We start from the raw sequence: 228,932 nt of genomic DNA, 5'->3' as shown, positions 1-228,932 counted from the left end.
TGCCCTCCCGGCCCTCGGTACCGGAGGCGCCCTCGATCTTCACCGTGCTCCGCTTGGCGGCACCGGTCGCGGCCGGCGTCACACTGTCGCCCGTGGGCCGGGGCACCTGCGCCGTCGACTCGTTCTCGAACGGGTTGAAGACCTGTGGGAAGCCCGCCTCGGTCAGGGCGGACGTCGCCCGCGAGAACCACACCGGGGTCGTCTCCGGCATCGTCTGCTGCACCGCGCCCAGCAACGCCGAGTTCCGTATGGCCGTCGTCAGGGTCTGCGACGAGGACGCGCCCAGCACGCTCGCCGCGACCCAGGCCACGATCAGCACCGCGACCGAGTTGGCCGCCGCACCCCCTATCCCGTCCGCCACCCGCAGCGGACCCCGGCCCTCCCGGTCCAGCTCCCGGCGCAGCCGCAGCGCCAGCCGGCCCGCCAGCTCGTGCCCCACCGCCCCCGGCACCAGCACCGTCAGCACCGCCAGCACGGTCGCGGTCGCCGAGCCGCGCGCCACCAGGCCGGTCACCCACGGCAGCGCCCACACACCGACGACCGCGCCGCCCACGAACCCGGCCAGGGACACGCATCCGGCCACCAGGCCGCGCCGGTACCCCGACGCCGCGTAGACGAGGATCACCAGTGCGAGCACCAGGTCGAGCAGGTCCACGGAGCCGCCTTTCTCTCGGACCCCCTAATACGGCCGGGACGGGCCCGATGATCAGTCACGCACGCGCGCGAGCGCCCACCCGACGGCGAACCGGCCACGTGTGCGTATATCCCCAGAAACGTCCTCCACCAGGACGATGGTTCCACCGGGTGGCACAGCACACATCGCGAGCCCGGCGGACCGGCCCGACAGTGGGCTCATGCCTGCCTTCCGAAGATCGCGAGGGACGCGGAAGCGGCGGGGCGTGCACGTGCCCAGTGCCGTACTGGTGCTGCTGGGCGCTCTGCCCGGCCTGACCGCCATCCTCGCGCTGGCCCTGTTCGCCCGCGGTGTCGAGCGCCCCGGCGAGCTGGGTCTCGGCCAGCCCGCCGCGGACCGGCCCCAGCCGGCCCATCACGCCCCCCGGCCGCGGATCGTGCCCCGCTCCGCCTGGCTGGACCGCACCGCGGCCGCGCACAGCCAGCCGCCCCCGCGCTACGACGACAAGGTGGTCGCCGTCTTCGTCCACCACACCGACTCGCCCAACCACTACGACTGCGCCGAGGCGCCCCGCATCATCCGCGACCTGTACGCCGGCCAGACCGGCCTGCGCCGCTGGGACGACATCGGCTACAACTTCCTCGTCGACCGCTGCGGCACCATCTACGAGGGCCGCGCCGGAGGCGTCGAGCGGCCCGTCACCGGCGCCCACACCCAGGGCTTCAACCACCGCACCACCGGCATCGCCGCCCTCGGCACCTTCACCGCCGGAGTCGACGTGCCGCGGGCCATGACCGACGCGATCGCCGCCCTCACCGCCTGGAAGCTCGGCCTCGCCGACGTCGACCCGCGCTCCCGCGCCCGCCTGGTCTCCAGCAACGGCCTCAGCCGCTACAAGGCCGGCAGCACCGCCACCCTGCCCGCCGTGGCCGGCCACGGCGAGGGCTTCATGACCAGCTGCCCGGGCGCCGCCCTGACCGCCCGGCTCCCGGAGATCAGACAGTCCGCCGCCCGCCTGCAGGGCCGTGTCCCCGCCCGGCCCGTGGCCACAGGAGCGCCACAGGCGACTCACGGCACCCGCTGAGGCCGCCGCCCTACCGTCGGGGCACGCACTCAGCGGGAGATGCGCCGACCGGAGGCGGGGAGACGATGAGCGGTACACGGCAGCAGGACGAGCAGGCCCGGCGGTCGGGGCCGGCGGCCTCCGTGTGGACCCGGGCGGTGCGCCGCCCCTGGACCGTCGTCCGCGTGGTCGCGGCGGTCGTGGTCGGGCCGGCCGCCGCTACGGCCTCCGCACTCGATCTGGCCAACGCGGCGCCACCCCTGCACGCTCCCGGAGTCAGCCCTTGAAACGTGCCCAAAGCCGGGGATACAGCTCGGCGAGGGCCGCCTCGTTCTCGAAGTCGATCGGAGTGCCCTCCGGTTCGACGGGCGCCGGCGCGATGCCGAGGTCCGGGGCGACGGCGCCGGTGAGCTGCTCGTACGCCTCGTCCGCCGCGTACCCCAGTTCCTCTCCGTCGCCGTCGATCTCCTCGTCGAAGTCCCGCAGCAGCTCGGCCAGCGAGTCCGGGGCGTGCAGGGCGCCCTCGAAGACGTCTCGGCCCTGGCCGATGAGCCAGCACCGGAAGTAGTCGAACGCGTCGTCACTGGCCCCGCCGAGCAGCACCCAGGAGGCGCCCCACAGGTCCCAGTGGTAGGCACGGTTGTAACGGGACTCGAAGTGACGGGCGAAGTCCAGGACCGTCTCCGGGTCCAGCTGGAGCAGCCGGTCCACGAGCAGGTCGGCCTGCTCCTCGGGGTCGCCCTCGGCGGCCTCGCGGGTGGTGTCGATCAGCTCCCAGAACTCCGACTCTTCCATCACGGGTCCAGCATCGGGCCTGAGCCGGCGGGGCGCACGCGGAGTCGCCCGGAGTGCCGCGGATCGTTATGAGACCTCTCCACGGCCGTAGCGCGCGGCGAGCCGGGCCGCGTCCGCCGCGAACCGATCCCGCAGGCTCCCCGGCGCCAGCACCTCGGCCTCCGGCCCCAGCGCCGTCAGCTGGGTGTGCGCGACCTCCTCCGACTCCACCGGCACGGTCACCGTCACCCACCCCTCGGCGTCCGGCCCGCCCGCGCCCGCGAGCGCCTCGCGCGCGGAGAGCGGATCGACGGCGTACGGCAGCCTGCGCACACCGTCCGGGGACAGCCGTACGACGACCTCGGCGCGCAGGATCGACCGGGCGAACCGTTCGGCCTGCTCGGCCCAGTACCGGGGGAGGCCGAACTCCGGATCGCGGTCGAAGTGCTCGTCACGTACCTCGACGGCGTCGAACCGGTCGATCCGGTACGTCCGGAAGGCGCCGCCGTCGCCCACCCGCGCACACAGGTACCAGACGCCCGCCTTCAGCACGAGCCCGTACGGCTCCAGGTCCCGCTCGACGACGGTCTCCCCGCGCCGGTACACGGCCCCGATCCGCCGGTCGTCCCACACCGCCTCGGCGACCACGGGCAGCAGCGCGGGTGTCGCCGGCTCGCGGAACCAGGCGGGCGCGTCCAGATGGAACCGCTGGGCGGCGCTGTCCGGGGCGTCCCGCAGGGAGGGCAGCAGGGCCGCGGAGACCTTCAGCCGGGCGGCGGAGGCGACGTCGTCCAGCCCCATCTCCCGCAGCGCCCCCGGCACCCCGCTCAGGAACAGGGCCTCGGCCTCGCTCCGGGCGAGCCCCGTCAGCCGTGTGCGGTACCCGCCGATCAGCCGGTACCCGCCGGCCCGCCCCCGGTCGGCGTACACGGGCACCCCGGCCTCCGAGAGCGCCTGCGCGTCCCGCGTGACCGTCCGCTCCGACACCTCCAGCTCCCGGGCCAGCTCGGCGGCGGTCATGGAGGGGCGGGACTGGAGGAGGAGCACCATCTTGATGAGCCGGGCCGCACGCATGCGTCTCATGATGCCGGGGGCCACCGGCAGAGAACGACGAAGAAGGGGTACGGCAGCTGCCGTACCCCTTCCCAGGACTCGGACGACTACAGCCCGTACTTCTCCCGGGCTTCCTTCACCGCGGTCGCCTTGACCTCGCCGCGCTTGGCGAGCTGGGCCAGGGCCGCGACGACGATCGACTGGGCGTCGACGCCGAAGTGGCGGCGGGCGGCCTCGCGGGTGTCGGACAGGCCGAAGCCGTCGGCGCCCAGCGAGGACCAGTCCTGCTCGACCCACTGCGCGATCTGGTCCGGGACCTGGCGCATGTAGTCGGAGACGGCCAGGACCGGGCCCTCGGCGCCCTGCAGCGCCTGGCGGACGTACGGCACGCGCTCCTCGCCGCGCAGCAGGGCCGCGTCGGCCTCCAGCGCGTCGCGGCGCAGCTCGGACCAGGAGGTCGCGGACCACACGTCGGCGGCCACGCCCCACTCCTCGGCGAGCAGCCGCTGCGCCTCCAGGGCCCAGTGGATCGCCGTGCCGGAGCCGAGCAGCTGGATGCGCGGGGCGTTGGCCGGGGCGGTCACGCCCGCGGACTCCGCCGTGTTGAAGCGGTACAGGCCCTTGACGATGCCCTCGTCGATACCGGGCCCGGCCGGCTTGGCCGGCTGCGGCAGCGGCTCGTTGTAGACCGTCAGGTAGTAGAAGACGTTCTGGTCCTCGCCCGGCTTGGCCTCGCCGTACATCCGGCGCAGACCCTCACGGACGACGACCGCGATCTCGTACGCGAACGCCGGGTCGTAGGTGAGGGCGGCCGGGTTGGTGGCCGCGATCACCGGGGAGTGGCCGTCGGCGTGCTGGAGGCCCTCGCCCGTCAGGGTCGTACGGCCCGCCGTCGCGCCGACGAGGAAGCCGCGGCCGAGCTGGTCGCCGAGCTGCCACATCTGGTCGGCCGTGCGCTGCCAGCCGAACATCGAGTAGAAGATGTAGAACGGGATCATCGCTTCGCCGTGCGTGGCGTACGCGCTGGACGCGGCGATGAAGTCGGCCATCGAACCGGCCTCGGTGATCCCCTCGTTGAGGATCTGGCCGTTCTTGGCCTCCTTGTAGTACATCAGCTGGTCGCGGTCGACCGGCTCGTACGTCTGACCCTTGGGCGAGTAGATGCCCAGGGACGGGAAGAGGCTCTCCATGCCGAAGGTGCGCGCCTCGTCGGGGACGATCGGCACCCAGCGCTTGCCGGTCTCCTTGTCGCGGACCAGGTCCTTGACCAGACGGACGAAGGCCATGGTGGTGGCCACGTTCTGGGAGCCGGAGCCCTTGTCGAAGGAGGCGAAGGCCTTCTCGGCGGGGGCGGGCAGCGGGGCCAGCGCGTGCGTGCGGCGGGCCGGGGCCGGGCCGCCCAGGGCCGCGCGGCGCTCCTGGAGGTAGCGGACCTCGGGGGAGTCGGCGCCCGGGTGGCCGTAGGGCACCACGCCGTCGGCGAAGTCGCTGTCCTTGATCGGCAGGTCCAGCAGGTCCCGCATCGTCTTGAACTCGTCCACCGTCAGCTTCTTCATCTGGTGGTTGGCGTTCTTCGACGCGAAGCCCTCGCCGAGGGTGTGGCCCTTGACCGTCTGGGCCAGGATCACGGTCGGCGCGCCCTTGTGCTCGACGGCGGCCTTGTAGGCGGCGTAGACCTTGCGGGCCTCGTGACCGCCGCGCGAGAGGTGGAAGCACTCGAGGATCTTGTCGTCGCTCAGCAGCTTCGCCATCTCGGCGAGCGCCTGGTCCTTGCCGAAGAAGTCGGCGCGGATGTAGGCGGCGTCGCGGGTCTGGTACGTCTGGATCTGCGCGTCCGGTACCTCGCGCAGACGGCGTACCAGCGCGCCGGTGGTGTCGAGCTGGAACAGCTCGTCCCAGGCCGAGCCCCACAGCGTCTTGATGACGTTCCAGCCGGCGCCGCGGAACTGGGCCTCCAGCTCCTGCACGATCTTGAAGTTGGCGCGCACCGGGCCGTCGAGGCGCTGCAGGTTGCAGTTGATGACGAAGGTGAGGTTGTCCAGCTCCTCACGCGCCGCGAGCGCGAGGGCCGCCGTCGACTCCGGCTCGTCCATCTCGCCGTCGCCGAGGAACGCCCACACGTGCGAGGCGGAGACGTCCTTGATGGCGCGGTTGGTGAGGTACCGGTTGAAGCGCGCCTGGTAGATCGCCGACAGCGGGCCGAGGCCCATCGACACCGTCGGGAACTCCCACAGCCAGGGCAGCCGGCGCGGGTGCGGGTAGGAGGGCAGGCCGTTGCCGCCGGACTCCTGGCGGAAGTTGTCGAGGTGGCCCTCGTTCAGCCGGCCGTCCAGGAAGGCGCGGGCGTAGATGCCGGGGGAGGCGTGGCCCTGGATGTAGAGCTGGTCGCCGGACCCGTCGGCCTCCTTGCCCTGGAAGAAGTGGTTGAAGCCCGTCTCGTAGAGCCAGGCCGCCGAGGCGAAGGTGGCGATGTGGCCGCCGACGCCGTACTTCGAGCCGCGGGTCACCATGGCGGCCGCGTTCCAGCGGTTCCACGCGGTGATCCGGGCCTCCATCGCCTCGTCACCGGGAATGCCCGGCTCGGCGGCGGTGGGGATCGTGTTGACGTAGTCGGTCTCGAGGAGCTTCGGCAGCGCGATGCCGCCCGCCTCGGCGCGCTCCAGCGTGCGACGCATCAGGTATGCGGCGCGGTGCGGCCCGGCCTCCCTGGCGACGGCGTCCAGGGAGGCCTGCCATTCGGCGGTCTCCTCGGGGTCGCGGTCGGGGAGCTGGTCGAGCGCGCTCGGCTGGATGGCGTTGGGGTCGGTCATGTCGCCGCCTTCCTCAGTCGAAGGGGGTTCCCTCATCGGTAAGGGTTCGGGGGTGCCCTTGGTCTTTGGCAGGACAGGGCAGCGGACTTCGGTGGAAGTCCGTCGGCGACTGTAACTCCCTGATCGATGATCGATCAAAGGGGTACGGGGCAAAACTTCTCGATTTCGAGAAAGTAGGCACCCGGTGCCTTTGAAATGGGCACCCGGTGCCGCATCCGACCCGGGTTTTCGCAGGTGAGCGACGGTATGCTCGGGTGAATCAGGCCCTCGGGGCGCAGCCCAGGACGTGCGCCTTCACCAGCTCGGCGATGCGCGGATCCCTGCGCTTGAAGGCCTGCACCAGCTCCTCGTGCTCCTCCGCGTAGGACTGCTGGACCGTGCCCAGCCAGCGGATCGACAGCGCCGTGAAGACCTCGATGCCCAGGCCCTCCCAGGTGTGCAGCAGCACCGAGTTGTCCGCCGCGCGGACCAGCTCGCGGTGGAAGCCGACCGTGTGGCGGACCTGGGCCGTGCCGTCGGCCCTGCGGTCGGCCTCGTACAGGGCCAGGACGTGCGGTTCCAGGGCCGAGCAGTCCTCCGCGAGGCGTTCGGCCGCCAGCTCCGCCGCGATGGCCTCCAGGCCGGCCCGGACGGGGTAGCTCTCCTCCAGATCGGCCGCGGTCAGGTTCCGGACGCGTACGCCCTTGTTCGGCGCGGACTCGATCAGCCGCAGGGACTCCAGCTCGCGCAGGGCCTCCCGGACCGGAGTCTGGCTGACCTCCAGCTCGGTGGCGATCCGCCGCTCCACGATGCGCTCGCCCGGCTGCCAGCGACCGCTGACGATTCCCTCCACGATGTGCTCGCGGATCTGTTCGCGCAGCGAGTGGATGACGGGGGCGGTCATGAGGGCTCCTTCCGGAGGGGCTGACGTTTAGACAATAAAGCCGTGCGGCGCTTCGGAGGGATGCATGGGGGTGCTTTCGTGCAGGTGAGACGAGGCGCACATGGGGCCTGCGGCGCCTGACGGCTCGGTGCGGACGGTCTTCGGGCGACCTGGGGTTCCTGGTGGTCGCCCGCGTCCCTGGGAGTTGCGGCTTGCCCCGTTGAAACGGCGGAGCCCCGCCCGGAAGGTTCCGGGCGGGGCTCCGTACTGCCTGATCGGGGGATCAGAGGCCGAGCTCGACCTCGAACTCGCCCGCCTCCAGGATCGTCTTGACCGCCGTCAGGTAACGGGCCGCGTCGGCGCCGTCGACCAGGCGGTGGTCGTAGGAGAGGGTCAGGTAGGTCATGTCGCGGACGCCGATGACCGTGCCCTCCTCGGTCTCGATGACGGCCGGACGCTTGACCGTGGCACCGATGCCGAGGATCGCGACCTGGTTCGGCGGCACGATGATCGTGTCGAACAGCGCGCCGCGCGAACCGGTGTTGGAGATGGTGAAGGTCGCGCCGGACAGCTCGTCCGGGGTGATCTTGTTGGCGCGGACCTTGCCCGCCAGGTCGGCCGTGGCCTTGGCGATGCCGGCGATGTTCAGGTCGCCCGCACCCTTGATGACCGGGGTCATCAGGCCCTTCTCCGAGTCCACCGCGATACCGACGTTCTCGGTGTCGAAGTAGGTGATCGTGCCCTCGGCCTCGTTGATCCGGGCGTTGATGACCGGGTGGGCCTTCAGCGCCTGGGCGGCGGCCTTGACGAAGAACGGCATCGGGGAGAGCTTGACGCCCTCACGGGCGGCGAAGGAGTCCTTCGCCTTGCCGCGCAGCTTCATCAGGCGGGTGACGTCGACCTCGACGACCGAGGACAGCTGGGCCTGCTCGTGCAGCGCCTTGACCATGTTGTCGCCGATGACCTTGCGGATGCGGGTCATCTTGACGGTCTGGCCGCGCAGCGGGGAGACCTCGAGGGCCGGGGCCTTCTTGGCGGCGGCCGGAGCGGCGGCCGGAGCCGGAGCGGCTGCGGCAGCCTTCGCGGCCTCGGCGGCGGCGATGACGTCCTGCTTGCGGATGCGGCCGCCGACGCCGGTGCCCTTGACGGCGGCCAGGTCGACGCCGTTCTCGGCGGCGAGCTTGCGCACCAGCGGGGTGACGTAGGCGCCCTCGTCGGTCGCCTGGGCGGCGGCCGGAGCCGGGGTGACCGGAGCCGGAGCCACCGGCGCGGGGGCCGGGGCGGCCGGAGCCGGAGCGGCGGCGACCGGGGCGGGCGCGGGGGCCGGAGCAGCCGGGGCCGGGGCGGCCGGAGCCACCGGGGCGGCCGGAGCCGGGGCCGGAGCGGCGGGGGCCGGAGCCGGGGCAGCCGGGGCCGGGGCGGCGGCCGGAGCCGCACCCGCGGCGCCGATGACGGCGAGCTTGGCGCCGACCTCGGCGGTCTCGTCCTCGCCGACCACGATCTCGAGCAGCACGCCGGAGGCGGGCGCCGGGATCTCGGTGTCGACCTTGTCCGTGGAGACCTCGAGCAGCGGCTCGTCGGCCTCGACGGAGTCGCCGACCGACTTCAGCCAGCGGGTGACGGTGCCCTCGGTGACGGACTCACCGAGCGCGGGCAGGACCACGTCCGTGCCCTGGGCGCCACCGGCCGGGGCGGCAGCGGGGGCGGCCGGGGCCTCGGGGGCCGGGGCCGGAGCGGCGGGGGCCTCGGCGACGGGGGCCGGGGCCGGAGCCTCGGCGGCCGCGGGGGCCGGAGCGGCAACGGGCGCACCCGTGCCGTCGTCGATGACCGCCAGCTCGGCGCCGACCTCGACGGTCTCGTCCTCGGCGACCTTGATGGAGGCCAGCACGCCGGAGGCGGGCGAGGGGATCTCGGTGTCGACCTTGTCGGTCGACACCTCGAGCAGCGGCTCGTCGGCCTCGACGCGCTCGCCTTCGGCCTTCAGCCAGCGGGTGACAGTGCCCTCGGTGACGCTCTCACCGAGCGCCGGAAGGGTTACGGAAACCGCCATGGTTTCGGTTTCTCCTTAGGAATTTGCGGAAGTCTGTGTCGTCGCGCCCGTGGACCGAAGGCTCAGTCGTGGGAGTGCAGGGGCTTGCCGGCGAGCGCCAGGTGCGCCTCGCCCATCGCCTCGTTCTGCGTCGGGTGGGCGTGGATGAGCTGGGCGACCTCGGCCGGCAGCGCCTCCCAGTTGTAGATCAGCTGGGCCTCGCCGACCTGCTCACCCATGCGGTCGCCGACCATGTGGACGCCGACCACGGCACCGTCCTTCACCTGGACGAGCTTGATCTCGCCCGCGGTGTTGAGGATCTTGCTCTTGCCGTTGCCCGCCAGGTTGTACTTCAGAGCGACGACCTTGTCCGCGCCGTAGATCTCCTTGGCCTTGGCCTCGGTGATACCGACGGAGGCGACCTCCGGGTGGCAGTACGTCACCCGCGGGACACCGTCGTAGTCGATCGGAACGACCTTCAGACCGGCCAGACGCTCCGCCACCAGGATGCCCTCGGCGAAGCCGACGTGCGCGAGCTGGAGGGTCGGGACGAGGTCACCGACGGCGGAGATGGTCGGAACGTTGGTGCGCATGTACTCGTCGACCAGGACGTAGCCCCGGTCCATGGCGACACCCTGCTCCTCGTAGCCGATGCCCTGGGAGACCGGGCCACGGCCGACGGCGACGAGGAGGACCTCGGCCTCGAACTCCTTGCCGTCCGCGAGGGTGACCTTCACACCGTCCTGGGTGTACTCGGCCTTCTGGAAGAAGGTGCCCAGGTTGAACTTGATGCCGCGCTTGCGGAACGCGCGCTCAAGAAGCTTGGAGGAGTTCTCGTCCTCGACCGGGACGAGGTGCTTGAGGCCCTCGATGACCGTGACGTCCGAGCCGAAGGACTTCCACGCCGAGGCGAACTCGACGCCGATCACACCGCCGCCCAGGATGATCGCGGACTTGGGCACGCGGTCCAGGACGAGGGCGTGGTCGGACGAGATGATCCGGTTGCCGTCGATCTCCAGGCCCGGCAGCGACTTCGGCACGGAGCCGGTCGCCAGCAGGACGTGGCGGCCCTGGATGCGCTGGCCGTTCACGTCGACGGAGGTCGGGGAGGACAGCCGGCCCTCACCCTCGATGTAGGTCACCTTGCGGGAGGCGATCAGGCCCTGCAGACCCTTGTACAGGCCGGCGATGACACCGTCCTTGTACTTGTGGACGGCCGGGACGTCGATGCCCTCGAAGGTGGCCTTGACGCCGAACTGCTCGCTCTCGCGAGCCTGGTCGGCGATCTCGCCCGCGTGCAGCAGGGCCTTGGTGGGGATGCAACCCCGGTGCAGGCAGGTGCCGCCGACCTTGTCCTTCTCGATCAGGGCGACGTCCAGGCCCAGCTGCGCTCCGCGCAGGGCCGCGGCGTAACCACCGCTACCACCGCCGAGGATCACTAGGTCGAAAACGGTGCTGGCGTCGTTCGCCACGTCACGTCCTCCATGCATGTGCGCCGTACGCCGGTCTCCGATGACCGGCAGGCGGCTGGTGTCCGGCCGCTTGATGCTTCGGCCCTTCGGTGGGGGCCCTGTCCTGCCGGGCTCCATCTTTGCACTTGTTCGAGGCGGACGAGACGCCGGGCTGGAGTGTGAGACACCCCACGCTCACTTGAAAGGAAGGCTCGGGGCGGCGAACCCGAAGGGGCGCGGGGCCGTATCCGGCGGCAGCCGGCCCAAAAGGGGCGCGGGGCTGTATCGATATGCGGCTCCGCCGCGCGGGCGCGAACAGCCCCCACGCGGCGGATCCGTACTACGGAATCGACCGAGCCATCGGGCGACTCAGCCCAGCTCACCCGCGGCCGTCAGCTCCGCAAGCCGCACCAGCGTCCGCACCGCGGAGCCGGTACCGCCCTTCGGCGTGTACCCGAAGGCACCCCCCTCGTTGAACGCGGGGCCCGCGATGTCGAGGTGCGCCCAGGTGATCCCCTCGCCCACGAACTCGCGCAGGAACAGACCGGCGACCAGCCCGCCGCCCATCCGCTCACCCATGTTGGCGATGTCCGCGACGGTGGAGTCCATGCCCTTGCGCAGGTGCTCCGGCAGCGGCATCGGCCACGCCGGCTCGCCGACCTCCTCCGCGGCCTCGTACACCGCCGTGCGGAAGGCGTCGTCGTTGGCCATGACACCGAACGTCCGGCTGCCCAGCGCCAGCATCATCGCGCCGGTCAGCGTGGCCACGTCCACGATCGCGTCCGGCTTCTCCAGCGAGGCCGCCCACAGCGCGTCGGCCAGGACCAACCGGCCCTCGGCGTCGGTGTTCAGCACCTCGACGGTCTTGCCGCTGTACATGCGCAGCACGTCACCGGGGCGCACGGCGGAGCCGGAGGGCATGTTCTCGGCCAGCGCCAGCCAGCCGGTGACGTTGACCTCCAGGCCGAGGCGGGCGGCGGCGACGACCGCGGCGAACACGGCGGCGGCACCGCTCATGTCGCACTTCATCGTCTCGTTGTGGCCGGCCGGCTTCAGGGAGATGCCGCCCGAGTCGTAGGTGATGCCCTTGCCGACGAAGGCCAGGTGCTTCTCCGCGTTCGGGTGCGTGTACGTCAGCTTGACCAGGCGCGGGGTCGCGGCCGAACCGCCGCCGACGCCCAGGATGCCGCCGTAGCCACCCTTGACCAGGGCCTTGTCGTCGAGCACCTGCACCTTGAGGCCGTGCTCCTTGGCCGCGGCCTGCGCCTCGGCGGCGAAGATCGCCGGGGTGAGGTCGTTCGGCGGCATGTTGATCAGGTCACGGGAGCGGTTCAGCTCCTCGGAGACCGCGACGGCCCGGGCCACGGCGCTCTTGTGGGCGGCGTCCCGCGGCTTGCCGCCGAGCAGCGCGGCCTCGGCCAGCGGGGCCTTGCCGTTCTTGGCCTTGGCGTCCTTGCCGGAGTCCTTGTACGCGTCGAAGGCGTAGGCGCCGAGCAGGACGCCCTCCCCGATCGCGCCGACGGCGCCCGCGTCGTCGACGGGCAGCGCGAACGCGGCCTTCTTGGAGCCGGCGAGCGCACGGGCGGCGAGGCCGGCGGCCTTGCGCAGCACCTCGGCGTCGTACCCGGCGTCCTTCCCGGGCTCCGCGCCCAGGCCCACCGCCACCACGAGCGGCGCCTTGAAGCCGGCCGGGGCGGGCAGCTTCGTCAGCTCGCCCTCGGCACCCGAGGCACCGAGGGTCTCCAGGACGCCGGCCAGCCTGCCGTCGTACGCGTTGTCCACGGCGTCGGCGCCGGGCGCGACGACGGGTCCCTTGGCGCCCTTGGCGACACCGATCACGATCGCGTCGGCCCGGAGGCCGGGCGCCGCGGCGGTGCTGAGAGTCAGAGCAGTCACGGTGGTGAAATCTCGCTTCCGATGTGAAGTTGCTGTGGCCGATGAGGGGTGGGTCGACCGGGCCCGAGAGCCGACCCTAGGTCCAGGCCTGGGGGCATGTGGCAACCGGGGCCTTCACCCTGTCGGCGAACACCCGTGACGAGACTACGCGCGTGTGACCGTTCGCTCATGCCTGCGGGTGTTCACCTGTGCGTGGCGTCGTGGCCACTTCTCGCCCCCCGGACGCCGGTGAGCTGAGCCACACTCATCGGGTTCCGGCGGGCCGCTGCCCGTCACTTCGCATGATTTCCACTGATCCTCCGCGAATTCACCACTGAGGGATCTTCTGGGGGGAAGGACCTGCCATGGCACACCGCGTGCGGCGCTGGAGAGCGCCGGCCGTCACCGCGACGGCCGCGGGCCTGATCGCACTGGGGCTCGCCGCCCCGCCCGCCTCCGCCGCCACCGACCCGCGCATCGATCTGCGCGTCCTGGTCGTCGACGACGGCGGCAGCTCCGTCGGTGCGATCACCGCACAGCTCAGGAGCGAGGGCATCCCGTACACCACGGTCGACCTGGACGACTCCGGCCGGCCCGCCATCACCGACACGTTCCTCAGCGACACCCTGGGCGGCCGGCCCCGCGCCAAGTTCCAGGGCGTCGTGCTGCCGAACGAGGCCCCGTTCGGCGCGGGCTCCGCCGAGCAGACGGCCCTGGAGACGTACGAGAGGACGTACGGCATCCCGCAGGTCGACGCCTACACCTGGGCCCACCCCGAGGTCGGCCTGGACTACACCGACCAGGGCGGCTACGCCGGCAGCCTCGACGGGCGGACCGCCGGCGTCACCGCGGCCGGCAGGGCGGGACCCTTCGGCTACCTGGACGGCGCCTTCGGCTTCGAGGACAACTCGCCCTCCGTGCAGGAGAGCTACGGCTTCGTCGCCCGGCCCCGCACCGGCTTCACCAGCTATGTCGACGTCCCCGTGCCGGACGGCAGCGGCACCGGCAGCCTGCTCGGCGAGTACGCCCACGACGGGCGGCGCGAGCTGGTGGTGACGTTCGCCTACAACCAGTACCAGCAGCAGTTCCGGGTGCTGGCGCGGGGCATCGTGGAATGGCTGACCCGGGGCGTGCACCTCGGCCAGGCCCGCAACTACTTCGCCGTCCACGTCGACGACGTCTTCGCGCCGGACGCCCGCTGGGACACCGAGCGCAACTGCACGCCTGGGGACATCGACTGCGGCAGCGGCGGCACCGACACCACCACGCCGATCCGGATGACCGCCGACGACGCCCGGTACGCGGCCTCCTGGGAGCAGAGCCACGGCTTCACGCTGGACATGGCGTTCAACGCGGGCGCCGGCGAGGAGTGGAAGAGCGAGAACGGCGGCACCGACGCCCTCACCGGCCGGCTGCTCGCGGACAGGGCCAGGTACTGCTGGGCGGCATGAACATGAGCGCGCTGCTGCGCACGACCCACGGCTCGGACTCGCGGGAGTTGTCCTGGCTGGGTGTAGGTGTGGTTCACCGTTTCTGGGGTTGTTGGCCAGCGTTGGCCAATTCGCCACGAACCGGGCCGGAGATGGTCCGGTGGCCCTCCGAACGGTCCTGAGGGCCTGGGAACAGCGCGAGTTGGTCACCTTGGCGCGGTCGGGTCTTGCCGCCCTGGGTGGGCGTGCCCGCTGTCCTGCGTGGGTTCGCGGTCCCGCACGCCCTCGGCATGGATTCGGCCTGGCCGGTAGCTCTCCCCGTGTTCATCCTCCGGTGAGCGGGGGTCACACCTGGCCGACGCCGGATCCCGTGACCGAGGGCGCGCCTTCCGACGCTATCCCGGCGCAGCCGTGCTTGTGAGCGAGGGCGATCAGCTCGCTGATCGCGGCGCGCAGCCGACCGTCCCGGGTGGCCGTGGGGCCGGTCAGATCCAGCGGGACCGTGATCGGGTTCGCCGATCGGGTTGCCGTGTGGATCGAGCATGTACGCAGCGAGGTGGTCGGCGTTCAGATCGACCCCCAGCAGCCGCGCACCCAAGGCTTTGAGCTCGTCCAAGGTGGGCAACACCGTCTTGTCGGCGGACCAGGAGGCATCCAGATACCACTTGCCACGGCTCGGGCTGCAGACGATGTCGTAGCGCACCGACCGGTGGGCGGTAATCCGGTCGAGCCACTCGCCGTGCCGGTGCTGGAAGGACACGCTGCCCGCGAGCCGATAGCGGCCCTGGGGTGCATTGGCCAGGTGCTGCAGCGGCTCGGGCAGTACCAGGGTCACCGAGCCGTCGGACGGGTCGACGGTGATCGTGCAGTTGCCGTGCGGAGCACCGGACTCGCCGTCGGCGGTGAGGAACAGCCGCCCGGCTTCCCAGCGTTGACGCCAATCGGCCTCGGTCAAGTGGGCATCGGCGAGATGGTGCCGCAGTCGTGCCAGGCTGCGTCCGCCGACCGTGATCGATGGTCGCCCGGCGGCGATCTTCTGCTCCACAGCGGCGAGCCGGGCCTTAAGCACCTGCATGTGGCGTTGCTTCTGAACCCGTTCGTTCTGGTCGGCGTAGCCCCGCACGCCCTCTTTGGAGCGCTATTCGTTCCAAGCGCCTGCTCGGCCCCGAGAACTGGCTTTGTTCACCCGCACGAGGGACGTGACGGCCAACTACGGCCCATAAATCAGTCACCAGTTATTCGGCCAGCGGCCCCGGCGACCACCCCGACGCGGCCTTCGCCGAGACCGCCGCCCGGCTGCGGGCAGCGGGGGTGACCCTGCTCGGCTACACCGACACCGGCTACGGCAGGCGGCCGTACGAGGACGTCGTACGGGATCTGCGCCGGCACCGCGAGTGGTATGGTACCCAGGGCGCGTTCCTCGACCAAGTGCCCTCCGGGACGGGTGAGTCAGGGCACTACGAGCGGCTCACCACGGCCGCCCGGACCTTCGGCTGTGTCACGCTCGCGCTGAACCACGGCACCCCGCCGCACCCGGTGTACGCGGCACTCGCCGACCTCCTGGTCACCTTCGAGGGCTCCTGGGCGACCTATCTGCGCACGCCCCCGCAGGCCCGGCACTACCCGGCCGGGGTGCGGGTCTGCCACCTGGTCCGCGGCGTCCCGGCGGACGCGGACATGGCCGGGGCCGCCCGGGAGCGCGGCGCCACCGTGCACTGCGCGGTTCCCGGCACGGGCGCTCACCCCTGGGGCACGCTGCCCCACGGCCTGGACGACGGGACCCCCCTAGGCCCTGTCGTCAAATTCCCGTCTGCCCCACGACGCCTGGCACGCACTCTCGCCGCACCGGGCGAAAGCCCAAGTACGTCCAGTACGAGGACTTCCGCCCGGCACGCCGAGAGCACGCACCAGACGCCGCGAGGCCGCCCTTCGGGCGACGACGGGAATTTGACGACAGGACCTAGCGGCCCAGGGACAGCAGCACGAGCGCGGCCGTCGCCGCCGTCTCCGCGAGGGCGCCGAAGACGTCCCCGGTGACCCCGCCGAAGCGGCGGACGCAACGGCGCAGCAGGAGTTCGGAGGTGGCCAGGGACAGCAGGACCGCGGCCGCCGCGCGGAGGGCGCCGTACATGCCCTGGGCCGTACCCCAGGCGGCCGAGACGACCGTGAAGGACGCCGTGACGGCCAGCGCGCCCGGCACCGGCACCACGCCGGCGACCGCCGCCCCGAGACCCTCCGGACGGGCCGCGGGCACCCCGGTGCGCGCGGCCAGGGTGAGCGCGAGCCGGGCCGCGACCGCCGCGGTCACCGCCGCGGCGGCGCCCCGCACCCAGGAACCGGCGTAGAGCTGCGCCAGCGCGGCGACCTGGGCCAGCAGCACCAGGACGAGGGTCAGTACCCCGAACGGCCCGATGTCCGACTGCTTCATGATCCGCAGCGCGTCCTCCGCGGGCTTCCCGCTGCCGAGCCCGTCCGCCGTGTCGGCGAGCCCGTCCAGATGCAGCCCACGGGTCAGCGCGGCCGGTACGGCGACGGAGGCGACGGCGGCGAGCAACGGGCCGGCACCCAGCAGGAGCAGCAGCAGTCCGAGCCCCGCCGCGCAGCAGCCGACGACCAGTCCGACGACCGGGGCGTTCAGCATGCCCCCGCGGGCGGCCTCCCGGTCCCACCGGTGCACCCGGACAGGCAGCACGCAGAGCGTGCCGAAGGCGAAGCGGAGGCCGTCGAGAGGGGAGGACTTGAGCACCGGCGCAGGTTACCGGGCCGTCGCCGGGCTCCTCACCGCGGCCGGGACTAAAGTGCGCACATGGGGCACTGGTGGGAGCGGAACATCGTGGAGCCGGGGAAGCTTCCGCTGCTGCTGGCTCTGACGGCCTTCGTCGTCACCTTCCTCGTCACGCGTGTGATCGTCCGGCTGATCCGGGCCGGCAAGGGCCCCTTCGGCAACGTCAAGGCGGGCGGGCTGCACATCCACCACGTGGTCCCCGGGGTCGTCCTCACCGTCGTCGGCGGCTTCGGCGCCGTCGCCAGCGACCGGCACGGCGCGGCCGCGGCAGTCTCCGCCGTCGTCTTCGGCATGGGGACGGGGCTCGTCCTGGACGAGTTCGCGCTGATCCTGCACCTCGACGACGTCTACTGGACCGAGGAGGGCCGCAAGAGCGTCGAGGTCGTCGTGCTCACCGCGGCCCTCGTCGGCCTGCTGCTCGCCGGGTTCGCGCCGTTCGGCGTCAACGACCTGTCCCCGGAGGAACTCCAGGACCGGGGCACTGTCATCGCCAACATCGCGGGGAACTTCCTCCTGTCCCTGATCGCCCTGAGCAAGGGCAAGACCCGGGTCGCGATCTTCGGCGTGATCGTGCCGCTGGTCGCGCTGGTCGGTGCCGTCCGGCTGGCCCGCCCCGACTCGCCCTGGGCCCGCCGCTTCTACGGCCGCCGCCCCCGCGCCCGCGCCCGGGCGACCCTGCGCGCCTACCACCACGACCGCCGCTGGGCCGGGCCCCGCCGCGCCCTTCAGGACTGGATCGGCGGCAAGCCCGACCCGCGCCCGGTCCGCCTGCCCGACCGCCACTGACGGCGCCACGGCGGCCACTGGTGCCGGTGCCGCACCGCCGCCAGCAGGCACAGCGTCCCCACCCCCATCAGCGCGGCCAGATGCTCCTTGCCCGCCAGGTTCTCCTTGAGCAGCACCTCGACCACCATCGACATGGTCACCGCGCCCGCCGTCACATAGGCGCCGTACCGCCAGCTCACATAGACGGCGAGCCCCACCACGGCCGCCGACGGGCCGGTGTCCACGACCTGCGCGTCCGTCCAGGGCAGACCGAACGGGGCATGCGCGCCGAGCGCGATGCCCAGGCGCGCGAACAGCGTCCCGGCGAGCGTGGCCACGTACGCGATGGCCAGCGTCCGCCACCAGCCCAGGCACACCTCGGCGATGCCGAACACGAACAGGATCTGCGCGAGCGCCCCCCACACGGGCAGGTCCAGCGCCGGGACGAACAGCGACAGGGGAGTGCGCAGCAGCGCAAGCCCCAGCGGGTCCTGGGCCCGTACGGCTCCCGTCTCCTGCACGATCTGGTAGCCCCACGGCCGGTTCTGCACGAACTGCAGCAGCGCGGTCAGGCACACCACCGTCAGCGTCATGGGGGTCACCCGCCAGCGGTGTTTGAGCAGGGGGTCGCGCACGGTGACGTACAACAGCCCCCACTCGGCACGGGCCCAGCGGGCGAGCGTCCTCATCAGACGTTCCTCATCAGACGTTCCTCAACGGTGCGTGTCCAGGTGCCTGCGGTGCAGCCACTTCGGCAGCCCCGGCGCCTCCAGGAAGCCCTCCGCGCGCGCCGACGCGAGGCCGATGCGCGGCAGGTCCGCGCTCTTCTCGAAGAGCAGGAACCGCGGCTCCCAGATGGGCCGGTACTTGGCGTTGGCGCGGTACAGCGACTCGATCTGCCACCAGCGGGAGAAGAAGCTGAGCAGCGACCGCCACAGCCTCAGCACCGGTCCGGCACCGAGGCGCGCCCCACGTTCGAAGACTGATCGGAACATGGCGAAGTTGAGTGAGACCTGGGTGATCTCGATCTCGTGGGCCCGGCGCAGGAGTTCGATGACCATGAACTCCATCAGCCCGTTGTCGCAGTCCCGGTCCCGTCGCATCAGGTCCAGGGACAGCCCGTGCGGCCCCCAGGGGACGAAGGAGAGCAGCGCGCGCAGTTTCCCGTCGGCGTCCGTGCACTCCAGCATCACGCACCGGCCGTCCTCGGGGTCCCCGAGCCGCCCGAGAGCCATGCTGAACCCGCGTTCGGTCGCGCCGTCCCGCCAGTCGTCGGCACGCTCGAGGAGATACGCCATCTCGTCTGCCGGGATGTCCGCGTGCCGCCGGATGCGCACCCGGTACCCGGCCCGCTTCACCCGGTTGTACGCCTGCCGCACGGTGCGCATCGCCCGCCCCTCCAGGGTGAACTCGGCCACCTCCACTAGCGCCTCGTCACCGAGTTCCAGCGCGTCCAGGCCGTGCCGGGCGTAGACCGTCCCCGCTTCCTCGCTCGCCCCCATCACCGCCGGGATCCACCCGTGCGCCCGCGCCTCCACCAGCCAGGGCGCGATCGCCCCGGGCCACGCCTCCGGATCGCCCAGCGGATCCCCGGAGGCCAGGCTCACCCCGCCGACGACGCGGTAGGCGACGGCCGCCTTCCCGGTCGGCGACCACACCACGCTCTTCTCCCGGCGCAGCGCGAAGTAGCCGAGCGAGTCCCGCTCGCCGTGCCGCTCCAGCAGCACCCGCAGCCGCTTCTCGTCGTCCTCGGTGAGCGGGTCGACGGCCCGCCGGGACCGGAAGGCGGCGTAGAACACGGCGAGGACGAGCAGCGTGCTGATCACGTTGACCGCCACGTTGGCCCAGTTGGGCGGGTCGATGCCGGGGAAGCGGGATTCCTCGGCGGCCACCGACACCAGCCGCAGGGTGCCGTAGTGCCAGCGCTCCAGGAACGTCGAACGGGCCGCGTCCGGGGCCGTGTTGGTGACGGTGATCAGCAGCCCGGCGAGCAGCGAGGCGACGAGCCCGCCGCCGACGGCGACGGTCGCGGCGAGCCGTGGGTTGGACCGGTCACCCTTCGCGTAGAACTCGCGGCGCCCGATCAGCAGTGCGCCGACGAAGGCGGCCGTCAGCACCAGGGAGACCCAGTTCTGTGCGTGCCGCCGGATCTCCGGGAACGCCATGGCGAACGCGAACAGGGCCAGGAACGAGCCGCTCAGCACCAGGTTCAGGATCCACGCGGCCCGCTTGCGCCGGCGCATGGTGATCGCCAGGAACGCGGTGAACACGCCCGAGGCGAAGCCGGCCGTCAGCAGGTACGGCGTGAAGTAGTTCTCCTGGTTGTGCCGGCGCACGTCCTGGCCCAGTGAGACCCAGACCGCGCTGAGGAAGTTGATGAAGGCGACGGCCCGCAGATACCAGACGGCGAAGGCGGCGCCCCGACGGGAGACCCCGCTGGACCGCCGCTCCGGCTCGGCACGCTGCTCCACGGCAATTCGGGCATCTCCCATGGAGGAGGATCATATGGGGGCTGCCCCGGCGAACCATTCTTTTCCGGCTGCGGCTACTCCTTCTCCTCCGCCGCCTCCCGCTCGGGAAGCTCCGCGGCCAGCGCCGCCGCGGCCTGGACCAGCGGGAGCGACAGCAGCGCGCCCACGCCCTCGCCGACCTTCACGCCCTGCTCGAGCAGCGGCTCCAGCGCCATCCGGTCCAGTGCCTTCGCCTGGCCCGGCTCCCCGCTGTCGTGCCCGGCCAGCCACCAGTCCGGCGCGCGGAACGCGACCCGCTGGGCGACCAGCGCACACGCGGCGGCCACCACGCCGTCCAGGATCACCGGCAACTTCCGCACCGCGCACTGCAACAGGAACCCGGTCATCGCGGCCAGATCGGCCCCGCCCACGGTCGCGAGCAGCTGCAACTGGTCCCCGAGCACCGGCCGCGCCCGCCGCAGCGCGTCCCGGATCGCCGCACACTTGCGCATCCACGCCAGGTCGTCGACGGCGCGCCCGCCCCGCCCGGTCACCACGGAGGCGTCGGTCCCGCACAGCGCGGCGATCAGCACCGCGGCCGCCGTGGTCCCGCCGACGCTCACATCGCCGAGCACCACCAGGTCCGTGCCCGAGTCGGCCTCCTCGTCGGCGACCGCCACCCCTGCCCGGAAGGCCGCCTCGGCCTCGTCGGCGGTCAGCGCGTCCTCGATGTCGATACGACCGCTGCCGCGCCGCACCCGGTGCCGCACGACCTCCTCCGGGAAGGCCTCCGGCGGGCAGTCCAGAGCCATGTCCACGACCCGCACGGGCACATCGAGCCGGCGCGCGAGCACCGACACCGGGGCGGCGCCCTCCAGCACCGCCCGCACCAGCTCGTCGGCGCTGCCCGCGGGCCGTGCGGAGACACCGAGTTCGGCGATCCCGTGGTCGCCCGCGAAGAGAATCACCCGCGGCCGTTCGACCGGCCGTACCGGTACGGCACCCTGTGCGGCGGCCAGCCACTCGCCCAGCTCGTCCAGGCGCCCGAGCGAGCCGGGCGGCACGATCTGGCGCTCCCGGCGGGCCTCGGCGTCACGGCGCACGCCCCCGTCCGGGCGCTCGATCAGATCGGTGAAGTCGTCCAGATTAAGGCTGCTCATTCGCCGAACAGTACCGCCCGTCAACGAACACCTCCGCGCCACACCGCCACCTCATGGTCACGACGTCTTTGCACCCGGGAGGGGTATCCCATACGTTCCGGTTTGCAGTGGATTGTCGCCCATGGAGTCGCCCATGCAGACCTCGCCCCTCGCCCCCCAGGTCATCGAGCCGCGCGACCCCTTCCAGGAGCCGCGCCGCGAGGACTGCCCCTGGTGCGGTTCCCCTCGGCTGCGGACCCGGCTGCGGGCCCCCGACCCGCTGCGGCAGCGGCCGGGCACCTTCGCCCTCGACGAGTGCGGCGACTGCGCGCACGTCTTCCAGAACCCCCGGCTCACGGCGGAGGGATTCGCCTTCTACCACCGGGACTTCTACGAGAGGCAGCTGGCGGAGTTCACCGAGCGCGTCCTCTCCGACCGCGCGGTCCGCCGCAGGCACCGCTCCGCCGCCTTCGCGCTGTCGGCGCTGCGCGAACCGGAGAGCTGGCTGGACGTGGGCACCGGGCACGCCCGCTTCCCCGAGGCGGCGAAGGAGTTCTTCCCCTACACCAGCTTCGACGGCCTGGACCCGACGGCCCGGGTGGAACAGGCCCTGATGGAGAGCCGGGTGGAGGAGGCCCACCGCGGCTGTCTCACCACCCCGGGACTGGCGGCCCGCCTGCGCTCCCGCTACGACGTGGTCAGCATGTTCCACCACCTGGAGCACGCCCCCGACCCACGCGCCGAACTACGCGCCGCGCTCACCGTGCTGCGTCCCGGCGGCCACCTCGTCGTCGAAGTCCCCGACCCGCAGAGCGCGTTCGCCGCCCTCCTCGGCAAGCGGTGGCTCCCCTACGGCCAGCCCCGCCATCTCCACCTGCCGCCCCTGCCCAACCTCCGCGCCGAACTGGAGTCCCGGGGCTGCACGATCCTCGTCACCGACCGCAGGGCACCCCACGTCCCCTACGACCTCTCGGCGGCCCTCTCCCTGACCCTCGCCCATCTCCACCCCCTCCTCAGGGCCATGGCCGCCCCGGTGCTCGACGTGGCCGCGATCCTGGACCACGTCCTGGCCCCCCTGGCCCCCCACCTCGGGCTCTCCAACGCGTACCGCCTGGTGGCCCGGAAGGACAGCCGGCCCGCCTAGGCCCTGTCGTCAAATTCCCGTCTGCCCCACGACGCCTGGCACGCACTCTCGCCGCACCGGGCGAAAGCCCAAGTACGTCCAGTACGAGGACTTCCGCCCGGCACGCCGAGAGCACGCACCAGACGCCGCGAGGCCGCCCTTCGGGCGACGACGGGAATTTGACGACAGGACCTAGGGGGTTTCGTTCGGTTCAGCCCGGGGCCGAGGCGTCCGGCACGGCACCTCGCCGCGTTGTCGGACCACCGGGGTACGCCCAGTACGCGGGTGCTCCTCCGCCCTGCGATGCACCGCACCGGACGCCGCGGCCCGATCCGACCTGATCCGAACGAAACCCCCTGGCCGCGGGCAGCCGTGCCGCGCCCTCAACCCCGCAGCACCACGGCCTGCCCGGCGACGACCAGCAGCACCTGCTCGCACTCCGTCGCGAACGCCGAGTTCAGCCGCCCGAGTTCATCCCGGTACCGCCGCCCGGACGCGGTGGCAGGCACGATCCCCGACCCCACCTCGTTGGACACCGCCACCACGGTCCGCCGAGTGGCCCGCACCGCCTCCGTCAGCTCCCGCACCCGCTCGCGCAGCGCCTTCTCCCCGCCCCCGGCCCACTCCGCGTCGTCCCACGCCCCCACGGCGTCCATGGCATCCGTCAGCCACAGCGACAGACAGTCGATCAGCACCGGCGGCCCGTCCACGGTCAGCAGCGGCACCAGATCGGTCGTCTCCGTCGTACGCCACGACCCCGGCCGCCGCTCCCGGTGCACGGCCACCCGGTCCGCCCACTCGGTGTCCCCGCCCCGCGTCCCGCCCGTCGCCACGTACAGCACCTCCGGGAAGGACTCCAGCCGCCGCTCGGCCTCCACGGACTTGCCCGAGCGCGCCCCGCCCAGCACCAGCGTCCGGCGCGGCACGTCCGGGACGTCCTCGTACACGCCGGCCAGCAGCGTCGTACCGTCCGGCACCGCCCGCGCCCCGGCCGCCGCGAGCCGGCGGCGCAACTCCGGGCCCTGCGGCACGTCGTGGTCGAGATGGACGGCGACGACGTCCGTGGTCGGCCCCACCGAACCGACCGCCCGCAGCCGGGCCAGCGCGTCCGGGCGTCCCACGACATCGGCGAGGACGATCTGGTACGTCTCCGCCGGCACCCCCTCCAGACCGGCCGGCGCCCCGCCCGGCGGCAGGTACAGCAGCCGCTGCCCGTCCGGCCCGGTCACCGCGTACCCGGTGCCGCCCGCGTCCATCGCCACGGCCCGCACCCGATGCCCCGTCAGCAGTGCCAACTCCCGCCCGTCCGGCACCCGCCCGGGCTGCGGCAGCCCGGCCGGCACCTCCACCGCCGGGCCGTCGTGCGGATGGGACAGCAGCACCTGCCGCACCCCGCTCAGCGAATGCCCCGACCGCGCGGCCGCGAACGCCGCCCCTGGCGTCAGGTCGAGGAGCAGCGTCCCGTCCACGAGCAGCGCGGTGGCCGCCCGCGTGTCCGGCCCGAGTGCCGTCGCGCAGACGGCACAGGGACAGTCGAGGCGGGGGAGTCCCGCGGGGGCACCGGTACCGAGCAGAGTCACTTCCACGAGATCGATTTTCCCTTGCCCGAGCAGGTATCGCGCTCCTGGCAGCCCCGAAGGGGCACCAGTGAAGGGGCGCGGGGCCGTGCGGCTCCGCCGCGTGGGCGCGACCGGCCCCCACCGGCCAGCAGGTGATCCACAGCATCTAACGGCCGACCCGGCGGAGCGAATACGCTTCCGGGGCAGAGTTGGATCAAAGGGAGGCCCACATGACGGCATGGACGTGGCGGTTCGAGACGGCCGACGGGACGGAGGTCCAGCCCGCGGTGCAGCCGGAGGAGTTCACCACGCAGGGGGACGCCGAGTCCTGGATCGGGGAGCACTGGAAGGCCCTCAAGGAGGGCGGCGCGGACCAGGTGCGGCTGTTCGAGGAGACCACCGAGATCTACGGCCCGATGAGCCTGCACGCCGACGAGGCGTAACCCGATCGGGGGGTGAGGAGTGGCCGCCCTCGCCAGTGGCCGCCCTCCTCACACCTCGCCCAGCGTCACCTCCACTGTCTTCTCGACGCCGTCACGCTGGTAGGTCACCGTCGTCTTCTGCCCCGGCCGCAGAGCAGCCAGCGCCTCGGACAGCTCCGTGGTGGTGGTCACCGGGGCCCTGCCCAGCCTGGTGATCACATCACCGGCCCGCAGCCCCGCCCGGCCGGCCGCGCCGCCGCTGCTGACGGCGACCACCGCGGCCCCGGCCGGCTGGTAGCTGTCGTCCAGGACCGTCCGCGCGGAGACGCCGAGCGCGGCCCGCCCCGAGTCGACGACCTTGCCGCTCCTGATGATCTGGTCGGCGACCGTCCGCACCATCGACGCCGGGATGGCGAACCCGATGCCGGGCGCCGCGCCGCCACTGAGGTTCGGGTCGGTGGCGGCCAGCGTCGGGATGCCGATGATCTCCCCGTCCAGGTTGACCAGGGCGCCCCCGCTGTTGCCCGGGTTGATGTCGGCCGACGTCTGCACCATGTTCGCGATGGTCGCGCCCGTACCCCCGCCCGCGCTGCCCTCGCTGACGGTCCGTCCGGTCGCCGAGACGATGCCCTGGGTCACGCTGGACGACAGCCCGAGCGGCGAGCCCATCGCCAGCACGATGTGACCGACCTGCACCTTCTCGGAGTTCCCGAACGCCGCCGCCCGCAGCCCGGCCGGCACCCTGTCGAGCTTGATCACCGCGAGGTCCTGGTCCGGGTAGGAGTACACCAGGCTCGCGGTGAGCGGCTCCTCGCTGCTGGCCGTGGTCACCTTGAAGGTCTTCTCGGTGCCGACCACGTGCGCGTTGGTGACGATGTGCCCCTGGTCGTCGTACACCACCCCGGAGCCCAGGTCCTGGCTCGCCTGGATCTGCACGACCGACGGCAGCACCCGCTTGATGACCTTCAGGTACTGGTTCTGCAGGTCGTTCACGGACAGGGGGAGGGCCGCCCGGGCGGTCGCGCCGTCCTGCTTCGCCGACGAGCCCGGGGCCGTACAGCCGGCCGCCACGAGCGCGGCGGCGACGAGCAGCGGGACGACGGTGCCCCGCCTGAGGGCACGGGTACGGGGAGCGTCCATGCCCCGAGTGTCCCTTCGGGGTGAATGTACGGACTTGTCGTGTACGTCCGAACGGACTCAGACCGTACTCCCCGTACTCCGCGGGGCCTGACTCAGCCCCGTACCCCGCACAGATGCAGCAGCGCCGCGACCCCCCGGTACGGATCCGTCCGCCCGGCCCGCTCCTCGGCGGCCAGCAGCGTCTCCAGGTCGTCCGGTATCCGCGCGTCGTCCGCCGCCGTGTCGGTGAAGATCCGTACGCCGTACCAGGCGTGCAGCGGGGCGCCGATACCGGCGAGCGTGGCGGTGAGCGCCGAGAGACGGTCCGCCCGTACGTCCAGGCCGAGGCGGTTGCGGTAGGTGGTGGTGTCGAAGGCGGCCAGCGCGCCCGCCCAGTCACCGGACAGGCCCGGCCGCACGGCGAGCGCGTCGCCGTTGCGCACCAGCAGGGACAGCAGTCCGCCCGGCGCGAGCATCCGGGCCAGACCCGCCACCAGCGGGTCGGGCTCCTCGACGTACATCAGGACCCCGTGGCACAGCACCACGTCGAAACTGCCGGGCAGGAAGTGCACACCGGTGTCCCGGCCGTCACCCTGCACCAGCCGGACCCGCTCGCGGATGCCGTCCGGCTCACCGGCGAGCGCCTCGCGCGCGGCCGCGATCATCGTCGCGTCCTGCTCGACACCGGTCACCTGGTGGCCGAGCCGGGCCAGCCGCAGCGCCTGCGTGCCCTGGCCCATCCCCACGTCGAGCACGCGAAGGCGCTGCCCCACCGGGAACCGCCCGGCTATCTGCTCGTCGAGCTGCCGGGCCACCAGCTCCTGTCGTACGACATCACGCAGCCCGCCCAGCTTGTTCAGCCAGGCGTCTGCCGCGCCCCCGGTGAATGCCTTTGCGCTCAGGGCCGCTCTCCGCGCTTGACCTGCGGCTTCGGCAGCCGGAGCCGGCGCATCTGGAGGGAGCGCATCAGGGCGTAGGCGACGGCGCCACGGCGGTTCTGGTCGGGGAAGCGCTCGGCCAGCCGCTTCTTCAGCCGGAAGCCGCTGACGGCCGCGTCGAGCACGATCAGCACGATCACGATCAGCCACAGCAGCAGCGCGACGTTCTGGATCGCCGGCACCCGCACCACGCTGAGCACCAGGATGACCACGGCCAGCGGCAGGAAGAACTCCGCCACGTTGAACCGAGAGTCGACCCAGTCGCGCGCGAACCTGCGCACCGGACCCTTGTCCCGGGCGGGCAGGTAACGCTCGTCGCCGCCGGCGAGCGCCTGGCGCTGCCGTTCGAGCGCCTGCCGGCGCTCCTCGCGCTGACGCTTGGAGGCGTCCTTGCGCGTCATCGGCGTGTTGGCGACACTGCGGCGCTGGGACTGGGCCTCACTGCGCTTGGGCGTGGGCCTGCCTTTCGGGGCCTGCGGGTCACGGGGCTGCTTGGAGTCGGTCACCTGCGCCTTGTCGGCGGGGGCCTTCTCTTCCTTGGCACGGCTACGGAACACAAAACCCAAGGGTACGGGCTCCCCGGGCATGGACCCCAGTCCACCCGGGAACGATCCGGCAACACCGGGCGTCTGTAGGGGGACAGAGGGGACGTTGCAGACGCTTCATCCGGCCGTCACCGAAGGGTCCCGAGGAGCCCACCCCGAGGTCCACCTACTCCTCACGCCGGAGCGGTACCGTCCGCAGTCGTTCTTGGGGATGAGCTCATCACTCCCCGAACAGTGCGGTAATGGAGTCAGGGCCCGTACTGTGGGTTCTGTCGCAGGATCTGTGAGCTGGAGTCCGTCAGAAGGGGGCGCGCGAAGCCCATGAGCGGTGTCATGAAGCGTATGGGGATGATCTTCCGCGCGAAGGCGAACAAGGCCCTTGACCGGGCCGAGGACCCGCGCGAGACCCTCGATTACTCGTACCAGAAGCAGCTGGAGCTGCTGCAGAAGGTGCGCCGCGGTGTGGCCGACGTGGCGACCTCCCGCAAGCGCCTGGAACTCCAGCTCAACCAGTTGCAGCAGCAGTCCTCCAAGCTGGAGGACCAGGGCCGCAAGGCGCTCGCGCTCGGCCGTGAGGACCTGGCCCGGGAGGCGCTGTCCCGCCGTGCCGCCCTCCAGCAGCAGGTCACGGACCTCGAGACGCAGCACGCGACCCTCCAGGGCGAGGAGGAGAAGCTCACCCTCGCGGCCCAGCGCCTGCAGGCCAAGGTGGACGCCTTCCGTACGAAGAAGGAGACCATCAAGGCCACCTACACCGCCGCCCAGGCCCAGACCCGCATCGGCGAGGCCTTCACCGGCATCTCCGAGGAGATGGGCGACGTCGGCCTGGCCATCCAGCGCGCCGAGGACAAGACCGCCCAGCTCCAGGCCCGGGCCGGCGCCATCGACGAGCTGCTCGCTTCCGGCGCCCTGGACGACCCCACCGGCATGGCCAAGGACGACCTCCAGGCCGAGCTGGACCGGATCTCCGGTGGTACGGATGTAGAGCTGGAACTGCAGCGCATGAAGGCGGAGCTGGCCGGAGGCTCGCCGCAGCAGGCGATCGAGGGCGGCAACGGCCAGGGGCAGTCCCAGCAGCAGCCGCAGGACACCCCGCGCTTCGACAAGCAGTAGCCGGGCGCCGGGACCCCGAGCCGAGGAGGCCGACGTGATCGTACGGATCATGGGGGAGGGCCAGGTGAAGCTGGACGACGCCCACTTCACCGAGCTGAACAAGCTGGACGACGACCTGCTGGCCGAGGTGCAGAGCGGCGACGACGCGGGCTTCCGCCGCACGCTCACCGCTCTCCTGGACGCCGTCCGCCGGCTCGGCACCCCGCTGCCGGACGATTCCCTGGAACCCTCGGAGCTGATCCTCCCGTCCCCGGACGCGACGCTCGCGGAGGTCCGGGAGCTGCTGAGCGACGACGGACTGATCCCGGGCTGAGCCCGGCCGGGGCCGGCTCGGGGTGAACCAGGCGGTGCGGGACTTCTGCCACTTCGGGTGGCTGAGGTCCTTCGCCGCGGTGGCGTCGCCGCAGAGCTCGGCGGCACCGTCGTCGGTGATCAGCCGCACCCGGCCGTCGGCGGCGTCCAGGCCGGTCACGGACACGACGGACTCCCGGGCCCCGGCGTCCGAGGCCGGCAGGTCCGGCACCTTCACCGGCCGGTGTCCCGCCACGCCGTCCCAGCCGTACAGGGCCCGCGGGCCGCTGTTGTCGTCGGCCGCCCAGGACCCGGCCAGGATCAGGAACCGGCCCTGGGTGCCTCGGCGCAGGTCACGGAGGGACAGCCCGCCGAGGTCCAGCTCGACGGGGGCGCCGAACGTGGCCTTCGTGCCGTGCCCACCTTGTCCATGTCGGTCACCGGCACGATCAGCGCCGTCCCGCCCGTCTACGGCGGCACTACCGGGGCGCGGAAGCCGACGTAGGCGGTGGGGGAGGAGCCCGGCGCGAACTCCAGGCCCTCCACGTCGAAGCCGTCCACCTGCCTCGGGGTCTGGCCGTCGGCCGTCCCCGCGGCGAAGCCGTAGCGGTCGCCGTTCGCCTCGTCCCAGGCCACCAGGTCGTCGCGCACGCTCTGCCCGGCGCTGCCGAAGGTGACCGAGGTGACCGAGGCGGCCGCGGCCGAGCCGGAGTCGGCGGTGGGGCCAACACCGGGCGTCCGGCCACCGTACGCCGCGCGAACAGCGCTCGACAGCCGGCGGCGGGTGAGCTGTGCCTCGCTCTGTTCCGGCACCCCGCCGGGCCCCGTACCCTCACCGGGTGAGCACTCTCGAACGCGCTCGGTGCAGCCTGAAGGCGCACCCCCTCGCGCTGGACGCGGCCATCGCGGCGGGCGTGCTGATGTGCATGGTGGCCGGCTCCTTCGTGGACCCCCGCGGGGAGAACGGCGTCAGCTGGGGCGTCCGCAGCCCGGACCCGCTCAGCCTGCTCCTGATGACCCTCGGCGCCGCCGCCCTCGTCTTCCGCCGCCGCGCGCCCAAGACGGTCCTCGCCGTCACCGGCACCCTCGCCCTGATCGAGTGCGTCACCGGCGACCCGCGCGCACCGGTCGCCATGTCCGCCGTGGTCGCCCTCTACACCGTCGCCTCGGCCACCGACCGCACCACGACCTGGCGCGTGGGCCTGCTCACCATGACCGTGCTGACCGCCGCCGCCATGCTCGGCGGCCCCCTGCCCTGGTACGCGCAGGAGAACCTTGGCGTGCTCGCCTGGACCGGCATCGGCGCCACCGCCGGGGACGCGGTGCGCAGCCGCCGCGCGGTCGTCCAGGCCATGCGGGAGCGCGCCGAGCGGGCCGAGCGCACCCGCGAGGAGGAGGCCCGCCGCCGGGTCGCCGAGGAGCGGCTGCGCATCGCCCGCGATCTGCACGACGTCGTCGCCCACCACATCGCGCTGGTCAACGTGCAGGCCGGAGTCGCCGCCCACGTCATGGACCGACGGCCCGACCAGGCCAAGGAGGCCCTCGCCCACGTCCGCGAGGCCAGCCGCTCCGCGCTGGACGAACTGCGCGCCACCGTCGGCCTGCTCCGTCAGTCCGGCGATCCCGAGGCCCCCACCGAGCCCGCACCCGGCCTCAGCCGTCTGGAGGACCTCGCCGGCACCTTCCGCAGCGCCGGACTCCCCGTCGAGGTGGCCCGCACCGACCACGGCACCGAGCTCCCGGCCGCCGTCGACCTGGCCGCCTACCGGATCGTCCAGGAGGCCCTGACCAACGTGCAGAAGCACGCGGGCACCGACGCCAAGGCCGAGGTCAGCGTCGTACGCGTCGGACCGAACATCGAGGTCACCGTCCTGGACGACGGCTCGGGCGAGGCCGCCGAACCCGGGGCCGGCGGCGGGCACGGGCTGCTCGGCATGCGCGAGCGGGTCACCGCGCTGCGTGGCACCCTCACCACCGGACCCCGCTACGGCGGCGGCTTCCGCGTCCATGCGATCCTGCCGGTCCAGACCCGTACGACGGCACCGGGAGGGCCCGCATGACGATCCGTGTCCTGCTCGCCGACGACCAGGCACTGCTGCGCAGCGCGTTCCGGGTGCTGGTCGACTCCGAGCCCGACATGGAGGTCGTCGGGGAGGCCTCCGACGGTGCCGAGGCGGTCCGGCTGGCCAAGGAGCACGGCCCCGACATCGTCCTCATGGACATCCGGATGCCCGGCACCGACGGCCTCGCCGCCACCCGTCTGATCAGCGCCGACCCGGCGCTCGCCCACGTCCGCGTGGTCATCCTGACGACCTTCGAGGTCGACGACTACGTGGTGCAGTCCCTGCGCGCCGGGGCCTCCGGCTTCCTCGGCAAGGGCAGCGAGCCCGAGGAGCTGCTGAACGCCATCCGGGTCGCCGCGGGCGGCGAGGCGCTGCTGTCCCCGGCCGCGACCAAGGGCCTGATCGCGCGCTTCCTCGCCCAGGGCGACGGCGACGACGGCCGCGACCCCGCCCGCTCGGAGCGCCTCGACGCGCTCACCGGCCGGGAGCGGGAGGTGCTCGTCCAGGTCGCCGGCGGCCACTCCAACGACGAGATCGCCGAACGCCTGGAAGTCAGCCCGCTGACGGTGAAGACGCACGTCAACCGGGCCATGGCCAAGCTGGGCGCCCGGGACAGGGCTCAGCTCGTCGTCATCGCGTACGAGTCGGGACTGGTACGTCCGAGGACGGACTGATCTCCACCCGCGCGTACTGCGCGCGGAGTAGGGCCCGGATAAGGAACGGGACCTGGGGCCTACGAATTCGTCCTCCGGCATGGCTCAGGGTGTTGGGGTGGGCGCTCACACGTGCACGCCCCGCAGCAGGTTCTGCCGCTCACGGAAGAGAGACCCCGACCCATGTCCTGGCTGTCGAGATTCAGCCTCGCGCAACGGGCCCTGATCGGCCTGATGTCGCTCATCGCGCTCGTCTTCGGGCTGATCGCGATACCCCAGATCAAGCAGCAACTGCTGCCCACCATCGAACTTCCCATGGTGTCGGTCGTCGCGCCGTACCAGGGCGCCGCACCGGACGTCGTCGAGAAGCAGGTCGTCGAGCCCATCGAGGACAACCTCCAGGGCGTCGACGGCATCACCGGTGTCACCTCCACCGCCGGCGAGGGCAACGCCGTGATCATGGCGTCCTTCGACTACGGCAACGACACCAAGCGGCTCGTCTCCGACGTCCAGCAGGCCGTCAACCGGGCCCGTGCCCAGCTGCCGGACGACGTCGACCCGCAGGTCGTCGCCGGCTCCACGGACGACATGCCGACCGTGGTGCTCGCCGTCACCTCCCCCAAGGACCAGCAGGCCCTGGCCGACCAGCTCGACACGACGGTCGTACCGGCGCTGAAGGACATCGACGGCGTCGGCCGTGTCCAGGTCACCGGCGTCCGCGACCTCCAGGTCGCCGTCACCCCGAACGACGCCAAGCTCGCGCGGGCGGGCCTCACCTCCGCCGCGCTCGGCCAGGCCCTGCAGGCGGGCGGCGCGACCGTCCCGGCCGGCTCCTTCGACGAGGACGGCGCCAACCGCACCGTCCAGGTCGGCGGCGGCTTCACCTCGCTGCAGCAGATCAAGGACCTGATGGTCACCGGCGAGGGCGTCCGCAAGCCGGTGCGCCTCGGTGACGTGGCCACCGTGAAGCAGCAGCCGGCCCCCGCCGACTCCATCACCCGCACCGACGGCCGGCCCAGCCTCGCCGTCAACGTGACCATGGACCACGACGGCAGCGCGGTCGCCATCTCGAACGCGGTCGAGGACAAGCTGCCCGGCCTGCGGCGGGACCTCGGCTCCGGCGCCGAGCTCACGGTCGTCAGCGACCAGGGCCCGGCCGTCTCCAAGTCCATCGAGGGCCTGACCACGGAGGGCGCGCTCGGTCTGCTCTTCGCGGTCCTGGTGATCCTGGTCTTCCTGGCCTCGATCCGTTCCACGCTGGTCACGGCGGTGTCCATCCCGCTGTCGGTCGTCCTCGCCCTGATCGTGCTGTGGACCCGCGACCTGTCGCTCAACATGCTCACCCTGGGCGCGCTGACCATCGCCATCGGCCGGGTCGTCGACGACTCGATCGTGGTCCTGGAGAACATCAAGCGGCACCTCGGCTACGGCGAGGAGCGCAGGGAAGCGATCCTGGGCGCGGTCCGCGAGGTGGCCGGAGCGGTCACCTCCTCCACCCTCACCACGGTCGCCGTCTTCCTGCCGATCGGCCTGGTCGGCGGCATGGTGGGCGCCCTGTTCGGCTCGTTCAGCATCACGGTGACGGCGGCCCTGCTGGCCTCCCTCCTCGTCTCGCTGACGGTCGTGCCCGTCCTGTCCTACTGGTTCCTGCGCGCCCCCAAGGGCACCCCCGAGGACGCCGAGGAGGCCCGCCGCCGGGCCGAGGAGAAGGAGGCGAAGAGCCGCCTCCAGCGCCTCTACGTCCCCGTCCTGCGCTTCGCCACCCGCCGCCGCCTCACCAGCGTGCTGATCGCCGTGGTCGTCCTCGTCCTCACGTTCGGCATGGGCGGACTGCTGAAGACCAACTTCTTCGACCAGGGCGACCAGGAAGTCCTCACGGTCAAGCAGGAGCTGAAGCCCGGCACCAGCCTCGCGGCCACGGACGCGCAGGCCAGGAAGGTCGAGAAGCTGCTCGCCTCCACCGACGGCGTCAAGGACTACCAGGTCACCATCGGCTCCTCCGGCTTCATGGCGGCCTTCGGCGGCGGCACCGACACCAACCAGGCGTCGTACCAGGTCATGCTGAAGGACTCGGCGTCCTACGGCGACGTGCAGAAGCGCCTGGAGGCCGGGCTGAAGAAGCTCGACGGCGTCGGCACGACGACGGTGTCCGCCGGTGACGGCTTCGGCAACCAGGACCTCAAGGTCGTGGTGAAGGCGTCCGACGCGCAGGTGCTCAGCGAGGCCTCCGACCGGGTGCTCTCCACCGTGGCCGGCCTCGACCACGTCACCGACGTCACCAGCGACCTCTCCCAGAGCGTGCCGCGGATCTCGGTCAAGGCCAACTCCAAGGCGGCCGCGGCCGGGTTCGACGACCAGAAGCTGGGCGCCGCGGTCGCGCAGGCCGTGCGCGGTACGACGGCGGCGAAGGCGATCCTCGACGACACCGAGCGCGACGTCGTCGTGAAGTCGGCCAAGCCCGCCACCACCCTGGCCCAGCTGAAGGCGCTGCGCCTCGGCCCGGTGAAGCTCGGTGACATCGCCACCGTCAAGCTGGTCGACGGGCCCGTGTCCATGACCCGTATCGACGGCCGGCGTGCCGCCACCATCACGGCCCGGCCGACCGGCGACAACACGGGCGCGGTCAGCACCCAGCTCCAGTCGAAGATCAAGGCCCTCAAGCTCCCGGCGGGGGCCGAGGCGGAGATCGGCGGTGTGTCCTCGGACCAGGACGACGCCTTCAAGAACCTGGGCCTGGCCATGCTGGCGGCCATCGCGATCGTCTTCATGCTGCTGGTGGCGACGTTCCGCTCGCTGGTCCAGCCGCTGATCCTGCTGGTCTCGATCCCGTTCGCGGCGACGGGCGCCATCGGCCTCCTCGTGGCCACCGGCACCCCAATGGGCGTCCCGGCGATGATCGGCATGCTGATGCTGATCGGCATCGTGGTCACCAACGCGATCGTGCTGATCGACCTGATCAACCAGTACCGCAGGCAGGGCCACGGCGTCGTCGAGGCCGTGATCGAGGGCGGCCGTCACCGGCTCCGCCCGATCCTCATGACGGCCCTGGCGACGATCTTCGCCCTGCTCCCGATGGCGCTGGGAGTCACCGGTGAGGGCGGCTTCATCGCCCAGCCGCTGGCGGTGGTCGTGATCGGCGGCCTGATCTCGTCCACGCTGCTCACCCTGCTCCTCGTCCCGACGCTGTACGCGATGCTGGAGCTCCGCAAGGAACGGCGGGCCAAGAAGCGGGCCGCGAAGAAGGGCCTCTCCTCCCCGACGGAGTCCGCCTCCGAAGAGCCGGAGCCGGCGGGAGTCTGACTCCGGCACCGGCGTCCCCTCCCTCACTGGGCTTTCCTATCCTGTGATCAGGAACTGCTCTTCGGGGGAGGGGGAACGGGGCGGTGGCGTTGCACGAGGGTGACCCCGGGTCGCTCGGCGGATACCGGATCGTCGACCGGCTCGGGGCCGGCGGTATGGGGGTGGTCTACCGGGCGAGGGCCCGGTCGGGCCGCGAGGTGGCCGTCAAGGTCGTCCACGCCCAGTACGCCGAGGACCCGGTCTTCCGGGCCCGTTTCCGGCAGGAGATCGCCGCCGTGCGCAAGGTGAGCGGCGCCTTCACCGCACCGGTCGTGGACGCCGACCCGGAGGCCCCCCGGCCCTGGATGGCCACCCAGTACGTCCCCGGCCGCTCGCTCTCCGCGGACGTTCGCGCCGACGGCCCGCTGCGCGGCGCCGAGCTACGACGGCTCGTCCTCGGCCTGGTGGAGGCGCTGCGCGACATCCACCGGGCCGGGGTCGTGCACCGCGACCTGAAACCGGCCAACGTGCTGATGGCCGACGACGGCCCTCGGGTCATCGACTTCGGCATCTCGCGCGCGGCGGAGAACCAGGCGCTGACCGAGACCGGGCACATGATGGGCACCCCGCCGTTCATGTCTCCGGAGCAGCTCACGGATGCCCGGTCGGCGGGCCCCGCGTCCGACGTCTTCTCGCTCGCCGCGCTGGTCGTCTTCGCCGCGACCGGAAGCGGTCCCTTCGACGCCGACAACCCGTATCTGACGGCGTACCGGGTGATGAACGAGGAGCCGGACCTGGCGGTCGTCAACGAGCCGCTGCGCACGATCCTGTCCCGCTGCCTGTCCAAGGACCCGACCGCCCGCCCCGCCCTGGACACCCTGTCCGCGGAGTTCGCGGCCGCCCTGCCCGAGCAGCCCGACGGCGAGTCCCGCACCGTTCCACAACGTCCTCGGAACCCGGAACCGACCCGCCCTCCGTCGGCCGCCGGACTCGTCCCCGCCGAGGCCGCGTTCGCACCCGACACCCCCACGCCCCGGGCACGCAGTCGTCGGCTGCCCTACGCCGCCGGAGTGGTGGGTGTGCTGGTCACCGCGGTCATGGCCGTTCTGCTCGGGCCGCTCGAAGGCGGCGAAAGGACCGAGGCGAGCACACCGCACCCGGCGACCACCCGATGGGGCGCCCTCCCTGCGCACTGGCGCCCCTGGCAGACGACACTGCACGCGGTCGCCGCCCGCGGCGTCAAGCGTCCCTCGGCGCCAACGAACGGGTCCGACCCCGCCGTGCAGCCGTCCTGCGTGCTGGACGGTGGCTCGGTCTACTGCGGGGGCAACGGGACCCTGCCGGTCCGCGTCGACGCCGTCACCGGCCGCACGCTCTGGCGCGCCGACACCCAGCCGCCGGGGCTCGACCGCGACAACTACGACAGCAGGATCATCGGGGTGCACGAGGGCGTCGTGCTCGTGCACGAGAGCGTCCTGAAGACAGCGGCCAACCTCACGGCGTCCTCCGTCGTCGCGTACGGCGTCGACAGCGGACAGCGGTTGTGGTCCCACCCGACAAGGGTGGGGAGCGCGTCCCCCACGCTCGTGGGTGGCCTGGTCCTCACGCCGGACGGCCTGACCGTGACCGCCCGTTCCCCACGCGACGGTGCCGCGCGCTGGACGATGCTCCTGCCGGCCGGTGGATACCACTGCGACTTCCTCGGCGTGGACGACGGCGTGTACGCGGACTGCACCGGCTACCACACCGCCTCCGGCGCCCAGCGCCTGCTGATCGCCGTCGATCCGGCCGACGGTTCCACGCGGCGGCAGGCAACCGCACCCTCGGTGGTCGCGGACTACGCCGGAACCCTGGACGGACGGCTGGTCTATGTGGGCAGGCGCATCAACGACCCGACGGCCGGCGACAACCCGTACGCCCGCGTCGAGGTGATCGACCCGCGCACCGGCACCCGCGAGACCCGCACCCTGTCCGAGGAACACCTCGGTCGGGCGGCGATGGTGCACGGGGTGCTCTGCTTCGCGGCCTCGGACGGCCGGATGAGCGGCGTCTCACCGGTGACCGGTAAGGGCGTGTGGCAGACCGCGACGACCCTTGAGCAACCGGCCGCGCCGGTCGCGGACAAGCGGAGCAGCGTGTTCATGTACAGCGCGAGCGGCCGGGTCGCCGCGCTCGACGCCCGCACCGGGCGCCTGCTGTGGGAGTCCCATCCCCGCGCGGGCAGGGTGCTGAGCGGCGACTACAGCTCGCCGGAGCTGTTCGTCAACGGCGGTTCCCTGGTGGTGGCGACCCCCGACGGCACGCTCTTCACAGTGGATCCGGCCCACCCCGAACGGAAACCGGCGTCGACATGACGGACGCACGCCGACGCCGGACTCCGTCGGACGGCTACGGCAACGCCAGCATCCGCTCCAGCGCCAGCTTGGCGAACGCCTCCGTCTCCTTGTCGACCTCGATGCGGTTGACCGGCTTGCCCTCGGCCAGGGACTCCAGGGCCCAGACCAGGTGGGGCAGGTCGATGCGGTTCATGGTCGAGCAGAAGCAGACCGTCTTGTCGAGGAAGACGATCTCCTTGCCCTCGGGAGCGAAACGGTTCGCCAGGCGGCGGACCAGGTTCAGCTCGGTGCCGATGGCCCACTTGGAGCCGGCCGGAGCGGCCTCCAGGGCCTTGATGATGTACTCCGTCGAGCCGACGTAGTCCGCCGCGGCCACGACCTCGTGCCGGCACTCGGGGTGGACCAGGACGTTCACGCCCGGGATGCGCTCGCGCACGTCGTTCACCGAGTCCAGGCTGAAACGGCCGTGGACCGAGCAGTGACCGCGCCACAGGATCATCTTCGCGGCCCGCAGCTCGTCGGCCGTCAGGCCGCCGTTCGGCTTGTGCGGGTTGTAGACCACGCAGTCGTCCAGGGACATGCCCATGTCCCGCACCGCGGTGTTGCGGCCCAGGTGCTGGTCGGGCAGGAAGAGGACCTTCTCACCCTGCTCGAAGGCCCAGTCCAGGGCGCGCTTCGCGTTCGACGAGGTGCAGATGGTCCCGCCGTGCTTGCCGGTGAACGCCTTGATGTCGGCCGAGGAGTTCATGTACGAGACCGGCACGACCTGCTCGGCGATGCCCGCCTCGGTCAGCACGTCCCAGCACTCGGCGACCTGCTCGGCCGTGGCCATGTCGGCCATCGAGCAGCCGGCGGCCAGGTCCGGGAGGACGACCTTCTGGTCGTCGGACGTCAGGATGTCCGCCGACTCGGCCATGAAGTGCACACCGCAGAAGACGATGTACTCGGCCTCCGGGCGCGCGGCCGCGTCCCGGGCCAGCTTGAAGGAGTCGCCCGTGACGTCGGCGAACTGGATCACCTCGTCGCGCTGGTAGTGGTGGCCGAGCACGAAGACCTTGTCGCCGAGCTTCTCCTTGGCCGCGCGGGCGCGCTCGACCAGGTCGGGGTCGGACGGCGAGGGCAGGTCACCGGGACACTCGACGCCCCGCTCGCTCTTCGGATCGGCCTCCCGGCCGAGAAGCAGGAGGGCGAGCGGGGACGGCTGTACGTCGAGCTCCGGGGTCTGGGCGGTGGTCACGTCACGCACCCTTTCTACTTTTCGTCTAACTGACGCTATCTATCATAACTGGTTCACGTCACTTTGACGATGGCCATAGCGTCGATGTGACGTGAATCCCGCCCGGGTCCCCCGGGTCCCTCTTCGGGCCGCTGTCCGCCCTCTCGGGCATGTGCGAGCATGAGGTCGGTAGGAAAACGCGACCACGCGAACGCCCGGCCCGGAATGAATCCGCGGAAACGCCGGTTGCACTGGTCGGCAAGCAGTCTCCGTACAACCCGGGAGAGATGTAGATGTCCGTATCGGACGAGACCACCACCGTCACCGACGGCATCGTTCTGACCGACGCCGCAGCGTCCAAGGTCAAGGCCCTGCTCGACCAGGAAGGCCGTGACGACCTCGCCCTGCGCGTCGCCGTCCAGCCCGGCGGCTGCTCCGGCCTGCGCTACCAGCTCTTCTTCGACGAGCGCTCGCTCGACGGCGACGTGGAGAAGGACTTCGGCGGGGTCAAGGTCGTCACCGACCGTATGAGCGCCCCCTACCTGGGCGGCGCCACCGTCGACTTCGTGGACACGATCGAGAAGCAGGGCTTCACGATCGACAACCCGAACGCGACGGGCTCCTGCGCCTGCGGCGATTCCTTCAGCTGAGCCGGCCACGGCCTGACGGCCGAACCGGTCACAGCCTGACGACGAAGGCGGCGACCCCCTCCGGGGGGCCGCCGCCTTCGTGTGTCCGGGGGGCGCTACCGGGCCTGGGGCAGCACCACGCCGGACTTCGCCCTCGGGATCTGCGCCCCGTCCGGGCCGACCACCTTCCGTCCGTCCAGCGGCGCGTCCAGCCGTACGGTCCTCACGTACATCCGGGCCATGGCGACACAGACGTTGTCCGGCCAGACCTTCTCGGTCACCGTCACCGTCACCCGGTCCGCGCTCTCCTTGGCCGCCGCCTTGTAGTCGGCGCACACCCCGCCCGAGAAGCTCACCTTCAGCGCGCGGCCTTCGGCGGTGTAGCCGCCGACCTTCACGTCATGCGTCTTCGGCGCCGAGGACGGCGAGGACGGCTCCGGGGACGGCGCCGCGTCCGACGGCGAGGTCAGGTACTTCGGGTCCACCGCCGGATACGCCACCGTGAAGGTGCCCCGCGCAGCCGACCCCCGCACCTCGAACAGCCAGGACGGCACCAGCGTCTGCCGCCCGGCGACCGAGTGCGCGGCCAGCCCGAACACCGCCTTCTCTACGGTGACCGCGGCCGCCCCGGACGCCGTCGTGGACGTGCCGCACGGCTGCTCCAGCCGGTTCTTCAGCGGGACGGGACTCGCGCAGCCGCCGATGCCCATCCGGTGCCCGTGCTCGTGCCCCGAGTTCATCAGCGCCAGCGTCTTCTCCGCGCCGAGCACGGGGTACGTGTTCCCCTCGGCCGGCGCGACCAGCAGCCCGTGGCCGCCGACGACGTCACCCTGCTTGTCGACGGTCAGGCCGGTCGTCCAGCCGTAGGTGGGCAGCCCGCCCACCACCGGATCGGCGTTGACCACCCGCTGGGCGCCCATGATCTGGCCCGCGTCGACCTTCGCGTCGTCCTGCCCGAGCGCCTTCAGCACCGGCGCCGCCGCCTTCTCGGCGACAGCCACGCTCACCGGCTCGCCGGCCGGGGCACCCGGGTCCTGCACGCAGACGGTGATCTTCTTGCAGTTGTCGGTGCCGGGCGCGTACCGGCTGAAGGTCCAGCTGCCCGGGGCGTCCCTGGTGACCCGGAGCGTCGGCCCGGAGCCGTCCTTGCCGCCGACCCGCCAGCCCGGTCCCTCGGCCACCGGCGTGCCGTCGACCCCGAGGGCCTTGGCCAGCCGGGCCACGTCGTCCTTGCCGACCTCGCCCTTCGGCGCGTACACCGGCGCCGAGCCGGGACCCTCGGCCAGCTTCCCCGCGGCCACGTATGTCGCCCCGTACGGATCCGGCTCACCCGGCGCGATGCCGCCCGTTCCGCCCTGCGTCCAGCCGTCCAGGACGAGGGGCGGGGGAGTACCGCCACCGCCGGACCCGCCGGCGCCCGTACGGCCGTCCGAGGAGTGGTTCGCGGAGAGGATCGCGCCCCCGCCCCCGACCAGCAGGACGGCCGCCGCGACCGAGACCACGACCATGGGGGAGCGCCGCCGCCCGGACCGCTCGCCGGTGCCGGCGTCACCGGCCTCGAGGACCTCGCCGATCTCAGGGGCCTCGTCGCCCTCGCCGACCTCGTCGTGCGGGGTTCCGGCACCCTCGCCGCTCCCCGGCACCGCGGAGACGCCGGAGGCCTCAGGGGCGTCGGAAGACTCAGGGGCGTCGGAGGTCTCCGCGGTCAGGGGCTCCTTCGCGGTCAGGGCTTCCTTCGGGGCCAGGGAGTCCTTCGAGACGTCCGGGGCCCCGGGCTCCTCGGCGCTCTCGGTCGCGTCGGAGACCGCGGAGACCTCGGGCTCCTCGGAATTCTCAGGTCGCTCGGTGTTCACCGCATCGCTCCTCGCTGGATCGCGTCCCACGCCCCCGGCACGGGGGACGGCGATGGGACGGGTGAGGGGAGCGTGCGGTTCCCGCGGTACGGCCGGGCGTCAGTCGCCGTAGTCCGACATGGCGTCCAGCAGCCGGGCGGACCTCTTCGGCACCGTCACCCCGTGGATCAGCGACGGCGGCACCGGGCGGGAGTCGGCGTGCCGGGGAACCGTCCAGTGCGGGGCCATCCGGGCGCAGTCCCCGCGCAGCGAGGCGAGGTCACCCTCGAGATCGGCCGGAGCGGAGGAGTGGACCTTAAGGTTCGTCATGATGGCACCGTAGGCATGCCGAGCCTCGCGAAGAAAGATCTACTATCGGGTAGTTTTGCCAGCTTCAGTGGCTGCCCATGAGCGGGTAGCGTGAACTGTCAATCCAGCCTCCCGCAGGAGAATGCCTGTCGTGCGCATCGCAGTCACCGGCTCCATCGCCACCGACCACCTCATGACCTTCCCCGGCCGCTTCGCCGACCAGTTCGTCGCGGACCAGCTGCACACGGTCTCGCTCTCCTTCCTGGTCGACAATCTGGACGTTCGCCGGGGCGGCGTCGGCGCGAACATCGCCTTCGGCATGGGCCAGCTCGGGACCAGGCCCATCCTCGTCGGAGCCGCCGGCTTCGACTTCGACCAGTACCGAGCCTGGCTGGACCGCCACGGCGTGGACACCGACTCGGTCCGTATCTCCGAGACCCTGCACACCGCCCGCTTCGTGTGCACCACCGACGCCGACCACAACCAGATCGGCTCCTTCTACACCGGTGCGATGAGCGAGGCCCGCCTCATCGAGCTGAAGACGGTCGCCGACCGCGTCGGCAGCCTCGACCTGGTCCTGATCGGCGCCGACGACCCGGAGGCGATGCTCCGCCACACGGAGGAGTGCCGCTCCCGGGACATCCCGTTCGCCGCCGACTTCTCCCAGCAGATCGCCCGTATGGAGGGCGAGGAGATCCGGATACTGCTGGACGGGGCGACCTACCTCTTCTCCAACGAGTACGAGAAGGGGCTCATCGAGTCCAAGACCGGCTGGACCGACGCCGAGATCCTCTCCAAGGTCGGCCACCGCGTCACCACGCTCGGCTCGCGGGGCGTGCGCATCGAGCGGGCCGGCGAGGACCCGATCGAGGTCGGCTGTGCCGAGGAGGAGCGCAAGGCCGACCCCACGGGCGTCGGCGACGCCTTCCGCGCCGGCTTCCTCTCCGGCCTGGCCTGGGGGGTCTCCCTGGAGCGCGCGGCGCAGGTCGGCTGCATGCTGGCGACCCTCGTCATCGAGACGGTGGGGACACAGGAGTACCAGCTGCGGCGAGGACACTTCATGGACCGGTTCACCAAGGCGTACGGGGACGAGGCCGCCGAGGAGGTCCGTACTCACCTGGGCTGACGTCCGCCTCCCGGGCGCGGGTGCGTGGGGGCCGGTCGCGCCCACGCGGCGGAGCCGCACATCGGCACAGACCCGCGCCCCTTCCCGGGGGGCTCGCCCCCCGGCCCCCTCTTCAGCTCACCCGGCGGACCACATAGGCCGAGCCCTTTTCCGCAGGCTCCTCGCCCAGGTACTCCTGCCCCCGCATCTCGCACCACGCGGGGATGTCCAGCCGGGCCGCCTCGTCGTCCGAGAGAACTCGCACCGTGCCGCCCACCGGCACGTCCCCGATCACCTTGGCCAGCTCGATGACCGGGATCGGGCACCGCTTGCCGAGGGAGTCGACGACCAGTTCCTGCGCGCGGACCACGGTCACGGTCGCCGGGGCGGGCGCCCCCAGCTTCTCCCGCACCCCGGCCACGGCTCCCGGCAGCACCGCCAGGAACCGCTCCACGTCCTCCTCCGCCACCCCGGACGGCAGCGACACCCGCACATTGCCCTCGCTCAGCACCCCCATCGCCCTCAGCACATGGCTGGGCGTCAGCGTGCTGCTCGTGCAGGACGACCCGGACGACACGGAGAAACCCTCCCGGTCCAACTCGTGCAGCAGGGCCTCTCCGTCGACATAGAGACAGGAGAAGGTGACGATCCCCGGCAGCCGCCGTTCCGGATCGCCGACCACCTCGACATCCGGCACCAGCCGCGGCACCCGCAGCCGGATCCGCTCCGTCAGCTCCCGCAGTCGTACCGCTTCCTGGGCCGCCTCCGCCCGTACCGCACGCAGGGAGGCCACGGCCGCGACGATGGCCGGGAGGTTCTCGAACCCGGCGGCGCGACCCGACTCGCGCTCGTCCACGGGAGCTTGCGGCGCGAACCGCACTCCCTTCTTCACGACGAGCAGTCCCACCCCCGAGGGCCCTCCCCACTTGTGGGCGCTCGCCGCCAGCAGCGACCAGCCGCCTTCGACCGGCCCCCACCCCAGCGACTGGGCGGCGTCCACGAGCAGCGGCACTCCCGCCGCCCGGCACACCTCGGCCACCTCGGCCACCGGCTGCACGGTCCCGACCTCATGGTTGGCCGACTGCAGACAGGCCAGCGCGGTGTCCTGCCGGAGCGCGGCCGCGAAGTCCGACGGGGCGACGGCTCCCGCCCGGTCGACGGCCACGGTGCTCACCGAGCCGCCCTCGGCCTCGAATGCTTCAGCCGAATGGAGTACCGAGGAGTGTTCGACGGCGGACACGATCAGGTGGCGTCCCACCCGCCGCCGCCCGGCCAACGCCCCCGCGACACCGGTGTGTACGGCCCGCGTCCCGGACGGCGTGAACACCACCTCGTCCGCCCGGCACCCCACCGCCTCGGCCGCCGCCTCCCGAGCCGCGTCGAGCAGCATCCGCGCCCTGCGCCCCTCCCGGTACAACCGAGCGGGATCGGCCCACCCTTCATCCAAAGAGGCCAACAATGCCTGGCGGGCAACGGGATGGAGGGGAGCCGCGGAAGCAGCGTCGAAGTAGGACACCCCTCAACGTTAAAACTTCGGTGAGGGCAACCACCGCAGGGGCGCGAGGAACGGCGCGACCAGCGACAACGCACCCGGCACCCGCCCGCCAAACCGCGACAACCCGAGCTATTAGGCGCCCAATCCCACCCCTACGGAGTGATAGGCGGCGCGTATGCCACCCTCCCCGCGAACCCCCGGAGGGCGTCGGCTAGGGTTTGGTCCGCATAAACATCCAAACCCCTGCCCGACGCAGGGCGGCGACCGACCAGCGAGAAGGCCGCAGCCGAACCGCGCGGGCGAGACTCTCGGGAAGGCGCTACGTGAGTCCCAACGGCTCCGACCGCTCGCCGCGGCGCCCGATGCGGCGGAAGCTGCTGCAGGCACTGACCGCGGGCCTGGTCCTTGCGACCGCAACCGGTTGCACATACAAGGACTTCCCCCGCCTTGGCATGCCCACCCCGGTCACGGAAGAGGCTCCGCGGATCCTCTCCCTGTGGCAGGGATCCTGGGCGGCCGCGCTGGCCACCGGCGTGCTGGTGTGGGGCCTGATCCTGTGGAGTGCTTTCTTCCACCGGCGCAGCCGCACCAAGGTCGAGGTACCTCCGCAGACTCGGTACAACATGCCGATCGAGGCCCTGTACACGGTGGTCCCGATCATCATCATCTCGGTGCTGTTCTACTTCACGGCCCGGGACGAGACGAAGCTCCTCAGCCTCGACAAGAAGCCCGACGTCACGGTCAACGTGGTCGGCTTCCAGTGGAGCTGGGGCTTCAACTACATCGCGGACGTTCCCGGTTCCCCCGGCAATGCCAAGACGTCCAAGGAACTGCTCGCCATTCCGGACCGGTTCCGCAAGGAGTTCCCGGCGAACGCCGGCGGTGTCTACGACGTCGGTACGCCGGGCACGAAGAACCCCCAGACCGGTAACCCCGGCCCGACCCTCTGGCTTCCCGAGGGCAAGACGGTCCGCTTCATCCTCACCTCGCGTGACGTCATCCACTCCTTCTGGGTGGTGCCGTTCCTGATGAAGCAGGACGTGATCCCGGGCCACACCAACGCCTTCCAGGTGGTTCCCAACCATCAGGGCACCTTCCTGGGCAAGTGCGCCGAGCTCTGCGGCGTCGACCACTCCCGGATGCTGTTCAACGTGAAGGTCGTCTCCCCCGAGCGCTACGAGCAGCACCTCAAGGACCTCGCCAAGAAGGGGCAGACCGGTTACATTCCCGCCGGCATCGCGCAGACGCCGCACGAGAAGAACCGGGAGACGAACAACCTGTGAGCATCCTCAACGAACCCCAGGGTGCCGCGGCAGCTGAGGACTCGTACGAGAACGAGCTGCCGGTCAGGCGCAAGCAGCCCGGCAATGTCGTGGTCAAGTGGCTCACCACCACCGACCACAAGACCATCGGAACGCTGTATCTGGTCACGTCCTTCGCGTTCTTCCTGATCGGCGGCGTGATGGCGCTCCTCATGCGCGCCGAGCTGGCCCGTCCGGGCCTGCAGATCATGTCGAACGAGCAGTTCAACCAGGCGTTCACGATGCACGGCACGATCATGCTGCTGATGTTCGCGACGCCGCTGTTCGCCGGTTTCACGAACTGGATCATGCCGCTGCAGATCGGCGCGCCCGACGTGGCGTTCCCGCGGCTGAACATGTTCGCCTACTGGCTCTACCTGTTCGGCTCGACCATCGCCGTGGGCGGCTTCCTCACCCCGCAGGGTGCGGCCGACTTCGGCTGGTTCGCCTACTCCCCGCTGTCGGACGCGGTCCGCAGCCCGGGCATCGGCGCCGACATGTGGATCATGGGTCTGGCCTTCTCCGGCTTCGGCACCATCCTCGGCGCGGTCAACTTCATCACCACGATCATCTGCATGCGTGCCCCGGGCATGACCATGTTCCGCATGCCGATCTTCGTGTGGAACGTGCTGCTGACCGCCGTCCTGGTCCTGCTCGCCTTCCCGGTCCTCGCGGCCGCGCTGTTCGCCCTGGAGGCGGACCGTAAATTCGGTGCGCATGTGTTCGACGCGGCAAATGGCGGAGCCCTGCTCTGGCAGCACCTCTTCTGGTTCTTCGGCCATCCAGAGGTGTACATCATCGCGCTGCCGTTCTTCGGCATCATCTCCGAGGTCATCCCGGTCTTCTCCCGCAAGCCGATGTTCGGCTACATGGGTCTGATCGCGGCCACCATCGCGATCGCCGGTCTGTCCGTGACCGTGTGGGCCCACCACATGTACGTCACCGGCGGTGTGCTGCTGCCGTTCTTCTCCTTCATGACGTTCCTGATCGCCGTACCGACCGGTGTGAAGTTCTTCAACTGGATCGGCACGATGTGGAAGGGCTCGCTGTCCTTCGAGACTCCGATGCTCTGGGCCGTCGGCTTCCTGATCACCTTCACGTTCGGTGGTCTGACCGGCGTCATCCTGGCCTCGCCCCCGATGGACTTCCACGTCTCCGACTCGTACTTCGTGGTGGCCCACTTCCACTACGTGGTCTTCGGCACGGTCGTCTTCGCCATGTTCTCCGGCTTCCACTTCTGGTGGCCGAAGATGACCGGCAAGATGCTGGACGAGCGCCTCGGCAAGATCACCTTCTGGACGCTGTTCATCGGCTTCCACACCACCTTCCTGGTCCAGCACTGGCTGGGTGCGGAAGGCATGCCGCGCCGTTACGCCGACTACCTGGCGGCCGACGGCTTCACCACGCTGAACACGATCTCGACGATCGGTTCGTTCCTGCTCGGCCTGTCGATCCTGCCGTTCCTCTACAACGTGTGGAAGACGGCCAAGTACGGCAAGCCGGTCGGCGTGGACGACCCGTGGGGCTACGGCCGTTCGCTCGAGTGGGCGACCTCCTGCCCGCCGCCGCGGCACAACTTCCTCACCCTGCCGCGGATCCGCAGTGAATCCCCGGCGTTCGACCTGCACCACCCCGAGATCGCCGCGCTCGAGCAGCTCGAGTACGCCGGTCACGGCAGCGCCATCGAGGGCAGCAAGGAGGCCGGCAAGTGAAGATCCAGGGCCGGATGTTCATCTGGCTGAGCTTCTTCGTCCTGATCATGGCCGTCGTGTACGGCGTGTGGTCGAAGGAGCCGGCCGGTACCACGGCGCTCTTCCTGGCCTTCGGCCTGTGCATCATGATCGGCTTCTACCTGGGCTTCACCGCCCGGCGGGTCGACGCGGGTGCGCAGGACGACAAGGAGGCCGACGTCGCGGACGACGCGGGCGAGCTGGGCTTCTTCAGCCCGCACAGCTGGCAGCCGCTCGCCCTCGGCTTCGGTGGCGCGCTGGCCTTCCTCGGTGTCGCGGTCGGCTGGTGGCTGCTGTACTTCGGCGCACCGTTCATCCTGGTCGGCCTGTTCGGCTGGGTGTTCGAGTACTACCACGGTGAGAACCGCACCCAGTAGCACGCAGTAGCGCACCGGGAGCCCGGACACTCCGTCAGGAGGGTCCGGGCTCCTGCTTTTGCGCAGGTCCGTCCCTCGTAAGGGTTACATGGCGCGCAAATGGGGTCTGAGTCTCATAACGTGATCATATGAACCACACTCCGCGTACCCGCACCGTCGTCAGCTGCACCCTGCTGGTGGCCGCCCTCGGCGCGGGCGTCACCGGCTGCGGTTCGGACGGCAACCCCCTGTCGGCCAAGCCGTACGACGCAGCGGACCAGATCTCCTTCAACGGCCCCACGGGCACCGGGAAGCAGGCCGACCCGGACAAGCCCCTGGAGATCACCACCAGCACCGACGACGGCCGGATCACGGACGTCACCGCCTACGACGCCACAGGGCGCTTCGTGGCGGGCGAACTCGCGGCCGACGGCAGCCGGTGGCACAGCACCTCCCCGCTGGCCGCCAACGCCCACTACACGGTCGTGGTGAGCACGGAGGACGAGGACGGTGCGCCCGGCCGCAAGACCCTCAGCTTCGACACCACCAAACCCTCGACCACCAAGCGCCTGAACGTCACGTTCGGGCCGGACTCGGGCCAGTACGGCGTCGGGCAGCCCATCACCGCCCAACTCGACCACGAGGTCAAGGACAAGGCGCAGCGGGCCGTCGTGGAGCGCGGCCTCAGGGTGGACGCCACCCCGGCCGTCCAGGGCGCCTGGTACTGGGTGAGCGACAAGGAACTCCACTACCGCCCCAAGGAGTACTGGCCCGCGCACGCCACCATCCAGGTGCACAGCAACCTCGACGGTGTGAAGATCGGCGACCGTCTCTGGGGCGGCAAGTCCAAGGCGCTGAAGATCACCATCGGTGACCGGATCGAGGCCGTCACGGACGCCGCGGCGCACCAGCTGACGTTCTACAAGAACGGCCAGGCGGTCCAGTCGATCCCCGTCACCACCGGCAAGCCCGGCTTCGAGACCCGCAACGGGGTCAAGGTCGTACTGGCCAAGCAGTACTTCGTACGCATGCGCGGCACCACGGTCGGCATCGCCGAGGGCAGCTCCGACTCGTACGACCTGCCGGTCTACTACGCCACCCGGGTCACCTGGTCGGGCGAGTACGTCCACGCCGCGCCCTGGTCAGTGGGCTCCCAGGGCTACGAGAACGTCAGCCACGGCTGCACCGGCATGAGCACGTCCAACGCCGAGTGGTTCTTCAACAACATCCACGAGGGCGACATCGTCAAGGTCGTCAACTCCAACGGCAACCCGATGGAGCCCTTCGGCAACGGCTTCGGCGACTGGAACGTCGACTGGAAGAAGTGGCGCACGGGCAGCGCCCTCGTCAACGGCACCCCGGACGGCCCTGCTCCGCAGGACGCCCTGCGCCTGCAGCCGACGGCCGTGTGAGCGGCCAGGGGGCGCGGGGCCGTACCGACGTGCGGCCCCGCGCCCCGCTCCGCTAGGCGCTCAGCAACCGCTTCTGACGCAGCAGACCGGCCAGGGCGGCCGCGAACTCCACCGGGTCCACCGGCAGGGTGACCGCCGCATCGGCCCGGCTCCACGTGGCGAGCCACGCATCCTGAGGCCGTCCCATCAACAGCAGCACAGGCGGGCAGTTGAACACCTCGTCCTTGATCTGCCGGCACACCCCCATGCCCCCCATGGGCACGGCCTCACCGTCGAGCACGCACACGTCGATGCCGCCCTTGGCGAGCTCCCGCACCACCGCTTCGGGAGTCGCGCACTCCACGAACTCGACCTGGGGCACATCGGGAGCCGGCCTGCGGCCGGCGGCCAACCGCACCTGTTCCCGGGTGTTGGAGTCGTCGCTGTACACCAGCACCGTAGCGGTCGGCTGCATGCTTCCTCCGAGACGTCAGCGTCGTACGGACAGGGCCGTTCGGGGCGGATGTTACTCCCATGAACACCACGTCAACACCGGTTCGGCGGGCAGCAACACTCCGAACGGCACCCCCCGGAGTGAGGGCGGGATAAGCGACCGACATAATGTCGGTCGTGGCGACAGCAACGACAGTAGAAACCGGGCACGCGCACCCGTCGGTCAATCGACCGAACCTCACCAGCGTCGGAACCATCATCTGGCTGAGTTCCGAGCTGATGTTCTTCGCGGCCCTCTTCGCGATGTACTTCACCCTCCGATCGGTGACCGGTCCGGCGCACTGGAAGGAGCAGGCGGAGGCGCTCAATGTGCCGTTCTCCGCGACGAACACCACGATCCTGGTGCTCTCCTCGCTCACCTGCCAGCTCGGCGTGTTCGCCGCCGAGCGCGGGGACGTGAAGAAGCTCCGTGGCTGGTTCATCCTCACCTTCATCATGGGTGCGATCTTCATCGGCGGTCAGATCTACGAGTACACCGAGCTGGTGAAGAAGGACGGGATCTCCCTGTCCTCCGACCCGTACGGCTCGGTGTTCTACCTGACCACCGGCTTCCACGGCATGCACGTGACGGGCGGTCTCATCGCCTTCCTGTTTGTCCTGGGCCGCACCTACATGGCCAAGAGGTTCACTCACGAGCAGGCGACCGCCGCCATCGTCGTGTCCTACTACTGGCACTTCGTCGATGTGGTCTGGATCGGCCTTTTCGCCACGATCTACCTGATCAAGTAGCCGGGACCGCTCCCGCACATCCAGAAGCATCGACGCAGAAGATCCTGACACCGGGGTAATCCGTGAAAAAGCTCTCCGCACGACGACGCCATCCGCTGGCGGCGGTCGTCGTCCTACTCTTCGCGCTGGCGGCCACTGGGGGGCTGTACGCCGCGTTCGCGCCCGCGAGCAAGGCGCAGGCCGATGAAACCTCCCAGTCCCTGACCATCAAGGAGGGCAAGAAGCTCTACGAGGTCGGCTGCGCCAGCTGCCACGGCACCGGTGGCCAGGGCTCCTCCGACGGCCCGAGCCTGGTCGGCGTGGGCGCCGCGGCGGTCGACTTCCAGGTCGCGACCGGCCGTATGCCGGCCGCCACCTCGCAGGGCCCGCAGGTCGTGAAGAAGAAGAACATCTACACCCAGGACCAGATCGACCAGCTCGCGGCGTACGTCGCCTCGCTGGGCGCCGGTCCCGAGGTGCCGACGAAGCAGCAGTACGGCCCGGAGGGTGCGGACATCGCCAAGGGTGGCGAGCTGTTCCGTACCAACTGCGCGCAGTGCCACAACTTCACCGGCAAGGGTGGTGCCCTCACCAAGGGCAAGTTCGCCCCGGACCTGACGGGCGTCGACCCGAAGCACATCTACGAGGCCATGCAGACGGGCCCGCAGAACATGCCGTCCTTCCCCGACACCACGCTGTCGGAGAAGAACAAGAAGGACATCATCGCGTACCTGCACGCGATCAACAGCAGCGAGACGGAGCAGCCGGGCGGCATGGAGCTGGGTGGCCTCGGTCCGGTCACTGAGGGCCTGTTCGCATGGGTCTTCGGCCTCGGTGCGCTGATCGCGGTAGCCGTCTGGGTCGCCGCTCGGACCGCAAAGGCCAAGAAGTCATGAGTAGCCAAGACATTCCAGAAGAGAACCTGCCCGCTGAGCAGGAGCACGCGCACGGCGCCGTGAGCGTCGCGGACGAGCAGAACCCGTTCGCGGACCCGGGGCTGCCGCCCCACGAGCACCGGATCCAGGACATCGACGAGCGGGCCGCCAAGCGGTCCGAGCGCTTCGTCGCCCTGCTGTTCACGGTGTCGATGCTGGCCACCGTCGGCTTCATCGCCTCGTACGTGGCGATCCCGCAGGACAAGGCGATCTTCGTCTTCCCGCTGGGCCACATCAGCGCGCTGAACTTCGCGCTCGGCCTGACCCTCGGTACGGCGCTGTTCTGCATCGGCGCGGGCGCGGTCCACTGGGCCCGCACCCTGATGTCCGACGTCGAGGTCGCCGACGAGCGGCACCCGATCGCCGCCTCCCCCGAGGTCCGTGCGAAGGTCCACGCGGACTTCAAGCAGGGTGCCAAGGAGTCGGCGCTCGGCCGCCGCAAGCTGATCCGCAACACGATGTTCGGTGCGCTGGCCATGGTGCCGCTCTCCGGCGTCATGCTGCTGCGCGACCTCGGTCCGCTGCCCGGCACCTCGCTGCGCCACACGCTGTGGGCCAAGGGCAAGCTGCTCGTCAACATGAACACGAACCAGCCGCTGCGTCCGGAGGACGTCGCCGTCGGTTCGCTGACCTTCGCCAAGCCCGAGGGCCTGGAGGAGGCACAGGAGGACTTCCAGAACGAGATCGCCAAGGCGGCCCTGATGATCATCCGGCTGCAGCCGGACAACATCAAGGACAAGCGCGAGCTCGAGTGGTCGCACCAGGGCATCGTCGCGTTCTCGAAGATCTGCACCCACGTGGGCTGCCCGATCTCCCTGTACGAGCAGCAGACGCACCACGTGCTGTGCCCGTGCCACCAGTCCACCTTCGACCTCTCCGACGGTGCCCGAGTGATCTTCGGCCCCGCCGGTCACGCCCTGCCGCAGCTCCGCATCGGCGTGAACGACGAGGGCTACCTCGAGGCGCTCGGCGACTTCGAAGAGCCCGTCGGTCCTGCATTCTGGGAGCGCGGATGAGCACCAACGAGAACAACGAGCGACGCGGCAAGGCGCCGGCCGGCGAGCGGGTGGCCGACTGGGCCGACGGACGGCTCGGGATCTACTCCCTGGCCAAGTCCAACATGCGCAAGATCTTCCCCGACCACTGGTCGTTCATGTTGGGCGAAGTCTGCATGTACAGCTTCCTCATCATCATCCTGACCGGTGTCTACCTGACGCTGTTCTTCCACCCGTCGATGAACGAGGTGGAGTACCACGGCAGCTACGTCCCGCTCCAGGGACAGCTGATGTCCGAGGCGTTCAACTCGACCCTGCACATCTCCTTCGACGTGCGCGGTGGTCTGCTCATCCGGCAGATCCACCACTGGGCCGCGCTGATCTTCCTCGCCGGCATGTTCGTGCACATGATGCGCGTGTTCTTCACCGGCGCGTTCCGCAAGCCGCGTGAGATCAACTGGCTGTTCGGCTTCCTGCTGTTCGTCCTGGGCATGTTCACCGGCTTCACCGGTTACTCGCTCCCGGACGACCTGCTCTCCGGCACCGGTGTCCGCTTCACCGAGGGCGCGATCCTGTCGATGCCGATCGTCGGCACCTACATCTCGTTCTTCCTCTTCGGCGGCGAGTTCCCCGGTCACGACTTCGTCGCCCGGTTCTACTCGATCCACATCCTGCTGCTGCCGGGCATCATGCTCGGCCTGATGGTGGGCCACCTGATCCTGGTCTTCTACCACAAGCACACGCAGTTCGCGGGTCCCGGAAAGACGAACAACAACGTCGTCGGCATGCCGCTGCTGCCGGTCTACATGGCCAAGGCCGGAGGCTTCTTCTTCCTGGTCTTCGGTGTGATCGCGGCCATCGCCGCGGTGACGCAGATCAACCCGATCTGGGCCATGGGTCCCTACCGCCCCGACCAGGTGTCCACCGGCGCCCAGCCCGACTGGTACATGGGCTTCGCCGAGGGTCTGGTCCGCTACATGCCGGGCTGGGAGATCAACTTCTGGGGTCACACGCTCGTCCTGGGCGTGTTCATCCCGCTGGTGCTCTTCGGCCTCGTCCTGGCCGCGATCGCGCTCTACCCGTTCATCGAGTCCTGGGTCACCGGCGACAAGAGCGAGCACCACATCCTGGACCGCCCGCGCAACGCCCCGACCCGTACCGCGTTCGGTGTCGCCTGGGTCACCGTGTACATGGTCGGCCTGATCGGTGGTGGCAACGACCTCATCGCCACCCACTTCCACCTGTCGATCAACGACGTGACCTGGTTCGTCCGGATCTTCTTCTTCGCCGGACCGGTCATCGCGTTCATCACCACCAAGCGGATCTGCCTCGGCCTGCAGCGCCGCGACCGCGACAAGGTGCTGCACGGTCGCGAGACCGGCATCATCAAGCGCCTGCCGCACGGTGAGTTCATCGAGGTGCACGAGCCGCTCAGCCAGGAGCAGCTGCACACCCTCACGGCTCACCACCAGTACGAGCCGGCCGAGATCGGCCCGACGGTCGACGAGAACGGTGTCGAGCGCAAGGTGAAGGGGTCCGAGAAGCTGCGCGCCAAGCTCAGCAACGCCTACTACGGCGAGGACAACCAGATCCCGAAGCCGACTGTCGACGAGTACAAGGAGATCACGAGCGGCCACGGCCACCACTGATCCTCGCGTCGCCACGCCACGCCGAAGGGCCCCGTCCGTGTTGCGGACGGGGCCCTTCGCCGTGTCCCGGGCTGGATAGGGTGGGACCACACTGTTCTTCTAGACACCCAGGAGCGGCTATGAGCGCTGTGACCCCCGCTGGAGGCGACACCGCGGCGGGCCGTTCCTGGCCCGCCCTGCTGAACGGGCTGCTGGACGGCCAGGACCTGTCCGCCGACGACACGGCCTGGGCGATGGACCTGATCATGCGCGGCGAGGCGACCGACGCGCAGATCGCCGGGTTCCTGGTGGCCCTGCGGTCCAAGGGCGAGACGGTGGAGGAGATCACCGGACTCGTGCGGACCATGTACGAGCACGCCAACGTGATCGAGGTACCCGGGCCCGCCGTCGACATCGTCGGCACCGGCGGTGACGGCGCCAAGACGGTCAACATCTCCACGATGTCGTCGATCGTCGTCGCCGGCACCGGAGCGAAGGTCGTCAAGCACGGCAACCGTGCCGCGTCCTCCGCCTCCGGGTCCTCCGACGTCCTGGAGAAGCTCGGGATCAACCTGAACCTGACCCCGAAGCGGGTCGCCGAGGTCGCCGACGAGGCCGGCATCACCATCTGCTTCGCGGTGAAGTTCCACCCGGCGCTGCGTCATGTCGCCGCGGCGCGCGGCCAGTTGGGTATCCGTACGACCTTCAACGTGCTCGGCCCGCTCACCAACCCGGCCAAGGTGCGCGCCCAGGCGGTCGGTGTCGCCGACCCCCGGATGGCGCCGATCGTGGCCGGGGTCCTCGCCGAGCGCGGCAACTCCGCGCTGGTCTTCCGCGGCGACGACGGCCTGGACGAGCTGACGACCACGTCCACCTCCAGGGTGTGGGTGGTCCGGGACGGCAAGGTCGCGGAGGAGAGCTTCGATCCGCGGGACGTCGGCATCGACCTCGTCCCCGTGGAGGCCCTGCGCGGCGCCGACGCGTCGTACAACGCGGAGGTCGCCCGCCGCGTGCTGGACGGCGAGCAGGGGCCGGTACGGGACGCGGTCCTGCTGAACTCGGCGGCCGCCCTGGTGGCCCTCGAACCGACCGGGGCCCCCCTGGCCGAGCAGCTCCGCGCCGGCATGGCCAGGGCGGCCGTGTCGATCGACTCGGGCGAGGCGAAGCGGACGCTGGAGCGGTGGGTGGCGGCCAGCAACAAGTAGCGGGTGGCTGATCGCCGTCGCGGCGGTGTCCCGGGATCCGGACAGAAGTTGCGCGGCGGCGATCGGCTCGGCTACGTTCCTGATCAGGTCATGAGTGACAGTCATGAGGCCCCGGCCGACTGTCCGGCAACCCTCCGTCCGTGGCGGGGTGCCCCGGGTGAAGACCGGGCCGTGGGCAGCGAGGTCCACGGCAAGCGCGGACCCCTCGCAAACCAGGGGTCCTGGTCGTCGAGGGAGCCTTCTGTGAGCAAGCGAATGCGATAGGGCGTAGAGCCCCGCCTCCGCGTACCCCTTTCACCTTCCCCACGTTCGAGCCGTACGCGCTCACGTGGTGGTTCCGCATTCCTCTCACAGGAGCTCGCCATGTCCGTCTTCACCGCTGCCGCCGACCAGTCCGTTTGTGCCCCTCTGCCCGTTCTGGGCAGTGACGTCACCGTTCCGCTCGTGACCGGCGGCGCAGTCACCTACGCGGCGCTCGACTACGCGGCCAGCGCCCCCGCCCTCCAGCGCGTCTGGGACGACGTGGCGGCCTACGCGCCGTACTACGGCAGCGTCCACCGCGGGGCCGGCTACCTCTCCCAGCTCTCCACCGACCTGTTCGAGAACGCCCGCAGGACGGTCGCCGAGTTCCTCGACTGCCGTGCGGCCGACCAGGTGGTCTTCACCCGCTCGACCACGGACTCCCTGAACCTCCTCGCCGCCGCCCTGCCCGCCGGCTGCCAGGTCTTCGTCTTCGAGACCGAGCACCACGCCTCCCTGCTGCCCTGGCGGGACGCCCGCGTCACCTGCCTCGACGCCCCGCGCACCCCACGGCAGGCCGTCGAGACCCTGGAGCGGGCCCTCGCCGACCGTGAGCCGCACGGCCCGGCCCTGGTCTGCGTCACCGGCGCCTCCAACGTCACCGGCGAGCTGTGGCCGGTGCGCGAGCTGGCCGCCGCGGCGCACGCGCACGGCGCCCGGATCGTCCTGGACGCCGCCCAGCTGGCCCCGCACCACCCCGTGTCGGTCCAGGACCTCGACGTCGACTGGGTCGCCTTCTCCGGCCACAAGCTGTACGCCCCCTTCGGCTCCGGCGTCCTGGCCGGCCGCGCCGACTGGCTGGTCGCGGCCGAGCCGTACCTGGCGGGCGGCGGCGCCAGCCGCAAGGTGACCCGGCGCGAGGACGGGGGAGTGGCCGTGGAGTGGCACGAGAGCGCCGCCCGCCACGAGGCAGGCTCCCCGAACGTCATCGGCGCCTACTCCATCGCCTCCGCCTGCAAGGCGCTGGCGGAGGCCGGCTTCGACGCGCTGGTCGCCCGCGAGCAGCACCTGATCGCGAAGGTGCGAGCGGGCCTGGCCGAGGTGCCCGAGGTCCGGGTCCTGTCCCTCTTCGGGGACGACGCCCCCCGCGTCGGCGTGATCAGCTTCGTCGTGGACGGCTGGAACAGCTCCCACTTCGCCGCCGCACTCTCCGCCGAGTACGGCATCGGCGTCCGCGACGGCCTGTTCTGCGCCCACCCCCTGGTCCGCACCCTCCTCGGCTCCGACCCCCAGACCCAGGGCGAGTGCGGCGCCCCCGAGGCCGCGCCGGGCGAGGAGTCCCTGAACGCGATCCGCGTGAGCTTCGGCGCGGGCACCCCCGACGAGCACGTGGAGCGCTTCGTCGCGGCGGTGAAGGAACTGGTGACCGAGGGCGCGAAGTGGACGTACCGCACGGAGGAGGGCCGCTGCGTCCCGGCGGTGTGAGTCTCTGAACGCCTGGTGGGGCGGTCTTCAGCCGATCAGTTGTCCAGACCGATCGAGAAGGCCGCCTCGAGGTCGTGCTGCGAGTACGTACGGAAAGCGACGTGCGTGTCCGTGGCCTCGACCCCGGGGATCTTGCTGATCCGCCCCGGAATCACGTCGGCCAGATCCTCGTGCCGGCGCACCCGCACCATGGCGATCAGGTCGTACGTACCGGTGACGGAGAAGACCTCGCTCACCGAGTCCAGCGAAGCGACCTGCTCCGCGATCTCGGGGATCCGGTCCACGCTGGTCTTGATCAGGACGATCGCGGTGATCACGACGGGTTCTCTCCCTCGGGTGCCGGAGCCGGTGCGCACTCAACCTTAGTGGTACGCCGGTATCGCACCCATGCGTAACCGAACCCCACCCCGAAGCCGACCAGGTGCGCCAGGTAGGCGACCCCCGGTCCCTCGACGGCGCGCCCCGCCGCCAGCCACTGCAGCGCCGCCCAGAAGGGCAGCACCACCCAGGCCGGGAAGCGCATCGGCAGGAAGAACAGGAACGGGAGCAGACTGGTGACACGGGCGCGGGGAAACAGATAGAGGAACGCGCCGAGAACCGCCGAGATGGCCCCGGACGCGCCCACCAGGGACTGCTCGGAGGTGGCGTTGGCGGCCGCGTAGCCCAGCAGGGCCAGGTAACCGCAGCAGACGTAGAAGAGGGTGAACTCCACCCGGCCCATTCGTTCCTCGGTCATGATCCCGAAGACGAAGAGGAAGAGCATGTTGCCGATCAGGTGCACCCAGCTGCCGTGCACGAACAGCGCGGTGACCGGGGTCAGGGCCTCCCGGACGGGTTCGTCGAACAGCCGCGCCGGGACCACCCCCCAGTGCCGGAAGTACGCGCGCTGCGCGGCCGGCAGCGCGTCCGTGGAGCCGTACGCCGGAGTGAGTCCGGAGGCCGGGCCCAGGACGAAGATCAGGGAGCACACGGCGATGAGGGCGTACGTCATCGGCGCGGGGGCGCCCCGGAACGCCCTGAGTGTGCGGCCGGCCGTCGTGCTCCAGGTGTTGATCATGACTACAGAGCATGACGTAAGGGGACGCAACCTGACAGACCGCCTCGCCGCCGCGGACGGACGGGCGGTGAGGACCCGCCAGGCCGTAGGGTTACGAGCCAACGCGTCGAGGAGCGGCGCGGACCGACCCGAGAAGGAAGCGAACAGTCACGATGACGGTTCCCCTGCCGACCGCCACGACGCGATGGCGCTGCACCCTCTGCGGCAACCTCACCCGCTTCGACGTGACCCGCTCGTCGAAGGTCGTCGAGTACGTCCACCTCGACCTCGCCGGTGAGCCGACGGTCGAGGAGCGCGAGGTGGTCAGTGAGACCATCGACTCGGTGCGCTGCCGCTGGTGCAACGCGGTGGACCAGGTGGAACTCGTGGACAGGCCGGGCGCCGGCTCCTGAGCGGAGCGGGCCCCGTACAGGTATTGGGGTGTGACGGATGGTGGAGACCGCAGGCGGGGGGCCGGGCGACGGCACCGCTGAGGTGCTTGACCGTCCGCTGCCCGACGGAGTGCGCCGACGGGTCGTGCAGATCGTCTCGGACGGATTCGGCGGCCTGACCCTGGCGGAACTGCCCGCCCAATTGCGGCAGTACGCCCGGTTCGCCCCGAATCGGCGGGCCAAGTTCGCCGGGAACGCGATGGCGGCCGCGCTGGAGACCGATCCGCTCTTCCGGCAGCGGATCGGAGAGAAGTTCAGAGAGGCGCAGCCGGAGCTGTCCGGCGCCCTCGACTCCGGCTCGCCGCCCCCGGCCGCGGATCCGCTAGACGTGGCGGCCGCGGCCTACGTACTGCGTCCGGCGGGCTGGGTGAAGCTGGTCACCGCGGCCGGCGAGGAGGCCCAGCGCGCGGACGCCGAGCGGGCCGACGAGGAGAGCCGGGCCGAGCTGGAGCGGCTGCGCGAGGAACTGGCCGAGGCCCGGGCGCAGACCCGGACCGAGACCGAACGGCTGCGCGGCGAACTGGAGTCGGCGAAGAGGGAAGCGGAGTCGCTGCACCGCAAGCTCCGTGCCGCGCTGAGCGACGTCAAGCGCGGCGAGGCCGCGCTGCGCAAGGTCCAGGGCGAGATCGAGGCCGTGCGCGCCGAGGGGCAGGCACAGCTGTCGGCCGCCGAGAGCGAGTCCCGCCGGCTCAAGGCCCGTCTGACCGAGGCCGAGGCCGGGCTGGAGGCCACCCGCCGGGCGGCCCGCGAGGGGCGCAGCGTCGAGGACATGCGGGTTCGCCTGCTGCTCGACACCCTGCTGGACGCCACCCAGGGGCTGCGGCGCGAACTCGCCCTGCCCCCGGTCTCCGTGCGCCCGGCCGAGACCGTGGACGCGGTCGAACCGGGGCGTATGACCCCGAAGGACATCGCGGCCCGTGCCCTGTCCGAGAACGACCCGGCGATCCTGGACCAGCTGCTCGCGCTGCCGCAGGCGCATCTGGTCGTCGACGGCTACAACGTCACCAAGACCGGCTATCCGCAGATGCCGCTGGAGAAGCAGCGGCTGCGGCTCCTGGGGCAGCTCTCGGCGCTCGCCGCGCAGACCGGCGCCGAGGTGACCTGCGTCTTCGACGGCGCCGAACTGGCCGCGCCGGTGCTGCTCGCGCCGCCGCGCGGGGTGCGGGTGCTGTTCTCCAAGCCGGGGGTCACGGCCGACGAGCTGATCCGCCAGCTGGTGCGCGCGGAGCCGCCGGGCCGTCCGGTCATCGTCGCCTCGACCGACCGGGAGGTGGCCGACGGGGTCGCCAGGGCCGGTGCCCGTCCCGTCGCCTCTGCGGTACTTCTGAAGCGACTGTCCTGAAGGTCCAACGCACATATGCAATGCCCGAATTGGCCCGACTCTCACGCCACGTAGGGTCAATCGCGCCTCACTGCACGTGAGTTATGTGCAAAGAATGCATTGCGTCACAGGGTTTTTTGCCGCGAGGATTTGAACTGATCACAGCTGGGTCACTAGGGTCTGGGCTCGAACCTCCGAACGGGTGATCACTCACAAGAAGGAGTTCGTCCTCCGTGGCGTCCCATCGTCGACCCAAGCAGCCGAGCCGCACGCGTGTCACCGTGCTGACCACCGCAGCCGCCGCTGCCGTCGCGCTCAGCGCGAACGCCGCCAATGCCGCGCCGAGCGAGAAGCTCGGCAAGGACGAGGTCAAGGCAAAGGTCGACAAGCTCTACGAGCAGGCTGAGCAGGCCACCGAGAAGTACAACGGGGCCAAGGAGAAGCAGCAGAAGCTGCAGAAGGAAATCTCCACCATCCAGGACAACGTGGCCCGCGGCCAGCAGGAGCTCAACAAGCTCCGCGACGGCCTGGGTTCGCTGGCGACCGCCCAGTACCGCTCCGGTGGCATAGATTCCTCGGTCCAGCTCTTCCTGTCCTCCAACCCGGACGACTTCCTCGACAAGGCCTCCACGCTCGACCAGTTGAGCAGCCAGCAGGTCGAGGCCCTGAAGAAGATTCAGGACAAACAGCGCGAACTCGCCCAGGAGCGCGCCGAGGCCACCGATAAGCTCAAGGACCTCGCCGCCACCCGCACCGAGCTGGGCAACAAGAAGCAGGAAGTCCAGGGCAAGCTCGCCGAGGCGCAGAAGCTGCTCAACACCCTGACCGCCAAGGAGAAGGCCGCGCTCGCCGCCGAGCAGGCGCGGGCCAACCGCTCCTCCACCGAGCGGGTGGACCTCGGCGACGCCCCGCCCGCCTCCAACCGCGCCTCGGCCGCGTTCTCCGCCGCCCAGAGCAAGATCGGTACGCCGTACGTCTACGGCGCCTCCGGCCCCTCCTCGTTCGACTGCTCGGGCCTGACCTCCTGGGCCTATGCCCAGGCCGGCGTCTCCATACCGCGCACCTCCGAGGCGCAGGCGAACATCGGCACCCGGATCTCCAGCCAGAGCGACCTCAAGGTCGGCGACCTGGTGTTCTTCTACGGCGACCTGCACCACGTCGGCCTCTACGCCGGCAACGGCCAGGTGCTGCACGCCCCGCACACCGGCGCCGTGGTCCGCTACGAGGCCATCGGCAACATGCCGTTCCAGTTCGGCGTCCGGGTCTGACAACTTCGCGACGCTGACTCGGTGGCGCCCGAACGGGCGAATCCGGTGAACCGAGACTGACTCCACGTCCCGCCCATGACCTGCGTCAGGGGCGGGACGTCGCGTTTGCGCGCCGCCCGACGGCGTTCGGCGGGGTCCTTCCGCACGGCTACTGTCTGCCGCGATTCCCCGGCGCAGGGGCCTCCCCGTCCCCCGCGCCGGGGAAGCTGTCCTCGTCCGCCAGCAGAAGGACTGCCGTGGGGTCCCATCGCCGCCTTGCACTGTCCGGGTTCAACCGGGGCGCCGGCGTCGCCCTGTGCGTGTTGTCGGCCGCGGCCGCCGCGCTCGGCGGCGTACCCGCCCAAGCGGCGCCGCACGGGGACACCCGTGCCGAGGTGGACCGCCTCTACGAGGAGGCCGAGAGGGCGACCCAGGCCTACGACAAGGCCGACGAGCGCGCCGACGTGCTGCGCCGGGAGGTCCGGGACGCCCAGGACCACATCGCCCGGCAGCAGCAGCGCATCAACACCATGCGCGAGCGGCTCGGTTCGCTGGCCGGCGCCCAGTACCGCGCCGGCGGCATCGACCCGGCCGTCGCGCTGCTCTTCTCCGACGACCCCGACGACTACCTGGACAAGGCGGCCACCCTCGACCGCATCGGCGCCCAGCAGGAGGACCGGCTGCGCGAGTTGAGCGCGGCGATGCGTGAGCTGACCCAGGAGCGAGCCGAGGCCGCCGGGAAGCTCGCCGCGCTGGAGCAGAGCCGCAGGGCGGTCGCCACGCACAAGCGGACCGTGGAGAAGAAGCTCGCCAGGGCCCGGCAGCTGCTCAACTCCCTGCCCGCCGCCGAGCGGGCCGCCTACGACCGGGCCTCCCGCTCCGACGGCTCCGACCGCGTCGACCTGCCCGACCTGTCCGGCGTCGTCGCCCCCGACGCCCGCGCGGCCGCCGCCGTCGCCGCCGCCCGCTCCGCCCTCGGCCGCCCCTACGTGTGGGGCGCGACCGGCCCTTCCGGCTTCGACTGCTCGGGCCTGATGCAGTGGTCGTACGGGCACGCCGGCATCCACCTGCCGCGCACCTCCCAGGAGCAGCGGTACGCCGGCCGGCAGATCCCGCTCTCGCAGGCGCGCCCCGGCGATCTGGTCGTCTACCGCTCCGACGCCAGCCATGTGGCGATGTACGTCGGCAACGGCCGGGTCATCCACGCCCCCTACCCGGGCGCGCCGGTGCGCTACGACCCGGTCGGCATGATGCCGATCTCCTCGGTCACCCGTCCCTGACCTCCCGCGCGCACCGTACGATCGGGAAATGGCCGGTCGTGGAAGGGTGTGGCGTGCCGCTGCGGCGGGACTCTGTCTGCTGCTCGCGGCGCCCCTCGCCGGATGCGGCGGGCGGACCGCGGCCGATCCGGCCACGGCCGAGGTGCAGCAGGTGCTCGACCGGCGCTCCACGGCCCTGCTCGGGCACGACGAGGCCGCGTACGGCACGACGGGCACCCGGACCGGGTTCGTCCGCCTGCGCGCGCTTCCGCTGGCCTCCTGGACCTACCGGGTGACCGCCGTGCACGGTGACGGCCCGGGTGCCACCGCCGACGCCGAGCTGCGCTACCGGATCTCCGGCTACGACCGCGCCCCGGTCAGCGTCCGCCGCACCCTCGCGCTCAGCCGCACCGCCGACGGCAAGTGGTACGTGACCGCCGACAAGCCGGCGCGCAAGGCCGGGCAGCAGCTGTGGGACCAGGGCACGGTGACCACCGTCAAGGGTGCGCACAGCCTGGTGCTGGGCGCCGGTCAGAGCGCCGGCGACCTGCGCGCCTACGCCAGGCTCGCCGACCGCGCGGTCCCGGCCGTCTCCCGCGCGTGGGGCACCGACTGGACCCGCCGGGTCGTCGTCCTCGTCCCGCGCACGCTGGAGGGCATGGCGGGGCTGCTCGGCTCGCCCGCCGCCGACTACCGGGGCATCGCCGCCGTCACCACCGGCGAGGTGGGCGGGGCGGGCAGGGCGCCCGCGGACCGGGTGGTCGTCAACCCGGAGGCGTACGTGATGCTGGGCAGCCTCGGCAAGCAGGTCGTGCTCACCCACGAGACCACCCATGTGGCCACCCGCGCGCACACCGACGCCGCCACCCCGCTGTGGCTCTCCGAGGGGTACGCCGACTGGATCGGCTACCTCGGCACCGGCCGCACGCCCGCCCAGGCCGCACCGGAGCTGGCCCGCGCGGTCCAGGACGGCAAGGTGCCCGCGAGCCTCCCCGCCGACAGGGACTTCCGCTTCAGCACCGACCCCGCCCGCCTCGCGCAGTCCTACGAGAGCGGCTGGCTCGCCTGCCGGATGATCGCCGGGCACTGGGGCGCGGACCGGCTCGGCGCCTTCTACCGGGCCGTCGGCGCCCACCGGGCGCGGGCGGGCGCGGTCGAGGCGGCGCTGAAGAAGGTGCTCGGGGCCACGCCCGAGGCGTTCACCGCCGAGTGGCGCCGGTACGTGCGCGCTCAGCTGCGCTGACCGAGCACCTCGACCGCCTCGCGCAGCCACTCCCGCTCGGCCTTGCCGGTGGCCCGGGCGACCCGCAGCATCCCCTGCCGGAACAGGTCGCCCGCCTCCTCCGCGCGCACCGGCTCCCCGTCCCGGTGGAAGAAGCTCGCGGGGGTCTCCAGGAAGTCCAGGCGGCGGCGCAGCACCGCGGCCTGCTCCGCCGGGTCGTCCAGGTGCCGCAGGAAGGCGAGGACGGTGTTGAAGCGGACCTGGTCGGTGATCTCGGCCTGCTTGGGGGTGCGCAGCCGCTCCAGCAGGTCCGCGCGGCCCTTCCCGGTCAGGGACAGCACCCGGCGCGGGGCGGCGCTCGTGCCCTCCTCGGTGCGCTGGTCGAGCTTGCCCGCGGCGACCAGCCGGTTGATGGCCGGGTAGAGGGCACCGTCGCTGACCGGCCGGACGTGCCCGCTCAGCGCCTTGATGCGCTCCTTCAGCTCGTAGCCGTGCAGGGGTTCCTCGGCGAGGAACCCCAGGATCGACAGCTCCAGCACGAGAAGTCCTCCTTTGCAGCGGGCGTGGGACTCATGCTAGCTCTTATCGAGCTACATCTAAACGAGGTAGTTCAACTCGGCGCCGCCGTCCAGCTGCCCCTGGTGTACCTGCTCTCCGGGCTCGGCCTGCCCGGAGTCGGCCCGGCCATGGCGCTCGCGATGGCCGCGCGGTGCGGGGCGGTGGCGGTGTTCCGGCGGGCCCGCCGTCAGGAGGCCGAGGTCTCCCTCGCGGGAGCCGGCTGAGGCGCCGGCGGTGTCGCGGTGTCCACGGGGACGGTGGAGCGCCACAGCCGGCGGGCCGCCATGAGCGCGGCGGCGACGAGCAGGCCGTTGCGCAGGACCAGCAGCGTGACGCCGTACGTGTCGCTCACGACCACGTGCACGAAGCCGATCGGGAACTCGAGGACCGTCAGGAAGGTCGCGGCGAGGACCATCAGGGCGGGGACGCCCATGCGGCTCGCCCGGGAGCACAGGCACACGGCGGCCAGCCCGATCAGCCACACCAGGTACTGCGGGCTGATCACCCGGCTGGTGACCGTGAACAGCAGCACCGCCGTGAGGGCCGCGTCCGCGAGCGTGTGCGCCTCGAACCGGGACGCCCGTCGCCGCCACAGCACCAGCCAGCCGACCGCCGCCCCGCTCAGTGCCATCGCGACATTGCTGACCAGCCCGACGTACGGGCCGACGAACTCGATCGACCCGTAGTTCAGCATCACCTGCCCCTGCCAGCCGTGGTGCCGGGCCACGTGGAAGACCAGGCTGCCCAGTGACTCCACCTCGGTGCCCCGGTCCCGCTGGAAGGTGAGGAAGGCGAAGGCGCCCGGCATGGACACCGCGAACAGGGTCGCGACGCCGCACGCGGTCACCGCGGCCGACATCCACGCCCGCAGCCGGGTGGCGCCCACCAGGAGCAGCGCCGGCCACACCTTCAGCAGCGCCCCGAAACCCACCAGCGCGCCCATCACCCGCGGGTGCCGGACCCCCGCGAGCAGGGCCGCCACGGCCACCACGGTCACCATCAGGTCGTAGCGGGCGTACACCGTCGGGCCGAGCAGGGGCACACCCGCCACCCAGGTCCACGCCCCGCGCAGCGAGCGGCCGGGCCGCCGGCCCGCGTGCACCAGCAGGGCCAGCCCGGCCAGGTCGGCCAGGCACACCAGCACGAAGAAGGCGTGCGGGTAGCTCAGGGACGGCAGGGCGGCGGGGGAGAGGATCGCGAGCGCGGCGGCGGGCGGGTACTGCCAGGTCACATCGGCCAGCGGAAACGTTCCTTGGCGCAGTACCTCGTACCAGCCCTGGTAGATCACCGACACGTCGGAGGTGACGTCCGGGCCCGGGAACACGTAGACCCCGAAGACGAAGAGGAGCAGCGCCAGCCGGGTGGCGCACCAAGTCGCCAGCAGTCCCGCTATCTTCCCGCTCACCCGCACCCCTGTTCGTACACCGGCCCCGGTCCGGACCCATGATCCCCTGCCCGCCTGTGTGTGTGCCACGAAGCGCGCCCGGTAGGGTCGGCGACGATGCACAAGACGCTGATCGTGACCAACGACTTTCCGCCCCGGCCGGGCGGCATCCAGGCCTTCCTGCACAACATGGCACTGCGGCTGGAGCCCGGGCGGCTGGTCGTGTACGCCTCCACCTGGAAGCGTGGTCGCGAGGGCGTCGAGGCCACGGCGGCCTTCGACGCCGAGCAGCCCTTCACCGTCGTACGCGACCGTACGACCATGCTGCTGCCCACGCCCGGCGCGACCCGGCGGGCCGTCTCGCTGCTGCGGGAGCACGGCTGCGGCTCGGTCTGGTTCGGGGCGGCCGCGCCGCTCGGTCTGATGGCGCCCGCGCTGCGCAGGGCCGGCGCCGAGCGACTGGTGGCCACCACCCACGGGCACGAGGCCGGCTGGGCCCAGCTGCCCGCCGCCCGGCAGCTGCTGCGCCGGATCGGGGACTCCACGGACGCGATCACCTACCTCGGCGAGTACACCCGCTCCCGGATAGCGACCGCGCTGACCCCGGACGCGGCCCGGCGGATGGTGCAGCTGCCACCCGGGGTCGACGAGAAGACCTTCCACCCCGGCTCGGGCGGCGACGAGGTCCGGGCCCGGCTCGGGCTCACCGACCGGCCGGTGGTCGTGTGCGTCTCCCGGCTGGTGCCGCGCAAGGGCCAGGACACCCTGATCCAGGCCATGCCCCGGATCCTCGCCGCCGAGCCGGACGCCGTGCTGCTCGTGGTCGGCGGCGGCCCCTACGAGCAGGACCTGCGCCGACTGGCCCGCGAGACCGGCGTCGAGGCCTCGGTCCGCTTCACCGGCGCGGTGCCCTGGTCCGAGCTGCCCGCGCATTACGGCGCAGGCGACGTCTTCGCCATGCCCTGCCGCACCCGCCGCGGCGGACTGGACGTCGAAGGGCTCGGCATCGTCTATCTGGAGGCCTCCGCCACCGGACTGCCGGTCGTGGCCGGCGACTCGGGCGGTGCCCCCGACGCCGTGCTCGACGGCGAGACGGGCTGGGTCGTCCGCGGCGGTGAGCCCGCCGAGGCCGCGGAGCGCATCATCGCCCTCCTCGGGGACGCGGAACTCCGCGACCGGATGGGCAAGCGGGGCCGCCAGTGGGTCGAGGAGAAGTGGCGCTGGGACCTGCTGGCCGAAAAGCTCAAGGACCTGCTCTAAAAGCCGTCTTCAAAAACTCGTCCCCGCTCTAGGCGGAACGGGAAAATCCGCACATGCTGCGCGCATGACAGCAAAACTGATGCAGCGTCAGCTGAGTCGACGTCACATCCTGGGCATGATCGCCCTCCAGACCGCCGCCACGGCAGGTCTCACCCGCATCGGTCTTCAGTCCGCGCAGGCGGCCGAACCGGCCGCCGTCGACAACTCCCCGGCCATCGTCGTCGGTTCGGGCTACGGCGGCGCCGTGGCCGCCCTCCGCCTCGGCCAGGCCGGCATCCGCACCCTCGTCCTGGAGATGGGCCGCCTCTGGAACACCGCCGGCAGCGACGGCAAGGTGTTCTGCTCCACCAGCGCACCCGACCAGCGCTCCATGTGGTTCCGCACCCGCACCGAGGCCCCGCTGGCCACCTTCCTCTGGCTGGACCTCGTCAACAAGGACATCAGCGCCTACCCCGGAGCCCTCGACCGCGTGCACTACGACAACATGTCCGTGTACGTCGGCCGGGGCGTCGGCGGCGGCTCGCTGGTCAACGGCGGGATGGCGGTCACCCCGCTGAAGTCCTACTTCGCCGAGCAGTTCCCGACCGTGGATGCCGAGGAGATGTACGGCACCTACTTCCCGCGCGCCCGCTCCATGCTCGGCGTCAACAGCATCGACCCGGCCTGGTTCGAGTCCACGGAGTGGTACCAGTTCACCCGCACCTCCCGGAAGGCCGCCGCCAACGCCGGCCTGAAGACCACCTTCGTGCCGAACGTCTACGACTTCGGCTACATGCAGCGCGAGGCCGCCGGCACGGCCACCAGGTCCGCCCTCGCCGGGGAGGTCATCTACGGCAACAACTACGGCAAGCGCAGCCTCGACAAGACCTACCTGGCCGCGGCCCTCGGCACCGGCAACGTCACCATCAACACCCTGGAGAAGGTCAGGACGGTCACCAGGGCGGGCGACGGGGCGTACGTCCTGACCGCCGACCGCATCGACAACACCGGCAAGGTCGTGGAGACCAAGCAGTACAGCTGCACGTACCTCTTCCTCGGCGGCGGCAGCCTCGGTACGACCGAACTCCTCGTCCGGGCGAGGGACACGGGCACCCTGCCCGCGCTGAACTCCAGCGTCGGCGCCGGCTGGGGCACCAACGGCAACACCATGCTCGGCCGCGCCAACCACGTGTGGGACACCGTCGGCGCCAACCAGGCGACCATGCCCGTCATGGGCATCGACGACTGGGCCAACACCGCCAACCCGGTCTTCGCCGAGATCGCCCCCCTGCCCATGGGGTTCGAGCACTGGATCAGCCTGTACCTGGCGATCACCAAGAACCCCGAACGGGCGTCGTTCTCGTACGACTCCACGTCCGGGGCGGTGAAACTCGGCTGGACCCCGGCCCAGAGCGCCGTGTCGGTCGCCATGGCCAAGAAGCTCTTCGACCGGATCAACGCGGCCAACCTGACCATCTACCGGTACGACCTCTTCGGCTCGACCAGCAAGGTCTTCGCGGACGACTTCACCTACCACCCACTGGGCGGCTGCGTCCTCGGGAAGGCGACCGACGACTACGGCCGGGTCAAGGGGTACTCCAGGCTCTACATCACCGACGGCTCGCTCGTGCCCGGTTCGACGGGCGTGAACCCGTTCGTCACCATCACCGCGCTCGCCGAACGCACGATGGCGCGGGTCCTCGCCGAGGACACCGCGCCATGACGCTCTTCCGGCAGGCGTACTACTTCGCGTAGATCGCCTCGATCTCGTCCGAGTAGTCCTTCGCCACCACGTTCCGCTTGAGCTTCAGCGACGGGGTGAGGTGGCCCGACTCCTCCGTGAACTGGGAGGACAGAATGCGGAACTTCCGCACCGATTCCGCCTTCGACACCGCGGCGTTGCCGTCGTCGACCGCGGCCTGGATCGCCGCCAGCAGATCCGGGTCCTCGCGCAGCGACGCCGCGGTGGAGCCCGCCGGCTTGCCGTGCTCGGCGGCCCAACGGCCGAGGAACTCGTCGTCGATGGTGACCAGCGCGCCCACGAACGGCCGCCCGTCGCCCACCACCATGCACTCCGCGACCAGCGCGTGGGCGCGGATGCGGTCCTCGATCACGGCCGGGGCCACGTTCTTGCCGCCCGCGGTGACGATGATCTCCTTCTTGCGGCCGGTGATCCTGAGGTAGCCGTCCTCGTCGAGGGTGCCGATGTCACCGGTGTGGAACCAGCCGTCGGCGAGCGCTTCCGCGGTCGCGCCCGGGTTGTTCCAGTACTCCTTGAACAGGTGCTCGCCGTGCAGCAGCACCTCGCCGTCGTCAGCTATCCGGACCACCGAGCCGGGCAGCGGCTGGCCGACCGTGCCGATCTTCTGCCGGTCCCAGGGGTTGAACGCGGTCGCCGCGCAGGACTCGGTCAGACCGTAGCCCTCCAGCACCGTGAAGCCGATGCCGCGGAAGAAGTGACCGAGCCGCTCGCCCAGCGGGGCACCGCCGGAGATCGCGTACTCGCCCCGGCCGCCGAGGACCGCGCGCAGCTTGCTGTAGACCAGCTTGTCGAAGACCTTGTGCTTGATCTTCAGGCCGACGGACGGGCCCGACGGGGTGTCCTGCGCCTTGCTGTAGGCGATCGCGGTGTCCGCGGCCTTGTCGAAGATCGCGCCCTTGCCGTCCGCCTGCGCCTTGGCGCGCGCGGAGTTGTACACCTTCTCGAAGACGCGCGGGACACCGAGGATCAGCGTCGGCCGGAAGGCGGCCAGCTCGTCGGTGAGGTGCTTGATGTCCGGGACGCAGCCCAGCTTGATCGGCGCCATCATCGGCGCGATCTGCACCAGCCGGCCGAAGACGTGCGCGAGCGGGAGGAAGAGGAGGACCGAGCACTCACCGGTGCGGAACAGGGGGCGCAGCCGCTCCACGATGTTGCCGCACTCGGCGAAGAAGCTGCGGTGGGTGAGGACACAGCCCTTGGGGCGACCGGTCGTACCGCTCGTGTAGACGATGGTCGCCGGGTCGTCGGCCTTGGCGAGCGAGCTGCGCTCCTCCACGGTCGCGTCGGAGACGTCCTGCCCGAGCCGGCCCAGCTCCTCCAGGCCGCCGGCCTCGATCTGCCAGACGTGCTTGAGGGCGGGCAGGGTGTCGCGCACCGAGTCGACGGCGGCCGCGTGGCCGTCCAGCTCCACGATGCAGGCGGTCGCGCCCGAGTCGGAGAGGATCCACTGCACCTGCTCCGGCGAGCTGGTCTCGTACACCGGCACGGTGACCGCGCCCGCGCTCCAGATCGCGAAGTCGAGGAGCGTCCACTCGTACCGCGTCCTGGACATCAGGCCGACCCGGTCGCCCGGCTGCACACCGGAGGCGATGAGGCCCTTGGCGGCGGAGCGCACCTCGGCCAGGAACTCCGTGGCCGTCACGTCCTGCCAGGCGCCTCCCACCTTGCGGGCGATGACGGCGACGTCGGGATGCTGCGCGGCGTTTCTGCGGACGATGTCGGTCAGATTGCCGTCCGCAGGGACCTCGTACAAAGCCGGAAGGCTGAACTCGCGCAAGACTGCTGCTCCTCATAGGGCGCCGGCGCCACGACACTGTGTGATGCGACGGTGCGGTCCAAGGCTCGGGCGGATGCTCTGGCATTCAGATGTTGAAATCCAGAGCACGACTGGACGGCCCGGACGTTACCCGCCGGTATGGCTTCTACGACAGGGGGTCCCGACGAGATGTTCGCTGCGTCACACGGGATGGCGTTCCTTCGCGCACAGTAGTCCACGGCTCAAGCGACCGGCGAGTAACCCCGGTCGAGGTCGCCACTGTTCACGCACACCCCACGCGCCTACGCTTGATCGTCATGGCACCCACACGCTCCGGCAACCGGAGGACACGCGTCCATGTGGTCAGCGACGTGCATGGCAACGCGCGTGACCTGGCCCGGGCGGGGGACGGTGCGGACGCCCTGATCTGCCTCGGCGACCTCGTTCTCTTCCTCGACTACGCCGACCACTCGCGCGGGATCTTCCCCGACCTGTTCGGCAAGGAGAACGCCGACCGCATCGTGGAACTGCGCACCGCGCGCCGCTTCGAGGAGGCCCGTGCCTTCGGGGCCCGGCTGTGGGCCGGCATCGGCTCCGACCGGGCCACCGCCATCGAGAAGGCGGTGCGCAAGCAGTACGCCGAGCTGTTCGCCGCGTTCCCCTCGCCGACGTACGCCACCTACGGCAATGTCGACATGCCGCCCCTGTGGAGCGAGTACGCGGGGCCCGGCACCACGGTGCTGGACGGTGAGCGGGTGGAGATCGGCGGCTGGACCTTCGGCTTCGTGGGCGGCGGACTGCGCACCCCGATGCGGACGCCGTACGAGATCGACGACGAGGAGTACGCGGCGAAGATCGAGGCGGTCGGCGAGGTGGACGTGCTGTGCACGCACATCCCGCCGGAGGTCCCGGAGCTGGTCTACGACACGGTCGCGCGCCGCTTCGAGCGCGGCAGCCGGGCGCTCCTGGACGCGATCCGCCGCACCCGCCCGCGCTACTCCCTCTTCGGCCACGTCCATCAGCCACTGGCGCGCCGGATGCGGATAGGGGCGACGGAGTGTGTGAACGTGGGTCACTTCGCGGGGACGGGCAGGCCGTGGGCCCTGGAATGGTGATCGTCACGGACCGGGCGGCGACGGCGGGCGCGGGACGGGCGGCGGTGTGCAGGACAGTGTGAAGGACGGGGTGAAGGCTCCAGGTCGGCGGCGCGGTAGCCTTCACGCTGCACACTCTTAGGTCCGTATCTGGAGGAGCCACGGCGATGGCGGAACACACCAGTTCGAGCATCACGATCGAGGCGGCTCCGGCCGACGTCATGGCGGTGATCGCCGACTTCGCCCGCTACCCGGACTGGACCGGCGAGGTGAAGGAGGCGGAGGTCCTCAAGACCGACGACCAGGGCCGCGCCGAGCAGGTCCGCCTCGTCATGGACGCCGGGGCCATCAAGGACGACCAGACCCTGGGCTACACCTGGACCGGCGGCAACGAGGTCTCCTGGACCCTGGTGAAGTCCCAGATGCTGCGCTCGCTGGACGGCTCCTACATCCTCAAGCCGGCCGGCGCGGGCGCCACCGAGGTCACCTACCAGCTCACGGTCGACGTCAAGATCCCCATGCTGGGCATGATCAAGCGCAAGGCGGAGAAGGTCATCATCGACCGCGCTCTGGCGGGCCTGAAGAAGAGGGTCGAGTCGGCCGGCTGATCTCCGGCCGCCCGGTCCTGCTGCCGCCGCCCCGGGCAGCCGCAGCATCGGGCACCCCTGCCCTCCGTTACCGTTCACCCTCATGCGCACCATCCTGATCACGGGCCCGGGCGGCAGCGGTCGTACGACCGTGGCCGCCGCCACTGCGGTCGACGCCGCCCGCGAAGGCACCCGCACCCTCCTCCTGAGCGCCGACCGCACGGACACCGCGGGCACGGCACTGGGCGCCGCGACAGGACCGGCCCCCACCGGGGTCACCGGGAACCTCACCGTCTGGCGCCCCGACGCCACGGAACGCTTCCGGCAGGACCTCACCGCCTTCCAGACCCGCGCCGCGAACGTCCTGGACCTCCTCGGCGCCGCCCGGCTGGACGGCGAGGAGGTCACCCCGCTGCCCGGCGCCGAGGAGCTGTCCTTCCTGCGCGCCCTGCGGGACGCCGCCCTCTCCGAGCGCTACGACCTCCTCGTCGTCGACCTCCCGGCCCTCCCGCAGGCCCTTCCCCTGCTCGCCCTCCCCGAGGAGCTGCGCCGCTACCTGCGCCGTCTGCTCCCGCCCGAGCGGCAGGCGGCCCGTGCCCTGCGCCCGGTCCTCGGCCGGCTGGCCGGCGTCCCCATGCCCGCCGAGTGGCTGTACGAGACGGCGGCCCGCTGGGACGTCGAGCTGGCCGCCGTCGAGGCGGTGCTCACCGACCGGCGCACCGCCGTACGCCTGGTCGCCGAACCGGGCCCCGCCGGCGCCGCCGCCGTGCACACCGCGACCCTCGGCCTCGCCCTGCGCGGCCTGCGCACCGAGGCCCTGATCGCCAACCGCGTCCTGCCCGACGCCGCCCCCGACCCCTGGCTCTCCGGCCTCCTCGCCCAGCAGCGCAAAACCCTGGCCGAGTGGGCCGAGCCGTACGACCTCCACACCGTCCCCCACCTCGGCCGGGACCCGCACGGCACCGACGACCTGCACGCCCTCGCCGTCCCCGGCGTCAACCCCGTGCCCGCCCCGGTCGAGTGGCCCGTCTCGGACCGCCTCGGCGAGGACGGCGTGCTCGTCTGGCACGTCCCGCTGCCCGGCGCGATACGGGACGAGCTGGACCTGATCCGGCGCGGCGACGAGCTGGTGATCACCGCGGGCCCCTTCCGGCGTATCGTTCCGCTTCCCTCCGCCCTGCGCCGCTGCACCGTTGCCGGGGCTGCCCTGCGCGAGGGTGAGCTGCGCATCCGCTTCACCCCCGATCCCGACCTGTGGCCCGCCTTCGGACGCTGAACCGCGTACGCCCGTTCGGGTAACGTCGTAGGGGCGAACCGTAGTCAGGAGTCCGCCATGAGCGAAGACCGTCCCGCACCCGACCCGGCCGAGGAGGTCCACGGGGTGGGGGTGCCCCCTGCCGGAGCGCAGTCGGAAGCTCGAGCAAGGGCGACCGACGACGACGCCTGGGCCACGGCCTGCGCCGAGGACCTGGCCGCCGAGAAGGCCCGCCGCCGCGCCGAGCAGGGCCCGCCCCCCGGCTCCGCCGCCGAGGAACTGCGCAGACTCGTGGACACCGTGGCCGACAAGCTGTCCGGTCTCCAGTCCCCGCTGCTCGGCGCCGTCGCCGGACCGGCCGCCCAGCAGGTGGTGCGCCAGGTCGTCGAGCAGGCGAAGGCCGCCGTCGAGCCCGTCATCGAGCGCAACCCCGAGGTCTTCGACCACCTCGCCGCGGCCGGCAACGAACTGCTGGCCGCCTACCGCTCCGCGGTCCAGGCCCAGGAGCACCGCTGGACCACCGGCGCGCCCGACCTGAAGAACGACTGGTCCGACCGCCGCGACCGGGGTGAGGGCACCGGCCCGGGGGAGCGCATCGACCTGGACTGAAGCCCTCCCGGGGCAGGGCCTCGGGTACGGTTGGCCGTAGCGGGGCTCGACCGAAACTGAGGGATTCATGGGACTCACCATCGGCGTCGACATCGGCGGCACGAAGATCGCGGCCGGCGTGGTCGATGAGGAAGGCAACATCCTCTCGACCTACAAGGTGCCGACCCCGGGCACGCCCGAGGCGATCGTGGACGCCATCGCCTCCGCCGTCGAGGGCGCGCGCGCCGGGCACGAGATCGTCGGCGTGGGCATCGGCGCTGCCGGTTACGTGAACCGGCAGCGCTCCACGGTGTACTTCGCCCCCAACATCGACTGGCGCAACGAACCGCTGAAGGAGAAGGTCGAGGCCCGCACCGGCCTCCCGGTCGTGGTCGAGAACGACGCCAACGCCGCCGCCTGGGGCGAGTACAAGTTCGGCGCCGGCAAGGGCCACCGCAACGTCATCTGCATCACGCTCGGCACCGGCCTCGGCGGCGGCATCATCATCGGCAACAAGCTGCGCCGCGGCCACTTCGGCGTGGCCGCCGAGTTCGGCCACATCCGCATGGTCCCGGACGGCCTGCTGTGCGGCTGCGGCAGCCAGGGCTGCTGGGAGCAGTACGCCTCCGGCCGCGCCCTGGTCCGCTACGCCAAGCAGCGCGCCAACGCCACCCCGGAGAACGCCGAGATCCTGCTGGGCCTCGGAGACGGCACCCCGGACGGCATCGAGGGCAAGCACATCTCCATGGCCGCCCGCCAGGGCGACCTGGTCGCCGTCGACTCCTACCGCGAGCTGGCCCGCTGGGCCGGTGCCGGCCTCGCCGACCTGGCCTCCCTCTTCGACCCGTCCGCGTTCATCGTCGGCGGCGGCCTCTCCGAGGAGGGCGAGCTGGTCCTCGACCCGATCCGCAAGTCCTACAAGCGCTGGCTGGTCGGCGGCAACTGGCGTCCGGTCGCCGACGTGATCGCCGCCCAACTCGGCAACAAGGCCGGCCTCGTCGGCGCGGCCGACCTGGCCCGCGAGCCCGACCCGATCATGTAGTGAGGCCTGGCCCCACCACGACGATGCCCGCCGCGTCCCGTCCCGGGACGGCGGGCATCGTCGTATGTTGATCGGCATGCTGCTTCCCAACTCCCGTACGGAACCCGATGGTTCCGCCGTCATCCGGGTCCTCGGCTACAACATCCGTTCGATGCGCGACGACACCGGGGCCCTGGCGAGGGTGATCACCGCCTGCGCCCCCGACCTGGTCCTCGTCCAGGAAGCCCCCCGCTTCTTCCGCTGGCGCAAGAAGCTGGCCCGGCTCGCGGCGGCCTCCGGCCAGGTCATCCTCACCGGAGGGGCGACGGCAGCGGGACCGGCGATCCTGTGCAGTCTGGGAGCCACCGTCGAGCGCACGGAGGACGTACTCCTCCCGCTCACCCCCGGCCTGCACCGCCGCGGCCTCGCCACGGCGGTGGTCCGCTTCGGCGCCGCCCGTCTCGGAGTGATCAGCTGCCACCTGAGCCTGCAGAAGGACGAGCGCCACGAGCAGGCAGGCATGCTCCTCGACCGCCTCGCGGGCCTGGGCGTGGAGCACGCCGTCGCCGGCGGCGATCTCAACGAACGCCCCGACGGCCCCGCCTTCCGGCTCCTCTCCGACAGCCTCCAGGACTGCCGGACCACCGCCCCCTGGGGCGGCGAGTTCACCTCGACCCCCGCCGACCCCCACCAGCGCATCGACGCGGTGTTCGCCACGAAGGGCATCGAGGTGCTCGGCTGCGGCGTGCCGCTGGAGCAGCCGGGGATCACGGAGGCAGACCTGAGGGCGGCCACGGACCACCTTCCGGTCCTCGCCGCCCTCAGGGTGCCCGCCACGGCGTAGCTAGGGCCGCTGCTTCGCCTTGCCGACAACGGCCCAGCTGTCGAGGTAGGAGAGCTGGGTGTACTTCTTCATGGCCGGGCCGTCGCCCGAGGAGCGCTCGTCACGGAAGCCGAGGAAGGCGTACGTCCCCGGGTCGAAGATGAAGTAGCCGCCGAAGCTCGCGACCCCCTCAGGGGCCGTGGGGTCGTCGTACGTGATGGCCACGCCGGTGCGTCCCTTCGCGTCCCGCTGGTTCGGCACCGCCTTCACCCCGGGCACCATGCCCAGCGCCTCGTAGGCCGCCGGGCGCAGCCCCTGCGGCATCACCGGGACCAGCTTGAGCAGCCCCGCGAGGCTGAAATGGATCTCCGACCACTGCTCGTCGGTGATGTCGTCCAGCGAGTCGGTCTTCCTGGGCATGCCCGCGTCGCGGCCGACCGCGAGGATCAGCCTCTTCGGATCGGTCGGCAGCTTCCGCAGCCTTCCCCAGTCCTGCGGCGGCCAGACGCTCTCGTTCTTCTTGAGCGGCGGCGACCACCACCCCTTGCCGATCTCCATGATCCAGGACGGCTTCGAGCCGTCCACCGAGCGCCAGTTCTCGTCGACGTAGCTCTTCGTCCCGCCGGTCTTCTGGTTGGTCTCCTTGATGATCTCCTTGGTGTAGATGAACTGGTCGTCGCGTGGGGTGACCGTCCGCTCGTGCTTGCGCTCGTAGGCGGCGGCCCCGTTCAGCACCATCTGCGCGCTCACATTCCGCATGGCGGGCGCACTCGACGTCGGCGGGTTCGCCGTCCGCTCCCGGTGCGCGCCGTCATCGTCCCGTAGGACGACCAGGACCCCGGCGGCGACCGCCGCGGCGAGCGCGCCGGTCAGGGCGATGCGCAGGACGGGGCGCCGCGGCCGTACGACCGGAGCGGGCCGGCCCATCGCGGCGACCAGCCGTGCCCGTACCCGGTGCCGGGTGGCGTCGTCGAGCGGGGGAGTCCCCGGGGCGCAGTCGCTCACTTCGCGCAGTTCGTCGATGTCATGCATGGGCGTCTGCCTCTCGGAATGCCGTCGGATCGGATCCGCCCAGTGCTTCGCGCAATCTGCTGCGAGCCCGGTGCAGCCGGGATCTGACCGTGCCGACCGGCACGCCGAGGGCCTGGGCCGCCTCCTCGTAGTCGAGGCCGGCCCAGGCCACCAGCAGCACCACGTCGCGGTGCCGGGCGGACAGCCCGGTCAGCGCGGCTGCCAGTTCCCGGCGCACCCCCGTGGCACCGGCCCTGGAAACCGCCCGGTCCGCGACCGGCTCCTCGTGCTCCACCGGCTCCGGCAGCCGCGCGAGCGCCTTGAACCGGCGCGCCTCGGTCCGGCGGTGCCGACCGATGAGGTTCGTCGCGATGCCGAACAACCAGGGGCGGGCGTCGTCCCGCCCGAGGTCGTAGGTGTGACGCCGCTGGAAGGCGGTGATGAAGGTCTCCGCCATCAGATCCTCCGCCGCCTCGGGACCGAGCCGCTGGGCCGCGTAACGGTGCACGGCGGTGGCGTACCGGTCGTAGAGGGCGGCGAACAGCTCGGGCTCGTCCCGGGACCGCGCGATCACGCGGGCATCACTCTCCTCGCGAACCTTGCCGCGGGTGCCGACGCCCGGTGGTCCGACGGTCATCGGGGCTCCTTTCGTTCGTCTGAACGCCTCGAAGGCTTGGGCTTGTTCGGGTTGTTCATCTCTCCTTCGCCGGTCGGCGGAATCGGGTTCCCTTTTCGGCGCACCGGCCGTGCGAGCCGGGCTGCGCACCGGGTCCGGCGCGGGCGGCCGATCGTGCGGACATGCGTGAGGGCCCGTCCGGATCGTCTCCGGACGGGCCCTCAGCCGGTCTGTCAGACGACCGCGCCGTGTCCCGGTTCGTCGTCCCCGTCGTCGTCCGTCTTCATCCGCATCACCAGCGTGGCGAATCCGCCCAGGAACCCGCCGATCCCGGCGGTCGTCAGCCACCAGGTCATCTCCCAGCCGAGCAGCACGGCCACCAGGAGCAGCACCGGGCCGCCGAGGACCCCGAGCCAGGCGAACCTCGCGGTCGTGTCGGCGGTCGGCAGCGGCGGTGGCTCGGGCGGTACGAAGTGGCCCTCGTCGTCCTCGTCGAAGTCGTCCTCGGACGGCTCCGGCGGGGTGTGGTCACGCGGGCCCACGCCGGGCGCGAACGAGATCGAGCTGCCGAGCGGCTTCGCGGGCCGCGGCTCCTCGGAGCCGGCCGGGCCCTCGGCCGGGGGCTCGGGTTCGGGCAGCGCGAGATCCTCGACCGGCCTGAAGGGCCTGGAACCCGGCGGGTCCGGTGGTTCGTCGCCGTACCCTGCGACGATGGCCCGCCAGGCGGCGTCCTCGTCGAAGGGCACGCCCTTCTCGTCCGGCTCGCGGTCCTCGCGGTCGGAGTCGTGCTCAGCCAACTGCGGCCGTCCCTTCCTTGCCGACACTGGGTGCGAGCCGGCCGATGAAGGCGAGGCTCTCCTCGAAGATCCGGTCCGCATCGTGGTCCAACGTCGCCACGTGGTAACTCTGTTCCAGCACGATCTCCGTTACGTCCACGGAGGACACCCGGCTCAGCACCCGGACCGAGTCCGCCGCCGGGACCACATGGTCCCGCGCGCTGCGCAGCAGCAGCAACGGCTGGGTCACCTGGGGCAGCTCGCCGTCCAGCCGGCGCAGGAACACCCGCAGGGAGTGCGCCGCGTGCAGCGGCACCCGGTCGTAACCGAGCAGCGCCGGGCCGCCCTTGGCGATGTCGCTGGCGATGCCCCGGGTCGTCCGCACCAGGTGCCGGGCCACCGGAAGGACGTACGCCGACAGGCCGTGCACCCGGGTCGCCGGGTTGACGACGACCGCCCCGGCGACCCGCTCGCCGCCTCGGGCCGCCAGCCGCAGCGCCAGCGCCCCGCCCATCGACAGGCCCGCCACGAACACCCGGGAGCACCGCTCGGAGAGCGCCCGCAGCTCGCGGTCCACCTCCGCGTACCAGTCCTCCCAGCCCGTGACCTGCAGGTCCTCCCAGCGGGTGCCGTGCCCGGGCAGCAGCGGCAGCGACACGGTCAGGCCGTGCGCCGCGTGGTGCTCCGCCCAGGGACGCAGCGACTGGGGCGAGCCGGTGAAGCCGTGACAGAGGAGAACACCCACCTCCCCGCCCTCGCGGCGGTACGGCTCGGCTCCGGGGAGAACCGGCACCTTTCGGGCTCCTGTTCCTGAGAAAGGCGTGAAGAACTGGCGGATGTGCTTCACCGTACGCGACCGCACTGACACCGACCAGGGTCGTCGGGGTCATTGACGGCGGTCCGGGTTAAGGTCTGATCCACGGAAACAGGAGGCACGCGGGTGTTGTACGGCACGATGAAGGTCGCCATCGGAGGACCGCTGAAGGTCGCCTTCAGACCTTGGGTGGAGGGCCTGGAGAACATTCCGGCCGAAGGTGCCGCAATTCTGGCGAGCAATCACCTGTCCTTCTCGGACTCCTTCTTCCTGCCCGCGATCCTCGACCGCAAGGTCACCTTCATCGCGAAGGCCGAGTATTTCACCACCCCGGGCGTGAAGGGCCGCCTCACGGCCGCCTTCTTCAAGGGCGTCGGACAGCTCCCGGTGGACCGCTCCGGGGCGCGCGGCGCCGGCGAGGCCGCGATCAAGAGCGGTATAGAGGTGCTGGAGCGCGGTGAGCTGTTCGGCATCTACCCGGAGGGCACCCGCTCTCCCGACGGCCGGCTGTACCGGGGCAAGCCCGGCGGCCTCGCGCGCGTGGCGCTCGCCACCGGCGCGCCGGTCATCCCCGTGGCGATGATCGACACCGAGAAGATCCAGCCGCCGGGCAAGGTGATGCCCAAGCTGATGCGACCGGGCATCCGCATCGGCAAGCCGCTGGACTTCAGCCGCTACCAGGGTATGGAGCACGACCGCTTCGTGCTGCGCGCGGTGACCGACGAGGTCATGTACGAGATCATGAAGCTCTCCGGCCAGGAGTACGTCGACATGTACGCGACCGCCGCCAAGCGGCAGATCGCGGACGCGGCGAAGGCGGCCAGGGAAGCGGAGAAGGCCGCCAAGGAGGCGGAGAAGAAGCAGGCCGAGGGCTAGCGGGGGAAACCGGGGGAGCGGGGGGGGGCATGCCGAAGCGCGAGCGGGTCATGCGGATGTCGGTCGAGCTGCCGCTGTGGCGTGCGCTCGCCGGATACCGGGTGCTGACCATGCTGTACGCCATTGGCCTGTGCGCCACGGCGTACGACCATTTCGTACGCCCCTGGGTCGCCGTCGCCTACTACGCGGTCCTGGTCGGCTGGACCCTGGCCACCCTGCCCAGGGTGGCGAACGCGGCGAGCTGCACCAGGCGCTTCCTGGCCGCCGACCTGACGATCGCCCTCGCCGGCATCATGCTCACCCCGCTCGCCGACAGCCACGAGCGGATCGCGGGCGGCGGCCCGACGCTGCCGTCGATATGGACCGCCGGCTCGGTGCTGGCCTTCGCCATCAAGGGCGGCTGGCGCTGGGCCGCCGTGGCCTCCACGGCCGTCGCCGTCGTCAACCTGGTCGAGCGCGGCACCCCGGCCCGGGACACCGTGCACAACGTGATCCTGGTCTGGGTGGCCTCCATCGCCATCGGCTACGTGGTGGAGGTCGCCCGCGCCTCCGAGCGCACCCTCGCCCGCGCCCTGGAGATCGAGGCCGCGACCCGGGAACGGGAGCGGCTGGCCCGGGACATCCACGACAGCGTGCTCCAGGTGCTGGCCATGGTGCAGCGGCGCGGCGCGGTCATCGGCGGCGAGGCGGCCGAACTGGGGCGCCTCGCGGGCGAGCAGGAGGTGGCGCTGCGCACGCTGGTCTCCGGCGGGCTGCTGCCGGTCTCCAGGGTGTCGGAGGACACGGCCGACGGAGCCGTCGTCCGAGCGGTCGAGGAGCCCGATGACGAGCCGGCCGACGGACCCGTCGACCTGCGCATCCTGCTCGCCCCCCATGCCGGCGCCCGGGTCAGCCTCGCCGAGCCCGGTGCCCCGGTGCCGCTGCCGCGACCGGCGGCGCGGGAGCTGGCCGCCGCGGTCGGGGCGGCCCTGGACAACGTGCGCCGGCACGCCGGTGCCGAGGCCCGGGCCTGGATCCTCGTCGAGGACGAGCCCGACGAGATCGTCGTCACCGTACGGGACGACGGCCCCGGCATCCCCGAGGGCCGGCTCGCCCAGGCCGAGGGCGAGGGCCGGCTCGGTGTGGCCCAGTCGATCCGGGGACGACTGCGCGACCTCGGCGGCAGCGCCGAACTGATCTCCGTCCCCGGGCAGGGCACGGAGGTCGAACTGACGGTACCCAAGGTCTCACGGGACGAGGCGGAGAAGCGATGAGCGAGCAGCAGGACCCGATCAAGGTCATGGTGGTCGACGACCACCCCATGTGGCGCGACGCCGTCGCCCGGGACCTGGGCGAGTCCGGCTTCGAGGTGGTCGCCACCGCGGGTGACGGCGAGCAGGCGGTCCGCCGGGCCAAGGCCGCCGCCCCCGACGTCCTCGTGCTGGACCTCAACCTGCCCGCCAAGCCCGGCGTCCAGGTGTGCAAGGAACTGGTCGGCCACAACCCCGCGCTGCGCGTCCTGGTCCTGTCCGCGAGCGGCGAGCACGCCGACGTGCTGGAGGCCGTGAAGTCCGGCGCGACCGGCTACCTGCTCAAGTCGGCCTCCACCGAGGAACTCCTGGACGCGGTCCGCCGTACCGCGGTCGGCGACCCGGTGTTCACGCCGGGCCTGGCCGGACTGGTCCTCGGCGAGTACCGGCGCCTGGCCTCCGAGCCCGCGCCCGCCCCGGACGCCGACGAGCCGGGGGCGCCCCGGCTGACCGAGCGGGAGACGGAGGTGCTGCGGCTGGTCGCCAAGGGCCTGAGCTACAAGCAGATCGCCGAACGCCTCGTCATCTCCCACCGCACGGTGCAGAACCACGTCCAGAACACCCTCGGCAAGCTCCAGCTGCACAACCGGGTGGAGTTGGTGCGGTACGCGATCGAGCGCGGGCTCGACGACGCGTGAAACCGCCTGGTCAAGCCGCCTCCTGACAATTCACCGGAATCACCCTTCCCGCCTCTCGCTGTGTGACGCGAATCACCATTACCGTGACTGAGCGTCAGGCAACCGCGGCGAAGGGACATTTCCATGCGGATCGGAGTACTGACCGGAGGCGGCGACTGCCCCGGGCTCAACGCCGTCATCCGGGGCATCGTCCGCAAGGGCGTTCAGGAGTACGGATACGACTTCGTCGGCTTCCGGGACGGCTGGCGCGGACCTCTCGAAGGCGACACCGTCCGCCTCGACATCCCCGCCGTACGCGGCATCCTGCCCCGCGGCGGCACCATCCTCGGCTCCTCGCGCACCAATCCGCTCAAGCAGGAGAACGGCATCCGCCGGATCAAGGAGAACCTGGCCAAGCTGGAGGTCGAGGCGCTCGTCGCGATCGGCGGCGAGGACACGCTCGGCGTCGCCGCGCGGCTGTCCGACGAGTACGGCGTGCCCTGTGTCGGCGTGCCCAAGACCATCGACAACGACCTGTCCGCCACCGACTACACCTTCGGCTTCGACACCGCCGTGGGCATCGCCACCGAGGCCATCGACCGTCTGCACACCACCGCCGAGTCCCATATGCGGGTCCTCGTCTGCGAGGTGATGGGCCGCCACGCCGGCTGGATCGCCCTGCACTCCGGCCTGGCCGGCGGCGCCAACGTCATCCTCATCCCCGAACAGCGCTTCGACCTCGACCAGGTGTGCGCCTGGATCACCTCCCGCTTCAAGGCGTCGTACGCCCCGATCGTCGTCGTCGCCGAGGGCGCCATGCCGAAGGACGGCGACATGGTCCTCAAGGACGGGTCGCTCGACTCCTTCGGGCACGTCCGCCTCTCCGGCGTCGGCGAGTGGCTGGCCAAGGAGATCGAGAAGCGCACCGGCAAGGAGGCCCGCACCACGGTCCTCGGGCACATCCAGCGCGGCGGCACCCCGAGCGCCTTCGACCGCTGGCTCGCCACCCGCTTCGGTCTGCACGCCGTCGACTGCGTCCGTGACGGCGACTTCGGCAAGATGGTCGCCCTGCGCGGCACCGACATCGTCCGTGTCCCGATCGCCGAGGCCACGGCCAGACTGAAGACGGTGGACCCGAAGCTGTACGAGGAGGTCGGGGTGTTCTTCGGCTGACGTCCACCCCGGACGGCTACACGGTCGTGCGGCGCAGCTGACCCATCAGCTCCCGTACGACCGCGGCCCCGTCCAGGCTCAGCACCGACTCCGGGTGGAACTGCACCCCGGCGAAGCCCGGACCTCGTACCGCGTGCACCTCCCCGTTCTCCGCCCGGCTCACCTCCACCCCGTGCGCGGCCAGCTCCCGTGCCGCCTCCTCGTCGCAGTGCGCCACGAAGCTGTTGTAGAAGCCGACGGTCTGCGCCCGCCCGAACAGGTCGATCGTGGTCTGCGCCCCCTGGTGGGGGACCTCCTTCCGGACGATCTCCAGCCCCAGCTCCGCCGCGATCAGCTCGTGGCCCAGGCAGACCCCGAGGACACCGTGCCGGTGTTCCCGGACGACCTCTGCGGCCAAGGCCCGCAGGAAGCGCATCTTGGGATCGTCCAGGTCGCCGGGGTCACCCGGGCCGGGCCCGAGGACGACCGGCCCCTCGTGCGCGCGCACGGCCTCCCGCAGCCCCGGCTCGTCGTAGCGCCGCACGGTCACCTCCAGTCCGGCCGAGCGCAGTACGTGCGCCAGCATCGCCGTGAAGGTGTCCTCCCCGTCGACCACCAGGGCATGCCCTTCCAGCACCGCCGAGGGCTCCTGCATCCGCAGCCAGAACGGCGCCAGCGACGCGCGGCGCCCGTCCAGCGCGGCCCGCACCCGGGGGTCGTCGGAGAGCCGGGGCCGCTCCCGCTCGTCGCGCGGCCGGGCCGGCCCCACCCCCAGGGCCGCCAGGACGCCCGCCGCCTTGGCGTGCGTCTCGGCCACCTCGCCCGCCGGGTCCGAGCCGCGCACCAGCGTCGCGCCGACCGGGACCCGCAGCCGGCCGCCGGCGGAGATGTCGGCGGTGCGGATCAGGATGGGGGAGTCGAGGGTCTGGGCGCCCCCGGAGTCCCGGCCGATGAGGGCCAGCGCACCCGCGTAGTAGCCGCGCCCGGCACCGTCCCGCCCGAGGGGTTCGTACCGCTCGATCACCCGGCAGGCGTTCTGTACCGGAGACCCGGTGACCGTCGCCGCGAACATGGTCTCCTTCAGCACCTCCCGCACGTCCAGCGAGGACTTGCCGCGCAGCTCGTACTCGGTGTGCGCGAGGTGCGCCATCTCCTTCAGCCGCGGGCCGACGACCACCCCGCCCATGTCGCCGACGGTGCACATCATCTTCAGTTCCTCGTCGACGACCATGGACAGCTCCTCGATCTCCTTGCCGTCGGCGAGGAAGTCCAGCAGGTGCCCGGCCGTCGGCCCCTCGGCCGGATACCGGTACGTCCCGCTGATCGGGTTCATCACGACCGTGCCGCCGGACATCCGCACATGGACCTCGGGACTGGCACCGACCAGCGTCCGGTCCCCGGTGTGCACGACGAACGTCCAGTACGCGCCCCGCTCGCCCTCCAGCAGCCGCCGGAACAGCGCCAGCGCGTCGGCCCGCCCGAACCCCGGGATCTCACCCTCGTACGTCCGCCGGATCACGAAGTTCGCGCCCTCGCCCCGGCCGATCTCCTCGCGCAGCACCTGCCCGACGATCTCGGCGTACTCGTCGTCGTCGACGTCGAAGCCCCCGCCCTCGACCCGCACGTCATGGCCCGGCAGCGACCGGAGGGCCTCGGCCAGCGGGATCTCGTACGACTCCTCGGGCGTCAGTACCAGCAGCGGTGTGCCGTCGTCACGGACGTCGAAGCCGCGCTCGCGGATCTGCCGGAACGGCACCAGCGCGAGGCCCTCGGCGGGCAGGTCGGCCAGACGGTCCCGGGAGGAGACGGGACCGAGCAGCACCTCCACCGTGTGCTCGTCACGGCCCGGGGTGCGGCGGCGCAGCAGGGCGAAGGGGCGGGGGTCGTGCAAGAGGTTCTGGAGATCCATGGGTGATCCTTCTCGATGGAGAGGAACGACCCCGGAAACGCCGAAGGCCGCCCCTCGGGCGGCCTTCGCGAAGTCTTGAGTACGCGCAGTCAGCGGGCCGCCGGATGAGCGGTCCACCACCAGTTCTGGGTCGAAAGCGCGAACATGCGAGGAACCCTACCGCACGGCCGTGGCGTCCATGAGGCAAACACTCCGTCTCACCAGTCGAGCCGGAGGAAAATATGGCGACACGACCCCGTAATGTTTACGAGGTGACCGTGAACGCTAAGACCAGCCCGAGCGCTGGCAACACCTGGCGAAACCTGCCCGCGGCGCAGCAGCCCGAGTACCCCGACGTCGAGGCTCTGCGCGCAGTGATCGCGGACCTCGAGTCGTATCCGCCGCTCGTCTTTGCGGGCGAGTGCGACCAGCTGCGCGCCCGGATGGCGGCCGTCGCCAAGGGAGAGGCGTTCCTCCTCCAGGGCGGCGACTGCGCCGAGGCCTTCGACGCGGTGTCCGCCGACCACATCCGCAACAAGCTCAAGACGCTGCTCCAGATGGGCGCCGTGCTGACGTACGCCGCCTCGGTGCCGGTCGTGAAGGTCGGCCGCATCGCCGGTCAGTACTCCAAGCCGCGCTCCAAGGGCACCGAGACCCGCGACGGCGTCACGCTGCCCACCTACCGCGGTGACTCGGTCAACGGCTTCGACTTCAACGAGGCAGCCCGCATCCCGGACCCCGAGCGTCTGAAGCGGATGTACAACGCGTCCGCCTCGACGCTGAACCTGGTGCGCGCCTTCACCACCGGCGGCTACGCCGACCTGCGCCAGGTGCACGCCTGGAACCAGGACTTCGTGAAGTCCTCCCCGTCCGGGCAGCGCTACGAGCAGCTGGCGCGGGAGATCGACAACGCGCTGAACTTCATGCGGGCCTGCGGCACGGACCCGGAGGAGTTCAAGACGGTCGAGTTCTTCTCCTCGCACGAGGCGCTGCTGCTGGACTACGAGTCGGCGCTGACCCGCGTGGACTCGCGCACCGGCCGGCTGTACGACGTCTCGGCGCACATGGTGTGGATCGGTGAGCGCACCCGGCAGCTGGACGGCGCGCACATCGAGTTCGCCTCGCAGATCCGCAACCCGATCGGCATCAAGCTCGGTCCGACGACGACGGCCGAGGAGGCGCTGCAGTACATCGACCGCCTCGACCCCGAGCGGGAGCCGGGCCGGCTGACCTTCATCGTCCGCATGGGCGCCGACAAGATCCGCGACAAGCTCCCCGAGCTGGTGGAGAAGGTCACGGCGTCCGGCGCGACGGTGGCCTGGGTGACCGACCCGATGCACGGCAACACCTTCGAGGCGGCCTCCGGGCACAAGACCCGGCGCTTCGACGACGTGCTCGACGAGGTCAAGGGCTTCTTCGAGGTCCACAAGGCCCTCGGCACCCACCCGGGCGGCATCCACGTCGAGCTCACCGGTGACGACGTCACCGAGTGCGTGGGCGGCGGCGACGAGATCTTCGTCGACGACCTGCACCAGCGCTACGAGACGGCCTGCGACCCCCGCCTGAACCGCAGCCAGTCCCTGGACCTGGCGTTCCTGGTCGCCGAGATGTACCGGGACCAGTGATCACGAGGGATCGCTAGTCGCGTTGGGGCGCGGATCACACCGGATCCGCGCCCCGACGCACTTTTGCGGGTTCGGCATGGCGGGTAAGGTTAGGTAAGCCTCACCGATCAAGCGGGACGGCGACACCTATCAATCCCGTCGGGAGGTGAATCCGCGTGTACGTCTGCAGTTGCTTCGGCATCACCGAGGACCAGGTCAAGAAGCATGCGGAGGACGGCGCCTGCACCCCCCGGCAGATCGCCTCCGCCTCCAAGGCGGGCACGGACTGCGGCTCGTGCGTGCGGCGCATCCAGGCGATCCTCGGCCGCGGCTCCTGCCCGCGCCGTGACCTGGCCGACCAGGGCAAGCCCGTACTGGCGGAGCTGTCCGGCCCCGACGTCCTGGACGAGGCCGCCTAGCTCTCCGGCTGCTCGATCAGCTGCGCGAGGTACAGCGCCTCCCCGAGCTTCTCCAGCAGCTCCAGCTGGGTGTCGAGGTAGTCGATGTGGTGCTCCTCGTCGGCGAGGATGTCCTCGAAGATGTTCGCCGACGTGATGTCGCCCTTCTCGCGCATCACCTTGATGCCCCGCTTGAGCCGGTCGATCGCCTCGACCTCGATCTGCCGGTCGGCCTCGAACATCTCCTTGACGGTCTGGCCCACCCGCACATGGAACAGCCTCTGGTAGTTGGGCAGCTCTTCCAGGAACAGGATCCGGTCGGTCAGCACCTCGGCGTGCTTCATCTCGTCGAACGACTCGTGCCGCGTGTACTTGGCGAGCTTCGTCCAGCCGAAGTTCTCCTGCATCTTCGCGTGCAGGAAGTACTGGTTGATCGCGGTCAGCTCGCCGGTGAGCTGCTCGTTGAGGAACTCGATGACCTCGGGGTCGCCCTGCATTGCAGCGGCTCCTTCCGCACGGTGGGACAGGTGGCGTATGCGGCCGCATGATTGCACCGGTGAGGAAGATCGTCCAGTAAGTGCGTACTTAGTAAGTACCTGCCGACTTGATAGCAGTTGTCCGATTTGCGGAACGGTGGTCAAGGGCACTGCCCCAGGTCTGTCAGGATGGAGACATGGGTCATCCGGTGGAGCGCGAATCTGGAGCAGCGGCAGGGCCCGAGCTTCCGCCGGGGCAGCGACTCCAGCGTGGCTGGCCGGTCACGCACTACGGGCCGGTACCGAAGTTCCGGCCCGAGCGCTGGGAGTTCCGGGTTTTCGGTACCACCGCCGACGGTGACAAGCGCACCTGGAACCACGAGGAGTTCACGGCCCTGCCGTACACCACCGTGGTCGCCGATCTGCACTGCGTGACGAAGTTCAGCATGGTCGGCGCCGAGTGGGGCGGCGTCCCGGCCCGCGCGATCCTCGACCTCGCCCCGCCGGCGCCGGACGTCACCCATGTGATGGTCTGGGCGGAGTACGGATTCAGCTCGAACCTGCGCCTGTCGGACTTCGCCTCCGACCGCACGATCTTCGCCACCCACAAGGACGGCGAGCTGCTCACCGCCGAGCACGGCTTTCCGGTCCGCCTGATCGTCCCCCATCTGTACGCCTGGAAGGGCCCCAAGTGGGTGCGGGGCGTGGAGTACATGACCGCCGACCGCCGCGGCTTCTGGGAGGAGCGCGGCTATCACAACGTCGGCGACCCCTGGAAGGAACAGCGCTACTCCTACCAGGAAGAGCCCGGGGACGGCCCCGAGCTCTGACTTCTCCTGGCGCGCCGGTCAGTGGTGGTACCGGTGCACCACCGCGTGGCCCTTGCCGCGGGCGATCGTCCACTTGTTGACCGGCGTGGTCACCGCGAAGGCGATCACCAGCGAGATCGCCAGTGAGATCCAGAACAGAGCGTCGCCCAGCGTGGCGTCCATCGCGGACGGCCAGACCAGGATCACCCCGTTGTCGATCAGCTCCATCACCACGATGGACAGGGTGTCCGCGGCCAGCGCCACCCGCAGGGCCGTACGGAAGTCGACACCGGCGCGCAGCACTCCGCGCAGGGTGAGCGAGTAGCCGAAGAAGAAGGCCAGCACGATCGCCAGCAGCATGGTCGGCAGGTTCCCCCACCCGAACGCCGTGCCGACGACCATGCCCAGCACCTCGCCGATGGCGCAGCCGGTGAGGCAGTGCAGGGTGGCCAGGGCGGCCACGGACCAGGTGGCGGCGGGCGCGTGGTGGTGCGCGTGTGCTTCGTGCCGGTGGTGGTCGTGCGTCTCGTGCTGGTGGTGTGCGTGTGCCTCGTGCTGCTGGTGTGCTGCGTGCGCCTCGTGCTGCATGACGACCCCCATTGTCGGACAACGGTTCCTGCATCGAGCAGGAACCGTATACCCCCCAGGGGTATTCCCAAAGGGGTTATCCGTCGCGCAGTTTCTTCAGCCGCTCCACATCCGCCGCGTGCCCCTCCTTGCCGCCGGGCGTCTCGATGATCAGCGGCACGCCCGCGGTCGCCGGGTGGGTCATCAGCGCCGGGAACGGGTCCTCGCCGATGTGGCCTGAGCCGATGTTCTCGTGCCGGTCCTTGTGCGCGCCGACCACGTCCTTGGAGTCGTTGGCGTGGATCAGCTTCAGCCGCCCCTCGCCGACGGTGTCGACCAGCAGGTCCAGGGTCTGGTGCATGCCGTTCGGCCCGGTCAGGTCGTGCCCGGCGGCGAAGATGTGGCAGGTGTCCAGGCACACGCCGAGCTTCGGATGGGCGTCCAGCGCCTCGAAGTACGGCCCGAAGTCCCAGGTGCGCGAGCACAGCGAGGCGCCCTGTCCGGCGGTCGACTCCAGCAGCAGGTACGGATCGTCGTCGTGGGTCAGCTCGTCCAGCAGCGGCAGCAGGTGCTCGCGCACCTGCTTCAGCGCCACGGACCGCTCCCGCCCGCCGGTCGCGCTGCCGGTGTGCACGACGACGCCGAGCGCGCCGATCTCCCGCCCACGCCGCAGCGAGTGCCGCAGCGACTCCACCGACTTCTCCACGGTCGCCTCGGTGTGCGAGCCGAAGTTGATCAGATAGGGGGCGTGCACGTACGCCGGAACCGACTCCTCGGCGCACGCCTTGCGGAACGCCTCGTCCTGCCGGGGGTTCCCGGCCGGGGTGGCCCACCCGCGCGGGTTGGCGACGAAGACCTGCACGGTCTCGGCCCCGAGGTCACGGGCGTACGACAGCCCTACGGAGTGCAGACCCCCGGCCACGGGGACGTGACCGCCGACGGGATTGCGGGAGGGACTGGTTCCGGGGCTGCCGGACAGGGGGCGGGACGGCTCGATGCTCACCCGTTCAGGGTGTCACGCGGCGCGCCGCCCCCGGTCACCGGATGGTGATCGTGATCGTCGACCCCTTGGGCGCCTTCTCGCCGCCCTCCACCGACTGCTTGCGCACGGTGTCGCTGAAGAGCCCGAGCAGGCCCTGGTCCTTCTCGACCTGGAAGCCGGCGTCCTCCAGCGCCTTCGTCGCGTCGTCCACGCTGTCCCCGACGACGTCCGGCACCTCGATCATCTCCGGGCCCTTGGACAGCTTCAGCGTCACCGTGTCGCCCTCGGCGGCCTGCTTGCCGCCCTCCGGGGTCTGCTCGGCCACCTGACCCTTGTCGTACTGGGAATTGACCTGCTCGGTGGAGACGATCACCTTCAGACCGGCGCCCTCCAGCTCCCGCTTGGCGTCGTCCAAGTCGTCACCGGTGACGTCCGGCACGTCGACCGGGTTGCCCTTGCTGACCAGGAGCGCGATCGCCGAGCCCGCGTGCCGCTTGATGCCCGTCTCCGGGTCGGTGCTGATCACCGCGCCCCTCGGGACGCTGTCGCTGAACGCCCGGCTGACCACGCCCGGCTCGAGACCGGCCGCCTTCAGCTTGGCCTGCGCCTTGCCCAACGGGACGCCCGTCAGGTCCGGCACCTTCACGATCTCGGGGCCCCGGGAGACGACGAGCGTCACCGAGTCGTTGCTGCGGATCCGGGCCCCGGCGGCCGGGTCGGTACGGATGACCGCACCCCGCTCGACCGTGTCGCTGTACTCGAGCCTGACCCGCTTGACGTCGAGCCCGGCCGCCGTCAGCTTGGCCTGGGCCTGCGCCTGCGTCTTGGCCAGCAGCTGCGGGACCTCGGTGAACTGCCCCGAGTTGATGTACCAGACGCCGGCACCGACACCGAAGACCACCAGGACCGCCGCGATGAGCGTGATGAGCCCGCGCCGGGGCCGCCCCGGCCGTCGCCGGGGCGCGACGGGCGGGCTGTCCAGCCGGCTGGTGTGCTGGACGGCCGCCACCGGGTCCTCGTCCTCGTTGACGGGCAGCGGCCGGGGCACGGTCAGCGAGCGCGGGATCACACTCGTACGGTCCTCGGCGTTGTCGTGCTCCGCGGACAGCGCCTGCGGCGGCACCGCGTCCAGCTGCTCGGCGCTCAGACCGGCCCGCGCCCGCAGCACCTGGCCGAGCAGCGCCGCCGCGTCCTGCGGCCGGACGTCCGGGGTGCGCGCGGTCGCCGAGGCCACCAGCTCGTCCAGCTCGTACGGCAGCCCCGGCACCTGCGCCGAGGGCGGCGGCACGTCCTCGTGGATGTGCTTGTACAGCACCTGCGCGGGGGAGTCCCCGGAGTGCGGCCGGCCGCCGGTCAGCATCTCGTAGAGGACGACCCCGCACGCGTACACGTCGACACGCGGATCGGCGGTGCCCTGCTCTATCTGCTCGGGCGCGAGGTACGACACGGTCCCGAGCACGGCACCCGTCGTGCTGGTCACGGTGTCCACGGACCGCACGAGCCCGAAGTCGGCGACCTTGACCCGGCCGTCGTCCCCTATCAGCACGTTCTCGGGCTTCATGTCCCGGTGCACGAACCCGGCCCGGTGCGCGGCGCCGAGCGCGGCCAGCACGGGCTCCAGGATGTCCAGCGCCGCCCGCGGCTGCAGCGCGCCCCGCTCGCGCAGCACGTCCCGCAGGGTGCACCCGGCGATGTACTCCATCGCGAGGTACACGTACGACCCGTCGGCGCCCTGGTCGAAGACCTGCACCACGTTGGGGTGGGCCAGCCGGGCGACCGACTTGGCCTCCCGGATGAACCGCTCCACGAACGACCCGTCGGCCGCCAGGGTCGGGTGCATCACCTTGAGCGCGAGAACGCGGTCCAGGCGGGTGTCCAGGGCCCGGTAGACCGTGGCCATCCCACCGACCGCGATCCGCGCATCGACGCGATAGCGTCCGTCGAGCACCTGCCCGACGAGGGGGTCCTGAAGGGTCGTATCCACGCAGGCGAGTGTACGAGGGGTGACCGACAGTCCCGCCCGCTCGGCCGTTCCGGGGACGGAATGCAGCAGAGCTGTGACCCTGGAGGCACACGGCCGGAACTAGAAGGCGGGGCGCTCCGGATCCAGGTGCGCACGGCCCTCGGCCGGGGACGAGGCCTCCGCGAAGTGCCTGCGCGGGATCCGGCCGGCCAGCCGCGCCAGCCGCCCCGCCTCCACCGCGTGCTTCATGGCGGCGGCCATCGTCTCCGGCTGCTGCGCCCGGGTGACGGCCGAGGCGAGCATCACACCCGCGCACCCCAGCTCCATCGCCAGCGCCACGTCCGACGCCGTACCCGCCCCCGCGTCCAGGATCACCGGCACGCGCGCGTGCTCCACGATCAGCTGGAAGTTGTGCGGGTTGCGGATCCCGAGCCCGGAGCCGATCGGCGAGCCCAGCGGCATCACCGCCGCACAGCCCACGTCCTCCAGCTTGCGCGCGAGCACGGGGTCGTCGTTGGTGTACGGCAGCACCGTGAACCCGTCGTCGACCAGCGTCTCGGCCGCCTCCAGCAGTTCCACCGGGTCCGGCAGCAGCGTCCGCTCGTCGGCGATGACCTCCAGCTTGACCAGGTCGGTGCCCAGCGCCTCCCGGGCCAGCCGGGCGGTCAGCACGGCCTCCCCGGCGGTGAAACAGCCCGCCGTGTTCGGCAGCACCTTGATGCCCAGCTTCTCCAGCACCGACAGCACCGAGCCGTGCACCGAGGGATCGACCCGTCGCATGGCCACCGTGGTCAGCTCCGTGCCGGAGGCGACCAGCGCCCGCTCCAGCACGTCCAGGCTCGGTGCGCCGCCGGTGCCCATGATCAGCCGGGAGCCGAGGGGCACACCGCCGAGGACGAAGGGATCGTCGGCCATGGGTCAGCCTCCTTGGACGGCGGTGAGGACTTCGACACGGTCGCCCTCGGCGAGGGCCGTGGTCGCCCACTGCGCGCGCGGGACGACGGTTTCGTTGACGGCGGCGGCCACCCCGGACGGCGCCACCGTGAGGGTCTTCACGAGGGCGTCCAGCGCGGTGCCGGGGGCGACCTGATGGCGCTCCCCGTTCACGGAGACGGTGACGGAGATGTTCATGCGGGCTGCTCCATGAGTGCGGCGCCGAAGCGCTTCGGCGTGAACGGACGGGCCTGTTCGGGCAGTTCGCCGCCGACCAGCAGCTCCGCCATCACGTCCCCGGTGACCGGCGTGAGCAGCACCCCGTTGCGGTAGTGCCCGGTGGCCAGCAGCAGCCCGTCGAGCCCGGACGGGCCGAGCAGCGGCGCATTGTCCGGGGAGCCGGGGCGCAGCCCCGCCAGGGTCTCGGTGAGGGGCAGCTCGGTGATCCCGGGCACCAGCTCATGGGCGTCGCGCAGCAGTTCGTACACGCCCCCGGCGGTGACGGTCGTGTCCCAGCCCAGCTCCTCGCTGGTGGCGCCGACGACCAGCTCGCCGTTCTCCCGGGGCACCAGGTAGACGTGGCTGCCGCGCACCATCGCCCGTACGGTGCGGCTCAGGAAGGGTGCGTACCGGCGCGGCACGGTCAGCCGCAGCACCTGGCCCTTCACCGGCCGCACGGGGGGCAGTACGTCGTCCGGGACGCCCGCGAGACGCCCGCTCAGGCTGCCGCCCGCGAGGACGACCTGTGCCGCGCCCAGCGCGGTGCCGTCCGCCGTGGTGACCCCGGTGGCCCGGTCCCGCGCGACGTCGAGCCGCTCGGCCCAGGACCGGTGGAAGACAACCCCGGCCCGCTCGCAGGCGGTCACCAGGGCCGTGGCCAGCCGCCTCGGGTCGATCTGGTGGTCGCCGTCGACCCGCAGTCCGCCGCGCACCCCGGGCGCGAGCATCGGCTCCAGACGCCGGCACTCCCGCCCGGACAGCCACTCCGACTCCAGGCCCGAACGCTGCTGGAGCGCATGCAGTTCGCGCAGGTGGGCGCGGTCGTCGGCGTCGAGCGCGACGGCGAGCGTGCCGCAGCGGCGGTAGCCGAGGCCGTGGCCGGTCAGTTCGGTCAGCTCGGCCGCGAAGTCCGGGTAGCGGCGGGCGGATTCCAGGTTCAGGGCGAGCAGCGTCTCCTCGCCGTAGTGCAGTTCGGTGACCGCGGCCAGCATGCCCGCCGCGACCCGCGCGGCCCCGCCGCCGGGCCCGGGGTCCACCACAGTCGTGGCGAGCCCGCGCTGCGCGGCCCGCCAGGCCGTGACCAGGCCGATGATTCCGCCCCCGATGACGAGGACGTCGGACGTACGTGACGACATGGGCGTCCAGCCCCTCCCTTCGCCGGCATGACCCGGATCAGGTTCGTACGGTCGGAGGCCGCCAGCCTCCCTCTCAGCCCGGTGCGTCCGGGCTCCCGCGAGTGCTTGTACGGTGGCCACCCTAGCCCGCAGCGCTCGTCACTCGTAAGGGAGCCCCCGGCCATGGCCCGCTCGCTCGACGGACTGATCCTGGCCCCGGTGACGGACCAGGCACCAGGTCAGGTGGGTACCCGCACCCGGTTCGCCTACCACGAGACGGACGGTGCGATCTGGGCCGAGTACGCGGGCGGCGACGTCGTACGGGGCCATCTGGTCGGCACCCGCGAGGGCGACCGGCTGGACTTCCGGTACGTACAGCTCAGGAAGGACGGCACCACCGCCTCGGGGCACTGCGTGTCCACCGTCGTGGAGCTGCCGGACGGGCGGGTGCGGCTGGAGGAGACCTGGGAGTGGGAGTCCCGGCCGGGCGCCGGGACCAGCGTTGTGGAACAGGTCACCGAGCACGCCCGCTGACTGACGAATTGTCAGTTGTCTATGGTGATCGGGTGAGCGAGCAGACACCGCAGCAGGGCACGGCACAGGAGCGGCGCGTGGTCGTCGCGGGCGCGGGCATGGCCGGGGTGCAGACCGCGGTCGCCCTGCGCGAGCAGGGCTTCACGGGCACCGTCACGCTGATCGGCGCCGAGCCCCACCAGCCGTACGACCGGCCGCCGCTGTCCAAGGCCGTGCTGCTCGGCAAGGCCGAGGGTTCCGCCTTCGACGTCGACTTCGAGGCGCTCGGCGTCGAACTGCGGCTCGGCTGCGAGGTGCTGGGCGTGCGCCCCGGCGACCACGAGCTGGACACCGAGGCCGGGCCCGTCCCGTACGACGTGCTGGTCCTCGCCACCGGCGCCGAGCCGATCACGCTGCCGGGCACCGAGGGCGTGCCCGGCGTGCACCTGCTGCGCACCCTGGACGACGCCGAGCGGCTGCGCCCGGTGCTCGCCCGGCAGCACTCCATCGTGGTCGTCGGAGCCGGGTGGATCGGGGCCGAGTTCGCCACCGCGGCCCGCGAGGCGGGCTGCGCGGTGACCGTCGTCGAGGCCGCCGACCGGCCGCTCGCGGGCGCGCTCCCGCCCGAGGTGGCCGCCCCGATGGCCGCCTGGTACGCGGACAGCGGTGCCGAGCTGCGCACCCACGCGCGCGTGGAGCACGTCGAGCCGGGCGCGGTGGTGCTCACCGACGGCACGCGGCTGCCCGCGGACGCCGTCGTCGTCGGCATCGGCGCGCGCCCCGCCACCGCCTGGCTGGCCGGCTCCGGCATCGAGCTGGGCGCGCACGGCGAGGTCGTGGCCGACGCCCACCTGCGCACCCGCGTCGAGGACGTGTACGCGGTCGGCGACTGCGCCTCCTTCCCCTCGGCCCGGTACGGCACCCGGCTGCTGGTCCACCACTGGGACAACGCCCTGCAGGGCCCGCGCACGGTCGCCGCGAACATCCTGGGCGGGACCCCCGTGGTCTACGACCCGGTGCCGTACTTCTGGTCCGAGCAGTTCGGCCGTTTCGTCCAGTACGCCGGGCACCACCCCGCGGCCGACCGCATGGTGTGGCGCGGCGACCCGGCGGCCCCGGCCTGGACCGTGTGCTGGCTGCGCGAGGACCGGCTGGTGGCCCTGCTGGCCGTGGGCCGGCCGCGTGATCTGGCCCAGGGCCGCCGTCTGATCGAGGCGGGCCGACGCATGGATCCGCAGGCGCTGACCGACCTGGCGCGGCCCCTGAAGGACGCCACCGTCGGCTAGGGGGTTTCGTTCGGATCGGGTCGGATCAGGCCGCGGCGTCCGGTGCGGTGCATCGCAAGGCGGAGGATCACCCGCGTACTGGGCGTACTCGGGTGGTCCGACAACGCGGCGAGGTGCCGTGCCGGGCGTCGCGGACCCGGGCTGATCCAAACGAAACCCCCTAGGCACGTCCTCCCGGGCGGACCGGCCTGACTTCCGACTGCCGGTGGGGGATGGCAGGCTTGTCCCGTGACCGAGATTGACGCAAAGATCGATGCTCTCGTCCCCGCCTGGCTCACCCTCCCCGACATCGCAGAGATGCTCGACGTCGAGGTGACGCGTGTGCGGCAGCTGGTCAAGGAGGGCCAGCTCATCGCCGTACGCCGAGGTGAGAACCGGGCGCTGCACGTCCCCGCCGCCTTCATCGACGGGGACAAGGTCGTCAAGGGCCTGTCCGGGACCCTGACGCTCCTGAGGGACGACGGCTTCACCGACGAAGAGATGATCGAGTGGCTCTTCACCCCCGACCCGACCCTGCCCGGCACCCCCGCGCAGGCGCTGAGCGAGAATCGCGGCACGGAGGTGAAGCGCCGCGCCCAGGCGCTCGCCGTCTGAACCGACCCGCACCACGGGTGGCGTAGGGGCTCCGGCCCGTACGCCACCCGCTCGCCCGCCCATGTACACCGACGACGGGGGACCCACGCATGTCCGACACCGCCCGCGGCGGCCTCGCCGAGGCCCGCCTCTACCTCTGCACGGACGCCCGCCGCCGGCAGGGCGACCTCGCCGAGTTCCTGGACGCGGTCCTGGCCGGCGGTGTCGACATCGTGCAGCTGCGCGACAAGGGCATGGAGGCCGCCGAGGAGCTGGAGCACCTGGCGGTCTTCGCCGACGCCTGCGCCCGGCACGGCAAGCTGCTCGCGGTCAACGACCGGGCCGACGTCGCCCACGCCGCCTCCGCCGGCGTGCTGCACCTCGGCCAGGGCGACCTCCCGGTTCCCGCGGCCCGCGCGATCCTCGGCGACGACGTCCTGATCGGCCGCTCCACGCACGCCGAGTCCGAGGCGGCCGCGGCCGCCGCCCAGGAGGGCGTGGACTACTTCTGCACCGGGCCCTGCTGGCCCACGCCCACCAAGCCCGGCCGGCACGCCCCGGGCCTCGACCTGGTCCGGTACACCGCCGCCCTGGGCACCGACCGCCCCTGGTTCGCGATCGGCGGCATCGACCTCGGCAACCTGGACGAGGTGCTGGACGCGGGGGCCCGCCGGGTGGTCGTGGTCCGTGCGATCACCGAGGCCGACGACCCCGCGGCCGCGGCGGCGGAGTTCGCGAAGCGACTGCGGCAGGCGTAGGCCCGGTCCCGGTCCGGACCCGGGCCTGTCCACTTCCTGTCCATGTTTTTGTCCAATGGGTGGACAGGAATCCGACAATTCGGGCAAATTTCCGGTGCCCGGTTGGGGGACCGCCCACCCCTGGCTAACCTGCCGGTATGGCCCTCGGAACCGCATCCACCAGGACTGATCGAGCACGCACCGTGCGCGACATCCTTGCCGCCGGCAAGAAGACGTACTCGTTCGAGTTCTACGCGCCCAAGACCCCCAAGGGTGAGCGGAACCTGTGGAACGCGCTGCGGAGGGTCGAGGCGGTGGCCCCCGACTTCGTCTCGGTCACCTACGGCGCCGGCGGCTCCACGCGCACGACGACGGTCAAGGAGACCCAGCAGATCGTCGTGGACACGACGCTCACCCCGGTCGCCCACCTCACCGCGGTCGACCACTCCATCGCCGAGCTGCGCAACATCATCGGCCAGTACGCGGACGCCGGCATCCGCAACATGCTCGCCGTCCGCGGCGACCCGCCCGGCGACCCGATGGGCGACTGGGTCCCGCACCCGAGCGGCCTGACGTACGCGGCCGAACTCGTCCGGCTCATCAAGGAGTCGGGCGACTTCTGCGTGGGCGTCGCCGCGTTCCCGGAGATGCACCCGCGGTCCGTCGACTGGGACACCGATGTCGCGCACTTCGTCGACAAGTGCCGTGCGGGCGCCGACTACGCCATCACGCAGATGTTCTTCCAGCCGGAGTCGTACCTGCGGCTGCGCGACCGGGTCGAAGCGGCGGGCTGCGACACCCCGGTCATCCCCGAGGTCCTTCCTGTCACCAGCGTGAAGATGCTGGAACGGTTGCCCAAACTCAGCACGGCGCAGTTCCCGGACGCCCTGAAAGAGCGGATCCTCACAGCGAAGGACGATCCGGCGGCGGTACGCTCCATCGGTATCGAGTTCGCCACGGAGTTCTGCGCACGGCTGCTGGACGAGGGAGTGCCCGGACTGCACTTCATCACCCTGAACAACTCCACGGCGACCCTGGAAATCTACGAGAACCTGGGCCTGCACCACCCCCCGCAGGCCTAGACCGGCCGCACCGCGATACGACACACTGCGTAGCGGTCACTGGGAGAGGGGCGTACATGGGCTGGACGGTCCTCTACATCGCGTTCGGCATCGTCGCACTGTGGTTGCTCGGCGAGGTGCTGCTTCAGTACAAGGCACGGCTGCGCTGGCGGCTGCTCGCCTTCGTCGGCTTCCTCGGTGTCGTGATCGGCGTGCTCATGCCGTCCGTCATCGTGATCGGTGTGGGCGCGATCGCCTTCGCGCTCGGCCAGACCTACGTCACGCTGTCCTTCCGCCGCGGCTTCGCCGCCGGCTGGGCGGTCAAGCGTCCCGACGCCGAGGCCGAGGGCGGGAGCAGCAAGCGCCGCCGCGGCAGGGCGGACCGGCAAGACCCGAGCCTCGAGGTCTCCGACCTGGAGGCCGCCGACGGCGACGACCGCGACGCCGACTACCGCCGTGACCAGCAGGCCTACGGCGAGGACGACTACGACCACGACCACGACGACGTCTTCACCCCGGGCCGCCCGGCCGACCCCACGGCAGCCGAGACCACCGCCGTCTACGAGCCCCAGCCCCTCCCGGACGACACAGGCTCCTACGGCGTCTACGGCGACACCGCCTACGCGGGTGCGGCCCAGGCCCAGGCCGCCGAGCAGAACTACGCCTACGACTACTCGGGCTACGCCCAGCAGGGCTACGGCTACGACACCGGCGGCCAGCAGCAGGGCTACGCCAACTACTCCGACCCGTACATCGGCACCCAGTCCTACGGCGGCACCTCGTACGGCACCGGCTACGACCAGCAGCAGTACGCCCAGCAGGGCTACGGCCAGGACCCGTACGCCACCGGCGGCTACGGGGAGACCCCGGCCGGCGGAGTCTGGGTCCCGCAGCAGCGCAACGACGAGACCTACGGCGGCGAACTCCCGCAGGAGCAGCCGTATCCCTACCAGGGCCACGAGCAGCAGCCCCAGCCCGGCTCCGGGTACGACGAGCAGTACCGCTTCTGAGGCCTGCCGCGGCTCACTGCGAGCCGCGGAACTCCGGCCCCTCCACGATCAGCCCGGCCACCAGCGCACCCGACATGCCGGCGTGCGGGAGACCGCCGCCGGGGTGCGACCAGCCGCCCACCCGGTACAGCCCGGGCAGGCGGGTGGTGTTCGCCGGGTACAGGTAACGGCCCCGGCCGGCGGCGAGCGCGGGAGCGGGCACGGCCCCGAACCGGGCACCCGTCTCCTCCTCCGTGTGCACGGGTGTGCGCACCTCGTGCCACAGCAGGCGCTCCCGCAGCCCGGGCACCGCGCGCTCGGCGGCTTCCAGCAGGAAGTCCGTGTAGCTCCGGACCGTGCCCTCGTCCTCCCAGGCGGCCTCGGCCGACACCACGGCGGACACCACCACGGACTCGTGCGCTTCGTCCGGTCTGAGCGCGGGGTCGTCCGGGCGCAGCACGGTCACCGTGGGACACACGGGCCGGTCGCCGCCGGGCGAGGCCAGGAAGTCCAGCTCGGTCTCGGCGTCCGGCGCGTGGACGACCGTGCGGTGGACGGCCCCGGACTCGCGACCGCCCCGCAGGGCCAGCAGGGCCGTCAACCGTCCGGGCCGGGGCAGGACCGGATCATCGGCCCGCACGTCCCCGTCCGCGTCCAGCGGATGTTCCGTCAGGGCCCGCAGCCGCGCCGGGTCCACGTCCGCCACCACGTGGTCCGCCTCGGCCACCGAGCCGTCGGCAAGCTCCACCCCCGCCGCCCGGCCGTCCTTCTCCAGGATCCCGGTCACCTCGGCGCCGAAGCTGAACTCGACCCTCCGCCGCAGGCACCGCTCGTACACCGCGCGCGCCAGCTCCCGGATGCCCCCGCGCACGTACCAGGTGCCGAAGGCGTGCTCCATGTACGGCAGCACGGCCGCGCTCGCCGGAGCGGTCCGGGGATCGAGGCCGTACCCGAGCACATGGCTCTCCAGGAGGGCCGCCAGACGCTCGTCGCGCAGCTCCCAGGAACCGATCTCGGCCGGCGTGCCCGCCCGGCGCGTGCGCAGCAGCCGCTTGTGCGGGACCGCCGGATAGGGCTCCCGCGCGGCCAGCACCTGCCAGTCGGGCCACAGGGGCTCCTCCAGCAGCGGCCTGCGCGTGCGGTCCCAGGCCTCGCGGGCCCGCACCAGGAAGTCGCCCCAGCGCTGCCCGGCCCCCGCGCCCAGCGCCTCGTCCAGGGCGGCGACGACACCCGCGCGCGAGGCGTTCGGCAGGGACACCCGCGTGCCGTCCGCGAAGACGTGCCGCGCGGCCGGGTCGACCTGGACCAGCTCGACGACGTCCTCCAGCGGCTCCTTGCCGGTCTTGACGAACAGATCGCGGTACACGGCGGGCAGCGTCAGCAGCCCGGGGCCGGTGTCGAAGGCGAATCCGTCCCGCTCGAAGCGGCGCACCGCGCCGCCGTACGTGTCCGTACGCTCGTACACCGCCACCCGGTGGCCCGCGACGGCCAGCCGGGCAGCGGCCGCCATCGCGCCCATCCCGGCGCCGATCACCGCAATCCGTGCCATGCCTGCGACTTTATCGACCGCCACCGACAACGCGGCCCGCGGGCGGTCAGCCGGGCGGTCCGGGCACCTGCTGGGCCAGCCGCCGTTCCTCCCGCCGCTGGGCCCGGCGCCGCAGGAAGCGCCGGATCCGCGAGATCAGGAACACCAGCACCACGAGCCCGGAGACGAGCAGCACCGCCGCGACGACCGCGGCGGCCTCCGGATGGAATATCGCGAACGTGACGAGGCCGGCCACCCCGAGATCCTCGGCGAGGCTCAGCACGAAGTTGCTGACCGGCTCAGGTGAGGTGTTGACCGCCATCCGCGTCCCGGTCTTCACGGTGTGACTGGCCAGCGCGGTCGAACCGCCGATCAGCCCGGCCGCCACGTCCGACAGCGAACCGCTGTGCCCGGCGAGCAGAGCCCCGACCCAGGCGCCCGCGAGCGGCCGGACGACCGTGTGCACGGAGTCCCACGCCGAGTCGACGTACGGGATCTTGTCGGCCACCGCCTCGCACAGGAACAGCACGCCGGCCACGATCAGCACCTCGGGGCGCTGCAACGCCTGCGGGACGTCGTCGCTCACCCCCGTCACGCCGAAGAGGCCGAGCAGCAGCACCACCGCATAGGCGTTGATGCCGCTGGCCCAGCCGCTGGTGAAGACCAAGGGGAGTACGGACACGGAGGCGATCGTAGCCAGTCGGCGGGCCGGCGTCGTGGGCCCGTGCACACACGCGTGAGTATCCGTACCTAGGCACCGAGATGAGTACGCGCGCGGATGGGGCGGGACAGGCGTGGACGGGAGAGTGGAGACACGGCAAGGGGGCGCGGACCGGCACCGCCGACACGGGGCGGCGGAGCGGCGCCCGCGCCCTGGCCGCTCCTTCCGCCGATCCGTCGGCGGAAGCGAGGCACGGGGGGCCCGGGGCAGACCACCACGGGGGACCGAAGGGGGAATCCGTACGGGGGGAGCACGGGGGAGTACGGGAAGTACGGGGGAGTGGGAAGGCGCCGGTCCGGCCGACGGACCGGCGCCTTCCGTGTGCTCGCGGTGGGCTCAGCCCTTCCCGCTCACGCGCCCCTGGAGCAGCCGGGACAGGGCCGCGTGCACGTCGTCCAGAGAGCGCTCCGGCTGGAAGGACTTCCAGTCCAGGGCGGCCACCAGGACCATGCCGACCAGCGCGGCCGCCGTCAGCTGGACGTCGATCTCGTCGCTGAACTCGCCGGCCGCCACACCCTCGCGCAGCACCCCCTCGACGACCGCTACGGCCTCCTGCCGCACCACCATCAAGGTGGACTGCCAGGCGCGGTTGGTGCGCCACAGTTCGGCCACGTAGAGCTGGGTGAAGGCCGGGTAGCGGTCGATGAAGACCAGTCCGGCGCGGACCATCGCGTCCAGCGCGTCCACCTTGCTGCCGCCCTCGGCCGCGGTCCGCTCGGCCGCCTCCCGCAGAGAGGCGGTGAGGAGGCCCACGCCGTGCCGCAGCAGCTCCTCGAAGAGGACCGACTTGCTCGCGAAGTTGTAGTAGACCGTGCCCTTCGCGACTCCGGCCCGCTCGGCGATCTCGTCCACCGTGGTGGCGGAGAAGCCCTGCTCGGCGATGAGTGTGACGGCCGCCTCGTAGAGCTTCTGCCGGGTCGCCTCGCGGCGCGTGCTGGTGCCGGACGTGGCGCTGCTGCTTTCCATGGCCCTGATTGTCACAGGTAAGCGCGCCTGCAGGGGCGTCTTGGCGATCACAGGCTCAGCTCCGGGTGCAGCCGGTCCAGCGTCCACACCTGGCGGCGCCGGGCCGCGAGCGCGGTCAGGGCCAGGGCGCCCGCGGTGAACGCGGCCAGTACCCCGCACGCCAGCCACACCGGGCCGAGCCCGCCGCCCGTGATCAGCCGGCGCAGGGCCGCCACGATGTAGCTCATCGGCAGGAACGGGTGGAGGGCGTTGAAGAAGCCCGGACTGGTCTGCACCGGGTAGGTGCCGCCCGCCGAGGTCAGCTGGAGCATCAGCAGGGCCAGCACGAGGATCCGGCCGGCCGCACCGAAGCGGGCGTTGAGCCACTGCACGATCGCGGCGAAACACGCCGTCACCAGGAACAGGAAGCCGACCGTGCCGGCCGCCCGCGCCATCTGCAGGCCGATCGCCCAGTGCAGCACGGACATCAGGGCCGCCGTCTGCAGCACGCCCACCGCGGCCACCGGCAGCCAGCCGGCCAGCGCGATCCGCCAGGCCGGCGAACCGGCCGCCAGGGCACGCCGGTTGAGCGGCGGGATCAGCATGTACGCCACCATCGCGCCCACCCACAGGGACAGGGGGATGAAGTAAGGGGCGAAGCCGGTGCCGTAGTTGGGCGCCTTGTGCAGGTCGTGGGTGGCGAGCTGGACCGGGTCGGCCATCACGCCGGTGTGCTGGTCGCGGTCCTGCTTGTCGTAGTCGGGGATCTTCTTCGCGCCGTCGTGCAGACCGCCGGCGAGCTTTCCGGAGCCGTCGACCAGCTTGTACATGCCGCCGCTCAGGGTCTGGGCGCCCGACTCGGCCGTCCCGATGCCCTGGTCGAGCTTCACCGCGCCGGTGCCGGCGGTACCCAGTCCGGCATGGAGCTTCTTGGCGCCGGCGGCGACCTCGGCCGCGCCGCCGTTCAGCTTGTTGATCTTCGTGACGGCGTCGTTCACGTCCTCGTAGAGGTGCGGCGCGCGCTCGGCCAGGGCCTCGGCCTGCGTCTGGAGCTTGGTGAGGTTGGTCCGCAGCGTCTTCAGGTCGCCGTTCTGGTCGGCGATCAGGGTGTTGAGGTCGTCGGCGACGGTGGCCACGTCGGCCGCCGCCTGCCTGGCCTTCTTCAGGTCGGGGCAGACGGGGTCGGGGATCGCCGCGCTCGCGCAGCGCGCCTGGTAGACCTCGTCCAGGACGGCCGCGGACGCGTGGGCCGTCCGTGCGGCGCCCGGCGCGAGCTTCACCAGGTCGTCGAGGTTGCGGCGGACCGCCTCGGCCGAGTCGGCGACCAGCCGAGCGGTGTCCCCGATGGTCTTCTCGTTGTCCTTCAGGAACGGTCCGGCCTTGCGGTAGACGCCGTTGACGTTGTCGGCGAGGGTCTGGGTGCCGTCCGCGACCCGCTGCGAGCCGTTCTCCAGGTCGCTCGAGCCCTGGGTGAGCTTCGTCAGGCCCTTGGAGAGCCTGCCGCTGCCGCCCTTGGCGTCCTTCAGGCCGTCGGCGAGATCCTTGGATCCCTTCTCCGCCTTCCCGAGGCCCCCCTTGAGCCGGTCGGCGCCCTCGGCCGCCGTCACGGTCTTGTCGTGGATGCCGGAGAAGGAGATGAAGATCTTGTCCAGGAAGGTCCGGGACGCATGGGTGGATGCGGCCCTGCGGACCTCGTTGAAGACCGTCCGGGAGATCTGGCCGACGATGTAGTTGTTCGCGTCGTTCGTGCGCACCCGCAGCGCGCCCGTCTCCGGGGAGTCCCCCGAGCTGGAGGCGATCCGGTCACTGAAGTCGGCCGGCATCGTCAGCGACAGGTAGTAGGTGCCGTCCTCGACGCCCCTGCGGGCCTCGGCGTCGCTCACCTCGTGCCACGCGAAGGTCTTGCTGTCGCGGAGCCCGGCCATGATGTCGTCGCCGGCCGTGATCTTCTTCCCGCCCGTCGTGGCACCCTTGTCGTCGTTCACCAGGGCCACCGGGATGCGGTCCAGACGGCCGTACGGGTCCCAGAAGGACCACAGGTACAGGGCGCCGTAGAGCAGGGGCAGCACGAGCAGCGCGACCAGGGCGGCGCGCGGCAGCTTCCCGCGTCCGAAGCGCCTCAGCTCAAGCGCGGCCAGCCTGGGCGAGCGCATCGGCCTCCTCCTTCGTCTCGTTCTTCGCGCTGTTGTCGTCGCTCTCGGCTTCGCTCCGGCCGCTCTCGTCCTCGCCGCGCAGGGCGCTCCTGTCCTCGCCGCGCAGGGTGGGGACGACGACGCAGTCCTCGGGGGCGGTGCGGCACACCGCCACGACCGTGGTGCCCGCGCGCGCGAGGGACCGCAGCAGGTCCCAGACCTCGGCGCGCTCGGCGTCCGAGAGCTTCGTCTCGACGTCGTCCACACCGAGCAGCCCGGGCCGGCCGAGCAGAGCCAGCGCGACGGACAGGCGCAGCTCCTCGAGCCGCTCCAGATCGCGTACGGCCGTGCGGGGGCCCTTGGGGAGTGCGTCGAGGTCGAGTCCGGCGGCGGCCAGGGCCGCTTCGACGCGCTGCTGCGCCGTACGGGCCCGGTCCGCCCGGCGGCGCAGCAGCAGGCGCGGCGAGTCGCCGAACCTGCGCTGCAGCAGGGCCCGTTCCCGCAGGTGCTCCCCGACGGTCAGGGCCGGTTCCAGGTCGGTGACACCGGCCACGTTGGCCACGGCGGTGACGCGGCGCACGGCCGCCAGGTGCCGCGGGATGCCGGACCCGCCCACGGTGGCCGTGCCCGCGGTGGCCTTCATCCGTCCCGTGAGCGCGAGCAGGAGGCACGTACGGCCGGAGCCGGACGGTCCCTCGATCGCGATCAGCGAACCGGGCTTCGCGTCGAAGGTGATGTCCCGGAAGGCCCACCCCCGCGGCCCCTTGAGCCCTAGGCCCTCGGCTGTGACGTCCACGCCGTCCACAAGCCCCCCTGCCTGCTTGCATCATTTTGAACTGACTGGTCAGTGCAAAAATACGCCCGAACCTACGATCGAAGCAAAAGCCCAGGCCAGAACGGATTGTCAGTGCCATATCGCACGATGGGCACATACGGCACCTGTGCCGTCACCCAGACGACAGGAGGTTCGTCATGGCCAACTCGTCCGCAGCCGCCCACCGGCGCCGCGCCACCGGCCCTGCCCCCTCACTGACCGGCCCGGCGAGCGATGTGCACCCCGTGCTCCGCCGGGCCACGGCCCCGCCCGCCGCCCTCGACCTGCTGACGCTGGCCAGGTCCGGCCTCGAGGAGGCCGCCGCCCTGGAAACCCCCAACGAGCGCTATGCGACGGCCCACCTCGCCGCGCTGCGCACCGCCGCCGCCGTGCTCGCCGCCCGGGCCCGGCCCGAGACCTCCCCGCGCCGCCGGGCCCGGATCCGCAGCGCCTGGGAGGTGCTCCCCGAGATCGCCCCCGAACTGACCGAGTGGAGCGCGCTCTTCGCCTCCGGCGCCGCCCGCCGGGCCCGCGCCGAGGCGGGTATCCGGGGCGCGGCCGGACAGCGGGACGCCGACGACCTGATACGCGACGCGGCGATGTTCCTCCGCATCGTCGAGCGGATGCTGGTGCTCCAGCCCGTCCTGCCCCAGCCCCGGCAGGACACCGACGAGCGCGGCGGCCCGGGCCCGCACGGCGGTCTCCCGGACGCGGGCTGACCGGCGGCGGTCCACCGGCCGGAACGGACACGGCAGTGCACCTCCGCGGTGACCAGGTACGGCGACGGAGGCAATAGGGTGGAGTCCGCCTGAAGCCTTCCGCCTTGCCGAGGAGTCAACTGCCGTGTCGGACCCGATGCGCCCGCCCGTCTCCCCCGACCACCCTCACACGACGTCGCTGCGCTCCGGCTCCTCCCGACCCCGCGCCTCTCTCCGTACCGCCGTGGTCTGGGAGGTCCTCCAGGACGCCCTCGACCGCCGGATCAAGGCCACGGGGCGGGACTCGCTGGACGTGCTCGACACCGGAGGCGGCAGCGGCAACTTCGCCGTGCCCCTCGCCCGTCTCGGTCACCGTGTCACCGTCGTCGACCCCAGCCCGAACGCGCTGTTCGCACTGGAGCGCCGAGCCGCCGAGGCCGGTGTCGCCGACCGGGTCAAGGGTGTCCAGGGCGATGCCCTCGGCCTGTTCGAGGTGGTCGAGCGCGGTGGCTACGACGCCGTGCTGTGCCACGGCGTCCTGGAGTACGTCGACGACCCCGCCGAGGGCCTGCGCAACGCGGTCGCCGCGCTGCGCCCCGAGGGCGTCCTCAGCGTGCTCGCCGCCGGTCTCGGCGGTGCCGTCCTCGCCCGGGCCCTCGCCGGTCACTTCACGGAGGCCAAGCAGGCCCTGGAGAACCCGGAGGGCCGCTGGGGCGCCGGCGACCCGATGCCGCGCCGCTTCACCGCGGAACAGCTCACCGCGCTGGTCGAGGGTGCGGGCCTGAGCGTCGGTGCGGTGCACGGCGTGCGGGTCTTCGCCGACCTGGTGCCCGGCGTCCTCGTGGACACCGAGCCCGGCGCCCTCGACGCCCTGCTCAAGCTGGAGGCCGCGGCGGCCGAGCTGCCCGCCTTCCACTCCGTCGCCACCCAGCTTCATGTGCTCGGTGAGACGCGGGGGGCGGCGGGGACCTGAGCGGCGTTCCGGGACCCGGCGCTGATCAGGGACTTGGCGGCAGATGGAGTACGCCACAAGACCCCCGATCGAGCGGTTTGCGCCGTATGATCGAGGTATACCGTCCGGCATGACGGCTCGGCCGCCGGGGAATGGAAGCCTCAGCGAGCCGGGACGGCCATGGCGGATTCCGGTTGGCCTATTGGCGTAGAGGGGCGGGTTTCACGGGGGCGATTCCCTGCCTATCCTGAAGGGACCCCCCGGGTCGCCCCGGCGACTGCACGATGAGGAGGACTCCGTGCCGCTCTCGGAGCACGAGCAGCGCATGCTCGAGCAGATGGAGCGAGCGCTGTACGCCGAAGATCCCAAGTTCGCGTCGGCGCTTGAGGGAAGTGGGCTGCGGACGTACACCCGGCGGCGGGTCTACCAGGCGGTCGTGGGCTTCCTCGTGGGTATCGCGCTCCTCATGGCCGGAATGGTCGCACAGCAGATCTGGGTCAGCGTGGTGGGCTTCCTCGTCATGCTGGGATGTGCCGTACTCGCGGTCACAGGCTGGCGGAAGGCACCCAAGCCGGGTGAGCAGCCCGCGGCCGCCCCGCGCCGCCAGGTACGGCAGAAGCGTTCCATGATGGACCGGATCGAGCAGCGCTGGCAGCGCCGCAGGGACGAGCAGCAGGGCCACTAGCCGTTCGCCGGTTCGCGCACACCACAGCAGACATCCGTGAGGGGTGACCACCAGCCGGTGGTCACCCCTCACGCGTTCTCCTGTCTCAGCCCTGCTGCCCCGAGGGCCTGCGCAGCGTCGGCCGGGCCGCCACCGCACGCGCCCTGAGCGCCGACCACCGGGCCGACACCGCCCACAGCACCCGCACCGCCGACCGCGGCGCGAACCGTGCCCGCAGCCGCGTCCCAGCGCTCACGCCGCCGTTCAGGCCGGCGATCACCCGGCGCGCGTCCTCGGCCAGGCCCGCCACCGGGCGCGGCCGGGGCGCGTACAGCACCTGCTCCAGTGCGTCCGCCACCCGGTGCACGGCGGCCCCGGCCGCCGGGTCGAGATCTCCCAGCCGCACGATCCGGGCCGCGGCCTTGCGCGGGGTCTGCGACTCGTCCGGCAGGATGCCCACGTCCCAGGCGCTGTCGACCAGCTCGTGCCAGGCCGCCAGCGTGTGTGCCGCCGCGCCCTGTTCGGTCCGCGCGTGCGCGCCGAGCCGTACGGAGCGCACGCGCGCCCGCCACAGCATGGGCGCCAGCGGGATCGCCAGCACCACCAAGCCGCCGAGCCCGATCAGCACGTACCACAGCCAGCGCCCCGAATCGCCGCCACCGCTGTCCAGGGCCACCGCCGCGGACGGGCTGCCGCACGGATCGAGCCCCCGCAGCTGGGCCGTGCAGTCCTCGCTCGGCGAGGCCGACACCGAGGGCGCCGCCGACGCCCCGTGGGACGGCAGGGCCTCGTCCGGCTCGGAGCTGCCGGGCGTCTTCGACAGGGTGTACGACGGCACGGTGCCCCGGGTCGGGGTCGGCTCGAAGCGGGTCCAGCCCACGCCCTCGAAGTACAGCTCGGGCCAGGCGTGCGCGTCCTTCAGACTCACCGAGACCGTGCCGTCCGCCTGCGGGGTGCCGGGCGCGAAGCCCACCGCGACCCGGGCGGGGATGCCGAGCGTGCGGGCCATCGCCGCCATCGTGAAGGAGAAGTGGACGCAGAAGCCCTGCTTCTTCTTCAGGAAGGTCGCGATCGCGTCGGGGCCGCGGCCGACCTCCACCTGGGTGTCGTACTGGAAGCCGCCGGACACCGCGAAGTAGTCCTGGAGCTTGACCGCCTCCTCGTAGTGGCTCGCCGAGCCCGCGGTGATCTCCTCGGCGGTCCTGGCCACCACCTTCGGCAGCCTGGACGGCACCTTGGTGTACTCACGCCGCAGCGCCGCCGGCGGCTGCTTGGCCGCGGCCAGCTGCTCGGCGGTCGGCTGCACGTCCAGGCTGTCCACCCGGTAGGTCTCGCCCCGCGTGTTCTGGCCGTGGTCACCGACGAGCGTCATGCCGACGGGCTCGTACCGCCAGTTGCCGCTGACCCGCACGCCGCTCGGCGGGTACGGCATCGGCAGCCAGTCCTGCGCGTACCAGTCCGCCGCCGTGATCGTCGTCTTCACGGTGGTGCGCTTGACGTCCGTGCCCAGGCCGACGGGTGTGGGGAGGACGTCGGGCACGCCGACGATGTGCCGTTGGGACGGCTTCCAGGTGGTGCCGTCGAAGTCGTCCAGCGAGACGATCCGCAGGTACATGTCCGAGAGATCGCCGGCACTGGTCTTCAGGGAGAGCACCTGGCGGTCGTTCTCCACGTTCAGGCTGTCGCGCAGTGACACGAGGGGGTTGACCGCGGAGATCGTGCCCCCGTTCCCGTTGCCCGGGCCGACGCCCGCTCCGGCTCCGTCCAGCAGGCCGCCCTGCATCGCGGGCAGGGCCAGCGGCACCACCAGGGCGACACCGAGGGCGACCGCCCCGATCCGGCGTCCGGAGCGCACCGGGGCCACCGCGCCGGTCTCCGGGTCGCCCGGGGCGCGGGCCGCGGCGCCGAAGACCCGGCCCCACTGGGCCAGCCGCTCCCGGCCCTCGCTGAGCAGCAGCATCAGATAGCCGGCCGCCGCGACCAGGAACCACAGCCAGTCGGTGCCGCCGCCGGACAGCCCCGCGGCCACCGAGTACAGCGCGAGCAGCGGCAGTCCGGCCGGGGCAGCGCTGCGGAAGGTCACCGCGAGGGTGTCCACCAGCAGGCCGATCACCAGGACACCGCCGATCAGCATCAGGTTGATGCCGTCGGTCAGCGGTGCCGGTATCGCGTACCGGCTGACGTCGTCGGAGCCCTGCTGGAGCAGGTCGCCGAAGTGCCGGAAGGCCTCCGGACCGGGGACCAGCCCGCCGAGCGCCTGCTGCCGGGCGAAGACCAGGGTCAGCATCATCAGCGTGACCAGGACCTGCGCCGCCACGGTCAGCGGCCGCGCCAGCGGCACCCGCCTGGCGGCCGCGCCCACTCCGGTCTGCACGGCGACCATCAGCACGGTCTGGAACAGCCACGTGGGCTGGTCGACCAGGGGCAGCAGTGCGCACGCGGCCATCAGCGTCGCCGCGGCGGCACAGAGGGCAAGTCGTGCCCGCCCGCTCATCACAGTGCCTCCCCGCTCACCGCGGTCAGGCCCGAGCGTTCCCGGTCGGCCTGCCGCCACAGATCGTTCAGCGAGGCGCCGCGCGGCACGCTCAGCGCCGTCCAGCCCGCCTCGCGCAGCATGCGCAGCCGCTCGTCCGGCCGGCCGCCCGGGCCCCGTACGTCCGTGGCCTCCCGCACCCAGGTGTCCGGGTCCAGCACGAACGCGACCGCACCGCCGCTGCGTTGGCGCATCTTCGCGACCACCGCGGCCTGTTCCTCGTCGAGATCGCCCAGGAAGGCGACCAGCAGCCCCTCGTTCCCGCCGCGCAGCCCGTCGTACGCCCGGGACAGGTTCGTGCCGTCGGAGTGGTCGATCACCGCGAGGGTGTCCATCATCAGCCCGGCCGCGTCCGCGGAGTCCTGCCCGGCGCCCGCGAACCCGTCCGCGCCCTCGCCGGGCACCGAGCTGCCGTTCTCCGTCAGCAGGCGGACCGTGAAGCCCCGTTCGAGCATGTGCACCAGGACCGAAGCGGTGCCCGAGACGGCCCACTCGAAGGCCGAGTCGGGGCCCGCACCCTCGTAGCCGATGCCCCGGGTGTCCAGCAGGACCGTGCAGCGCGAGCGGCGCGGCTGCTCCTCGCGGCGCACCATCAGCTCGCCGTAGCGCGCGGTGGAGCGCCAGTGCACCCGGCGCAGGTCGTCGCCGTAGCGGTACCCGCGCGGGATCACGTCGTCCTCGCCCGCGAGGGCCAGCGAGCGCTGCCGCCCGTCGCCGTACCCCTTGGCCTCACCGCTGAACCGGACCGGCGACAGCGGCTCCACGCGCGGTATGACGGTGAGCGAGTCGAACGTCGAGAAGGCGCGGGTGAGTTCGCACATCCCGAACGGGTCGGTCAGCCGCAGCTGCAGCGGACCCAGCGGATAGCGGCCGCGCAGGTCCGAGCGGACCCGGTAGGACACCTCGCGGCGGCCGCCCGGTTCCACCCGGTCCAGCACGAAGCGCGGCCGGGGCCCGAGCACGTAGGGCACCCGGTCCTGGAGCATCAGCAGGCCCGTGGGCAGCCGGGAGACGTTGTCCACCCGCAGGTGCACCCGGGCCTCGCTGCCCGCGGGCACGCGCGCGGGGGAGAGCCGGCGGCTGCCGGCCACCCGGTAGCGCGTGCGGTAGAGCACGGTCGCGCAGAGCAGGGGCAGCACGGCCAGCAGCAGGCCGACCCGCAGCAGATCCTCCTGGCCCAGCACGTACGCGCAGATCGAGGCCGCGATCCCGGCGGCCAGGAAGGAACGTCCGCGCGTGGTGAGCCCCGCCAGGGCCGTCCGGACCCCGCCCGCCTCCCCGCGGTCTGGCTCCGCCTGCCCCGTCCCCCCGGCGCTCATCACAGACTCCGGGGGGGCTGCTGCGGATAGGCCGGGACACCCCGGCCGAGACCTCCGAAGCCGCTCTGCTGCTGCGGCGCCGCGGGCACCGGGGTGTGCTGCAGGATCTCCAGCACCACCTGTTCGGACGTCCGGCGGTTGAGCTGGGCCTGGGCGGTGGGCAGCAGCCGGTGGGCGAGGACGGCGACGGCGAGTGCCTGGACGTCGTCCGGCAGCGCGTACTCCCGGCCGCTGAGGGCGGCGGACGCCTTCGCCGCGCGCAGCAGATGCAGCGTCGCGCGCGGGGAGGCGCCGAGTCTGAGATCGGGGTGCGTGCGGGTGGCCGCGACCAGCTCCACCGCGTACCGCCGCACCGCCTCGGAGACGTGCACCCCGCGCACCGCCTCGATCAGCTTCACGATCTCGTGCGCGTGCGCCACCGGCTGGAGGTCCTCCAGCGGGGAGACCCCGCCGTGCACGTCCAGCATCTGCAGCTCGGCCTCGATGCTCGGGTAGCCGACGGAGACCCGGGCCATGAAGCGGTCGCGCTGCGCCTCGGGCAGCGGATAGGTGCCCTCCATCTCCACCGGGTTCTGCGTGGCCACCACCATGAAGGGACTGGGCAGTTCGTAGCTGTGCCCGTCGATGGTGACCTGGCGCTCCTCCATGGACTCCAGCAGCGCCGACTGGGTCTTGGGCGAGGCGCGGTTGATCTCGTCGCCGATCACGATCTGCGCGAAGATGGCGCCCGGCTTGAACTCGAAGTCCCGCCGCTGCTGGTCCCAGATGGACACACCGGTGATGTCCGAGGGCAGCAGGTCGGGGGTGAACTGGATGCGCCGCACGGAGCAGTCGATGGACCGCGCCAGTGCCTTGGCGAGCATGGTCTTGCCCACGCCGGGGACATCCTCGATCAACAGGTGTCCCTCGGCGAGCAGTACGGTCAGCGAAAGCCGTACGACCTCGGGCTTGCCCTCGATCACACCCTCCACCGAACTGCGGACACGCTCCACAGTGGCGGTCAGATCAGTGAGGCTCGCTCGATCGTCATAGGTCGTCACCCGGCCCTCCTCGGCCCGTTCTTACTCGGGCCGACGCTCTGCGATGCGAAACCGGCCCACCCCGAAAACACGGACACCGCGCGGAAAAGGTTCCACGCGACGCCCACACCCCGCATTCTTGCTGCCGTTACCGATTCGTGTCACTCGCCTGTGGACAACTGCCCGCACGATGTCGGCCTTACGGCCTTTTCGACCACTGTTTTCGATGCCGTGCGGGGGAATGTTTTCCCGGCGCGAGGGTGTTCGGGGTGGGTCGACGGCCCCCGCTCAGGCCGGGTCGACCTCGCGCAGCAGGCCGGTGCGCACGTCGAAGACGAAGCCGCGCACGTCGTCGGCGTGCAGCAGGAACGGCGAGGTGCGCACCCGCTGCATCGACTGACGCACGTCCTGGTCGACGTCCCGGAAGGACTCCACCGCCCACGCCGGACGCTGGCCGACCTCCATCTCCAGCTCGGTGCGGAAGTCCTCGGTGAGGGCCTCCAGGCCGCAGCCGGTGTGGTGGATCAGGACGATGCTGCGGGTGCCGAGCTTGCGCTGGCTGATGGTCAGGGAGCGGATCACGTCGTCGGTGACCACGCCGCCCGCGTTGCGGATCGTGTGACAGTCGCCGAGCTGCAGGCCGAGGGCGGCGTGCAGGTCGAGCCGGGCGTCCATACAGGCCACCACGGCCACGTGCAGGACCGGACGGGCGTCCATGCCGGGGTCGGTGAAGGCCTCGGCGTAGTGCTCGTTGGCCTCCACCAGGCGGTCCGTCACGGTGCCACCGGTGGTTATGGCGTCTTCGGATCCAGTGGGAACTGCTGCGGAAGTCGTCATAGCCACGACGTTACTGGTCACCCCCGGTCCCGGCCCGCTGTGAGAGCGGACAAAGAACGTCATCGTGGCTTGTTGTGAGGTAACCCACACGGAGGGCAAACGTGGGCCGGACGGGTGAATCTTTTCGAATTGCCACTCCGCCCGAGGTGCAGTACGCGACGCGCAGGCCGGTTGATTGACCGCGAGACACGGTGGACTAAAGTGACGCGAAGCGGGAGGGGCGGCTCTCCCTGCTGGTGAAATCCCCGGAGACCCCGGCCCACACCCGGACCGTCTCCCCACGTGCGCGGCGCGTACGTACGGCTCGGCCTCCTCCCGCTCCCGGTCGGCTGACGCTTCCGGCGCCGGCAGGCCTCCCCTTCACGGAGCGGGCGGGGACCCGGCGGTGCGTACGGCCCGCCGGAACTGAGAGGCCCCCTTGAGCCAGAGTCGACACGTCCCGGTGATGCTCCAGCGGTGCCTGGATCTGCTGGCGCCCGCCCTGGAGCGGCCGGGAGCGGTGGTCGTCGACTGCACCCTCGGCCTCGGCGGCCACAGCGAGGCCCTGCTGACGCAGTTCCCCGAGGTGCGGCTCGTCGCCCTCGACCGGGACAAGGAGGCGCTGCGCCTGTCCGGCGAGCGGCTCGCGCCCTTCGGTGACCGGGCCACCCTGGTGCACGCGGTCTACGACGAGCTGCCTGACGTACTGGACCGGCTGCGCATCCCGCGTGTGCAGGGCGTCCTGTTCGACCTCGGCGTCTCCTCCATGCAGCTGGACGAGGCCGACCGCGGCTTCGCCTACGCCCAGGACGCCCCCCTCGACATGCGCATGGACCAGACGACCGGCATCAGCGCCGCCGAGGTCCTCAACACCTATCCGGCGGGCGAGCTGGTCCGGATCCTGCGCGCGTACGGCGAGGAGAAACAGGCCAAGCGGATCGTCTCCGCGATCGTCCGCGAGCGCGAGAAGGAGCCGTTCAGCAACAGCGCGCGGCTCGTCGAGCTGATCCGGGACGCGCTGCCGCAGGCCGCCAAGCGCACCGGGGGCAACCCGGCCAAGCGCACCTTCCAGGCGCTGCGCATCGAGGTCAACGGCGAGCTGTCCGTGCTGGAGCGGGCGATCCCGGGCGCGGTGAAGGCTCTCGGCGTCGGCGGACGCATCGCCGTGCTGTCGTACCACTCGCTCGAGGACCGGCTGGTGAAGCAGGTGTTCGCGGCCGGCGCCGCGTCCACCGCGCCGCCCGGGCTGCCGGTCGTGCCCGAGCGCTACCAGCCGCGGCTCAAGCTGCTCACGCGCGGTGCCGAACTTCCCACCGAGGAAGAGGTCGCCGAGAACCGCAGGGCCGCCCCGGCCCGGCTGCGGGGCGCCGAGCGCATCAGGGAGGACGCCGAGTGAGCGAATCGGGTCGGTTGGGTTTCCGAACTCACCCGTCGGCGCGCCGGAGCCACCGGAGGCCCAGTGAGTAGGAAACCCGAACTGAGGGGGAGGGCCGCCCGGCTCGCCCGGCTCTTCCCGGCCGGCCGCGCCCGCGCGGCCCGCGCCCCGTTCGTCCTCCTCGTCGTCCTGCTGCTGGGCGGCGGTCTCATCGGGCTGCTGGTGCTCAACTCCGCCCTCAGCGAGGGCTCGTTCAAACTCGACGACCTGCAGAAGCAGACGAAGGGCCTCACCGACGAGGAACAGGCCCTGCAGCGGGACATCGACGCCTACTCGTCGCCCGACGCCCTCCAGCGCCGTGCCCGCGAACTCGGCATGGTCCCCGGCGGTGACCCGGCCTTCCTCGGCTCCGACGGCAAGGTGAAGGGCGTACCGAACGCGGCCGTCCCCGAGCCGGCCACCTTCGCTCAGCCGGTCGCCCCGGAGACCGTCCTCACGGCCCCGGGCGCCTCCGTGCCGCCCTCGGGCGCCGCGCCCCCCTCGCTCCCCCCGGTCGCACCGGCGCCGCCCGCGACCTCCGCCCCCTCGGCCCCGGCCCCGGCGGCCGCCCCGGCCGGGGCGGTGCCGCCACCGCCCGCCGCCCTCCAGTCCGCGCCCACCCCGACCCCCGGCAGGTGACGGAAGTGTCCGACAGGGAAGCGCAGCGCCGCCGCGTGCCCGGCCCCGCGAAGCCGCCCCGGCCGCGGGGCGCCGTACGGCGGCAGCCCGGGCCCGGTGCCCGCCCGGCCCGCCGGCCGGGCGGGGCCCGGCCCATGCCCCCGCCCGCCCTCCGGCTCGGCAGCCCCCGTCCCCGGCTGCGTATGGTCGGCCTCGCGCTCACCCTGGTGCTGCTGGCCTTCGTCGTACGGCTGCTCCAGGTCCAGGCCGTCGACGCCGACGCGTACGCCGCCAAGGCCGAACTGAACCGGTACGTCGTGCACACCCTGGCCGCCGAGCGCGGCCAGATCACCGACCGCAACGGAGTGGCCCTCGCCATCAGCGAGGACGCGTACGACATCACGGCCGACCCGACGATGTTCACCGCCGAGCAGCTCAAGACCGGCGACGGGCCCGAGCAGGCCGCCGCACTGCTCGCGCCGATCCTCGGCCAGGACCAGGCCACGATCGTCAAGAAGCTCAGGCCCACGAACAAGCTGTCGCGCTACACGCGGCTCGCCACCCGGCAGACCCCGCAGGTCTGGAAGCAGATCAAGGACCTGAAGAGCGCGCTCGCCCAGAAGGCCAGGACCGACAACAGCTCGGCCAACGTGCTCGCCGGCGTCTTCGCCGACCCCAGCAGCCAGCGCGTGTACCCCAACGGCGAGCTCGCCGCCGGGATACTGGGCTGGGTCAACGCCGAGGGCCAGGGGGGCGGCGGCATCGAGCAGGAGCTGAACAAGCAGCTGTCCGGCAAGGCCGGCAAGATCCGCTACGCCCAGTCCGGTGGCCGCGAGGTGCCCACCGCGGGCTCGACGGAGACGCCCGCCGTGCCCGGCAGCGACGTCGAGCTCACCATCGACCGCGACATTCAGTGGGCCGCCCAGAACGCCATCACCGAGCAGGTCAAGAAGTCCAAGGCGGACCGCGGCTACGTCATCGTCCAGGACACCCGCACCGGCCAGATCCTGGCCATGGCCAACTCGCCCGGCTTCGACCCGAACGACCTGTCGAAGGCCGACGGGGCGGCCATGGGCAACGCGGCCGTCCAGGACGCCTACGAGCCCGGCTCCACCGCCAAGGTGATGTCGATGGCGGCGGTGCTGGAGCAGAACGCGGCCACCCCGCTCACCCATGTCGTCGTACCGAACCGGCTGCACCGCGGCGACCGCCTCTTCCAGGACGACATCGACCACAAGACCTGGTACCTCACGCTCAACGGCGTGCTCGCCAAGTCCAGCAACATCGGCACCATCCTCGCCACCGGCCAGCTCGGCAAGACCCAGCCGGAGGCCAACAAGGTCCTCTACTCGTACCTGCGCAAGTTCGGCATCGGCGGCGCCACCGGGCTCGGCTTCCCCGGCGAGACCAGGGGCATCCTCGCGCCCGTCGGCAAGTGGTCGACGTCGCAGCAGTACACGATTCCCTTCGGCCAGGGCTTCTCCCTGAGCGCCATGCAGGCCGCATCCGTGTACTCGACGATCGCCAACGGCGGTGTCCGCGTCGAGCCGACCCTCGTGCGCGGCACAGAGGGCGCCGACGGCCGCTTCACGCCCGCAACGCAGCCCAGGAAATCGCGCGTGGTCAGCGAGAAGACGGCCAGGACACTCGCCCGGATGCTGGAGTCCGTGGTGGACGACGAGCAGGGCACCGGTGCCAAGGCCCGTATTCCCGGCTACCGGGTCGCGGGCAAGACGGGTACGGCCAACCGCGTGGACCCGGCCACCGGCCGTTACCGCGGCTACACCTCGTCGTTCGCCGGATTCGCACCCGCGGACAACCCGCGGATCACCGTGTACTGCGCCATCCAGAACGCCACGTCCGGCAACTACTTCGGCGGCCAGATCTGCGGACCCATCTACAAGCAGGTGATGGAGTTCGCCCTGAAGACCCTCCAGATCCCGCCTACCGGGGCGAAGCCGGCGAACCTGCCCGTCGACTACAAGCCCTGATCAGCCCCACCCCGCACCACCGGAACACCACCAGGAACGAGCCCGTGAGAACGATCACCCCCGATTCCGGGAACCAAGGCGCCGCAGAGCCCTCACTTCGCTCCGGAGCGGGTGCGCCCGGTACGCTCACCGCCGTGCCACACGCTGATCAGTCCCACATCACCCAGAAGGGCGCTTCCGTGACATATCCGGGACCGCCGCGACCGGTTCAGGTCTCCGCCACACCCCTCGCGGAACTGGCCGATCAGCTGGGTGCCGCCGCTCCGGACAGCGCCGCCGAGGTCACGGGGATCACCCATGACTCGCGCGCCGTCCGCCCCGGCGACGTGTACGCCGCCCTTCCGGGCGCCCGCCTGCACGGCGCCGACTTCGTGACCCAGGCCGCCGGCCTCGGCGCGGTCGCCGTGCTGACCGACCCGACGGGCGCCGGGCGCGCCGCGGCGACCGGACTGCCGGTCCTGGTCGTGGAGGACCCGCGCGGGCGGATGGGCGAACTGGCGGCGACGATCTACGGCCGCCCCGGCCGTGACCTGCTCCAGATCGGCATCACCGGCACCTCGGGCAAGACCACCACCGCCTACCTGGTCGAGGGCGGTCTCAGGACCACCCGCGAGACCGGGCTCATCGGGACCGTCGAGATGCGCATCGGCGACGAGCGCATCAAGTCCGAGCGCACCACCCCCGAAGCCACCGACCTGCAGGCCCTGTTCGCGGTCATGCGCGAACGCGGCGTCGAGGCGGTCGCCATGGAGGTCTCCAGCCACGCCCTGGTCCTCGGCCGGGTCGACGGCTGTGTCTTCGACATCGCCGTGTTCAACAACCTCAGCCCGGAACACATGGAGTTCCACTCCGACATGGAGGACTACTTCCGGGCCAAAGCACAGCTTTTCACGCCGAAACGCAGCAAACTCGGTGTGATCAACGCCGACGACGAGTACGGCCGCCGGCTCGCGAAGGAGGCGACCGTCCCGGTCGTCACCTTCTCCGCCGAGGGCCACCCCGACGCCGACTGGCGCGCCCAGGACGTCCAGGTCGGCCCCATGGACTCGACGTTCACCGTCGTCGGCCCCGAGGGCGAGCGCATCCACGCCAAGTCGCCGCTGCCGGGCCCCTTCAACGTGGCGAACACCCTCGCCGCCATCGTCGCCCTCGCCGTGGCCGGCCTCGACCCGCAGGTCGCCGCCGACGGCGTAGCCGCCGTACCGGGTGTCCCCGGCCGCCTGGAGCGGGTGGACGCCGGACAGCCCTACCTCGCCGTCGTCGACTACGCGCACAAGACCGACGCGGTCGAATCGGTGCTCAAGGCGCTGCGCAAGGTCACCAAGGGCCGGCTGCACGTCGTTCTCGGCTGCGGCGGCGACCGTGACCAGACCAAGCGCGCCCCGATGGGCGCCGCCGTGGCCCGGCTCTCCGACACGGCCGTGCTGACCTCCGACAACCCCCGCTCCGAGGACTCGCTCGCGATCCTCGCGACCATGCTCCAGGGCGCAGCCTCCGTGCCCGCGCACCAGCGCGGCGAGGTGCTCCTGTTCGAGGACCGGGCCGCCGCGATCGAGGCCGCCGTGGGCCGCGCACAGCCCGGCGACACCGTGCTGGTCGCGGGTAAGGGCCACGAGCAGGGCCAGGACATCGCCGGCGTGGTCCGTCCCTTCGACGACCGCCAGGTGCTTCGCGAAGCTATCCAGAAGACCCAGGGATGAACTTGTGATCGCCCTCTCCCTCGCCGAGATCGCAGCAGTCGTCGGCGGGCAGACGCACGACATACCGGATCCGTCCGTCCAGGTCACCGGACCGGTCGTCCGGGACTCCCGCGAGGTGGTGCCCGGCACCCTGTTCGCCGCGTTCGTCGGCGAGCGCGTGGACGGCCACGACTTCGCGCAGGCCGTCGTGGAGGCGGGCGCGGTCGCCGTACTGGCGTCGCGTCCCGTCGGCGTGCCCGCGATCGTCGTGGACGACGTCCAGACCGCCCTCGGCGCCCTCGCCCGCCACGTCGTGCAACGGCTCGGCGCGACCCTCGTCGCCCTGACCGGCTCGGCCGGCAAGACCAGCACCAAGGACCTCATCGCCCAGGTGCTCCAGAGCAAGGCGCCGACCGTGTTCACGCCTGGCTCGCTCAACAACGAGATCGGGCTGCCGCTGACCGCCCTGTCCGCGACCGAGGACACCCGGTTCCTCGTCCTGGAGATGGGCGCGCGCGGCATCGGCCACATCCGCTACCTCGCCGGCCTCACCCCGCCGAAGATCGGCCTGGTGCTCAACGTCGGCACCGCCCACATCGGCGAGTTCGGCGGCCGTGAGCAGATCGCGCAGGCCAAGGGCGAGCTGGTGGAGGCGCTGCCCGAGGACGGGGCCGCGATCCTCAACGCCGACGACCCGTTGGTACGTGCCATGGCCTCCCGTACCAAGGCGAAGGTGGTCCTTTTCGGAGAGTCGGCCGAAGCGGACGTACGCGCCGAGAACGTGCGACTCACGGACAGCGGACAGCCCGCCTTCAGGCTTCACACACCCTCCGGTGCAAGCGATGTGACCATGCGCCTGTACGGTGAGCACCACGTGTCGAACGCGCTCGCCGCGGCCGCCGTCGCCCATGAGCTGGGTCTGTCCGCGGAAGAGATCGCCACCGCGCTCTCCGAGGCGGGCTCCCTCTCCCGCTGGCGGATGGAGGTCACCGAGCGCCCGGACGGCGTGACCATCGTCAACGACGCCTACAACGCCAACCCCGAGTCCATGCGGGCAGCCCTCAGGGCGCTCGCGGCCATGGGCAAGGGGCGCCGCACGTGGGCGGTGCTCGGCAAGATGGCCGAGCTGGGGGACGAGGCGCTCGCCGAGCACGACGCCGTCGGACGGCTCGCCGTCCGGCTCAACGTCAGCAAGCTCGTCGCGGTCGGGGGGATTGAGGCCTCCTGGCTGCAACTGGGCGCATATAACGAGGGTTCGTGGGGTGAGGAGTCGGTGCACGTGTCCGACGCACAGGCGGCGGTCGACCTGTTGCGCAGCGAGTTGCGCCCAGGGGACGTCGTACTCGTGAAGGCGTCCCGTTCGGTGGGGCTCGAAAGCGTCGCCCAGGCGCTCGTCGAGACGGGTGCCGAGGGTGAGGTTGCCGCCCGATGATGAAGCAGATCCTGTTCTCGGGAGTCATCGGCCTCTTCCTGACCCTGATCGGGACCCCGCTGCTGATCAAGCTGCTGGCCCGCAAGGGGTACGGCCAGTACATCCGTGACGACGGCCCGCGTGAGCACGCCAGCAAGCGCGGTACGCCCACCATGGGTGGCATCGCCTTCATCCTGGCGACGATCGCCGCCTACTTCCTGAGCAAGCTCATCACCGGCTACCCGCCCACCTACTCCGGCCTGCTGGTGCTCGGCCTGATGTTCGGCATGGGTCTGGTCGGCTTCCTGGACGACTACATCAAGATCGTCAAGCGGCGCTCGCTGGGTCTGCGGGCCAAGGCCAAGATGGCCGGCCAGCTGATCGTCGGCATCGGCTTCGCGGTGCTGTCGCTGATGTTCGCCGACGCCCGGGGCAACACCCCGGCGTCCACCAAGCTGTCGTTCATCACGGACTTCGGCTGGTCCATCGGCCCGGTGCTGTTCGTCGTCTGGGCGCTGTTCATGATCCTGGCGATGTCGAACGGCGTGAACCTCACCGACGGTCTGGACGGCCTCGCCACCGGCGCCTCCGTCCTCGTCTTCGGCGCCTACACGTTCATCGGTGTGTGGCAGTTCCAGGAGTCCTGCGCCAACGCGGGGACCCTGACCAACCCGGCCGCCTGCTACGAGGTGCGCGACCCGCTGGACCTCGCCGTGGTCGCCTCCGCCCTGATGGGCGCCTGCCTGGGCTTCCTGTGGTGGAACACCTCGCCGGCGAAGATCTTCATGGGCGACACCGGTTCGCTCGCGCTCGGCGGTGTCCTGACGGGCCTGGCCATCCTCTCCCGCACGGAGCTGCTGGTGGCCATCATGGGTGGCCTGTTCGTCCTCATCACCATGTCGGTCGTCATCCAGGTCGGCTCCTTCCGGCTCACCGGCAGGCGCGTCTTCCGGATGGCGCCACTCCAGCACCACTTCGAACTCAAGGGCTGGTCCGAGGTCCTGGTGGTGGTCCGCTTCTGGATCATTCAGGGAATCTGTGTGATTGTCGGACTTGGCCTCTTCTATGCGGGATGGGCAGCGGACAAGTGACCTCCTCGGTGCCTTCTGAGCCTTCTGACTTCCAGGGCAAGCACGTCACCGTCGCCGGGCTCGGCGTCTCCGGCGTTCCGGCGGCGAAAGTGCTGCACGCGCGCGGGGCGATCGTCACGGTCGTCAACGACGGTGACGACGCACGCGCGCGTGAGCAGGCCGCGGAGCTGGAGGCGCTCGGTGTCACCGTGCGCCTCGGTGACGGGGCGACCCTGCCCGAGGGCACCGAGCTGATCGTCACCGCGCCCGGCTGGAAGCCGGACAAGCCGCTGTTCCTCGCGGCCGAGCGGGCGGGCGTGCCCGTCTGGGGCGACGTCGAGCTGGCCTGGCGCCTGCGGGGCCCCGACGCGGCCCCCTGGCTGGCCGTGACCGGCACCAACGGCAAGACCACCACCGTCCAGATGCTGGCGTCGATCCTGGAGGCCGCAGGCCTGCGCACGGCCGCCGTCGGTAACATCGGCGTCTCCCTGCTGGACGCGGTCCTCGGCGAGGAGCGCTACGACGTCCTGGCCGTCGAACTGTCCAGCTACCAGCTCCACTGGGCGCCCTCCCTGCGCGCCCACTCCGCCGTCGTCCTGAACCTCGCCCCGGACCACCTCGACTGGCACGGTTCCATGGAGGCCTACGCCGCCGACAAGGGCCGCATCTACGAAGGCAACCGGGTCGCCTGCGTCTACAACGTGGCCGACAAGCTCACCGAGGACCTGGTGCGCGAGGCGGACGTGGAGGAGGGCTGCCGCGCCATCGGCTTCACCCTCGGCACCCCGGGACCCTCCCAACTCGGCGTCGTGGACGGCATCCTGATCGACCGCGCCTTCGTGGAGAACCGCCACAAGAACGCGCAGGAGCTGGCCGAGGTCTCCGACGTCAACCCGCCGGCCCCGCACAACATCGCCAACGCCCTTGCCGCCGCGGGCCTCGCGCGCGCCTTCGGGGTGCCCGCCACGGCCGTACGCGACGGTCTCAGGGCCTTCCGGCCGGACGCCCACCGCATCGCACACGTCGCCGACATCGACGAAGTGGCGTACGTGGACGACTCCAAGGCGACCAACACCCATGCCGCTGAAGCCTCTTTGGCGGCATATGAGTCGATCGTATGGATTGCGGGCGGTCTGGCGAAGGGGGCGACCTTCGACGAGCTGGTCGCCAAGTCGGCAAAGCGACTTCGCGGTGCCGTCCTGATCGGCGCGGATCGTGCCCTGATCCGCGAGGCCCTCGCGCGACACGCCCCGGAAGTACCCGTCGTCGACCTCGAACGGGCCGACACTGGGGCGATGCTCCAGGCGGTGACGGAGGCGAAGCGGCTCGCGCAGCCCGGCGACACGGTGCTGCTGGCCCCGGCCTGTGCCTCCATGGACATGTTCACCAACTACAACCAGCGCGGTGACGCGTTCGCGGAGGCCGTCCGCGAACTCGGCGCGGGCGCCTGACGGCGGGTCTCGGCCACCTGGGGTGCTTCGGGACCCTTGGAGGGACGCGTGAGGCGGATGTGGCTCGGGTTTGGTCGGCGGGTGCGAGGAGCCGGTGATGTCCAGTAGCCGTACAGGCCGTCCTCCGGTCCAGCGCGCCGCCAGAAGGCCCGCTGCCCCCCGGCCGTCGGGCGACAACCCCTTCCTGCGGCTCTACACGCGCGCGCGCAAGGCCTGGGACCGGCCGCTGACCGCCTACTACCTGATCCTCGGCGGCAGCCTGCTGATCACCGTGCTGGGCCTGGTGATGGTCTACTCGGCCTCCCAGATCACCGCGCTGCAGCTGTCGCTGCCGGGGTCGTACTTCTTCCGCAAGCAGTTCCTGGCCGCGCTCATCGGCAGTGTGCTGCTTTTCGCCGCCTCCCGCATGCCGGTGAAGCTGCACCGCGCACTCGCCTACCCGATCCTCGCCGGTGCCGTCTTCCTGATGGCCCTGGTGCAGGTGCCGGGGATAGGGATGGCGGTCAACGGCAACCAGAACTGGATCTCCCTCGGCGGCTCCTTCCAGATCCAGCCCAGTGAGTTCGGCAAGCTCGCCATGGTGCTGTGGGGCGCGGACCTGCTCGCCCGCAAGCAGGAGAAGAAGCTGCTGACCCAGTGGAAGCACATGCTGGTGCCGCTGGTGCCGGTCGCCTTCATGCTGCTGGGCCTGATCATGCTCGGCGGCGACATGGGCACCGCGATCATTCTCACGGCGATCCTGTTCGGTCTGCTGTGGCTCGCGGGGGCGCCGACCCGGCTGTTCGCCGGCGTCCTCTCGGTCGCCGGTCTGATCGGTGTGGTCCTGATCAAGACCAGCCCCAACCGGATGGCCCGGCTCGCCTGCATCGGCGCCACCGAGCCGAAGTCCGGGGTCGCCGACTGCTGGCAGGCCGTGCACGGGATCTACGCCCTCGCCTCCGGCGGACTCTTCGGGTCAGGTCTCGGTGCGAGTGTGGAAAAATGGGGCCAACTACCCGAAGCCCACACCGACTTCATCTTCGCCGTCACCGGTGAGGAACTGGGCCTGGCGGGGACGCTGTCGGTGCTCGCCCTGTTCGCGGCTCTAGGCTATGCGGGTATCCGCGTGGCCGGGTGCACGGAGGACCCCTTCGTGAGGTACGCCGCGGGAGGCGTGACCACCTGGATCACCGCTCAGGCAGTGATCAACATCGGTGCGGTGCTCGGTCTGCTGCCGATCGCCGGTGTCCCCCTCCCGCTGTTCTCCTACGGAGGGTCCGCCCTGCTGCCGACCATGTTCGCCATCGGGCTGCTGATCGCCTTCGCACGCGACGAGCCCGCTGCGCGGGCGGCGCTTGCGATGCGGCAACCTCGCTTTGGTAGAAAGCGGGCTGGAGGCGCCAGGATGGATCGGGGGCCTCGGAGATGGAACACGATGCGACGGCGTGCCTCGGTGGCGCGTTCGTCCGGAGAGCGGTGAATTTCGGTGCATGTCGTACTCGCTGGTGGGGGGACCGCCGGCCACATCGAGCCCGCGCTCGCCCTCGCGGACGCCCTGCGCAGGCAGGATCCGACCGTGGGGATCACAGCCCTGGGCACGGAACGCGGACTTGAGACCCGACTCGTCCCGGAGCGCGGCTACGAGCTGGCGCTGATCCCTGCCGTGCCGCTGCCCCGCAAGCCCACGCCCGAGCTGATCACCGTCCCGGGCCGGCTGCGCGGCACGATCAAGGCCGCCGAGCAGATCCTGGAGCGCACCAAGGCCGACTGCGTGGTCGGCTTCGGCGGCTACGTCGCCCTGCCCGGCTATCTGGCCGCCAAGCGCCTCGGTGTGCCCATCGTGATCCACGAGGCCAACGCGCGGCCCGGCCTGGCCAACAAGATCGGCTCGCGCTACGCGGCCCGGGTCGCCGTTTCCACCCCGGACAGCAAGCTGCGCGACGCCCGCTACATCGGCATCCCGCTGCGCCGCTCGATCGCGACCCTGGACCGCGCCGCCGCCCGCCCCGAGGCCCGCGCCCGGTTCGGCCTCGACCCGAACCTGCCCACGCTGCTCGTCTCGGGTGGTTCGCAGGGCGCCCGGCGCCTCAACGAGGTCGTCCAGCAGGTCGCCCCCTGGCTGCAGCAGGCCGGCATCCAGATCCTGCACGCGGTCGGCCCGAAGAACGAACTGCCGCAGGTGCAGCAGATGCCGGGGATGCCCCCCTACATCCCGGTAAGTTACCTGGACCGGATGGACCTCGCGTACGCCGCGGCCGACCTGATGCTCTGCCGCGCGGGCGCGATGACCGTCGCCGAACTCTCCGCCGTCGGGCTCCCGGCCGCCTACGTCCCGCTGCCCATCGGCAACGGCGAACAGCGGCTGAACGCCCAGCCGGTGGTGAAGGCCGGCGGCGGACTCCTCGTCGACGACGCGGAGCTCACCCCCGAGTGGGTGCAGCAGAACGTCCTGCCCGTGCTGGCCGACCCGCACCGGCTGTACGAGATGTCGCGCGCGGCAAGCGAGTTCGGCCGCCGGGACGCCGACGAGCTGCTGGTCGGCATGGTGTACGAGGCGATTGCCTCGCGCCGATAGGACCGTATGACGAAGGGGCAGTGAGCGTGGCCGGACCGACGACCGCCGAGCGCGGTGAACGCCAGCAGGAGTCGTCCGGCCCGCCGCTCGCGTGGCGGTTGAGGAAACCCCGCCTTCGTACGATCGTCATTCTGGCCGTCGCCCTGATGCTCCTCGGGGCGGGTTCCGTATGGGTGTTGTACGGCTCTTCGTGGCTGCGCGTGCAGCGCGTCTCGGTCTCGGGCACCCGTGTCCTGACCCCGGCCGATGTGCGCGAGGCCGCCTCCGTGCCGGTCGGCGACCCGCTCATCTCCGTCGACACGGACGCCGTCGCGGCCCGACTTCGCCGGAAATTGCCCCGAATTGACACCGTTGACGTCGTCCGTTCCTGGCCCCATGGAATCGGCCTGAAAGTGGTCGAGCGCACCCCGGTGCTACTTGTCCGAAAAGCCGGGAACTTCGTCGAAGTCGACGCGAAAGGTGTCCGTTTCGCCACGGTTTCACAGGCCCTGAAAGGCGTTCCGGCGCTGGAATTGACCGCATCCCGCAAGGGTGCCGGTTCCGCCAGTTTCCGGCGTTTCGGCACCGGCCGGCTGGTGCGCGAGGCGGTCCGGGTCGCCGGAGACCTGCCGGCCGCGGTCGCCCGGGACGCCCGGAGGGTCCAAGTCCGTTCCTACGACGACATCTCGGTGGAGCTGGGCGACGGCCGCACGGTGGCATGGGGCAGCGGCGAGAGCGGCGGCGCCAAGGCACGGGCCCTCACGGCTCTCATGAAAGCAGCTCCCGGTGCGCGGCACTTCGACGTCAGTGTCCCCACCGCCCCTGCGTCATCGGTGAGTTGACGCACATCAGCGCAGGCCAGCACCCTGGTTGGGCACTGCTACGGCTGATCACATAGGGTGAAAAGAAAAACGGGAGGTTCGGCGTGTTCGTTGAACGGGCGCCACTTGTCGACTTAGTGTCCTGTTCAGAAGACTCCAGGGAACAGACACACTGGTAACCCTAAACTTCAGGGTTAGGGTTCGGGTCGGCGTTCGGACCGTCCCATTCGGCATCAGTCGTCCCGGTGCGGGGAACCGCCCGGTGGCGACAACGTAATTCGAGGCGAGAGGCCTTCGACGTGGCAGCACCGCAGAACTACCTCGCAGTCATCAAGGTCATCGGTGTCGGCGGCGGTGGTGTCAATGCCATCAACCGGATGATCGAGGTCGGTCTCAAGGGCGTCGAGTTCATCGCCATCAACACCGACGCACAGGCGCTGTTGATGAGCGACGCCGACGTCAAGCTCGACGTCGGCCGCGAACTCACCCGCGGACTCGGCGCCGGAGCCAACCCGGCCGTCGGCCGCAAGGCCGCCGAGGACCACCGCGAGGAGATCGAGGAGGTCCTCAAGGGGGCCGACATGGTCTTCGTGACGGCCGGTGAAGGCGGCGGCACCGGCACCGGCGGCGCTCCCGTCGTGGCCAACATCGCGCGCTCGCTGGGCGCCCTCACCATCGGCGTGGTCACGCGCCCGTTCACCTTCGAGGGACGGCGCCGCGCGAACCAGGCCGAGGACGGCATCGCCGAGCTGCGCGAAGAGGTCGACACCCTCATCGTCATCCCGAACGACCGGCTGCTGTCCATCTCGGACCGCCAGGTCTCGGTCCTGGACGCCTTCAAGTCCGCGGACCAGGTCCTGCTCTCCGGTGTTCAGGGCATCACCGACCTCATCACCACCCCCGGTCTGATCAACCTCGACTTCGCCGACGTCAAGTCGGTCATGTCCGAGGCCGGTTCGGCCCTGATGGGCATCGGCTCGGCCCGCGGCGACGACCGCGCGGTGGCCGCCGCCGAGATGGCGATCTCCTCGCCGCTCCTCGAGGCCTCCATCGACGGCGCCCGGGGCGTCCTGCTCTCCATCTCCGGCGGCTCCGACCTCGGCCTGTTCGAGATCAACGAGGCCGCCCAGCTGGTCAGCGAGGCCGCCCACCCCGAGGCCAACATCATCTTCGGCGCGGTCATCGACGACGCCCTCGGCGACGAGGTGCGGGTCACCGTGATCGCGGCCGGCTTCGACGGCGGCCAGCCGCCGGCCCGCCGGGACAACGTTCTGGGCTCGGCCTCCTCCTCGGCCCCGGCCCGCCGCGAGGAGCCCGCTCCGGTCCGGCAGCCCGAGAGCCGCCCGTCCTTCGGCTCGCTGGGCAGCGTGACCCCGAAGGAGGAGCCGGAGGCGGCGCCCGAGCCGGTGGCCGACGTCCCGGCCGCCCCGCCGGTCCCGTCGTCGCGGAGCTACTCGGACAGTGCGGCCGAGGAACTGGACGTCCCGGACTTCCTGAAGTGATAGGACAGCGCGAGAGCGTGAGCGGCGCGCACTTCGCCTTCACCGACCGGTGGGGCGGGGTGAGCGCCGCTCCGTATGAGGAGCTCAACCTCGGCGGCGCGGTCGGCGACGATCCCGCGGCGGTACGGGAGAACCGGGAGCTGGCCGCGAAGGCGCTCGGGCTGGACGCCGGGCAGGTCGTCTGGATGAACCAGGTGCACGGCGCCGACGTGGCCGTCGTGGACGCGCCCTGGGGTGAAAAGCCCGTACCGGAGGTCGACGCGATCGTCACCGTCCGCCGGGGACTCGCCCTTGCCGTCCTCACCGCCGACTGCGTGCCGGTGCTGCTGGCCGATCCCGTCGCCGGGGTCGTGGCCGCGGCCCACGCCGGGCGGCCCGGCATGGTCAAGGGGATCGTTTCCGCTGCCGTACGGGCCATGGCCGAACTCGGCGCCGAGCCGGGCCGGATCGTCGCCCGCACCGGGCCGGCCGTCTGCGGCCGGTGCTACGAGGTGCCGGAGCGGATGCGCGCCGAAGTGGCCGCCGTCGAGCCGGCGGCGCACGCCGAGACGAGCTGGGGCACACCCGCGGTCGACGTGAGCGCCGGAGTGCACGCGCAGCTCGGCCGGCTCGGGGTGTGCGACCGGGCGCAGTCGCCGGTGTGCACGCTGGAGTCGGACGATCACTTCTCGTATCGCCGTGACCGCACCACCGGGCGGCTCGCGGGCTATGTCTGGCTGGACTGATGGGCATGACGGACCGTATGACCGAACTCGCCGCAAATCTGGCGAATGTGGAGCAGCGCATCGCCGCCGCGTGCGCGGCGGCCGGGCGCGAGCGGGGAGAGGTGACCCTGATCGTGGTCACCAAGACCTACCCGGCGAGCGATGTGCGGATTCTGTCGGAACTCGGTGTGCGCCATGTCGCCGAGAACCGCGACCAGGACGCGGCACCGAAGGCCGCGGCTTGTGCCGATCTGCCCTTGAAGTGGCATTTTGTCGGCCAGCTGCAGACCAACAAGGTGCGTTCCGTGGTCGGTTACGCCGACGTCGTGCAGTCCGTGGACCGCGCCCGACTCGTCACGGCGATGTCGAAGGAGGCCGTGCGGGTGGGGCGCGAGGTGGGGTGTCTCATCCAGGTCGCGCTCGACGCCGGCGAGAGCCTGCGGGGCGAGCGCGGTGGCGTGGCGCCGGGCGGAATCGAAGAGTTGGCCGCCCTCGTGGCCGGTTCGCCCGGACTGCGGCTCGACGGACTGATGACCGTCGCTCCGCTCACCGGGGAGTACGCGGGACGCGAACAGGCGTCATTCGAGCGGCTCATGGTTTTGTCGACTGACCTGCGCCGCGCCCATCCGGCTGCAACCATGGTGTCGGCAGGGATGAGTGCGGACCTCGAACAAGCCGTGGCTGCCGGGGCGACACATGTGCGCGTCGGCACCGCGGTACTCGGAGTCCGCCCCAGGCTCGGGTAACGTCGCCAAGAAGTCGGACCACAGCAGAAAATATGGTCAGTGCCTGTGAAGGCGGGCACAACGACCTCGTGGATCGCGGGCACTTGGCAGTAGTCAGTCGATCCACCACAGAGCGGAGGACTCAGAGCATGGCCGGCGCGATGCGCAAGATGGCGGTCTACCTCGGCCTCGTGGAGGACGATGGGTACGACGGCCGCGGATTCGACCCCGACGACGACTTCGAGCCCGAACTGGACCCGGAGCCCGAGCGGGACCACCGACGGCATGAATCGTCACACCAGTCGCACAGTGCACATCAGTCCCAAAGGGACGAAGAGGCGCGAATCGTGCAACCGCCCGCACCGCGTGAACCGGTGGCCCGTTCGACTTCGCTCGCCGCGGAATCCGGACGTCCGGCGCGCATCGCGCCCGTGGCATCCATCACACAAGAACGTCAGTCCCTGGAGAAGAACGCACCGGTGATCATGCCCAAGGTCGTGTCGGAACGAGAGCCTTACCGGATCACCACGCTTCACCCGCGGACGTACAACGAGGCCCGTACCATCGGGGAACACTTCCGTGAGGGCACCCCGGTGATCATGAATCTGACTGAGATGGACGACACAGACGCGAAGCGACTTGTCGACTTTGCGGCCGGTTTGGTGTTTGGTCTTCACGGCAGCATCGAGCGGGTGACGCAGAAGGTGTTCCTGTTGTCTCCTGCTAACGTCGATGTCACGGCGGAGGACAAGGCCCGCATCGCAGAGGGCGGGTTCTTCAACCAGAGCTGAGACGCACCACCGGAAAGAAGCACGGAACAGGGGAGAGGGAAGTCCAGGCCATGAGCGTGTTCGCGCAGGTGATCTACATCGCGCTGATGGTGTTCCTCGTTGTGCTCATTTTCCGGCTGGTCATGGACTATGTCTTCCAGTTCGCCCGCTCGTGGCAACCCGGCAAGGCGATGGTGGTCGTCCTTGAGGCCACCTACACTGTCACCGATCCACCGTTGAAGCTTCTGCGGCGGTTCATCCCGCCGCTGCGTCTCGGGGGCGTGGCGCTCGACCTGTCCTTCTTCGTACTGATGATCATCGTCTACATCCTCATCTCCGTTGTGCAGAGCTTCTTGTGATGAGGGTGGACGATACGGTCTTGCCGACTGCCGATGACTACGTTGAGGTGAAGAGATGCCGTTGACCCCCGAGGACGTGCGGAACAAGCAGTTCACGACCGTCCGCCTCCGAGAAGGCTATGACGAGGACGAGGTCGATGCCTTCCTCGACGAGGTCGAAGCCGAGCTGACCCGTCTGCTCCGCGAGAACGAGGACCTGCGCGCCAAGCTGGCCGCGGCCACGCGCGCTGCTGCCCAGAACCAGCAGAACATGCGCAAGCCTCCGGAGCCGCAGGACCAGCAGCCCGGCATGCCTCAGCAGGGTATGCCTCAGCAAGGTATGCCTCAGCAGGGTATGCGAGGTCCCGGCGCTCCGGTGCCCGCCGGCATATCGGGCCCGCCGCAGCAGCAGATGGGTGGCCCCATGGGTGGCCCGCCCCAGCTGCCGAGCGGCGCCCCGCAGCTGCCCGCCGGTCCCGGCGGTCAGGGCGGCCCGCAGGGTCCCGGCCAGATGGGTCAGGGACCGATGGGTCAGGGACCGATGGGCCAGGGTCCGATGGGTCAGGGCCCCATGGGCGGTCAGCCGCCCATGCCGCAGCAGATGGGTGGCCCGATGGGCGGCCCCATGGGCGGTCCGATGGGCGGCCCCGGTCAGGGCCCCGGTGGCGACAGCGCCGCCCGTGTCCTCTCGCTGGCCCAGCAGACCGCCGACCAGGCGATCGCCGAGGCCCGCTCCGAGGCCAACAAGATCGTCGGCGAGGCCCGCAGCCGCGCCGAGGGTCTGGAGCGTGACGCCCGTGCCAAGGCGGACGCGCTGGAGCGGGACGCGCAGGAGAAGCACCGCGTCGCCATGGGCTCCCTGGAGTCCGCGCGCGCCACGCTGGAGCGCAAGGTCGAGGACCTGCGCGGCTTCGAGCGCGAGTACCGCACGCGTCTGAAGTCGTACCTGGAGTCGCAGCTGCGCCAGCTGGAGACGCAGGCCGACGACTCCCTGGCTCCGCCGCGCACCCCGGCCACCGCGTCCCTCCCGCCGTCCCCGGCGCCCTCCATGGCACCGGCCGGCGCGAGCGCCCCGTCCTACGGCGGCAACCAGCCGATGGGTGGCCCCCCGGCGCCGCCCGCCCCGTCCTACGGCGGCCAGCAGCAGATGACCCCCGCGATGACCCAGCCGATGGCTCCGGTCCGTCCGCAGGGTCCGTCCTCGATGGGCCAGGCCCCCTCGCCGATGCGCGGGTTCCTGATCGACGAGGACGACAACTGACGGGCCGCGGCCACTAGTACGACAACGGCGTCGGCAGCGTTCAACAGGGCGGGGCCCCGGACTTCGGTCCGGGGCCCCGCCCTTTTTACGCGTGTTGCTGCCTCATGGCGCGGGGCTGCATCGATATGCGGCTCCGCCGCGCGGGCGCCCGGAGAGTGCACCCCCGCACCCCAGGAAGAAGGGCCCGGCCTCCTCGGAGACCGGGCCCTTTCGAACGATCAGCGCTTACGCCTTGCGCAGCCGGAACGTGAGAGACAGCCCCTCGTCGGTGAACGGCTCGCCGAAGCTGTCGTCCGCCTCACCCTGGCCGAAGTCGGTCGCCAGGACCTCCTCGGCGATCAGATCGCTGTGCTCGGTCAGGGCCGCGATGACCGCCGGGTCCGTGGAGGTCCAGCGCAGCGCGATCCGGTCGGCGACGTCCAGACCGCTGTTCTTGCGGGCCTCCTGGATCAGCCGGATCGCGTCACGGGCCAGGCCCGCCTGCCGCAGCGCCTCGGTGATCTCCAGGTCCAGGGCGACCGTCGCGCCCGAGTCGGACGCCACCGACCAGCCCTCGCGCGGGGTCTCCGTGATGATCACCTCGTCCGGGGCGAGGGCGACCGTCTCCCCGTCGACCTCGACCGACGCCGTGCCCTCGCGCAGGGCCAGGGACAGACCCGCCGCGTCCGCGTCGGCGATGGCCTTGGCCACGTCCTGGACGCGCTTGCCGAACCGCTTGCCGAGGGCACGGAAGTTCGCCTTGGCGGTGGTGTCCACCAGCGAGCCGCCGACCTCGGACAGTGACGCCAGCGAGGAGACGTTCAGCTCCTCGGTGATCTGGACGTGCAGCTCGGGGTCCAGGTTCTCGAAGCCGGTGGCGGCGATGAGGGCCCGGGACAGCGGCTGGCGCGTCTTGACGCCCGACTCCGCGCGCGTGGCGCGGCCCAGCTCCACCAGCCGGCGGACCAGGACCATCTGCTTCGACAGGTCCGGGTCGATCGCGCCGAGGTCCGCCTCCGGCCAGGCGGCCAGGTGCACCGAATCCGGGGCGCCCGGGGTCACCGGCACCACCAGGTCCTGCCACACCCGCTCGGTGATGAACGGGGTGACCGGCGCCATCAGCTTGGTGACCGTCTCCAGCACCTCGTGCAGCGTGCGCAGCGCGGCCTTGTCGCCCTGCCAGAAGCGGCGGCGAGAGCGGCGGACGTACCAGTTGGACAGGTCGTCGACGAACGCGGAGAGCAGCTTGCCGGCGCGCTGGGTGTCGTACGCCTCCAGCGCCTGGGTCACCTGGTCCGTGAGCGCGTGCAGCTCGGACAGCAGCCAGCGGTCCAGCAGCGGGCGCTCGGCCGGGGCCGGGTCCGCGGCGGACGGAGCCCAGTTCGACGTACGGGCGTACAGCGCCTGGAAGGCCACCGTGTTCCAGTACGTGAGGAGCGTCTTGCGGACGACCTCCTGGATGGTGCCGTGGCCGACCCGGCGGGCCGCCCAGGGGGAGCCGCCGGCCGCCATGAACCAGCGCACCGCGTCCGCGCCGTGCCGGTCCATGAGCGGGATCGGGTCCAGGGTGTTGCCCAGGTGCTTGGACATCTTGCGGCCGTCCTCGGCGAGGATGTGGCCCAGGCAGACGACGTTCTCGTACGACGACTTGTCGAAGACGAGGGTGCCGACCGCCATGAGGGTGTAGAACCACCCGCGCGTCTGGTCGATCGCCTCGGAGATGAACTGTGCCGGGTACCGGCTCTCGAACAGCTCCTTGTTCTTGTACGGGTAGCCCCACTGCGCGAAGGGCATCGAACCCGAGTCGTACCAGGCGTCGATCACCTCGGGCACGCGCGTGGCAGTCCTGCCGCAGCCGTCGTGACGGCAGGCGAAGGTGACGTCGTCGATGTACGGGCGGTGCGGGTCCAGGCCGGCCTGGTCGGTGCCGGTCAGCTCGGTCAGCTCCGCGCGGGAGCCGACGCAGGTGAGGTGGTCGTCCGCACAGCGCCAGATCGGCAGCGGGGTGCCCCAGTAGCGGTTGCGGGACAGCGCCCAGTCGATGTTGTTGTTCAGCCAGTCGCCGAAGCGGCCGTGCTTGACCGTCTCCGGGAACCAGTTGGTGTGCTCGTTCTCCTGGATCAGGCGGTCCTTGATCGCCGTGGTGCGGATGTACCAGGAGGGCTGCGCGTAGTAGAGCAGCGCGGTGTGGCAGCGCCAGCAGTGCGGGTAGCTGTGCTCGTACGGGATGTGCTTGAAGAGCAGACCGCGCTGCTGGAGGTCCTCGGTGAGCTTCTCGTCCGCCTTCTTGAAGAAGACGCCGCCGACCAGTGGGACGTCCTCCTCGAAGGTGCCGTCGGGCCGGACCGGGTTCACCACCGGCAGGCCGTACGACCGGCAGACCCTGAGGTCGTCCTCGCCGAAGGCGGGGGACTGGTGGACCAGACCCGTGCCGTCCTCGGTCGTGACGTACTCGGCGTTCACCACGTAGTGGGCCGGCTCCGGGAACTCCACGAGCTCGAACGGACGCTGATACGTCCAGCGCTCCATCTCGGCGCCCGTGAAGGACTGGCCGGTGGTCTCCCAGCCCTCGCCGAGCGCCTTGGCGACGAGCGGCTCGGCGACGACGAGCTTCTGCTCGCCGTCGGTCGCGACCACGTAGGTCACCTCGGGGTGCGCGGCGACCGCCGTGTTGGACACCAGGGTCCACGGGGTCGTCGTCCACACCAGGAGCGCGGCCTCGCCGGCGAGCGGTCCGGAGGTGAGCGGGAAACGGACGTACACGGACGGGTCCACGACCGTCTCGTAGCCCTGCGCCAGCTCATGGTCGGACAGGCCGGTGCCGCAGCGCGGGCACCAGGGGGCGACGCGGTGGTCCTGGACCAGCAGGCCCTTGTTGAAGATCTCCTTCAGCGACCACCAGACGGACTCCACGTACTCGGGGTCCATGGTCCGGTAGGCGTCGTCCAGGTCGACCCAGTAGCCCATGCGGGTCGTCAGCTCGGCGAAGGCGTCGGTGTGCCGGGTCACCGACTCGCGGCACTTGGCGTTGAACTCGGCGATGCCGTACGTCTCGATGTCCTGCTTGCCGGAGAAGCCCAGCTCCTTCTCGACCGCCAGCTCCACCGGGAGGCCGTGACAGTCCCAGCCGGCCTTGCGGGCCACGTGGTAGCCGCGCATGGTGCGGAAGCGGGGGAAGACGTCCTTGAAGACCCGCGCCTCGATGTGGTGGGCGCCGGGCATGCCGTTCGCGGTGGGCGGGCCCTCGTAGAACACCCACTCCGGGCGGCCCTCGGACTGCTCCAGGCTCTTGGCGAAGATCTTCTGGTCGCGCCAGAAGTCGAGCACGGCGTGCTCAAGCGCGGGCAGGTCGACCTGGGCGGGCACCTGGCGGTACGTCGGCGCTGTCATCTGCGAGCATCCTCCAACGGACTTGCTGCCTTCCGTCGGAGGGACGAGAGCCTTCAATCCTGCTACGCCGTGTGCGGCGCGCTCCCGCGGTACCACCCTCCTTGGCCCCTCGTCGCGCCGTACGCGCCGGTGGGCCCCCTCATTGGGGTCGCGAAGCCGGCTCTACTCGCCGTGGTCCTCCACGGCTTTCTTCCGGCGGCTCCGGGGTGATCTTCACGTCGCGCTCGCCCCCGGGCTCACACCGTCCCCGGGTCGCTCTGGGCTGCGTACGTCGCTACTCGTCCCCATCCACGCTTTTCGCTCCGCCCAGTGTACGGCGCCGCACGGACAGCGGCCGACCGCTTTTCGCGGCCCGTGCGGGGCACCGCCGGAGCGGCCGCGGGGCGGCGGCGGGATGACCCGAATGGCGAGGGGTGCGGGTGCGCGCATCCGGGCGCGCCCGGCTCGGCGGATTACCCGGCGGGGAGCTGGGCACAACGGATGCAGGTCCGCTGCGCGGGGGGTGCGGGCGGGCGAATCGGGCGGTGTGCCCCGTTGCCGCGGGACTCAAGTCGATTTATCGTCCCAGCACGATTCGCGGGCAAGATCACAATATGTGAAGGGGTCGCGGCCATGGTGGCGAAGAAGACCGCCGTACAGCAGCCGGCGACCGGCCGCTCCGAGGGAGCAGGCCGCAAGAAGACCACGCGCGCGGGTGTCGCCTCGGCCGGCGGGGCGGGACCGGTGAAAACGGTCCGGACCCGCGCCGACGGAGCAGCACGCTCCGAGCGCCCTCCGGCCAGCACCGCACCCGTCGATGCGGCGGGGAAGCCGCCCGGCGAGGAACCGGGCGCTGCCACGAAGCGGGCGCCCGACGCGGCGCAGGAGGGCGAGCGGAAGAGGGGCTCCACGGCGCGGAGGGGCTCTGCGGCGGAGGCGGCGACGGGCACGGCCGCCGCGCACGCCGGGAAGGGCACGGTGGCCGGGAAGGCCGCGGGACGTGCTTCTGCCGGGAAGGCCGGGGCGGGCGCGTCGCCCGGGAAGACCGGGAGGAAGACGGCGCACGGCGAGGCGGACGCGAAGCCTGCCGCCGGCAAGGCGGGCTCCGGCAAGGCCGCGACCGAGGCTGGGGTGGTCGAGGAGGCCGCGGCCGGGAGGACGGCGGGCAAGAAGGCCGCGGCCGGGGACGCGGTGGCCAGGCAGGCTGCGGCTGGTAAGACGGCTGGGAAGAAGGCGGGCGCCGGGAAGGCCGCGGCCAAGGCTGGGGCGGTCGAGGAGGCCGCGGCCGGGAGGACGACGGCCGAGGAGTCGGCACCGAAGAGGGCTGCGGCCAAGGAGGCTGCGGCCAGGAAGGGCGCGGCGAAGGAGAGGGCCGGCAAGGACTCGGCCGCGAAGGCGGGGGCCGGGAAGGGCGCGGTGAAGGAGACGGCCGGCAAGGACTCGGCCGCGAAGGCGGGGGCCGGGAAGGCAACGGCCGAGGCGGGCGTCAAGGGGACCGCTGCCGGCCGGAAGGGGGCCGGGAAGGGCGCCGTCGCTGAGAAGGGGGGCGAGAAGGTGATGGAGGCGGCCTCCGAGGCGGCGGCCGCCGAGGAGAGCGTCGCCGGTGGAGTCGCGAAGAGGGCTGCCAGGAAGGCCGTCGGCAAGAAGACGGCCGGCGAGGGCGTCTCCACGGGGGCTGCCGGGAAGAGCACGGCCAAGAAAGCGGGCGCGGCGCGGGCCGCGAAGCAGACGGGAGCCACGACGGTGGTTGCGAAGAAGACTCCTGGCACGGCCACGGCGGAGCAGACCGCCGTTCCCAAGGCGCGAGGCGCCGCGGCGGAGCCCGGCGAGCTGGCGGTGCGCCCGGGCGAGGACCCCTGGACCCCGGAAGAGGTCGCGGAGGCCCGTGCCGAGCTGCAGTCCGAGGCGGAGCGGCTGCGGACCGAGATCAGCTCCTCCGAGGCCTCCCTGGTGGGCCTGATGCGGGACTCCGGGGACGGGGCCGGTGACGACCAGGCCGACACCGGCACCAAGAACATCACGCGCGAGCACGAGATGGCGCTGGCCGCCAACGCGCGCGAGATGCTCGTCCAGACGGAGCGCGCCCTGGAACGGCTCGACGCGGGCACCTACGGCCTGTGCGAGAACTGCGGAAACCCCATCGGCAAGGCCCGCATGCAGGCGTTCCCGCGGGCCACGCTGTGCGTGGAGTGCAAGCAGAAGCAGGAACGTCGCTCCTGACCGAGGGCCCGCCGGGACGTGCCGTAGTCTCGTCCTCAGTCAGGCACCTAGGTTGAGGGACTCACGTGGCAGAGGCGGAGCGCATCATCGGTACGCCGGACACCCCGGACGACAGCGGCGAGCAGACGTCCGGTGTGCCCGGTGCGGGTGAGCAGGGGGCGACGGCGCCGCAGCGGACCGGGCGCGGGCGCCGGATCGCGGTGCTGTTCGCGGTGGCCGCGTTCGCGTACGCCCTCGACCTGATCAGCAAGATGATCGTGGTCGCGAAGCTGGAGCACCACGCCCCGATCGAGGTGATCGGGGACCTGCTGGAGCTGCACGCCATCCGCAATCCGGGTGCGGCCTTCGGCTTCGGTGCGGCCTTCACGATCATCTTCACGCTCATCGCGGCCGCCGTGATCGTGGTGATCATCCGGCTGGCCCGAAAGCTCTACAGCTTCCCCTGGGCGGTCGCCCTCGGCCTGCTGCTCGGCGGCGCGCTCGGCAACCTCACCGACCGGATCTTCCGGGAGCCCGGGATCTTCCAGGGCGAGGTCGTGGACTTCATCGCGCCCAGGGGCTTCGCGGTGTTCAACCTGGCCGACTCGGCGATCGTGTGCGGCGGCATCCTGATCGTGCTGCTGTCCTTCCGCGGTCTGGACCCCGACGGCACCGTCCACAAGGACTGACGCCGACCGCGTCGCGGGGGCGTTGTCCACAGGCTCGTTCGGGGCCGTCGGAGCCGTCCGGCATACTCGTCGGGTGAGCACGATTCCCGAGATCCGTACCCTGCCCGTGCCCGACGGCCTGGAGGGCGAGCGCGTCGACGCCGCCATCTCCCGCATGTTCGGCTTCTCCCGCACCAAGGCGGCGGAGCTGGCCGCGGCCGGCAAGGTCCACGTCGACGGGACGGTGGTCGGCAAGTCGGAGCGGGTGCACGGAGGCGCCTGGCTCGAGGTCGAGATGCCCCAGGCACCCGCGCCCGTGCAGGTGGTCGCGGAGCCGGTCGAGGGCATGGAGATCGTGCACGACGACGATGACGTGGTCGTGATCGTCAAGCCGGTCGGTGTGGCCGCGCACCCCTCGCCGGGCTGGAGCGGCCCGACCGTCATCGGCGGCCTCGCCGCCGCCGGGTACCGGATCTCCACCTCCGGCGCCGCCGAGCGCCAGGGCATCGTGCACCGCCTGGACGTCGGCACCTCCGGCCTGATGGTCGTCGCGAAGTCCGAGTACGCGTACACGTCGCTCAAGCGCCAGTTCAAGGAGCGCACGGTCGACAAGCGCTACCACACCCTCGTCCAGGGCCACCCGGACCCGACGAGCGGCACGATCGACGCCCCCATCGGCCGCCACCCCAACCACGACTACAAGTGGGCGGTCACGGCCGAGGGCAAGCCCTCCGTGACCCACTACGACCTCATCGAGGCCTTCCGCGCCGCCTCCCTGCTCGACGTGAAGCTGGAGACCGGCCGCACCCACCAGATCCGCGTCCACATGTCCGCCCACCGCCACCCCTGCGTCGGCGACCTGACCTACGGCGCCGACCCGACCCTCGCCAAGCGGCTGCATCTGACCCGCCAGTGGCTGCACGCGGTGCGGCTCGGTTTCGAGCACCCCGGGGACGGGCAGTGGGTGGAGTTCGCCTGCGACTACCCGGAGGACCTGCGGAGCGCCCTCGACCAGGTCCGCGAGGAGACGTGGGCGTGAGCACGCCGTACACCGTCCGGATCGCCGAGGACCCCGCCGACCGCGAGGCCTGCTTCGCGGTGCGCAAGAGCGTCTTCGTCGTCGAGCAGGGCGTCCCGCAGGACATCGAGTACGACGCGTACGACGCCGTGGCCGTGCATGTGCTGGCGGTCCGCGAGGACGGCCTGCCGCTCGGCACCGGCCGCCTGCTGTACGGCGAGGCGGCCGCGGAGAAGACCGGCGGGGACGTCTCGGTGGGCTCCCTGGGGCGGCTCGCCGTCGCCCGTGAGGCACGCGGGCTGGGCGTCGGTGTGGCCCTGGTGCGGGCCATCGAGGAGGCGGCACGCGTGCGTGGCCTGGCCGCGGTGGACCTGCACGCACAGACCCACGCCCTGGGCTTCTACGAGCGCCTCGGCTACGAGGCGTACGGCCCGGAGTACCCGGAGGCCGGGATCCCGCACCGGGCGATGCGGCGCGTCCTGTAGCCGAGGCGCCGTGACGGCCGGGGCGCTCAGGGCCGTGGCAGGCTGGACGCCTGCCGTGTGATCGTCGACCCCCGGAGCGCCGGCCGTGGATCAGTTGGCTCTGTTGTTCGTGGTGCTGCTCGGGGCCCTGGTGAGCGTCCCGGTGGGCGAACGGTTCGGGTTGCCGGCGCCGGTGCTGATGACCGTGCTCGGCGGGGTCCTGGCGGTGGCCGACTTCGTGCCCGACGTGGACATCCCGCCCGAGCTGATCCTGCCCGGACTGCTGCCGCCGCTGCTCTACGCCGCCGTACGCCGGACCTCGTGGCGGCAGTTCGCGGCCAACAAGCGGCCGATCTTCCTGCTGGCCGTCGCCCTGGTCTTCGTGACGACGATCTGCGTGGCCGCCGTCGCCCATGCGATCGTGCCCGGCCTGCCGGTCGCCGCCGCCGTCGCGCTGGGCGCGCTGATCGCGCCGCCCGACCCGGTCGCGGCCACCGCCGTCGCCGGGCAGCTCGGGCTGCCGCGCCGCCTGGTGTCGATCCTGGAGGGCGAGGGACTCTTCAACGACGTCACGGCCATCGTGCTCTACCACGTGGCGATCGCCGCCGCCGTGAGCGGGGAGTTCTCGGCCTGGCACGCCGGTCTCGACCTGGTCCTGTCGGCCGTGGTCGCGGTCGCGGTGGGGCTGACGCTCGGCTGGGGCGCGAACAAGCTGATGGACCTGCTCGGCGACCCCACCCTGCAGATCGGGATGACCCTGCTGGTGCCGTACGCCTCCTACGTGCTCGCGGAGGTGCTGCAGGGGTCCGGGGTGCTCGCCGTGCTCACCACGGCCCTCTTCCTCGCCGAGTACGCCACCGACGCCGACGACGTGATGACCCGGCTGGCCGGGTACACCTTCTGGGACATCGTCGACACGCTCGTCACCGGTGTCGCCTTCGGGCTGATCGGTCTCGAACTGCACAACGCGATCAGGACGGCGACCGGGCGCTGGGGCGAGCTGCTCGGCTGGGCCGCCGTCATCGTCTGCGTCGTCGTCCTCGTACGGCTGCTGTGGCTGATGCCCGCGACCTGGCTGACCAAGCGGCTGCACGCCCGGCGGGACTACGACGAGGACATCCCGGTGAGCTGGCGGGAGACCGTGGTGATGTGGTGGTCCGGGATGCGCGGGGTGGCTTCGGTGGCGCTGGCGCTGGCGATCCCCCTCCGGACGGACGACGGATCTCCCTTTCCCAAGCGCGACGAGATCGTCTTCATCGCCTTCGGGGTGATCATCGCCACGCTGGTGCTGCAGGGGCTGACCCTGCCCTGGCTGGTGAAGCGGCTCGGGGTGCGGGCGGACTCCGAGCGGGAGAAGGAGTTCGAGGAGGAGCTGGCGCGACGGGCCACGAAGGCCGCCAGGCGGAGGCTGCGGGAGATCGAGCAGGTGGAGGAGTTGCCGGAGGAGCTGGCGGAGCAGATGTTGCGGCGGGCCTTCGACATCGGGATCCGGATCAGCCCGGACCTGGGGGAGGCGGAGCGGCGGGAGGCGCATCAGCAGAGGGAGCGGCGGGTGAAGCGGGTGAGGCGGATCCAGGGGGAGATGATGAGTGCGGCCCGGCACGAGGTGCTGGCCGCACGGAGTGAGCCGGGGGCGGATCCGGAGATCGTCGACCGGGTGCTGAGGCATCTCGATGTGCGGAGCCTGCGCTGAGACTTCCGCTCCCAGGACTTTCTCTCCCACCGCGCACATCGGCTCCCTGCGACCCTCGTCAACGGTGCTGCCGGGCCGAGCCGTTGGGGGAGCGTGCGGGCTGCCACGGCGGGACGGCCGCCTCCGCCGTGTTGACGCGGGGCAGGGCGTAGGGGTGTTCGGCCGTCAGCCAGGTGATCATCTGCTCGCGGACCGTGACCCGGACCGTCCAGATGTCGTCCGCGTCCTTCGCGGTCACCAGGGCGCGGACCTGGATGGTGTTCGGAGTGGCGTCCGTCACATAGAGGTTGGAGGTGCGGCCGTCCCAGGCCGGACACCGGCGCAGGATGTCGCGGAGCCTCTCGCGCATCGCCTCGATCGGCGCGCTGTGGTCGAGGTGCCAGAAGACGGTGCCCGTCATCTGCGGGGTGCCCCGGGACCAGTTCTCGAAGGGCTTGGAGGTGAAGTACGACACCGGCATCGTGATCCGGCGCTCGTCCCAGGTGCGGACCGTCAGGAAGGTCAGGGTGATCTCCTCGACGGTGCCCCACTCGCCGTCCACCACCACCGTGTCGCCGATGCGCACCATGTCACCGAAGGCGATCTGCAGCCCCGCGAACATGTTCGACAGTGTCGACTGGGCGGCGACACCGGCGACGATGCCGAGGATGCCGGCGGAGGCCAGCAGCGAGGCGCCGGCCGCGCGCATCGCCGGGAACGTCAGCAGCATCGAGGCGCTCGCCACCACGATCACGATCGCGGAGACCACCCGCATGATCAGCTCCACCTGGGTGCGGACCCGGCGCACCCGGGCGGCGTCCGGGTGGGCGCGCGCGTACCGGGCGTAGGAGGTCTCGACGACCGCGGCGGCGATCCGGATCACCAGCCAGGCCGTGGACCCGATCAGCACCAGCGTCAGGGCCCGGCCCACGCCGGTCTGATGCCGCTGCAGCAGGTTCGAGTGGTCGTAGGAGCCTCTGAGCAGGGCGGTGCACAGGACGAGGTGATAGGGGATGCGGCCGCGCCGCAGCAGGCCCCACAGCGGTGTGTCGGGGTTTCGTTCGTCGGCCTTGCGCAGCAGCCGGTCCGTGGCCCAGCCGATGGCCAGGGTGAGCAGTACCGAGCCGCCGAGCACGATCAGGGGGCGGAGCACGTTCTCCATGCCTTCGCGTCTTACCAGGCTCGCGGGCTCCTGAACCTGTCTCTTCGCGGCGACACCCGCAGGAGGCCGCGCTACGGCGTTGTCGCACCCGGCTGGCACCATGGCCTCATGAACATCATGCTCTTGCACTCGGCCTACGGGCTCAGGCCCGCGGTGCGCGAGGCCGCGGACCGGCTGCGCGCGGCGGGCCACGAGGTGTGGACGCCGGACCTCTTCGAGGGGCGCACGTTCGACACGGTCGAGGAGGGGATGGAGTTCAAGGAGCGGATCGGCAAGGAGGAGTTGCTGAAGCGGGCCGTGCTGGCCGCCGCACCGTATTCGGAGCGGGGGCTCGTCTACGCCGGCTTCTCGCTCGGCGCCTCCATCGCGCAGACCCTGGCCCTCGGCGACGAGAAGGCGCGCGGCCTGCTGCTCCTGCACGGCACCTCGGACCTCGCGCCGAACGCCCAGGCGGACGAGCTGCCCGTGCAGTTGCACGTGGCCGAGCCGGACCCGTTCGAGACGGACGACTGGCTGAGCGCCTGGTACCTGCAGATGGGCCGGGCCGGGGCCGATGTGGAGGTCTACCGGTACGCGGGCGCCGGGCACCTCTACACCGACCCCGGACTGCCGGACTACGACCGGGAGGCCGCCGAGGCCACCTGGCGGGTGGCGCTCGGCTTCCTCGACGGCCTGCCGACGGCGTAGGCAGCAAGTGACCCGGGCCTGCTGTCAGCCTCGATCACCCGCGTTGCCGGGCGTCGGGAACCTCAGCCCGGGAAGCACTCCTTGGGCGGGTGCACCAACGACATGAAGTGCCCGGACCACACCCAGGCCGTCGGCTGGGAGTCGTAGATCCGGAACCACCGCTCCCCCGAGGGGGTCTTGGTGGTCGAGCACTGGATCCGCAGGGTCGTCTTGAACGGCTCGACGCGGTACCTCGTCGACGAGTCGGTGGGCTTCGCGTATGTGGGCGCGCCGTGGGTGTCCAGCACGGTCAGGTTGACGAAGGCCGGCGCCGCCGCCGGGGCTGCCTGAGCCTGAGTGACGGAGGCGAGTCCGGCGAAGGTCAGGGCAGCCGCGATCGTCGCGGTCTTCTTCACGGCACCTTGGGGGTGGCCATGTGTCTTCAATCAAAAGGGTGGTGACGAGTTGTCAGCCACCCCTTCTGATGTCGGAAGTCTCGCGCTGGTTGCTCGGACCGGCCGCAGTGATCGGCTACACCGGGGAGTAGGTCCGTTCGACCTTCTGCGTGCCGCTGCGGGTGGAGTAGGAGCGCACCCACTGGGAGGTCGCGTTCGCGTCGGTGCGGTCGGACAGGACGTAGTAGTCCATCTGCGCACGGTCGGTGGTGATGTCCAGGACGCCGTAGCCGTGGCGGTCCGTGTCCACCCAGTGGACGTGCCGGTTGGCCGCCCTGATGACCGGTGAGGCGATCGCCGAGACGGTGCCCTCGGGGACCTTCACGATGTCGTCGAGGTTGTCCGAGGTCACCGAGGTGACGACGAACTCGGTGGCCGCCGAGGCCGACAGCGGGTAGGTGCCCGCGTCCACCGGCACGTCGTTGGCCCACGCCATGTGGATGTCACCGGTCAGGAAGACGGTGTTGCCGATGGCGTTGGAGCGCAGGTGGTCCAGCAGCTCGCGGCGGTCGTCGGTGTAGCCGTCCCACTGGTCGGTGTTGGCGGCGATCCCCTCCTGCGGCAGCCCGAGCAGCTTGGCGAGCGGCTTGAGCAGGTCGGCGGAGAGCGAGCCGAAGGAGAACGGCGAGATCATCACCGAGTTGCCGACCAGCCGCCACTTGGTGTCGGAGGCCTTCAATCCGGCCTTCAGCCAGTCGAGCTGGGCCCGGCCGGTGATCGTACGGTCCGGGTCGTCCACCGAGCCGCTCGCCGTGGCGGCCTGCTGGGAGCGGAAGGAGCGCAGGTCCAGCAGGGAGAGGTCGGCGAGCTTGCCGAAGCGCAGCCGGCGGTAGGTGGTACCGGCGATCGCGGGGCGGACCGGCATCCACTCGAAGTAGGCCTGCTTGGCGGCGGCCTGACGGGCCGTCCAGGTGCCCTCGGCGCCCTCGGTGTGGTTGACCGCGCCGCCCGACCAGGCGTTGTCGGCGAACTCGTGGTCGTCCCAGATCGCGATGACCGGTGCCTTCAGGTGCAGCGCCTGCAGGTCGGGGTCGGTCTTGTACTTCGCGTGCCGGATCCGGTAGTCGGCGAGCGTGAGGATCTCGTTCGCGGGCGCGTGCGGGCGGACGACCGTGCCCCGGGCCGCGTACTCACCGGACTTGTACTCGTAGATGTAGTCGCCGAGGTGCAGCCAGGCGTCGAGGTCGGTGCGGGCCGCGAGGTGGCGGTAGGCGGAGAAGTAGCCGGCCTCCCAGTTGGCGCAGGAGACCACGCCGAAGCGCAGGCCGGAGACGGCGGCGTCCGCCGCCGGCGCGGTGCGGGTACGCGCCACCGGGGAGTCCGTGCCGCCGGCCGAGAAGCGGAACCAGTAGTCGGTGGCGGGCTGGAGGCCGCGGATGTCGGCCTTGACCGTGTGGTCGGAGACGGCGGTCGCCGTGGTCGAGCCCTTGGCGACGACGTTCGTCAGCGCCTTGTCCCTGGCGACGACCCAGCTCACCTCGGTGTCCGGGCCGATCCCGGAGCCGGGTATCGCCTGCGGCGTGGGGGTCACCCGGGTCCACAGCAGGATGCCGTCGGGCAGCGGGTCACCGGAGGCGACGCCGTGCAGGAAGGCGGGGGCGTCCGTGGCGGCGCGCGCCGGCAGGGCGGCGGCGAGCGGGCCGGCCAGGACAGCAGTCGCCGCCGCGGCCTTGACGACCGTACGGCGGCGGGGCGACAGGGAGTTGAGGCGCTTGGCGGCCTCGGATGGCTTGTATCGACTGGTCACGACCGATCAGGTTACTGATCGGTACGCGTCAGAGCGGGCGAACTCCGAAAGTTCGCCCGCTCTTCACCTGAAGGCCGGTTTCCGGGGAGCCGTCAGCCCTTCATCGCCGCGTCCACAGCGCTGTTGAAGTCGGCCACCGTCAGGAGCACCTTGCCGCCGTTGAGCTGCTTGCCGTCCATGACGAAGCCCGGGGTACCGGTCACGCCGTCCTTGTTGTCGTCGAAGGTCTTCGACATGTGCACGGCCCAGGCGTCGTAGGTGCCCTTCCTGACCGCGTTCTGGAACTGGGTGTTGTTCTTGAGCGCGGTCACCGTGTCGGCGACCTTGATGAGGTAGCTGTCGTCCTTGAACTTGTCGGTCTGCTCGTCCGGGTGCCACTTCGCGGAGTACAGCGCGGCCTTGTACTGGAGGAACGCCTCGGGGCTGACGTTCAGCGCGGCGCCCAGGGCACTCAGGGCGTTCTTGGAGCCCTCACCGTTGTCCTTGTTGTCGATGAACGTGGCGCCGACGTACTGGTACTTGAACTTGCCGTCGTCGATGTCCTTCTTCAGGGTCGAGCCGACCGTCTGCTCGAACTGGGCGCACACGGGGCAGCGCGGGTCCTCGTACATCTTGAGGGTCTTCTTGGCGCTGTCCTTGCCGATGACGACGGTGGTGCCGTTCGTGCCCGTGGTGTTGGCCGGGGCGACGACCTTGGCGTCCTTCAGGCCCTCCCAGTAGCTGGGCTTGTTCATCTGGACGACGGCGTAGCCGATGCCGCCGGCGGCGGCCAGCACGCCCACGACCGAGGCGGCCACGATGACCTGCCGCCTGGCCCTGTCGCGCTTGGCCTGCCGCTCGCGCTCCTGGCGCAGCCGCTCCCGGGCCGCCGTCTTCGCCGACTGGCTGTTCCGCTTGCTCATGTTGGTGATCTCCATGTGGGACGCGCACACGTCGTACGCGGGATACGTATGGGGGACTGAACGTGCTCAGATGAATGCCGGTGAGCACGGCGGTCCACGCCGTCCCAGGGAGTGCACGAGGAGCCGGTCGCGCGCGGTGACCGGCCGGGGGGCCGGGCGCGGCAGCCGGCGCGGCGGCAGGAGCCGTACGGCGACAGCGGCCACCGCCAGCAGCAGCGGCCGGAACGTGGTGGCGGCGACCGCGCGCAGCAGCTGGGTCAGGGCACGCTCGCCCCGGCGCAGCCAGGCGGCGGCCAGCAGGCCCACGCCGATGTGCGCGGCGAGCAGCAGCCAGGCGGCGGCCGGGCTGGCGTGCGCGAGCAGTGCCGTGCCGCCGTGGCCCGAGGCGCCGGTCACCCGGGCCAGCTGCGTACCCACGCCGCCCTGGCACAGCACGTCCAGGCCGAGGGCGCGCAGCGGTCCGGCGACCGGCCCGCCCGCCTTGCCGTAACAGGCGTGCTGGCCGGTGGTGAAGACCGTGTCCGCGGCCAGCTCCAGCGGGATCAGCAGGGCCGCGATCCGGCCGAAGCCACGCTCGCGGCCCGCCAGTGCGTACGCGGTCAGGAACACGCCGGTGGCGACCGCGGCGACGGTCGACACCGGCAGCGGGGCCCTGGACAGCAGAACGTGCGACGCGGTGCTGAGCGTCACGACCACGGCCGTGAACAGCGCCGCGCGCACGGCTCTGAGCTGGGTCCCGGATATGTCCATAGCGAAAGCAGAGTCTGTCACGTACGCGAGTAGGAGGCCCCTAAAGACTGCCTGTGAGTGTGCGAGGTTACAGCCCCGGAATCCGGCCGTTGCGGAACAGGTCGACGAAGATCTGGTGGTCGGCACGCGCGCGTGCGCCGTACCCGTGCGCGAAGTCCACCAGCAGGGGTGCGAAGCCCTCCTCGTCGGCCGCGATCGCCGCGTCGATGGCCCGCTCGGTGGAGAACGGCACCAGGGACTCGCCGGAGGTGTCGTCCGCCGCCGCGTGCATCGTGGCCGTGGCCCGGCCGAGGTCGGCGACGACGGCCGCGATCTCCTCCGGGTCGTCGATGTCGCTCCAGTCCAGGTCGACCGCGTACGGCGAGACCTCGGCGACCAGCTGGCCCGCGCCGTCCAGCTCGGTCCAGCCCAGCCACGGGTCCGCGTGCGCCTGCAGGGCGCGCTGGGAGATCACCGTGCGGTGGCCCTCGTGCTGGAAGTACTCCGCGATCGCCGGGTCCGTGATGTGCCGGGAGACGGCCGGGGTCTGGGCCTGCTTGATGTAGATCACGACGTCGTTCTCCAGGGCGTCGCTGTGGCCCTCCAGCAGGATGTTGTACGACGGCAGGCCGGCCGAGCCGATGCCGATGCCGCGACGGCCCACGACGTCCTTCACCCGGTACGAGTCCGGGCGGGCCAGGGAGGAGTCCGGGAGGGTCTCCAGGTAGCCGTCGAACGCCGCCAGCACCTTGTAGCGGGTGGCGGCGTCCAGCTCGATGGAGCCGCCGCCCGATGCGAAGCGGCGCTCGAAGTCGCGGATCTCGGTCATCGAGTCCAGCAGCTCGAAGCGGGTCAGCGAGCGGGCGTCACGCAGTGCGTCCAGCAGGGGACCCTGCGCGGTGTCCAGCGTGAACGGCGGCACCTCGTCGCTCTTGGCACCCGTGGCCAGGGCGTGGATGCGCTCGCGGTAGGCGGCCGCGTAGATCGTCACCAGCTCGGTGATCTGCTCGTCGCCGAGTGCCTTCGCGTACCCGATGAGCGCGACGGAGGCGGCGAAGCGCTTCAGGTCCCAGGTGAACGGGCCGACGTAGGCCTCGTCGAAGTCGTTGACGTTGAAGACCAGGCGGCCGTTGGAGTCCATGTAGGTGCCGAAGTTCTCGGCGTGCAGGTCGCCGTGGATCCACACCTGCGAGGTGCGGTCGTCCAGGTACGGGCCGCCGCGCTTCGACCCGAACTCCGTGTTCGCAGTGAGGTCGTGGTAGAAGAGGGCCGCCGTGCCCCGGTAGAAGGCGAACGCCGAGGCCGCCATCTTCCGGAACTTCACCCGGAACGCGGCCGGGTCGGCGGCCAGGAGCCGGCCGAAGGCGGTGTCGAAGACGGCGAGGATCTCCTCGCCGCGCTGCTCGTCGTTGAGCTGGGGTACCGACATCGCGGGGTGCCTCCTGGTGCAGGACGGGTGGTGCTGGAATGTGCATGAAGGGGTGCGACAGCGCTTCCGCCGTCTCCAACGGGCGACGCCTGGCGGGAGTGCCCGGTTCCCGCACGAAGGTACGTCCGGATCGCCCGCGGGTGTCAGTGCCGGGGCATAGACTTCGACGCTGTCCCCCAGACCGTCCGCAGTCGGTCCACAGCCGGTCGGAAGATCGTAGACGCCTGTTTCCCTTGGAGGCCGAAACCGTGTCAAAGCCGCCCTTCACGCACCTGCACGTCCACACCCAGTACTCACTGCTGGACGGTGCCGCGCGGCTCAAGGACATGTTCAACGCCTGCAACGAGATGGGCATGACGCACATCGCCATGTCCGACCACGGCAACCTCCACGGCGCGTACGACTTCTTCCATACCGCGAAGAAAGCCGGAATCACCCCGATCATCGGGATCGAGGCGTATGTCGCCCCCGAGTCCCGGCGCAACAAGCGCAAGATCCAGTGGGGCCAGCCGCACCAGAAGCGCGACGACGTCTCCGGTTCCGGTGGTTACACCCACAAGACGATGTGGGCCGTGAACAGCACGGGCCTGCACAACCTCTTCCGGCTCTCCTCGGACGCGTACGCCGAGGGCTGGCTCCAGAAGTGGCCCCGGATGGACAAGGAGACGATCGCCCAGTGGTCCGAGGGGATCGTGGCCTCCACCGGCTGCCCCTCCGGCGAGCTCCAGACGCGGCTGCGCCTCGGGCAGTACGACGAGGCCCTGAAGGCCGCCGCCGACTACCAGGACATCTTCGGCAAGGACCGCTACTTCCTGGAGCTGATGGACCACGGCATCGAGATCGAGCACCGGGTCCGCGACGGACTCCTCGAGATCGGCAAGAAGCTCGGCATCCCGCCGCTGGTGACGAACGACTCGCACTACACGTACGCGCACGAGGCGACCGCCCACGACGCCCTGCTGTGCATCCAGACCGGCAAGAACCTCTCCGACCCCGACCGCTTCAAGTTCGACGGCACCGGCTACTACCTGAAGTCCACGGACGAGATGTACGCCATCGACTCCTCGGACGCCTGGCAGGAGGGCTGCGCCAACACCCTCCTCGTCGCCGAGATGGTCGACACGACCGGCATGTTCGAGGCCAAGAACCTCATGCCGAAGTTCGACATCCCCGACGGCTACACCGAGGTCACCTGGTTCAAGGAGGAGGTCCGCCGCGGGATGGAGCGCCGCTTCCCGGGCGGCATCCCCGACGACCGGCAGAAGCAGGTCGAGTACGAGATGGACGTCATCATCCAGATGGGGTTCCCGGGCTACTTCCTCGTGGTCGCCGACTTCATCATGTGGGCCAAGAACAACGGCATCGCGGTGGGCCCCGGCCGAGGCTCCGCGGCCGGCTCGATCGTCGCCTACGCCATGGGCATCACCGACCTCGACCCGATCCCGCACGGCCTGATCTTCGAGCGGTTCCTCAACCCCGAGCGCGTCTCCATGCCCGATGTCGACATCGACTTCGACGAGCGCAGGCGCGTCGAGGTGATCAGGTACGTGACCGAGAAGTACGGCGCCGACAAGGTCGCCATGATCGGCACCTACGGCAAGATCAAGGCCAAGAATGCGATCAAGGACTCCGCGCGCGTCCTGGGCTACCCGTACGCCATGGGCGACCGGCTCACCAAGGCGATGCCCGCCGACGTCCTCGGCAAGGGCATCGACCTGAACGGCATCACCGACCCCTCGCACCCGCGCTACAGCGAGGCGGGCGAGATCCGCGCGATGTACGAGAACGAGCCCGACGTGAAGAAGGTCATCGACACCGCCAAGGGCGTCGAGGGCCTGGTCCGGCAGATGGGTGTGCACGCGGCCGGCGTGATCATGTCCAGCGAGACCATCACCGAGCACGTCCCCGTGTGGGTGCGGCACACCGACGGTGTGACCATCACGCAGTGGGACTACCCGAGCTGTGAGTCGCTCGGCCTGCTGAAGATGGACTTCCTGGGCCTGCGCAACCTCACGATCATGGACGACGCCGTCAAGATGGTGAAGTCCAACAAGGGGGTCGACATCGACCTCCTGGGCCTCCCGCTCGACGACCCGACGACCTTCGAACTGCTCCAGCGCGGCGACACCCTCGGCGTCTTCCAGTTCGACGGCGGCCCCATGCGCTCGCTGCTGCGTCTGATGAAGCCCGACAACTTCGAAGACATCTCCGCCGTGTCGGCCCTGTACCGCCCGGGCCCGATGGGCATGGACTCGCACACCAACTACGCGCTGCGCAAGAACAAGCTCCAGGAGATCACCCCGATCCACAAGGAGCTGGAGGAGCCCCTCGAGGAGGTCCTGGCCGTCACCTACGGCCTGATCGTCTACCAGGAGCAGGTGCAGAAGGCCGCCCAGATCATCGCGGGCTACTCGCTCGGCGAGGCCGACATCCTGCGCCGCGTGATGGGCAAGAAGAAGCCCGAGGAACTGGCCAAGAACTTCACCATCTTCCAGGCCGGCGCCCAGAAGAACGGCTACAGCGACGAGGCCATCCAGGCCCTGTGGGACGTGCTGGTCCCCTTCGCCGGCTACGCGTTCAACAAGGCCCACTCCGCCGCGTACGGCCTGGTCTCCTACTGGACCGCCTACCTCAAGGCGAACTACCCCGCCGAGTACATGGCCGCCCTGCTGACCTCGGTCAAGGACGACAAGGACAAGTCGGCGATCTACCTCAACGAGTGCCGCCGCATGGGCATCAAGGTGCTCCCGCCGAACGTCAACGAGTCGGTGCACAACTTCGCCGCCCAGGGCGACGACGTGATCCTCTTCGGCCTGGAGGCCGTGCGCAACGTCGGCAGCAACGTGGTCGAGTCGATCATCAAGAGCCGCAAGGCGAAGGGCAAGTACGCCTCCTTCCCCGACTACCTCGACAAGGTCGAGGCGGTCGCGTGCAACAAGCGCACCACGGAATCCCTGATCAAGGCCGGCGCCTTCGACACCATGGGGCACACCCGCAAGGGCCTCACCGCGCAGTACGAGCCGATGATCGACAACGTGGTCGCGGTCAAGCGCAAGGAGGCCGAGGGGCAGTTCGACCTCTTCGGCGGCATGGGCGAGGAGCAGAGCGACGAGCCCGGCTTCGGACTCGACGTGCAGTTCACGGACGAGGAGTGGGACAAGACCTATCTGCTCGCCCAGGAGCGGGAGATGCTCGGTCTGTACGTCTCCGACCACCCGCTGTTCGGCCTGGAGCACGTGCTGTCCGACAAGGCCGACGCGGGCATCGCCCAGCTCACCGGAGGTGAGCACGCGGACGGCGCGGTGGTCACCATCGGCGGCATCATCTCGGGCCTGCAGCGCAAGATGACCAAGCAGGGCAACGCCTGGGCGATCGCCACGGTCGAGGACCTCGCCGGTTCCATCGAGTGCATGTTCTTCCCGGCGACGTACCAGCTCGTGTCGACCCAACTCGTCGAGGACGCGGTCGTGTTCGTCAAGGGCAGGCTCGACAAGCGCGAGGACGTGCCGCGGCTGGTCGCGATGGAGCTCCAGGTGCCCGACCTGTCGAACGCGGGCACCAACGCGCCGGTGATCCTCACCATCCCCGCCGTCAAGGTCACCCCGCCGATGGTCAGCCGCCTCGGCGAGATCCTCAGCCACCACCGGGGCGAGAGCGAGGTCCGCATCAAGCTCCAGGGGCCGACGAAGACGACGGTGCTCCGGCTGGACCGGCACCGTGTGAAGCCGGATCCGGCGCTCTTCGGGGATCTGAAGGTGCTGCTCGGACCGTCCTGCCTGGCGGGCTGAGCCGATGCAGCGGGAAGGGGCGCACCCTCGGCGGGTGCGCCCCTTCCGTGTGCCTGGGCTTCAACTGCCCTTTAGTTGTGGCCGAAGCGCTGCTGCTTCTTACGCGCAACATCCGCCGGGCTGCCCGGGACGTGCATCGGGGACTCGTGCGTCTCCGAGGACGACCGCTGCGCGTGCTCCTGGGCCGGCTGGGCCTGCGAGCGCTGCTGCTGGCTGCCCTGCTTGCGGTTCTTGTTCTTGGCCATGGTGATCTGCCTCCTGTGGGGGATCTAGGGGCCAGGGCCGCGACCAGATTCACATAAGCTGACATCACGCGCATGTCGGATAATTACCGTGTGTAACAGGGTCGATGAGCCGGCGGTGTGCGCAAACGCCACGCCGAAGATCGAGTTCCGGCCGTTAACCCCCGCGCGGTCGGGCAGACTCGAAGGAAGTCCGAAGCAAAGGAAGTCCGGAGCAAGAGCATCCTGGGAAGAGGGTGAGTCGCGTGGACCGCTGCATCGTTCTGGTGGACGCCGGGTATCTGCTGGGAGCCGCCGCCAGCCTCCTCGCCGGTGAGCCCTCGAGGTCCCGGATCACCGTCGACCACGCCGCGTTGATCCAGGCCCTGCGCGAACGCGCGGAGTCGGAGACCGAGCGCCCGCTGCTGCGCATCTACTGGTTCGACGGCGCCCCCGACCGGGTCCCCCAGCCGGAGCACCGCCGGCTGCGCGTGATGCCTCGCGTGACCGTCCGGCTCGGCGCCCTCACCCGCAGTGACGGACGCTGGGCGCAGAAGGGCGTGGACGCCGCCATGCACGCCGAGCTGACCGAGCTGGCCCGCAACCGCGCCTGCTCCGACGTCGTCCTGGTCACCGGCGACGGCGATCTGCTGCCCGGCATGATGGCCGCCAAGGAACACGGCGTCGCCGTCCACCTGTGGGCCGTACAGGCCGCCGACGGGGACTACAACCAGTCCGAGGACCTGGTCGCCGAGGCCGACGAGCGGCGCGTACTGGACCGGGCCTGGATCACCCAGGCGGTCCGCGCCAAGGAGCTGACCGGCGTCTGCGCGCCCCAGCCCGCGCCGCGCCCCGAGATCGCCGCGATCCTCTCCGCGCCGCTGCCCGAGTCCTCGCTCGCCACGGCCGCCGAAGCACCCGCCGAGGAGGTCGCGCACGCGTCGGCCGCCTCGGCCGAGGCCGGAACCCAGGAGCGGGTGCCCGCCCCCAAGGGCGTGCCGACCCCCAAGGACCTCGCCGCGCTGCGCGCGCCCGGCGTGCAGGCCGTGCAGCATCCGGCGACCGCGACCCTCAGATGGTCCTCCGACAAGGGCTGGGTCGACCGGCCGGGCGGGGTCTCCGAGCCGCCCGAGATCGCCTCCATGCCGACGCTCGCCCAGGTCACCACCGCCGAGCAGCGCTGGGCCGACCGGGAGGAGGACATCACCACGGTCGGCGGCGACCCGTACGAGGTGGGCCAGGTCTTCGCCCGCCGCTGGATGTCCCGGCTCGGCGATCAGAGCCATCTGCAGCGGCTGTCCACGATGTACCCGCGCATCCCGCACCGCATCGACGGCGAGCTGCTGCGCTACGCCGCCCGCTTCGGGCTGCTCGCCCACAAGGACGACCAGATCGACGAGCACGATCGTTACGCCATCCGGGCGGGCTTCTGGCGGGAGATCGACGTGCCGGCCGCGGCCGAGCACGCCCCGGCCGGGGAGTGAGCCGGGACTTTCCCGGTGGCGGGACGGGAAGCCGGGGGACGGGAAGAGGCCCCAAAGGCGAGTAAAGGGGCCGGACCCCGTAGTCTCGTGCCTTGTGAGTACGCGCGTGGGACAGGCACTTCGGCATGACGAGGTCGTACGCGTGCGCGGGCTCAGCAAGACCTATCCGCCCGTGAAGGGGCGGCGCGGAACGCCGGGCGCGCCCGAGGTGCGGGCCACCGACGGCGTGGAACTGGACGTACGGCGCGGAGAGATCTTCGGGCTGCTCGGGCCCAACGGCGCCGGCAAGTCCACCCTCGTACGGCAGCTCACCGGGCTGCTGCGGCCGGACACCGGCAGCGTCGAGATCCTCGGCCACGACATCGTCAGGCACCCCGAGCGGGCCGCCCGGATCCTCGCCTACCTGGGGCAGGAGTCCTCCGCCCTGGACGAGCTGACCGTCGCGCTCGCCGCCGAGACCACCGGACGCCTGCGCGGCCTGGCCGTACGGCAGGCGCGCGCCGAGCGGGACGCCGTACTCGAGGAACTGGGCCTCACACCGATCGCCGGGCGGGCGCTGAAGAAGCTGTCCGGCGGACAGCGGCGGCTCGCCTGCTTCGCCGCCGCCCTGGTCGGCGAGCGGTCGCTGCTCGTGCTGGACGAACCCACCACCGGCATGGACCCGGTGGCCCGGCGCGCGGTGTGGGCGGCCGTGGACCGACGGCGGGCCGAGCGCGGTACGACCGTGCTGCTGGTCACCCACAACGTCATCGAGGCGGAGACCGTCCTCGACCGGGTCGCCGTGCTGGACCAGGGCCGGGTCATCGCCTGCGACACCCCGGCCGGGCTGAAGGAGCAGGTCTCCGGCGAGGTGCGGGTGGAACTGGTGTGGCGGGAGCGGGCGCCGCTGGACGTGCCCGAGGTCGCCGTGCTGCGCGAACGGGCCGTGGAGTCCGGCCGGCGCTGGACGCTCCGGCTCGCGCCCGAGGAGGCCCGGGCCGCCGTCGCCACGGTGACCGGCGGCGCCGCCTTCGCCGCGCTGGACGACTTCACACTCGCCACGCCCAGCCTGGAGGACGTCTACCTGGCGCTGGGCGGGGCGGCACGGCAGGGGCTGGTGAAGGCGTGAGCGCGAGGAACGCCGTACCCGTATGGTCCCTGTGGGACGGCGGCGCGGCTGCCGTAGGGAAGAGGAGCAGCTCGTCGTGAGTGTCGTACCCGCGGAGGTTCTGCAGGGCGGTGCCCGGGACGTGCCGGAGCCGGCCCGGCCCGCGGCCGAGCTGGGGCCGCCCGCGCGGCTGTGGCCGTCGCTGGTGGCCGTCTACCGGGCCCAGCTGTCCCGGGCCCGGGTGGCGCGCATCCCACTGCTGTTCGTGGCGACCTTCCAGTCCATCGGCATCGCCGTGATGATGCGCGGCGTCGTCGACAGCGGCAGTGAGGCGCAGTCCGTGGTGGCCGGGTCCTCGGTGCTCGTCGTCGCGTACGTCGCGCTCAATCTGCTGTCGCAGTACTTCGGGCAGCTGCGGGCCAGCGGCGGGCTCGACCACTACGCCACGCTGCCGGTGCCGCCGGCGGCGGTGGTGCTGGGCGCGGCGGGGGCGTACGCCTCCTTCACCGTGCCCGGGACCCTGGTGACCGCCGTCTTCGGGTGCATGCTGTTCGGGCTGCCGCTGTCCAACCTGTGGATCCTGCTGGCCGTCGTCCCGCTCGCCGGGGCCGCGCTCGCCGGACTCGGCGCCGCCTGCGGGCTGCTCGCGCCGCGGCCCGAGCTGGCCACGCTGCTCGGGCAGCTGGGCATGTCGGCGGCGCTGCTGCTCGGTGTGCTGCCGGCCGACCGGATGCCGGAGATCGTGCGGCTGGCCCGGGACCTGCTGCCGTCGACCTACGGCGTCGAGGCCTACGCGCGGACCTTCGGGGCCGACCCGGACTGGGCCGCCGTCCTCGCTGACCTGGGGGTCTGCGCGGGTGTCGGGGTGATCTCGCTGGCCGTGGCGACCTGGGCCTACCGCAGGGCCGCCGTCCGATGACGCGGCCCACAGCGCGACCTGGCACGATGTCAGGGTGACCGCACCGCTGACTCCGCCCACGCCGCCGCACGACGACTCCCCGCACCAGGCCTGGCAGGCGCCGCCGCCTGCCGGGGCGCCGGGCATGGGCCCGTACGAACAGGACGGCCCCGGGATGAAGACCGAGATCCTGGAAGCCGTCGTGATCGCGATAGCGGTGGCGCTGGGCGGGCTGCTGTTCGGGCTGCTGTGGTGGTGGCTGGCACCGCACGTGCCGCTGGTGGGGGACGAGCTCGACAAGAGCTGGGTCGTCTACCTCAAGGACACCGAGGGGGAGCAGGCGGCCGGCGTGGACGGGACGTTCACCCTGCTGGGGCTGGCCTTCGGGCTGGTCAGCGCGGTCGTCGTGTTTCTGCTGCGGCGGCGCGGCGGTGTGCCGCTGGTGGTGGCGCTGGGTGTGGGCGGTCTGCTCGGGTCGTTGCTGGCCTGGCGGTTCGGGGTGTGGCTGGGGCCCACGTCCGACGTGATCGCGCACGCGCGGCAGGTCGGGAAGGGAGTCACCTTCTCGGCACCGTTGAAGCTGGGGGCGAAGGGCGCGCTGCTGGCCTGGCCGTTGGCCGCGGCGCTGGTGCATCTGGGGCTGACCGCGCTGTTCGGCCCGCGGGACCCCGAGCCGTATCCGCAGGGACCGGCCCCCAAGGACGGGTACGGAGCCCCGCTGGCGTAGTCCCGTCAGCCCCGGCCGATCGGTGCCAGCACCGCTTCGGTCAGCTCTGCCAGGTCTCCCGGGGTCAGTTCGACCTCCAGCCCCCTGCGGCCCGCCGAGATGCAGATCGTCGGGTGCGTCCCGGCCGAGTCGTCCAGGACGGTGCGGAGCCTCTTGCGCTGGCCCAGGGGCGAGATGCCGCCGCGTACGTAGCCGGTGGTGCGCTCCGCGAGGGTGGGGTCGGCCATCGTCGCCCGCTTGCCGCCCACCGCGGCGGCCAGTGCCTTGAGGTCCAGCGTGCCGGAGACCGGCACCACCGCCACCGTCAGCGCGCCGTCCACGTCCGCCACCAGGGTCTTGAAGACCCGGTCGGGGGAGACACCCATCGCCTCGGCCGCCTCCTCGCCGTAGGAGGGGTGGGAGGGGTCGTGCTCGTAGGAGTGCAGGGTGAAGTCCACGCCCGCCGCAGTCAGGGACACCGTCGCGGGGGTGCCGGCGGACTGCTGCTTCTTCGACTTCTTCGCCATCGGTGTGTCGGCCTCGGTTCGCTCAGTTCAGGCTGGTCGGCGTCCGCGTCAGCTCGAACGCGGGCAACGACGGAAGGTTACGGATGATGGCCGTCTCCGCGCGAAGGAGTTTCAGCTCGTCCCGGAGCCGGGAGGCGGTGTCCTGCGCCTGCAGCAGCCGTTGCTTGGTCGGCGTGTCCAGGACCATCGCCGCCGCCACCAGGTAGGAGACCACCGAGGGGTCGTCCGGGAGGTCCGCGCCCGTCGACAGGGAGCGCTCACGGGCGCCCGCCAGGCGCTTCTGGTACTGGCGGAAGGCGCGCAGGACGCCCTCGGCCAGGGCGCCCGCCTCGTCGCCGGGGTCCTCCGGCAGCTCCTCCAGCTCCGCCGTCAGGAACGGACCCGACGCGTCCACGGACAGCAGCCGCACCCGGGTCGTACCGGTCGCCAGCACCTCGAACGTGCCGTCGGCTCGCTCCCGGATGGTCGCCGCGTCCGCGATGCAGCCCACGCCGTGGAGGGAGGCGAGGGGGTCCGGGCCGAAGCCCGCGGCCGGGCCCCGCTCGGGCTGGGTGGTCGGATCCGGCATGCCTGGCGCGCTCGGTGCCACCTCGTGGCCGTCGCGGATCGCCACGACGGCGAACCGGCGCGGTTCGTCCTCGGGCGTCTTCAGGAGCTCGCGCATCATGGCGCGATAGCGCTCCTCGAAGATGTTCAGGGGCAGCACGAGCCCGGGGAACAGCGCCGAGTTCAGCGGGAACAGTGGGAGACGGACGGTGGTCACGGCGCCCCAGCCTAATGGTCGGTGGCGGCGGCCCGGTCGCGGTGTTCGTTCCGCGGTCGCGCCGGTGCCGCCAGCAGTTCGGTCGGGGTGGTGCCGCGAGCGGTCGTCAGGAGTGCCTCGCGCAGCCTGAGGAAGTGGCCCAGCGGGTCGTCGGAGAGCCGGTCCCAGGGGAACGAGGTGGCGTACGGGCCGATCAGACGCAGCTGGGTGCGGGCGTCCTCCCAGCGTTCCAGCCGGGCGAGGACGTAGACCAGCTTGTTGCGGATCTCGGCGGACGACGGCGTGGCCGCCGGGAACCGGCCGGAGAGCTCGGCCGCCCGGTCGGCCGCCGCGTCCAGCCGCTCGCGCGGCACCTCGGGGCCGCAGCCGTCGCTCAGATAGGCGAGGGCCGCCCGGGCCGGCAGCGCCTGGACGAGCGAGTCGGCCGGGGCGTCCTGCGCGGCCAGGTCGGCGAAGTCGAAGCACTCGCGGTGCGAGCCGTGCCAGGAGGTGCTCAGGTAGCGCAGGGCGGCCACATGGCAGCCGTAGTGGTGCGGGGCCCGCCGGACCGCCGCCTCCCACAGCTCCTCGAAGTAGCGGTGTCCGGCCCGGGAGCCGCGGGCGTGGTCGAGCGCGATCCGCCAGGGCACCGGGTCGCGGTCGTCGGCCCGGGCGGCGGCCGTGATCAACGGGCTCACCTCGCGCAGCAGCTCGGCGCGGGCCGGGGAGGGCCAGGCGCGGTCCACCGCGAGCTGGGCCGCGACGAGCGTCACGTCGGGGTCGTCCGGGGCGGCCGCGTCGCGCCAGGCCTCGAACCACTCGCAGCGCGAGCGGGCGAAGGCGGCGAGCCGCCGGGTGTAGCGGTCGTGGGCCTCCCATTCGGCCGCCGCGCGGGTGGCGGCGAGCAGAGCGGAGGCGGCGCCGTACTCGCCCCGGCCCGCCGCGACCAGCGCGGGGGAGAGGCGTTCGTCGGGCGCGTCGAGGACTGCCTCGTCGCCGGCCGGCTGTGGGGCGGCGGGGCGCGAGGCACGTCGTGTCATCCGTGTGGGGCGGAGGAACGCCGGCAGCAGAGCCATGGTGTCGACCATTGAAAGTCCGCAGGTCGGGGCAGCGCCAGAGGGTCAGGGCAAGTCGTGGAAGGTTGTACGTCCGATGGTCAAGGACAAGTAAAAGGTGATTGTTCAACCAATGTGGTGTACCTGCCCAATGTGACGTACGTGCCGATGAACCGGGCAACCGTGTGTGCCGATGCACCGGGCATCCGTGCGTGCCGAGGAACCGGGCGTCAGCCGCGCCGAAGCAGCCGGGTCGCCCCCGCCGCCACCGTCGTCGCCAGGATCCAGCCCAGCAGGATCATCGCCGCCGCCAGCCACTGCCAGCCGCCGTGCAGCTGCCACTGGCCGACCTGGCCCAGGTCGATCACCGGCAGCAGCAGGTCCAGTGTGAACAGGGCGGCGCTCCAGGTCTGATGGCCGCCGGGGTTCACCGGCGGATGGTCGGCGTGCGAGAAGGCCAAAGTGCCCGCCGCCCACAGCACCGCCATCCACACCGCGGCCCGGCCCGGCCGGTAGCCGTAGGCCACCGTCCAGTCCTGGACGTACCCCCAGCACTTGGCGGCCGGCGGCAGCGTCTCGCGGCGCCGGCGCTGCTTGGCGAGCAGCACCTCGCGGGCGTCCTCGTCCTCGCCGGCCGCGCGCAGCACGGTGGCCAGCCGCTCGTACGGCTCCGGGTTGTACTCGGCGGTGGCCGCCGCCACCCAGTCCAGCCGCCGGGTCAGCGGGAACGGGCCCTGCGGTACGAGGTTCTCGTACGCGAAACCGCCCATGTGGAGGTTGCCGGGGCCCGGCCAGCTGCCCGCGTGGTCCACCAGGTTCACGATCCGCGCGCCGGACAGCACCACCTTCCCGCGCTCGGGCCCGTCCCCGAGGAAGCGCAGCTCGGGTGTCTGCGCCCGGCGCAGCGACAGCTCCTGGTCGTCGGTGAAGACGAACCGGGCCCGCTCCAGGTCCACGGCGTCCCCGAACCGCCCGTCGTCCAGCCGTATCCCGCCCCGGCACTCGAAGCGCTGGATCCGGGTCCCGCGCGCGGGGGTCGTCCCGCTCAGCAGCGGGTTGCCCACGCCGGCCGGGGTCAGGTACAGGGTGCGCTCCACCGTCAGCTGGGGGGCGTTCAGGGCCAGGCGCGCGTAAGGGTTGGCCAGTTTCGCCCCCCGCAGGCTCAGCGAGACCCCGACCTTGGCGCTGCGCAGGCTCAGCTCGCCGTGCGACTCCAGCAGCTCCGCCTGCAGGTCCTGGCCCACGGTCATGCCGTCCGCGGCGATCGAGCGGCCGCTGCGGTCCCGGTAGACGATCGCCTGGTTGAGCAGCAGGTCCGTGCCGATGTGCGCGTCGGTCAGCCGCACCCCGTTCTGGAAGCGGCAGCGCGGCAGGTGCAGATCGCCCTCGGTGTGCACCCGGGCCGCCTCCAGCCGGGGCACGGCGCAGTCCACCAGGCGCAGGGTCGTGAACCGGGCCTCGGGCAGCAGGATCTGGTCGTCGAAACGGCAGCCGCGCAGCTCCACGTACGGCGTGACCGTGCCGCCCGCCAGGTCCATCGTGCCCGTGACCCGCACGCCGGTCAGCTTCAGCGAGGACACCCGGCCCGCGAGCGCGGGCGGCCCGTCCAGCAGCAGCCAGCAGATCATGCGCGCCCTGACGCTCCGCTCGGGCCCCCAGGGGTGCCCGCCGTGCGGATCGTCGACGACGGTGTCCCCGCTGCTCAGGTCGTACACGCTGCCGTTGCGGAAGGCCTGCCACATGCCCGCCTCGGCCGCGGTCAGGTCGTCCGGCAGGTCCCCGGTGTGGATGCCGGCCCCCTCGGTCACCACCCTCCCTCCCTCCTCCGACTACTCGCTGTCACCTTCTCCGTACACCCGTCATGCCCGCTGAGTGACGCCTGTTACACAGGACGTGAAGGCGATCTTCCGGGTTCCGGCCAGGCTATGTACCACCCGCTGTCCCGAGTTCTGTATCAGCCATTGATACGCGCGGACGGCTCCGCACCCCGGTCTGAGAGAATTGACACCGTGATCTCCCGAATCGATCTGCGCGGCGACGCCCTCCCCGAGGGCCCCGCCCTGCGCGACCTGCTGCCCCGAGCCGACTTCGACGTTCAGGCCGCGCTGGAGAAGGTGCGTCCGATCTGCGAGGCCGTGCATCATCGGGGCGACGCGGCGCTGATCGACTTCGCGGAGAAATTCGACGGAGTACGGCTGGAATCGGTCCGTGTCCCGGCCCAGGCGCTCACCGACGCGCTCGAGGGCCTCGACCCGGCCGTGCGCGCGGCCCTGGAGGAGTCCATCCGGCGCGCCCGCCTGGTCCACCGCGAGCAGCGCCGTTCGACGCACACCACCCAGGTCGTGCCCGGCGGGTCCGTCACCGAGAAGTGGGTGCCGGTCGACCGCGTCGGGCTGTACGCCCCGGGCGGCCGCTCGGTCTACCCGTCCTCCGTGGTCATGAACGTGGTGCCCGCCCAGGAGGCCGGCGTCGAGTCGATCGCGCTCGCCTCCCCGGCCCAGGCCGAGTTCGGTGGTCTGCCGCACCCGACGATCCTCGCCGCGTGCGCCCTGCTCGGCGTGGACGAGGTCTACGCGGCCGGCGGCGCCACCGCCGTCGCGATGTTCGCGCACGGCACCGAGTCCTGTCCGCCCGCCAACATGGTCACCGGCCCGGGCAACATCTGGGTGGCCGCGGCCAAGCGCTACTTCACCGGCAAGATCGGCATCGACGCCGAGGCCGGGCCCACCGAGATCGCGGTCCTCGCGGACGACACCGCCGATCCGGTGCACGTGGCCGCGGACCTGATCAGCCAGGCCGAGCACGACCCGCTGGCGGCCGCCGTGCTGGTCACCGACTCGGTCGAGCTGGCGGACGCGGTGGCCAAGGAGCTGGAGCCGCAGGTCGCGGCCACCAAGCACGTCGAGGACCGGATCGTCCCGGCCCTGAACGGCAGGCAGTCCGCGATCGTCCTGGTCGACGGCATCGAGGAGGGCCTGCGGGTCGTCGACGCGTACGGCGCCGAGCACCTGGAGATCCAGACGGCGGACGCCGCCGCGGTGGCCGGCCGGGTCAGGAACGCCGGCGCGATCTTCATCGGTCCCTGGGCCCCGGTCTCGCTGGGCGACTACGCGGCCGGGTCCAACCACGTCCTGCCCACCGGCGGCTGCGCCTGTCACTCCTCAGGCCTGTCCGTCCAGTCCTTCCTGCGCGGCATCCACATCGTCGACTACACGAAGGACGCGCTGGCCGAGGTCGCGCACCACGTGGTGACGCTGGCGGAGGCGGAGGACCTGCCCGCGCACGGCGCGGCGATCAAGGCGAGGTTCGGTTGGAAGGTGCCTGAGAGCAAGTGAGCTTCGGAATCGACGATCTCCCCGTACGGGACGAGCTGCGCGGCAAGTCCCCCTACGGCGCGCCCCAGCTGGACGTCCCCGTACGGCTGAACACCAACGAGAACCCGTACCCGCTGCCCGAGCCGCTGGTCGAGCGGATCACCGAGCGGGTGCGCGAGGCCGCCCGGAACCTGAACCGCTACCCCGACCGGGACGCGGTCCAGCTCCGCACCGAGCTGGCCAAGTACCTGACGAAGACCGGCAAGCACCCGCTCGGCGTCGAGAACGTGTGGGCCGCCAACGGCTCCAACGAGGTCATCCAGCAGCTGCTGCAGACCTTCGGCGGACCCGGCCGGACGGCCATCGGCTTCGAGCCGTCGTACTCGATGCACTCGCTCATCGCCCGCGGCACCGGTACGGGCTGGATCTCGGGCCCCCGCAACGAGGACTTCGACATCGACCTCGTGGTGGCCGAGCGGGCCATCGCCGAGCACCGGCCCGACGTCGTCTTCGTCACCACCCCCAACAACCCCACCGGCAACGCGGTGCCGCCCGAGACGGTCCTCGCGCTGTACGACGCGGCCCAGGCGGCCAGGCCGTCCATGGTCGTCGTCGACGAGGCCTACGTCGAGTTCAGCCACGGCGACTCGCTGCTGCCGCTGCTGGCGGGCCGGCCGAACCTGGTCGTCTCCCGCACCATGTCGAAGGCGTTCGGCGCGGCGGGCCTGCGCCTCGGCTACCTCGCCGCGCACCCCGCGGTCGTGGACGCCGTACAGCTCGTACGGCTGCCGTACCACCTGTCGGCGATCACCCAGGCGACCGCCCTGGCCGCCCTGGAGCACACCGACACGCTGCTGAAGTACGTCGAGCAGCTGAAGTCGGAGCGGGACCGGCTGGTGAGCGAGCTGCGGGCCACCGGTTACGACGTCACCGAGTCCGACGCGAACTTCGTGCAGTTCGGCCGGTTCGAGGACTCCCGCGCCGCCTGGCAGAAGATCCTCGACCGGGGCGTCCTGGTCCGGGACAACGGCGTACCGGGGTGGCTGCGGGTGTCCGCCGGAACCCCCGAAGAGAACGACGCGTTCCTCGACGCGGTACGTGAAGTCAAGAAGGAGCTTGAGGCATGAGCCGCGTAGGACGCGTGGAGCGTACGACCAAGGAGACCTCGGTCCTCGTCGAGATAAACCTTGACGGCACCGGCAGGACCGACATCGCGACGGGCGTCGGCTTCTACGACCACATGCTCGACCAGCTGGGCCGGCACGGTCTGTTCGACCTGACCGTGAAGACCGACGGCGACCTGCACATCGACTCCCACCACACCATCGAGGACACCGCCCTCGCGCTCGGTGCCGCCTTCAAGCAGGCGCTCGGCGACAAGGTGGGGATCTACCGCTTCGGCAACTGCACGGTCCCGCTGGACGAGTCCCTCGCCCAGGTCACCGTCGACCTGTCCGGCCGCCCCTACCTCGTGCACACCGAGCCCGAGAACATGGCGCCGATGATCGGCGAGTACGACACGACGATGACCCGGCACATCCTGGAGTCCTTCGTCGCCCAGGCGCAGATCGCACTGCACGTGCACGTGCCTTACGGGCGCAACGCGCACCACATCGTGGAGTGCCAGTTCAAGGCACTCGCCCGGGCCCTGCGCTACGCCAGCGAGCGCGACCCGCGCGCGGCCGGCATCCTCCCCTCCACGAAGGGCGCGCTGTAACCCATGAACGGTCTGTCCACCGTCCTGATCGTCGTCGGCCTCTTCCTGGTCGGCGGCATCATCTCCTTCGCCAAGCAGAAGATGCCCACGAGCCTCATCGTGCTGCTGTCCATCGGCGCGGCCATGTGCCTCGTCTCGGGCGTCCTGAGGCTGGAGGTGTGGAATTGAGCGCCAAGCGAGTGGTCGTCTTCGACTACGGCTTCGGCAACGTCCGCTCCGCCGAGCGTGCCCTCGCACGCGTGGGGGCCGACGTCGAGATCACGCGCGACTTCGACCGGGCGATGAACGCCGACGGCCTGCTGGTGCCGGGCGTCGGCGCCTTCGCCGCCTGCATGGAGGGGCTGCGCGGGGCCCGCGGTGACTGGATCATCGACCGCCGGCTGTCCGGCGGGCGCCCGGTGATGGGCATCTGCGTCGGCATGCAGATCCTCTTCGCGCGCGGCATCGAGCACGGCGTGGAGACCGAGGGCCTCGACGAGTGGCCCGGTTCGGTCGAGCCGCTCCAGGCCGACATCGTGCCCCACATGGGCTGGAACACCGTCGACTCCCCGGCCGAGTCGGAGCTGTTCGCCGGTCTGGACCGGGACGCCCGCTTCTACTTCGTGCACTCCTACGCCGTCCACGACTGGACCCTGGAGACCCACAACCCGCTCATGCACCCGCCCAGGGTGACCTGGTCGACGCACGGCAAGCCCTTCGTGGCGGCCGTGGAGAACGGTGCCCTGTGGGCCACCCAGTTCCACCCCGAGAAGTCCGGCGACGCCGGTGCCCAGCTCCTCACCAACTGGATCGGAACCCTGTAGACCATGGCCAAGCTCGAACTCCTTCCCGCCGTCGACGTCCGTGACGGCCAGGCCGTCCGCCTCGTGCACGGTGAGTCCGGGACCGAGACGTCCTACGGCTCCCCGCTGGAGGCGGCCCTCGCCTGGCAGCGCTCCGGCGCCGAGTGGCTGCACCTGGTCGACCTGGACGCCGCCTTCGGCACGGGCGACAACCGGGAGCTGATCGCCGAGGTCGCCAGGGCGATGGACATCAAGGTGGAGCTGTCCGGCGGCATCCGCGACGACGACACCCTCGCCGCCGCCCTCGCCACCGGCTGCACCCGGGTTAACCTCGGCACCGCCGCCCTGGAGACCCCCGAGTGGGTCGCCAAGGTCATCGCCGAGCACGGCGACAAGATCGCGGTGGGCCTGGACGTGCGCGGTACGACCCTGCGCGGCCGCGGCTGGACCCGGGACGGCGGCGACCTCTACGAGACGCTGGAGCGCCTCGACAAGGAGGGCTGCGCCCGCTACGTCGTCACCGACATCGCCAAGGACGGCACCCTCCAGGGCCCGAACCTCGAGCTGCTGCGCAACGTGTGCGCCGTGACGGACCGGCCGGTCGTGGCGTCCGGCGGCGTGTCGTCGCTCGACGACCTCCGGGCCATCGCCGAACTGGTACCCCTCGGTGTCGAGGGCTCCATCGTCGGGAAGGCCCTGTACGCGAAGGCGTTCACCCTGGAAGAGGCCTTGGAGGCTGTGTCGTCATGAGCGATGCCGTGCGGCGCGTGCAGAGCGGAAGTCCCTGGGAAGAGAGCTTCGGGTTCGCGCGCGCCGTCGCGGCGGGTGACCGTGTGCTGGTGGCCGGTACGACGTCCTTCCGGGGCCGTGTGGTGTACGGGGAGGGGGACCCGTACGAGCAGGCCAAGGTGGCGTTCACCAGCGCGCTGGAGGCGATCGCGGAGTTCGGGCTCGGTATCGAGTCCGTGATCCGCACGCGGATGTACCTGACCCATGTGCGGGACGTGGACGCCGTGGGCCGGGCCCACAAGGAGATCTTCGACTCCGTACGCCCGGCCTCGACCCTGCTGGTCGTGGAGGGCTTCGTCGACCCGCGCATCCTGGTCGAAGTGGAACTAGAGGCATTCAGAGGAGCCGTGAACTCATGACCCTGGCGGTCCGAGTCATCCCCTGCCTGGACGTGGACAACGGCCGGGTCGTCAAGGGCGTCAACTTCCAGAACCTGCGCGACGCGGGCGACCCGGTCGAGATGGCCAAGGTGTACGACACCGAGGGCGCCGACGAGCTGACGTTCCTGGACATCACCGCCTCGTCGGGCAACCGCGAGACGACGTACGACGTGGTCCGCCGCACCGCCGAGCAGGTGTTCATCCCGCTGACCGTCGGCGGCGGCGTCCGCACGGCCGAGGACGTGGACAAGCTGCTGCGGGCCGGCGCCGACAAGGTGGGCGTCAACACGGCGGCCATCGCCCGCCCGGACCTGATCCGCGAGATCGCCGAGCGCTTCGGCCGGCAGGTGCTGGTGCTGTCCGTGGACGCGCGCCGCACCGAGTCCGGATCCTTCGAGGTGACCACGCACGGCGGCCGCCGTGGCACCGGCATCGACGCCGTCGAGTGGGCCCACCGGGCCGCCGAGCTGGGTGCCGGCGAGATCCTGCTGAACTCCATGGACGCGGACGGCACCAAGGACGGCTACGACCTGGAGATGATCGCGGCCGTCCGCAAGCACGTCACCGTCCCGGTGATCGCCTCGGGCGGCGCGGGGCGGCTGGCGGACTTCCCGCCGGCCGTCGAGGCGGGCGCGGACGCTGTCCTGGCCGCCTCCGTCTTCCACTTCGGCGACCTGCGCATCGGCCAGGTCAAGCAGACGCTGCGGGAGGCGGGGCACCCGGTGCGCTGACGCTGCGCCCAGCTCCGGCCCCGGTCGCCCTCGGGCGGCCGGGGCCTTCTCGTCCCCAGACAGGAAAGGGAAGTTGCGCAAAATCTGTTGTGCAACTTTTCTTTCCCATTTAGCGTTGCGTGCATGACAGCCAAGGGGAGCCGTCCCATCACGGACGTGGGCACGCTGAAGGCGTTCGCCCACCCGCTGCGGATGAAGCTGTACCGAGCCCTGTGCGTGGCCGACAAGGCGACCGCCTCGCACCTCGCCGACCAGGTCGACGAGGCCGTCTCGCTGGTCAGCTACCACCTGCGCAAGCTCGCCGAGCACGGTCTGATCGAGGAGGCCGAGCCGCAGAGCGGGGACGGCCGGGAGCGCTGGTGGCAGCCCTCGTCGGAGGGGGTGAGCATCCGCGACGGAGATTTCCGGGACGCGCCCGATAAGGCGGCCGTGCACCTGGCGGCGACCCGGCTCTTCCACGACCAGCGCGCCGAGATGTACCGCCGCTACCTGGACGAGCGGGCCACCTGGAGCGCCGAGTGGAACGCCGCCGCACCCGACAGCGAATCCCTGCTGCGTCTGACCGCGGCCGAACTGGACGCACTGCGCCAGGAGCTGATCGCTCTGGTGCGGAAGTACGACGAGAGGGGCCGGTCCGCCGAAGCTGCCGGTGAGACCGAAGGGCGCGAGCACGTCGCGCTGCACGTGTCCGGATTCCCGTTCCGCGTCTGAGAAGGGCCCCTCCCGTGACCGCCACCCTCACGCCGTCGGCCGCCGTCACCGACGCCCGCCCCGCACACCGCGACCCCAACGTCCTGCGCTGGCTGGGTGCCTACACCTCCTCGATGCTCGGCGACAGCATCTACTACATCGCCCTGTCCTGGGCCGCCGTCCAGGCCGGAACGCCCGCGCAGGCCGGTGTCGTGATGTCGGCCAGTGCGCTGCCGCGGGCCGTGCTGATGCTCGGCGGGGGAGTGCTCGCCGACCGGCTGGGCCCGCGCCGTGTCGTCATCGGCAGCGACGCGGTGCGCTGTGCCGCCGTCCTCGCGGTGGCCGCCCTGCTGCTCCTGACCAGTCCCGGGCTGTGGCCGCTCGCCCTGCTGGCCCTCGTCTTCGGCACCGTCGACGCCGTGTTCATGCCCGCCGTCGGCGCCCTCCCGGCACGGATCACCGGCAAGGACCAGCTGGCCCGGGTACAGGGCATGCGGGGCCTCGCGATCCGCTTCGCGAACGTCGTCGGCGCCCCGCTCGGCGGCCTCGGCGTGGCGCTCGGCGGCGCGGCGGCCGCGTTCACCCTTGCCGGACTGCTCATCGCGGTGTCGGTGCCGCTGCTGGTCTGTGTACGGGTCCGGAAGCTGCCGGCGGACGACCGGACGGACCCCCGGGACACGTCCGCCTGGCAGGACCTGCGGGACGGTCTGCGCCACATCCGCCGCCACCGCGTCCTCGCCCCGCTCATGCTGGCCATCGCCCTCGGTGACTTCGGCTTCGTCGGGCCCTTCAACGTCGGTCTGACCCTGCTCGCCGACCGGCGCGGCTGGGGTGCCTCCGGGATGGGCTGGATCCTCGCCGGCTTCGGCGTCGGCGCGGGCGCCGCCTCGCTGCTGCTCACCGTCCGGGGGCGGTTGCCGCGCGCCGGGCTCGTCGCCGGGTACGCCATCCTCGGGGGCTCCGTCGCGATCGGCGCCCTCGCCTTCGTCCCGAGCCTCGCCGGTGCCGTCGGGGTCGCCCTGCTCGTCGGACTCCTCGCCGGGCTCAGCGGCGCCATGTGCGGAGCCCTGCTCCAGACCCAGGCGGACCCCGCCCGCCTCGGCCGGGTCACGGCCGTCTCCGGCCTGGTAAGCCTCGGACTCGCCCCGCTGAGCATGCCGTTCGCGGCCGCCGCGATCGGCGCCTGGGGCCTCGGGCCGGTCTATGTCGTCAGCGCCGTCGTCTGCGGCCTCGGCGGGCTCGTCGCCCTGTGCGTCCCGGGACTGCGCCGGGCCGAACTGCCCCGCTGAGACTCAGCCGTGGGCCGGCTTGGGCTGGGTCAGCTGGACCAGGTTGCCGACCGTGTCGTCGATCACGGCCGCGATCACCGGACCCTGCTCCTGCGGCTCGTGGGTGAAGCGCACGCCCAGGTTCACCAGCCGCTTGTACTCCGCCTGGATGTCGTCCACGGAGAAGACGATGCACGGGATCCCGGCCTCGTACAGGGCCCGGCGGTACGGCTCCGCGATGGGGCCGTCGCCGGGCTCCAGCAGCAGCTGGAGATCGTGCTGGGCCCCGCCGGGCGCGCCGACCGTGATGAACAGCGTGCCGCCGCCCAGGTCCAGACGGGTACGGGTCTCGAAGCCGAGGACGTCCGTGTAGAAGGCGTGCGCCTTCGGCACGTCGTCCACGTACACACCGGTCATCGCGACCTTGATCATGAGGTGCCTCTCAGATGCCCAGCTGTTTGGACTCGTGCAGCTTCGCGATGGCGTTCTCGTCGCCGTCCAGCTCGACCTTCGCCGCGCTCTGCCGGCCGAACGCGAACATCAGCAGCTCCGCCGGCTCGCCGGTCACCGTCACCACGGGCGCACCCCGGTGGGCGACGGCCGTCTGACCGTCCGGACGCCGCAGGACCAGGCCCGTCGGCACACCCCGGCCCAGCAGGCGGGAGGTGCGCTCCAGCCGGGACCACAGCGACTCCTGGAAGACGGGGTCGAGCTCGCGCGGCGTCCAGTCCGGCTGGGCGCGGCGCACGTCCTCCGTGTGGACGTAGAACTCCACGATGTTGGCCGCCTCGTCGATCTGCTTGAGCTGGAAGGGCGAGAAGCGCGGCGGGCCGGTCCGGATCAGCTGGATCAGCTCCTCGTACGGCTTCGCGGCGTACTCGGCCATCACCTTCTCCAGCCGCGGCGCGAGCTGCTTGATCAGCGTGCCCCCGGCCGCGTCCGGCCGCCGCTCCCGCACCACCACGTGCGCGGCCAGATCGCGTGTCAGCCAACCCTCGCAGAGGGTCGGGGCCTCCGGACCGGTGGTTTCCAGGAGGTCGGCGAGCAGAAGCCGTTCACGCTGAGCGAAGGTCGACATGCAGTCAGCCTACGACTACGCACAGGGTCCGCCCACCCGTCACCCGGCCACCGCCCCTCGACGAGGCGCTGCGCGCCCCCCCCGGCTCGATCAGTGGACTTGGGCCGTCACGGTCCGCGCCGCGCGGCACAATGGCACCCATGACCAGTACGCCTCCGCCCAGCAGCCTGGACCCCGGGATCGCCGAGCGCCTGAAGCGCAGCGCCGACGGGCTCCTCCCGGCCATCGCCCAGCAGTACGACACCGGTGAGGTGCTGATGCTCGGATGGATGGACGACGAGGCGCTGCATCGCACGCTCACCACGGGCCGCTGCACCTACTGGTCGCGCAGCCGCCGGGAGTACTGGGTCAAGGGCGACACCTCCGGCCACTTCCAGTGGGTCAGGTCCGTCGCCCTGGACTGCGACGCCGACACCCTGCTGGTCAAGGTCGACCAGGTCGGCGCCGCCTGCCACACCGGCGCCCGCACCTGCTTCGACGAGGACGTGCTGCTCAAGGACGCCGATTCCGGCGTGCGGGCACAGGATCAGTAAGGTCAGCCGCCATGGACCTCGAGACCTTCCGCAAGCTCGCCACCGACCGACGCGTCATCCCGGTCACGCGCAAGCTCCTCGCCGACGGCGACACCCCGGTCGCGCTCTACCGCAAGCTCGCCGCCGAACGCCCCGGCACCTTCCTGCTGGAGTCCGCGGAGAACGGCCGCTCCTGGTCCCGCTACTCCTTCGTGGGCGTGCGCTCCGCCGCGACCCTCACCACCCGGGACGGCGAGGCCCACTGGCTCGGCGCCCCGCCCGTCGGCGTCCCCACCGGCGGCGACCCGCTCGCCGCCCTGCGCGCCACCGTCCAGGCCCTGCACACCCCGCACCAGGAGGGCATGCCCCCCTTCACCGGCGGCCTGGTCGGCTACCTCGGCTACGACATCGTCCGCCGCCTGGAGAAGATCGGCCCCGGCGAGCGCGACGACCTGAAGCTGCCCGAGCTGACCATGCTCCTCACCAGCGACCTCGCCGTCATGGACCACTGGGAGGGCTCGGTCCTGCTGATCGCCAACGCGATCAACCACAACGACCTCGACACCGGGGTGGACGAGGCCTACGCCGACGCCGTGGCCCGCCTCGACGCCATGGAGGCCGACCTGTCCCGGGCGGTCGCCCAGCCCCCGGCCGTCCTGCCGCCCTCCGAACTGCCGGAGTACACCGCCCTGTGGGGCGGCCCCGACTTCCAGGCGGCCGTGGAGGACGTCAAGGAGCGCATCCGTGCGGGCGAGGCCTTCCAGGTCGTGCCCTCCCAGCGCTTCGAGACCCCGTGCACGGCGAGCGCGCTGGACGTCTACCGGGTCCTGCGGGCCACCAATCCGTCCCCGTACATGTACCTGTTCCGCTTCGACGGGTTCGATGTCGTCGGCTCCTCCCCGGAGGCGCTGGTCAAGGTCGAGGACGGGCGTGCGATGGTCCACCCCATCGCCGGCACCCGGCACCGCGGCGCCACCCCGCAGGAGGACCAGGCCCTCGCCGAGGAGCTGCTCGCCGACCCCAAGGAGCGCGCCGAGCACCTGATGCTCGTCGACCTCGGCCGCAACGACCTCGGCCGGGTCTGCGAGCCCGGCTCGGTGGAGGTCGTGGACTTCATGTCCATCGAGCGCTACTCGCACGTCATGCACATCGTCTCCACGGTCACCGGCCGGGTCGCCCAGGGCCGTACGGCCTTCGACGTGCTGACCGCCTGCTTCCCGGCGGGCACCCTGTCCGGCGCCCCCAAGCCCCGGGCCATGCAGATCATCGACGAACTCGAGCCGTCCCGGCGCGGCCTGTACGGCGGCTGCGTCGGCTACCTCGACTTCGCCGGCGACTCCGACACGGCCATCGCCATCCGCACCGCCCTGCTCCGGGACGGCACGGCCTATGTGCAGGCCGGTGCGGGCATCGTCGCCGACTCCGACCCCGTCGCCGAGGACCAGGAGTGCCGCAACAAGGCCGCCGCGGTACTGCGGGCCGTCCACACGGCGAACCGTCTCGGACGGTAGCGACCGGTCGGCCAAACACGGTGGAGAGCGTCACATGTGAACCCCCGGGTGACGGTTCGCCCGGGGTTCAGGCGATAGTGGACCACGTGACTGCCGTACCTCACCCCCGTTCCGAAGCCGCCGCGCCCGCCCGGTCCGGCCGGCGGAGCCTCGCCGTGGCCCTGCTGTTCGGTGCGCTCGGCGCGGCCGTGGCGCTGCTCGCGACCCGGCAGCGCTGGGCGGAGGGCACCGCCACGGTGGCCGGCGGCGCGTTCCCGCTGACCGCCAGGGGCAGCGACGTCACGGGCGTCCCCGCGGCCCTCGCCATAGTGGGCCTCGCCGCGCTCGTCGCCGTCTTCGCCGTCCGCGGGGCGGGCCGCCTCGCAGTCGCCGCGGTGCTCGCGCTCTCCGGCGCGGGCATCGTCGCCGCCGCCCTCGTCGGGGCGTCCGACGGCTCCGCGCTGGACGAGAAGGCCGCCCAGACCACCGGAGACACCTCGGCCTCGGTCGCCGCGCTCAGCCACACCGGCTGGCCGTACGTCGCGGCCGTCGGCGGCGTCCTGATCCTGCTCGCCGGGCTGCTCGCCCTGCGCTACGGCAGCCGGTGGCCGGCCATGTCCGGCCGCTACGAGCGCGGGGCCGAGCGCCCGCGGCGCAAGGCGCGCCCGGTGGACCCCGAGCGTCCCGAGGAGATCTGGAAGGCCCTGGACCGGGGCGAGGACCCGACCGGCGCCTGAGCGGTACCCCCTGGCGGTCGCCGGATGTGGCGAACCAGACGCCACCCCAGCGTCCGGCACGCGGGTACGTACGGGACAATGGACGAAGAGCGTCCGGCTCGGACTAGGACACACAGCAACGAGGAGCAAGTCATGGCGGGCAGCAGCCACGGTCACACCCCGGCCGCCTGGACCGGCGTCACCATCGCCTTCATCGGTTTCTGCGTCGCGGGCGCCTTCATGGTGATGGCCCAGCCCGTCGGCTTCTGGGCCGGCATGGCGATCGTGGTCCTCGGTGGTGTCGTGGGCTCCGCCATGCGTGCCATGGGCCTCGGCCAGCCGAAGCAGCAGGCGCACGCCGTCGTGCACGCGACCCCCGCCGCGACCCGCGAGCCGGCCGGCGCCGAGAGCTGAGCACCACCGCTTCCCGCGAGGGGCGGCCCGAACCCCAGGAGGGTACGGGCCGCCCCTCGCGCGTACCGGGGGGCGCGCGTCCGTCGCCGGCGGCGCCGCGGGGCCGGTGCGTCCCGGCGCCGCCGAGCCCGCCCCTCGCGCGCGTGCGCGGGGCGTACGGGGCAGAATGCATGGCGTGAACGCCGACAGCCGCAGCGCCCCGCGCACCAGCCCGCCGCCCGCCCTGTGGGGTCGGCTCGCCCTGCCGGCCGGGCTGCTCGCGGCCGTCGCAGGTGCCTTCGCCTACGTCGGCACGGTCGACCCGAACGAGCCCGGCCACTACCCGGTGTGCCCCCTGTTCCGGCTCACCGGCCTGTACTGCCCCGGCTGCGGCGGACTGCGCAGCGCGCACGCCTTCGTCCACGGCGACTTCCTCGCCGCCCTGCACGACAACGTGCTGGGCGTGGCCGCCTACCTCGGCTTCGCGGTGCTGTGGACCGTCTGGGTGGTCCGCGCGGTGCGCGGCCGGCCGCTGCGGATCGAACTCGGGCGGGTGCAGATGTGGGGCGTCGGCGCGTTGCTGCTGGTCTTCACCGTGGTCCGGAACCTGCCGGGCGGCGGCTGGCTGCACCCCTAGCCCCGGCTCCCGGACCTCTCCCGGACCCGGCCACGGAATGTCCAGGTGGTGGGACCGGTATAGATCGGATGCAGGGCCATCGTGGACCTCCGGATACCATCAAAGTGACCAAGGGTTTTCAGAACCCGAAGGAACAACCGTCTGAAAGGGGGCCGCTCGCGTGAGTGTGCTCGACGAGATCATCGACGGAGTCCGTGCCGACCTCGCGGAGCGGCAGGCACGCGTCAGCCTCGACGAGCTCAAGGAGCGTGCGGCGAAGGCCCCCGCCGCCAAGGACGGGGTGGCCGCACTCAAGGGCGACGGCGTCAAGGTGATCTGCGAGGTCAAGCGCTCCAGCCCCTCCAAGGGCGCGCTGGCGGCGATCGCCGACCCGGCCGGGCTCGCGGCGGACTACGAGGCGGGCGGTGCCGCCGTCATCTCCGTCCTCACCGAACAGCGCCGCTTCGGCGGCTCGCTGGCCGACCTGGAGGCCGTCCGGGCGCGCGTGGACATCCCGGTCCTGCGCAAGGACTTCATCGTCACGTCGTACCAGCTGTGGGAGGCCCGCGCGTACGGCGCCGACCTCGCGCTGCTGATCGTGGCCGCCCTGGAGCAGCCGGCTCTCGAGTCACTGATCGAGCGCGCCGTCTCCATCGGCCTCACCCCGCTCGTCGAGGTGCACGACGAGGACGAGGCCGAGCGGGCCGTGGCCGCGGGCGCCAGGATCATCGGTGTCAACGCGCGCAACCTGAAGACCCTGGAGGTCGACCGCGGCACCTTCGAGCGGGTGGCCCCGGAGATTCCCGACAGCATCGTGAAGGTCGCCGAGTCCGGTGTGCGCGGGCCGCACGACCTGATCGCGTACGCCAACGCCGGCGCCGACGCGGTCCTGGTGGGCGAGTCCCTGGTCACCGGCAAGGACCCGAAGACGGCTGTCTCCGACCTGGTCGCGGCGGGCGAGCACCCCGCACTGCGGCACGGCCGAAGCTGATCAAGGGCTAGGCTTGCCGCGATGACTCCGACCTCACCCGCCACGGCCACGGACCGGTACGCCCGCCTCGCGCGCGGCTGCCGCCCGCGTGGCTGCCGCGCGCCCGCCCGCAGGGTGCACGGCCGACGGGTGCGGTACGTCATCGGTGACGAGCCCGGGCAGGTCAACGGCATGCGATGGCAGCAGTCGACCCACAGGGGCGCGGGGAACTGCGCGACCGGCCACAACGGGCCCGCAGCCAACTGACATCCCCGGCCCCACGGCGACCAGTGCTGTTCACACACCACTCCACTCACCGTGAGGATTCCGCATGCCCAGCGAGTTCTTCATCCCTGACCCCACCGGCCAGGTGCCCAGCGGCGAAGGCTACTTCGGCGCGTTCGGCGGCAAGTTCATCCCGGAGGCCCTCGTCGCCGCCGTGGACGAGGTCGCCGTCGAGTACGAGAAGGCGAAGCACGACCCGGAGTTCGCCCGCGAGCTCGACGACCTGCTCGTCAACTACACCGGCCGCCCCAGCTCCCTCACCGAGGTGCCGAGGTTCGCCGAACACGCCGGTGGCGCCCGGGTGTTCCTCAAGCGGGAAGACCTGAACCACACCGGCTCCCACAAGATCAACAACGTTCTCGGCCAGGCCCTGCTCACCAAGCGCATGGGCAAGACCCGCGTCATCGCGGAGACCGGCGCCGGCCAGCACGGCGTCGCGACCGCCACCGCCTGCGCCCTGTTCGGCCTCGACTGCACCATCTACATGGGCGAGATCGACACCCAGCGCCAGGCCCTCAACGTGGCGCGTATGCGCATGCTCGGCGCCGAGGTCGTCGCCGTGAAGTCCGGCAGCCGCACGCTGAAGGACGCCATCAACGAGGCGTTCCGGGACTGGGTCGCCAACGTCGACCGCACCCACTACCTGTTCGGTACGGTCGCCGGTCCGCACCCCTTCCCGGCCATGGTCCGCGACTTCCACCGGGTGATCGGCGTGGAGGCCCGGCGGCAGCTCCTGGAGCGCGCCGGCCGTCTCCCCGACGCCGCCGTCGCCTGCGTCGGCGGCGGTTCCAACGCCATCGGCCTCTTCCACGCCTTCATCCCCGACGAGGGCGTCCGCCTGATCGGCTGCGAGCCTGCCGGGCACGGCGTGGAGACCGGCGAGCACGCGGCCACCCTGACCGCGGGCGAGCCCGGCATCCTGCACGGCTCCCGCTCCTACGTCCTGCAGGACGACGAGGGCCAGATCACCGAGCCGTACTCGATCTCGGCCGGTCTGGACTACCCGGGCGTCGGCCCGGAGCACTCCTACCTGCGTGACAGCGGCCGCGGCGAGTACCGGGCGATCACCGACGACGCCGCCATGCAGGCCCTGCGCCTGCTGTCGCGGACCGAGGGCATCATCCCGGCCATCGAGAGCGCCCACGCCCTCGCCGGTGCCCTGGAGGTCGGCAAGGAGCTGGGCAAGGACGGGCTGATCGTGGTCAACCTGTCCGGCCGCGGCGACAAGGACATGGACACCGCGGCGCGCTACTTCGGCCTCTACGACACCGACGCCGAGGTGGCCGCCAACGAAGCCGACACCGCCGAGATCGAGGGGGACGCCAAGTGAGCGGCAACGTCCAGCTTCTGACCGACACCCTCGCCGCCGCCAGGGCGGAAGGGCGCGCCGCCCTCATCGCCTATCTCCCGGCCGGCTTCCCGACCGTGGACGGCGGCATCGAGGCGATCAAGGCCGTCTTCGACGGCGGCGCCGACGTCGTCGAGGTCGGTCTGCCGCACAGCGACCCGGTCCTCGACGGTCCGGTCATCCAGACCGCCGACGACATCGCCCTGCGCGGCGGCGTCAGGATCGCGGACGTCATGCGGACGGTCCGGGAGGCGCACGAGGCGACCGGGAAGCCGGTGCTCGTCATGACCTACTGGAACCCCATCGACCGCTACGGCGTCGAGCGCTTCACCGCCGAGCTGGCAGAGGCGGGCGGCGCGGGCTGCATCCTGCCCGACCTGCCGGTCCAGGAGTCGGGCCTGTGGAGGGAGCACGCGGAGAAGCACGGCCTCGCCACCGTCTTCGTCGTCGCCCCGAGCAGCAAGGACGAGCGGCTCGCCCAGATCACCGCGGCGGGCAGCGGCTTCGTCTACGCGGCCTCGCTGATGGGTGTCACCGGCACCCGTGAGTCGGTCGGAGCCCAGGCCCACGACCTGGTCGAGCGCACCCGGGCCACCGGCAGCCCGCTGCCGGTGTGCGTCGGGCTCGGCGTCTCCAACGCGGCCCAGGCCGCCGAGGTCGCCGGCTTCGCCGACGGAGTCATCGTCGGCTCGGCGTTCGTGAAGCGGATGCTGGACGCCCCGGACCACGCCTCCGGCATCGAGGCGGTGCGCGGGCTCGCCGGCGACCTGGCGAAGGGCGTCCGCCGACAGGCATAACCGTCTGTAACGGAAGATTCGGTCACTCGAACGAGTGGACCTCAGGCCGGGGAGGCGCGCTGCGCCTCCCCGGTTCGTTCTGGGGGTGTGAGCGAGAAGAACCGTGACGGAAAGCGCACCGCCCGGGAGCGGCTGGCGGTCGAGCGCGAGAAGCAGAAGTCCGCGGAGAAGCGACGGCGCGCACTGATCGTGGGCGCGAGCGTCGTCTGCGTCCTGGGACTCGCGGCGGTGATCGGCGTGATCGCCGCCAACTCGGGCAAGAAGAAGTCCACCAGCGCGGGGCCGGTAGTGGCGCCCTCCGGCGCGCAGGGCAAGGACAGCCTCGCGATCCCGGTCGGCAAGGACGGCGCCAAGGCGACGCTCACGGTCTGGGAGGACTTCCGCTGCCCGGCCTGCCAGGCCTTCGAGACGATGTACCGGCCCACGCTCCACGAGCTCACCGACGCGGGCAAGCTCAGAGTCGAGTACCACCTGGTCCGGCTGATCGACGGCAACCTCGGCGGCACCGGCTCCCTGCGCGCCGCCAACGCGGCGGCCTGCGCCCAGGACGCCGGAAAGTTCCGCGACTACCACGACGTGCTGTACGCGAACCAGCCGAAGGAGACCGAAGACGCCTTCGCGGACAACGCCAAGCTGATCCAGCTGGCCGGCAAGGTGAACGGCCTCGACACCCCCGCGTTCCAGAAGTGCGTCAAGGAAGGCACCCACGACAGCTGGGTGAACCGGTCCCACAAGGCTTTCCAGACCGGCGGCTTCAGCAGCACGCCCACTGTCCTGCTCGACGGCAAGAACATCTACGCGGACCAGACGCTGACCCCGGCGAAGCTCAAGCAGATGGTGGAGGACGCGAACCGCGGGTAAGCGGGTTTCTCACGTGCCCGTTATGGACCCGTAGCCGGGCTGCCTGCCGTCCTCGCGGCCCGACACGGTAGCGTCGACCTTGCCATGGAACTTGCCTACATTCCCAGCCCGTCGCGCGGGGTGCTGTACCTCGGCCCCATTCCGCTGCGCGGTTACGCCTTCTGCATCATCATCGGTGTCTTCGTCGCCGTCTGGCTCGGCAACAAGCGCTGGATCGCCCGGGGCGGGCGAGCCGGCACGGTCGCCGACATCGCGGTCTGGGCCGTTCCCTTCGGCCTCGTCGGAGGCCGGCTCTACCACGTGATCACGGACTACGAGCTGTACTTCAGCCCGGGCCGTGACTGGGTGGACGCCTTCAAGGTGTGGGAGGGCGGCCTCGGCATCTGGGGCGCGATCGCGCTCGGCGCCGTGGGCGCGTGGATCGGCTGCCGGCGCCGGGGCATCCCGCTGCCCGCCTACGCCGACGCCATCGCCCCCGGCATCGCCTTCGCGCAGGCCATCGGCCGCTGGGGCAACTGGTTCAACCAGGAGCTGTACGGACGCGAGACCCACGTGCCGTGGGCGCTGCACATCACCTCCTCCGAGGGCGGCCGGGTGCCGGGCTACTACCACCCGACCTTCCTCTACGAGTCCCTGTGGTGCGTCGGCGTCGCCCTCCTGGTCATCTGGGCCGACCGCCGCTTCCAGCTGGGCCACGGCCGGGCCTTCGCCCTGTACGTCGCCGCGTACTGCGTGGGCCGCGGCTGGATCGAGTACATGCGCGTCGACGACGCCCACCACATCCTGGGCCTCCGCCTGAACGACTGGACCGCGATCATCGTGTTCCTGCTGGCGGTGACGTACATCGTGGTGTCGGCCAAGAAGCGGCCGGGCCGTGAGGCGGTGGTGGAACCGGGTGCCTCCGACGGTCCGTCCGAGGACGCCGCGGGTGCCGAGGCCGGAGCCGACGGCGCGGAGGCCGACACCGAGGCGGAGGCCGAGGACAAGGCCGAGCCGGATGCCGTGGAGGCGAAGGACGAGCCGGAGTCGGCGAAGAAGAGCTGACGGCTGGTTGTACGACTGGTCGTACGACATCGAGGGCGCCCGGAGGATTCCGGGCGCCCTCGATGCGTGCGGAGGGAGGTTCAGTGCCTCCGCCCCAACGACAGCGTCCGCTGCGCCGCAGCCACCACCGCCGCGTCGACGAAGCGGCCGTCGGGCAGGGCCTGGGCGCCCTCGTTCGCCGCCGCGGCCTTGATGATCGTTTCCGCTGCCTCGATCTCCGCGGACGTCGGGAGATACGCCCGCTCGATCACCGGCAGCTGTCGTGGGTGGATCGCCGCGCGGCCCAGGAAACCGAGGGTGCGGCCGCGGGCGCAGGAGGCGGCCAGCCCGTCCAGGTCGCGGATGTCGGGGTGGACGGACTGGGCCGGCGGTGCCAGGCCGGCCGCGCGGGCGGCGACGACCACCCGGGAGCGGGGCCAGTCGAGGCCCGCTTCGGCCCGTACGCCCAGGTCGGCCCTGAGGTCGGCCTCGCCGAGGGAGACGCCGCGCAGGGACGGGTGGGCGGTGGCGATGGCGTACGCGTGCTCGATGCCGAGGGCAGACTCCAGGAGGGCGTACAGGGGGACCGGAGTGGCCACGGCGACCTGCCTGATCTGGCCCGGGGACGTCACCTTCGGCAGCCGTAGCCCGGACAGGCCCGGCAGCGTGGCCAGCGCCGTCAGGTCGGCGGCCGCCCAGGGGCCGTCGAGGGCGTTGACGCGGACGTGGACCGGGACGGGCTGCGGCTCGCGGAGGCGCTCGGTCGTGGCCGCGCGGGCGTAGTCCTTGCGGTCGGGGGCGACCGCGTCCTCCAGGTCGATCACCACCACGTCGGCGCCCGCGGCCAGAGCCTTGGCCACGACGTGCGGGCGGTCGCCGGGCACGTAGAGCCAGGTCAGCGGGAACGGCGTCACAGGGCGCCCTCCTCGCGCAGGGCGCGCAGCTCGGCCGGGGTCAGGCCCAGCTCGGTGAGCACCGCGTCCGTGTCGGCGCCGTGCGGGCGGCCGGCCCAGCGGATCGCGCCGGGAGTGGCGGACAGCCGGAAGAGCACGTTCTGCATGCGCAGCGGGCCCAGCTCCGGGTCGGCGACGGTGGTGACCGTGTCCAGGGCCTGGTACTGGGGGTCTTCAAGAACGTCCCGGGCGTCCTGGACCGGGGCCACCGCCGCGTCCGCCTTCTCGAAGGCCGCGAGCACCTCGGCGCGGGTGCGGGCCGCGATCCAGGAGCCCACCGCCTCGTCCAGGACGTCGGCGTGCGCGGCCCGGTCCGTGCCGGTGGCGAACCACGGCTCCTCGATCAGCTCCGGACGGCCCACCAGCCGCAGCACCCGCTCCGCCACCGACTGCGCGGAGGTGGAGACGGCGACCCAGTGGCCGTCGGCGGTGCGGTAGGTGTTGCGCGGGGCGTTGTTCGCGGACCGGTTGCCGGTGCGTTCCTGGACGTAGCCGAGCTGGTCGTACCAGGTGGGCTGGGGGCCGAGGACGGCGAGGATCGGCTCGATGATCGCCATGTCCACGACCTGCCCCTCGCCGGTACGGTCCCGCGCGGCCAGGGCCGTCAGCACGGAGTACGCCGTGGTCAGGCCCGCGACCGAGTCCGCGAGCCCGAACGGCGGGAGCGTCGGCGGTGCGTCCGGTTCGCCGGTGAGAGCCGCGAAGCCGCTCAGCGCCTCGGCGAGGGTGCCGAAGCCGGGCCGGTGCGCGGACGGGCCGAACTGGCCGAAGGCCGTGACCCGGGTGAGGATCAGCCGCGGGTTGGCGGCGGACAGCTCCGCCCAGCCCAGATCCCACTTCTCCAGGGTGCCGGGGCGGAAGTTCTCGATCACCACGTCGGCGGTGGCGGCGAGCCGGAGCAGGGTCGCGCGGCCGCCGGGCTTGGACAGGTCGAGGGTGATGGTGCGCTTGTTGCGGCCGAGCACCTTCCACCACAGGCCGACGCCGTGCTTGGCCGGGCCGTGCCCCCGGGACGGATCGGGGCGGCCGGGATGTTCCACCTTGATCACCTCGGCGCCGAAGTCGCCGAGCAGGGTCGCGGCCATGGGGCCGGCGAAGAGGGTGGCCAGATCGAGCACCCGCAGGCCGTGCAGGGGCTGGATCCGCGGGGCCGTACTCGCATTCGCCGTCGTCGTGGCTGTCGTCGTACTCATGCTCATGCCGTGCACTGGGCGTCGATCTCCGGGCGGTACGGCATCGACGCCGACGCACCCTCCCGCTGCACGGACAGGGCCGCGGCGGCGGCCGCCCAGGACAGGGCCTCCCGCACCGGCTTCTCCTCGGCGAGGGCCACCGCGAGCGCGCCGATGAAGGTGTCGCCCGCCCCGGTGGAGTCCACGGCCTTCACCTCGGGTGCGGGCACCACCAGGGGTTCGGCGCCCCGCGCCAGGTACAGGCTGCCGGTCGCGCCCAGGGTGACGACGACCTCCGGGACCAGGTCGAGCAGGGCGGCGGCCGCCTCTCGCGGGTCGGTGCGGCCGGTGAGGGTGACGGCCTCGTACTCGTTGGGGGCCAGCAGGTCGGTCGCGGCGAGGAGTTCGGGCGGGAGCGGCTGGGCGGGGGCCGGGGTGAGGATGGTCCGGACACCGTGCCGGCGGGCCGCCTGCGCACCCGCGACCACCGCGGCCAGCGGGATCTCCAGCTGGAGCAGCAGGGCGTCGGCGGAGGCGAGCACGCCCTCGTCGCCGGGGGCGAGGTGGTCGACGGTGCCGTTCGCACCGGGGATGACGACGATGGAGTTGCCGCCCTCGTCGTCCACCACGATGTGCGCGGTGCCGGACGGGCCCTCGACCGTGCGCAGGAAGTCGGTGTCCACACCGGAGTGTTCGAGGGTGTCGCGCAGGCGCACCCCGAAGGCGTCGTTGCCGACCGCGCCGATCATCGAGACCGTGGCGCCGGCGCGGGCCGCGGCGATCGCCTGGTTGGCGCCCTTGCCGCCGGGGATCGTACGGAACTCCCGTCCCGTCACGGTCTCGCCGCGCTGCGGAGCCTTGGTGACGTAGGTGACGAGGTCCATGTTGGTGCTGCCGAGGACGGCGATGTGGGTCATGGTCGGGTCGCCTCCAGGTGCGTGAGGTGGGCGAGGGTGTCGAAGCCGGTGCCGTCGAAGTCGGCGACGGAGCTGGCGAGCCGGTTCTTCAGCGGGGCCCGCCAGCGCTCGGGGAGCGCCCCCGGGGCGCCGGCGAGGAGGCCGGCGACGCTGCCGGCGGTCGCGCCGTTGGAGTCGGTGTCCCAGCCGCCGGACACGGCACGGCACACGGAGCCGGTGAAGTCGCCGTCCGCGTGGGTGAGGGCGGCGACGATCAGCGCGGTGTTGGGGATGGCGTGGACCCAGTGGTGGGTCGCGGAGTAGGCGGCGTGGAGTTCGTCCACGACGTCGTCGAAGTCCCTGTGCTTCCCGGCCGTCCGCAGGGCGTGGTCGATCGCGTGCGCCAGGCGCGAGCGGGGTGGGACCACGCTGCGGCCGGTGCGCAGACAGGCGTGGATGTCATGGGTGCCGGTGGCAGCCGCCGCGAGGGTGGCGGCCGTGAACATCGCCGCGTAGACGCCGTTGGCGGTGTGGGTGAGGCGCGCGTCGCGGTGAGCCTGTTCGGCGGCGGCCGCGGGGTCGCCCGGGTTGGTCCAGCCGTGCACGTCGGCGCGGATCAGGGCGCCGATCCACTCACGGAACGGGTTGCGGTGGCGGGCGGTGTGCGGGGGCTCGATGCCGGACAGGAGGTTGCGCAACGCGATGCGCTCGGCGGTGAAGGTGCGGCCGGCCGGGAGTTCGTCGAGCCAGAGCTGTGCCACGTCGGCGGTGGTGAAGGTCCTTCCGTGGCGCCTGAGCAGGAGCAGGTTGAGGAGGGGGTAGTTGAGGTCGTCGTCCTCGGGCATGCCGTCGATGTTCTCGGCGAGGCAGCTCGCGGCGGAGCGGCGGTTCCAGGGGTACTGAGCGAGCAGGTCCTCGGGGACACCCTTCGCGGTGAACCAGGTGGACAGGGGCCAGTTGCCGGCGGACCGGGCGAGGGCGCGGATGCCGTCGAGGGGGAGCTTCTCGACGGGTTTGCCGAGGAGACAGCCGATGGCCCGGCCCAGCCAGGACGCTTCGAGGGCGAGGGGGGTGAGAGCGGGCGCGGGGCGTCCGGAGGGTTCGGGCCAGTCGGGGCACAGCGCCTTGACGCGCTCCAGGTCCGTCGGCTCGTCGTCGGCCAGCCTGCCGGGCAGGTCGGCGAGTTCGTCCAGCAGGTCCTCCGCCAGCAGCCGAAGGTACCGCGACGCCGGCCGCGGTGAGGCTCCCGCGCGCTCCGGCGGCTCCAGACCTCCCGCGGCGCGCCATCTCGCCTCGATCCGCGACGGTTCCCGGCCGTCCAGACGGGCCTGGCGGAGTTCGTGGCCCAGGAGGTCCTCCGGCTGGACCCAGGTCAGGCGGAGCATGCCGTGCCTCCGAGCGCCGCGAAGGCCCGCTCGTGTGCACGCCGGCGGCGCACGTCCCGTGCGAAGACCTCGCGGGTGACCTCGGCCAGGGTGCGGGCCGGCTCCCACAGGTCCAGGCGGCTCGCCTCCGCCACCGTCTTCGCCCAGTCCTCGGGGACCGGCGAGCCCAGGGCGCCCGCGAGCGCGCCGGCCATCGTGGCGGTCGAGTCGCAGTCGCGGCCGTAGTTGACGGCGCCCAGGACCGCCCGGCGGTAGTCGCCGCCGGCGACCAGCAACATGCCGAGGGCGATGGGGAGTTCCTCGATGGAGTGCAGCCGGGAGGGCCGGCGGGCGCCGAGCGAGGGGGCACGGTAGTCGGGGCCGACCGTGTCGTACGGGGCCACCGCCTCCCGGAGGGGGACCAGGGCCGACTCGAAGTCGCCGTGGCCGCCCGCCACTTCGCAGACCTTCTCGATCGCCGCGCGTGTGCCGTCCTTCGCCAGGGACAGACAGGCGGTCACCACGGAGTCCGGGGTCGCGCCCGGTGCCGTGGCGGCGGCGACCGCCGCGGCGAAGACCGCGGCGGCCTCACGGCCGTACGACGACTGGTGCGCACCCGCGACGTCCAGCGCCTCGGCGTAGGCCCCGGCCGGGTCGGCCGCGTTGACCAGGCCGACGGGGGCCATGTACATCGCCGCACCGCAGTTGACGATGTTGCCGACGCCCGCTTCGCGCGGGTCCACATGGCCGTAGGCCAGCCGTGCCACGAGCCACTTCTCGGCGAGGAAGACGCGGTGCAGCGGCAGCGCCTCGGCCTCCAGCTCCGGGATCCAGCGCGGGTTGGTCATCAGGTCCGGGACCAGGTGGTCGGCGACGGCGTACGCGTCGAGGTGGTCGCGGACCCGGGCGTAGACCCTGACCAGCGCGTGGGTCATCAAGGTGTCGTCGGTGACGTGGCCGTCGCCCTTGTGGTAGGGGGCGATGGGGCGTGCCGTGCGCCAGTCGTCGCCGTGCCAGGGGCCGACGATGCCGTGGACCCGGCCACCGTGGCGGTCGGTGATCTGGTCGGGGGAGTAGCCCTCGACGGGGCCGCCGAGCGCGTCACCGACGGCGGCTCCGACCAGGGCGCCGGTGATCCGCTCGTCCAGACCGGGCCCGCGGTTTTCTTCTCCTATGGGCGTCATGCCCCGAATCATCCTCCTGGTCGGGCCCGTTGTGCGGCTTCCAGGAGTCCGGCGAGTTCCACCAGGTCGGTGCCGGTGAGGCGGGGGAGCGCACAGCCGGAGAGGACGCGGCAGGCGTCGCGCCAGCCGGCCGGAACGGCCGCGCCGCCGCCCAGGGCACCGGTGAGCGCACCCGTGAGGGCGGGGGCGGAGTCGGCGACCCGGGACAGACAGGCGGCGGCGGGGACGGCCTCGGCGAGACGGCCCCGGGCGGCCGTGGCGAGGGCCAGGGCGACGGGGACGGTCTCGGCGGCGGCGATGCCGTAGCTGTAGACGTGGTCGACGATCTGGTGTTCGAGGAGGGGGACCAGGGCGAACGCCGACTCGCTGTCCTCGGCCAGGGCGAGGGCGTGGCGGGCGTTGCGGCCGATCTCCGTCGCCGCGGGGAGTTCGGCGAGCGCGGCCGTCACGCAGGTGTCCGGGTCCGCTCCGGTCAGGGCGAGCGAGAGGGCCGCCGCCATCGCGCGGGCGCCGTGCACGCCGTCGCCGTCCTGGGTGTAGCGGGCGTCGAACTCGGCCAGGCCGGCGGCGCGTTGGGGGTCGCCGGGATGGGCCACCGCGAGGACGCAGGCGCGGACGCAGGCGGCGTCGTCGAAGTAGTGCGGGTTGTCGTGGCCGGTGGCGGGCGGGCGCAGGCCGGCGGCGAGGTTGCCGAGGCCGGCGCGGACCGAGATACGGGCGCGCAGGGGCAGTACGGCGGACTCGATCTCGGGGGCGCGGTCCGCCGCCGCGGCGACCTCGGCGGCCACGGCGGTCCAGGTGAGGTCGATGGCGGCGCGCATACGGCGTTCCCGGCTGAGGTCGCCGAGCACGTCGTCGTCGCCCGCCCGCAGGACCGCCTCCGCGGCGAACGCCGCCCACTCGGCGTCGTCGGAAGGGCCGAGACGGAGGGGTTCAGGCGGCTGGTTGAGCGCGATCGGCACGGGCAGGGTGGTGGTGGCGTTCTGCTCGGCGAAGGTGTCCAGCTCGCGGGTCAGGCGGCGGGTCCACTCGGGCATCCGGGCGGCCCGGTGCCGGGCGGCGGGCCAGCCGGCGGCGTCTCCCGCGGCGAGGCCGAGCAGCAGTCCCTCGATGCGGCGCGTCATGACACCCGCTCGCTGTCCTGGAGGGCGCCGGCGGGGGCGGGGACCAGCAGCTCCGCCACGTCCAGGACGTGATGGCCGGTCATGGAGGGCAGGCACCGGCCCCGTACCGGGCCGATGGCCGACGCCCACTCCGGGGGGATCGCCGAGACACCCTGGGTCGCGCCCGACAGGGCGCCCGCCACCGCGGCCGTCGTGTCCGCGTCGCGGCCCATGTTGACCGCCGTGAGGACCGCCTCCCGGAAGTCGCCGTCCGCCGCCGCGTACGCGCCGAAGGCGAGGGCGACCGCCTCGGGGGCCAGGTCGGTCCAGGGGTAGCCGCCGATGACCACCGCGGAGCGGACCGCGCGTTCGCCGCGGTGGGCCACGGTCACCGCGCGCCGCAGCGAGCGGGCCGTCCAGGAGTCCTCGGGGACGACGGCGAGCGCCGAGGCGATCACCACCGCGGGCGAGGCGCCCGCCATCGCCGCCGCCACTCCCGCCGCGACCGCCTGGCCGCCGTAGATGCCCTCGCCCTCGTGGCTGACCTGGCCGTCGATCGCCACCAGACGGGCCGCTTCGGCCGGACGGCCCGCCGCGAAGACGCCGAAGGGGGCCGCCCGCATGGCCAGGCCGTCGCTCCAGGCGTGCCGGTGCTGCGCGGAGATGGGCGCCGCGAGGCCGCGGCGGAGGTTCTCCAGCGTGCCCCGCTCGCTGAAGCCCGCACCGCGGAAGGAGCCCTCGGCCCGGTCGGCGATCCACTCGTGCCAGGCGGCCTCGACGTGGGCGGGGGTGAGTGCCGAGCCGTGCCGGGCCAGCAGCAGCCCCGAGAAGATCGCGTACTCGGTGTCGTCCGTGCCGCACGGCTCCTCGGTGACGTATCCCGTGATGCGGCCCCAGCGGGCGCGGATCTCGGAGGGCTTCAGGTTCTCCGCGGGCGCCCCGAGCGCGTCTCCGACGGCCAGGCCGAGCAGGGCGCCGTGGGCCCGTTCGCGCAGTCCGGTGGCGTCCCCGGGCGCCGGGGCCGGGGGAGTGCAGGCGATCGATGCCATGGGCGGCCTCTCCTTCACGGGGCCACGACGGGGCCACGGCGGGGCCGTGCCGGGGCCTCAAGGGGGTCACGGGGACCTTTGCGGATGTCTCCCACGGGAGGGGTGCGGGTGAGCCTCGGCGGGCACCGTGTCACCCGGTCGGCATCTGAGCAGTGATCCGCACGGATGAGCGATTGACGGCAAAGCCGCAGGTTAGCCCAGCCTTTCCTTGCTGGCGGCGATGAAATGATGGGCGTACGTTCGGTGTTGTCGAAAAGTAGAACTCATCCAAAGTTAGCTTTGGCTAATCTTCCTGGGGGACCCGCATGGCGATCATCGAAACCGAGGCGGCGCTGCACGAGGCGCACCGCGACAACCACACGCACCGGGATGTGAACGGTGGTTGGCTGCGTCCCGCCGTCTTCGGTGCCATGGACGGTCTGGTCTCCAACCTCGCCCTGCTGACCGGTGTCGCCGGCGGTTCCGCCGGTCACCAGACGATCGTCATCACCGGGCTCGCGGGCCTCGCCGCCGGTGCCTTCTCCATGGCGGCCGGCGAGTACACCTCCGTCGCCTCCCAGCGTGAACTCGTCGAGGCCGAACTCGATGTCGAGCGGCGTGAGCTGCGCAAGCACCCGCAGGACGAGGAGGCCGAGCTGGCGGCGCTCTACGTGGCCCGCGGGGTGGAGCCGGAACTGGCCCGTGAGGTCGCCCGGCAGCTGTCCGAGGACCCCGAGCAGGCCCTGGAGATCCACGCCCGCGAGGAGCTGGGCATCGACCCCGGCGACCTGCCGTCGCCGCTGGTCGCGGCCGTGTCGTCCTTCGGTTCGTTCGCGCTCGGCGCCCTGCTGCCCGTGCTGCCCTTCCTGCTGGGTGCGACCGCCCTCTGGCCGGCCGTGCTCCTCGCGCTCGCCGGGCTCTTCGGCTGCGGTGCCGTGGTGGCCAGGGTGACCGCGCGGACCTGGTGGTACAGCGGCCTCAGGCAGCTCGCGCTGGGCGGCGCGGCGGCCGGTGTGACGTACGCCCTGGGCAGCCTGTTCGGAACGGCCGTAGGATAGCGAGACCGCTACCTATGCGTTGGGCCGCATAAGTAGCCGTTACTTGCTGGTTTCGAATGCTTAACCACCGGGCATGAGCCGTAAGCGCTGTGGGCAATGACGCCTGCGGCGCACTCGCGGGAGGAGCGACGACGCTCCACCCGCCCCCCTCGGGCCGTCGGACGCCGATCTGACCGATCTTGTACCGCTCGGTCCCCCCCATACTTTCCGCCGCTCGTACGCGGCGCGGCCGCGACCCCGTGGCACCTGCCGTAAACCCGGACGGCGTCCGCATGTTGGAACGGAGTATCCAGTTTCCGAGAACCGTTCCATCATGTAATCTGCACGAAATTTAGCCAGATCCGCAGAGGGCCAACGTCGTCCCTCGGCACTTGCCACATGCCACATGACGACGACGGGAGAGCCGATGCGTACGCCGCGCCAGCCGTCCCAGCATTCCGCGAATGGCCAGAACTGGTCCTTCATGGATGCTCGCCCTGCTGCGCAGGGTATGTACGACCCCCGCAACGAGCGCGACGCCTGTGGCGTCGGTTTCGTGGCCACACTCACCGGTGAGGCGAGCCATGCGCTGGTCGAGCAGGCGCTGACCGTCCTGCGCAACCTCGAGCACCGCGGCGCCACCGGCTCCGAGCCCGACTCGGGCGACGGCGCCGGCATCCTCTCCCAGGTGCCCGACGCCTTCTTCCGTGAAGTGGCCGGATTCGACCTTCCTGCGGCGGGCTCGTATGCCGTAGGCATCGCCTTCCTGCCGGGTGAGGGGACCCAGGACGTCGTCTCGCAGATCGAGACGATCGCTGCCGACGAGGACCTGACCGTCCTCGGCTGGCGCGAGGTGCCCGTCGCACCGGAACTCCTGGGCGCCACCGCCCGGTCCACCATGCCGGTCTTCCGGCAGGTCTTCGTCGCCGACGGCGCCAGCGAGGGCATCGCGCTGGACCGCAAGGCCTTCGTGCTGCGCAAGCGTGCCGAGCGGGAGGCCGGTGTCTACTTCCCGTCCCTGTCCGCCCGCACGATCGTCTACAAGGGCATGCTGACCACCGGCCAGCTGGAGCCCTTCTTCCCGGACCTGTCCGACCGCCGCTTCGCCTCCGCCGTCGCGCTCGTCCACTCGCGCTTCTCCACGAACACCTTCCCGTCGTGGCCGCTCGCGCACCCCTACCGCTTCGTCGCCCACAACGGTGAGATCAACACCGTCAAGGGCAACCGCAACTGGATGCGCGCCCGCGAGTCCCAGCTGGTCTCGGACCTCTTCGGGGACAAGGGCCTGGAGCGGATCTTCCCGGTCTGTACGCCGGACGCCTCCGACTCCGCCTCCTTCGACGAGGTGCTCGAGCTGCTCCACCTCGGCGGCCGCTCGCTCCCGCACTCCGTGCTGATGATGATCCCGGAGGCGTGGGAGAACCACGACTCCATGGAGCCGGCCCGGCGCGCCTTCTACGGCTTCCACTCCACGATGATGGAGCCCTGGGACGGCCCCGCCTGCGTCACCTTCACCGACGGCACCCAGGTCGGCGCCGTGCTCGACCGCAACGGTCTGCGCCCCGGCCGCTACTGGGTCACCGACGACGGCCTCGTCGTCCTCGGCTCCGAGGTCGGCGTCCTCGACATCGACCCGGCCAAGGTCGTCCGCAAGGGCCGCCTGCAGCCCGGCAAGATGTTCCTCGTCGACACCGCCGAGCACCGCATCATCGAGGACGACGAGATCAAGGCGTCCCTCGCCGCCGAGCAGCCGTACGCCGAGTGGCTCGAGACCGGTGAGATCGAGCTGGGCGACCTGCCCGAGCGCGAGCACATCGTCCACACCCACGCCTCGGTCACCCGCCGCCAGCAGACCTTCGGCTACACCGAGGAAGAGCTGCGCGTCATCCTCGCGCCGATGGCCAAGGCCGGCGCCGAGCCGATCGGCTCGATGGGCACCGACTCGCCGATCGCCGCCCTGTCCGAGCGTCCGCGGCTGCTCTTCGACTACTTCACCCAGCTGTTCGCGCAGGTCACCAACCCGCCGCTGGACGCGATCCGCGAGGAGCTGGTCACCTCCCTGCGCAGCTCGCTGGGCCCGCAGGGCAACCTGCTCGACCCGACCGCCGCCTCCTGCCGCTCCGTCGTGCTGCCCTTCCCGGTCATCGACAACGACGAGCTGGCCAAGCTCATCCACATCAACGCCGACGGCGACATGCCCGGCTTCAAGGCCGCGACCCTCTCCGGCCTTTACCGGGTCTCCGGCGGCGGCGACACCCTCGCCGCGCGCATCGAGGAGATCTGCGCCGAGGCCGACGCGGCCATCGAGAACGGCGCCCGGCTGATCGTCCTCTCGGACCGGCACTCGGACGCCGAGCACGCGCCGATCCCGTCGCTGCTGCTCACCGCGGCCGTCCACCACCACCTCATCCGCACCAAGCAGCGCACCCACGTGGGCCTGCTGGTCGAGGCCGGCGACGTCCGCGAGGTCCACCACGTCGCGCTGCTGATCGGCTTCGGCGCCGCGGCCGTGAACCCGTACCTGGCGATGGAGTCCGTCGAGGACCTGGCCCGCGCCGGCACCTTCCTGTCGGACATCGAGCCCGAGAAGGCCATCCGCAACCTGATCTACGCCCTCGGCAAGGGCGTCCTGAAGGTCATGTCCAAGATGGGCATCTCGACGGTCGCCTCCTACCGCGGCGCCCAGGTCTTCGAGGCCGTCGGCCTGGAGGACACCTTCGTCGAGAAGTACTTCAACGGCACCGCCAGCAAGATCGGCGGCGTGGGCATCGACGTCATCGCCAAGGAGGTCGCCGCCCGCCACGCCAAGGCCTACCCGGCCTCCGGCATCGCCCCGGCGCACCGCGCGCTGGAGATCGGCGGCGAGTACCAGTGGCGCCGCGAGGGCGAGCCGCACCTGTTCGACCCGGACACGGTCTTCCGCCTGCAGCACTCCACGCGCTCCGGCCGGTACGACATCTTCAAGAAGTACACCGAGCGGGTGAACGAGCAGTCCGAGCGTCTGATGACGCTGCGCGGCCTGTTCGGCTTCAAGTCCGACCGCCAGCCGATCTCCATCGACGAGGTCGAGCCGGTGAGCGAGATCGTCAAGCGGTTCTCGACCGGCGCCATGTCGTACGGCTCCATCTCCAAGGAGGCGCACGAGACCCTCGCCATCGCCATGAACCAGCTGGGCGGCAAGTCCAACACCGGTGAGGGCGGCGAGGACCCGGAGCGCCTGTACGACCCGGCGCGCCGGTCCAGCATCAAGCAGGTCGCCTCCGGCCGCTTCGGTGTCACCTCCGAGTACCTGGTCAACGCGGACGACATCCAGATCAAGATGGCCCAGGGCGCCAAGCCCGGCGAGGGCGGCCAGCTGCCCGGCCACAAGGTCTACCCGTGGGTCGCGAAGACGCGTCACTCGACGCCTGGCGTGGGCCTCATCTCCCCGCCGCCGCACCACGACATCTACTCCATCGAGGACCTGGCCCAGCTGATCCACGACCTCAAGAACGCCAACCCGGCGGCACGTATCCACGTGAAGCTGGTGTCGGAGGTCGGCGTCGGCACGGTCGCGGCCGGTGTGTCCAAGGCGCACGCGGACGTGGTCCTCATCTCGGGTCACGACGGCGGCACGGGTGCCTCCCCGCTGACCTCGCTCAAGCACGCGGGCGGTCCCTGGGAGCTGGGCCTGGCCGAGACGCAGCAGACGCTGCTGCTCAACGGCCTGCGCGACCGGATCGTGGTCCAGACGGACGGCCAGCTGAAGACCGGCCGTGACGTGGTCATCGCCGCGCTGCTCGGCGCCGAGGAGTTCGGTTTCGCGACCGCTCCGCTCGTCGTCTCCGGCTGCGTGATGATGCGCGTCTGCCACCTGGACACCTGCCCGGTCGGCATCGCCACCCAGAACCCGACCCTGCGCGACCGCTTCACCGGCAAGGCCGAGTACGTGGTGAACTTCTTCCGGTTCATCGCCGAGGAGGTCCGCGAGATCCTCGCCGAGCTGGGCTTCCGCTCCATCGAGGAGGCCGTCGGCCACGCCGAGGCGCTCGACGTCGCCCGTGCCGTCGACCACTGGAAGGCGCAGGGCCTGGACCTGGAGCCGCTGTTCCACGTGCCGTCGCTGCCCGAGGGCGCGGTGCGTCACCAGGTCGTCGAGCAGGAGCACGGCCTGGAGAAGGCCCTGGACAACGAGCTGATCAAGCTGGCCGGGGACGCGCTCGCCGCCTCGGACGCCACCGAGGCCCAGCCGGTGCGCGCCCAGGTCGCCATCCGCAACATCAACCGCACGGTCGGCACCATGCTCGGCCATGAGGTGACGAAGAAGTTCGGTGGCGCGGGCCTGCCCGACGACACCATCGACATCACCTTCACCGGCTCCGCGGGCCAGTCCTTCGGCGCGTTCCTGCCGCGCGGCGTCACGCTGCGCCTGGAGGGCGACGCCAACGACTACGTCGGCAAGGGCCTCTCCGGCGGCCGGGTCGTCGTCCGCCCGGACCGCGCGGCCGACCACCTCGCCGAGTACTCGACCATCGCGGGCAACACCATCGCCTACGGCGCCACCGGCGGCGAGCTGTTCCTGCGCGGCCGTACCGGTGAGCGGTTCTGCGTCCGCAACTCCGGCGCTCTGGTCGTCTCCGAGGGCGTGGGCGACCACGGCTGCGAGTACATGACCGGGGGTCGCGCGGTGGTCCTCGGCGAGACCGGCCGCAACTTCGCGGCGGGCATGTCCGGCGGTGTCGCGTACGTCATCGACCTCGACCGCGACAACGTCAACGTCGGCAACGCCGGCGCGGTCGAGACGCTGGACGACTCGGACAAGCAGTGGCTGCACGACGTGGTGCGCCGGCACGCCGAGGAGACCGGCTCGACGGTCGCCGAGAAGCTGCTGGCCGACTGGGACGTGGCCGTGGCGCGGTTCAGCAAGATCATCCCTAGCACGTACAAGGCAGTGCTCGCCGCCAAGGACGCCGCCGAGCGAGCCGGTCTCTCCGAGACCGAGATCACCGAGAAGATGATGGAGGCGGCGATCAATGGCTGACCCGAAGGGCTTCCTGAACCACGGCCGTGAGGTCGCCAAGACCCGCCCCGTCACCGAGCGCGTCAAGGACTGGAACGAGGTCTACGTCCCCGGCTCCCTGCTGCCGATCATCAGCAAGCAGGCCAGCCGGTGCATGGACTGCGGCATCCCGTTCTGCCACAACGGCTGTCCGCTGGGGAACCTGATCCCCGAGTGGAACGACTACGCCTACCGCGAGGACTGGGCGGCCGCCCAGGAGCGCCTGCACGCGACCAACAACTTCCCGGAGTTCACCGGTCGCCTCTGCCCGGCCCCCTGCGAGTCGGCGTGCGTGCTCGGCATCAACCAGGCGCCGGTCACCATCAAGAACGTCGAGGTCTCGATCATCGACAAGGCGTGGGAGACCGGGGACGTCGCCCCGCAGATCCCCGAGCGCCTGTCCGGCAAGACGGTCGCGGTCATCGGCTCGGGCCCGGCGGGCCTCGCCGCCGCCCAGCAGCTGACCCGGGCCGGCCACACGGTCGCCGTCTACGAGCGCGCGGACCGCATCGGAGGCCTCCTCCGGTACGGCATCCCCGAGTTCAAGATGGAGAAGCGGCACATCAACCGCCGTATCGAGCAGATGCGCGCGGAGGGCACCCGCTTCCGCACCGGCATCGAGATCGGCCGCGACCTCAAGGCGACCGACCTGAAGAAGCGGTACGACGCGATCGTGATCGCCGCCGGCGCCACGACCGCCCGTGACCTGCCGGTGCCGGGCCGCGAGCTCAAGGGCATCCACCAGGCGATGGAGTACCTGCCGCTGGCCAACAAGGTGCAGGAGGGCGACTACGTCACCGCGCCGCTCACGGCCGAGGGCAAGCACGTCGTCGTCATCGGCGGTGGCGACACCGGCGCCGACTGCGTGGGCACCGCCCACCGCCAGGGCGCGGCCTCCGTCACCCAGCTGGAGATCATGCCCCGCCCGAACGACGAGCGGCACCCGACCAGCCAGCCCTGGCCGACCTTCCCGATGCTCTACAAGGTCACCTCGGCGCACGAGGAGGGCGGCGAGCGGGTCTACTCCGTCTCGACGACCCACTTCGAGGGCGACGAGGACGGCAACGTGCAGTGGCTGCACCTGACCGAGGTCGAGTTCGTCGACGGCAGGCTGACCCCGAAGCCGGGCACCGAGCGCAAGATCCCGGCCCAGCTGGTCACCCTCGCCATGGGCTTCACCGGCACCGACCGGGAGAACGGCCTGGTGGAGCAGTTCGGCCTGGACCTCGACGAGCGCGGTAACATCGCTCGCGACGCCGACTTCCAGACCAACGTGCCGGGTGTGTTCGTCGCCGGTGACGCCGGCCGCGGCCAGTCCCTCATCGTGTGGGCGATCGCGGAGGGCCGCTCGGCCGCCCGCGGTGTCGACCGGCACCTGACCGGAGCCAGCGACCTGCCGGCCCCGATCCGCCCGACGGACCGCTCGCTGATGGTCTGACGGTTCCGCAGAAGAACGTCCCGTACAAAGGCGTACGGAACACTGGTGGCGCCTGCCCCACAGTCCCCGACCGGACGTGGGCGGGCGTCGCCGCCTTTTCAGCGGGAAGTCGCCCTCAGCCCCTGGAACTTCACGGTCGCGTCCTCGGTGTAGGCGCCCACCCTGCCCTCGGTGTACGGCCGTTCACGGTCGACGAAGGTCACCAGGTGCCTGCCGCCCACCTCGACGGTGAGACTCCCGCCGTTCTGCTCCACCCGGACCGTGTACCAGGCGCCCACCGGGTACACCGTCCGCCCGGTCGCCAGGAAGCGCTGGCCACCCGGATAGGCCGGATCACGCTTGCCCAGCTCCCAGCCGTTCGGCTTCAGGGTGATGTAGTAGAAGTGCTCCGGATCGGTGTACGCCCAGACCAGCCACGGCACTTCCCACGGGTTCGGTTCGGGATCGCGCAGCTGCCGCACCGTCCGCATCCGCGCCTCGTACCGCACGTCCGTGTACGAGGCGGTGCTCACCACGAGGCCCGCGTGTGTGGTGCCGGGATCCTCCGCGGCCCTGGGGGAGAGCGAGAGGGAGTCGTCGTCGCCCAGGTTGGTGCCGTGGCCGTTGAACACCGAGAGCCAGCGGCCGTGGATCGTGCCGTCGATCCACGGCTCGGGCGGCGGCGCGGCGTCGCCCCGGCACTGGGTCAGGGTGACCGCCAGGAGCGTGGTCAGTGTGATCGCCAGTGCCAGGGTGGTGAGCAGACGGCCCCTGCGCCCCTGCGGGATCGGCGGGATCCGGCGGCGGGGGCGCAGGAGCGATGACGTCATGCCGCAGAGTATGGCCCGGACGCGGTGAGGCCGACCGGAACTTCGGCCGCGAAGTCCTCGGCCAGTTGGGCGAGTACGCGCCCGGCGGCCCGTCCGTCCCCGAACGGGTTGCCCGCGGTCGCCATCCGCCGGTATTCCACCGGATCGTCCAGCAGCCGCTCGGCCCAGGTCACGATCGCGTCCGGGTCCGTGCCGATCAGCCGGGCCGCGCCGGCCTCGACCGCCTCCGGGCGCTCGGTGGTCGTACGCAGCACGAGCGCGGGCTTGCTCAGACTCGGAGCCTCCTCCTGGATGCCGCCGGAGTCGGTGAGCACCAGGTCGCACTCGGCCAGCGTGGCCGCGAAGTCCAGGTAGTCGAGCGGTTCGACGAGCGAGATGCCGGCGTGGCCGTCGAGTTCGGGCAGCAGTGCGTCCCGTACGGCCGGGCTCTTGTGCAGCGGCAGCACGATCTCCACGTCCCCGCGCCCGGCGAGCCGGGTGAGCGCACGGCCCATGCCGCGCATCCGCTCGCCCTGGTTCTCCCGGCGGTGCAGGGTCACCAGGACCCGCCGGGCGCCGGTGCGGAACGCGGAGGTGCCGGTGCCCTCGGCCAGCACCCACAGCAGGTTGTCGATGACGGTGTTGCCGGTGGTGAACACCTGCTCCGCCGGGACGCCCTCGTCGGTCAGATGCCGTGCCGCGCGCGAGGTCGGGGCGAAGTGCCAGCGGGCCATGCGTCCGATGAGGCTGCGGTTGAGCTCCTCAGGGAACGGGTTGTCGATGACTCCGGTGCGCAGCCCCGCCTCGACGTGGGCGACCGGGATCTTCTCGTAGAACGCGGCCATGGCGCCGGCCAGCGCGGTCGTGGTGTCCCCCTGCACCACGACCAGGTCCGGCCGCTGCTCCCGCATGGCCTCGCCGAGTTCGCCGACCAGGCGGGCGGTCAGCTCGGACAGCTGCTGCCGGCTGCGCATCACGTCGAGCGCGATCCGTACGTCTACGCAGAGCAGGCCGAGCATCTGGTGGAGCATCTCGCGGTGCTGGCCGGTGGTGACGACGATGGGCTCGAACTGCTCGCTGTCGGTCATGGCCCGCGCCACCGGCGCCAGCTTGATCGCTTCCGGCCGGGTGCCCAGCACGAGCATGGCGCGTACGGGCAGGGTTGACGGAGGTGTGGACATGGAAGGCCCCCCTAGGGCATGCGCGATCGTCGCAGGACCGCGCAGGAGTGTGAGCGGTGCGGAGATGAGAGACGCGACGAGAGAAGAGAAGAGATGAGAGTCGAGATGCGCGAAGAGATGTGAGCCGCGCGGCGGGCAGGCCGCGGGAGAGGGCCGGGCGCCCTCAGGTACGCGCGGTCTTCAGCCAGGTCTGCTTGCCGGTGAGCATCCGCCAGAACCCCCACCAGCCGGCGAAGAACCAGATGTAGCCGTAGAAGACGAAGACATGGGCCAAGAGCACACAGCGCACCAGCCCGAGCTGCCGCTCACGCTTGAAGTACACGTAGCCGTAGGTGTAGGCGGCCGTGAACGAGAGGACGTACGGCCCGAACAGCCACATGGGCGACACGAGCGCGTGGCCCACCTGGACGGAGGCCATGACGGTGGCACCGAGTGCGACCAGGAAGGAGATCGGCAGCAGCGAGGTGAGCAGGATCAGGACCGGGCTCGACAGGTGGTAGAGCATGTCCAGCGCCGGCCGGGTCGGCACGTCCCTGAGGATGAGCGGGACGAGACCGGCGGACTGCAGATGACCCTGGAACCAGCGGGATCGCTGCCGGACCAGGCGGCGCAGGCTGAGCACGGCCTGCTGGGACACCGCGGCGGTGGTGCAGTGCATGTTGGTCCAGCCCTTCGCGATCAGCCGCACCCCGAGGTCGAGGTCCTCGGTGAGGCTGTCGCTCCACGGGCCGTCCCCGTCCAGCGTGTTGAGGGCCGACAGCCGCATGAACTGGCCGTTGCCGCCCATGCCCACGCTGCCGATGAAGCGCCGGGCGCTCTGGAACACGTCGCCGTACACGACGAACTCCATGTCCTGCATGCGTGCGAGCAGCCCGAGGTGCCGGTTGTACATACGGACGCAGACCTGAACCGCGCCCGTACGCGGGTCGTCGAAGTACGGGTCGACGGACTGCACGACGTGCGGGTCGAGCCGCCCGTCCGCGTCGACCACACACAGCACGACGTCCGCCGGGTCGTGCCGGGCGAGCAGGCCGGACTCCCTGAGGTGCCGCACCCCGTCGTTGAGTGCGGCACCCTTGCCCCGGCGTGCGTTCGGCGGAGTGCGCCGGTGCAGCCGGACCAGGTTCGGATCGGCGGTCAGTGCGATTTCACTGGTGCGATCGTCGGAGCCGTCGTCTATGACCAGGGCCATGAAATTGCCGGCGGGTAACGAAGTGATGCGCGCAAGGCTTTCCGCGAGAACTTGCTCCTCGTTCAGGCATGCCAGCAGGAATACGTAAAAGCGTTCTCTGCGGTCTGTTCTGGTACGCCGAATTCTGCGTCGAGAGAGAAGGAAAAGACTGGTGTTGTAGCAGCCGGCCATCACGATCAGAGTGATGCTCGACCAGAGGAGCAACTCAATGATCACGGCTGCCCCCGGTATGGGCCGGCATCCGCTGTCCCTGACGTCGCAGATGTATCCGGGCCAGCAGTATCAGGCACGCCGTCAGGCAGTAGAACAGAAATCCGGCCCCGGCTACCGCTTGTAGCCCCTTGGCCAAAGGAAGTCCGGGTATTGCTTCCGGTGCGGCCATCGCTCCTGCCAAGGGCAGCAGTGCCCCCAGGGCGGGTCGTCCGTACATTGTCCCCCCACATTCGATGCGCATCCCCAATGCGCGAGGCGAACTTAGCAGACCTTCCGGGACCGAGAAGGACATTTGACAGTCATCGAGGCGGCCAGAAGAATCTGGTCTTCCTGACGCCAAATGCCTCGTCAATCATTTGGCAAAGTGGGGGGAAGATCGTGAGACGAGTGATCCCGCCCCGGAAGCGGGCACACAGCCGAATTTCCGTCGTACTACTACTCGTCGCCGCTCTGCTGAGCGGCACGTTCATGGCCACCGATGCCCAGGCCGCCGGGGGGCAGCACCGCAGGGGCGAGGCCGCCGGCACCAGGTCCGGACTCAACCGGGTCGACCTCAGGGGCTGGGCGAAGGCCCAGTTCGAGGCCGACCGGACGCGGCGCACCCGGCCGTACCCGAAGACCACCCCGACCACCCGCACGGCCGCGGCCGCCGTCCCGGTCCGCACCGCGACCGGGGCGACCACCGCGAAGCGGCAGAAGGCCCTGCTCGCCCCGGCCGACGCGGCCGCTGACGCCACTTCGAGCGCACTCGTCCTCTACGACACGGCGGGCCCCTACGGGCAGCTGGGCGAGCTGTACGCGATGGCCACGGCCAACCTCGCCGGCCACTTCGGCACGGTGACGGCCAAGCCGGTCCAGCAGTACACCGCCGGAATGATCGACTCGTACTCGGCCGTGATCTACATCGGTTCGACGTACTACGGCGGCACCGTCCCGGACGCCGTCCCGGCCGCGTTCTACGCCGACGCGTCGGCGAGCACCAGGCCGGTGATCTGGATGGGCGCCAACATCTGGAACATGGCGGGGGCGGTGGGCGTAGCCCAGTTCACGCAGAAGTACGGCTGGGACCCGACGACGTCGTACTACGAAGACGGCGGTTCGATCGGCGACGTCACGCAGGTGACGTACCGAGGCCAGACGCTGACCCGCACCGTTCCGGCCGGGCAGGACGGCGGCGTGCTGCGCCCCAACGTCCTGACGGGGCCCGGGTATGCGGCCGTCACCCGGCTCGCGGAGGGCCTGGACAGCTCGAACGGGCACACCTTCGGCTGGGCGGTCCGCTCCTCCAACCTCACCTACATCGGTGAGATCCCGTTCGCCTACGTCTCCGAGACCGACCGCGTCATCGCCTTCGAGGACCTGCTCTTCGACGCCCTCGCCCCGGCCACCGCCGAGCGGCACCGGGCTATGGTGCGCCTGGAGGACATCAGCCCCGACTCGGATCCCGCCGAACTGCGGTCGACGGCCGACTACCTGTACTCGCAGAACATCCCGTACGGCATCAACGTGATCCCCGTCTACACGGACCCCAACGGCACCTACAACGACGGCGTCCCGCAGACGATCACGCTCGCCCAGCGCCCCCAGGTGGTCAGCGCGCTGAAGTACATGCTGGCCAGGGGCGCGGTCCTGATGGACCACGGCTACACCCACCAGTACGGCAACGTCGCCAACCCCTACAACGGCGTCACAGGCGACGACTTCGAGTTCTACCGGGCGCACGTCGACTCCGCGAACAACGTCGTCTACGACGGCCCGGTCGCCGAGGACTCCAGCCTCTGGGCGCAGACCCGGGTCACCAGCGCGCTCGCCCAGTTCGCGCTGGTGGGCCTGCCCAAGCCGACGCTGTGGACCACCCCGCACTACGCGGGCTCCGCGGCCGACTACAAGGTCTTCGGCTCCAACTTCACCGCACGCCTGGAGCGTTCGCTCTACTTCGCCGGGACGCTGAGCGGGGCCCAGTCCGACCCGAACCGGTTCATCGGCCAGTTCTTCCCGTACGTCGTCAAGGACGTCTACGGCACCAAGGTGCTGCCCGAGAACATCGGCAACTACGAGCCGGAGGCGTACAACAACCACCCGGCGCGCCTGCCCGCCGACCTCATCGCCTCGGCGAAGGCCAACCTGGCGGTGCGCGACGGGGTGGCGAGCTTCTTCTACCACCCGTACTACCCGGTGCAGCCGTTGAAGGACACGATCGACGGCATCAGGGCACTCGGCTACACCTTCGTCAGCCCGGCGGCGCTGTGACGGCGCCCGCCCCCAGGAGGAGGACCGTCGCCGTCACGGCGGCGGTCCTCCTCGCCGCCGGCGGCTGCGTGTCCACGGGCCCGGGCCACGGGTCCGGCAACGGCAGCACGCACGCCTCCCGCCCGGAGACCGGGACCACCACCATGCGCGGCATCACCCTGCCCTCGTGGTACCGCACCGACTACGACAGCCCGGCCGCACCCCGCTATCTGCGCGGCATCAAGGCCACCGGGGCCCGCTGGGTCACCTTCACCCCGACCTGGTACCAGAAGCGGGTCACCGACTCCGGCCCGCACACCACCGAGGAGACCGCGAGCGACGCGAGCCTGCGCAGGATCGTCGGGCGCGCCCACGCGGCCGGCCTCAACGTGATGATCAAACCGCACGTGGACCTGCCCGGCGACCAGGACCGCGCCGAGATCCGCCCCCGCGACCGGTCCGCCTGGTTCGCCGCCTACCGCCGCTTCATCACCCACTACGCGGACATCGCCGCGGACACCGGAGCCGAACAGCTCGCGGTCGGCACCGAACTCGCCGGGGTCTCCGGCGACACCGCCGCCTGGACGAAGGTGATCAAGGCGGTCCGCGCCCACTACGACGGCCCGCTGACCTACGCCGCCAACTACGACGAGTACCAGCACATCCACTTCTGGAAGGACCTCGACCTCATCGGCATCGACGCCTACTGGCCGCTCGCCGAGAAGCCCACCACCGATCCCGCCCTGCTGAACCGCGCCTGGGCCCCGATCCGGCAGAAGCTCGCCGCCTACTCGGCGGGCCGGCACCGCCGGATCCTGTTCACCGAGGCCGGCTACGTCAGCCAGCGCGGCTCCACCACCGCCCCGTACTCCTGGACCGTCAGCACACACCCGGCCGACGCCGAACAGGCCGCCGCCTACCGGGCACTCCTCGACTCCTTCGAGGGCCGCCCGTGGTGGGCCGGTGTCTGCTGGTGGATGTGGGACGACTGGCCGGACAGCGGAGAGACCCCGGCACGCCTGGCGTACACCCCGCACGGCAAACCCGCGGAGGAGGTGCTGCGCCGGAAGTGGGCCGGCTGACGTCCGTGACGCGCCGCCCGTCGGCCTCCCGGGAAGCCGTGGTGGGCCTGCCCTCCGGGGAGCCGGACCGGTCGGGGCCGGTGGCGTACACCGTCGCCGCGACGACCACCGGCACGGCCGCGAGCAGCAGGATTCCCGCCTGCCTCATGCGGTCGCGCCTCCCGTGAGATCCGAGACCTTGAGCCAGGCGAGGACCAGCAGCAGCACCAGCAGGGCCGCGCACACGCCTGCCTGGATCAGGACGCGGCGGTTGCCCCGGGGCGCGTACGCGTACGCCAGCGTCACCGCCCCGCCCGCCAGCAGGCCCCCGAGGTGACCCTGCCAGGAGGTCACCCACGCGGAGATCACCAGCCACAGCAGCAGACCGCCCATGTACTGGTTGACCGCGCGCATGTCGTAGCCGAGACGACGGCCCATGACGTAGTACGCGGCGCCCAGCCCGAACACGGCCCCGGAGGCGCCGACCGTGGGGGTCTCGGGGGCGATCAGCAGCACCAGGACCGAGCCGCCGAGCGCCGACAGCAGGTACAGGGCGAGATAGCGGACCCGGCCCAGCTGGGCCTCCACCACCCGGCCGACGTTCCACAGCGCCAGCATGTTCATCAGGATGTGCGCGATGCCGAACGTGCCCTCGGCGGGCGTCAGGTGCAGGAACGCTCCGGTCAGCAGCCGGTACCACTCGCCGTGGGCGACGCCCTCCGGGTAGTAACCCGCCGGCACGGTGCCCAGCATGTCGAAGCGGTCCTCGACCGAGGGCCGCGCCAACTCGGCCAGATAGGCCAGCACGTTGAGCCCGATCAGCACGTACGTCACCAGCGGCACCGCGCTGATCCGGCCGCCGAACGCCGTGCGCGCCTGCCGGACCGAACGTGCCCCCTCCTTCACGCACTCCACGCACTGATGGCCGACCGAGGCCTCCCGCATGCAGGACGGGCAGATGTGGCGGTCGCAGCGCGTGCAGCGGACGTGGGACTCCACCTTGGGGTGACGAAAACAGGTGGTGACGGCGGACTCGGCGGTCACGGCCGGCTCCTCTGAGGGAAAGTTCGGGACAGGATGAGCCGGTGGGGACGGCGGCGAACAAAATAGCGAACCGATGTGACGGGAGCGACAGCCGGGGCCTGTGATCCCTTAGGCTCGGCTTCCTGCACAGCCGAGGGGGGAACCATGGCCGCGATCAGCCTGCGCAAGGTGGAGGAGGCCGCGCCCGCGCTCGTCGGGCCGTACCGCTCGGCCGGCGTCTGCCTGCGCAAACACGGCCTGGTCGGGCTGCGGGCCGCCGTGTACCTGGTGGTCGACTACTCGGGTTCGATGAAGCCGTACTACAAGGACGGCAGCGTGCAGGCGCTCGCCGACCGGGTGCTGGGCCTGTCCGCACACCTGGACGACGACGGCCGGGTGCCCGTGGTGTTCTTCTCCACGGACGTCGACGCGGTCACCGACATCGCCCTGGACGGCCACGAGGGCCGCATCGAACGGATCGCGGCCGGGCTCGGGCACATGGGCAAGACCAGCTACCACCTGGCGATGGACGCCGTCATCGACCACTACATGGACAGCGGCGCCACCGACCCCGCGCTGGTCGTCTTCCAGACCGACGGCGGCCCGATCAACAAGCTCGCCGCGGAGCGCTACCTGTGCAAGGCGGCGAAGCTGCCGCTGTTCTGGCAGTTCGTCGGCTTCGGCGACCCGGGCAGCCGGCAGTTCGAGTTCCTGCGCAAACTGGACGAGCTGGCGGTCCCCGGCAAGCGGCCCGTGGACAACGCCGGCTTCTTCCACGCGGGCCGGGATCCCCGGAAGGTCTCCGACGCCGAGCTGTACGACCGTCTCGTCGCCGAGTTCCCCCAGTGGCTCGCGGCCGCACGCGCCGCGGGGATCGCGCGGCCCGCCTGAGCCCTGCGCCGGCGCCGGCCCCGACCGCCTAGCCGGCGTCCTCGAGCACCGCGTCCCTGCACTGCTCCGGGGTGCCCCACGCGGTGCGCAGGGCGCGGGCCTTGGTCAGCCACAGGGACAGGTCGTACTCCGCCGTGTACCCGATCGCGCCGTGCAGCTGGAGTGCCGTGCGGGCGGTGGCGTAGGCCGCCTCGCAGGCCTTCAGCTTGGCGGCCGCCACGTCCGCGGGGTGCAGGGACAGCGCCGCCGCGAAGAGCAGCGGCCGGGCGAACTCCAGGGCTGTCTTCGCGTCGGCGAGGCGGTGCTTGACGGCCTGGAACGAGCCGATGGGGACACCGAACTGCGTGCGCTGCCGGACGTGGGCGACCGTCCGGTCGAGCAGGGCGAGTCCCACGCCGAGGGCCTGGGCGGCGGTGGCCAGGCGCGCCCAGGTGAGGGCACCGGTGTCCGGCGGGCCGGGGGACAGGAGTTCACCGCCGGGGGCCAGCGGGGTCAGCCGGCGGGCCGGGTCGAGGGAGGGGCGGACCGGGCCGGGACCTGGCGACAGGTGCAGTCCTTCCGGGGCCGGGACGAGGTGGAGGGCGGCGGCGTCGCCATCGAGGGCGTACCCGGTGGGTGCCGCCACGGTGGCGATGGTCTCGCCCGCGGCGAGTCCGGGCAGGAACCGCTCGGCCGGCCCGTCCGCGTCGAGCAGTACCGCCGCCGCGACCGTCTCCACCAGTGGCCCGGGCGCCGCGTGCCTGCCCAACTCCACGAAAGCGACGGCCAGTTCCACCGGGTGCGGCCCCAGCCCGCCGTACTCCTCGGGCACGGCGAGAGCGAACACCCCCGCCTTGGCGATACGACGCCACAGTTCGCGGCCGCCCGCATGGTCGCCGCGGCTCCAGTCCCGGACCACCGCCGGGGTGTCCGCCGCCGTCAGCATCGCGTGCAGCGAGTCGGCGAAGGCGCGCTGCTCGGTGTCGAGGAGGAAGCGCATCAGCGGCGTCCCTTCGGCAGGCCGAGCAAGCGCTCGGCGACGATGTCGCGCTGGATCTCGTTGGCCCCCGCGTAGATGGGCCCGGCCAGCGCGAAGACGTACCCCTGCGCCCAGTCCGTGTCCGCCGACTCGCCCTCCTCGCCGAGGAGATCGAGCGCCGTCTCGTGCAGCGCCAGGTCGTACTCGGACCAGAACACCTTGTTCATGCTGGACTCCGGGCCGAGCGCGGCGCCCTCCAGGAACCGGGCGGCGGCCGCGTAGGTGAACAGCTGGTAGGCGCGGGCGCCGATCAGGGCGTCCGCCACCCCCGCGCGTGCCTGCTGCGGGCGGCCCCGCGCCCTCCACAGCTCCAGCAGCCGGCCGGCGGAGGCGAGGAAGCGGCCGGGGGAGCGCAGGGTGAGACCGCGTTCGTTGCCCGCCGTGGACATCGCGATCCGCCAGCCCTGGCCGGGTTCGCCGATCACGTCCTCGTCCGGCACGAACACCTCGTCCAGGAACAGCTCCGCGAAGGCCGGCTTCCCGTCCAGGCGGCCGATCGGGCGGACGGTGACACCGGGGGCCCGCAGGTCGAACATCAGATACGTCAGCCCCTGGTGCGGCCTCGGGGCCTCGGGGTCGCTGCGGAACAGGCCGAAGGCGCGGTCGGCGAAGGCCGCGCGGGAGGACCAGGTCTTCTGGCCGCTCAGCAGCCAGCCGCCGTCCGTCCGCAGCGCCCTGGACGTGAGCGAGGCCAGGTCGGAGCCCGCCTCCGGCTCGGACCAGGCCTGCGCCCAGACCACCTCGGCGGAGGCCATCGGCGGCAGCACGCGCGCGCGTTGCTCCTGTGTGCCGTGGTCGAACAGGGTCGGCGCGAGCAGGCTGATGCCGTTCTGGCCGACCCGGCTCGGAGCGCCCGCCGCCCAGTACTCCTCCTCGAAGACCAGCCAGCGCATCAGTCCCGCGCCCCGCCCCCCGTACTGCTCGGGCCAGGACACCACCGACCAGCGGTCCGCGGCCAGTTCGGCCTCCCAGGCGCGGTGCGCCGCGAAGCCCTCCGCGGTCTCCAGGGAGGGGAGCGTGGTGCGGGGCACGTGTGCCGCCAGCCAGGCGCGGGCCTCGGCGCGGAACTCCTCGTCGGCCGGAGCGTGGGTCAGGTCCACGGTCGCCGTCACCGTCCTTCCCTAACAAGTGTTTGGTAGGTTAGCGTGGCTCCATGACAGGCGTCGAGAGTCCGGCGTACGAGCCCGGGCACGGGCTGCTGAAGGGGCGCACCGCCGTCGTCACGGCGGCGGCCGGCGCGGGGATCGGCGGGGCCACCGCGCGCCGCTTCCTGGAGGAGGGCGCCCGGGTGCTGATCAGCGACGCGCACACGCGCCGCCTGAAGGAGCACGAGGCCCGGCTCGGCCGGGAGTTCCCCGGCGCGGTGGCCGCGGTGCCCTGCGACGTCACCGACGAGACCCAGGTGGGCGCACTCTTCGAGGCGGCCGTACGGGAGCACGGAAAGCTCGACATCGTGGTCAACAACGCGGGCCTTGGCGGCACCTCGGACCTCGTCGACATGACCGACGAGCAGTGGTCCCGCGTTCTCGACGTCACACTGAACGGCACCTTCCGCTGCACCCGGGCTGCCCTGCGGGCGATGCGGGACACCGGCGGTGGGGTGATCGTCAACAACGCCTCCGTCGTCGGCTGGCGCGCCCAGGCGGGCCAGGCGCACTACGCCGCCGCCAAGGCCGGCGTGATGGCGCTGACCCGGTGCGCGGCGGTCGAGGCGGCCGCCTACGGAGTGCGGGTCAACGCGGTGGCACCCAGCCTCGCCATGCATCCGCACCTGGTGAAGGTCACCTCCGCCGAACTGCTGCGGGAACTGACCGCACGGGAGGCCTTCGGGCGGTACGCCGAGCCCTGGGAGGTGGCCAACGTGATCGTGTTCCTCGCCTCCGGCTACTCCTCGTACCTGACCGGCGAGGTCGTCGCCGTCAGCAGCCAGCACCCCTGACGACGGGCAGACCACAATGGGTTCGTGCCGACCAAGAAGAAGCCCCAGGTGACCGCCCCGAAGAAGCCCACGGCCGCCGCCGCCCAGGCGCGCCGCCACGAACTCCTCGGCACCGCCGCCGAGGTCTTCGCCGAGCAGGGCTACAACGCCACCACCGTCCGCACCATCGCCGACCACGCGGGGATGCTCGCGGGCAGCCTCTACTACCACTTCGACTCCAAGGAGTCGATGCTCGAGGAGATCCTGCGGACCTTCCTGGACGAGCTGTGGGACGGCTACGACACCGTCCTGGCCTCCGGGCTCGGGCCCCGCGAGACCCTGGAAGCCCTGGTCATCGAGTCCTTCCGGGAGATCGACCGGCACCGCGCCGCCGTCGCGATCTACCAGAAGGAGAGCAAGCAGCTCGTCGCGCAGGACCGCTTCGCCTTCCTCGCCGACTCGCAGCGCCGGTTCGAGAAGGCATGGCTGTCCACGCTGGAACGCGGAGTCGCCGAGCACGTCTTCCGCGCCGACCTGGACGTCCGGCTCACCTACCGGTTCGTCCGGGACACCGTGTGGGTCGCCGCGTCCTGGTACCGGCCCGGCGGACAGCACAGTCCGGAGGAGATCGCCCGTCAGTACCTGTCGATGGTGCTGGACGGGATCGCCGTACGCGAATGACATCACGCTCAACACCCCTTTCCTGTGAGGGAGTCGCCATGGCCGAGGCCTACATAGTCGAAGCGGTCCGCACGCCCGTCGGGCGGCGCGGGGGAGGGCTCGGCGGGGTCCACCCGGCCGACCTGGGCGCCCATGTGCTGAAGGCGCTGGTGGAACGGGCCGGGATCGACCCGGCCGCCGTGGAGGACGTCGTCTTCGGCTGCCTGGACGCGGTCGGGCCGCAGGCCGGGGACATCGCCCGCACCTGCTGGCTGGCCGCAGGGCTGCCCGAGGAGGTGCCCGGCGTGACCGTCGACCGGCAGTGCGGCTCCTCCCAGCAGGCCGTGCACTTCGCCGCGCAGGCCGTGCTCTCCGGCACCCAGGACCTGGTGGTCGCGGGCGGGGTGCAGAACATGTCCCAGATCCCCATCGCCTTCGCCTCCCGGCAGGCCGCCGCCCCCCTCGGCCTGACCGACGGCCCCTTCCTCGGCAGCACCGGCTGGCGAGCCCGCTACGGCGACCGGCCCGTCAACCAGTTCACCGGCGCCGAGATGATCGCCGCCAAGTGGGGCATCAGCCGTACGGACCAGGAGGAGTTCGCCCTGCGTTCGCACCGGCGGGCGGTCTGGGCCATCGACACCGGCCGCTTCGAGCGTGAGACCGTCCCCTGTGGCGAGGTCACCGTCGACGAGGGCCCGCGCCGGGACACCTCCCCGGAGAAGATGGCCGCGCTCAAGCCCGTCCTCGACGGCGGCACCATCACCGCGGCCTGCTCCTCCCAGGTCTCCGACGGAGCCGCGGCCATGCTGCTCGCCTCCGAGCGAGCCGTACGGGAACACGGACTGCGCCCGCGGGCCCGCGTCCACCACCTCTCCGTGCGCGGCGAGGACCCCATCCGCATGCTCTCCGCGCCCATCCCGGCCACCGCCCACGCCCTGAAGAAGACCGGCCTGACCATCGACGCCATCGACCTCGTGGAGATCAACGAGGCCTTCGCCCCCGTCGTGCTCGCCTGGCTGAAGGAGACCGGCGCCGACCCGGAGAAGGTCAACGTCAACGGAGGCGCCATCGCCCTCGGCCACCCGCTCGGCGCCACCGGCGTCCGGCTGATGACGACCCTGCTGCACGAACTGGAGCGCACCGGCGGCCGGTTCGGCCTCCAGACCATGTGTGAGGGTGGCGGCCAGGCGAACGTGACGATCATCGAACGCGTGTGACCGGAGCGACGACAAGGGCGGCCACCCGCTTCGGCGGACGGAGTCCGGCGCAGGCTCCCGAAGCCTGGGAGGCCCCCCTGGGGCCGAGCGGTGCGAGGGGGCCGTTTGGGGATGGTGCCCATGTGTGAGGGTGGCGGCCGGGCGAACGTGACGGTCATCGAACGTCTCTGAGTCTCTCCAGTCCCGCCAGCACCTCCTCCGCCTCCTTCACGATCCGCCCCACCAGTTCCGCGCACGACGGCAGGTCGTCGATCACCCCGGCGACCTGCCCGGACGCCATCACCCCGAGGTCCGTACGGCCGTCCACCATCGCCGACTTCAGCAGCATCGGCGTGTTCGCGGCCAGCAGCACCTGACTCCAGGACAGCTCCTTGCCGTGTCTGAGGGCCAGGCCGTCCCGGACCAGCTGCCGCCAGGTGAGCCCCGACAGCCGCCGGAAGCCCGAGGCCCGCCGCGCCGCGTGGGCGAGGGCCCGGATACGGCTGGACCGCTCCAGAGTGTCGACCAGGTCCGTGCGCAGCATCCGGTGCGGCAGCCCGTCCACCGCGCGGGTGACCGTCACGTCCCGGACCGTCGCCGCCAGATACCTGGCCTTCACCGCGTCCGGCACCGTCGAGTCCGAGGTGAGCAGGAACCGCGTGCCCATCGCCACCCCGGCCGCCCCGTAGGACAGCGCGGCGACCAGGCCCCGCCCGTCGAAGAAGCCGCCCGCTGCCACGACCGGTATCCGCACGGCGTCCACCACCTGCGGCAGCAGCACGGTCGTCGCCACCTCGCCGGTGTGCCCGCCGCCCTCGCCGCCCTGCACGATCACCGCGTCCGCACCCCACGCGGCCACCTTCTCGGCGTGCCGCCGCGCCCCGACGGACGGGACGACCACCACACCCGCCTCCTTGAGCCGGGTGATCAGCTCGGGGGAGGGAGCCAGGGCGAAGGAGGCCACCCGGACGTGCTCGTCCAGCATGATCTGCACCCGGTCGGCCGCATCGGCCGCGTCCGCCCGCAGGTTCACCCCGAACGGCGCCCGGGTCCGCGACCGGACCTCCCGTATCGCCTTGCGGAGCTGGTCCACGGTCATCGTCGCGGAGGCCAGGATGCCCAGCGCCCCCGCGTTCGCCGCCGCCGAGACCAGCCGGGGGCCGGCCACCCAGCCCATCCCGGTCTGCACGATCGGATACCGGACCCCTGCCAGCCGGGTCAGCGCGGTCTCCATCACCCCCTCGCCCCCTCGGGCACCTCACGCGCGCGGGCCCCCGCCGGATCCAGCACCTCGCGGATCAGCCGCAGCTCCTCATCGCCGGGGTCCCGGGTGTACGGCACCTCGTCGGGCACGGCGAGCGCGAAGCCCGTCGCCTCCCGCACCTGCTCCACGCTCACCCCCGGATGCAGCGAGGCCAGCCGCATGGAGCGGTCGGGGGTGGCGAAGTCGAAGACGCCGAGGTCGGAGACGACCCGGGGGACGCGATGGAAGCGGGCCGTGCTCCCCAGCTCCGCCGCCCGGTCGTACCCCACCCCGCACACCATGTCCGCCCGCTCCACGAACACCCGCCTGGAGTGTCTCGGGATCCAGTAACTCGTCGGATTGTTCAGCGTGTTCAGTGGCGCTCCGCGCACCCCGAGCAGCTGCCGCCGGGGCCGTTCCCAGTCGCCGATGCAGGAGATGTTCTGGTTGCCGTACCGGTCGATCTGGCTCGCGCCCATCATCACGTGCCGGCGACCGCCCGCCACCAGCGTCAGGTGCTGCCGGTAGGGCAGCCAGCCCTCGGGCGTGCCGTCCGGGCGGACCAGCAGCGCCTCCCCGTCGGTGAGCAGCAGGTCCGGCGCGAAGGTGAGCCGGGCCAGCCGCGCGCCCAGTGACGGGACCAGGCCCATCGGACTGGCCAGGATCTCCCCGCCGTCCCGCCAGGCCTCGGCGCAGGCGATCACGCAGTACTCGGCGCGGGTGGGCGGGAGAAGAGGTGTGCGGGTGGGCTGGAGATGAGGTGTGCGGGTGACCTTCATGCTTCCCGCTCCTTGCGCCACTCCCGTACCGCCGACCGGTACGCCTCCTCGTCCCCGGACAGGTACCGCTCGGCGAACTCCGGCCAGGGCGTGGACGCGTACTCCCGCTGGTACTCCTCGTCCCGGCCGTAGTCCGGCGCGCAGGAGGTGAAGTGCGCGCCGTTCGGCGCCTCGACCACACCCGTCACGGCGAGCCGTTTGAGGAGCAGAGACTGCGGGGCCGCCTCCTTCGTCAACTCGGCCGTGTCGACGATCCGTTCGCAGGAGACGTAGGCCTCGTCCGCCGCCTCGCAGAACAGGTCGTCGAAGTAGGGGTCCGGGCCCAGGTACTGCCCGTTGCCCAGCCGGTCGGCGCGGTTGACGTGCACCAGGGCCGCGTCCATCCGCAGGGCGGGCATGGCCACGAACGTCTCCCCGTCCTCGTACGGCGAAGTGACCGTCCTCAGGTCCGGGGCGACCCGCATGACGTCCGAGCCGAGACCCGCCCGCACCGGCAGGAAGGGCAGTCGCTGGGCGGCCGCGTGCAGCCCCCACATGAACATCCCCTCGTCGACCTCCGTCAGCGCGAGGTCCCCGCGCTCCCGGGCCGCCCGGTAGTGCGGTTCGAGCGGGATGGAGTCGAGCGTGACGAAGGCGGTGACCAGCTTGCGGATCCGGCCGGCCGCGGCCAGCATGCCGATGTCCGGGCCGCCGTACGAGATGACCGTGAGATCCCCGATCCCGGCTCTCAGCAGGGCCCTGACCAGTGCCATCGGCTTGCGCCGTGAACCCCAGCCGCCGATGCCCAGGGTCATCCCGCTGGACAGCCGGGAGACCACCTCGTCGGCGGTCATCGTCTTGTCGCCCACCTACGCACCCTCCTTCCCGAACGTGTCGCGGACCCGGTCGGCCAGTCCGCTGAGGTTGGCCTCGAACGTGAAGCCCTGTTCGAAGCGGTAACTGCGGCGCACGTCGACGGGATCGATCCCGTTGATGGCGGCCTTGGCCATGCGCAGCAGCCGTCCGTCCTTGGCGGCGATCTCGCGGGCCAGCTCCAGCGCGGCCGCCCGCAGCTGCGCCCGGGGCACCACCCGCCACACCGACCCGTGCGCGTGCAGCTCGGCGGCGCTCGCCGTGCGCGAGGTGTAGTAGAGCGCGCGCATCAGATGCTGCGGGACCAGCCGGGCCAGATGCGTTGCGGCACCCAGCGCGCCCCGGTCCAGCTCCGGCAGCCCGAAGGAGGCGTCGTCGCTCGCCACGATCGCGTCCGCGTTCCCCACCAGGCCTATCCCGCCGCCCAGACAGAACCCGTGCACCGCCGCTATCACGGGTGTCTCGCACTCGTACACGGCGGCGAAGGCCTCCGCACAGCCCCGGTTGGCGCCGATCAGCGCCTCCTGGCCCGCCGCCTGTATCTCCTTGATGTTCACGCCCGCGTTGAAACCGCGTCCCTCGGCGGTCAGTACCACGCACCGCACCTCGGGGTCACGGCCCGCCGCGCGCACGGCCTCGGCCAGTTCGAACCAGCCGCGGACCGGCAGTGCGTTCACCGGCGGGAAGTCGACGGTGAGTACGGAAATCCCCTTTTCCGGGACCGACATGGAGACACCCATGGACGCATCAGCTACCTTCGCACTCAACGCCTTTCCACCAAACATTTGTTAGGTGTGTGGCTTCGAAGCTAGCAGTCGGCGAAGACGAGCGGGAGAGCCTGTGGAAAACTCCGCGGCAGGGCCTGTGGACAACTCGCTGCGGGGCAGGACCGTCGTCGTCACCGGCGGCACCCGGGGCGTCGGGGCGGGCATCGCGCGGGCCTTCGCCCAGGCCGGCGCCCAGGTGGTGGCCTGCGCCCGGCGTCCCCCCGAACAGCTTCTCGACGGCGTGGAGTTCACGCCCCTGGACCTGCGCGACCCACCCGCCGTCAGCGCCTTCTTCGCCGGGCTGCCCCGGCTCGACGTCCTCGTCAACAACGCGGGCGGCACCCCGTACCGGCGGCTGGCCGACGCGGACGCCGAGCGGCACGCCCGGGTCATCGAGCTGAACCTGGTCACCCCGCTGACCGCCTCCCTCGCCGCCTACGACCGGCTCCGGCGCACCCGGGGCTCGGTCGTCATGGTGGGCAGCGTGAGCGGCGGCCGTCCCTCGCCCGGCTCGGCGGCCTACGGCGCGGCCAAGGCGGGCCTGGCGAACCTGGCCGCGTCGATGGCCGTGGAATGGGCGCCGGAGGTCCGCGTCAACACGCTGGTCGTCGGCATGGTCCGCACCGAGCGGTCCCATCTGCACTACGGCGGTCCGGACGGCCTCGCGGCGGTGTCCCGCACCGTCCCGCTGGGCCGGCTGGCCACCCCCTCGGACGTCGGCGCGGCCGCCGTCTTCCTCGCCTCGGACGCGGCCGGCTACATCAGCGGGGCGAGTCTGCTGGTGCACGGGGGCGGGGAGCGGCCGGCCTTCCTGGACGCCGCGACCGGCGACAAGGAAGCACAAGGAGGCCTGGGATGACCGGAATCTGCGCAGGGCGAGTCGTCGTCGTCACCGGAGCCGGACGGGGGCTCGGCCGCGCCCACGCCCTCGCCTTCGCCGCCGAGGGCGCCCGGGTCGTGGTCAACGACCTGGGTGTCGGACTGGACGGGGTGCCCGGCCCCGACAGCCCGGCGGCGGCCGTCGTCACCGAGATCCGGGAGGCGGGCGGCGAGGCGGTCGCGCACGGCGCCGACATCGCGACCACCGAGGGCGCCGCCTCCCTGATCAGGACCGCCGTCGAGACCTACGGCCGACTCGACACCCTCGTCAACAACGCCGGCTTCCTGCGCGACCGCATGCTCGTCAACCTCGGCGAGGACGACTGGGACGCCGTGATCCGCGTCCACCTCAAGGGGCACTTCCTCCCCCTCAGGCACGCCGCCGCGCACTGGCGGGCCGAGGCCAGGGCAGGCCGCGCCCCGGTCGCCCGGATCGTCAACACCAGCAGCGGGGCGGGCCTGCTGGGCTCGGTCGGGCAGGGGAACTACAGCGCCGCCAAGGCCGGGATCATCGGCCTGACCCTCGTGGCGGCGGCCGAACTCGCCCGCTACGGCGTCCAGGTCAACGCCGTCGCCCCGGCGGCCCGCACCCGCATGACGGAACGCACCTTCGCCGAGACCATGGCGGCCCCGGCCGCCGGCTTCGACGCCATGGCCCCCGAGAACGTCTCCCCGCTGGTCGTCTGGCTCGGCTCCGCCGCGTGCGCCGGGGTGAGCGGCCGGGTGTTCGAGGCGGAGGGCGGCCGGATCACCGTCATGGAGGGCTGGCGCCCCGGGCCCGGCCTGGACAAGGGGGCACGCTGGGCCCCCGCCGAGGCAGGCGAGGCCGTGTCGAAGCTGCTGGCGGAGGCGGAGCCGCCGGGGGCGGTGTACGGAGCCCGGGAGTAGGGCGCGCCGAGTACACGGAGCTGCACCGGTCCCACCGAAGGGCTCCGCCCCGGCCGGCTGCCCCGAACCTAGGTGTCGCACTCCAGAACCGTCCTGCACAACCCGCACCGCGCCCGTACCCGCCCCCGGACCGGCACCCTGATGCGCTGGTGGCAGGTGGGGCAGGGGAAGGAGACGCGGAGGTGGCCCGCGGGGTCGGGGCTGAAGGCGTAGGGCGCTCCGGGCGGGACGCCGTGGCGCCGGTCGTGGGCGTAGCGGCGGCGGCCCGCCCAGCCGGCCCCCGTCAGCGGCGGCTGCTGCTCGTCCCGCCGGGCCCGCTCCACACCCTTGACGTAGGCCGTGTACGCCTGCGGGCTGGTGAACCACACGGAGGGATCCTCGCCGAAGAGCCGGGCCCGTTTGGCGAGCACGTAACCGAACTCCTCGGGGGTGAGATAGCCCAGCTTCTGGGAGGAGGCACTGTCCTCGCGGTAGGCGTCCAGCAGCAGCCACCCCGCGCCCAGGTAGGCCGTCGCCGTGTCCGTGAGGATCTCGTTCTCCGCCGTGGTGGGGAAGGCGAGGTCGAGGCGGTGCAGATAGACGTGGGTCACCTCGTGGGCCAGCGCCGCGCCGATGTCCCTGCGGTGGGTGCGGAAGCGGTCGTTCAGTTCGACGAAGTACTCGGGGCCCGCCGCCAGTTCGACATTGGCCGCGTGGCTCATCTCCCGGAAGCCGACGATCAGCCGGGCATCGGGCAGCCGGAAGTGCCGCACGATCTCGCGGGCCACACGCTGCGCGCCCAGATGCACGTCGTCCGTGTCGCTGAAGGCCACGTCGGCGGGGGCCACACTGGACGAGAAGGTCTGCACGGTGTCGTACGACAGCCGCTTGTACAGCGCGGTGATCGCGGCCCGCACCGTCTCCAGATGCGGGTAGCCGTGCTCGACCGGTCCGCCGTTCGCCACGTCCGACCCCCTCAAGACGCCCAGAACTGCCATCCACTCTAGGCGGGTGCGAGCGGATTTCGCCGGTGGGCGGCCCGACCGCCCTCACCCGAGCAGCGGCGGCCGGACCGGGGCTCGGACCGGCAGCAGCCGCGGCGCGCACGGACCCGGCCCCGCCTCCTGCAGCTCCAGCACCCACACCTCGTTCTCGCCCTCACGCAGCACCGGTCCGGGGACGTACAGGGACCGCTGCGGCCCCACGGACCAGTAGCGCCCCAGACCGAAGCCGTTGACCCAGACGAAGCCCCGCGTCCAGCCGGGCAGTTCGAGCCGGGCGTCGCCGGCCCCGAGGACCGTGACGGTGCCCCGGTACAGCCCCCGGGCGCCGTCCCCGGGCACCGCGCCGAAGGGCACCGCCTCGATGCCGTCGTCGAAGGCGTCCAGATCGAGCCCGCGCGCGCGTACCCCGTGCAGATACTGCCGCTCGTGCAGGACGCCCCCGGTGATGCCCTTCGCCTCGCCGGAGCGCGGCCCGTAGTTCACCCTCCCCAGGGACTCCACCCACAGCTCCACGCGCGCGGGTCCCGCGACGGGCTCCTTCAGCCGGGCCTCCTCCTCGGTGAGCACCCCGGCCCGCCCGCCGTCGACGTACACCACCGCGAGGTCCCTGAGGCCGCGCACCGTCAGCGGGTACGGCTGCCGCGGCCCCGGCACGCCCACCTCGTAACGCACCAGGCCCCGGGCCACGCCCAGCTCCTCGAAGGACGGCGGCACGGGGGTTACGGTCTCGGCGCCGCCGAGCGCCTCCAGGACGTCACCCATCGGGGCCCATCCGGTGAGCGCCACCTCCGTCGGAGAAACCAACCGAGCAGGCGGGGGCGGAAGTTCGGGCAGGGGATCGGGGCGGTATCCGGACAGCACCTCGCGGAAGCGCCAGAACTTCTCCGTGGGGCGCCCGCACTCGTCGACCGGTGCGTCGTAGTCGTACGAGGTCACGTCCGGCTCCAGCGGGCCTTCGTGCAAATCGCCGCCGCCCCGGTTGGCGCCCGCCCAGCCCCCGAAACTCGTGCCGCCGTGCGCCATGTACAGGTTCACCGAGGCACCGCACTCCAGGATCTCCCGCAGTGCCTCGGCCGCCTCCCCGGGATCCCGTACGACGTGTCCGCCGCCCCAGTGGTCGAACCAGCCGCACCAGAACTCCATGCACATCAACGGGCCCCCGGGGCGGTGCCGGCGCAGCGTCGCGAAGCCAGCGCGCGCGTGGGAGCCGAAGTTCACCGTGGCGAGCACACCGGGCAGCGAGCCGCCGGTGAGCATGTGGTCCTCGGGGCCGTCCGAGGTGAACAGCGGCACCGTCACGCCCTTGACCCGCAGCAGCCCGGCGAGCTGCTCGAGGTAGTCCGCGTCCGAGCCGTAGCTGCCGTACTCGTTCTCGACCTGCACCATGACCACCGGGCCGCCCCGGTCGATCTGCCGGGGCACGATCTCGTGCAGCAGGTGGTGGAACCAGTTCCGCACGTGGAACAGGAAGCGCTCGTCACGGGTACGCGCGTGCGTGCCCGGCTCGCCCGTCACCCAGTGGGGCAGCCCGCCGTTCTCCCACTCGGCGCAGATGTACGGACCCGGCCGCACGATCGCCCACAGACCGGCCTCGCGGACCGCGTCCAGGAACCGGCCGACCGCCCGCACGTCCCGCAGGCGCCCCGGGCCCGGCTGGTGCAGGTTCCACGGCACGTACGTCTCCACGCAGTTGAGGCCCATCGCCCGCAGCATCTCCAGCCGGTGCCGCCAGTGCGCCTCGTGCACCCGGAAGTAGTGCAGCGCCCCGGACAGCAGCCGTACCGGCCGTCCGTCCAGCAGGAAGTCGGATTCCCCCACCGTGAACTCGCTCATGCACCCGAGCCTCGGCCCTGGCGGTGGCCGACGCCATGGACGAAGATCGGCGCTGCTTGGACAAAAGTCCGCCGTCGCCGACGCCGGGAGGAGCGCGGATGTACCAGACCTGGATGCGGTTCTTCAGCCCCGGCCCCGCTCACCACCGCCTCGGCCTGGTCTGCCTCGGCGTCGGCCTCCAGCACGGCACGCTGCCCACGGTCGGCCCCCGCACCCTCGACCACCACGTGGCCGTCGTGGTCGGCGCGGGCGGCGGCTGGTACCAGGGCGCCGACGGCCGACGTACCACCGTCACCGCGCCCGCGCTGCTCTGGCTCACCCCCGGAGTGCCGCACCACTACGGGCCCGACCCGGACACCGGATGGGACGAGGGCTTCGTCGACTTCGCCGGGCCCGCCACCGCGACCTACACCGAACTCGGCTACATCGAGCCCGAGCGGCCCGTCGTCCCGCTCTCGGACGCCACCGGCCCCCGCGCGGTCGTCGCCCGCATCGCCCGTGCCGCCCGCCGCGGCAACCCCCTGCTGGAGGTCGAGACCGGTGCCGCGGTCCACGAACTCCTCGTCGCGCTGCGCCGCGCCCGCGCCGACCTCGCGCCCGACGGCGACCAGGTGCTGCAGGCGCTGACCCGGGACGCCTGCCGGCCGATGAGCGTCGCCGACCACGCCGCCCGGCACGGCATGACGCCCGCCGAGCTGCGCCACGCCGTCCGCCGCGCCGCCGGATGCAGCCCCAAGGACTATCTCCTCGGGATCCGCCTGGGCCGCGCCAAGGAGCTGCTCGCCGCCACCGAGCTGCCCGTGGCCGCCGTCGCCCGCCGCGTCGGCTACGACGACCCCGCCTACTTCTCCCGCCTGTTCTCCCGCCGGGTCGGCCTCGCCCCCGTCCGCTTCCGCGCCCAGCAGGGCCGCAGCGTCCCCGGCGGCTGGAGCGACCGGATCCCGGATCCGGACGATCCACCGACGATCGGCGACTGATCGCATGCTGATCAGCCGGTGAACGGGAGGTGCCGCGCCCCTTAGGGTTGACGTCCATGACCATCAGCAACACCGGTAGCGGTGACGTCGACCCCGCGGTCCGCCAGGAACTGGAGCGGCTGCGCGAGAGCATCGACAACATCGACGCGGCCGTCGTCCACATGCTCGCCGAGCGCTTCAAGTGCACCCAGCAGGTCGGCCGGCTCAAGGCGGTGCACCAGCTGCCGCCCGCCGACCCGGCCCGCGAGGCCCGGCAGATCGAGCGGCTGCGCAGCCTCGCGGCGAACGCCAAGCTCGACCCGGCGTTCGCGGAGAAGTTCCTGAACTTCATCATCGCCGAGGTGATCCGGCACCACGAGTCCATCGCCGAGGACACCGCGAACGGACAGCCCGCCTGACCCCTGCCACCGGGCACACCCGGCAAGGGGTGCGGGACCGGACATATGCCGTGTACCGATCCACCCCTGTGCGCTGTCGGCGGCATCAGGCAGCATGGCGTGCATGTCCGTCATCACGCGCGACGAAGCGCAGCTCCGAGCACAGTTCCTCGACGTCCACCGCTACTCGATCGAGCTCGACCTCACCACGGGGGACGAGACCTTCGACTCCCGTACCGTGATCAGGTTCAGCGCGCGGACCGACGGGGACACGTTCGTCGAGCTGAAGCCCGCTGAGCTGCGCGCCGTCACGCTGGACGGACAGCCCCTCGACCCGGAGACGTTCGAGGACGAACGGCTGCCGCTGAGGAACCTCACCGCCGGCGAGCACGAGCTGCTGGTCGAGGCGGTCATGCCCTACTCCCGCACCGGTGAGGGCATGCACCGCTTCACCGACCCCACCGACGGTGAGACGTACGTCTACACGCAGCTGTTCCTGGACGACGTCCAGCGGGTCTTCGCGGCGTTCGACCAGCCCGACCTCAAGGCCGTCTTCGAGCTCACCGTCACCGCGCCCGACGGCTGGAACGTCCTCGCCAACGGCATCACCGAGCACCTGGGCGAGGGCCGCTGGCGGGCCGCCCCGACCCCGCCGATCTCCACCTACCTCGTCGCCGTCGCCGCCGGCCCCTGGCACTCCGTGCGCACCGAGCACCGCGGTCTGCCCTTCGGCATCCACTGCCGCCGCTCGCTGGCGCCCCACCTCGAGGCCGACGCCGAGGAGATCCTCGAGGTCACGCGCGCGTGCTTCGACCGGTACCACGAGAAGTTCGAGGAGCCCTACCCCTTCGACTCCTACGACCAGGCGTTCGTCCCCGAGTTCAACGCCGGCGCCATGGAGAACCCCGGACTGGTCACCTTCCGCGACGAGTTCGTCTTCCGCTCGGCCGTCACCGAGACCGAGCGGCAGACCCGCGCCATGGTCATCGCCCACGAGATGGCCCACATGTGGTTCGGCGACCTCGTGACCCTGAGGTGGTGGGACGACATCTGGCTGAACGAGTCCTTCGCCGAGTACATGGGTTACCAGACCACCGCCGAGGCCACCCGCTTCACCGACACCTGGACCGACTTCGGGGTCGCCCGCAAGGCCTGGGGCTACGATGCCGACCAGCGCCCCTCCACTCACCCGGTCGCCCCCGAGGCGGTCGACGACACCGCCGCCGCCCTGCTCAACTTCGACGGCATCTCCTACGCCAAGGGCGCCTCCGCGCTGCGCCAGCTGGTGGCCTGGCTCGGTGAGAAGGACTTCCTCGCCGGCATCAACATCCACTTCAAGCGGCACCGGTTCGCCAACGCCACCCTCGCCGACTTCATCGACTCCCTCGCCGCGGCCACCGAGCGCGACGTGCACGCCTGGGCCGACGCCTGGCTGCGCACCACCGGTGTCGACACGCTCACCCCGGCGGTCGAGTCCGTCGACGGCGTCTGCACCCTGGCCGTCGACCACGCGGGCAGCCGCCCGCACCGCGTCACCGTCGGCCTCTACGACCGCGACCTCGGTGACGAGGGCCGTGGCCGTCTCACCCTGCGCGAGCGCATCGGCCTCGACGTCCCGCAGGGCGCCCCGGAGTCCATCGGCAAGCGCCCCGCGGTGATCCTGCTCAACGACGGCGACCTGACCTATGCCAAGGTCCGCTTCGACGCCGACTCCTTCGAGGCGGTCCGCACGGGCCTGTCCGGGCTGCCCGACCCGCTCACCCGCGCGGTGGTGTGGAACGCCCTCAGGGACACCGTCCGCGACGGCGAACTGCCGCCCCAGGCCTACCTGGAGACGGCCCGCGCCCACCTGCCGCTGGAGACCGACCTGGCCATCGTCCAGGGTGTCCTCGCGTTCGCCTCCACCCACGTCGCCGACCGCTTCCTGCGCCCCGAGGACCGCCCGGCCGCCCTCGCCACCCTCAGCTCCCTCTGCCGCGACCTGCTGCGCCGCACCGAGGACGGCGACAACCCCGGCCTCCGCCTGGTCGCCGTACGGCACTTCATCGACGTCGCGGCCCACCCCGACACCATCGCCGCCTGGCTCGCCGACGGCACGGTGCCCGGCGGGCCGGAACTCGACCCCGAGCTGCGCTGGCGCATCCTCGTCCGGCTCGCCGTGCTCGGCGCCACCGACGAGGCCGCCATCGCCGCCGAGCTGGAGCGCGACCCGTCCGCCACCGGCCGGGAGGGCGCCGCCACCTGCCGCGCCGCCCTGCCCGACCCCGAGGCCAAGCGCGCGGCCTGGGAGTCGATGTTCGTCACGGACGACCTCTCCAACTACCTGTTCACGGCCACCGCACGGGGCTTCTGGCAGCCCGAACAGGCCGACCTGGTACGCGAGTACGTGCCGCGCTACTACGAGGACGCGGTCGCCCTCGCCGCCCGCCGCGGCCCCGCCATCGCCGTGGCCGCCGGCCGCTGGGCCTTCCCGTACCACGCCGTCGACGCGGAGGCCCTCGCCCTCGGCGAGGCCTGCCTGAACGAGGCCGACCCGGTCGTCGCCCTCCGCCGCAAGCTGGTCGACGAACTGGACGACCTGGCAAGGGCGTTGCGGGTGCGGGGGGAGTAGGACCGGGGACGTAGGGCGCGGCCGGGGAGGCTGGTCCCTGACGACGATGCGGAGGGCCGATCGTCCTTCCTAGGCTCGGAAGGCCAAGGACGACCAGGACGATCAACCCGAGCCCAGGAGGCAATCCGTGATCGTAGTCACCGGTGCGACCGGCAACGTCGGCCGTGCCCTCGTCGAGCGTCTCGTCGCCGCCGGCCGGCCGGTACGGGCACTGACCCGCGACCCCGAGCGCGCGGGTCTGCCCCGGCAGGCCGAGGTGGTGACGTTCGCGCCGGAGGAGCCGGCGGCCCTGTTCGAGGGAGCGAGCAAGCTCTTCCTGTACGTGCAGGCCGGCGGCGAGCGGACAGCCGCCCTGCTGGAGGCCGCGCGCACGGCCGGGGTGCGCCACGTCGTGCTCCTCTCTTCCGGGATCATCCAGGAGGGCGCCGACGAGACCCATCCCATCCACGTCATGCACGCCACCGCCGAACGGCAGGTCCGCGACAGCGGCCTGGAATGGACGTTCCTGCGCCCCAACGCCTTCGCCACCAACGCGTTGCAGTGGGCGCCGCAGATCCGTGGCGGCAGCACCGTCCACGGTGTCTTCGCGGGCATGCTCACGGCGCCCATCCACGAGGACGACATCGCCGCCGTGGCCGAACGCGTCCTGCTGGACGACGGTCACGAGGGTGCTGTCCACCGCCTCACCGGGCCCGAGGCGACCACCAACACCGACCAGATCGCCGCGATCGGCCGGGCGGTGGACCGCGATCTGACCTTCGTGGAGGTGTCGCCGGAAGAGGCGGGGCCCAAGCTGTTCCCGCACGCCCCGCCGGAGTTCGTCCAGCCCTTGCTGAAGAGCTTCGCCGCCACCGTGGGCGTACCCCCCGAGATCACCGCCACGGTCGAGAAGGTCACGGGCACTCCGGCGCGCACCTTCGACCGGTGGGCACAGGATCACGCGGACGACTTCCGAGGCGTCTAGAACCGCAGCTCCGCCCGCCGTACGCCCCCTCCGCCCCGCCCCCGCCCGCCGGTCGCACACCCGGGTCGGGGCGGGAGCAGGGGCGGTCAGGCCGAGACCGAGGTGCTCCAGGAGGCGCTCACCGGAGCGTCTCCGGAACCGCGGCCGTCACCCGCTCACCCGGCACGCCGATCCTCCGGGCGTCAACCACCCGGCCGGCGTCAGCCGCAGGTCACCGCACTCCAACGCGCTTTCCCCGTACGGCAGTACCCACTTTCGGGTTTCGATTGTTGGGCTTTCCGGACGCGTGGGCTCTTCCCGTACAAACTGGGAGATGCCTTACAGAGGTCCCTGCGCGCCCCGGAGGAGAGCCCATGAGCATGCCGCCCCTCGCCTCAGGACCCGACGGCCCAGGAGCCCTGCGGCCGCTCCTGGACACGGTCATGGACGCGCTCGCGAGCGGTGCCCGGGCCCGCGGCGGACCGCTGCCGGCCGGCGGGCCCGAGGCCGTCGCCGCACGGATCACCGACGCCCTCGGGGACGTCCTGCCGGACGACGGCGACCCCGACGCGCTGCGCGCCCTCGTGCATGCCCTGGCCGAGGGCGCCGCCGACCCCGCCGACCCGCTGTGCGCGGCCCATCTGCACTGCCCGCCGCTCGCCGTCGCCACCGCCGCCGACCTCGCCGCGAGCGTCCTCAACCCGTCCCTGGACTCCTGGGACCAGGCCCCGGCCGCCTCCACGCTGGAAGCCGAGGTCGCCCGTGCCCTCGCCCGCGAGATCGGCCTCGCGGACGCCCTGGTCACCACCGGCGGCACCGAGTCCAACCAGCTCGCGCTGCTGCTCGCCCGCGAGGCCCACGGCGGCAGCGTCCAGCTGGTCTGCGGCGCCAACGCCCACCACTCGCTGCCCCGCGCCGCCTGGCTGCTCGGTCTGCCCGAGCCGGTCGTCGTCCCCGCCCCGGGCGGCATCCTCGACCCGGCCGCCCTCGACGCGGCCCTCACCGCGCTCTCCGGCCCGCGGCTGGTCGCCGCCACCGCCGGCAGCACCGACGCCGGGCTCATCGACCCGCTGCCCGAGATCGCCGGCCTGTGCACCGCCCACGGCGCCCGCCTGCACATCGACGCCGCGTACGGCGGCGGCCTCGCCTTCAGCGACCGGCACCGGGACAAGCTCGCCGGACTCGAAGCCGCCCACACCGTCACCCTCGACCTGCACAAACTCGGCTGGCAGCCGGCCGCGGCCGGTCTCCTCGCCGTGGCCCGGCCCCGCGACCTCGCCGCCCTGCACCAGCGCGCCGACTACCTGAACGCCGACGACGACACCGAGGCCGGACTCCCGGACCTGCTCGGCCGCTCCCTGCGCACCACCCGCCGCCCGGACATCCTCAAGATCGCCGTCACCCTGAGGGCGCTGGGCCGCAGCGGGCTCGGTGGCCTGGTCGACCAGGTCTGCGCCCGCGCGCGCGAGTTCGCCGCGCTCGTCCAGGGCCACACCGGCTTCGAGCTGTACGACCGGCCGGTCATCAGCACGGTCCTGTTCCGGCCCGCCGACGCGGACGACGACACGGTGGCCGCCCTGCGCCGCAGGCTGCTGCACGAGGGCCGGGCCGTCCTCGGCCGCGCCCGGCTCGACGACCGCCTCTGGCTCAAGGCCACCTTCCTCAACCCCCACACCCGGCCGGACGAACTGGCCCAGCTCCTCAAACTCGTAGAAGGAACGACCCCCAGATGACCAACCCTCCACGCCACGAGCCCGAGTCCCCGCGCGACCTGGTCGGCATCGGCATCGGACCCTGCAACCTGTCCCTCGCCGCCCTCGCCCACCCGCTCGCCGAACTCGACGCCGTCTTCTACGAGCAGCGCCACGCCTTCGCCTGGCACCCCGGTCTCCTCATCGAGGGCGCCACCATCCAAGTGCCTTTCCTCGCCGACCTGGTGACCCTCGCCGACCCCACCAGCCCCTGGAGCTTCCTCAACTACCTCAGGACCCGCGAGCGGCTCTTCCCCTTCTACTTCGCCGAGCGCTTCCAGATCCAGCGTGCCGAGTACGACGCCTACTGCCGCTGGGTCTCCGAGAACCTCCCCGGGCTGCGCTTCGGCCGCCAGGTCGACGCGGTCCGCTGGAACCCCGAACGCGACGTGTTCGAGGTCGACTTCACCCAGCTCGACGCCGAGGGCGAGGCCGAGGCGCTGGGCCGCACCTACACCCGCAACGTCGTCCTCGGCGTGGGCACCGCCCCCTACGTGCCCGACCCGCTGCAGCCTCTCGTCGAGGCCCCCGGCGTCCCGGTCGTCCACGCCGCCGACTACCTCGACCACCGAGCCACGGTGCTCGCCGCCGAGCACGTCACCGTCGTCGGCTCCGGACAGTCGGGCGCCGAGGTCTTCCTCGACCTGCTGCGCCACCGCCCCGCCGGACGCGAGCGGCTGCACTGGATCGGCCGGAGCGAGGCGTTCGCGCCGATGGAGTACTCCAAGCTCGGCCTGGAACACTTCACGCCCGACTACACCCGCTACTTCCACGCCCTCGCCGAACCCGTGCGCGACCGGCTGGTCGCCGCCCAGTGGCAGCTGCACAAAGGCATCGACGCCGGCACCCTCGCCGACATCCACGACGAGCTGTACCGGCGCACCCTGGACGGAGGCTGGCCCGACGCGGTCCTGACTCCCGGGGTCCGCGTCCGAACCGCCGGCCGTGTCGCCACCACCAAGGTCGAACTCCACCTGGAGCACGTCCAGCAGGGCAGCCGCTCCCGGCTCACCACGGACGCCGTCGTCCTCGCCACCGGCTACCGCGAGCGCCCGCTGGGCCGCCTCCTCGCGGGCCTCGACCCCTACATGCGCCGCGACAGCAGCGAACGACCGCGTATCGAGGGGGATTTCCGGCTGATCCTCGACCCCTCGGTCACCGGGTCGGTGTACGTCCAGAACACCGGACTCCACGCCCACGGCGTCGGCACCCCCGACCTCGGGCTCGCCGCCTGGCGCAGCGCCACCATCCTCAACTCCCTCACGGGCAAGGAGCCGTACCCACTGCCCACCCGGACGTCCTTCACCACGTACGGACTGCAGGAGCCGCGGTCCCGGGTGCCACAGACCAGGCAGACGACGCGGCTGACCCCGCTGGTGGACGAGAGGTAGAAGGCCCCCGGCCCCCGGGACGGTGACCCGCAATCTGTGCGTGGCCGTCCGGGGACCGGTCTCCTGCCTGTACGGCCTAGAAGACGGGCGTGCCGTTCCGCGTGAGCTTCCAGTCCACGGACGCGAAGTCCTTCGGGTCCAGGACGCCCTTCGCGGTCACCCACTCCGCGATCCGGGTGCGGATCTCCGTCGACTCCGACCACAGTTCCCTGGCCGACGCGACGTGCGGGAAGGCGCCGCCGCCGTTGGCGCGGTAGTTGTTCACCGCGAACACGAACTGCTGGGCGTCGTCCAGCGCGGCACCCTTGAAGGTGAGGTTCTTGATCCGCGAACCGGCCGGCTGGGCGATGTCGATGTCGTACGACAGGCCCGAGACGTAGTCGTAGTTGTAGTCGGGGCGGCCGCCCTCGTTGGTCAGCTTCTCCACGTCGACGGCGGCGTCGGCGGCCGTCTGGACGTAGTACGCCGCCGAGTACTCCAGGTACGCCCGCACCTGCGCACCCGTCAGCAGCTTGGCGACCAGCGTGTTGTCGTACACGTACAGGCTCGACAGGTCCCGGACGGTCACGTCGCCGGCCGGGATCTCGGAGGTGCGGGAGAACGGCGAGGCCTGCGCGAGGACCGGCAGCGCGGCGTACTCGGTGCCCGCCAGCGCGGCCTTGACCACGTCCTCCTGGACCCTGGTGATCAGGTCGATGATCGGGGCGTCCTTGTAGCGGGCCTCGACCGTCGTCAGGGTCGCGGTCGCGGTGCCGACGACCTGGTTCACGTACGTGACGACCTTCGCGTGCTCGTCGGCGAGCAGCTTGGTGATCTTCGGGTCGTCGGCGACCGAGTTGGAGTTGAGCACCTTCGACGAGACGGACTCGACGGTCCACCGGCCCTTCTCGAAGACCAGCTCGATGTCGAACACGGACAGCCGCTCCGCGTAGGCCAGCGGCTCCGACAGCACGACCGTCTTCCCGGTCCTGTCGTTGGTGACCTTCAGCTCCGGGATCTCCACGTGCGCGTGCCCGACGAGGATCGCGTCGATGCCCGGGACCTGCTTGGCCACGTTGGCGGCCGCGTTCTCCACGTACGGCAGCTGGTCACCGTAGGACGAGGTGCCGGAGGACCCGGAGTGCGCCGAGACCACGACGACGTCCGCGCCCAGCGCCTTCAGCTTCGGCACCCACTTCGCGGCCTGCTCCTCCAGGCCGGGGAACGCCAGCTTGCCCTGCACGTACGCCTTGTCCCAGATCGCGATGCCGGGGTTGGTCAGACCGAGCACGGCCACCTTGACCGGACGGGCGCCGGGCACGTGGAAGGTCTTGACGAAGTACGGCGGGAAGGCGGGCCGCAGCGTCTTCGCGTCGACCGCGTTGGCGCCGAGCAGCGGGAAGTCCAGCTGCTCCTCGAACTTGCGCAGGGTCTCGATGCCGTAGTTGAACTCGTGGTTGCCGAGCGCGGCGGCGTCGTACCCGATCGCGTTCATCGCCTGCGCCATCGGGTGCACCGGGCCGCCCTTGGCGGTGATCGGGTCGACCTTGGCGTAGTAGTACGTCAGCGGGGTGCCCTGGATCGTGTCGCCGGCGTCCAGCAGCAGCGTGTTGCAGTGGCCCTTCTCCGCGCGGATCCGGTTGACCAGGGTCGAGATCCGGGCCAGCCCCTGGGCGTTGCCCGCCTTGTCGGTGTACTCCGCGTTCTTGAAGTAGTCCCAGTTGAAGACGTGGCCGTGCAGGTCGGTGGTGCCCATGACGGTGAGCGAGTGGCGCTTCACGTGCTTCCCGGGCGTCTGCTGCTCGGCCGCGTCGGCCGCCGGAGCCGCCGCCGCACCGGCGACAGCGACCCCCGCGCCCGTCGCGGCGGACTTCTTCAGGAACTTCCGGCGGTTCAAAGGCATCTCTCGGTCTCCTCGGCGAATGGTCAACAACGCGCGTAGATTCTGACCTGGTCATGACCGACGGCAACAGGTCCAAGAGGTTGCGATCTGGTGACCTGATGCGTGAACTCCGGCCGCCGAAGCGGGAGGTGCGTGACAGAGTGGGACGTATGACCTCTCCGTCGGCCGTCCCGTACGGCACCCCCGACGCCCCTCTCCTCGTGGTCCGCGGCGAGGCCGAACTCGACGTCGAGCCCGAGATCGCCCGCATCGGCGTGACCGTGACCGCCCGCGGCCGCGACCGGCGCTCCACCCTGGACGACCTCACCCGGCGCAACGCCGCCGTCCTCGACCTGGTGAAGTCCTACGGGGACGCGGTGGAGGAGCTGTCCACCGGAGCCTTCTCCATCACCCCGGAACTGACCGAGCGCGGCCGGGGCGAGCGGGTGCGCAGCTACCAGGGCCGGGTCCACCTCGGCGCCGAGTTCTCGGACTTCACCGTCCTCGGTGAACTGACCACGCGGCTGGCCGACTTGGAGCTGACCCGGGTCGACGGCCCCTGGTGGTCCCTGCGCCCCGGCTCGCCCGTGCACGCCGAGGCCCGGCGGCGGGCGGTCGGCGAGGCGCTCCAGCGCGCCCGGGAGTACGCCGAGGCCCTCGGCACCTCGATCGCCGCCCTGGTCGAACTGGCCGACACCGGCGCCGAGCGGCCGCGGGCCGGCGGGGCCGCCTTCGCGCGGGGTGCCCGGCGCATGAGCATGGCCGAAGCGGCCGAGCCCGCCGAACCCCTCGATCTGGAACCCTCGCGACTGCGCGTCACCGCCCAGGTCAGCGCTCAGTTCACACTGGTACCGCCGCGGCTGTGAATTCCGGACGCGGGGAAGTTATGACCGAAAAGAATCGCTCATAGGAGCGGGATGCCGCACAATTCAACACTTGTCAATAGCCCTTTACTCAAAGGTTGTTGAGTGGTCATGTGGCCCGGATTCTCTACCGACGGGTAAGGCCTAGGCTCGAATCATGCGCCGAGCAAAGATCGTCTGTACTCTGGGGCCCGCCACCGACTCGTACGACCAGATCAAGGCACTGGTCGAGGCCGGAATGGACGTCGCCCGCTTCAACCTCAGCCACGGCACCCACGCCGAGCACGAGGAGCGATACCGGCACGTACGAAAGGCGGCCGACGAGACCGGCCGCAGCGTCGGAATCCTCGCCGACCTTCAAGGTCCGAAGATCCGGCTCGGCCGCTTCAGTGAAGGTCCCGTACTCCTTGAACGCGGCGACTCCTTCACCATCACCGTGGAGGAGGGCGTCGAGGGCGACCGGCACGTCTGCGGCACCACCTATGCCGGCCTCGCCGCCGATGTCACCCCGGGTGAGCGCGTCCTGGTGGACGACGGCAAGGTCTGCCTGGAGGTCACCGCCGTCGACGGCCCCCGGGTCCGCACCCGGGTGATCGAGGGCGGCGTCATCTCCGACCACAAGGGCCTGAACCTCCCCGGCGTCGCCGTCTCCGTGCCCGCCCTCTCCAAAAAGGACGAGGACGACCTGCGCTGGGCGCTGCACACCGGCTTCGACGTCATCGCCCTGTCCTTCGTGCGCAGCGGCAGGGACGCCACGGACGTCCACCGCATCATGGGCGAGGAGGGCCGCCGCCTCCCGGTGATCGCCAAGGTGGAGAAGCCGCAGGCGGTCGACAACATCGACGACATCGTCGCGGCCTTCGACGGCATCATGGTCGCGCGCGGCGACCTGGGCGTGGAGATGCCGCTGGAGCAGGTCCCGATCGTGCAGAAGCGCGCGGTCAAGCTCGCCAAGCGCAACGCCAAGCCGGTCATCGTGGCCACCCAGATGCTGGACTCGATGATCGACAACTCCCGCCCGACCCGCGCCGAGGCCTCGGACGTCGCCAACGCGGTCATCGACGGCACGGACGCGGTGATGCTGTCCGGCGAGACCAGCGTCGGCAAGTACCCGATCGAGACGGTGCGGACGATGGCGAAGATCGTCGAGGCGGCCGAGGAGGACCTGCTCGCCAAGGGTCTGCCGCCGCTGACCGAGCGGAACAAGCCCCGCACCCAGGGCGGCGCCGTCGCCCGGGCCGCGGCCGAGATGGGCGACTTCCTCGGGGCGAAGTTCCTGGTGGCGTTCACCCAGTCGGGAGACACGGCCCGCCGCCTGTCCCGCTACCGCTCGCCCATCCCGCTGCTGGCCTTCACCCCGGAGCAGGCCACCCGCTCCCAGCTCAGCCTCACCTGGGGCGCGGAGACCTTCCTCGGCCCGCACGTCGACTCCACGGACGCCATGGTCGACCAGGTGGACGAGCTGCTCCTGAAGTACGGCCGCTGCCGGAAAGGTGACGTCGTGGTCATCACGGCGGGTTCCCCGCCCGGCGTCTCCGGCTCGACCAACATGGTCCGGGTGCACCACATCGGCGAGGACGACAGTCCCAAATAGCGGACCCCGGGGTGGGACAAGGGCATGGAAAAGGGCCCCTCACCCGGAGGGGCCCGCCAATTCAGTGACCTTGGAATCCAAGGAAAAGTGCCCCGGGTCGGACTCGAACCGACACTGTACGGGTTTTGAATCCGTTGCCTGCTGCCAATTGGGCTACCGGGGCTCGCAGAATCCAAGGTTTCCCCCGACCCTCCGCGCGTCCACCATACCGTAGCTAGGTAGGCTCTTGTCAGCAGTACCCCTGCCCTGAACGAGGAGCCCCCGTGACCGCCGAGTCGCCCCAGCCCGTAGACGCGCCCGACGACGACAAGTCGCACGTGCCTCCGCTGACGACCCGTGTCGTCATCGCCGAGGACGAGGCGCTGATCCGGCTCGACCTGAAAGAGATGCTGGAGGAGGAGGGGTACACCGTCGTCGGCGAGGCCGGGGACGGGGAGCAGGCCGTGGAGCTGGCCCGCGAGCACCGGCCGGACCTGGTGATCCTCGATGTGAAGATGCCCAAGCTGGACGGCATCTCCGCGGCGGAGAAGATCGCCGAGGAGTCCATCGCCCCGGTCCTCATGCTCACCGCCTTCTCCCAGCGCGACCTCGTCGAGCGCGCCCGGGACGCCGGTGCCATGGCCTACCTGGTGAAGCCGTTCAGCAAGAGCGACGTCGTACCGGCCATCGAGATGGCCGTCTCCCGCTTCACCGAACTGAAGCAGCTGGAGCAGGAGGTCGCCGACCTCAGCCTGCGGCTGGAGACCCGCAAGCTGGTCGACCGCGCCAAGTCCGTCCTGCAGACCGAGTACGGGCTCACCGAGCCCGCCGCCTTCCGCTGGATCCAGAAGACCTCCATGGACCGCCGGATGTCGATGCAGCAGGTCGCCGAGGCGGTCATCGCGGACAACGAGGAGAAGAAGGCCGCGAAGAAGGCCTGACCTCCGCCACCGGAACGACGAGGCCCGCGCCCCCGGAGAAGGGGGGCGCGGGCCTTCGCGTCCCATGGGGGGCGCGGGGAACTGCTCGACCAGCCACAGCCGATCCGCAGTGCGGGGACGGCCTTCCGAGCGGAGCGGCTAGTCCTCGCCGAGGTACGCCTTGCGGACCGACTCGTCGTGCAGCAGGTCCTGGCCCGTGCCGGACAGGACGATGTTGCCGACCTCCATGACATGGCCCTGGTCGGCGAGCGAGAGCGCCGCCTGGGCGTTCTGCTCGACCAGCAGGATCGTCGTGCCCTGGGACTTCAGCTCGGCGATCGTCGCCATGATCTTCTGCATCATGATCGGCGACAGACCCATGGACGGCTCGTCCAGCATCAGCAGCTTCGGCTGGGACATCAGGGCGCGGCCCATCGCCAGCATCTGCTGCTCACCGCCGGAGAGGGTGCCGGCCGCCTGCTTCCTGCGCTCCCCGAGGATGGGGAAGAGGTCGTAGGCGCGCTGGATGTCCTTCTCGATGCCCGGCTTGTCGCTCCGCAGGAACGCACCGAGGCGCAGGTTGTCCTCGATGGTCATGCGCGGGAAGATGTGCCGCCCCTCGGGGGAGTGGGCGAGCCCCAGCGAGACCACCTCGTGGGCCGGGACCTTCTTCAGCGACTTGCCGTTGAACCTGATCTGCCCGCCGACCGGCTTCAGCAGACCGGAGAGCGTGCGCAGGGTGGTGGTCTTGCCGGCGCCGTTGGTGCCGATGAGGGTGACCACCTCGCCGGCGTCGACCTTGAAGGAGATGCCCTTGACGGCCTCGATCTTGCCGTAGGCGACCCGCAGGTCCTCTACTTCGAGCAGTGCGGTCATCGGTCGTTCTCCTTGCCGGGCGCGGCGTCCGTCGTGGCCTCGGCGTGCGCCTCGGCCGCCTCGACCTCGGCGACCTCCTCGTCGCCGGGAGCGTTCTCGAAGGGTTCGCCGAGGTACGCGGCGACGACCCGCTCGTCGCCCTGCACGGTCGCGCTGTCGCCCTCGACGAGCTTTTGGCCCTGCACCAGGACGGCGACGCGGTCGCAGAGGTTGAAGATGAAGCGCATGTCGTGCTCGATGACGAGCACGGCGATGCCCTTGTCCCGGATGGCGAAGACCAGTTCCTCGGTGGCCCGGGTCTCCTGCGGGTTCATACCGGCGGTCGGCTCGTCCAGGAGCAGCAGGCCGGGCTCGCTGGCCAGCGCCCGGGCGATCTCCAGCTTGCGCTGCTCGCCGTAGGGGAGGTTGCGGGCGAGGTGCTCGGCCTTCGCCTCCAGGCCCACGAACTCCAGGAGTTCCATGGCGCGGGCGCGGGAGGCCGCCTCGGCCTTGTGGAAGCCGGGGCCGCGCAGCAGCGCGGACCACAGGCCCTCCTTGGTGCGGGTGTGACGGCCGACCAGCACGTTCTCCAGGACCGTCATGTTGGCGAACAGACGGATGTTCTGGAAGGTACGGGCGATGCCCGCCGCCGTGACCTTGAAGGACTTCGGCGGCAGGACCTGGCCCTTGTAGCGGACCTCGCCCTCGGTGGGGACGTACAGACCGGTGAGGCAGTTGAAGAACGTGGTCTTGCCGGCGCCGTTGGGGCCGATCAGACCGACGATCTCGCCGCTGTTGACGGTGAAGTCGACGTTGCGCACGGCCGTCAGACCGCCGAAGCGCATGGTCACGCCGCGGGCGTCGAGCACGACCTCGCCGGGTGCGGACGCGCCGGGGGCGGCGTCCTGGGTGGTGGTGTCGGTGGTCATGGTGGTCACGCCCCTGCCTTGCTGAGGACGGCGGGCGCTTCTGCCTCTTCGTGGAATTCGAGCTGGCGGCGCCGGTTGGGGATGAGGCCCTCGGGACGGAAGCGCATGAGGATCACGAGCGCGACGCCGAAGGCGAAGAGCTGGTAGTCGCCCAGGAACTGGAGCTTGGCCGGGATCAGGTACAGCAGCGCGGCACCGACCAGCGGACCGGAGATGGTGCCCATGCCGCCGAGGACCACCGCGGCCAGCAGGAAGGCCGAGTTGGGCGGCACGACGTGCGCGAACTGGTACTGCTCCGGGGTCACCGTGTACGTGACGTGGGCCTGGACGGAACCGGCGAGGCCGGCCATGCAGGCGCCCAGGGCGAACGCGATGAGCTTGACCCGGAAGCCGTTGATGCCCATGGCGAGCGCGGC

The 228,932-nt window shown here is 71.5% G+C and carries 209 protein-coding genes, 1 tRNA gene, 2 pseudogenes and 2 riboswitches (2 of these 214 cut by a window edge); of the genes and pseudogenes, 124 read left to right on the top strand and 88 right to left on the bottom strand.

What is annotated here, in order from left to right; genetic code table 11:
• Window positions 1-655 carry the 5' portion of a MarP family serine protease gene (locus tag FB157_RS02400; RefSeq protein ID WP_145875404.1) on the bottom strand. The gene continues 539 nt to the left of window position 1, outside the view, so the window shows 655 of its 1,194 coding nt (coding positions 1-655); its start codon is at window positions 653-655; the stop codon falls past the left edge of the window.
• A gap of 250 nt (window positions 656-905) precedes the next feature.
• Between FB157_RS02400 and FB157_RS02395 the strand changes: the two genes are divergently transcribed.
• On the top strand, window positions 906-1,718 hold the full coding sequence (locus FB157_RS02395; RefSeq protein WP_261386145.1) for a peptidoglycan recognition protein: 813 nt from the start codon (window positions 906-908) through the stop codon (window positions 1,716-1,718).
• A 65-nt stretch (window positions 1,719-1,783) separates the two neighbouring features.
• Window positions 1,784-1,984 (top strand): hypothetical protein, encoded by a 201-nt coding sequence (locus FB157_RS02390; protein ID WP_145875401.1) that lies wholly within the window; start codon window positions 1,784-1,786, stop codon window positions 1,982-1,984.
• Here FB157_RS02390 and FB157_RS02385 read toward each other — a convergent pair.
• The 7 genes from FB157_RS02385 to FB157_RS02355 form a co-directional block, all read right to left on the bottom strand.
• Window positions 1,974-2,495: a DUF4240 domain-containing protein gene (locus FB157_RS02385; protein ID WP_145875399.1), complete on the bottom strand. Its 522-nt coding sequence runs from the start codon at window positions 2,493-2,495 to the stop codon at window positions 1,974-1,976. The genes FB157_RS02390 and FB157_RS02385 overlap by 11 nt on opposite strands.
• Window positions 2,496-2,558: 63 nt before the next feature.
• Window positions 2,559-3,545: a YafY family protein gene (locus FB157_RS02380; protein WP_145875398.1), complete on the bottom strand. Its 987-nt coding sequence runs from the start codon at window positions 3,543-3,545 to the stop codon at window positions 2,559-2,561.
• A gap of 86 nt (window positions 3,546-3,631) precedes the next feature.
• Entirely contained in the window at window positions 3,632-6,334 is a 2,703-nt protein-coding gene (aceE, locus tag FB157_RS02375) for a pyruvate dehydrogenase (acetyl-transferring), homodimeric type (RefSeq protein ID WP_145875396.1), read from the bottom strand.
• 259 nt (window positions 6,335-6,593) lie between these two features.
• Window positions 6,594-7,217, bottom strand: coding sequence for a GntR family transcriptional regulator (locus FB157_RS02370; protein WP_145875395.1), 624 nt, complete (start codon window positions 7,215-7,217; stop codon window positions 6,594-6,596).
• Between the two features lie 262 nt (window positions 7,218-7,479).
• The gene (sucB, locus tag FB157_RS02365) at window positions 7,480-9,246 is read right to left on the bottom strand and encodes a 2-oxoglutarate dehydrogenase, E2 component, dihydrolipoamide succinyltransferase (RefSeq protein ID WP_145875393.1); all 1,767 of its coding nucleotides are present in this window, start codon (window positions 9,244-9,246) and stop codon (window positions 7,480-7,482) included.
• 62 nt (window positions 9,247-9,308) lie between these two features.
• A complete protein-coding gene (gene lpdA / locus FB157_RS02360) occupies window positions 9,309-10,697 on the bottom strand; it encodes a dihydrolipoyl dehydrogenase (protein WP_145875391.1) in 1,389 nt (462 codons plus the stop codon).
• Between the two features lie 348 nt (window positions 10,698-11,045).
• Window positions 11,046-12,572, bottom strand: coding sequence for a leucyl aminopeptidase (locus FB157_RS02355; protein WP_145875388.1), 1,527 nt, complete (start codon window positions 12,570-12,572; stop codon window positions 11,046-11,048).
• 344 nt (window positions 12,573-12,916) lie between these two features.
• Here FB157_RS02355 and FB157_RS02350 point away from each other — a divergent pair.
• Window positions 12,917-13,993, top strand: a pseudogene (locus FB157_RS02350) (hypothetical protein); the annotation flags it as partial.
• A gap of 82 nt (window positions 13,994-14,075) precedes the next feature.
• Here the strand turns inward: FB157_RS02350 and FB157_RS02345 are convergent.
• Complete coding sequence (locus FB157_RS02345; protein WP_145875387.1) at window positions 14,076-15,104, bottom strand: hypothetical protein; 1,029 nt, start codon at window positions 15,102-15,104, stop codon at window positions 14,076-14,078.
• Window positions 15,105-15,235: 131 nt separating this feature from the next.
• On the opposite strand from FB157_RS02345, the pseudogene FB157_RS02340 reads away from it, so the two are divergent.
• Window positions 15,236-16,018 (top strand): annotated as a pseudogene (locus FB157_RS02340) (spherulation-specific family 4 protein); the annotation flags it as partial.
• On the opposite strand, the gene FB157_RS02335 reads toward FB157_RS02340, so the two are convergent.
• Window positions 15,942-16,727: an adenosylcobinamide-GDP ribazoletransferase gene (locus tag FB157_RS02335; RefSeq protein WP_145875385.1), complete on the bottom strand. Its 786-nt coding sequence runs from the start codon at window positions 16,725-16,727 to the stop codon at window positions 15,942-15,944. The pseudogene FB157_RS02340 and the gene FB157_RS02335 overlap by 77 nt on opposite strands.
• A gap of 60 nt (window positions 16,728-16,787) precedes the next feature.
• On the opposite strand from FB157_RS02335, the gene FB157_RS02330 reads away from it, so the two are divergent.
• Window positions 16,788-17,552, top strand: a complete 765-nt coding sequence (locus FB157_RS02330; protein ID WP_145875384.1) for a hypothetical protein — start codon at window positions 16,788-16,790, stop codon at window positions 17,550-17,552.
• Here FB157_RS02330 and FB157_RS47070 read toward each other — a convergent pair.
• The 3 genes from FB157_RS47070 to cobT are packed head-to-tail and all read right to left on the bottom strand — an operon-like array spanning window position 17,492 to window position 21,141.
• Window positions 17,492-18,220, bottom strand: coding sequence for a hypothetical protein (locus tag FB157_RS47070; RefSeq protein ID WP_186581290.1), 729 nt, complete (start codon window positions 18,218-18,220; stop codon window positions 17,492-17,494). The two genes, FB157_RS02330 and FB157_RS47070, sit on opposite strands and share 61 nt — an antisense overlap.
• A gap of 24 nt (window positions 18,221-18,244) precedes the next feature.
• On the bottom strand, window positions 18,245-20,023 hold the full coding sequence (locus FB157_RS02320) for a phosphatidylglycerol lysyltransferase domain-containing protein (RefSeq protein WP_145875382.1): 1,779 nt from the start codon (window positions 20,021-20,023) through the stop codon (window positions 18,245-18,247).
• Window positions 20,024-20,076: 53 nt separating this feature from the next.
• Window positions 20,077-21,141: a nicotinate-nucleotide--dimethylbenzimidazole phosphoribosyltransferase gene (gene cobT, locus FB157_RS02315; protein WP_145875380.1), complete on the bottom strand. Its 1,065-nt coding sequence runs from the start codon at window positions 21,139-21,141 to the stop codon at window positions 20,077-20,079.
• Between the two features lie 133 nt (window positions 21,142-21,274).
• On the opposite strand from cobT, the gene FB157_RS02310 reads away from it, so the two are divergent.
• The gene (locus tag FB157_RS02310) at window positions 21,275-22,264 is read left to right on the top strand and encodes a class I SAM-dependent methyltransferase (RefSeq protein ID WP_145875379.1); all 990 of its coding nucleotides are present in this window, start codon (window positions 21,275-21,277) and stop codon (window positions 22,262-22,264) included.
• Between the two features lie 362 nt (window positions 22,265-22,626).
• On the opposite strand, the gene FB157_RS02305 is transcribed toward FB157_RS02310, so the two are convergent.
• Complete coding sequence (locus tag FB157_RS02305) at window positions 22,627-23,829, bottom strand: bifunctional adenosylcobinamide kinase/adenosylcobinamide-phosphate guanylyltransferase (RefSeq protein WP_145875377.1); 1,203 nt, start codon at window positions 23,827-23,829, stop codon at window positions 22,627-22,629.
• Window positions 23,830-24,032: 203 nt separating this feature from the next.
• Between FB157_RS02305 and FB157_RS02300 the strand changes: the two genes are divergently transcribed.
• Window positions 24,033-24,245, top strand: a complete 213-nt coding sequence (locus FB157_RS02300) for a hypothetical protein (RefSeq protein WP_145875375.1) — start codon at window positions 24,033-24,035, stop codon at window positions 24,243-24,245.
• 48 nt (window positions 24,246-24,293) lie between these two features.
• Here the strand turns inward: FB157_RS02300 and FB157_RS02295 are convergent, their stop codons facing one another.
• From FB157_RS02295 to FB157_RS02285, 3 genes are all read right to left on the bottom strand, one after another.
• Window positions 24,294-25,364: a S1C family serine protease gene (locus FB157_RS02295; protein WP_145875373.1), complete on the bottom strand. Its 1,071-nt coding sequence runs from the start codon at window positions 25,362-25,364 to the stop codon at window positions 24,294-24,296.
• A 92-nt stretch (window positions 25,365-25,456) separates the two neighbouring features.
• Window positions 25,457-26,158 (bottom strand): bifunctional 2-polyprenyl-6-hydroxyphenol methylase/3-demethylubiquinol 3-O-methyltransferase UbiG, encoded by a 702-nt coding sequence (locus FB157_RS02290; protein ID WP_145875372.1) that lies wholly within the window; start codon window positions 26,156-26,158, stop codon window positions 25,457-25,459.
• Window positions 26,159-26,241: 83 nt separating this feature from the next.
• The gene (locus tag FB157_RS02285) at window positions 26,242-26,868 is read right to left on the bottom strand and encodes a DUF3043 domain-containing protein (RefSeq protein WP_186581289.1); all 627 of its coding nucleotides are present in this window, start codon (window positions 26,866-26,868) and stop codon (window positions 26,242-26,244) included.
• 279 nt (window positions 26,869-27,147) lie between these two features.
• On the opposite strand from FB157_RS02285, the gene FB157_RS02280 reads away from it, so the two are divergent.
• The 3 genes from FB157_RS02280 to FB157_RS49370 are packed head-to-tail and all read left to right on the top strand — an operon-like array spanning window position 27,148 to window position 28,735.
• On the top strand, window positions 27,148-27,939 hold the full coding sequence (locus tag FB157_RS02280; protein ID WP_145875368.1) for a PspA/IM30 family protein: 792 nt from the start codon (window positions 27,148-27,150) through the stop codon (window positions 27,937-27,939).
• 34 nt (window positions 27,940-27,973) lie between these two features.
• A complete protein-coding gene (locus FB157_RS02275; RefSeq protein ID WP_145875366.1) occupies window positions 27,974-28,252 on the top strand; it encodes a PspA-associated protein PspAA in 279 nt (92 codons plus the stop codon).
• A gap of 57 nt (window positions 28,253-28,309) precedes the next feature.
• Window positions 28,310-28,735 carry a hypothetical protein gene (locus FB157_RS49370; protein WP_186581288.1) on the top strand — a complete coding sequence of 142 codons (426 nt, stop codon included), beginning with the start codon at window positions 28,310-28,312 and terminating at the stop codon, window positions 28,733-28,735.
• Here FB157_RS49370 and FB157_RS49365 read toward each other — a convergent pair.
• A complete protein-coding gene (locus FB157_RS49365) occupies window positions 28,699-29,043 on the bottom strand; it encodes a hypothetical protein (protein ID WP_186581287.1) in 345 nt (114 codons plus the stop codon). The genes FB157_RS49370 and FB157_RS49365 overlap by 37 nt on opposite strands.
• Before the next feature lie 26 nt (window positions 29,044-29,069).
• Between FB157_RS49365 and FB157_RS02265 the strand changes: the two genes are divergently transcribed.
• The 4 genes from FB157_RS02265 (at window position 29,070) to FB157_RS02250 (ending at window position 36,579) form a co-directional block, all read left to right on the top strand.
• On the top strand, window positions 29,070-30,290 hold the full coding sequence (locus FB157_RS02265) for a sensor histidine kinase (protein WP_145875365.1): 1,221 nt from the start codon (window positions 29,070-29,072) through the stop codon (window positions 30,288-30,290).
• Entirely contained in the window at window positions 30,287-30,967 is a 681-nt protein-coding gene (locus tag FB157_RS02260; protein ID WP_145875363.1) for a response regulator transcription factor, read from the top strand. Before FB157_RS02265 ends, FB157_RS02260 begins: the two co-directional genes overlap by 4 nt.
• A gap of 162 nt (window positions 30,968-31,129) precedes the next feature.
• Entirely contained in the window at window positions 31,130-34,246 is a 3,117-nt protein-coding gene (locus FB157_RS02255; protein WP_145875361.1) for an efflux RND transporter permease subunit, read from the top strand.
• 83 nt (window positions 34,247-34,329) lie between these two features.
• Window positions 34,330-36,579 (top strand): protein kinase domain-containing protein, encoded by a 2,250-nt coding sequence (locus FB157_RS02250; RefSeq protein ID WP_145875359.1) that lies wholly within the window; start codon window positions 34,330-34,332, stop codon window positions 36,577-36,579.
• Between the two features lie 34 nt (window positions 36,580-36,613).
• On the opposite strand, the gene nadA is transcribed toward FB157_RS02250, so the two are convergent.
• Complete coding sequence (nadA, locus tag FB157_RS02245) at window positions 36,614-37,798, bottom strand: quinolinate synthase NadA (RefSeq protein WP_145875357.1); 1,185 nt, start codon at window positions 37,796-37,798, stop codon at window positions 36,614-36,616.
• 272 nt (window positions 37,799-38,070) lie between these two features.
• Between nadA and FB157_RS02235 the strand changes: the two genes are divergently transcribed.
• Entirely contained in the window at window positions 38,071-38,427 is a 357-nt protein-coding gene (locus tag FB157_RS02235) for an iron-sulfur cluster assembly accessory protein (RefSeq protein WP_145875354.1), read from the top strand.
• Window positions 38,428-38,522: 95 nt separating this feature from the next.
• On the opposite strand, the gene FB157_RS02230 is transcribed toward FB157_RS02235, so the two are convergent.
• Together FB157_RS02230 and FB157_RS02225 are read right to left on the bottom strand one after the other, a co-directional pair.
• Window positions 38,523-40,259 (bottom strand): hypothetical protein, encoded by a 1,737-nt coding sequence (locus tag FB157_RS02230; RefSeq protein ID WP_145875352.1) that lies wholly within the window; start codon window positions 40,257-40,259, stop codon window positions 38,523-38,525.
• Between the two features lie 99 nt (window positions 40,260-40,358).
• Window positions 40,359-40,568 carry a hypothetical protein gene (locus FB157_RS02225; RefSeq protein ID WP_145875351.1) on the bottom strand — a complete coding sequence of 70 codons (210 nt, stop codon included), beginning with the start codon at window positions 40,566-40,568 and terminating at the stop codon, window positions 40,359-40,361.
• A 130-nt stretch (window positions 40,569-40,698) separates the two neighbouring features.
• On the opposite strand from FB157_RS02225, the gene FB157_RS02220 reads away from it, so the two are divergent.
• Window positions 40,699-41,673, top strand: coding sequence for a carbohydrate kinase family protein (locus FB157_RS02220; RefSeq protein WP_145875349.1), 975 nt, complete (start codon window positions 40,699-40,701; stop codon window positions 41,671-41,673).
• A 112-nt stretch (window positions 41,674-41,785) separates the two neighbouring features.
• Here the strand turns inward: FB157_RS02220 and FB157_RS02215 are convergent, their stop codons facing one another.
• Window positions 41,786-43,168 (bottom strand): cysteine desulfurase/sulfurtransferase TusA family protein, encoded by a 1,383-nt coding sequence (locus FB157_RS02215; RefSeq protein WP_145875347.1) that lies wholly within the window; start codon window positions 43,166-43,168, stop codon window positions 41,786-41,788.
• Window positions 43,169-43,470: 302 nt separating this feature from the next.
• Between FB157_RS02215 and coxB the strand changes: the two genes are divergently transcribed.
• The 4 genes from coxB to FB157_RS02195 all read left to right on the top strand — a co-directional run bounded on the left by coxB (window position 43,471) and on the right by FB157_RS02195 (window position 47,946).
• Complete coding sequence (gene coxB / locus FB157_RS02210) at window positions 43,471-44,430, top strand: cytochrome c oxidase subunit II (RefSeq protein WP_145875345.1); 960 nt, start codon at window positions 43,471-43,473, stop codon at window positions 44,428-44,430.
• Window positions 44,427-46,160, top strand: a complete 1,734-nt coding sequence (ctaD, locus tag FB157_RS02205) for a cytochrome c oxidase subunit I (RefSeq protein ID WP_145875343.1) — start codon at window positions 44,427-44,429, stop codon at window positions 46,158-46,160. The genes coxB and ctaD overlap by 4 nt, the downstream gene beginning before the upstream one ends.
• Window positions 46,157-46,555, top strand: coding sequence for a cytochrome c oxidase subunit 4 (locus FB157_RS02200; RefSeq protein WP_145875341.1), 399 nt, complete (start codon window positions 46,157-46,159; stop codon window positions 46,553-46,555). The genes ctaD and FB157_RS02200 overlap by 4 nt, the downstream gene beginning before the upstream one ends.
• 128 nt (window positions 46,556-46,683) lie before the next feature.
• Window positions 46,684-47,946 (top strand): Ig-like domain-containing protein, encoded by a 1,263-nt coding sequence (locus FB157_RS02195; RefSeq protein WP_145875340.1) that lies wholly within the window; start codon window positions 46,684-46,686, stop codon window positions 47,944-47,946.
• 52 nt (window positions 47,947-47,998) lie between these two features.
• On the opposite strand, the gene FB157_RS02190 is transcribed toward FB157_RS02195, so the two are convergent.
• Window positions 47,999-48,400: a response regulator transcription factor gene (locus FB157_RS02190; protein ID WP_145875338.1), complete on the bottom strand. Its 402-nt coding sequence runs from the start codon at window positions 48,398-48,400 to the stop codon at window positions 47,999-48,001.
• A 146-nt stretch (window positions 48,401-48,546) separates the two neighbouring features.
• Between FB157_RS02190 and FB157_RS02185 the strand changes: the two genes are divergently transcribed.
• The 6 genes from FB157_RS02185 to FB157_RS02160 all read left to right on the top strand — a co-directional run bounded on the left by FB157_RS02185 (window position 48,547) and on the right by FB157_RS02160 (window position 55,634).
• Window positions 48,547-49,167: a heme-copper oxidase subunit III gene (locus FB157_RS02185; RefSeq protein ID WP_094220137.1), complete on the top strand. Its 621-nt coding sequence runs from the start codon at window positions 48,547-48,549 to the stop codon at window positions 49,165-49,167.
• 62 nt (window positions 49,168-49,229) lie between these two features.
• Window positions 49,230-50,042, top strand: coding sequence for a c-type cytochrome (locus tag FB157_RS02180; RefSeq protein ID WP_145875336.1), 813 nt, complete (start codon window positions 49,230-49,232; stop codon window positions 50,040-50,042).
• Window positions 50,039-51,097 carry a ubiquinol-cytochrome c reductase iron-sulfur subunit gene (locus tag FB157_RS02175; RefSeq protein WP_145875335.1) on the top strand — a complete coding sequence of 353 codons (1,059 nt, stop codon included), beginning with the start codon at window positions 50,039-50,041 and terminating at the stop codon, window positions 51,095-51,097. The genes FB157_RS02180 and FB157_RS02175 overlap by 4 nt, the downstream gene beginning before the upstream one ends.
• Window positions 51,094-52,725 (top strand): ubiquinol-cytochrome c reductase cytochrome b subunit, encoded by a 1,632-nt coding sequence (locus tag FB157_RS02170; protein ID WP_145875333.1) that lies wholly within the window; start codon window positions 51,094-51,096, stop codon window positions 52,723-52,725. The genes FB157_RS02175 and FB157_RS02170 overlap by 4 nt, the downstream gene beginning before the upstream one ends.
• Before the next feature lie 119 nt (window positions 52,726-52,844).
• Window positions 52,845-53,909: an anthranilate phosphoribosyltransferase gene (trpD, locus tag FB157_RS02165; protein WP_145875331.1), complete on the top strand. Its 1,065-nt coding sequence runs from the start codon at window positions 52,845-52,847 to the stop codon at window positions 53,907-53,909.
• A gap of 86 nt (window positions 53,910-53,995) precedes the next feature.
• A riboswitch (SAM riboswitch) is annotated at window positions 53,996-54,112 on the top strand.
• Window positions 54,113-54,272: 160 nt separating this feature from the next.
• Entirely contained in the window at window positions 54,273-55,634 is a 1,362-nt protein-coding gene (locus tag FB157_RS02160; RefSeq protein ID WP_145875329.1) for an aminotransferase class V-fold PLP-dependent enzyme, read from the top strand.
• 35 nt (window positions 55,635-55,669) lie between these two features.
• Here the strand turns inward: FB157_RS02160 and FB157_RS02155 are convergent, their stop codons facing one another.
• Both FB157_RS02155 and FB157_RS02150 read right to left on the bottom strand, forming a co-directional pair.
• Complete coding sequence (locus FB157_RS02155) at window positions 55,670-55,951, bottom strand: Lrp/AsnC family transcriptional regulator (protein ID WP_145875327.1); 282 nt, start codon at window positions 55,949-55,951, stop codon at window positions 55,670-55,672.
• Complete coding sequence (locus FB157_RS02150; RefSeq protein ID WP_145875324.1) at window positions 55,948-56,691, bottom strand: rhomboid family intramembrane serine protease; 744 nt, start codon at window positions 56,689-56,691, stop codon at window positions 55,948-55,950. The genes FB157_RS02155 and FB157_RS02150 overlap by 4 nt, the downstream gene beginning before the upstream one ends.
• A 152-nt stretch (window positions 56,692-56,843) precedes the next feature.
• On the opposite strand from FB157_RS02150, the gene FB157_RS02145 reads away from it, so the two are divergent.
• The 5 genes from FB157_RS02145 (at window position 56,844) to FB157_RS02125 (ending at window position 62,192) form a co-directional block, all read left to right on the top strand.
• A complete protein-coding gene (locus tag FB157_RS02145; RefSeq protein WP_145875323.1) occupies window positions 56,844-57,083 on the top strand; it encodes a hypothetical protein in 240 nt (79 codons plus the stop codon).
• Window positions 57,084-57,120: 37 nt separating this feature from the next.
• The gene (locus tag FB157_RS02140) at window positions 57,121-58,464 is read left to right on the top strand and encodes an NYN domain-containing protein (protein WP_145875321.1); all 1,344 of its coding nucleotides are present in this window, start codon (window positions 57,121-57,123) and stop codon (window positions 58,462-58,464) included.
• 212 nt (window positions 58,465-58,676) lie between these two features.
• Window positions 58,677-59,711: an NlpC/P60 family protein gene (locus tag FB157_RS02135; RefSeq protein ID WP_145875318.1), complete on the top strand. Its 1,035-nt coding sequence runs from the start codon at window positions 58,677-58,679 to the stop codon at window positions 59,709-59,711.
• A 236-nt stretch (window positions 59,712-59,947) separates the two neighbouring features.
• On the top strand, window positions 59,948-60,970 hold the full coding sequence (locus FB157_RS02130) for an NlpC/P60 family protein (RefSeq protein ID WP_145875317.1): 1,023 nt from the start codon (window positions 59,948-59,950) through the stop codon (window positions 60,968-60,970).
• Window positions 60,971-60,998: 28 nt separating this feature from the next.
• Entirely contained in the window at window positions 60,999-62,192 is a 1,194-nt protein-coding gene (locus FB157_RS02125; protein WP_145875315.1) for a hypothetical protein, read from the top strand.
• Here FB157_RS02125 and FB157_RS02120 read toward each other — a convergent pair.
• Window positions 62,180-62,710 (bottom strand): PadR family transcriptional regulator, encoded by a 531-nt coding sequence (locus FB157_RS02120; RefSeq protein WP_145875313.1) that lies wholly within the window; start codon window positions 62,708-62,710, stop codon window positions 62,180-62,182. The genes FB157_RS02125 and FB157_RS02120 overlap by 13 nt on opposite strands.
• Before the next feature lie 24 nt (window positions 62,711-62,734).
• Here FB157_RS02120 and FB157_RS02115 point away from each other — a divergent pair, with 24 nt between their 5' ends.
• Window positions 62,735-62,953: a hypothetical protein gene (locus FB157_RS02115; RefSeq protein WP_145875311.1), complete on the top strand. Its 219-nt coding sequence runs from the start codon at window positions 62,735-62,737 to the stop codon at window positions 62,951-62,953.
• Here the strand turns inward: FB157_RS02115 and FB157_RS02110 are convergent.
• Window positions 62,917-64,134 carry a glycosyltransferase family 87 protein gene (locus tag FB157_RS02110; RefSeq protein WP_398946014.1) on the bottom strand — a complete coding sequence of 406 codons (1,218 nt, stop codon included), beginning with the start codon at window positions 64,132-64,134 and terminating at the stop codon, window positions 62,917-62,919. The two genes, FB157_RS02115 and FB157_RS02110, sit on opposite strands and share 37 nt — an antisense overlap.
• Before the next feature lie 96 nt (window positions 64,135-64,230).
• Between FB157_RS02110 and FB157_RS02105 the strand changes: the two genes are divergently transcribed.
• The gene (locus FB157_RS02105) at window positions 64,231-65,373 is read left to right on the top strand and encodes a glycosyltransferase family 4 protein (RefSeq protein ID WP_145875309.1); all 1,143 of its coding nucleotides are present in this window, start codon (window positions 64,231-64,233) and stop codon (window positions 65,371-65,373) included.
• 115 nt (window positions 65,374-65,488) lie between these two features.
• Window positions 65,489-67,075, top strand: a complete 1,587-nt coding sequence (locus tag FB157_RS02100; protein WP_145875722.1) for a GMC oxidoreductase — start codon at window positions 65,489-65,491, stop codon at window positions 67,073-67,075.
• 19 nt (window positions 67,076-67,094) lie between these two features.
• Here the strand turns inward: FB157_RS02100 and FB157_RS02095 are convergent, their stop codons facing one another.
• Window positions 67,095-68,891, bottom strand: coding sequence for a long-chain fatty acid--CoA ligase (locus tag FB157_RS02095; protein ID WP_145875307.1), 1,797 nt, complete (start codon window positions 68,889-68,891; stop codon window positions 67,095-67,097).
• A 296-nt stretch (window positions 68,892-69,187) separates the two neighbouring features.
• Between FB157_RS02095 and FB157_RS02090 the strand changes: the two genes are divergently transcribed.
• The 6 genes from FB157_RS02090 (at window position 69,188) to FB157_RS02065 (ending at window position 74,259) form a co-directional block, all read left to right on the top strand.
• Window positions 69,188-69,985, top strand: a complete 798-nt coding sequence (locus tag FB157_RS02090; protein ID WP_145875305.1) for a metallophosphoesterase — start codon at window positions 69,188-69,190, stop codon at window positions 69,983-69,985.
• Between the two features lie 146 nt (window positions 69,986-70,131).
• The gene (locus tag FB157_RS02085) at window positions 70,132-70,572 is read left to right on the top strand and encodes an SRPBCC family protein (protein ID WP_145875303.1); all 441 of its coding nucleotides are present in this window, start codon (window positions 70,132-70,134) and stop codon (window positions 70,570-70,572) included.
• Window positions 70,573-70,654: 82 nt separating this feature from the next.
• Window positions 70,655-71,827, top strand: a complete 1,173-nt coding sequence (locus FB157_RS02080; protein ID WP_145875301.1) for an ArsA family ATPase — start codon at window positions 70,655-70,657, stop codon at window positions 71,825-71,827.
• A gap of 57 nt (window positions 71,828-71,884) precedes the next feature.
• Window positions 71,885-72,415 carry a DUF5304 domain-containing protein gene (locus FB157_RS02075; protein WP_145875300.1) on the top strand — a complete coding sequence of 177 codons (531 nt, stop codon included), beginning with the start codon at window positions 71,885-71,887 and terminating at the stop codon, window positions 72,413-72,415.
• A 67-nt stretch (window positions 72,416-72,482) separates the two neighbouring features.
• A complete protein-coding gene (locus tag FB157_RS02070; RefSeq protein WP_145875298.1) occupies window positions 72,483-73,436 on the top strand; it encodes an ROK family glucokinase in 954 nt (317 codons plus the stop codon).
• 64 nt (window positions 73,437-73,500) lie between these two features.
• Window positions 73,501-74,259, top strand: a complete 759-nt coding sequence (locus FB157_RS02065; protein WP_145875296.1) for an endonuclease/exonuclease/phosphatase family protein — start codon at window positions 73,501-73,503, stop codon at window positions 74,257-74,259.
• Here FB157_RS02065 and FB157_RS02060 read toward each other — a convergent pair whose 3' ends face one another.
• The 4 genes from FB157_RS02060 to FB157_RS02045 all read right to left on the bottom strand — a co-directional run bounded on the left by FB157_RS02060 (window position 74,260) and on the right by FB157_RS02045 (window position 77,434).
• A complete protein-coding gene (locus FB157_RS02060) occupies window positions 74,260-75,270 on the bottom strand; it encodes a CU044_5270 family protein (protein WP_145875294.1) in 1,011 nt (336 codons plus the stop codon).
• On the bottom strand, window positions 75,263-75,886 hold the full coding sequence (locus tag FB157_RS02055) for an RNA polymerase sigma factor (protein ID WP_145875292.1): 624 nt from the start codon (window positions 75,884-75,886) through the stop codon (window positions 75,263-75,265). The genes FB157_RS02060 and FB157_RS02055 overlap by 8 nt, the downstream gene beginning before the upstream one ends.
• 212 nt (window positions 75,887-76,098) lie before the next feature.
• Complete coding sequence (locus FB157_RS02050) at window positions 76,099-76,662, bottom strand: hypothetical protein (RefSeq protein ID WP_145875291.1); 564 nt, start codon at window positions 76,660-76,662, stop codon at window positions 76,099-76,101.
• A complete protein-coding gene (locus FB157_RS02045) occupies window positions 76,655-77,434 on the bottom strand; it encodes a carboxylesterase (protein WP_145875289.1) in 780 nt (259 codons plus the stop codon). The genes FB157_RS02050 and FB157_RS02045 overlap by 8 nt, the downstream gene beginning before the upstream one ends.
• 162 nt (window positions 77,435-77,596) lie before the next feature.
• Between FB157_RS02045 and FB157_RS02040 the strand changes: the two genes are divergently transcribed.
• The 4 genes from FB157_RS02040 (at window position 77,597) to FB157_RS02025 (ending at window position 81,410) form a co-directional block, all read left to right on the top strand.
• Window positions 77,597-78,331 carry a 1-acyl-sn-glycerol-3-phosphate acyltransferase gene (locus FB157_RS02040; RefSeq protein WP_145875720.1) on the top strand — a complete coding sequence of 245 codons (735 nt, stop codon included), beginning with the start codon at window positions 77,597-77,599 and terminating at the stop codon, window positions 78,329-78,331.
• A gap of 29 nt (window positions 78,332-78,360) precedes the next feature.
• Window positions 78,361-79,584 carry a MacS family sensor histidine kinase gene (gene macS, locus FB157_RS02035; protein ID WP_145875288.1) on the top strand — a complete coding sequence of 408 codons (1,224 nt, stop codon included), beginning with the start codon at window positions 78,361-78,363 and terminating at the stop codon, window positions 79,582-79,584.
• Entirely contained in the window at window positions 79,581-80,258 is a 678-nt protein-coding gene (locus tag FB157_RS02030; RefSeq protein WP_145875286.1) for a response regulator transcription factor, read from the top strand. The genes macS and FB157_RS02030 overlap by 4 nt, the downstream gene beginning before the upstream one ends.
• A 123-nt stretch (window positions 80,259-80,381) precedes the next feature.
• On the top strand, window positions 80,382-81,410 hold the full coding sequence (locus tag FB157_RS02025; RefSeq protein ID WP_145875284.1) for a 6-phosphofructokinase: 1,029 nt from the start codon (window positions 80,382-80,384) through the stop codon (window positions 81,408-81,410).
• Window positions 81,411-81,426: 16 nt separating this feature from the next.
• Here FB157_RS02025 and FB157_RS02020 read toward each other — a convergent pair whose 3' ends face one another.
• Window positions 81,427-83,298 (bottom strand): anthranilate synthase family protein, encoded by a 1,872-nt coding sequence (locus tag FB157_RS02020; RefSeq protein WP_145875282.1) that lies wholly within the window; start codon window positions 83,296-83,298, stop codon window positions 81,427-81,429.
• Between the two features lie 89 nt (window positions 83,299-83,387).
• A complete protein-coding gene (locus FB157_RS49575; protein WP_350818382.1) occupies window positions 83,388-83,444 on the bottom strand; it encodes a trp operon leader peptide in 57 nt (18 codons plus the stop codon).
• Between the two features lie 105 nt (window positions 83,445-83,549).
• Here FB157_RS49575 and FB157_RS02010 point away from each other — a divergent pair, with 105 nt between their 5' ends.
• On the top strand, window positions 83,550-84,902 hold the full coding sequence (locus tag FB157_RS02010; RefSeq protein WP_145875278.1) for a class II 3-deoxy-7-phosphoheptulonate synthase: 1,353 nt from the start codon (window positions 83,550-83,552) through the stop codon (window positions 84,900-84,902).
• A 155-nt stretch (window positions 84,903-85,057) separates the two neighbouring features.
• On the top strand, window positions 85,058-85,300 hold the full coding sequence (locus FB157_RS02005) for a bacterioferritin-associated ferredoxin (protein ID WP_186581286.1): 243 nt from the start codon (window positions 85,058-85,060) through the stop codon (window positions 85,298-85,300).
• On the opposite strand, the gene bfr is transcribed toward FB157_RS02005, so the two are convergent.
• Entirely contained in the window at window positions 85,297-85,776 is a 480-nt protein-coding gene (gene bfr / locus FB157_RS02000) for a bacterioferritin (protein WP_145875274.1), read from the bottom strand. The two genes, FB157_RS02005 and bfr, sit on opposite strands and share 4 nt — an antisense overlap.
• 176 nt (window positions 85,777-85,952) lie before the next feature.
• On the opposite strand from bfr, the gene FB157_RS01995 reads away from it, so the two are divergent.
• Window positions 85,953-86,585 (top strand): sulfite oxidase-like oxidoreductase, encoded by a 633-nt coding sequence (locus FB157_RS01995; protein WP_145875272.1) that lies wholly within the window; start codon window positions 85,953-85,955, stop codon window positions 86,583-86,585.
• An 18-nt stretch (window positions 86,586-86,603) separates the two neighbouring features.
• On the opposite strand, the gene FB157_RS01990 is transcribed toward FB157_RS01995, so the two are convergent.
• The 6 genes from FB157_RS01990 to thiO all read right to left on the bottom strand — a co-directional run bounded on the left by FB157_RS01990 (window position 86,604) and on the right by thiO (window position 92,364).
• Window positions 86,604-87,152 carry a DUF4396 domain-containing protein gene (locus tag FB157_RS01990; RefSeq protein ID WP_145875271.1) on the bottom strand — a complete coding sequence of 183 codons (549 nt, stop codon included), beginning with the start codon at window positions 87,150-87,152 and terminating at the stop codon, window positions 86,604-86,606.
• A gap of 76 nt (window positions 87,153-87,228) precedes the next feature.
• A complete protein-coding gene (locus tag FB157_RS01985) occupies window positions 87,229-88,134 on the bottom strand; it encodes a deoxyribonuclease IV (RefSeq protein WP_261386127.1) in 906 nt (301 codons plus the stop codon).
• 34 nt (window positions 88,135-88,168) lie between these two features.
• A complete protein-coding gene (pknB, locus tag FB157_RS01980) occupies window positions 88,169-90,097 on the bottom strand; it encodes a Stk1 family PASTA domain-containing Ser/Thr kinase (protein ID WP_186581285.1) in 1,929 nt (642 codons plus the stop codon).
• A 99-nt stretch (window positions 90,098-90,196) separates the two neighbouring features.
• A complete protein-coding gene (locus FB157_RS01975; protein WP_145875267.1) occupies window positions 90,197-90,991 on the bottom strand; it encodes a thiazole synthase in 795 nt (264 codons plus the stop codon).
• A 3-nt stretch (window positions 90,992-90,994) separates the two neighbouring features.
• Window positions 90,995-91,207 (bottom strand): sulfur carrier protein ThiS, encoded by a 213-nt coding sequence (gene thiS, locus FB157_RS01970; protein ID WP_145875265.1) that lies wholly within the window; start codon window positions 91,205-91,207, stop codon window positions 90,995-90,997.
• Window positions 91,204-92,364 carry a glycine oxidase ThiO gene (thiO, locus tag FB157_RS01965; protein ID WP_145875264.1) on the bottom strand — a complete coding sequence of 387 codons (1,161 nt, stop codon included), beginning with the start codon at window positions 92,362-92,364 and terminating at the stop codon, window positions 91,204-91,206. Before thiO ends, thiS begins: the two co-directional genes overlap by 4 nt.
• A riboswitch (TPP riboswitch) is annotated at window positions 92,362-92,473 on the bottom strand. (Overlaps the previous gene by 3 nt.)
• 53 nt (window positions 92,474-92,526) lie before the next feature.
• Here thiO and FB157_RS01960 point away from each other — a divergent pair.
• From FB157_RS01960 to FB157_RS01935, 6 genes are all read left to right on the top strand, one after another.
• The gene (locus tag FB157_RS01960; RefSeq protein WP_145875262.1) at window positions 92,527-92,877 is read left to right on the top strand and encodes a hypothetical protein; all 351 of its coding nucleotides are present in this window, start codon (window positions 92,527-92,529) and stop codon (window positions 92,875-92,877) included.
• A gap of 32 nt (window positions 92,878-92,909) precedes the next feature.
• A complete protein-coding gene (locus FB157_RS01955; protein ID WP_186581284.1) occupies window positions 92,910-94,142 on the top strand; it encodes an NAD(P)/FAD-dependent oxidoreductase in 1,233 nt (410 codons plus the stop codon).
• Window positions 94,143-94,370: 228 nt separating this feature from the next.
• Window positions 94,371-94,736 carry an Rv2175c family DNA-binding protein gene (locus FB157_RS01950; RefSeq protein WP_094220178.1) on the top strand — a complete coding sequence of 122 codons (366 nt, stop codon included), beginning with the start codon at window positions 94,371-94,373 and terminating at the stop codon, window positions 94,734-94,736.
• Between the two features lie 89 nt (window positions 94,737-94,825).
• Complete coding sequence (gene thiE, locus FB157_RS01945; RefSeq protein WP_145875260.1) at window positions 94,826-95,473, top strand: thiamine phosphate synthase; 648 nt, start codon at window positions 94,826-94,828, stop codon at window positions 95,471-95,473.
• A gap of 137 nt (window positions 95,474-95,610) precedes the next feature.
• The gene (gene metF / locus FB157_RS01940) at window positions 95,611-96,534 is read left to right on the top strand and encodes a methylenetetrahydrofolate reductase [NAD(P)H] (protein WP_145875258.1); all 924 of its coding nucleotides are present in this window, start codon (window positions 95,611-95,613) and stop codon (window positions 96,532-96,534) included.
• Window positions 96,535-96,590: 56 nt separating this feature from the next.
• Entirely contained in the window at window positions 96,591-97,523 is a 933-nt protein-coding gene (locus tag FB157_RS01935) for a hypothetical protein (RefSeq protein WP_145875256.1), read from the top strand.
• 13 nt (window positions 97,524-97,536) lie between these two features.
• Here FB157_RS01935 and FB157_RS01930 read toward each other — a convergent pair whose 3' ends face one another.
• The 5 genes from FB157_RS01930 to FB157_RS01910 form a co-directional block, all read right to left on the bottom strand.
• The gene (locus FB157_RS01930; RefSeq protein ID WP_186581283.1) at window positions 97,537-99,051 is read right to left on the bottom strand and encodes an NAD(P)/FAD-dependent oxidoreductase; all 1,515 of its coding nucleotides are present in this window, start codon (window positions 99,049-99,051) and stop codon (window positions 97,537-97,539) included.
• A gap of 46 nt (window positions 99,052-99,097) precedes the next feature.
• A complete protein-coding gene (locus FB157_RS01925; protein WP_145875254.1) occupies window positions 99,098-99,712 on the bottom strand; it encodes a DUF4126 domain-containing protein in 615 nt (204 codons plus the stop codon).
• Window positions 99,713-100,087: 375 nt separating this feature from the next.
• Window positions 100,088-100,717, bottom strand: a complete 630-nt coding sequence (locus tag FB157_RS01920) for a TetR/AcrR family transcriptional regulator (protein ID WP_145875252.1) — start codon at window positions 100,715-100,717, stop codon at window positions 100,088-100,090.
• 47 nt (window positions 100,718-100,764) lie between these two features.
• Window positions 100,765-102,849 (bottom strand): YhgE/Pip family protein, encoded by a 2,085-nt coding sequence (locus FB157_RS01915; RefSeq protein ID WP_145875251.1) that lies wholly within the window; start codon window positions 102,847-102,849, stop codon window positions 100,765-100,767.
• Window positions 102,821-103,633: an ATP-binding cassette domain-containing protein gene (locus tag FB157_RS01910; RefSeq protein ID WP_145875249.1), complete on the bottom strand. Its 813-nt coding sequence runs from the start codon at window positions 103,631-103,633 to the stop codon at window positions 102,821-102,823. Before FB157_RS01910 ends, FB157_RS01915 begins: the two co-directional genes overlap by 29 nt.
• 167 nt (window positions 103,634-103,800) lie before the next feature.
• On the opposite strand from FB157_RS01910, the gene FB157_RS01905 reads away from it, so the two are divergent.
• The 3 genes from FB157_RS01905 to FB157_RS01895 all read left to right on the top strand — a co-directional run bounded on the left by FB157_RS01905 (window position 103,801) and on the right by FB157_RS01895 (window position 105,977).
• Entirely contained in the window at window positions 103,801-104,361 is a 561-nt protein-coding gene (locus FB157_RS01905) for an SAV_6107 family HEPN domain-containing protein (protein WP_145875248.1), read from the top strand.
• Window positions 104,362-104,485: 124 nt separating this feature from the next.
• Window positions 104,486-105,313, top strand: coding sequence for a bifunctional 2-polyprenyl-6-hydroxyphenol methylase/3-demethylubiquinol 3-O-methyltransferase UbiG (locus tag FB157_RS01900; RefSeq protein WP_186581282.1), 828 nt, complete (start codon window positions 104,486-104,488; stop codon window positions 105,311-105,313).
• A gap of 277 nt (window positions 105,314-105,590) precedes the next feature.
• A complete protein-coding gene (locus FB157_RS01895) occupies window positions 105,591-105,977 on the top strand; it encodes a DUF3040 domain-containing protein (protein WP_145875246.1) in 387 nt (128 codons plus the stop codon).
• Between the two features lie 85 nt (window positions 105,978-106,062).
• On the opposite strand, the gene FB157_RS01890 is transcribed toward FB157_RS01895, so the two are convergent.
• From FB157_RS01890 to FB157_RS01875, 4 genes are all read right to left on the bottom strand, one after another.
• Window positions 106,063-108,450 carry a DUF3488 and transglutaminase-like domain-containing protein gene (locus FB157_RS01890; protein WP_145875244.1) on the bottom strand — a complete coding sequence of 796 codons (2,388 nt, stop codon included), beginning with the start codon at window positions 108,448-108,450 and terminating at the stop codon, window positions 106,063-106,065.
• A complete protein-coding gene (locus FB157_RS01885) occupies window positions 108,450-109,808 on the bottom strand; it encodes a DUF58 domain-containing protein (RefSeq protein ID WP_145875242.1) in 1,359 nt (452 codons plus the stop codon). The genes FB157_RS01890 and FB157_RS01885 overlap by 1 nt, the downstream gene beginning before the upstream one ends.
• Window positions 109,808-110,848: a MoxR family ATPase gene (locus FB157_RS01880; protein ID WP_145875240.1), complete on the bottom strand. Its 1,041-nt coding sequence runs from the start codon at window positions 110,846-110,848 to the stop codon at window positions 109,808-109,810. Before FB157_RS01880 ends, FB157_RS01885 begins: the two co-directional genes overlap by 1 nt.
• A 267-nt stretch (window positions 110,849-111,115) precedes the next feature.
• Window positions 111,116-111,727 carry a carbonic anhydrase gene (locus FB157_RS01875; protein WP_145875238.1) on the bottom strand — a complete coding sequence of 204 codons (612 nt, stop codon included), beginning with the start codon at window positions 111,725-111,727 and terminating at the stop codon, window positions 111,116-111,118.
• A gap of 355 nt (window positions 111,728-112,082) precedes the next feature.
• Between FB157_RS01875 and rsmH the strand changes: the two genes are divergently transcribed.
• The 16 genes from rsmH (at window position 112,083) to FB157_RS01795 (ending at window position 129,931) form a co-directional block, all read left to right on the top strand.
• Window positions 112,083-113,039 (top strand): 16S rRNA (cytosine(1402)-N(4))-methyltransferase RsmH, encoded by a 957-nt coding sequence (gene rsmH, locus FB157_RS01870; RefSeq protein ID WP_145875236.1) that lies wholly within the window; start codon window positions 112,083-112,085, stop codon window positions 113,037-113,039.
• A 63-nt stretch (window positions 113,040-113,102) separates the two neighbouring features.
• Complete coding sequence (locus FB157_RS01865) at window positions 113,103-113,696, top strand: septum formation initiator family protein (protein ID WP_145875234.1); 594 nt, start codon at window positions 113,103-113,105, stop codon at window positions 113,694-113,696.
• 5 nt (window positions 113,697-113,701) lie between these two features.
• Window positions 113,702-115,666, top strand: coding sequence for a penicillin-binding transpeptidase domain-containing protein (locus tag FB157_RS01860; RefSeq protein ID WP_315903803.1), 1,965 nt, complete (start codon window positions 113,702-113,704; stop codon window positions 115,664-115,666).
• A 44-nt stretch (window positions 115,667-115,710) separates the two neighbouring features.
• The gene (locus tag FB157_RS01855; RefSeq protein WP_398946001.1) at window positions 115,711-117,366 is read left to right on the top strand and encodes a UDP-N-acetylmuramoyl-L-alanyl-D-glutamate--2,6-diaminopimelate ligase; all 1,656 of its coding nucleotides are present in this window, start codon (window positions 115,711-115,713) and stop codon (window positions 117,364-117,366) included.
• A 4-nt stretch (window positions 117,367-117,370) separates the two neighbouring features.
• A complete protein-coding gene (gene murF, locus FB157_RS01850) occupies window positions 117,371-118,777 on the top strand; it encodes a UDP-N-acetylmuramoyl-tripeptide--D-alanyl-D-alanine ligase (protein ID WP_145875229.1) in 1,407 nt (468 codons plus the stop codon).
• A complete protein-coding gene (gene mraY, locus FB157_RS01845; RefSeq protein ID WP_186581281.1) occupies window positions 118,774-119,847 on the top strand; it encodes a phospho-N-acetylmuramoyl-pentapeptide-transferase in 1,074 nt (357 codons plus the stop codon). The genes murF and mraY overlap by 4 nt, the downstream gene beginning before the upstream one ends.
• Window positions 119,829-121,277, top strand: a complete 1,449-nt coding sequence (gene murD, locus FB157_RS01840; protein ID WP_186581280.1) for a UDP-N-acetylmuramoyl-L-alanine--D-glutamate ligase — start codon at window positions 119,829-119,831, stop codon at window positions 121,275-121,277. Before mraY ends, murD begins: the two co-directional genes overlap by 19 nt.
• 97 nt (window positions 121,278-121,374) lie before the next feature.
• Window positions 121,375-122,736: a putative lipid II flippase FtsW gene (gene ftsW, locus FB157_RS01835; protein ID WP_145875228.1), complete on the top strand. Its 1,362-nt coding sequence runs from the start codon at window positions 121,375-121,377 to the stop codon at window positions 122,734-122,736.
• A gap of 6 nt (window positions 122,737-122,742) precedes the next feature.
• Window positions 122,743-123,831 carry an undecaprenyldiphospho-muramoylpentapeptide beta-N-acetylglucosaminyltransferase gene (gene murG / locus FB157_RS01830; RefSeq protein WP_145875226.1) on the top strand — a complete coding sequence of 363 codons (1,089 nt, stop codon included), beginning with the start codon at window positions 122,743-122,745 and terminating at the stop codon, window positions 123,829-123,831.
• A 26-nt stretch (window positions 123,832-123,857) separates the two neighbouring features.
• On the top strand, window positions 123,858-124,652 hold the full coding sequence (locus FB157_RS01825) for a cell division protein FtsQ/DivIB (protein ID WP_145875224.1): 795 nt from the start codon (window positions 123,858-123,860) through the stop codon (window positions 124,650-124,652).
• A 278-nt stretch (window positions 124,653-124,930) separates the two neighbouring features.
• Entirely contained in the window at window positions 124,931-126,133 is a 1,203-nt protein-coding gene (gene ftsZ / locus FB157_RS01820) for a cell division protein FtsZ (protein ID WP_145875222.1), read from the top strand.
• Window positions 126,130-126,858 (top strand): peptidoglycan editing factor PgeF, encoded by a 729-nt coding sequence (pgeF, locus tag FB157_RS01815; protein WP_145875221.1) that lies wholly within the window; start codon window positions 126,130-126,132, stop codon window positions 126,856-126,858. Before ftsZ ends, pgeF begins: the two co-directional genes overlap by 4 nt.
• Before the next feature lie 5 nt (window positions 126,859-126,863).
• Complete coding sequence (locus FB157_RS01810; RefSeq protein ID WP_145875705.1) at window positions 126,864-127,583, top strand: YggS family pyridoxal phosphate-dependent enzyme; 720 nt, start codon at window positions 126,864-126,866, stop codon at window positions 127,581-127,583.
• 128 nt (window positions 127,584-127,711) lie between these two features.
• A complete protein-coding gene (locus FB157_RS01805; protein WP_145875219.1) occupies window positions 127,712-128,353 on the top strand; it encodes a cell division protein SepF in 642 nt (213 codons plus the stop codon).
• A 50-nt stretch (window positions 128,354-128,403) separates the two neighbouring features.
• On the top strand, window positions 128,404-128,691 hold the full coding sequence (locus FB157_RS01800; RefSeq protein ID WP_094220204.1) for a YggT family protein: 288 nt from the start codon (window positions 128,404-128,406) through the stop codon (window positions 128,689-128,691).
• Window positions 128,692-128,746: 55 nt separating this feature from the next.
• Window positions 128,747-129,931 carry a DivIVA domain-containing protein gene (locus FB157_RS01795; protein ID WP_145875217.1) on the top strand — a complete coding sequence of 395 codons (1,185 nt, stop codon included), beginning with the start codon at window positions 128,747-128,749 and terminating at the stop codon, window positions 129,929-129,931.
• Between the two features lie 225 nt (window positions 129,932-130,156).
• Here FB157_RS01795 and ileS read toward each other — a convergent pair whose 3' ends face one another.
• Window positions 130,157-133,300, bottom strand: coding sequence for an isoleucine--tRNA ligase (ileS, locus tag FB157_RS01790; protein WP_145875216.1), 3,144 nt, complete (start codon window positions 133,298-133,300; stop codon window positions 130,157-130,159).
• Window positions 133,301-133,912: 612 nt separating this feature from the next.
• Here ileS and FB157_RS01780 point away from each other — a divergent pair.
• The 5 genes from FB157_RS01780 (at window position 133,913) to FB157_RS01760 (ending at window position 139,321) form a co-directional block, all read left to right on the top strand.
• Window positions 133,913-135,499, top strand: a complete 1,587-nt coding sequence (locus tag FB157_RS01780) for a TraR/DksA family transcriptional regulator (protein WP_145875214.1) — start codon at window positions 133,913-133,915, stop codon at window positions 135,497-135,499.
• A 65-nt stretch (window positions 135,500-135,564) separates the two neighbouring features.
• A complete protein-coding gene (gene lspA / locus FB157_RS01775) occupies window positions 135,565-136,167 on the top strand; it encodes a signal peptidase II (protein ID WP_145875212.1) in 603 nt (200 codons plus the stop codon).
• Between the two features lie 73 nt (window positions 136,168-136,240).
• Complete coding sequence (locus FB157_RS01770; protein WP_145875211.1) at window positions 136,241-137,185, top strand: RluA family pseudouridine synthase; 945 nt, start codon at window positions 136,241-136,243, stop codon at window positions 137,183-137,185.
• On the top strand, window positions 137,182-137,649 hold the full coding sequence (locus FB157_RS01765) for a GNAT family N-acetyltransferase (protein ID WP_145875209.1): 468 nt from the start codon (window positions 137,182-137,184) through the stop codon (window positions 137,647-137,649). Before FB157_RS01770 ends, FB157_RS01765 begins: the two co-directional genes overlap by 4 nt.
• 85 nt (window positions 137,650-137,734) lie before the next feature.
• Window positions 137,735-139,321, top strand: a complete 1,587-nt coding sequence (locus FB157_RS01760; protein WP_145875208.1) for a Na+/H+ antiporter — start codon at window positions 137,735-137,737, stop codon at window positions 139,319-139,321.
• 58 nt (window positions 139,322-139,379) lie between these two features.
• On the opposite strand, the gene FB157_RS01755 is transcribed toward FB157_RS01760, so the two are convergent.
• Window positions 139,380-140,462, bottom strand: a complete 1,083-nt coding sequence (locus FB157_RS01755) for a mechanosensitive ion channel family protein (protein ID WP_145875206.1) — start codon at window positions 140,460-140,462, stop codon at window positions 139,380-139,382.
• A 108-nt stretch (window positions 140,463-140,570) separates the two neighbouring features.
• On the opposite strand from FB157_RS01755, the gene FB157_RS01750 reads away from it, so the two are divergent.
• Window positions 140,571-141,149, top strand: a complete 579-nt coding sequence (locus FB157_RS01750) for a dienelactone hydrolase family protein (protein WP_145875205.1) — start codon at window positions 140,571-140,573, stop codon at window positions 141,147-141,149.
• A gap of 62 nt (window positions 141,150-141,211) precedes the next feature.
• Here the strand turns inward: FB157_RS01750 and FB157_RS01745 are convergent, their stop codons facing one another.
• From FB157_RS01745 to FB157_RS01725, 5 genes are all read right to left on the bottom strand, one after another.
• On the bottom strand, window positions 141,212-141,544 hold the full coding sequence (locus tag FB157_RS01745) for a hypothetical protein (RefSeq protein WP_145875203.1): 333 nt from the start codon (window positions 141,542-141,544) through the stop codon (window positions 141,212-141,214).
• Between the two features lie 115 nt (window positions 141,545-141,659).
• A complete protein-coding gene (locus tag FB157_RS01740; RefSeq protein ID WP_145875201.1) occupies window positions 141,660-143,330 on the bottom strand; it encodes an alkaline phosphatase in 1,671 nt (556 codons plus the stop codon).
• A 92-nt stretch (window positions 143,331-143,422) separates the two neighbouring features.
• Window positions 143,423-144,232 (bottom strand): thioredoxin domain-containing protein, encoded by an 810-nt coding sequence (locus tag FB157_RS01735; RefSeq protein ID WP_145875199.1) that lies wholly within the window; start codon window positions 144,230-144,232, stop codon window positions 143,423-143,425.
• Between the two features lie 66 nt (window positions 144,233-144,298).
• The gene (locus FB157_RS01730; protein ID WP_145875198.1) at window positions 144,299-144,982 is read right to left on the bottom strand and encodes a hypothetical protein; all 684 of its coding nucleotides are present in this window, start codon (window positions 144,980-144,982) and stop codon (window positions 144,299-144,301) included.
• A gap of 67 nt (window positions 144,983-145,049) precedes the next feature.
• Window positions 145,050-146,390 carry a DUF2252 domain-containing protein gene (locus FB157_RS01725; RefSeq protein ID WP_145875196.1) on the bottom strand — a complete coding sequence of 447 codons (1,341 nt, stop codon included), beginning with the start codon at window positions 146,388-146,390 and terminating at the stop codon, window positions 145,050-145,052.
• 248 nt (window positions 146,391-146,638) lie between these two features.
• Between FB157_RS01725 and dnaE the strand changes: the two genes are divergently transcribed.
• Window positions 146,639-150,178, top strand: coding sequence for a DNA polymerase III subunit alpha (gene dnaE, locus FB157_RS01720; protein ID WP_145875194.1), 3,540 nt, complete (start codon window positions 146,639-146,641; stop codon window positions 150,176-150,178).
• Window positions 150,179-150,249: 71 nt separating this feature from the next.
• On the opposite strand, the gene FB157_RS47055 is transcribed toward dnaE, so the two are convergent.
• Window positions 150,250-150,423, bottom strand: a complete 174-nt coding sequence (locus tag FB157_RS47055) for a hypothetical protein (RefSeq protein WP_186581279.1) — start codon at window positions 150,421-150,423, stop codon at window positions 150,250-150,252.
• Between the two features lie 242 nt (window positions 150,424-150,665).
• On the opposite strand from FB157_RS47055, the gene FB157_RS01715 reads away from it, so the two are divergent.
• The 4 genes from FB157_RS01715 (at window position 150,666) to FB157_RS01700 (ending at window position 154,595) form a co-directional block, all read left to right on the top strand.
• Window positions 150,666-151,883: an NYN domain-containing protein gene (locus tag FB157_RS01715; RefSeq protein ID WP_145875192.1), complete on the top strand. Its 1,218-nt coding sequence runs from the start codon at window positions 150,666-150,668 to the stop codon at window positions 151,881-151,883.
• Window positions 151,884-151,977: 94 nt separating this feature from the next.
• Window positions 151,978-152,991, top strand: a complete 1,014-nt coding sequence (locus FB157_RS01710) for an ABC transporter ATP-binding protein (protein ID WP_145875191.1) — start codon at window positions 151,978-151,980, stop codon at window positions 152,989-152,991.
• 76 nt (window positions 152,992-153,067) lie between these two features.
• Window positions 153,068-153,889, top strand: a complete 822-nt coding sequence (locus FB157_RS01705; protein WP_145875189.1) for an ABC transporter permease — start codon at window positions 153,068-153,070, stop codon at window positions 153,887-153,889.
• Between the two features lie 34 nt (window positions 153,890-153,923).
• Complete coding sequence (locus tag FB157_RS01700) at window positions 153,924-154,595, top strand: AAA family ATPase (protein WP_145875187.1); 672 nt, start codon at window positions 153,924-153,926, stop codon at window positions 154,593-154,595.
• Between the two features lie 5 nt (window positions 154,596-154,600).
• On the opposite strand, the gene ybaK is transcribed toward FB157_RS01700, so the two are convergent.
• The 4 genes from ybaK to FB157_RS01680 form a co-directional block, all read right to left on the bottom strand.
• Complete coding sequence (ybaK, locus tag FB157_RS01695; RefSeq protein WP_145875186.1) at window positions 154,601-155,101, bottom strand: Cys-tRNA(Pro) deacylase; 501 nt, start codon at window positions 155,099-155,101, stop codon at window positions 154,601-154,603.
• 22 nt (window positions 155,102-155,123) lie between these two features.
• Window positions 155,124-155,864: an LON peptidase substrate-binding domain-containing protein gene (locus FB157_RS01690; RefSeq protein ID WP_145875183.1), complete on the bottom strand. Its 741-nt coding sequence runs from the start codon at window positions 155,862-155,864 to the stop codon at window positions 155,124-155,126.
• Window positions 155,865-155,875: 11 nt separating this feature from the next.
• Window positions 155,876-156,931, bottom strand: coding sequence for a hypothetical protein (locus tag FB157_RS01685; RefSeq protein ID WP_145875182.1), 1,056 nt, complete (start codon window positions 156,929-156,931; stop codon window positions 155,876-155,878).
• Window positions 156,932-157,128: 197 nt separating this feature from the next.
• The gene (locus FB157_RS01680) at window positions 157,129-158,706 is read right to left on the bottom strand and encodes an oxidoreductase (protein ID WP_145875180.1); all 1,578 of its coding nucleotides are present in this window, start codon (window positions 158,704-158,706) and stop codon (window positions 157,129-157,131) included.
• A 201-nt stretch (window positions 158,707-158,907) separates the two neighbouring features.
• Here FB157_RS01680 and hisD point away from each other — a divergent pair, with 201 nt between their 5' ends.
• The 10 genes from hisD (at window position 158,908) to FB157_RS01635 (ending at window position 166,590) form a co-directional block, all read left to right on the top strand.
• Window positions 158,908-160,233, top strand: a complete 1,326-nt coding sequence (hisD, locus tag FB157_RS01675; RefSeq protein ID WP_145875178.1) for a histidinol dehydrogenase — start codon at window positions 158,908-158,910, stop codon at window positions 160,231-160,233.
• Window positions 160,230-161,339, top strand: a complete 1,110-nt coding sequence (locus FB157_RS01670) for a histidinol-phosphate transaminase (protein ID WP_145875176.1) — start codon at window positions 160,230-160,232, stop codon at window positions 161,337-161,339. The genes hisD and FB157_RS01670 overlap by 4 nt, the downstream gene beginning before the upstream one ends.
• Window positions 161,336-161,929 (top strand): imidazoleglycerol-phosphate dehydratase HisB, encoded by a 594-nt coding sequence (gene hisB, locus FB157_RS01665; RefSeq protein ID WP_145875173.1) that lies wholly within the window; start codon window positions 161,336-161,338, stop codon window positions 161,927-161,929. Before FB157_RS01670 ends, hisB begins: the two co-directional genes overlap by 4 nt.
• A gap of 3 nt (window positions 161,930-161,932) precedes the next feature.
• Window positions 161,933-162,097, top strand: a complete 165-nt coding sequence (locus FB157_RS47050) for a hypothetical protein (protein WP_186581278.1) — start codon at window positions 161,933-161,935, stop codon at window positions 162,095-162,097.
• Window positions 162,088-162,732 carry an imidazole glycerol phosphate synthase subunit HisH gene (gene hisH / locus FB157_RS01660; protein ID WP_385166675.1) on the top strand — a complete coding sequence of 215 codons (645 nt, stop codon included), beginning with the start codon at window positions 162,088-162,090 and terminating at the stop codon, window positions 162,730-162,732. Before FB157_RS47050 ends, hisH begins: the two co-directional genes overlap by 10 nt.
• 3 nt (window positions 162,733-162,735) lie before the next feature.
• Window positions 162,736-163,461, top strand: a complete 726-nt coding sequence (gene priA / locus FB157_RS01655) for a bifunctional 1-(5-phosphoribosyl)-5-((5-phosphoribosylamino)methylideneamino)imidazole-4-carboxamide isomerase/phosphoribosylanthranilate isomerase PriA (protein ID WP_145875170.1) — start codon at window positions 162,736-162,738, stop codon at window positions 163,459-163,461.
• Window positions 163,458-163,859: a RidA family protein gene (locus tag FB157_RS01650; RefSeq protein ID WP_145875168.1), complete on the top strand. Its 402-nt coding sequence runs from the start codon at window positions 163,458-163,460 to the stop codon at window positions 163,857-163,859. The genes priA and FB157_RS01650 overlap by 4 nt, the downstream gene beginning before the upstream one ends.
• Complete coding sequence (gene hisF / locus FB157_RS01645) at window positions 163,856-164,611, top strand: imidazole glycerol phosphate synthase subunit HisF (RefSeq protein ID WP_145875166.1); 756 nt, start codon at window positions 163,856-163,858, stop codon at window positions 164,609-164,611. The genes FB157_RS01650 and hisF overlap by 4 nt, the downstream gene beginning before the upstream one ends.
• A 123-nt stretch (window positions 164,612-164,734) precedes the next feature.
• Window positions 164,735-165,322 carry a helix-turn-helix domain-containing protein gene (locus tag FB157_RS01640; protein ID WP_145875164.1) on the top strand — a complete coding sequence of 196 codons (588 nt, stop codon included), beginning with the start codon at window positions 164,735-164,737 and terminating at the stop codon, window positions 165,320-165,322.
• 14 nt (window positions 165,323-165,336) lie between these two features.
• Window positions 165,337-166,590, top strand: a complete 1,254-nt coding sequence (locus FB157_RS01635; RefSeq protein WP_145875162.1) for an MFS transporter — start codon at window positions 165,337-165,339, stop codon at window positions 166,588-166,590.
• A 3-nt stretch (window positions 166,591-166,593) separates the two neighbouring features.
• On the opposite strand, the gene FB157_RS01630 is transcribed toward FB157_RS01635, so the two are convergent.
• Together FB157_RS01630 and FB157_RS01625 are read right to left on the bottom strand one after the other, a co-directional pair.
• Window positions 166,594-167,001 (bottom strand): VOC family protein, encoded by a 408-nt coding sequence (locus tag FB157_RS01630; protein WP_145875160.1) that lies wholly within the window; start codon window positions 166,999-167,001, stop codon window positions 166,594-166,596.
• Window positions 167,002-167,011: 10 nt separating this feature from the next.
• Window positions 167,012-167,647, bottom strand: a complete 636-nt coding sequence (locus tag FB157_RS01625) for a TIGR03085 family metal-binding protein (protein WP_145875158.1) — start codon at window positions 167,645-167,647, stop codon at window positions 167,012-167,014.
• A gap of 140 nt (window positions 167,648-167,787) precedes the next feature.
• On the opposite strand from FB157_RS01625, the gene hisI reads away from it, so the two are divergent.
• The 11 genes from hisI to lgt all read left to right on the top strand — a co-directional run bounded on the left by hisI (window position 167,788) and on the right by lgt (window position 176,679).
• Window positions 167,788-168,180 carry a phosphoribosyl-AMP cyclohydrolase gene (gene hisI / locus FB157_RS01620; protein ID WP_145875156.1) on the top strand — a complete coding sequence of 131 codons (393 nt, stop codon included), beginning with the start codon at window positions 167,788-167,790 and terminating at the stop codon, window positions 168,178-168,180.
• Between the two features lie 11 nt (window positions 168,181-168,191).
• Entirely contained in the window at window positions 168,192-169,670 is a 1,479-nt protein-coding gene (locus tag FB157_RS01615; RefSeq protein ID WP_145875154.1) for an anthranilate synthase component I, read from the top strand.
• 77 nt (window positions 169,671-169,747) lie between these two features.
• Window positions 169,748-170,386 carry a TIGR02234 family membrane protein gene (locus FB157_RS01610; protein WP_145875153.1) on the top strand — a complete coding sequence of 213 codons (639 nt, stop codon included), beginning with the start codon at window positions 169,748-169,750 and terminating at the stop codon, window positions 170,384-170,386.
• 132 nt (window positions 170,387-170,518) lie between these two features.
• Complete coding sequence (locus FB157_RS01605) at window positions 170,519-170,779, top strand: HGxxPAAW family protein (protein ID WP_145875151.1); 261 nt, start codon at window positions 170,519-170,521, stop codon at window positions 170,777-170,779.
• Between the two features lie 166 nt (window positions 170,780-170,945).
• Window positions 170,946-171,395, top strand: a complete 450-nt coding sequence (locus FB157_RS01600) for a DUF2752 domain-containing protein (RefSeq protein WP_145875149.1) — start codon at window positions 170,946-170,948, stop codon at window positions 171,393-171,395.
• 160 nt (window positions 171,396-171,555) lie between these two features.
• Window positions 171,556-172,365: an indole-3-glycerol phosphate synthase TrpC gene (gene trpC, locus FB157_RS01595; RefSeq protein WP_145875147.1), complete on the top strand. Its 810-nt coding sequence runs from the start codon at window positions 171,556-171,558 to the stop codon at window positions 172,363-172,365.
• A gap of 21 nt (window positions 172,366-172,386) precedes the next feature.
• Complete coding sequence (trpM, locus tag FB157_RS01590; protein ID WP_145875146.1) at window positions 172,387-172,611, top strand: tryptophan biosynthesis modulator TrpM; 225 nt, start codon at window positions 172,387-172,389, stop codon at window positions 172,609-172,611.
• 64 nt (window positions 172,612-172,675) lie between these two features.
• Window positions 172,676-173,959: a tryptophan synthase subunit beta gene (gene trpB, locus FB157_RS01585; RefSeq protein WP_145875144.1), complete on the top strand. Its 1,284-nt coding sequence runs from the start codon at window positions 172,676-172,678 to the stop codon at window positions 173,957-173,959.
• Complete coding sequence (gene trpA, locus FB157_RS01580; RefSeq protein ID WP_145875143.1) at window positions 173,956-174,774, top strand: tryptophan synthase subunit alpha; 819 nt, start codon at window positions 173,956-173,958, stop codon at window positions 174,772-174,774. Before trpB ends, trpA begins: the two co-directional genes overlap by 4 nt.
• A gap of 87 nt (window positions 174,775-174,861) precedes the next feature.
• Window positions 174,862-175,635 carry a thioredoxin domain-containing protein gene (locus FB157_RS01575; RefSeq protein WP_145875141.1) on the top strand — a complete coding sequence of 258 codons (774 nt, stop codon included), beginning with the start codon at window positions 174,862-174,864 and terminating at the stop codon, window positions 175,633-175,635.
• Between the two features lie 84 nt (window positions 175,636-175,719).
• Complete coding sequence (gene lgt, locus FB157_RS01570; RefSeq protein WP_145875139.1) at window positions 175,720-176,679, top strand: prolipoprotein diacylglyceryl transferase; 960 nt, start codon at window positions 175,720-175,722, stop codon at window positions 176,677-176,679.
• An 80-nt stretch (window positions 176,680-176,759) separates the two neighbouring features.
• Here the strand turns inward: lgt and FB157_RS01565 are convergent, their stop codons facing one another.
• The 7 genes from FB157_RS01565 to FB157_RS01535 are packed head-to-tail and all read right to left on the bottom strand — an operon-like array spanning window position 176,760 to window position 184,379.
• Window positions 176,760-177,572 carry a CoA ester lyase gene (locus FB157_RS01565; protein WP_145875137.1) on the bottom strand — a complete coding sequence of 271 codons (813 nt, stop codon included), beginning with the start codon at window positions 177,570-177,572 and terminating at the stop codon, window positions 176,760-176,762.
• Window positions 177,569-178,804, bottom strand: a complete 1,236-nt coding sequence (locus tag FB157_RS01560) for a CaiB/BaiF CoA-transferase family protein (RefSeq protein ID WP_186581277.1) — start codon at window positions 178,802-178,804, stop codon at window positions 177,569-177,571. The genes FB157_RS01565 and FB157_RS01560 overlap by 4 nt, the downstream gene beginning before the upstream one ends.
• 2 nt (window positions 178,805-178,806) lie before the next feature.
• On the bottom strand, window positions 178,807-179,700 hold the full coding sequence (rbsK, locus tag FB157_RS01555; protein ID WP_145875135.1) for a ribokinase: 894 nt from the start codon (window positions 179,698-179,700) through the stop codon (window positions 178,807-178,809).
• Entirely contained in the window at window positions 179,697-181,064 is a 1,368-nt protein-coding gene (locus FB157_RS01550; RefSeq protein ID WP_145875133.1) for an ADP-ribosylglycohydrolase family protein, read from the bottom strand. The genes rbsK and FB157_RS01550 overlap by 4 nt, the downstream gene beginning before the upstream one ends.
• Window positions 181,052-182,227, bottom strand: a complete 1,176-nt coding sequence (locus FB157_RS01545; RefSeq protein ID WP_145875132.1) for an ADP-ribosylglycohydrolase family protein — start codon at window positions 182,225-182,227, stop codon at window positions 181,052-181,054. Before FB157_RS01545 ends, FB157_RS01550 begins: the two co-directional genes overlap by 13 nt.
• An 8-nt stretch (window positions 182,228-182,235) precedes the next feature.
• Window positions 182,236-183,351, bottom strand: a complete 1,116-nt coding sequence (locus FB157_RS01540; protein ID WP_145875130.1) for an ADP-ribosylglycohydrolase family protein — start codon at window positions 183,349-183,351, stop codon at window positions 182,236-182,238.
• A complete protein-coding gene (locus FB157_RS01535; RefSeq protein WP_145875129.1) occupies window positions 183,348-184,379 on the bottom strand; it encodes an ADP-ribosylglycohydrolase family protein in 1,032 nt (343 codons plus the stop codon). The genes FB157_RS01540 and FB157_RS01535 overlap by 4 nt, the downstream gene beginning before the upstream one ends.
• Before the next feature lie 305 nt (window positions 184,380-184,684).
• On the opposite strand from FB157_RS01535, the gene FB157_RS01530 reads away from it, so the two are divergent.
• The 3 genes from FB157_RS01530 (at window position 184,685) to FB157_RS01520 (ending at window position 191,871) form a co-directional block, all read left to right on the top strand.
• A complete protein-coding gene (locus tag FB157_RS01530) occupies window positions 184,685-185,416 on the top strand; it encodes a VIT1/CCC1 transporter family protein (protein WP_145875127.1) in 732 nt (243 codons plus the stop codon).
• Window positions 185,417-185,822: 406 nt separating this feature from the next.
• Window positions 185,823-190,415, top strand: coding sequence for a glutamate synthase large subunit (gltB, locus tag FB157_RS01525; RefSeq protein ID WP_186581276.1), 4,593 nt, complete (start codon window positions 185,823-185,825; stop codon window positions 190,413-190,415).
• Entirely contained in the window at window positions 190,408-191,871 is a 1,464-nt protein-coding gene (locus tag FB157_RS01520) for a glutamate synthase subunit beta (RefSeq protein WP_145875124.1), read from the top strand. The genes gltB and FB157_RS01520 overlap by 8 nt, the downstream gene beginning before the upstream one ends.
• A 98-nt stretch (window positions 191,872-191,969) precedes the next feature.
• On the opposite strand, the gene FB157_RS01515 is transcribed toward FB157_RS01520, so the two are convergent.
• The 3 genes from FB157_RS01515 to FB157_RS01505 all read right to left on the bottom strand — a co-directional run bounded on the left by FB157_RS01515 (window position 191,970) and on the right by FB157_RS01505 (window position 195,203).
• On the bottom strand, window positions 191,970-192,680 hold the full coding sequence (locus FB157_RS01515; RefSeq protein ID WP_145875122.1) for a calcium-binding protein: 711 nt from the start codon (window positions 192,678-192,680) through the stop codon (window positions 191,970-191,972).
• Window positions 192,677-193,840 carry a non-hydrolyzing UDP-N-acetylglucosamine 2-epimerase gene (gene wecB / locus FB157_RS01510; RefSeq protein ID WP_145875120.1) on the bottom strand — a complete coding sequence of 388 codons (1,164 nt, stop codon included), beginning with the start codon at window positions 193,838-193,840 and terminating at the stop codon, window positions 192,677-192,679. The genes FB157_RS01515 and wecB overlap by 4 nt, the downstream gene beginning before the upstream one ends.
• A 163-nt stretch (window positions 193,841-194,003) precedes the next feature.
• Entirely contained in the window at window positions 194,004-195,203 is a 1,200-nt protein-coding gene (locus tag FB157_RS01505) for a glycosyltransferase (protein ID WP_261386143.1), read from the bottom strand.
• Window positions 195,204-195,623: 420 nt separating this feature from the next.
• Here FB157_RS01505 and FB157_RS01500 point away from each other — a divergent pair, with 420 nt between their 5' ends.
• Complete coding sequence (locus FB157_RS01500; protein WP_261386126.1) at window positions 195,624-197,495, top strand: polysaccharide deacetylase family protein; 1,872 nt, start codon at window positions 195,624-195,626, stop codon at window positions 197,493-197,495.
• Window positions 197,492-198,556, top strand: coding sequence for a glycoside hydrolase family 113 (locus tag FB157_RS01495; RefSeq protein ID WP_145875114.1), 1,065 nt, complete (start codon window positions 197,492-197,494; stop codon window positions 198,554-198,556). Before FB157_RS01500 ends, FB157_RS01495 begins: the two co-directional genes overlap by 4 nt.
• Before the next feature lie 144 nt (window positions 198,557-198,700).
• Here FB157_RS01495 and FB157_RS01490 read toward each other — a convergent pair whose 3' ends face one another.
• On the bottom strand, window positions 198,701-199,579 hold the full coding sequence (locus FB157_RS01490; RefSeq protein WP_145875112.1) for a rhomboid family intramembrane serine protease: 879 nt from the start codon (window positions 199,577-199,579) through the stop codon (window positions 198,701-198,703).
• A gap of 144 nt (window positions 199,580-199,723) precedes the next feature.
• On the opposite strand from FB157_RS01490, the gene FB157_RS01485 reads away from it, so the two are divergent.
• Window positions 199,724-200,449 carry a VWA domain-containing protein gene (locus FB157_RS01485; protein WP_145875110.1) on the top strand — a complete coding sequence of 242 codons (726 nt, stop codon included), beginning with the start codon at window positions 199,724-199,726 and terminating at the stop codon, window positions 200,447-200,449.
• A 28-nt stretch (window positions 200,450-200,477) separates the two neighbouring features.
• On the opposite strand, the gene FB157_RS01480 is transcribed toward FB157_RS01485, so the two are convergent.
• Together FB157_RS01480 and FB157_RS01475 are read right to left on the bottom strand one after the other, a co-directional pair.
• Window positions 200,478-201,428 (bottom strand): acyl-CoA dehydrogenase family protein, encoded by a 951-nt coding sequence (locus FB157_RS01480; RefSeq protein ID WP_145875108.1) that lies wholly within the window; start codon window positions 201,426-201,428, stop codon window positions 200,478-200,480.
• Window positions 201,428-202,567, bottom strand: coding sequence for an acyl-CoA dehydrogenase family protein (locus FB157_RS01475; RefSeq protein WP_145875701.1), 1,140 nt, complete (start codon window positions 202,565-202,567; stop codon window positions 201,428-201,430). Before FB157_RS01475 ends, FB157_RS01480 begins: the two co-directional genes overlap by 1 nt.
• 53 nt (window positions 202,568-202,620) lie before the next feature.
• Between FB157_RS01475 and FB157_RS01470 the strand changes: the two genes are divergently transcribed.
• The 3 genes from FB157_RS01470 to FB157_RS01460 are packed head-to-tail and all read left to right on the top strand — an operon-like array spanning window position 202,621 to window position 205,262.
• Window positions 202,621-203,406 (top strand): SDR family oxidoreductase, encoded by a 786-nt coding sequence (locus tag FB157_RS01470; protein ID WP_145875107.1) that lies wholly within the window; start codon window positions 202,621-202,623, stop codon window positions 203,404-203,406.
• Window positions 203,407-203,430: 24 nt separating this feature from the next.
• Window positions 203,431-204,066 (top strand): TetR/AcrR family transcriptional regulator, encoded by a 636-nt coding sequence (locus tag FB157_RS01465; protein WP_145875105.1) that lies wholly within the window; start codon window positions 203,431-203,433, stop codon window positions 204,064-204,066.
• A 38-nt stretch (window positions 204,067-204,104) separates the two neighbouring features.
• A complete protein-coding gene (locus FB157_RS01460; RefSeq protein WP_145875103.1) occupies window positions 204,105-205,262 on the top strand; it encodes an acetyl-CoA C-acetyltransferase in 1,158 nt (385 codons plus the stop codon).
• Window positions 205,263-205,416: 154 nt separating this feature from the next.
• Here FB157_RS01460 and FB157_RS01455 read toward each other — a convergent pair whose 3' ends face one another.
• The 4 genes from FB157_RS01455 to FB157_RS01440 are packed head-to-tail and all read right to left on the bottom strand — an operon-like array spanning window position 205,417 to window position 208,855.
• Window positions 205,417-206,475 (bottom strand): nitronate monooxygenase family protein, encoded by a 1,059-nt coding sequence (locus FB157_RS01455; protein ID WP_145875101.1) that lies wholly within the window; start codon window positions 206,473-206,475, stop codon window positions 205,417-205,419.
• Entirely contained in the window at window positions 206,475-207,263 is a 789-nt protein-coding gene (locus FB157_RS01450; RefSeq protein ID WP_145875099.1) for a CoA-transferase subunit beta, read from the bottom strand. The genes FB157_RS01455 and FB157_RS01450 overlap by 1 nt, the downstream gene beginning before the upstream one ends.
• Window positions 207,260-208,111, bottom strand: a complete 852-nt coding sequence (locus tag FB157_RS01445) for a CoA transferase subunit A (RefSeq protein WP_145875097.1) — start codon at window positions 208,109-208,111, stop codon at window positions 207,260-207,262. Before FB157_RS01445 ends, FB157_RS01450 begins: the two co-directional genes overlap by 4 nt.
• On the bottom strand, window positions 208,112-208,855 hold the full coding sequence (locus FB157_RS01440; RefSeq protein WP_145875095.1) for an enoyl-CoA hydratase family protein: 744 nt from the start codon (window positions 208,853-208,855) through the stop codon (window positions 208,112-208,114).
• A 100-nt stretch (window positions 208,856-208,955) separates the two neighbouring features.
• Between FB157_RS01440 and FB157_RS01435 the strand changes: the two genes are divergently transcribed.
• Window positions 208,956-209,741, top strand: a complete 786-nt coding sequence (locus FB157_RS01435) for an SDR family oxidoreductase (RefSeq protein WP_261386125.1) — start codon at window positions 208,956-208,958, stop codon at window positions 209,739-209,741.
• Window positions 209,738-210,649: an SDR family oxidoreductase gene (locus tag FB157_RS01430; RefSeq protein ID WP_145875093.1), complete on the top strand. Its 912-nt coding sequence runs from the start codon at window positions 209,738-209,740 to the stop codon at window positions 210,647-210,649. Before FB157_RS01435 ends, FB157_RS01430 begins: the two co-directional genes overlap by 4 nt.
• 68 nt (window positions 210,650-210,717) lie before the next feature.
• Here FB157_RS01430 and FB157_RS01425 read toward each other — a convergent pair whose 3' ends face one another.
• Together FB157_RS01425 and FB157_RS01420 are read right to left on the bottom strand one after the other, a co-directional pair.
• On the bottom strand, window positions 210,718-211,593 hold the full coding sequence (locus FB157_RS01425) for a hypothetical protein (RefSeq protein WP_145875091.1): 876 nt from the start codon (window positions 211,591-211,593) through the stop codon (window positions 210,718-210,720).
• A gap of 84 nt (window positions 211,594-211,677) precedes the next feature.
• Window positions 211,678-213,465, bottom strand: a complete 1,788-nt coding sequence (locus FB157_RS01420; protein WP_145875089.1) for a beta-galactosidase family protein — start codon at window positions 213,463-213,465, stop codon at window positions 211,678-211,680.
• A 98-nt stretch (window positions 213,466-213,563) separates the two neighbouring features.
• On the opposite strand from FB157_RS01420, the gene FB157_RS01415 reads away from it, so the two are divergent.
• From FB157_RS01415 to FB157_RS01390, 6 genes are all read left to right on the top strand, one after another.
• Window positions 213,564-214,442, top strand: a complete 879-nt coding sequence (locus FB157_RS01415; RefSeq protein WP_145875087.1) for an AraC family transcriptional regulator — start codon at window positions 213,564-213,566, stop codon at window positions 214,440-214,442.
• A gap of 56 nt (window positions 214,443-214,498) precedes the next feature.
• The gene (locus FB157_RS01410) at window positions 214,499-214,840 is read left to right on the top strand and encodes a chorismate mutase (protein ID WP_145875085.1); all 342 of its coding nucleotides are present in this window, start codon (window positions 214,499-214,501) and stop codon (window positions 214,838-214,840) included.
• A gap of 103 nt (window positions 214,841-214,943) precedes the next feature.
• On the top strand, window positions 214,944-217,430 hold the full coding sequence (gene pepN / locus FB157_RS01405; RefSeq protein WP_145875083.1) for an aminopeptidase N: 2,487 nt from the start codon (window positions 214,944-214,946) through the stop codon (window positions 217,428-217,430).
• Between the two features lie 127 nt (window positions 217,431-217,557).
• Window positions 217,558-218,394, top strand: coding sequence for an NAD(P)H-binding protein (locus FB157_RS01400; RefSeq protein WP_145875081.1), 837 nt, complete (start codon window positions 217,558-217,560; stop codon window positions 218,392-218,394).
• Between the two features lie 353 nt (window positions 218,395-218,747).
• Window positions 218,748-220,106 carry an aminotransferase class V-fold PLP-dependent enzyme gene (locus FB157_RS01395; protein ID WP_145875080.1) on the top strand — a complete coding sequence of 453 codons (1,359 nt, stop codon included), beginning with the start codon at window positions 218,748-218,750 and terminating at the stop codon, window positions 220,104-220,106.
• Window positions 220,103-221,515, top strand: coding sequence for a lysine N(6)-hydroxylase/L-ornithine N(5)-oxygenase family protein (locus FB157_RS01390; RefSeq protein WP_145875078.1), 1,413 nt, complete (start codon window positions 220,103-220,105; stop codon window positions 221,513-221,515). Before FB157_RS01395 ends, FB157_RS01390 begins: the two co-directional genes overlap by 4 nt.
• 76 nt (window positions 221,516-221,591) lie before the next feature.
• On the opposite strand, the gene FB157_RS01385 is transcribed toward FB157_RS01390, so the two are convergent.
• The gene (locus FB157_RS01385) at window positions 221,592-223,397 is read right to left on the bottom strand and encodes a bifunctional UDP-sugar hydrolase/5'-nucleotidase (RefSeq protein ID WP_145875076.1); all 1,806 of its coding nucleotides are present in this window, start codon (window positions 223,395-223,397) and stop codon (window positions 221,592-221,594) included.
• Between the two features lie 149 nt (window positions 223,398-223,546).
• Between FB157_RS01385 and FB157_RS01380 the strand changes: the two genes are divergently transcribed.
• On the top strand, window positions 223,547-224,242 hold the full coding sequence (locus FB157_RS01380; RefSeq protein WP_145875075.1) for an SIMPL domain-containing protein: 696 nt from the start codon (window positions 223,547-223,549) through the stop codon (window positions 224,240-224,242).
• A gap of 154 nt (window positions 224,243-224,396) precedes the next feature.
• Window positions 224,397-225,833, top strand: coding sequence for a pyruvate kinase (gene pyk, locus FB157_RS01375; protein ID WP_145875073.1), 1,437 nt, complete (start codon window positions 224,397-224,399; stop codon window positions 225,831-225,833).
• Window positions 225,834-225,921: 88 nt separating this feature from the next.
• Here the strand turns inward: pyk and FB157_RS01370 are convergent.
• Window positions 225,922-225,996 (bottom strand) — tRNA-Leu (locus FB157_RS01370).
• A gap of 100 nt (window positions 225,997-226,096) precedes the next feature.
• Between FB157_RS01370 and FB157_RS01365 the strand changes: the two genes are divergently transcribed.
• Entirely contained in the window at window positions 226,097-226,753 is a 657-nt protein-coding gene (locus FB157_RS01365; protein WP_145875072.1) for an ANTAR domain-containing response regulator, read from the top strand.
• 138 nt (window positions 226,754-226,891) lie between these two features.
• Here FB157_RS01365 and FB157_RS01360 read toward each other — a convergent pair whose 3' ends face one another.
• The 3 genes in view from FB157_RS01360 to FB157_RS01350 are tightly spaced (at most 5 nt apart) and all read right to left on the bottom strand, a layout consistent with a single transcriptional unit that may run on beyond the window.
• Window positions 226,892-227,608, bottom strand: a complete 717-nt coding sequence (locus tag FB157_RS01360; RefSeq protein ID WP_145875070.1) for an ABC transporter ATP-binding protein — start codon at window positions 227,606-227,608, stop codon at window positions 226,892-226,894.
• A complete protein-coding gene (locus tag FB157_RS01355) occupies window positions 227,605-228,516 on the bottom strand; it encodes an ABC transporter ATP-binding protein (RefSeq protein ID WP_145875068.1) in 912 nt (303 codons plus the stop codon). Before FB157_RS01355 ends, FB157_RS01360 begins: the two co-directional genes overlap by 4 nt.
• Before the next feature lie 5 nt (window positions 228,517-228,521).
• Window positions 228,522-228,932, bottom strand: the 3' end of a protein-coding gene (locus FB157_RS01350) for a branched-chain amino acid ABC transporter permease (protein ID WP_145875067.1). 1,413 nt of this gene lie beyond the right edge of the window; the window shows 411 of its 1,824 coding nt (coding positions 1,414-1,824); its start codon lies off the right edge, out of view; its stop codon occupies window positions 228,522-228,524.

The organism is Streptomyces sp. BK340, from assembly GCF_007827595.1.
Classification (GTDB): domain Bacteria; phylum Actinomycetota; class Actinomycetes; order Streptomycetales; family Streptomycetaceae; genus Streptomyces.
The sequence above is the reverse complement of the archived record's forward strand: the minus strand, read 5'-3'. Positions and strand labels throughout refer to the sequence as shown.

Excerpts from the sequence above, each read along its gene's own strand:
- FB157_RS02390 (WP_145875401.1), top strand. The coding sequence starts at position 1,784 with ATGAGCGGTACACGGCAGCAGGACGAGCAGGCCCGGCGGTCGGGGCCG.
- FB157_RS02380 (WP_145875398.1), bottom strand. The coding sequence starts at position 3,545 with ATGCGTGCGGCCCGGCTCATCAAGATGGTGCTCCTCCTCCAGTCCCGC.
- aceE (WP_145875396.1), bottom strand. The coding sequence starts at position 6,334 with ATGACCGACCCCAACGCCATCCAGCCGAGCGCGCTCGACCAGCTCCCC.
- FB157_RS02370 (WP_145875395.1), bottom strand. The coding sequence starts at position 7,217 with ATGACCGCCCCCGTCATCCACTCGCTGCGCGAACAGATCCGCGAGCAC.
- sucB (WP_145875393.1), bottom strand. The coding sequence starts at position 9,246 with ATGGCGGTTTCCGTAACCCTTCCGGCGCTCGGTGAGAGCGTCACCGAG.
- FB157_RS02330 (WP_145875384.1), top strand. The coding sequence starts at position 16,788 with ATGGGGCACTGGTGGGAGCGGAACATCGTGGAGCCGGGGAAGCTTCCG.
- FB157_RS47070 (WP_186581290.1), bottom strand. The coding sequence starts at position 18,220 with ATGAGGACGCTCGCCCGCTGGGCCCGTGCCGAGTGGGGGCTGTTGTAC.
- FB157_RS02320 (WP_145875382.1), bottom strand. The coding sequence starts at position 20,023 with ATGGGAGATGCCCGAATTGCCGTGGAGCAGCGTGCCGAGCCGGAGCGG.
- cobT (WP_145875380.1), bottom strand. The coding sequence starts at position 21,141 with ATGAGCAGCCTTAATCTGGACGACTTCACCGATCTGATCGAGCGCCCG.
- FB157_RS02310 (WP_145875379.1), top strand. The coding sequence starts at position 21,275 with ATGCAGACCTCGCCCCTCGCCCCCCAGGTCATCGAGCCGCGCGACCCC.
- FB157_RS02300 (WP_145875375.1), top strand. The coding sequence starts at position 24,033 with ATGACGGCATGGACGTGGCGGTTCGAGACGGCCGACGGGACGGAGGTC.
- FB157_RS02295 (WP_145875373.1), bottom strand. The coding sequence starts at position 25,364 with ATGGACGCTCCCCGTACCCGTGCCCTCAGGCGGGGCACCGTCGTCCCG.
- FB157_RS02285 (WP_186581289.1), bottom strand. The coding sequence starts at position 26,868 with ATGCCCGGGGAGCCCGTACCCTTGGGTTTTGTGTTCCGTAGCCGTGCC.
- FB157_RS02280 (WP_145875368.1), top strand. The coding sequence starts at position 27,148 with ATGAGCGGTGTCATGAAGCGTATGGGGATGATCTTCCGCGCGAAGGCG.
- FB157_RS02260 (WP_145875363.1), top strand. The coding sequence starts at position 30,287 with ATGACGATCCGTGTCCTGCTCGCCGACGACCAGGCACTGCTGCGCAGC.
- FB157_RS02255 (WP_145875361.1), top strand. The coding sequence starts at position 31,130 with ATGTCCTGGCTGTCGAGATTCAGCCTCGCGCAACGGGCCCTGATCGGC.
- FB157_RS02235 (WP_145875354.1), top strand. The coding sequence starts at position 38,071 with ATGTCCGTATCGGACGAGACCACCACCGTCACCGACGGCATCGTTCTG.
- FB157_RS02225 (WP_145875351.1), bottom strand. The coding sequence starts at position 40,568 with ATGACGAACCTTAAGGTCCACTCCTCCGCTCCGGCCGATCTCGAGGGT.
- FB157_RS02195 (WP_145875340.1), top strand. The coding sequence starts at position 46,684 with ATGAACCACACTCCGCGTACCCGCACCGTCGTCAGCTGCACCCTGCTG.
- FB157_RS02190 (WP_145875338.1), bottom strand. The coding sequence starts at position 48,400 with ATGCAGCCGACCGCTACGGTGCTGGTGTACAGCGACGACTCCAACACC.
- FB157_RS02185 (WP_094220137.1), top strand. The coding sequence starts at position 48,547 with ATGTCGGTCGTGGCGACAGCAACGACAGTAGAAACCGGGCACGCGCAC.
- FB157_RS02175 (WP_145875335.1), top strand. The coding sequence starts at position 50,039 with ATGAGTAGCCAAGACATTCCAGAAGAGAACCTGCCCGCTGAGCAGGAG.
- FB157_RS02170 (WP_145875333.1), top strand. The coding sequence starts at position 51,094 with ATGAGCACCAACGAGAACAACGAGCGACGCGGCAAGGCGCCGGCCGGC.
- trpD (WP_145875331.1), top strand. The coding sequence starts at position 52,845 with ATGAGCGCTGTGACCCCCGCTGGAGGCGACACCGCGGCGGGCCGTTCC.
- FB157_RS02160 (WP_145875329.1), top strand. The coding sequence starts at position 54,273 with ATGTCCGTCTTCACCGCTGCCGCCGACCAGTCCGTTTGTGCCCCTCTG.
- FB157_RS02150 (WP_145875324.1), bottom strand. The coding sequence starts at position 56,691 with ATGATCAACACCTGGAGCACGACGGCCGGCCGCACACTCAGGGCGTTC.
- FB157_RS02145 (WP_145875323.1), top strand. The coding sequence starts at position 56,844 with ATGACGGTTCCCCTGCCGACCGCCACGACGCGATGGCGCTGCACCCTC.
- FB157_RS02140 (WP_145875321.1), top strand. The coding sequence starts at position 57,121 with ATGGTGGAGACCGCAGGCGGGGGGCCGGGCGACGGCACCGCTGAGGTG.
- FB157_RS02125 (WP_145875315.1), top strand. The coding sequence starts at position 60,999 with ATGGCCGGTCGTGGAAGGGTGTGGCGTGCCGCTGCGGCGGGACTCTGT.
- FB157_RS02105 (WP_145875309.1), top strand. The coding sequence starts at position 64,231 with ATGCACAAGACGCTGATCGTGACCAACGACTTTCCGCCCCGGCCGGGC.
- FB157_RS02100 (WP_145875722.1), top strand. The coding sequence starts at position 65,489 with ATGATCGCCCTCCAGACCGCCGCCACGGCAGGTCTCACCCGCATCGGT.
- FB157_RS02090 (WP_145875305.1), top strand. The coding sequence starts at position 69,188 with ATGGCACCCACACGCTCCGGCAACCGGAGGACACGCGTCCATGTGGTC.
- FB157_RS02085 (WP_145875303.1), top strand. The coding sequence starts at position 70,132 with ATGGCGGAACACACCAGTTCGAGCATCACGATCGAGGCGGCTCCGGCC.
- FB157_RS02080 (WP_145875301.1), top strand. The coding sequence starts at position 70,655 with ATGCGCACCATCCTGATCACGGGCCCGGGCGGCAGCGGTCGTACGACC.
- FB157_RS02075 (WP_145875300.1), top strand. The coding sequence starts at position 71,885 with ATGAGCGAAGACCGTCCCGCACCCGACCCGGCCGAGGAGGTCCACGGG.
- FB157_RS02070 (WP_145875298.1), top strand. The coding sequence starts at position 72,483 with ATGGGACTCACCATCGGCGTCGACATCGGCGGCACGAAGATCGCGGCC.
- FB157_RS02065 (WP_145875296.1), top strand. The coding sequence starts at position 73,501 with ATGTTGATCGGCATGCTGCTTCCCAACTCCCGTACGGAACCCGATGGT.
- FB157_RS02060 (WP_145875294.1), bottom strand. The coding sequence starts at position 75,270 with ATGCATGACATCGACGAACTGCGCGAAGTGAGCGACTGCGCCCCGGGG.
- FB157_RS02055 (WP_145875292.1), bottom strand. The coding sequence starts at position 75,886 with ATGACCGTCGGACCACCGGGCGTCGGCACCCGCGGCAAGGTTCGCGAG.
- FB157_RS02040 (WP_145875720.1), top strand. The coding sequence starts at position 77,597 with ATGAAGGTCGCCATCGGAGGACCGCTGAAGGTCGCCTTCAGACCTTGG.
- macS (WP_145875288.1), top strand. The coding sequence starts at position 78,361 with ATGCCGAAGCGCGAGCGGGTCATGCGGATGTCGGTCGAGCTGCCGCTG.
- FB157_RS02030 (WP_145875286.1), top strand. The coding sequence starts at position 79,581 with ATGAGCGAGCAGCAGGACCCGATCAAGGTCATGGTGGTCGACGACCAC.
- FB157_RS02025 (WP_145875284.1), top strand. The coding sequence starts at position 80,382 with ATGCGGATCGGAGTACTGACCGGAGGCGGCGACTGCCCCGGGCTCAAC.
- FB157_RS02020 (WP_145875282.1), bottom strand. The coding sequence starts at position 83,298 with ATGGATCTCCAGAACCTCTTGCACGACCCCCGCCCCTTCGCCCTGCTG.
- bfr (WP_145875274.1), bottom strand. The coding sequence starts at position 85,776 with ATGCAGGGCGACCCCGAGGTCATCGAGTTCCTCAACGAGCAGCTCACC.
- FB157_RS01995 (WP_145875272.1), top strand. The coding sequence starts at position 85,953 with ATGGGTCATCCGGTGGAGCGCGAATCTGGAGCAGCGGCAGGGCCCGAG.
- FB157_RS01990 (WP_145875271.1), bottom strand. The coding sequence starts at position 87,152 with ATGCAGCACGAGGCGCACGCAGCACACCAGCAGCACGAGGCACACGCA.
- FB157_RS01975 (WP_145875267.1), bottom strand. The coding sequence starts at position 90,991 with ATGGCCGACGATCCCTTCGTCCTCGGCGGTGTGCCCCTCGGCTCCCGG.
- thiS (WP_145875265.1), bottom strand. The coding sequence starts at position 91,207 with ATGAACATCTCCGTCACCGTCTCCGTGAACGGGGAGCGCCATCAGGTC.
- thiO (WP_145875264.1), bottom strand. The coding sequence starts at position 92,364 with ATGTCGTCACGTACGTCCGACGTCCTCGTCATCGGGGGCGGAATCATC.
- FB157_RS01960 (WP_145875262.1), top strand. The coding sequence starts at position 92,527 with ATGGCCCGCTCGCTCGACGGACTGATCCTGGCCCCGGTGACGGACCAG.
- thiE (WP_145875260.1), top strand. The coding sequence starts at position 94,826 with ATGTCCGACACCGCCCGCGGCGGCCTCGCCGAGGCCCGCCTCTACCTC.
- metF (WP_145875258.1), top strand. The coding sequence starts at position 95,611 with ATGGCCCTCGGAACCGCATCCACCAGGACTGATCGAGCACGCACCGTG.
- FB157_RS01935 (WP_145875256.1), top strand. The coding sequence starts at position 96,591 with ATGGGCTGGACGGTCCTCTACATCGCGTTCGGCATCGTCGCACTGTGG.
- FB157_RS01930 (WP_186581283.1), bottom strand. The coding sequence starts at position 99,051 with ATGGCACGGATTGCGGTGATCGGCGCCGGGATGGGCGCGATGGCGGCC.
- FB157_RS01920 (WP_145875252.1), bottom strand. The coding sequence starts at position 100,717 with ATGGAAAGCAGCAGCGCCACGTCCGGCACCAGCACGCGCCGCGAGGCG.
- FB157_RS01915 (WP_145875251.1), bottom strand. The coding sequence starts at position 102,849 with ATGCGCTCGCCCAGGCTGGCCGCGCTTGAGCTGAGGCGCTTCGGACGC.
- FB157_RS01905 (WP_145875248.1), top strand. The coding sequence starts at position 103,801 with ATGGCCAACTCGTCCGCAGCCGCCCACCGGCGCCGCGCCACCGGCCCT.
- FB157_RS01890 (WP_145875244.1), bottom strand. The coding sequence starts at position 108,450 with ATGAGCGGGCGGGCACGACTTGCCCTCTGTGCCGCCGCGGCGACGCTG.
- FB157_RS01885 (WP_145875242.1), bottom strand. The coding sequence starts at position 109,808 with ATGAGCGCCGGGGGGACGGGGCAGGCGGAGCCAGACCGCGGGGAGGCG.
- FB157_RS01875 (WP_145875238.1), bottom strand. The coding sequence starts at position 111,727 with ATGACGTTCTTTGTCCGCTCTCACAGCGGGCCGGGACCGGGGGTGACC.
- mraY (WP_186581281.1), top strand. The coding sequence starts at position 118,774 with ATGATGAAGCAGATCCTGTTCTCGGGAGTCATCGGCCTCTTCCTGACC.
- murD (WP_186581280.1), top strand. The coding sequence starts at position 119,829 with ATGGGCAGCGGACAAGTGACCTCCTCGGTGCCTTCTGAGCCTTCTGAC.
- ftsW (WP_145875228.1), top strand. The coding sequence starts at position 121,375 with ATGTCCAGTAGCCGTACAGGCCGTCCTCCGGTCCAGCGCGCCGCCAGA.
- FB157_RS01810 (WP_145875705.1), top strand. The coding sequence starts at position 126,864 with ATGACGGACCGTATGACCGAACTCGCCGCAAATCTGGCGAATGTGGAG.
- FB157_RS01805 (WP_145875219.1), top strand. The coding sequence starts at position 127,712 with ATGGCCGGCGCGATGCGCAAGATGGCGGTCTACCTCGGCCTCGTGGAG.
- FB157_RS01800 (WP_094220204.1), top strand. The coding sequence starts at position 128,404 with ATGAGCGTGTTCGCGCAGGTGATCTACATCGCGCTGATGGTGTTCCTC.
- FB157_RS01795 (WP_145875217.1), top strand. The coding sequence starts at position 128,747 with ATGCCGTTGACCCCCGAGGACGTGCGGAACAAGCAGTTCACGACCGTC.
- ileS (WP_145875216.1), bottom strand. The coding sequence starts at position 133,300 with ATGACAGCGCCGACGTACCGCCAGGTGCCCGCCCAGGTCGACCTGCCC.
- FB157_RS01780 (WP_145875214.1), top strand. The coding sequence starts at position 133,913 with ATGGTGGCGAAGAAGACCGCCGTACAGCAGCCGGCGACCGGCCGCTCC.
- FB157_RS01755 (WP_145875206.1), bottom strand. The coding sequence starts at position 140,462 with ATGGAGAACGTGCTCCGCCCCCTGATCGTGCTCGGCGGCTCGGTACTG.
- FB157_RS01750 (WP_145875205.1), top strand. The coding sequence starts at position 140,571 with ATGAACATCATGCTCTTGCACTCGGCCTACGGGCTCAGGCCCGCGGTG.
- FB157_RS01735 (WP_145875199.1), bottom strand. The coding sequence starts at position 144,232 with ATGAGCAAGCGGAACAGCCAGTCGGCGAAGACGGCGGCCCGGGAGCGG.
- FB157_RS01730 (WP_145875198.1), bottom strand. The coding sequence starts at position 144,982 with ATGGACATATCCGGGACCCAGCTCAGAGCCGTGCGCGCGGCGCTGTTC.
- FB157_RS01725 (WP_145875196.1), bottom strand. The coding sequence starts at position 146,390 with ATGTCGGTACCCCAGCTCAACGACGAGCAGCGCGGCGAGGAGATCCTC.
- FB157_RS47055 (WP_186581279.1), bottom strand. The coding sequence starts at position 150,423 with ATGGCCAAGAACAAGAACCGCAAGCAGGGCAGCCAGCAGCAGCGCTCG.
- ybaK (WP_145875186.1), bottom strand. The coding sequence starts at position 155,101 with ATGGCGAAGAAGTCGAAGAAGCAGCAGTCCGCCGGCACCCCCGCGACG.
- FB157_RS01685 (WP_145875182.1), bottom strand. The coding sequence starts at position 156,931 with ATGGTCGACACCATGGCTCTGCTGCCGGCGTTCCTCCGCCCCACACGG.
- hisB (WP_145875173.1), top strand. The coding sequence starts at position 161,336 with ATGAGCCGCGTAGGACGCGTGGAGCGTACGACCAAGGAGACCTCGGTC.
- FB157_RS47050 (WP_186581278.1), top strand. The coding sequence starts at position 161,933 with ATGAACGGTCTGTCCACCGTCCTGATCGTCGTCGGCCTCTTCCTGGTC.
- priA (WP_145875170.1), top strand. The coding sequence starts at position 162,736 with ATGGCCAAGCTCGAACTCCTTCCCGCCGTCGACGTCCGTGACGGCCAG.
- FB157_RS01650 (WP_145875168.1), top strand. The coding sequence starts at position 163,458 with ATGAGCGATGCCGTGCGGCGCGTGCAGAGCGGAAGTCCCTGGGAAGAG.
- hisF (WP_145875166.1), top strand. The coding sequence starts at position 163,856 with ATGACCCTGGCGGTCCGAGTCATCCCCTGCCTGGACGTGGACAACGGC.
- FB157_RS01640 (WP_145875164.1), top strand. The coding sequence starts at position 164,735 with ATGACAGCCAAGGGGAGCCGTCCCATCACGGACGTGGGCACGCTGAAG.
- FB157_RS01630 (WP_145875160.1), bottom strand. The coding sequence starts at position 167,001 with ATGATCAAGGTCGCGATGACCGGTGTGTACGTGGACGACGTGCCGAAG.
- FB157_RS01625 (WP_145875158.1), bottom strand. The coding sequence starts at position 167,647 with ATGTCGACCTTCGCTCAGCGTGAACGGCTTCTGCTCGCCGACCTCCTG.
- hisI (WP_145875156.1), top strand. The coding sequence starts at position 167,788 with ATGACCAGTACGCCTCCGCCCAGCAGCCTGGACCCCGGGATCGCCGAG.
- FB157_RS01615 (WP_145875154.1), top strand. The coding sequence starts at position 168,192 with ATGGACCTCGAGACCTTCCGCAAGCTCGCCACCGACCGACGCGTCATC.
- FB157_RS01605 (WP_145875151.1), top strand. The coding sequence starts at position 170,519 with ATGGCGGGCAGCAGCCACGGTCACACCCCGGCCGCCTGGACCGGCGTC.
- FB157_RS01600 (WP_145875149.1), top strand. The coding sequence starts at position 170,946 with ATGCATGGCGTGAACGCCGACAGCCGCAGCGCCCCGCGCACCAGCCCG.
- trpM (WP_145875146.1), top strand. The coding sequence starts at position 172,387 with ATGACTCCGACCTCACCCGCCACGGCCACGGACCGGTACGCCCGCCTC.
- trpB (WP_145875144.1), top strand. The coding sequence starts at position 172,676 with ATGCCCAGCGAGTTCTTCATCCCTGACCCCACCGGCCAGGTGCCCAGC.
- lgt (WP_145875139.1), top strand. The coding sequence starts at position 175,720 with ATGGAACTTGCCTACATTCCCAGCCCGTCGCGCGGGGTGCTGTACCTC.
- FB157_RS01560 (WP_186581277.1), bottom strand. The coding sequence starts at position 178,804 with ATGAGTACGACGACAGCCACGACGACGGCGAATGCGAGTACGGCCCCG.
- rbsK (WP_145875135.1), bottom strand. The coding sequence starts at position 179,700 with ATGACCCACATCGCCGTCCTCGGCAGCACCAACATGGACCTCGTCACC.
- FB157_RS01550 (WP_145875133.1), bottom strand. The coding sequence starts at position 181,064 with ATGCTCCGCCTGACCTGGGTCCAGCCGGAGGACCTCCTGGGCCACGAA.
- FB157_RS01545 (WP_145875132.1), bottom strand. The coding sequence starts at position 182,227 with ATGACGCCCATAGGAGAAGAAAACCGCGGGCCCGGTCTGGACGAGCGG.
- FB157_RS01540 (WP_145875130.1), bottom strand. The coding sequence starts at position 183,351 with ATGACGCGCCGCATCGAGGGACTGCTGCTCGGCCTCGCCGCGGGAGAC.
- FB157_RS01535 (WP_145875129.1), bottom strand. The coding sequence starts at position 184,379 with ATGGCATCGATCGCCTGCACTCCCCCGGCCCCGGCGCCCGGGGACGCC.
- FB157_RS01530 (WP_145875127.1), top strand. The coding sequence starts at position 184,685 with ATGGCGATCATCGAAACCGAGGCGGCGCTGCACGAGGCGCACCGCGAC.
- gltB (WP_186581276.1), top strand. The coding sequence starts at position 185,823 with ATGCGTACGCCGCGCCAGCCGTCCCAGCATTCCGCGAATGGCCAGAAC.
- FB157_RS01520 (WP_145875124.1), top strand. The coding sequence starts at position 190,408 with ATGGCTGACCCGAAGGGCTTCCTGAACCACGGCCGTGAGGTCGCCAAG.
- FB157_RS01515 (WP_145875122.1), bottom strand. The coding sequence starts at position 192,680 with ATGACGTCATCGCTCCTGCGCCCCCGCCGCCGGATCCCGCCGATCCCG.
- wecB (WP_145875120.1), bottom strand. The coding sequence starts at position 193,840 with ATGTCCACACCTCCGTCAACCCTGCCCGTACGCGCCATGCTCGTGCTG.
- FB157_RS01505 (WP_261386143.1), bottom strand. The coding sequence starts at position 195,203 with ATGGCCGGCTGCTACAACACCAGTCTTTTCCTTCTCTCTCGACGCAGA.
- FB157_RS01485 (WP_145875110.1), top strand. The coding sequence starts at position 199,724 with ATGGCCGCGATCAGCCTGCGCAAGGTGGAGGAGGCCGCGCCCGCGCTC.
- FB157_RS01480 (WP_145875108.1), bottom strand. The coding sequence starts at position 201,428 with ATGCGCTTCCTCCTCGACACCGAGCAGCGCGCCTTCGCCGACTCGCTG.
- FB157_RS01470 (WP_145875107.1), top strand. The coding sequence starts at position 202,621 with ATGACAGGCGTCGAGAGTCCGGCGTACGAGCCCGGGCACGGGCTGCTG.
- FB157_RS01460 (WP_145875103.1), top strand. The coding sequence starts at position 204,105 with ATGGCCGAGGCCTACATAGTCGAAGCGGTCCGCACGCCCGTCGGGCGG.
- FB157_RS01455 (WP_145875101.1), bottom strand. The coding sequence starts at position 206,475 with ATGGAGACCGCGCTGACCCGGCTGGCAGGGGTCCGGTATCCGATCGTG.
- FB157_RS01450 (WP_145875099.1), bottom strand. The coding sequence starts at position 207,263 with ATGAAGGTCACCCGCACACCTCATCTCCAGCCCACCCGCACACCTCTT.
- FB157_RS01440 (WP_145875095.1), bottom strand. The coding sequence starts at position 208,855 with ATGGGTGTCTCCATGTCGGTCCCGGAAAAGGGGATTTCCGTACTCACC.
- FB157_RS01430 (WP_145875093.1), top strand. The coding sequence starts at position 209,738 with ATGACCGGAATCTGCGCAGGGCGAGTCGTCGTCGTCACCGGAGCCGGA.
- FB157_RS01420 (WP_145875089.1), bottom strand. The coding sequence starts at position 213,465 with ATGAGCGAGTTCACGGTGGGGGAATCCGACTTCCTGCTGGACGGACGG.
- FB157_RS01415 (WP_145875087.1), top strand. The coding sequence starts at position 213,564 with ATGTACCAGACCTGGATGCGGTTCTTCAGCCCCGGCCCCGCTCACCAC.
- FB157_RS01410 (WP_145875085.1), top strand. The coding sequence starts at position 214,499 with ATGACCATCAGCAACACCGGTAGCGGTGACGTCGACCCCGCGGTCCGC.
- pepN (WP_145875083.1), top strand. The coding sequence starts at position 214,944 with ATGTCCGTCATCACGCGCGACGAAGCGCAGCTCCGAGCACAGTTCCTC.
- FB157_RS01395 (WP_145875080.1), top strand. The coding sequence starts at position 218,748 with ATGAGCATGCCGCCCCTCGCCTCAGGACCCGACGGCCCAGGAGCCCTG.
- FB157_RS01390 (WP_145875078.1), top strand. The coding sequence starts at position 220,103 with ATGACCAACCCTCCACGCCACGAGCCCGAGTCCCCGCGCGACCTGGTC.
- FB157_RS01385 (WP_145875076.1), bottom strand. The coding sequence starts at position 223,397 with ATGCCTTTGAACCGCCGGAAGTTCCTGAAGAAGTCCGCCGCGACGGGC.
- FB157_RS01380 (WP_145875075.1), top strand. The coding sequence starts at position 223,547 with ATGACCTCTCCGTCGGCCGTCCCGTACGGCACCCCCGACGCCCCTCTC.
- pyk (WP_145875073.1), top strand. The coding sequence starts at position 224,397 with ATGCGCCGAGCAAAGATCGTCTGTACTCTGGGGCCCGCCACCGACTCG.
- FB157_RS01360 (WP_145875070.1), bottom strand. The coding sequence starts at position 227,608 with ATGACCGCACTGCTCGAAGTAGAGGACCTGCGGGTCGCCTACGGCAAG.
- FB157_RS01355 (WP_145875068.1), bottom strand. The coding sequence starts at position 228,516 with ATGACCACCGACACCACCACCCAGGACGCCGCCCCCGGCGCGTCCGCA.